General features: G+C 39.2%; 225 protein-coding genes, 3 pseudogenes, 1 riboswitch and 1 other annotated feature (1 of these 230 cut by a window edge). Of the genes and pseudogenes, 183 read left to right on the forward strand and 45 right to left on the reverse strand.

Annotation, left to right across the window (positions count from 1 at the left end; all coding sequences use genetic code 11):
- The 14 genes from dnaA to IGL70_RS00070 form a co-directional block, all read left to right on the forward strand.
- Window positions 1-1335 (forward strand): chromosomal replication initiator protein DnaA (gene dnaA / locus IGL70_RS00005; protein ID WP_002288360.1); only part of this gene is annotated, 1335 nt, incomplete at its 5' end.
- A gap of 197 nt (window positions 1336-1532) precedes the next feature.
- Window positions 1533-2663, forward strand: a complete 1131-nt coding sequence (gene dnaN, locus IGL70_RS00010) for a DNA polymerase III subunit beta (protein WP_002288361.1) — start codon at window positions 1533-1535, stop codon at window positions 2661-2663.
- A 228-nt stretch (window positions 2664-2891) separates the two neighbouring features.
- The gene (gene yaaA, locus IGL70_RS00015; protein ID WP_002295251.1) at window positions 2892-3134 is read left to right on the forward strand and encodes a S4 domain-containing protein YaaA; all 243 of its coding nucleotides are present in this window, start codon (window positions 2892-2894) and stop codon (window positions 3132-3134) included.
- The gene (gene recF / locus IGL70_RS00020) at window positions 3121-4245 is read left to right on the forward strand and encodes a DNA replication/repair protein RecF (protein ID WP_002301794.1); all 1125 of its coding nucleotides are present in this window, start codon (window positions 3121-3123) and stop codon (window positions 4243-4245) included. Before yaaA ends, recF begins: the two co-directional genes overlap by 14 nt.
- Complete coding sequence (gene gyrB / locus IGL70_RS00025) at window positions 4242-6188, forward strand: DNA topoisomerase (ATP-hydrolyzing) subunit B (RefSeq protein ID WP_002288364.1); 1947 nt, start codon at window positions 4242-4244, stop codon at window positions 6186-6188. Before recF ends, gyrB begins: the two co-directional genes overlap by 4 nt.
- Before the next feature lie 19 nt (window positions 6189-6207).
- Window positions 6208-8679: a DNA gyrase subunit A gene (gene gyrA, locus IGL70_RS00030; protein ID WP_002288365.1), complete on the forward strand. Its 2472-nt coding sequence runs from the start codon at window positions 6208-6210 to the stop codon at window positions 8677-8679.
- Window positions 8680-8914: 235 nt separating this feature from the next.
- Entirely contained in the window at window positions 8915-9214 is a 300-nt protein-coding gene (rpsF, locus tag IGL70_RS00035; protein WP_002288366.1) for a 30S ribosomal protein S6, read from the forward strand.
- 49 nt (window positions 9215-9263) lie between these two features.
- On the forward strand, window positions 9264-9776 hold the full coding sequence (gene ssb, locus IGL70_RS00040; RefSeq protein ID WP_002288368.1) for a single-stranded DNA-binding protein: 513 nt from the start codon (window positions 9264-9266) through the stop codon (window positions 9774-9776).
- 25 nt (window positions 9777-9801) lie between these two features.
- Window positions 9802-10038 carry a 30S ribosomal protein S18 gene (gene rpsR, locus IGL70_RS00045; RefSeq protein WP_002288370.1) on the forward strand — a complete coding sequence of 79 codons (237 nt, stop codon included), beginning with the start codon at window positions 9802-9804 and terminating at the stop codon, window positions 10036-10038.
- A gap of 142 nt (window positions 10039-10180) precedes the next feature.
- A complete protein-coding gene (locus IGL70_RS00050) occupies window positions 10181-12154 on the forward strand; it encodes a DHH family phosphoesterase (RefSeq protein ID WP_002288371.1) in 1974 nt (657 codons plus the stop codon).
- A gap of 5 nt (window positions 12155-12159) precedes the next feature.
- Window positions 12160-12612 carry a 50S ribosomal protein L9 gene (gene rplI, locus IGL70_RS00055; RefSeq protein WP_002288372.1) on the forward strand — a complete coding sequence of 151 codons (453 nt, stop codon included), beginning with the start codon at window positions 12160-12162 and terminating at the stop codon, window positions 12610-12612.
- 273 nt (window positions 12613-12885) lie between these two features.
- Entirely contained in the window at window positions 12886-14253 is a 1368-nt protein-coding gene (gene dnaB / locus IGL70_RS00060) for a replicative DNA helicase (protein ID WP_002288373.1), read from the forward strand.
- A gap of 779 nt (window positions 14254-15032) precedes the next feature.
- Window positions 15033-16325 carry an adenylosuccinate synthase gene (locus IGL70_RS00065; protein WP_002288375.1) on the forward strand — a complete coding sequence of 431 codons (1293 nt, stop codon included), beginning with the start codon at window positions 15033-15035 and terminating at the stop codon, window positions 16323-16325.
- Window positions 16326-17111: 786 nt separating this feature from the next.
- Window positions 17112-17975: a DegV family protein gene (locus IGL70_RS00070; protein WP_002288377.1), complete on the forward strand. Its 864-nt coding sequence runs from the start codon at window positions 17112-17114 to the stop codon at window positions 17973-17975.
- A gap of 128 nt (window positions 17976-18103) precedes the next feature.
- Here the strand turns inward: IGL70_RS00070 and IGL70_RS00075 are convergent, their stop codons facing one another.
- Window positions 18104-19726, reverse strand: a complete 1623-nt coding sequence (locus tag IGL70_RS00075; protein WP_104873708.1) for an ABC-F family ATP-binding cassette domain-containing protein — start codon at window positions 19724-19726, stop codon at window positions 18104-18106.
- A 248-nt stretch (window positions 19727-19974) separates the two neighbouring features.
- Between IGL70_RS00075 and IGL70_RS00080 the strand changes: the two genes are divergently transcribed.
- On the forward strand, window positions 19975-20496 hold the full coding sequence (locus IGL70_RS00080; RefSeq protein WP_002309892.1) for an HdeD family acid-resistance protein: 522 nt from the start codon (window positions 19975-19977) through the stop codon (window positions 20494-20496).
- Window positions 20497-20681: 185 nt separating this feature from the next.
- Here IGL70_RS00080 and spxB read toward each other — a convergent pair whose 3' ends face one another.
- Window positions 20682-22412, reverse strand: coding sequence for a pyruvate oxidase (gene spxB, locus IGL70_RS00085; protein ID WP_002288384.1), 1731 nt, complete (start codon window positions 22410-22412; stop codon window positions 20682-20684).
- 164 nt (window positions 22413-22576) lie between these two features.
- Here spxB and IGL70_RS00090 point away from each other — a divergent pair, with 164 nt between their 5' ends.
- Window positions 22577-23395 carry a ZIP family metal transporter gene (locus tag IGL70_RS00090; RefSeq protein ID WP_002294342.1) on the forward strand — a complete coding sequence of 273 codons (819 nt, stop codon included), beginning with the start codon at window positions 22577-22579 and terminating at the stop codon, window positions 23393-23395.
- A 102-nt stretch (window positions 23396-23497) separates the two neighbouring features.
- Here the strand turns inward: IGL70_RS00090 and IGL70_RS00095 are convergent, their stop codons facing one another.
- On the reverse strand, window positions 23498-23695 hold the full coding sequence (locus IGL70_RS00095) for a hypothetical protein (RefSeq protein ID WP_002294340.1): 198 nt from the start codon (window positions 23693-23695) through the stop codon (window positions 23498-23500).
- A gap of 168 nt (window positions 23696-23863) precedes the next feature.
- On the opposite strand from IGL70_RS00095, the gene IGL70_RS00100 reads away from it, so the two are divergent.
- Window positions 23864-24442: a TMEM175 family protein gene (locus IGL70_RS00100; protein ID WP_002288651.1), complete on the forward strand. Its 579-nt coding sequence runs from the start codon at window positions 23864-23866 to the stop codon at window positions 24440-24442.
- A 94-nt stretch (window positions 24443-24536) separates the two neighbouring features.
- On the forward strand, window positions 24537-24674 hold the full coding sequence (locus IGL70_RS00105; protein WP_002294338.1) for a hypothetical protein: 138 nt from the start codon (window positions 24537-24539) through the stop codon (window positions 24672-24674).
- A gap of 812 nt (window positions 24675-25486) precedes the next feature.
- Here the strand turns inward: IGL70_RS00105 and IGL70_RS00110 are convergent.
- On the reverse strand, window positions 25487-25990 hold the full coding sequence (locus IGL70_RS00110) for a VanZ family protein (RefSeq protein WP_002288650.1): 504 nt from the start codon (window positions 25988-25990) through the stop codon (window positions 25487-25489).
- Between the two features lie 359 nt (window positions 25991-26349).
- Here IGL70_RS00110 and IGL70_RS00115 point away from each other — a divergent pair, with 359 nt between their 5' ends.
- From IGL70_RS00115 to IGL70_RS00140, 6 genes are all read left to right on the forward strand, one after another.
- The gene (locus IGL70_RS00115) at window positions 26350-27375 is read left to right on the forward strand and encodes an FUSC family protein (RefSeq protein ID WP_002288649.1); all 1026 of its coding nucleotides are present in this window, start codon (window positions 26350-26352) and stop codon (window positions 27373-27375) included.
- 322 nt (window positions 27376-27697) lie between these two features.
- Entirely contained in the window at window positions 27698-28576 is an 879-nt protein-coding gene (locus IGL70_RS00120; RefSeq protein WP_002321472.1) for an acyltransferase domain-containing protein, read from the forward strand.
- Between the two features lie 475 nt (window positions 28577-29051).
- Complete coding sequence (locus IGL70_RS00125) at window positions 29052-29168, forward strand: putative metal homeostasis protein (RefSeq protein WP_002288644.1); 117 nt, start codon at window positions 29052-29054, stop codon at window positions 29166-29168.
- A 928-nt stretch (window positions 29169-30096) separates the two neighbouring features.
- Window positions 30097-30435 (forward strand): hypothetical protein, encoded by a 339-nt coding sequence (locus tag IGL70_RS00130; protein WP_002288643.1) that lies wholly within the window; start codon window positions 30097-30099, stop codon window positions 30433-30435.
- A gap of 93 nt (window positions 30436-30528) precedes the next feature.
- Complete coding sequence (locus tag IGL70_RS00135; protein WP_002288642.1) at window positions 30529-30759, forward strand: DUF6568 family protein; 231 nt, start codon at window positions 30529-30531, stop codon at window positions 30757-30759.
- 399 nt (window positions 30760-31158) lie between these two features.
- On the forward strand, window positions 31159-31530 hold the full coding sequence (locus IGL70_RS00140) for a hypothetical protein (protein ID WP_002288640.1): 372 nt from the start codon (window positions 31159-31161) through the stop codon (window positions 31528-31530).
- A gap of 273 nt (window positions 31531-31803) precedes the next feature.
- Here IGL70_RS00140 and IGL70_RS00145 read toward each other — a convergent pair whose 3' ends face one another.
- Both IGL70_RS00145 and IGL70_RS00150 read right to left on the reverse strand, forming a co-directional pair.
- Window positions 31804-32496 (reverse strand): HAD family hydrolase, encoded by a 693-nt coding sequence (locus IGL70_RS00145; protein ID WP_002288638.1) that lies wholly within the window; start codon window positions 32494-32496, stop codon window positions 31804-31806.
- 2 nt (window positions 32497-32498) lie between these two features.
- Window positions 32499-33284, reverse strand: coding sequence for a DeoR/GlpR family DNA-binding transcription regulator (locus IGL70_RS00150; protein WP_002288637.1), 786 nt, complete (start codon window positions 33282-33284; stop codon window positions 32499-32501).
- A gap of 236 nt (window positions 33285-33520) precedes the next feature.
- Between IGL70_RS00150 and lacG the strand changes: the two genes are divergently transcribed.
- The 4 genes from lacG to IGL70_RS00170 are packed head-to-tail and all read left to right on the forward strand — an operon-like array spanning window position 33521 to window position 38594.
- Window positions 33521-34921, forward strand: a complete 1401-nt coding sequence (gene lacG / locus IGL70_RS00155; protein WP_002288636.1) for a 6-phospho-beta-galactosidase — start codon at window positions 33521-33523, stop codon at window positions 34919-34921.
- A gap of 24 nt (window positions 34922-34945) precedes the next feature.
- Window positions 34946-35263 carry a PTS lactose/cellobiose transporter subunit IIA gene (locus tag IGL70_RS00160; RefSeq protein WP_002288635.1) on the forward strand — a complete coding sequence of 106 codons (318 nt, stop codon included), beginning with the start codon at window positions 34946-34948 and terminating at the stop codon, window positions 35261-35263.
- 12 nt (window positions 35264-35275) lie between these two features.
- Window positions 35276-36949 (forward strand): PTS lactose transporter subunit IIBC, encoded by a 1674-nt coding sequence (locus tag IGL70_RS00165; protein ID WP_002288634.1) that lies wholly within the window; start codon window positions 35276-35278, stop codon window positions 36947-36949.
- Window positions 36950-36962: 13 nt separating this feature from the next.
- Window positions 36963-38594 (forward strand): glycoside hydrolase family 53 protein, encoded by a 1632-nt coding sequence (locus IGL70_RS00170; protein WP_002288633.1) that lies wholly within the window; start codon window positions 36963-36965, stop codon window positions 38592-38594.
- A gap of 490 nt (window positions 38595-39084) precedes the next feature.
- On the opposite strand, the gene guaA is transcribed toward IGL70_RS00170, so the two are convergent.
- Together guaA and coaA are read right to left on the reverse strand one after the other, a co-directional pair.
- Window positions 39085-40650: a glutamine-hydrolyzing GMP synthase gene (gene guaA, locus IGL70_RS00175; protein ID WP_002298578.1), complete on the reverse strand. Its 1566-nt coding sequence runs from the start codon at window positions 40648-40650 to the stop codon at window positions 39085-39087.
- Between the two features lie 58 nt (window positions 40651-40708).
- Window positions 40709-41632, reverse strand: coding sequence for a type I pantothenate kinase (gene coaA / locus IGL70_RS00180; protein WP_002298576.1), 924 nt, complete (start codon window positions 41630-41632; stop codon window positions 40709-40711).
- A 195-nt stretch (window positions 41633-41827) separates the two neighbouring features.
- Here coaA and IGL70_RS00185 point away from each other — a divergent pair, with 195 nt between their 5' ends.
- The 12 genes from IGL70_RS00185 to deoD all read left to right on the forward strand — a co-directional run bounded on the left by IGL70_RS00185 (window position 41828) and on the right by deoD (window position 54166).
- Window positions 41828-42433, forward strand: a complete 606-nt coding sequence (locus IGL70_RS00185) for a class I SAM-dependent methyltransferase (RefSeq protein WP_002325169.1) — start codon at window positions 41828-41830, stop codon at window positions 42431-42433.
- Between the two features lie 312 nt (window positions 42434-42745).
- Window positions 42746-43762: a LacI family DNA-binding transcriptional regulator gene (locus tag IGL70_RS00190; protein ID WP_002294322.1), complete on the forward strand. Its 1017-nt coding sequence runs from the start codon at window positions 42746-42748 to the stop codon at window positions 43760-43762.
- Between the two features lie 140 nt (window positions 43763-43902).
- The gene (locus IGL70_RS00195) at window positions 43903-45204 is read left to right on the forward strand and encodes a pyrimidine-nucleoside phosphorylase (protein WP_002289207.1); all 1302 of its coding nucleotides are present in this window, start codon (window positions 43903-43905) and stop codon (window positions 45202-45204) included.
- Window positions 45205-45249: 45 nt separating this feature from the next.
- Window positions 45250-45912: a deoxyribose-phosphate aldolase gene (gene deoC / locus IGL70_RS00200; protein ID WP_002289206.1), complete on the forward strand. Its 663-nt coding sequence runs from the start codon at window positions 45250-45252 to the stop codon at window positions 45910-45912.
- A 20-nt stretch (window positions 45913-45932) separates the two neighbouring features.
- The gene (locus tag IGL70_RS00205; protein ID WP_002289205.1) at window positions 45933-46331 is read left to right on the forward strand and encodes a cytidine deaminase; all 399 of its coding nucleotides are present in this window, start codon (window positions 45933-45935) and stop codon (window positions 46329-46331) included.
- 65 nt (window positions 46332-46396) lie between these two features.
- Window positions 46397-47479, forward strand: a complete 1083-nt coding sequence (locus IGL70_RS00210) for a BMP family lipoprotein (RefSeq protein ID WP_002289203.1) — start codon at window positions 46397-46399, stop codon at window positions 47477-47479.
- Window positions 47480-47690: 211 nt separating this feature from the next.
- Window positions 47691-49253 carry an ABC transporter ATP-binding protein gene (locus IGL70_RS00215; RefSeq protein WP_104873707.1) on the forward strand — a complete coding sequence of 521 codons (1563 nt, stop codon included), beginning with the start codon at window positions 47691-47693 and terminating at the stop codon, window positions 49251-49253.
- Window positions 49246-50379, forward strand: a complete 1134-nt coding sequence (locus tag IGL70_RS00220; RefSeq protein WP_002289201.1) for an ABC transporter permease — start codon at window positions 49246-49248, stop codon at window positions 50377-50379. The genes IGL70_RS00215 and IGL70_RS00220 overlap by 8 nt, the downstream gene beginning before the upstream one ends.
- Complete coding sequence (locus IGL70_RS00225) at window positions 50379-51335, forward strand: ABC transporter permease (RefSeq protein ID WP_002289200.1); 957 nt, start codon at window positions 50379-50381, stop codon at window positions 51333-51335. Before IGL70_RS00220 ends, IGL70_RS00225 begins: the two co-directional genes overlap by 1 nt.
- A 98-nt stretch (window positions 51336-51433) precedes the next feature.
- A complete protein-coding gene (gene deoB / locus IGL70_RS00230; RefSeq protein ID WP_002307310.1) occupies window positions 51434-52600 on the forward strand; it encodes a phosphopentomutase in 1167 nt (388 codons plus the stop codon).
- Between the two features lie 23 nt (window positions 52601-52623).
- Complete coding sequence (locus IGL70_RS00235) at window positions 52624-53442, forward strand: purine-nucleoside phosphorylase (protein ID WP_002289198.1); 819 nt, start codon at window positions 52624-52626, stop codon at window positions 53440-53442.
- Between the two features lie 16 nt (window positions 53443-53458).
- Window positions 53459-54166, forward strand: coding sequence for a purine-nucleoside phosphorylase (deoD, locus tag IGL70_RS00240; protein ID WP_002289197.1), 708 nt, complete (start codon window positions 53459-53461; stop codon window positions 54164-54166).
- A 297-nt stretch (window positions 54167-54463) separates the two neighbouring features.
- On the opposite strand, the gene gpmA is transcribed toward deoD, so the two are convergent.
- From gpmA to rpiA, 3 genes are all read right to left on the reverse strand, one after another.
- Window positions 54464-55150 carry a 2,3-diphosphoglycerate-dependent phosphoglycerate mutase gene (gene gpmA, locus IGL70_RS00245; RefSeq protein ID WP_002294321.1) on the reverse strand — a complete coding sequence of 229 codons (687 nt, stop codon included), beginning with the start codon at window positions 55148-55150 and terminating at the stop codon, window positions 54464-54466.
- A gap of 171 nt (window positions 55151-55321) precedes the next feature.
- Complete coding sequence (locus IGL70_RS00250; protein WP_002294320.1) at window positions 55322-55903, reverse strand: recombinase family protein; 582 nt, start codon at window positions 55901-55903, stop codon at window positions 55322-55324.
- 132 nt (window positions 55904-56035) lie between these two features.
- Complete coding sequence (rpiA, locus tag IGL70_RS00255; protein ID WP_002294319.1) at window positions 56036-56719, reverse strand: ribose-5-phosphate isomerase RpiA; 684 nt, start codon at window positions 56717-56719, stop codon at window positions 56036-56038.
- Window positions 56720-57037: 318 nt separating this feature from the next.
- On the opposite strand from rpiA, the gene rpsL reads away from it, so the two are divergent.
- The 38 genes and pseudogenes from rpsL to IGL70_RS00445 form a co-directional block, all read left to right on the forward strand.
- Window positions 57038-57451, forward strand: a complete 414-nt coding sequence (gene rpsL / locus IGL70_RS00260) for a 30S ribosomal protein S12 (RefSeq protein ID WP_002294318.1) — start codon at window positions 57038-57040, stop codon at window positions 57449-57451.
- A gap of 83 nt (window positions 57452-57534) precedes the next feature.
- Entirely contained in the window at window positions 57535-58005 is a 471-nt protein-coding gene (gene rpsG / locus IGL70_RS00265) for a 30S ribosomal protein S7 (RefSeq protein ID WP_002290440.1), read from the forward strand.
- Between the two features lie 93 nt (window positions 58006-58098).
- Complete coding sequence (gene fusA, locus IGL70_RS00270; RefSeq protein ID WP_002294317.1) at window positions 58099-60186, forward strand: elongation factor G; 2088 nt, start codon at window positions 58099-58101, stop codon at window positions 60184-60186.
- Between the two features lie 171 nt (window positions 60187-60357).
- Window positions 60358-61545 (forward strand): elongation factor Tu, encoded by a 1188-nt coding sequence (tuf, locus tag IGL70_RS00275; RefSeq protein WP_002290442.1) that lies wholly within the window; start codon window positions 60358-60360, stop codon window positions 61543-61545.
- Between the two features lie 405 nt (window positions 61546-61950).
- Entirely contained in the window at window positions 61951-62259 is a 309-nt protein-coding gene (rpsJ, locus tag IGL70_RS00280; protein WP_002290443.1) for a 30S ribosomal protein S10, read from the forward strand.
- A 30-nt stretch (window positions 62260-62289) separates the two neighbouring features.
- Entirely contained in the window at window positions 62290-62919 is a 630-nt protein-coding gene (gene rplC, locus IGL70_RS00285) for a 50S ribosomal protein L3 (protein WP_002290445.1), read from the forward strand.
- A 27-nt stretch (window positions 62920-62946) separates the two neighbouring features.
- Window positions 62947-63570, forward strand: a complete 624-nt coding sequence (rplD, locus tag IGL70_RS00290) for a 50S ribosomal protein L4 (RefSeq protein WP_002290446.1) — start codon at window positions 62947-62949, stop codon at window positions 63568-63570.
- Entirely contained in the window at window positions 63570-63860 is a 291-nt protein-coding gene (gene rplW, locus IGL70_RS00295) for a 50S ribosomal protein L23 (protein WP_002290449.1), read from the forward strand. The genes rplD and rplW overlap by 1 nt, the downstream gene beginning before the upstream one ends.
- A 38-nt stretch (window positions 63861-63898) precedes the next feature.
- Window positions 63899-64732, forward strand: coding sequence for a 50S ribosomal protein L2 (gene rplB / locus IGL70_RS00300; RefSeq protein WP_002290451.1), 834 nt, complete (start codon window positions 63899-63901; stop codon window positions 64730-64732).
- 42 nt (window positions 64733-64774) lie between these two features.
- A complete protein-coding gene (gene rpsS, locus IGL70_RS00305) occupies window positions 64775-65053 on the forward strand; it encodes a 30S ribosomal protein S19 (protein ID WP_002288655.1) in 279 nt (92 codons plus the stop codon).
- Window positions 65054-65075: 22 nt separating this feature from the next.
- Window positions 65076-65423, forward strand: coding sequence for a 50S ribosomal protein L22 (gene rplV, locus IGL70_RS00310; RefSeq protein WP_002288657.1), 348 nt, complete (start codon window positions 65076-65078; stop codon window positions 65421-65423).
- A gap of 13 nt (window positions 65424-65436) precedes the next feature.
- Window positions 65437-66093 carry a 30S ribosomal protein S3 gene (gene rpsC / locus IGL70_RS00315; protein WP_002288659.1) on the forward strand — a complete coding sequence of 219 codons (657 nt, stop codon included), beginning with the start codon at window positions 65437-65439 and terminating at the stop codon, window positions 66091-66093.
- Window positions 66094-66095: 2 nt separating this feature from the next.
- The gene (gene rplP, locus IGL70_RS00320) at window positions 66096-66530 is read left to right on the forward strand and encodes a 50S ribosomal protein L16 (RefSeq protein WP_002288661.1); all 435 of its coding nucleotides are present in this window, start codon (window positions 66096-66098) and stop codon (window positions 66528-66530) included.
- Window positions 66520-66708: a 50S ribosomal protein L29 gene (gene rpmC / locus IGL70_RS00325; protein ID WP_002288664.1), complete on the forward strand. Its 189-nt coding sequence runs from the start codon at window positions 66520-66522 to the stop codon at window positions 66706-66708. The genes rplP and rpmC overlap by 11 nt, the downstream gene beginning before the upstream one ends.
- Window positions 66709-66732: 24 nt before the next feature.
- Window positions 66733-66999: a 30S ribosomal protein S17 gene (gene rpsQ, locus IGL70_RS00330; RefSeq protein ID WP_002288668.1), complete on the forward strand. Its 267-nt coding sequence runs from the start codon at window positions 66733-66735 to the stop codon at window positions 66997-66999.
- 57 nt (window positions 67000-67056) lie between these two features.
- Window positions 67057-67425 (forward strand): 50S ribosomal protein L14, encoded by a 369-nt coding sequence (gene rplN, locus IGL70_RS00335; protein ID WP_002288669.1) that lies wholly within the window; start codon window positions 67057-67059, stop codon window positions 67423-67425.
- A 36-nt stretch (window positions 67426-67461) separates the two neighbouring features.
- A complete protein-coding gene (rplX, locus tag IGL70_RS00340; protein ID WP_002288670.1) occupies window positions 67462-67770 on the forward strand; it encodes a 50S ribosomal protein L24 in 309 nt (102 codons plus the stop codon).
- 27 nt (window positions 67771-67797) lie between these two features.
- On the forward strand, window positions 67798-68337 hold the full coding sequence (gene rplE / locus IGL70_RS00345) for a 50S ribosomal protein L5 (RefSeq protein WP_002288671.1): 540 nt from the start codon (window positions 67798-67800) through the stop codon (window positions 68335-68337).
- An 18-nt stretch (window positions 68338-68355) separates the two neighbouring features.
- Window positions 68356-68541, forward strand: a complete 186-nt coding sequence (locus IGL70_RS00350; RefSeq protein ID WP_002288673.1) for a type Z 30S ribosomal protein S14 — start codon at window positions 68356-68358, stop codon at window positions 68539-68541.
- A 35-nt stretch (window positions 68542-68576) separates the two neighbouring features.
- Window positions 68577-68975, forward strand: a complete 399-nt coding sequence (rpsH, locus tag IGL70_RS00355) for a 30S ribosomal protein S8 (protein WP_002288675.1) — start codon at window positions 68577-68579, stop codon at window positions 68973-68975.
- 31 nt (window positions 68976-69006) lie between these two features.
- Window positions 69007-69543 (forward strand): 50S ribosomal protein L6, encoded by a 537-nt coding sequence (rplF, locus tag IGL70_RS00360; RefSeq protein ID WP_002288677.1) that lies wholly within the window; start codon window positions 69007-69009, stop codon window positions 69541-69543.
- A gap of 160 nt (window positions 69544-69703) precedes the next feature.
- Window positions 69704-70060, forward strand: a complete 357-nt coding sequence (rplR, locus tag IGL70_RS00365; RefSeq protein WP_002301025.1) for a 50S ribosomal protein L18 — start codon at window positions 69704-69706, stop codon at window positions 70058-70060.
- Window positions 70061-70080: 20 nt separating this feature from the next.
- A complete protein-coding gene (gene rpsE, locus IGL70_RS00370) occupies window positions 70081-70581 on the forward strand; it encodes a 30S ribosomal protein S5 (protein ID WP_002288681.1) in 501 nt (166 codons plus the stop codon).
- A 14-nt stretch (window positions 70582-70595) separates the two neighbouring features.
- Window positions 70596-70775, forward strand: a complete 180-nt coding sequence (rpmD, locus tag IGL70_RS00375) for a 50S ribosomal protein L30 (RefSeq protein WP_002288686.1) — start codon at window positions 70596-70598, stop codon at window positions 70773-70775.
- Between the two features lie 43 nt (window positions 70776-70818).
- The gene (gene rplO / locus IGL70_RS00380) at window positions 70819-71259 is read left to right on the forward strand and encodes a 50S ribosomal protein L15 (protein ID WP_002288687.1); all 441 of its coding nucleotides are present in this window, start codon (window positions 70819-70821) and stop codon (window positions 71257-71259) included.
- Window positions 71259-72554 carry a preprotein translocase subunit SecY gene (gene secY / locus IGL70_RS00385; RefSeq protein WP_002288688.1) on the forward strand — a complete coding sequence of 432 codons (1296 nt, stop codon included), beginning with the start codon at window positions 71259-71261 and terminating at the stop codon, window positions 72552-72554. Before rplO ends, secY begins: the two co-directional genes overlap by 1 nt.
- Window positions 72555-72615: 61 nt before the next feature.
- A complete protein-coding gene (locus IGL70_RS00390) occupies window positions 72616-73263 on the forward strand; it encodes an adenylate kinase (protein WP_002288690.1) in 648 nt (215 codons plus the stop codon).
- 190 nt (window positions 73264-73453) lie between these two features.
- Window positions 73454-73672 carry a translation initiation factor IF-1 gene (gene infA / locus IGL70_RS00395; protein ID WP_002288695.1) on the forward strand — a complete coding sequence of 73 codons (219 nt, stop codon included), beginning with the start codon at window positions 73454-73456 and terminating at the stop codon, window positions 73670-73672.
- 32 nt (window positions 73673-73704) lie between these two features.
- A complete protein-coding gene (gene rpmJ / locus IGL70_RS00400; protein ID WP_002288710.1) occupies window positions 73705-73821 on the forward strand; it encodes a 50S ribosomal protein L36 in 117 nt (38 codons plus the stop codon).
- Between the two features lie 17 nt (window positions 73822-73838).
- Window positions 73839-74204, forward strand: a complete 366-nt coding sequence (gene rpsM / locus IGL70_RS00405) for a 30S ribosomal protein S13 (RefSeq protein ID WP_002288713.1) — start codon at window positions 73839-73841, stop codon at window positions 74202-74204.
- A gap of 27 nt (window positions 74205-74231) precedes the next feature.
- Entirely contained in the window at window positions 74232-74621 is a 390-nt protein-coding gene (gene rpsK / locus IGL70_RS00410; RefSeq protein WP_002288714.1) for a 30S ribosomal protein S11, read from the forward strand.
- 79 nt (window positions 74622-74700) lie between these two features.
- Window positions 74701-75639, forward strand: coding sequence for a DNA-directed RNA polymerase subunit alpha (locus IGL70_RS00415; protein WP_002288715.1), 939 nt, complete (start codon window positions 74701-74703; stop codon window positions 75637-75639).
- Between the two features lie 27 nt (window positions 75640-75666).
- Window positions 75667-76047 (forward strand): 50S ribosomal protein L17, encoded by a 381-nt coding sequence (rplQ, locus tag IGL70_RS00420; RefSeq protein WP_002288716.1) that lies wholly within the window; start codon window positions 75667-75669, stop codon window positions 76045-76047.
- A gap of 271 nt (window positions 76048-76318) precedes the next feature.
- Window positions 76319-77158 (forward strand): energy-coupling factor ABC transporter ATP-binding protein, encoded by an 840-nt coding sequence (locus IGL70_RS00425; protein WP_002288720.1) that lies wholly within the window; start codon window positions 76319-76321, stop codon window positions 77156-77158.
- Window positions 77134-78003 carry an energy-coupling factor ABC transporter ATP-binding protein gene (locus IGL70_RS00430; RefSeq protein WP_002288722.1) on the forward strand — a complete coding sequence of 290 codons (870 nt, stop codon included), beginning with the start codon at window positions 77134-77136 and terminating at the stop codon, window positions 78001-78003. The genes IGL70_RS00425 and IGL70_RS00430 overlap by 25 nt, the downstream gene beginning before the upstream one ends.
- Window positions 77993-78790 carry an energy-coupling factor transporter transmembrane component T family protein gene (locus tag IGL70_RS00435; RefSeq protein ID WP_002288724.1) on the forward strand — a complete coding sequence of 266 codons (798 nt, stop codon included), beginning with the start codon at window positions 77993-77995 and terminating at the stop codon, window positions 78788-78790. The genes IGL70_RS00430 and IGL70_RS00435 overlap by 11 nt, the downstream gene beginning before the upstream one ends.
- 202 nt (window positions 78791-78992) lie before the next feature.
- Entirely contained in the window at window positions 78993-79739 is a 747-nt protein-coding gene (truA, locus tag IGL70_RS00440; protein ID WP_002298563.1) for a tRNA pseudouridine(38-40) synthase TruA, read from the forward strand.
- Between the two features lie 663 nt (window positions 79740-80402).
- A pseudogene (locus IGL70_RS00445) lies at window positions 80403-80597 on the forward strand (transposase); the annotation flags it as partial.
- A 187-nt stretch (window positions 80598-80784) separates the two neighbouring features.
- Here IGL70_RS00445 and IGL70_RS00450 read toward each other — a convergent pair.
- Complete coding sequence (locus tag IGL70_RS00450; RefSeq protein WP_002301171.1) at window positions 80785-81561, reverse strand: MBL fold metallo-hydrolase; 777 nt, start codon at window positions 81559-81561, stop codon at window positions 80785-80787.
- A gap of 122 nt (window positions 81562-81683) precedes the next feature.
- Between IGL70_RS00450 and IGL70_RS00455 the strand changes: the two genes are divergently transcribed.
- Window positions 81684-82091: an Lrp/AsnC family transcriptional regulator gene (locus IGL70_RS00455; RefSeq protein ID WP_002294304.1), complete on the forward strand. Its 408-nt coding sequence runs from the start codon at window positions 81684-81686 to the stop codon at window positions 82089-82091.
- A gap of 380 nt (window positions 82092-82471) precedes the next feature.
- On the opposite strand, the gene IGL70_RS00460 is transcribed toward IGL70_RS00455, so the two are convergent.
- The gene (locus IGL70_RS00460) at window positions 82472-82810 is read right to left on the reverse strand and encodes an arsenic metallochaperone ArsD family protein (RefSeq protein WP_002317041.1); all 339 of its coding nucleotides are present in this window, start codon (window positions 82808-82810) and stop codon (window positions 82472-82474) included.
- On the reverse strand, window positions 82807-83346 hold the full coding sequence (locus IGL70_RS00465) for a hypothetical protein (protein WP_002301170.1): 540 nt from the start codon (window positions 83344-83346) through the stop codon (window positions 82807-82809). The genes IGL70_RS00460 and IGL70_RS00465 overlap by 4 nt, the downstream gene beginning before the upstream one ends.
- A gap of 112 nt (window positions 83347-83458) precedes the next feature.
- Here IGL70_RS00465 and IGL70_RS00470 point away from each other — a divergent pair, with 112 nt between their 5' ends.
- Window positions 83459-84079: an AAA family ATPase gene (locus IGL70_RS00470; RefSeq protein ID WP_002317547.1), complete on the forward strand. Its 621-nt coding sequence runs from the start codon at window positions 83459-83461 to the stop codon at window positions 84077-84079.
- Window positions 84080-84169: 90 nt separating this feature from the next.
- Here IGL70_RS00470 and IGL70_RS00475 read toward each other — a convergent pair whose 3' ends face one another.
- Both IGL70_RS00475 and rpmB read right to left on the reverse strand, forming a co-directional pair.
- Complete coding sequence (locus IGL70_RS00475; RefSeq protein ID WP_113844043.1) at window positions 84170-86839, reverse strand: YfhO family protein; 2670 nt, start codon at window positions 86837-86839, stop codon at window positions 84170-84172.
- A gap of 237 nt (window positions 86840-87076) precedes the next feature.
- Window positions 87077-87265, reverse strand: coding sequence for a 50S ribosomal protein L28 (gene rpmB / locus IGL70_RS00480; RefSeq protein ID WP_002290463.1), 189 nt, complete (start codon window positions 87263-87265; stop codon window positions 87077-87079).
- Window positions 87266-87534: 269 nt separating this feature from the next.
- On the opposite strand from rpmB, the gene IGL70_RS00485 reads away from it, so the two are divergent.
- The 15 genes from IGL70_RS00485 (at window position 87535) to gshAB (ending at window position 108042) form a co-directional block, all read left to right on the forward strand.
- Window positions 87535-87897: an Asp23/Gls24 family envelope stress response protein gene (locus IGL70_RS00485; protein WP_002294298.1), complete on the forward strand. Its 363-nt coding sequence runs from the start codon at window positions 87535-87537 to the stop codon at window positions 87895-87897.
- A 51-nt stretch (window positions 87898-87948) separates the two neighbouring features.
- Entirely contained in the window at window positions 87949-89631 is a 1683-nt protein-coding gene (locus IGL70_RS00490) for a DAK2 domain-containing protein (RefSeq protein ID WP_002301169.1), read from the forward strand.
- Window positions 89632-89747: 116 nt separating this feature from the next.
- Complete coding sequence (gene recG, locus IGL70_RS00495) at window positions 89748-91784, forward strand: ATP-dependent DNA helicase RecG (RefSeq protein ID WP_002301167.1); 2037 nt, start codon at window positions 89748-89750, stop codon at window positions 91782-91784.
- Window positions 91785-91832: 48 nt separating this feature from the next.
- Window positions 91833-92834 (forward strand): phosphate acyltransferase PlsX, encoded by a 1002-nt coding sequence (gene plsX, locus IGL70_RS00500; protein ID WP_002289721.1) that lies wholly within the window; start codon window positions 91833-91835, stop codon window positions 92832-92834.
- A 121-nt stretch (window positions 92835-92955) separates the two neighbouring features.
- Window positions 92956-93198: an acyl carrier protein gene (gene acpP / locus IGL70_RS00505; protein ID WP_002294295.1), complete on the forward strand. Its 243-nt coding sequence runs from the start codon at window positions 92956-92958 to the stop codon at window positions 93196-93198.
- A 267-nt stretch (window positions 93199-93465) separates the two neighbouring features.
- A complete protein-coding gene (locus tag IGL70_RS00510) occupies window positions 93466-94470 on the forward strand; it encodes an ABC transporter ATP-binding protein (RefSeq protein ID WP_002287889.1) in 1005 nt (334 codons plus the stop codon).
- Window positions 94471-95415 (forward strand): ABC transporter ATP-binding protein, encoded by a 945-nt coding sequence (locus tag IGL70_RS00515; protein ID WP_002287891.1) that lies wholly within the window; start codon window positions 94471-94473, stop codon window positions 95413-95415.
- Entirely contained in the window at window positions 95415-96377 is a 963-nt protein-coding gene (gene opp4B / locus IGL70_RS00520) for an oligopeptide ABC transporter permease (protein ID WP_002287892.1), read from the forward strand. The genes IGL70_RS00515 and opp4B overlap by 1 nt, the downstream gene beginning before the upstream one ends.
- A gap of 26 nt (window positions 96378-96403) precedes the next feature.
- Window positions 96404-97318 (forward strand): ABC transporter permease, encoded by a 915-nt coding sequence (locus IGL70_RS00525; RefSeq protein ID WP_002287893.1) that lies wholly within the window; start codon window positions 96404-96406, stop codon window positions 97316-97318.
- 25 nt (window positions 97319-97343) lie between these two features.
- The gene (locus IGL70_RS00530; RefSeq protein ID WP_002287894.1) at window positions 97344-99125 is read left to right on the forward strand and encodes an oligopeptide ABC transporter substrate-binding protein; all 1782 of its coding nucleotides are present in this window, start codon (window positions 97344-97346) and stop codon (window positions 99123-99125) included.
- A 347-nt stretch (window positions 99126-99472) separates the two neighbouring features.
- Window positions 99473-100159: a ribonuclease III gene (gene rnc, locus IGL70_RS00535; RefSeq protein WP_002287896.1), complete on the forward strand. Its 687-nt coding sequence runs from the start codon at window positions 99473-99475 to the stop codon at window positions 100157-100159.
- Between the two features lie 19 nt (window positions 100160-100178).
- Complete coding sequence (gene smc, locus IGL70_RS00540; protein WP_002301166.1) at window positions 100179-103760, forward strand: chromosome segregation protein SMC; 3582 nt, start codon at window positions 100179-100181, stop codon at window positions 103758-103760.
- Window positions 103761-103768: 8 nt separating this feature from the next.
- Window positions 103769-104578: a Cof-type HAD-IIB family hydrolase gene (locus tag IGL70_RS00545; protein WP_002287898.1), complete on the forward strand. Its 810-nt coding sequence runs from the start codon at window positions 103769-103771 to the stop codon at window positions 104576-104578.
- 11 nt (window positions 104579-104589) lie between these two features.
- Window positions 104590-105588, forward strand: coding sequence for a signal recognition particle-docking protein FtsY (gene ftsY, locus IGL70_RS00550; RefSeq protein WP_002301165.1), 999 nt, complete (start codon window positions 104590-104592; stop codon window positions 105586-105588).
- A gap of 186 nt (window positions 105589-105774) precedes the next feature.
- A complete protein-coding gene (gene gshAB, locus IGL70_RS00555; RefSeq protein ID WP_002294288.1) occupies window positions 105775-108042 on the forward strand; it encodes a bifunctional glutamate--cysteine ligase GshA/glutathione synthetase GshB in 2268 nt (755 codons plus the stop codon).
- Between the two features lie 87 nt (window positions 108043-108129).
- On the opposite strand, the gene IGL70_RS00560 is transcribed toward gshAB, so the two are convergent.
- Window positions 108130-108582, reverse strand: a complete 453-nt coding sequence (locus tag IGL70_RS00560) for a YueI family protein (protein WP_002294287.1) — start codon at window positions 108580-108582, stop codon at window positions 108130-108132.
- Between the two features lie 149 nt (window positions 108583-108731).
- On the opposite strand from IGL70_RS00560, the gene IGL70_RS00565 reads away from it, so the two are divergent.
- From IGL70_RS00565 to IGL70_RS00580, 4 genes are read left to right on the forward strand one after another with little or no spacing between them, the layout of a single operon-like run.
- Entirely contained in the window at window positions 108732-109682 is a 951-nt protein-coding gene (locus IGL70_RS00565) for an ABC transporter permease (protein WP_002294286.1), read from the forward strand.
- Window positions 109675-110634 carry an iron chelate uptake ABC transporter family permease subunit gene (locus IGL70_RS00570; protein WP_104858969.1) on the forward strand — a complete coding sequence of 320 codons (960 nt, stop codon included), beginning with the start codon at window positions 109675-109677 and terminating at the stop codon, window positions 110632-110634. The genes IGL70_RS00565 and IGL70_RS00570 overlap by 8 nt, the downstream gene beginning before the upstream one ends.
- Window positions 110631-111386 (forward strand): iron ABC transporter ATP-binding protein, encoded by a 756-nt coding sequence (locus tag IGL70_RS00575; protein ID WP_002301162.1) that lies wholly within the window; start codon window positions 110631-110633, stop codon window positions 111384-111386. The genes IGL70_RS00570 and IGL70_RS00575 overlap by 4 nt, the downstream gene beginning before the upstream one ends.
- 22 nt (window positions 111387-111408) lie before the next feature.
- Entirely contained in the window at window positions 111409-112362 is a 954-nt protein-coding gene (locus IGL70_RS00580) for a siderophore ABC transporter substrate-binding protein (protein WP_002301160.1), read from the forward strand.
- A gap of 643 nt (window positions 112363-113005) precedes the next feature.
- Here IGL70_RS00580 and IGL70_RS00585 read toward each other — a convergent pair.
- The gene (locus IGL70_RS00585; protein WP_002287909.1) at window positions 113006-113302 is read right to left on the reverse strand and encodes a phenylalanyl-tRNA synthetase subunit alpha; all 297 of its coding nucleotides are present in this window, start codon (window positions 113300-113302) and stop codon (window positions 113006-113008) included.
- Between the two features lie 355 nt (window positions 113303-113657).
- Between IGL70_RS00585 and IGL70_RS00590 the strand changes: the two genes are divergently transcribed.
- The 6 genes from IGL70_RS00590 to IGL70_RS00615 all read left to right on the forward strand — a co-directional run bounded on the left by IGL70_RS00590 (window position 113658) and on the right by IGL70_RS00615 (window position 121324).
- Window positions 113658-114014 (forward strand): iron-sulfur cluster biosynthesis family protein, encoded by a 357-nt coding sequence (locus tag IGL70_RS00590; protein WP_002287910.1) that lies wholly within the window; start codon window positions 113658-113660, stop codon window positions 114012-114014.
- Between the two features lie 9 nt (window positions 114015-114023).
- Complete coding sequence (locus IGL70_RS00595) at window positions 114024-114923, forward strand: metallophosphoesterase (protein WP_002294282.1); 900 nt, start codon at window positions 114024-114026, stop codon at window positions 114921-114923.
- A gap of 519 nt (window positions 114924-115442) precedes the next feature.
- A complete protein-coding gene (locus IGL70_RS00600) occupies window positions 115443-116171 on the forward strand; it encodes a WxL domain-containing protein (RefSeq protein ID WP_002325942.1) in 729 nt (242 codons plus the stop codon).
- A 144-nt stretch (window positions 116172-116315) separates the two neighbouring features.
- Window positions 116316-118343, forward strand: coding sequence for a lectin-like domain-containing protein (locus tag IGL70_RS00605; RefSeq protein ID WP_002334280.1), 2028 nt, complete (start codon window positions 116316-116318; stop codon window positions 118341-118343).
- A gap of 107 nt (window positions 118344-118450) precedes the next feature.
- Window positions 118451-119548: a DUF916 and DUF3324 domain-containing protein gene (locus IGL70_RS00610; protein ID WP_016629825.1), complete on the forward strand. Its 1098-nt coding sequence runs from the start codon at window positions 118451-118453 to the stop codon at window positions 119546-119548.
- 306 nt (window positions 119549-119854) lie between these two features.
- The gene (locus IGL70_RS00615) at window positions 119855-121324 is read left to right on the forward strand and encodes a helix-turn-helix domain-containing protein (RefSeq protein WP_002294277.1); all 1470 of its coding nucleotides are present in this window, start codon (window positions 119855-119857) and stop codon (window positions 121322-121324) included.
- A 92-nt stretch (window positions 121325-121416) separates the two neighbouring features.
- On the opposite strand, the gene IGL70_RS00620 is transcribed toward IGL70_RS00615, so the two are convergent.
- Window positions 121417-122151: an MIP/aquaporin family protein gene (locus IGL70_RS00620; RefSeq protein WP_002290500.1), complete on the reverse strand. Its 735-nt coding sequence runs from the start codon at window positions 122149-122151 to the stop codon at window positions 121417-121419.
- A 23-nt stretch (window positions 122152-122174) separates the two neighbouring features.
- Here IGL70_RS00620 and IGL70_RS00625 point away from each other — a divergent pair, with 23 nt between their 5' ends.
- From IGL70_RS00625 to IGL70_RS00655, 7 genes and pseudogenes are all read left to right on the forward strand, one after another.
- Window positions 122175-122306, forward strand: coding sequence for a hypothetical protein (locus IGL70_RS00625; protein ID WP_002294276.1), 132 nt, complete (start codon window positions 122175-122177; stop codon window positions 122304-122306).
- A gap of 170 nt (window positions 122307-122476) precedes the next feature.
- Window positions 122477-122887 (forward strand): CidA/LrgA family protein, encoded by a 411-nt coding sequence (locus IGL70_RS00630; RefSeq protein ID WP_002294274.1) that lies wholly within the window; start codon window positions 122477-122479, stop codon window positions 122885-122887.
- Complete coding sequence (locus tag IGL70_RS00635; protein ID WP_002294273.1) at window positions 122880-123581, forward strand: LrgB family protein; 702 nt, start codon at window positions 122880-122882, stop codon at window positions 123579-123581. Before IGL70_RS00630 ends, IGL70_RS00635 begins: the two co-directional genes overlap by 8 nt.
- On the forward strand, window positions 123581-125158 hold the full coding sequence (locus tag IGL70_RS00640) for a helix-turn-helix domain-containing protein (protein WP_002324286.1): 1578 nt from the start codon (window positions 123581-123583) through the stop codon (window positions 125156-125158). The genes IGL70_RS00635 and IGL70_RS00640 overlap by 1 nt, the downstream gene beginning before the upstream one ends.
- A 26-nt stretch (window positions 125159-125184) precedes the next feature.
- Complete coding sequence (locus IGL70_RS00645; protein WP_002290506.1) at window positions 125185-125406, forward strand: DUF2829 domain-containing protein; 222 nt, start codon at window positions 125185-125187, stop codon at window positions 125404-125406.
- On the forward strand, window positions 125403-126164 hold the full coding sequence (locus IGL70_RS00650; protein WP_002297929.1) for a 3-oxoacyl-ACP reductase: 762 nt from the start codon (window positions 125403-125405) through the stop codon (window positions 126162-126164). Before IGL70_RS00645 ends, IGL70_RS00650 begins: the two co-directional genes overlap by 4 nt.
- Window positions 126165-126544: 380 nt before the next feature.
- A pseudogene (locus IGL70_RS00655) lies at window positions 126545-127053 on the forward strand (QueT transporter family protein).
- A gap of 69 nt (window positions 127054-127122) precedes the next feature.
- On the opposite strand, the gene IGL70_RS00660 reads toward IGL70_RS00655, so the two are convergent.
- On the reverse strand, window positions 127123-127662 hold the full coding sequence (locus IGL70_RS00660; RefSeq protein ID WP_002297927.1) for a biotin transporter BioY: 540 nt from the start codon (window positions 127660-127662) through the stop codon (window positions 127123-127125).
- 139 nt (window positions 127663-127801) lie between these two features.
- On the reverse strand, window positions 127802-128413 hold the full coding sequence (gene rpsD / locus IGL70_RS00665) for a 30S ribosomal protein S4 (protein WP_002294265.1): 612 nt from the start codon (window positions 128411-128413) through the stop codon (window positions 127802-127804).
- Between the two features lie 261 nt (window positions 128414-128674).
- Here rpsD and IGL70_RS00670 point away from each other — a divergent pair, with 261 nt between their 5' ends.
- From IGL70_RS00670 to IGL70_RS00705, 8 genes are all read left to right on the forward strand, one after another.
- Window positions 128675-129526: a formate/nitrite transporter family protein gene (locus tag IGL70_RS00670; RefSeq protein ID WP_016629827.1), complete on the forward strand. Its 852-nt coding sequence runs from the start codon at window positions 128675-128677 to the stop codon at window positions 129524-129526.
- 27 nt (window positions 129527-129553) lie between these two features.
- Window positions 129554-130189: a DNA alkylation repair protein gene (locus IGL70_RS00675; RefSeq protein WP_002294262.1), complete on the forward strand. Its 636-nt coding sequence runs from the start codon at window positions 129554-129556 to the stop codon at window positions 130187-130189.
- 19 nt (window positions 130190-130208) lie between these two features.
- Window positions 130209-130982, forward strand: coding sequence for a Cof-type HAD-IIB family hydrolase (locus IGL70_RS00680; RefSeq protein ID WP_002294261.1), 774 nt, complete (start codon window positions 130209-130211; stop codon window positions 130980-130982).
- Window positions 130983-131389: 407 nt separating this feature from the next.
- Window positions 131390-132187 (forward strand): TIGR00282 family metallophosphoesterase, encoded by a 798-nt coding sequence (locus tag IGL70_RS00685; RefSeq protein WP_002297139.1) that lies wholly within the window; start codon window positions 131390-131392, stop codon window positions 132185-132187.
- Window positions 132165-132578: a YlbF family regulator gene (locus IGL70_RS00690; protein ID WP_002297923.1), complete on the forward strand. Its 414-nt coding sequence runs from the start codon at window positions 132165-132167 to the stop codon at window positions 132576-132578. The genes IGL70_RS00685 and IGL70_RS00690 overlap by 23 nt, the downstream gene beginning before the upstream one ends.
- Complete coding sequence (mutS, locus tag IGL70_RS00695; RefSeq protein ID WP_002297135.1) at window positions 132562-135207, forward strand: DNA mismatch repair protein MutS; 2646 nt, start codon at window positions 132562-132564, stop codon at window positions 135205-135207. Before IGL70_RS00690 ends, mutS begins: the two co-directional genes overlap by 17 nt.
- 17 nt (window positions 135208-135224) lie before the next feature.
- On the forward strand, window positions 135225-137333 hold the full coding sequence (gene mutL, locus IGL70_RS00700; RefSeq protein WP_002294257.1) for a DNA mismatch repair endonuclease MutL: 2109 nt from the start codon (window positions 135225-135227) through the stop codon (window positions 137331-137333).
- 21 nt (window positions 137334-137354) lie between these two features.
- Window positions 137355-137915, forward strand: coding sequence for a Maf family protein (locus IGL70_RS00705; protein ID WP_002294256.1), 561 nt, complete (start codon window positions 137355-137357; stop codon window positions 137913-137915).
- A gap of 84 nt (window positions 137916-137999) precedes the next feature.
- Here IGL70_RS00705 and treP read toward each other — a convergent pair whose 3' ends face one another.
- Window positions 138000-139988, reverse strand: coding sequence for a PTS system trehalose-specific EIIBC component (gene treP, locus IGL70_RS00710; protein WP_104873737.1), 1989 nt, complete (start codon window positions 139986-139988; stop codon window positions 138000-138002).
- A 222-nt stretch (window positions 139989-140210) separates the two neighbouring features.
- On the opposite strand from treP, the gene treR reads away from it, so the two are divergent.
- The 7 genes from treR (at window position 140211) to IGL70_RS00745 (ending at window position 144865) form a co-directional block, all read left to right on the forward strand.
- On the forward strand, window positions 140211-140924 hold the full coding sequence (gene treR, locus IGL70_RS00715) for a trehalose operon repressor (protein WP_002294254.1): 714 nt from the start codon (window positions 140211-140213) through the stop codon (window positions 140922-140924).
- Between the two features lie 76 nt (window positions 140925-141000).
- Entirely contained in the window at window positions 141001-141447 is a 447-nt protein-coding gene (gene msrB / locus IGL70_RS00720) for a peptide-methionine (R)-S-oxide reductase MsrB (protein ID WP_002294252.1), read from the forward strand.
- 169 nt (window positions 141448-141616) lie between these two features.
- Window positions 141617-142219 (forward strand): Holliday junction branch migration protein RuvA, encoded by a 603-nt coding sequence (gene ruvA / locus IGL70_RS00725; protein WP_002290528.1) that lies wholly within the window; start codon window positions 141617-141619, stop codon window positions 142217-142219.
- A 12-nt stretch (window positions 142220-142231) separates the two neighbouring features.
- Window positions 142232-143233 carry a Holliday junction branch migration DNA helicase RuvB gene (gene ruvB / locus IGL70_RS00730; protein ID WP_002289812.1) on the forward strand — a complete coding sequence of 334 codons (1002 nt, stop codon included), beginning with the start codon at window positions 142232-142234 and terminating at the stop codon, window positions 143231-143233.
- 28 nt (window positions 143234-143261) lie between these two features.
- Window positions 143262-143840 carry a TetR/AcrR family transcriptional regulator gene (locus IGL70_RS00735; protein WP_002289813.1) on the forward strand — a complete coding sequence of 193 codons (579 nt, stop codon included), beginning with the start codon at window positions 143262-143264 and terminating at the stop codon, window positions 143838-143840.
- Between the two features lie 51 nt (window positions 143841-143891).
- Window positions 143892-144374 carry a low molecular weight protein-tyrosine-phosphatase gene (locus tag IGL70_RS00740; RefSeq protein WP_002294249.1) on the forward strand — a complete coding sequence of 161 codons (483 nt, stop codon included), beginning with the start codon at window positions 143892-143894 and terminating at the stop codon, window positions 144372-144374.
- Window positions 144375-144490: 116 nt separating this feature from the next.
- Window positions 144491-144865 carry a hypothetical protein gene (locus IGL70_RS00745; protein ID WP_002289815.1) on the forward strand — a complete coding sequence of 125 codons (375 nt, stop codon included), beginning with the start codon at window positions 144491-144493 and terminating at the stop codon, window positions 144863-144865.
- Window positions 144866-145786: 921 nt separating this feature from the next.
- On the opposite strand, the gene brnQ is transcribed toward IGL70_RS00745, so the two are convergent.
- Entirely contained in the window at window positions 145787-147139 is a 1353-nt protein-coding gene (brnQ, locus tag IGL70_RS00750) for a branched-chain amino acid transport system II carrier protein (protein WP_002294246.1), read from the reverse strand.
- A 146-nt stretch (window positions 147140-147285) separates the two neighbouring features.
- Here brnQ and IGL70_RS00755 point away from each other — a divergent pair, with 146 nt between their 5' ends.
- Window positions 147286-147876, forward strand: a complete 591-nt coding sequence (locus IGL70_RS00755; RefSeq protein WP_002297079.1) for a TMEM175 family protein — start codon at window positions 147286-147288, stop codon at window positions 147874-147876.
- 127 nt (window positions 147877-148003) lie between these two features.
- Here IGL70_RS00755 and IGL70_RS00760 read toward each other — a convergent pair whose 3' ends face one another.
- From IGL70_RS00760 to IGL70_RS00775, 4 genes are all read right to left on the reverse strand, one after another.
- Entirely contained in the window at window positions 148004-149353 is a 1350-nt protein-coding gene (locus IGL70_RS00760) for an amino acid permease (RefSeq protein ID WP_002294242.1), read from the reverse strand.
- Between the two features lie 167 nt (window positions 149354-149520).
- Complete coding sequence (locus tag IGL70_RS00765; protein ID WP_002294240.1) at window positions 149521-150261, reverse strand: amino acid ABC transporter ATP-binding protein; 741 nt, start codon at window positions 150259-150261, stop codon at window positions 149521-149523.
- A 12-nt stretch (window positions 150262-150273) separates the two neighbouring features.
- Complete coding sequence (locus IGL70_RS00770) at window positions 150274-151866, reverse strand: ABC transporter permease subunit (protein WP_002297081.1); 1593 nt, start codon at window positions 151864-151866, stop codon at window positions 150274-150276.
- A 137-nt stretch (window positions 151867-152003) separates the two neighbouring features.
- Window positions 152004-152178: riboswitch (Lysine riboswitch) on the reverse strand.
- 255 nt (window positions 152179-152433) lie between these two features.
- On the reverse strand, window positions 152434-152730 hold the full coding sequence (locus IGL70_RS00775; protein WP_002293448.1) for a hypothetical protein: 297 nt from the start codon (window positions 152728-152730) through the stop codon (window positions 152434-152436).
- Window positions 152731-152905: 175 nt separating this feature from the next.
- On the opposite strand from IGL70_RS00775, the gene IGL70_RS00780 reads away from it, so the two are divergent.
- The 3 genes from IGL70_RS00780 to IGL70_RS00790 are packed head-to-tail and all read left to right on the forward strand — an operon-like array spanning window position 152906 to window position 154990.
- Complete coding sequence (locus IGL70_RS00780) at window positions 152906-153631, forward strand: NAD-dependent protein deacylase (RefSeq protein WP_002297083.1); 726 nt, start codon at window positions 152906-152908, stop codon at window positions 153629-153631.
- Complete coding sequence (locus tag IGL70_RS00785; protein ID WP_002294234.1) at window positions 153624-154466, forward strand: chorismate mutase; 843 nt, start codon at window positions 153624-153626, stop codon at window positions 154464-154466. Before IGL70_RS00780 ends, IGL70_RS00785 begins: the two co-directional genes overlap by 8 nt.
- Before the next feature lie 2 nt (window positions 154467-154468).
- Window positions 154469-154990, forward strand: a complete 522-nt coding sequence (locus IGL70_RS00790) for a transcription repressor NadR (RefSeq protein WP_087626231.1) — start codon at window positions 154469-154471, stop codon at window positions 154988-154990.
- A gap of 252 nt (window positions 154991-155242) precedes the next feature.
- On the opposite strand, the gene def is transcribed toward IGL70_RS00790, so the two are convergent.
- A complete protein-coding gene (def, locus tag IGL70_RS00795; protein ID WP_002289284.1) occupies window positions 155243-155806 on the reverse strand; it encodes a peptide deformylase in 564 nt (187 codons plus the stop codon).
- A gap of 250 nt (window positions 155807-156056) precedes the next feature.
- Between def and rpsO the strand changes: the two genes are divergently transcribed.
- The 5 genes from rpsO to IGL70_RS00820 all read left to right on the forward strand — a co-directional run bounded on the left by rpsO (window position 156057) and on the right by IGL70_RS00820 (window position 163206).
- Window positions 156057-156326, forward strand: coding sequence for a 30S ribosomal protein S15 (rpsO, locus tag IGL70_RS00800; RefSeq protein WP_002289282.1), 270 nt, complete (start codon window positions 156057-156059; stop codon window positions 156324-156326).
- 187 nt (window positions 156327-156513) lie between these two features.
- Entirely contained in the window at window positions 156514-158640 is a 2127-nt protein-coding gene (pnp, locus tag IGL70_RS00805) for a polyribonucleotide nucleotidyltransferase (RefSeq protein ID WP_002297086.1), read from the forward strand.
- Between the two features lie 509 nt (window positions 158641-159149).
- Window positions 159150-159416, forward strand: coding sequence for a GlsB/YeaQ/YmgE family stress response membrane protein (locus IGL70_RS00810; RefSeq protein ID WP_002289280.1), 267 nt, complete (start codon window positions 159150-159152; stop codon window positions 159414-159416).
- Window positions 159417-159559: 143 nt separating this feature from the next.
- A complete protein-coding gene (locus IGL70_RS00815) occupies window positions 159560-161551 on the forward strand; it encodes a KUP/HAK/KT family potassium transporter (RefSeq protein ID WP_002289279.1) in 1992 nt (663 codons plus the stop codon).
- Window positions 161552-161904: 353 nt separating this feature from the next.
- Window positions 161905-163206, forward strand: coding sequence for a hemolysin family protein (locus IGL70_RS00820; protein ID WP_002294228.1), 1302 nt, complete (start codon window positions 161905-161907; stop codon window positions 163204-163206).
- Window positions 163207-163335: 129 nt separating this feature from the next.
- Here IGL70_RS00820 and IGL70_RS00825 read toward each other — a convergent pair whose 3' ends face one another.
- The 3 genes from IGL70_RS00825 to IGL70_RS00835 all read right to left on the reverse strand — a co-directional run bounded on the left by IGL70_RS00825 (window position 163336) and on the right by IGL70_RS00835 (window position 166146).
- On the reverse strand, window positions 163336-164706 hold the full coding sequence (locus IGL70_RS00825; protein WP_002289277.1) for an MATE family efflux transporter: 1371 nt from the start codon (window positions 164704-164706) through the stop codon (window positions 163336-163338).
- A 181-nt stretch (window positions 164707-164887) separates the two neighbouring features.
- Window positions 164888-165211, reverse strand: a complete 324-nt coding sequence (locus IGL70_RS00830; protein WP_002289744.1) for a DUF960 domain-containing protein — start codon at window positions 165209-165211, stop codon at window positions 164888-164890.
- Between the two features lie 326 nt (window positions 165212-165537).
- Window positions 165538-166146, reverse strand: coding sequence for a 50S ribosomal protein L25/general stress protein Ctc (locus IGL70_RS00835; protein ID WP_002299254.1), 609 nt, complete (start codon window positions 166144-166146; stop codon window positions 165538-165540).
- Window positions 166147-166475: 329 nt separating this feature from the next.
- Between IGL70_RS00835 and IGL70_RS00840 the strand changes: the two genes are divergently transcribed.
- The 7 genes from IGL70_RS00840 (at window position 166476) to IGL70_RS00870 (ending at window position 172376) form a co-directional block, all read left to right on the forward strand.
- Complete coding sequence (locus IGL70_RS00840; RefSeq protein WP_002289747.1) at window positions 166476-167192, forward strand: 16S rRNA pseudouridine(516) synthase; 717 nt, start codon at window positions 166476-166478, stop codon at window positions 167190-167192.
- A gap of 12 nt (window positions 167193-167204) precedes the next feature.
- Window positions 167205-167900: a YjjG family noncanonical pyrimidine nucleotidase gene (locus IGL70_RS00845; RefSeq protein ID WP_010727242.1), complete on the forward strand. Its 696-nt coding sequence runs from the start codon at window positions 167205-167207 to the stop codon at window positions 167898-167900.
- Window positions 167901-167983: 83 nt separating this feature from the next.
- A complete protein-coding gene (udk, locus tag IGL70_RS00850; RefSeq protein WP_002289751.1) occupies window positions 167984-168613 on the forward strand; it encodes a uridine kinase in 630 nt (209 codons plus the stop codon).
- Between the two features lie 503 nt (window positions 168614-169116).
- Entirely contained in the window at window positions 169117-169719 is a 603-nt protein-coding gene (locus IGL70_RS00855; RefSeq protein WP_002319461.1) for a TVP38/TMEM64 family protein, read from the forward strand.
- A gap of 21 nt (window positions 169720-169740) precedes the next feature.
- Window positions 169741-170229 carry a GNAT family N-acetyltransferase gene (locus IGL70_RS00860; protein WP_002328042.1) on the forward strand — a complete coding sequence of 163 codons (489 nt, stop codon included), beginning with the start codon at window positions 169741-169743 and terminating at the stop codon, window positions 170227-170229.
- A gap of 322 nt (window positions 170230-170551) precedes the next feature.
- Window positions 170552-171925 (forward strand): hypothetical protein, encoded by a 1374-nt coding sequence (locus IGL70_RS00865; protein WP_002331998.1) that lies wholly within the window; start codon window positions 170552-170554, stop codon window positions 171923-171925.
- Entirely contained in the window at window positions 171909-172376 is a 468-nt protein-coding gene (locus IGL70_RS00870) for a YaiI/YqxD family protein (RefSeq protein ID WP_002307386.1), read from the forward strand. The genes IGL70_RS00865 and IGL70_RS00870 overlap by 17 nt, the downstream gene beginning before the upstream one ends.
- Window positions 172377-172624: 248 nt before the next feature.
- Here IGL70_RS00870 and IGL70_RS00875 read toward each other — a convergent pair whose 3' ends face one another.
- Window positions 172625-174370: an ABC1 kinase family protein gene (locus IGL70_RS00875; protein ID WP_104873960.1), complete on the reverse strand. Its 1746-nt coding sequence runs from the start codon at window positions 174368-174370 to the stop codon at window positions 172625-172627.
- A 195-nt stretch (window positions 174371-174565) separates the two neighbouring features.
- Here IGL70_RS00875 and IGL70_RS00880 point away from each other — a divergent pair, with 195 nt between their 5' ends.
- The 6 genes from IGL70_RS00880 (at window position 174566) to IGL70_RS00905 (ending at window position 180970) form a co-directional block, all read left to right on the forward strand.
- Window positions 174566-175642: a D-alanine--D-alanine ligase gene (locus tag IGL70_RS00880; RefSeq protein WP_002293424.1), complete on the forward strand. Its 1077-nt coding sequence runs from the start codon at window positions 174566-174568 to the stop codon at window positions 175640-175642.
- 152 nt (window positions 175643-175794) lie between these two features.
- Complete coding sequence (locus tag IGL70_RS00885; RefSeq protein WP_002317074.1) at window positions 175795-177147, forward strand: UDP-N-acetylmuramoyl-tripeptide--D-alanyl-D-alanine ligase; 1353 nt, start codon at window positions 175795-175797, stop codon at window positions 177145-177147.
- Between the two features lie 321 nt (window positions 177148-177468).
- A complete protein-coding gene (gene cshA, locus IGL70_RS00890) occupies window positions 177469-178980 on the forward strand; it encodes a degradosome RNA helicase CshA (protein WP_002294211.1) in 1512 nt (503 codons plus the stop codon).
- A gap of 129 nt (window positions 178981-179109) precedes the next feature.
- Window positions 179110-179460 (forward strand): holo-ACP synthase, encoded by a 351-nt coding sequence (gene acpS / locus IGL70_RS00895; protein ID WP_002294209.1) that lies wholly within the window; start codon window positions 179110-179112, stop codon window positions 179458-179460.
- Between the two features lie 15 nt (window positions 179461-179475).
- Window positions 179476-180597 carry an alanine racemase gene (gene alr, locus IGL70_RS00900; RefSeq protein ID WP_002294207.1) on the forward strand — a complete coding sequence of 374 codons (1122 nt, stop codon included), beginning with the start codon at window positions 179476-179478 and terminating at the stop codon, window positions 180595-180597.
- A gap of 10 nt (window positions 180598-180607) precedes the next feature.
- Window positions 180608-180970, forward strand: coding sequence for a type II toxin-antitoxin system PemK/MazF family toxin (locus IGL70_RS00905; protein ID WP_002289874.1), 363 nt, complete (start codon window positions 180608-180610; stop codon window positions 180968-180970).
- 175 nt (window positions 180971-181145) lie between these two features.
- Here IGL70_RS00905 and rpsN read toward each other — a convergent pair whose 3' ends face one another.
- The gene (gene rpsN, locus IGL70_RS00910; protein WP_002293413.1) at window positions 181146-181415 is read right to left on the reverse strand and encodes a 30S ribosomal protein S14; all 270 of its coding nucleotides are present in this window, start codon (window positions 181413-181415) and stop codon (window positions 181146-181148) included.
- Window positions 181416-181604: 189 nt separating this feature from the next.
- Here rpsN and IGL70_RS00915 point away from each other — a divergent pair, with 189 nt between their 5' ends.
- The 3 genes from IGL70_RS00915 to IGL70_RS00925 all read left to right on the forward strand — a co-directional run bounded on the left by IGL70_RS00915 (window position 181605) and on the right by IGL70_RS00925 (window position 187983).
- A complete protein-coding gene (locus IGL70_RS00915) occupies window positions 181605-182552 on the forward strand; it encodes an NADP-dependent oxidoreductase (RefSeq protein ID WP_104873959.1) in 948 nt (315 codons plus the stop codon).
- 305 nt (window positions 182553-182857) lie between these two features.
- On the forward strand, window positions 182858-185563 hold the full coding sequence (locus IGL70_RS00920; RefSeq protein ID WP_002294203.1) for a YhgE/Pip domain-containing protein: 2706 nt from the start codon (window positions 182858-182860) through the stop codon (window positions 185561-185563).
- A 596-nt stretch (window positions 185564-186159) separates the two neighbouring features.
- On the forward strand, window positions 186160-187983 hold the full coding sequence (locus IGL70_RS00925) for an APC family permease (protein ID WP_002294202.1): 1824 nt from the start codon (window positions 186160-186162) through the stop codon (window positions 187981-187983).
- A 141-nt stretch (window positions 187984-188124) separates the two neighbouring features.
- On the opposite strand, the pseudogene IGL70_RS00930 reads toward IGL70_RS00925, so the two are convergent.
- A pseudogene (locus IGL70_RS00930) lies at window positions 188125-188265 on the reverse strand (transcriptional regulator); the annotation flags it as partial.
- 54 nt (window positions 188266-188319) lie between these two features.
- Here IGL70_RS00930 and IGL70_RS00935 point away from each other — a divergent pair.
- The 4 genes from IGL70_RS00935 to IGL70_RS00950 all read left to right on the forward strand — a co-directional run bounded on the left by IGL70_RS00935 (window position 188320) and on the right by IGL70_RS00950 (window position 190003).
- Window positions 188320-188445, forward strand: coding sequence for a hypothetical protein (locus tag IGL70_RS00935; RefSeq protein WP_002348886.1), 126 nt, complete (start codon window positions 188320-188322; stop codon window positions 188443-188445).
- Window positions 188446-188784: 339 nt separating this feature from the next.
- Window positions 188785-189048: a type II toxin-antitoxin system Phd/YefM family antitoxin gene (locus IGL70_RS00940; protein WP_002294199.1), complete on the forward strand. Its 264-nt coding sequence runs from the start codon at window positions 188785-188787 to the stop codon at window positions 189046-189048.
- Entirely contained in the window at window positions 189048-189314 is a 267-nt protein-coding gene (locus IGL70_RS00945) for a Txe/YoeB family addiction module toxin (protein WP_002294198.1), read from the forward strand. The genes IGL70_RS00940 and IGL70_RS00945 overlap by 1 nt, the downstream gene beginning before the upstream one ends.
- A gap of 200 nt (window positions 189315-189514) precedes the next feature.
- On the forward strand, window positions 189515-190003 hold the full coding sequence (locus tag IGL70_RS00950) for a mannosyl-glycoprotein endo-beta-N-acetylglucosamidase (protein ID WP_002294196.1): 489 nt from the start codon (window positions 189515-189517) through the stop codon (window positions 190001-190003).
- A 541-nt stretch (window positions 190004-190544) separates the two neighbouring features.
- Here the strand turns inward: IGL70_RS00950 and IGL70_RS00955 are convergent.
- Genes IGL70_RS00955 through IGL70_RS00970 form a run of 4 tightly spaced genes read right to left on the reverse strand, consistent with a single transcriptional unit; the run spans window position 190545 to window position 193947 of the window.
- Complete coding sequence (locus tag IGL70_RS00955; RefSeq protein WP_002319469.1) at window positions 190545-191216, reverse strand: ABC transporter permease; 672 nt, start codon at window positions 191214-191216, stop codon at window positions 190545-190547.
- Window positions 191213-192130, reverse strand: a complete 918-nt coding sequence (locus IGL70_RS00960; protein ID WP_002294193.1) for an osmoprotectant ABC transporter substrate-binding protein — start codon at window positions 192128-192130, stop codon at window positions 191213-191215. Before IGL70_RS00960 ends, IGL70_RS00955 begins: the two co-directional genes overlap by 4 nt.
- The gene (locus IGL70_RS00965) at window positions 192127-192768 is read right to left on the reverse strand and encodes an ABC transporter permease (RefSeq protein WP_002293405.1); all 642 of its coding nucleotides are present in this window, start codon (window positions 192766-192768) and stop codon (window positions 192127-192129) included. Before IGL70_RS00965 ends, IGL70_RS00960 begins: the two co-directional genes overlap by 4 nt.
- 3 nt (window positions 192769-192771) lie before the next feature.
- Window positions 192772-193947, reverse strand: coding sequence for a betaine/proline/choline family ABC transporter ATP-binding protein (locus IGL70_RS00970; RefSeq protein WP_002294192.1), 1176 nt, complete (start codon window positions 193945-193947; stop codon window positions 192772-192774).
- A 192-nt stretch (window positions 193948-194139) separates the two neighbouring features.
- On the opposite strand from IGL70_RS00970, the gene queA reads away from it, so the two are divergent.
- The gene (queA, locus tag IGL70_RS00975; RefSeq protein WP_002296565.1) at window positions 194140-195171 is read left to right on the forward strand and encodes a tRNA preQ1(34) S-adenosylmethionine ribosyltransferase-isomerase QueA; all 1032 of its coding nucleotides are present in this window, start codon (window positions 194140-194142) and stop codon (window positions 195169-195171) included.
- Window positions 195172-195789: 618 nt separating this feature from the next.
- Window positions 195790-198429, forward strand: a complete 2640-nt coding sequence (locus tag IGL70_RS00980; protein ID WP_002289743.1) for a cation-translocating P-type ATPase — start codon at window positions 195790-195792, stop codon at window positions 198427-198429.
- Window positions 198430-198596: 167 nt separating this feature from the next.
- Here the strand turns inward: IGL70_RS00980 and IGL70_RS00985 are convergent, their stop codons facing one another.
- On the reverse strand, window positions 198597-199295 hold the full coding sequence (locus IGL70_RS00985) for a DUF975 family protein (RefSeq protein WP_002294185.1): 699 nt from the start codon (window positions 199293-199295) through the stop codon (window positions 198597-198599).
- 218 nt (window positions 199296-199513) lie between these two features.
- On the opposite strand from IGL70_RS00985, the gene tgt reads away from it, so the two are divergent.
- From tgt to IGL70_RS01030, 9 genes are all read left to right on the forward strand, one after another.
- A complete protein-coding gene (gene tgt / locus IGL70_RS00990; protein WP_002294183.1) occupies window positions 199514-200659 on the forward strand; it encodes a tRNA guanosine(34) transglycosylase Tgt in 1146 nt (381 codons plus the stop codon).
- Between the two features lie 96 nt (window positions 200660-200755).
- Window positions 200756-201136: a preprotein translocase subunit YajC gene (gene yajC, locus IGL70_RS00995; protein WP_002300794.1), complete on the forward strand. Its 381-nt coding sequence runs from the start codon at window positions 200756-200758 to the stop codon at window positions 201134-201136.
- A 304-nt stretch (window positions 201137-201440) separates the two neighbouring features.
- Entirely contained in the window at window positions 201441-204038 is a 2598-nt protein-coding gene (adhE, locus tag IGL70_RS01000) for a bifunctional acetaldehyde-CoA/alcohol dehydrogenase (RefSeq protein ID WP_002294180.1), read from the forward strand.
- Window positions 204039-204266: 228 nt separating this feature from the next.
- Window positions 204267-205373, forward strand: a complete 1107-nt coding sequence (gene bglB / locus IGL70_RS01005) for a beta-galactosidase BglB (protein WP_002288261.1) — start codon at window positions 204267-204269, stop codon at window positions 205371-205373.
- 16 nt (window positions 205374-205389) lie between these two features.
- Window positions 205390-206418, forward strand: a complete 1029-nt coding sequence (locus tag IGL70_RS01010; RefSeq protein WP_002294179.1) for a TRAP transporter substrate-binding protein — start codon at window positions 205390-205392, stop codon at window positions 206416-206418.
- Window positions 206419-206423: 5 nt separating this feature from the next.
- Complete coding sequence (locus IGL70_RS01015; RefSeq protein WP_002288258.1) at window positions 206424-206903, forward strand: TRAP transporter small permease; 480 nt, start codon at window positions 206424-206426, stop codon at window positions 206901-206903.
- A 15-nt stretch (window positions 206904-206918) separates the two neighbouring features.
- Complete coding sequence (locus IGL70_RS01020) at window positions 206919-208214, forward strand: TRAP transporter large permease (protein WP_002288256.1); 1296 nt, start codon at window positions 206919-206921, stop codon at window positions 208212-208214.
- Window positions 208215-208224: 10 nt separating this feature from the next.
- A complete protein-coding gene (locus IGL70_RS01025) occupies window positions 208225-209049 on the forward strand; it encodes a sugar phosphate isomerase/epimerase family protein (RefSeq protein ID WP_002307412.1) in 825 nt (274 codons plus the stop codon).
- A 163-nt stretch (window positions 209050-209212) separates the two neighbouring features.
- On the forward strand, window positions 209213-210112 hold the full coding sequence (locus tag IGL70_RS01030) for an AraC family transcriptional regulator (protein WP_002374255.1): 900 nt from the start codon (window positions 209213-209215) through the stop codon (window positions 210110-210112).
- A gap of 125 nt (window positions 210113-210237) precedes the next feature.
- Here IGL70_RS01030 and IGL70_RS01035 read toward each other — a convergent pair whose 3' ends face one another.
- On the reverse strand, window positions 210238-211107 hold the full coding sequence (locus IGL70_RS01035) for an AraC family transcriptional regulator (protein WP_002298317.1): 870 nt from the start codon (window positions 211105-211107) through the stop codon (window positions 210238-210240).
- Window positions 211108-211259: 152 nt separating this feature from the next.
- On the opposite strand from IGL70_RS01035, the gene rhaB reads away from it, so the two are divergent.
- From rhaB to IGL70_RS01085, 10 genes are all read left to right on the forward strand, one after another.
- The gene (gene rhaB / locus IGL70_RS01040; protein ID WP_002288250.1) at window positions 211260-212720 is read left to right on the forward strand and encodes a rhamnulokinase; all 1461 of its coding nucleotides are present in this window, start codon (window positions 211260-211262) and stop codon (window positions 212718-212720) included.
- Complete coding sequence (gene rhaA / locus IGL70_RS01045) at window positions 212717-213973, forward strand: L-rhamnose isomerase (RefSeq protein WP_010727248.1); 1257 nt, start codon at window positions 212717-212719, stop codon at window positions 213971-213973. The genes rhaB and rhaA overlap by 4 nt, the downstream gene beginning before the upstream one ends.
- Before the next feature lie 13 nt (window positions 213974-213986).
- Window positions 213987-214832, forward strand: a complete 846-nt coding sequence (gene rhaD / locus IGL70_RS01050) for a rhamnulose-1-phosphate aldolase (RefSeq protein WP_010727249.1) — start codon at window positions 213987-213989, stop codon at window positions 214830-214832.
- A 1-nt stretch (window position 214833) separates the two neighbouring features.
- Window positions 214834-215145 (forward strand): L-rhamnose mutarotase, encoded by a 312-nt coding sequence (rhaM, locus tag IGL70_RS01055; protein ID WP_002298313.1) that lies wholly within the window; start codon window positions 214834-214836, stop codon window positions 215143-215145.
- An 81-nt stretch (window positions 215146-215226) separates the two neighbouring features.
- Window positions 215227-216378: a lactaldehyde reductase gene (fucO, locus tag IGL70_RS01060; RefSeq protein WP_002325229.1), complete on the forward strand. Its 1152-nt coding sequence runs from the start codon at window positions 215227-215229 to the stop codon at window positions 216376-216378.
- A gap of 126 nt (window positions 216379-216504) precedes the next feature.
- Entirely contained in the window at window positions 216505-217263 is a 759-nt protein-coding gene (locus IGL70_RS01065) for an IclR family transcriptional regulator (RefSeq protein WP_002294170.1), read from the forward strand.
- A 99-nt stretch (window positions 217264-217362) separates the two neighbouring features.
- On the forward strand, window positions 217363-218007 hold the full coding sequence (locus IGL70_RS01070) for a bifunctional 4-hydroxy-2-oxoglutarate aldolase/2-dehydro-3-deoxy-phosphogluconate aldolase (protein WP_002288242.1): 645 nt from the start codon (window positions 217363-217365) through the stop codon (window positions 218005-218007).
- Window positions 218008-218013: 6 nt separating this feature from the next.
- The gene (locus IGL70_RS01075; RefSeq protein ID WP_010727250.1) at window positions 218014-219021 is read left to right on the forward strand and encodes a sugar kinase; all 1008 of its coding nucleotides are present in this window, start codon (window positions 218014-218016) and stop codon (window positions 219019-219021) included.
- Between the two features lie 15 nt (window positions 219022-219036).
- Complete coding sequence (gene kduI / locus IGL70_RS01080; protein WP_002288239.1) at window positions 219037-219879, forward strand: 5-dehydro-4-deoxy-D-glucuronate isomerase; 843 nt, start codon at window positions 219037-219039, stop codon at window positions 219877-219879.
- 19 nt (window positions 219880-219898) lie between these two features.
- Window positions 219899-220702: a gluconate 5-dehydrogenase gene (locus IGL70_RS01085; protein ID WP_002294167.1), complete on the forward strand. Its 804-nt coding sequence runs from the start codon at window positions 219899-219901 to the stop codon at window positions 220700-220702.
- A 246-nt stretch (window positions 220703-220948) separates the two neighbouring features.
- Here the strand turns inward: IGL70_RS01085 and fni are convergent, their stop codons facing one another.
- From fni to mvk, 4 genes are read right to left on the reverse strand one after another with little or no spacing between them, the layout of a single operon-like run.
- Complete coding sequence (gene fni / locus IGL70_RS01090; protein WP_104873880.1) at window positions 220949-222013, reverse strand: type 2 isopentenyl-diphosphate Delta-isomerase; 1065 nt, start codon at window positions 222011-222013, stop codon at window positions 220949-220951.
- Window positions 222010-223095, reverse strand: coding sequence for a phosphomevalonate kinase (locus IGL70_RS01095; protein ID WP_002288233.1), 1086 nt, complete (start codon window positions 223093-223095; stop codon window positions 222010-222012). Before IGL70_RS01095 ends, fni begins: the two co-directional genes overlap by 4 nt.
- A 12-nt stretch (window positions 223096-223107) precedes the next feature.
- Entirely contained in the window at window positions 223108-224085 is a 978-nt protein-coding gene (mvaD, locus tag IGL70_RS01100) for a diphosphomevalonate decarboxylase (protein WP_002288232.1), read from the reverse strand.
- Complete coding sequence (gene mvk / locus IGL70_RS01105) at window positions 224078-225022, reverse strand: mevalonate kinase (RefSeq protein ID WP_002288231.1); 945 nt, start codon at window positions 225020-225022, stop codon at window positions 224078-224080. The genes mvaD and mvk overlap by 8 nt, the downstream gene beginning before the upstream one ends.
- A 315-nt stretch (window positions 225023-225337) precedes the next feature.
- Between mvk and IGL70_RS01110 the strand changes: the two genes are divergently transcribed.
- Together IGL70_RS01110 and IGL70_RS01115 are read left to right on the forward strand one after the other, a co-directional pair.
- Entirely contained in the window at window positions 225338-225997 is a 660-nt protein-coding gene (locus IGL70_RS01110; protein WP_002294164.1) for a deoxynucleoside kinase, read from the forward strand.
- 84 nt (window positions 225998-226081) lie between these two features.
- Window positions 226082-226987: a magnesium transporter CorA family protein gene (locus tag IGL70_RS01115; protein ID WP_002294163.1), complete on the forward strand. Its 906-nt coding sequence runs from the start codon at window positions 226082-226084 to the stop codon at window positions 226985-226987.
- Window position 226988: 1 nt separating this feature from the next.
- Here IGL70_RS01115 and IGL70_RS01120 read toward each other — a convergent pair whose 3' ends face one another.
- Window positions 226989-227621, reverse strand: coding sequence for a pentapeptide repeat-containing protein (locus tag IGL70_RS01120; protein WP_002294161.1), 633 nt, complete (start codon window positions 227619-227621; stop codon window positions 226989-226991).
- A gap of 150 nt (window positions 227622-227771) precedes the next feature.
- Window positions 227772-227897, forward strand: a sequence feature (ribosomal protein L20 leader region).
- Between the two features lie 43 nt (window positions 227898-227940).
- Here IGL70_RS01120 and infC point away from each other — a divergent pair.
- From infC to IGL70_RS01140, 4 genes are all read left to right on the forward strand, one after another.
- Window positions 227941-228465, forward strand: a complete 525-nt coding sequence (gene infC, locus IGL70_RS01125; RefSeq protein ID WP_002293357.1) for a translation initiation factor IF-3 — start codon at window positions 227941-227943, stop codon at window positions 228463-228465.
- Window positions 228466-228536: 71 nt separating this feature from the next.
- On the forward strand, window positions 228537-228737 hold the full coding sequence (gene rpmI, locus IGL70_RS01130) for a 50S ribosomal protein L35 (protein WP_002289309.1): 201 nt from the start codon (window positions 228537-228539) through the stop codon (window positions 228735-228737).
- A gap of 52 nt (window positions 228738-228789) precedes the next feature.
- Window positions 228790-229149, forward strand: a complete 360-nt coding sequence (gene rplT / locus IGL70_RS01135) for a 50S ribosomal protein L20 (RefSeq protein ID WP_002289310.1) — start codon at window positions 228790-228792, stop codon at window positions 229147-229149.
- 251 nt (window positions 229150-229400) lie between these two features.
- Window positions 229401-230686: the 5' portion of a citrate transporter gene (locus tag IGL70_RS01140; protein ID WP_104873879.1), read on the forward strand. Its footprint extends 52 nt past the window's final position; only the first 1286 of its 1338 coding nucleotides appear in the window; its start codon is at window positions 229401-229403; its stop codon lies beyond the right edge, outside the window.

The raw sequence follows: 230686 nt of genomic DNA on the forward strand, positions 1-230686 counted from the left end.
ATGGTATCCCTCGATGCTTTATGGAATGAATTAAAAGCAACATACCAAAAGGATTTATCGCCTGCTAGCTATAATACATGGATCGAAACAGCGAACCCTCGAACCCTTGATCAAAACCAGCTCGTTGTTGAGGTTCCTAGCAAGATTCATAAAGAATATTGGGAAAAAAACCTGGCGACAAAAATCGTTGAAGTCGGTTATATGTTATCAGGAAATGAGATTATCCCTCGCTTTATTACTGGCGAAGAAGCAGAGCAAGAAGAAGTTATAGAAGAAAAAAATCCAAAAGTTGTGGCACCTAGTCCGCTAAAAAAAGCCATGCTGAACCCTAAATATACCTTTGATACGTTTGTCATTGGTAAAGGAAACCAGATGGCTCATGCAGCAGCGCTCGTTGTAGCAGAAGATCCAGGTTCTATTTATAACCCGCTCTTCTTTTATGGAGGCGTGGGACTTGGTAAGACTCACTTGATGCATGCAATTGGTCATCAAATGCTGCAAAGTCAGCCTAATGCCAAAGTAAAATATGTAAGCAGTGAAACTTTTGCTAATGATTTCATCAATTCGATCCAAAACAAAACAGCAGAAGAGTTCCGTCAAGAATATCGAAATGTTGATTTACTGCTAGTGGATGACATTCAATTTTTTGCAGAAAAAGAAGCTACGCAAGAAGAGTTTTTCCATACTTTCAATGCCTTGTACAATGAAGGGAAACAAATCGTACTAACCAGTGATCGGTTGCCAAACGAGATTCCGAAACTGCAAGAACGCCTTGTTTCTCGCTTTGCATGGGGGCTGTCTGTTGATATTACACCGCCGGATCTTGAAACAAGAACAGCGATTTTACGTAAAAAAGCGGCGGCTGAACGTCTAGAGATCCCAGATGACACACTAAGCTACATCGCAGGACAAATTGATTCTAACATTCGTGAATTAGAAGGTGCGCTTGTTCGAGTGCAAGCTTTTGCTGCGATGAATAGTGAAGATATTTCGACTAGTCTAGCTGCAGACGCACTGAAAACGTTAAAATCAGGAAAAGGACATCCTCAATTGTCAATCCTGCAGATCCAAGAAGAAGTGGCAAAGTATTATCACATCCAATTGAAAGATCTCAAAGGAAAGAAACGCGTCAAATCTATTGTTGTTCCTAGACAAATCGCTATGTATTTGGCACGTGAGCTCACAGATAATTCTTTACCGAAAATCGGAGCTGAATTCGGTGGCAAGGATCATACAACGGTTATCCATGCTCATGAAAAAATCCAGCAGCTGATGGATTCTAGTGTCAGTATGCAAAATGAAGTATCAGAAATCAAAAACTTTTTACTAAATTAATTTGTCGATTCTATCAACTGAAAATAGCATGTGGATAAAAGAAAAAAACGTTCAAAAGTTATACACACTTTTTCCACAGCTGTTTTTTCGTTTCTCTCTTACGTTTTTTGAGTTTTCCACAGAATCAACATGCCCTATTACTTTTATTATTCTTTTTAACTAATAATAAATAAACAAACATTCAAAGGAGATACATCATGAAAGTTACTTTAAACCGAGCTAGCTTTATGCAGGAATTGCAAACTGTTCAACGAGCTATTTCAAGCAAAACCACGATCCCTATTTTGACAGGTGTAAAAATCACACTGACACAAGAAGGTTTGACTTTGACGGGGAGCAACGCTGATATATCAATTGAAACTTTTTTGTCTGTTGAAAACGAAAAAGCAAATATGCAAATCGAATCTACTGGTTCCATTGTTTTACAAGCACGTTTCTTTAGCGAAATCATTCGGAGACTTCCTGAAGAAACATTTACTTTAGAAGTTTTAGAAAATAAACAAGTAGCGATCACTTCTGGAAAAGCGAATTTTATCGTAAATGGATTAGATGCAGATAACTATCCTCATCTTCCTGTTGTCGAAAGCCATAACCAGATGAAATTACCTGTACACGTATTGACTAAACTAATCAACGAAACAGTTTTTGCTGTCTCACAACATGAGAGTCGTCCAATCTTGACAGGTGTGCATTTCATTTTATCTGATAATTCTTTATTAGCTGTAGCTACTGATTCTCACCGTCTAAGTCAACGCGTGATTCCAGTAGAACAAGCGGCTGATCATTTTGATATTGTTATTCCTGGAAAAAGTTTGATCGAATTATCTCGCTCATTAACAAATGAAGAAGAAATCGTCGAAATCAGCATTATGGAAAACCAAGTGTTGTTCAAAACAGAAACGATGTATTTCTATTCCCGTTTGCTAGAAGGAAACTATCCAGATACCAATCGTTTGATTCCTTCAAGTTTTAATACAGAGGTTGAATTTTCTGTTCCTAGCTTTTTAGCGGCGATCGAACGGGCTTCTTTACTTTCTCATGAAGGCCGTAACAACATCGTTCGTTTATCTATTCGTCCAGATGCGGTTGTTTTATACGGAAATTCGCCAGAAATCGGGAAAGTAGAAGAAAGCTTGAGTTATACAGCAAGCAGTGGCGATCCATTAGATATTTCTTTCAATCCGGATTATATGAAAGCAGCGTTGCGTGCATTTGGAGATATGAGCATCAAAGTGAAATTTATCTCTGCTATTCGTCCATTTACATTGGAACCAACGGAAGATGGCGTTCAATTTATTCAGCTGATTACTCCTGTACGTACAAATTAACAATGATTTTCATTGTTCTTGAAAATTTAATTGAAAAGAAATAGAAAAAATAAAATTTTAAACAGAAGGCCCTAAAATCTCTTTTAAGGCTTTCTGTTTATTTTTGTTTAAATCACCTTTTTTAGATTAAATCGTCTTATATGGAAAAATATATGGATAAATTTGTTTTATTGCGAAAAAAAAGGTATAATAGAGTATACTTTTAATAATGAAAATGAGGGATGGGCATTGAAACAACAAGTCATTCTAAATACGGAATTCATGACGTTGGGCCAAATGTTGAAAGAAGTCACAGTTATCGGTAGTGGCGGACAAGCAAAATGGTATTTGGCAGAAAACACTGTGTTAGTCGATGGCGAACCAGAAAATCGTCGTGGACGCAAACTTTATCCCGGCATGATGGTTGAAGTTCCAGAAGTAGGAACTTTTTTTATGGTAAAAAAAGGAAACGACGATAATGAGGCTGAATAAGCTGTATTTAAAAAATTATCGAAATTACGAAGAGCTGAACATCGAATTTTCCAAGAACCTCGTCATCTTTTTAGGAGAAAATGCGCAAGGAAAAACGAATCTTTTGGAAAGTATCTACGTATTAGCTATGACGCGAAGTCATCGGACAAGTAGTGAGCAGGAATTGATTGGCTGGACTGACGATCAGGCGATGATTCAAGGAGAGATCACAAAAGGTTCATCCACTCTTCCATTAGAAATCTTATTATCTAAAAAAGGCCGAAAAACCAAGATCAACCATATCGAACAAAAAAAGTTAAGTACTTACGTGGGACAAATGAATGTCATTTTATTTGCACCAGAAGATCTTTCTTTAGTAAAAGGCAGCCCGCAGATCAGGCGGAAGTTTTTAGATATGGAATTAGGCCAGATCAATCCAATCTATCTTTATGATCTTGTCCAATACCAAGCAATTTTGAAACAAAGAAACCAGTATTTAAAGCAATTGAATGAAAAAAAACAAACTGATTTGCTTTATTTGGATATTTTGTCCGAACAACTAGCAGCGTTTGGCAGCAAAGTATTGAAAGCAAGAGCACAGTTCGTCAAGCGATTGGAGTTTTGGGCTAATTCTTTGCATCAGCAAATCACCCATCAAAAAGAGCAGCTGGAAATCGAGTATCTCACCGCAGTCGATTCTTTAGAAACACATACGCAAGAGCAAATCCAAGAACAATTTCTCGCACTTTTGAACCAAAATAAAAAGAAAGACCTTTTTCGGGGAACAACGACAGTTGGTCCTCATCGTGACGATCTTTCCTTTTTTATTAATCAGAAAAATGTGCAGACTTATGGATCGCAAGGACAGCAAAGAACAACTGCACTAAGTGTCAAATTAGCAGAAATCGATTTGATTAAAGAAGAGACGGGGGAATATCCAATCCTTTTGTTAGATGATGTGATGAGCGAGCTGGATGATAGTCGTCAACTCCATCTGCTAGAAACAATCGAAGGAAAAGTTCAAACGTTCTTAACAACAACGACACTTGACCATGTAAAAAATAAAATGACTGTTGAACCTGAGATTTTTTATGTTCAACAAGGGAAACTAAAAGGAGAAGAAACTGAATGACAGAAGAAAGAAGTTTAGTAGAACGCGCTAAAGAGTATGATGCCAGTCAGATTCAAGTACTTGAAGGACTTGAAGCCGTTCGTAAACGACCTGGCATGTATATCGGTTCGACTAGTTCTGAGGGTCTGCATCACCTTGTTTGGGAAATTGTCGATAATTCGATCGATGAAGTATTAGCAGGTTTTGCAACGAAAATCCATGTGATTATTGAAAAAGACAACAGTATCACCGTTATTGACGACGGTCGGGGGATACCTGTAGATATCCAGGCAAAAACTGGACGTCCTGCAGTTGAAACGGTCTTTACTGTTTTACATGCTGGAGGAAAATTCGGCGGTGGTGGGTACAAAGTTTCTGGTGGACTTCACGGAGTAGGATCTTCTGTTGTAAACGCGCTTTCTACACAGCTTGATGTCAAAGTATACAAAGAAGGAAATGTGTACTATCAAGAATATCGTCGTGGAGCTGTAGTGGACGACTTAAAGATTATCGAACAAACGGATCGCCATGGAACAACGGTTCACTTTACGCCAGACCCTGAAATTTTTACAGAGACAACTGAGTTTGATTTTTCAAAATTGGCTACCCGGATCCGTGAACTTGCTTTCTTGAACCGCGGGATGCGTATATCGATTGAAGACAAACGAGAAGAAGAACCAGTCATCAATGAATACCATTATGACGGCGGGATCAAAAGTTATGTCGAATACTTGAATGCAAACAAAACCGTGATTTTTCCAGAACCTGTATATTTGGAAGGTGAACAGCAAGATATCGCAGTTGAAGTCTCTATGCAATATACAGACGGCTACCATTCCAATATCATGAGTTTTGCCAACAATATCCATACGTATGAAGGTGGAACACATGAATCAGGATTCAAGACTGCTTTAACTCGTGTGATAAATGATTATGCCCGAAAACAAAAGCTGATGAAAGAAAATGACGACAACTTGACCGGTGAAGACGTGCGAGAAGGATTGACAGCTGTTATTTCTATCAAGCATCCTGACCCTCAATTCGAAGGACAAACAAAAACAAAATTGGGCAATTCCGAAGTACGGACAGTCACTGATCGGTTATTTAGCGAACATTTCATGAAATTCTTGCTGGAAAACCCAAGTGTGGGCCGGCAAATTGTTGAAAAAGGATTACTAGCTTCCAGAGCTCGTCTAGCAGCGAAACGTGCGCGTGAAGTAACGAGACGTAAAGGTGCTTTAGAGATTAGTAATCTGCCAGGAAAATTAGCGGACTGCTCTAGCAACGATCCTGAAAAATGCGAATTGTTCATCGTCGAAGGAGATTCGGCCGGCGGATCAGCTAAGCAAGGTCGTAATCGAGAGTTTCAAGCCATCTTGCCTATTCGTGGGAAAATCTTGAATGTTGAAAAAGCAAGCATGGACAAGATCTTGGCAAATGAAGAGATCCGGTCTTTATTTACTGCTATGGGTACAGGGTTTGGAGAAGATTTTGATGTATCGAAAGCTCGCTACCACAAATTAGTTATCATGACTGATGCCGATGTCGACGGCGCGCATATCCGTACATTGCTGCTGACTCTTTTTTATCGTTACATGCGTCCTATTGTTGAAGCTGGATACGTCTATATTGCTCAGCCACCTTTATACGGGGTAAAACAAGGGAAGAATATTACGTATGTACAACCAGGAAAAAATGCAGAAGAAGAGTTGAAACAAGTCGTTGCTTCACTTCCTGCCTCACCAAAACCAAGCGTTCAGCGTTATAAAGGACTTGGAGAAATGGATGATCATCAACTATGGGAAACAACTATGGACCCAAGCAATCGGATGATGGCCCGCGTCAGTGTGGACGATGCTATTGCAGCAGATCAGATATTTGAAATGTTGATGGGGGATCGAGTAGAACCCCGTCGTGCATTCATCGAGGAAAATGCACACTATGTGAAGAACTTAGATATTTAATCATGAAGGAGGAAAAAGAATGAGTGAAGAAATCAGAGAAAACATCCATGATGTCAATCTAACCAGCGAAATGAAAGACTCCTTCATCGATTATGCGATGAGTGTTATTGTCGCACGTGCACTTCCTGATGTCAGAGATGGTCTGAAACCCGTTCATCGCCGTATTTTATACGGCATGAACGAATTAGGTGTAACACCGGATAAAGCCCATAAAAAATCTGCCAGAATCGTCGGAGATGTCATGGGTAAATACCATCCTCATGGAGACAGTGCGATCTATGAGTCAATGGTACGGATGGCACAGCCATTCAGCTACCGTTATATGCTAGTGGATGGTCATGGAAACTTTGGTTCTGTTGACGGTGACGGTGCCGCCGCTATGCGTTATACTGAAGCACGGATGAGCAAAATCGCTACAGAAATGCTGCGTGATATCAATAAGAACACTGTTGATTTCCAAAGCAACTATGATGATACAGAAAAAGAACCAGTTGTACTACCTGCTCGCTTCCCGAATCTTTTAGTGAACGGAACAACGGGGATCGCCGTAGGTATGGCCACGAATATCCCACCTCATAACTTGTCTGAGGTAGTAGCGGCTATCGATTTGCTGATGGATAATCCTGATGTGACGACCAATGAATTGATGGAAGTATTACCTGGACCAGATTTTCCAACAGGTGGTTTGGTTATGGGGAAATCAGGAATCCGAAGAGCGTATGAAACAGGTAAGGGTTCTATTACCGTACGTGCAAAAGTTGAGATTACTGAGATGCCAAATGGTAAAGAACGGATCATCGTGACAGAATTGCCTTATATGGTCAATAAAGCAAAATTGATCGAACGGATTTCTGAACTGCACAGAGACAAGCGTATCGAAGGGATCACAGATTTGCGGGACGAATCTTCCCGTGAAGGTATGCGGATCGTCATTGACATCCGTCGTGACGCCAGCGCATCCGTTATCTTGAATAACTTATATAAATTGACATCCTTGCAAAATTCATTTGGATTCAATATGTTGGCGATCGAAAAAGGTGTGCCGAAAGTTTTGAGCTTGAAACAAATCCTTGAAAACTATATCGAACATCAACGCGAAGTCATCACACGACGGACGGTCTTTGAAAAAGAAAAAGCAGAAGCAAGAGCACACATCTTAGAAGGTTTGCGTATTGCTTTGGATCATATCGATGAAATCATTGCGATTATCCGCGGGTCTAAATCAGATGACGAGGCAAAAGCAACAATGATCGAACGGTTCGATTTATCCGATCGCCAGTCTCAAGCTATTTTAGATATGCGTTTACGCCGATTGACCGGTTTGGAACGGGAAAAAATCGAAAATGAATACCAAGAACTCTTAAAACTGATTGAAGATTTAACTGACATTCTGGCAAGACCAGAACGTGTTACAGAAATCATCAAGAATGAATTAGCAGACTTGAATCAACGATTTGGTGATAAACGACGCACAGAATTACTAGTCGGTGAGGTCTTAAGTCTGGAAGATGAAGATTTAATCGAAGAAGAAGAAATCGTTATTACATTGACAAACAATGGTTACATCAAACGTTTGGCAAATAATGAATTCAGAGCTCAACGAAGGGGTGGACGTGGTGTCCAAGGAATGGGTATCCACAATGACGACTTCGTCAAAAATCTGGTTTCTTGTTCTACCCATGATACATTGTTATTCTTTACGAATAACGGAAAAGTGTATCGGGCAAAAGGATACGAAATTCCAGAATACGGGCGTACAGCCAAAGGAATCCCAATCATCAATTTACTAGGTATCGATTCGAGTGAAAGCATCCAGGCAATCATTGCGGTGACGGGAGAAGCAGAAGAAGGCCACTATCTCTTCTTTACGACGCGTCAAGGTACAGTAAAACGTACTTCTGTCACTGCTTTTGCTAACATCCGAAGTAATGGTCTGATCGCAATTGGTTTGAAAGAAGACGATGAGCTCGTCAATGTGCTACTGACAGATGGTCAATCTAATATCATTATTGGAACACATAACGGCTACTCTGTCACTTTCAAAGAAGAAGCAGTCCGCGATATGGGACGTACAGCTTCCGGGGTCAGAGGGATACGCCTGCGTGAGGAAGATTATGTCGTTGGGGCAGCCTTAATGAAGGAAAATCAAGAAGTATTAGTGATCACAGAAAAAGGTTACGGAAAACGGACAAAAGTATCGGAATATCCAGTGAAAGGCCGCGGAGGTAAAGGGATCAAAACGGCGAACATCACTGAAAAAAATGGTCCACTAGCTGGATTGACCACTGTTTCTGGAGATGAAGACATCATGCTGATTACAGATAAAGGTGTCATTATCCGTTTCAACGTATCGACTGTTTCTCAAACTGGACGTTCAACATTAGGCGTACGTTTGATGAAGATGGAAGCCGATACGAAAGTTGTCACGATGGCAGCAGTCGAACCAGAAGCTGCAGAACAAACAGTTGAAGAACAAGGATCAGAAGAATAACCATCAAGACTAAGTGTGTAAGCTAGCAAGAATAACCGATTAAAAAATCTGGTTATTCCTGCTGGCTTTTTTGATTAGTTGAATTTCTCTTAAAATATTCGAAACTGTTCATTCTGTATTGCTTTTGACCAAAATAGAGTGTATAATTAGAGCTTGTGAGTAGTCTAATTAATTAGATAACTCTCCTTGCTCTTAGGAACCTAAGAGCCGAAAGTCCACAGGGAGGTGAATATCAATGGAAAACACGAAATATGAAATCATGTACATTATTCGTCCAAACATTGATGAAGAAGCAAAAACTGCTTTAATCGAACGTTTCGATGCAATCTTGAAAGATAACGGAGCAGAAGTTATCGAATCAAAAGATTGGGAAAAACGCCGTTTCGCTTATGAAATGAACGGTTACCGTGAAGGTATCTATCACATCGTTAAAGTATCTTCTCCATCATCAGCAAATGCTGTCAATGAATTTGACCGTCTTGCTAAAATCAACGACGATATCATTCGTCACATGATTGTTAAAGAAGAAGCTTAATTGTTGTTTCATGTGAAACAATAGAAAACGATGAGAGGAGATGACTATTTTGATTAATAATGTTGTATTAGTTGGACGTCTGACGAAAGATCCAGATTTGCGTTACACAGCAAGTGGTACGGCAGTCGCAACATTTACTTTGGCTGTGAATCGTAATTTTACAAACCAAAGCGGCAATCGCGAGGCTGATTTTATCAACTGTGTGATTTGGCGCAAATCAGCAGAAACTTTAGCAAACTATGCTCGTAAAGGAACACTTTTAGGTGTTACTGGACGTATCCAAACTCGTTCTTATGATAATCAGCAAGGACAACGTGTATACGTGACAGAAGTAGTAGCTGACAACTTCCAATTGCTGGAAAGTCGTTCTGCATCTGAAAATCGCCAACAAAGCGGCGGATTCCAAAGTTCTGGTCAATCAGCTGGCGGATTTGGCGGAAACAATAACTCTAATCAAACATCTCAATCATCCAACGGTATGCCTGATTTCGACCGTGATACTTCTGACCCATTCGGCTCAAGTTCAACGATCGACATTTCAGACGATGATTTACCATTCTAAACGAATTTGATAGGAGGGAAATAGAATGGCACAACAAAGAAGAGGCGGACGTAAACGTCGTAAAGTAGACTACATTGCTGCTAACCATATTGAATATATCGATTATAAAGATATCGAATTACTAAAAAGATTTATTTCAGAACGCGGTAAAATCTTGCCACGTCGTGTAACTGGTACAGGCGCTAAAAACCAACGTAAAATTACTGTTGCAATCAAACGCGCTCGTATCATGGGCTTGCTACCTTTCGTTAGCGAAGACTAATAAATCCTAGGAATTGAATGACTGATCCTTTTGATCAGCTATTCAATTCCTTTTTTTCTGTAAAAATAACCTCTATTCGTTTAGTCGCTCGAATGACGAAAGTTATGGTAAAATCAAATTAGTCATATATGGGAGGAAAATTATGGAAAATAAAAACAATCATTTATCCCCGAAACCTCTCTTCCTTATCCTGTTTATATTAATCGAAGTATTGGTAGTCTTAATTTTACCATTTCGTTTTGTTAGCGCTTCGGTCATTCTATTGATGAATTTATGGGGTGTTCGCTATTGGTTGAAAATGAAACGTTGGCTTATTTTAAATAAACGTGAAAAAATCCAGCAGGCTTCGACTGTAGCTGAAACCAATCTAGCTTATGTCTCAGAAGTCATGCCTGTAGGAGTGATTGCTTATCAGCCATCAAGCCAAAAAATCGAATGGCTCAATCCATTAGCATTGAAAATCAAAGATCAAAGTGGATTAACAGAGGAAGAATTGCTAGATACTTTTTTTACTGCAAAAGAAAAAAAGAAAAACCAAGTCTATCTAGCAGATAAAACATTTCAGTTTGATATGGATACAGTAAAGGGTGTTGTTTATTTTAATGATATTACCCAAAACCAGTTGTTAAAACTCCATCAGACGAACAGTCAGCCGGTGATTGGTATTTTATCTATTGATAACTATGCAGATGCCATTGATAAATTAGATGACAAAGAGATTTCTTATTTGAACTCTTTCGTCACTACACTAGTTTCTGACTGGATGAATGAATACCATGTCTTTTTCAAAAGAATCAACGCAGAACGGTTTTTCTTCGTAGCACAGATGATCGATCTGAAAAAGATGATGGATAAAAAATTTGATTTGCTGGATCGCTTTCGAGCAGAAGCTGAAAAACAGAGCTCGCCTATCACCCTTAGTATGGGGATTGCTTATGGCTCAAGAACCCTCGATGAAATCGGTGGAGAAGCTCAGAATAATTTAGATGTTGCTTTAGTCCGTGGAGGCGACCAAGTTGTCGTGAAAGAGGTAAAAGAAGGAGCAAAACCTGTTTATTATGGGGGGAAATCTGCTAAGAATGTCAAACGCACGCGTGTTCGTTCTCGAGCGATGAGTACCGCTTTGCGTCGGATTTTTGATGAAACAGGCGATGTGTTTATCATGGGGCACAAGTTTCCGGATATGGATGCTTTAGGCTCTGCTTTTGGTGTCAGTTGTCTGGCACGCTTCAACCAGAAAAAAGCTTACATCGTTATCAATGAGAACGAGATCATTCCAGATGTAGAACGGTGTCTTGAAGAAATCCATAAGCATCCTGAATTAGAAATGCAACTAATCTCTCCAGAACGTGCCATAGAGCTGAAAAAAGAAGAGGACCTCCTCGTGATGGTGGATTACCATAAACCTTCTCTATCGATCTCTCAGGGCCTATATGAGCAATTTGATAAGATTGTGATCATTGATCACCATCGTCGTGGGGAAGAGTTTCCAAGTAAACCTCTGCTGACTTATATTGAATCTTCAGCTTCTTCAGCTTCAGAGCTAGTTTCTGAGCTGATCCAATACCAAAGCAGCAAAACAAATCGCTTAGATCGTTTTGAGGCCACATTATTGCTTGCAGGGATGGTTGTAGATACAAATAGTTTCAATGTCCGTACAACTGCACGAACTTTTGACGTTGCCAGCTATTTAAGGTCTTGTGGAGCAGACGCATCCTTAGTACAATATTTATTGAGCTCGGATTTAGCGACATACTTGGAGATCAGCAATTTGATTGCTGGAAGCGACTATGTGACTTCTGATATTGTTGTGGCGGCAGGGACAGACGAAAAAGAGTATAATAGTGTTATAGCAGCAAAAACAGCAGATACATTGCTTTCGATGATCAATATCAATGCAGCTTTCGTCATTACAAAGCGGACAGACGGCTTGATTGGGATCAGTGCCAGAAGTACCGGCACGATCAACGTCCAAATCATCATGGAATCCTTAGGTGGCGGAGGACACTTCACAAACGCAGCTACTCAACTGGAAAATACGACAGTTGAGGAAACAAAACAGAAGCTATTTGCTGCAATCAAAGAAAATATGAATCAAATATATGATAAGGAGTAATCCAAATGAAAGTAATTTTTTTACAAGATGTAAAAGGAAAAGGTAAAAAAGGGGACATCAAAGAAGTTCCAGCAGGTTATGCACAAAATTATCTAATCAAAAATAACTTGGCAAAAGAAGCAACGAAAAGCAGTATCAGTCAGTTAGCAGGACAAAAGAAAGCACAAGAAAAACACGAAGCTGAAATCTTGGAAGAAGCTAAAAAGTTAAAAGAATTCTTGGAAAAAGAAGATACTGTAGTCGAATTGAAGGCGAAAGCAGGGGAAGACAGCCGTTTGTTTGGTTCGATCCCTTCAAAACAAATTGCTGAAGGGTTAAACAAACAATACAAAATCAAATTAGATAAACGAAAAATCGAATTAGAAAATCCGATCCGTTCACTAGGCTACACAAACGTACCTGTTAAGCTTCATCATGAGGTGACGGCTACGATCAAAGTTCATGTCGTACAAGAATAACAAATCTTGATAGCGATGTTCAGCTGGTAAGTATAACCAGAAGGAAAAAAGACAAACCGAAATTTATCTGAGAAAACAGCTGCAGCAATGAAAGCAAAAGCTGCAAATCGATTTCAGATTGATTTCGGTTTCTTTTTTGGGAACAGCAAAATAGCATAAAGAAAACGAGTATAATAAAAGAGAACTATTTTTTTATTACACTTTCGGTACGAATGATGACTTTTCTCTCATTTTCTTGTAAAATGAAGCAATTGAAGACAAGGAGCGATACGTATGAATGAAGTGTGGCAGGATCGAATCCCACCGCAAAATATTGAAGCTGAACAAGCGGTTTTAGGCTCTGTTTTTCTTGACGCAGAAACGATCATTGATGCCATGGAGTACATAGAGCCAAAAGACTTTTATCGTCGTGGCCATCAAATTATTTTTGAGACAATGATCGAGTTAAATGATCGTAATGAAGCGATTGACGTGGTTACTGTCAAAGACCGGCTGGAACAAGCCAATTTGTTAGAAGATGCCGGTGGTTTAAGTTATCTCTCAGACTTGGCATTAGCAGTTCCGACAGCAGCAAATATCGTCTACTATGCGAAAATCGTTGAAGAAAAATCATTGCTGCGTACATTGATCCAGACAGCAACAGGAATCGTTACGAAAGGATTCGAGCAAGGAGAAGAAGTTCAAACAATTTTAGATGATGCCGAACGCAGTATCTTGGAGGTTTCGGAAAAAAGAAATCGAAGCGGCTTTTTATCTATTGCTGAAGTACTGAACTCCACGATTGAAAATATCGATCGACTAGCTCAAAACAATGAAGAAATCACAGGTCTACCAACTGGCTATCAAGGTCTGGATAAAATGACAGCAGGTTTCCAGCCCGAAGAACTAATCATTCTTGCTGCACGTCCAGCGGTAGGTAAAACAGCGTTTGCATTGAATATTGCTCAAAATGTAGGAACAAAAACAGATCGTTCTGTTGCGATATTTAGTTTGGAAATGGGGGCAGAATCTCTTGTAAATCGGATGCTTTGTGCAGAAGGTTCGATTGAGGCCAGCCATTTACGTACAGGTCAGCTTTCGGAAGAAGAATGGTCGAATCTGATCGTTGCGATGGGGAGTCTTTCTCGAGCAAATATTTTTATCGATGATACACCAGGGATCAAAATCTCTGAAATCCGTGCGAAATGTCGGAAACTAGCGCAAGAAAAAGGCAATCTAGGCTTGATATTGATCGATTATTTGCAGTTGATTGAAGGTAACGGTAAAGAGAACCGTCAACAAGAAGTATCAGATATCTCTCGCCAACTGAAAAAACTGGCGAAAGAGCTGAAAGTACCTGTCATTGCTCTTTCACAGTTATCTCGTGGAGTAGAACAGCGACAAGACAAACGACCAGTGCTAAGTGATATTCGTGAATCCGGATCAATTGAACAAGATGCGGACATCGTAGCCTTCTTGTATCGAGATGATTATTATGAAAGAGAAGGCGGAGATGACGATGATGGAAACGAGCCAAAAAATGACAACGTCATCGAAGTCATCATCGAGAAGAACCGAAGCGGTGCACGAGGAACAGTTGAACTACTGTTTATCAAAGAATACAATAAGTTTTCGTCGCTTTCGCCAAGAGAAGAATTTTAAAGAAGAGGTTGTGAGCCTTGAGCAATCCCGAGAGCTCTCGTAAGAAGATGCAAGGAGTAACCGCAGGAACGACTAGAGTACTTAATTTAAACAGATCTCCAAAGGGATTGTGACAAAAGTCTTGTCACAGTCCCTTTTTCCGAATAAACGGTGTTCAATCAGCTGACCCTTGGTATTAGCTCAGCAAACGTCAAAATATGAGGAACTATTTTGACGTTTGTTTCTCTAATACTCAGGTCAAAACGCTGATCTTACGACCTCTTTTCCTTAAACGGTGTTCTCCTGCCAACTCCTCGGTCACAAGTCACAATATCATCAAACATGAGAAGCAGTTTTTTGAAATTGCTCCTTGTGACTCAGAGTTAAACGGCAGGCTCACAACCTCTTTCTTAAACGGTGTTCAAAAGCTTGCATCTGCGGTAATACGCCCAATCAAACGAAAAATATGAGAAGCTATTTTTGTTTGGCTGTTCTTATTACTTGATGCAGGACAGCTTTTTCACAACCTCTGATTCACGGTGTTCCAAAAGTAGCTTCTTCGAAAAATAAGTCGAAATTTCACAAAAATTTGAGAAGCAATTTTCGTACATTCCTTCTTATTTCTTGAAGCTGACCACTTCTGTTACAACCTCTTTTTTAATAACCATTCTAAAAAGATAAAGTTCGTTTTTTAAGCGTTTTTATAAAATAAAAATAAAAATCATTCGATTTTATTTGAAATATGTATCTATTATTGATACAATGGTTCAGGATTAAATAATATAGAACGAGGTGTTCACATGTCATCTGTAGTAGTAGTAGGTACGCAATGGGGCGATGAAGGGAAAGGAAAAATCACAGACTTTCTCAGTGAAAATGCTGAAGTGATTGCACGGTACCAAGGTGGCGACAATGCAGGGCACACAATTAAGTTTAACGGTGTGACTTATAAACTGCATTTGATTCCTTCTGGGATTTTTTATAAAGACAAGATCAGTGTGATCGGAAACGGCGTTGTAGTCAATCCTAAATCATTGGTTAAAGAATTAGCTTATTTACATGAAAAAGGTGTAGAAACAAGTAATTTGCGTATTTCTGACCGCGCGCACGTAATCTTGCCTTATCATATCAAATTGGACCAATTACAAGAAGATGCTAAGGGCGAAAATAAGATTGGTACAACGATTAAAGGAATCGGACCTGCCTATATGGATAAAGCAGCTCGTGTAGGTATCCGTATTGCAGACTTATTAGATAAAGAAATTTTTGAAGAACGTCTTCGTTTGAATCTAGATGACAAAAACCGTCAATTTGTAAAAATGTTTGATTCAGAACCACTTGATTTTGACGATATTTTTGAAGAATATTATGAATACGGACAACAAATCAAACAATACGTCACAGATACTTCCGTTATCTTGAATGATGCTTTGGATGCAGGCAAACGCGTGTTGTTTGAAGGCGCACAAGGTGTAATGCTGGATATCGACCAGGGAACTTATCCTTTTGTTACTTCTTCTAACCCAGTAGCCGGTGGGGTAACAATCGGAAGCGGTGTAGGGCCTTCAAAAATCAATAAAGTTGTCGGCGTCTGCAAAGCCTATACGTCACGTGTCGGTGATGGACCATTTCCAACTGAATTATTTGATGAAACAGGAGAACAAATCCGCGAAGTAGGACGAGAATACGGTACGACAACTGGTCGTCCGCGTCGTGTAGGCTGGTTTGATTCTGTAGTTATGCGCCATTCTAAACGAGTTTCAGGTATTACCAACCTATCTTTAAACTCGATCGATGTATTAAGTGGATTGGAAACAGTAAAAATTTGTACGGCTTATGAATTAGATGGCGAACTAATCTACCACTATCCAGCAAGCTTGAAAGAGTTGAACCGCTGCAAACCAATCTATGAAGAATTGCCAGGCTGGTCAGAAGACATTACAGGATGCAAAACACTTGCAGAACTGCCAGAAAACGCACGTAACTATGTACGTCGTATCTCAGAGCTTGTTGGTGTACGTATCTCAACATTTTCTGTCGGACCTGATAGAACACAAACAAACATCTTAGAAAGCGTCTGGGCGCAAATCTAAGGATAAAAACGACGACTGAATCAGGACGTTCTTACCAGAGCGAGTCGAAGTGTTTATCTATACGATAATAATAACTTGAAGAGGTAGTGAAAGAGACGTTTAGCCTTATTGCCGATAGGCTGTCTCTTGAACACTGTTTATTCAGAATAAGGGACTGTGACAAAAACCGTGTCACAGTCCCTTTTTCCGAACAAACGGTGTTCAAAAGCTTGCATCTACGGCACTAAGCCCAATCAGATGAAAAATATGGAGTGCTATTTTTACCTGATTGTTCTTACTGCTTGATGCAGAGCAGCTTTTTCACAACCTCTCCACTAAACGGTGTTCTCCTGCCAACTCCTCGGTCACAAGTCACAATATTCAACAAACATGAGAAGCTGTTTTTTGAAATTGTTCCTTGTGACTCGGAGCTAAACGGCAGGCTCACAACCTCTTGGTAAACGGTGTTCAATCAGCTGACCCTCGGTATTAGCTCAAAAAACGGCAAAATATGAGGAACTATTTTTTCCGTTTTTTTCTCTAATACTCAGGTCAAAACGCTGATTTCACAACCTCTGATTCACGGTGTTCCAGAAGTAGCTTCTACGGAAATAAGCCGAAATTTCACAAAAATTTGAGAAGCAATTTTCGTAAATTCCTTCTTATTTCTTGAAGCTGACCACTTCTGTCACAACCTCTTATTTTGATTAGAACTTGCGAAAATAAACCGGTTAAAGTGTGTCTAGCGCAAGAGATTTGCTATAATAGACGATAAGGGTAAAATGTAACGAGAAGGGGTTGAAAAATGTGTATCAAATTGTAACAGATTCTTGTTGTGATCTGCCATACCATGTATTAGCAAAAGAAAAAGTTGATTTTTTATCAATGAATCTCCAATTGAATGATCAAGAGTTAGTAGATGACCTCGGAAAGACATTCAATTATGACCGCTACATGAATCAGCTGAAAAATGGTGCGATGCCTACGACATCACAAATCAATGTTGGCCGATATTTAGAATTTTTCCGTTCTTATGCGGAAAAACAGATTCCTGTTTTATATGTGGCTTTTTCCAGTGGATTAAGCGGCTCTTACAGTAGTGCGCTTCAAGCGGTTGAATTGCTGAAGGAAGAATATGAAGACCCTGAGATCTATGTTTTTGATACAAAAGCTGCAAGTATTGGGGAAGGGCTTTTAGTATTGGAAGCTGTAAGATTGAAAAAAGAAGGTAAAAGCATCGAAGAAACCCTAGAGTGGCTGGAAAGTAATTATTTGAAAGTCCATTCATGGGTAACAGTAGACGATCTGAAATATCTAGAACGAGGCGGTAGGATTTCCAAAGCAAGTGCTACTCTTGGCAGTCTATTGAGTGTAAAGCCTATTATTACGGTGGATAAAGAAGGAAGGCTGACGAATGTTGACAAAGTTCGAGGAAGAAACAAGTCGATCCAGACAATCGTCAATGAGACGGTAAAAACAATCGTTGCACCACTTGATCAAATCGTTTATGTGGCTTACGCTGGGGATCTAGAGAGCGCGGAGAAGGCAAAACGGCTTTTGGAAGAGCAGATAAAGATGAAAGATGTGAAGCTTTATCCCTTAGGACCAACGATCGCCAGTCACACAGGCTATGGCTGTATCGCGATTTTTTCGATGGGAATCAGTCGATAAAAGCAGTAACTCATTCTGTAAAAAAGCCCAGAAATTGATTGTAACAAAAACAGCGACTCTTAAAAGATAGATGAGCATCCTATCTCTTAGAGGTCGCTGTTTTTTTATTTTTTAAGCTAAATAGGCCATTATGCCCATAACTCGTTCAATTGTTTTTGAATATCTGCATTTTCCAAAAATTCATCATATGTCGTATCAGCTCGATCGATCACACCTTTATCCGAAACGGCAATGATGCGGTTTGCCAATGTTTGGATAAATTGATGGTCATGTGACGCAAATAAGATTGAGCCAGTAAATGCCATCAAGCCGTCATTCAATGCTGTGATTGATTCTAAGTCTAAATGGTTCGTTGGATCATCTAATACAAGTACGTTAGCTTTCGAAAGCATCATTTTTGAAAGCATGCAACGGACTTTCTCTCCACCAGATAAAACATTCACTGGTTTCAATACTTCTTCACCAGAAAACAACATTCTTCCTAAGAAGCTTCTTAAGAAGGTGTTATCATCTTCTTCTTTACTTGCATATTGACGCAACCAGTCTAAAATCGTTAGATCAGTATCGAATTCTTTCGTTGTATCCTTTGGTAAATAAGAATTACTTGTTGTCACACCCCAACGTACTGTTCCAGTATCTGGCGTAATTTCACCCATGATAACTTTGAATAGCGTTGTTTTTGTTATATCATTTTCTGCGACGAAAGCGACCTTGTCTTCTTTGCTCAAATTAAAAGATATATCATCTAAAATTTTCTTTCCATCAATCGTTACACTTACATTTTCTACCTGCAATAAGTCGTTTCCAATCTCACGTTCAGGTTTGAATCCAACGAATGGATAACGTCTAGAAGAAGGTTGGATATCGTCTAAAGTAATTTTTTCAAGCATTTTTTTACGTGAAGTTGCTTGTTTTGATTTTGATGCATTCGCACTAAAGCGGGCAATAAATTCTTGGAGTTCTTTGATTTGTTCTTCTTTTTTGGCATTTGCGTTTGCTTGAAGTTTAGCCGCTAGTTGACTAGATTCCAACCAAAAATCATAATTTCCTACATAAAGTTTGATTTTACCAAAATCTAGATCCGCCATATGTGTACATACTTTGTTCAAAAAGTGACGGTCATGGGATACAACGATCACAGTATTTTCAAAATTGATCAAAAATTCTTCCAGCCAATTGATCGATTGGATATCCAGACCGTTTGTTGGTTCGTCTAGCAAAAGAACATCAGGTTTACCAAATAGTGTTTGTGCTAATAACACTTTTACCTTTTGTCCACCAGTTAATTCACTCATTTGCTGATGGTGCAATTCTTCAGGGATGTTCAGACCTTGCAGTAAAACAGCTGCTTCTGGTTCAGCTTCCCATCCATTAAGCTCAGCAAATTCTCCTTCTAATTCAGCTGCTCGAATACCATCTTCGTCAGTGAAATCCTCTTTCATGTAAATCGCATCTTTTTCTTTCATCACTTCATACAGACGCTTGTGTCCCATGATGACTGTTTCAAGTACAGTATAGTCTTCATAGTCGTAATGGTTCTGTTTCAATACGGCCATCCGTTCATCTGGTCCCATAGTAACGGAACCTGTGGAAGGCTGCAGATCCCCTGATAACACTTTAAGGAACGTTGATTTACCTGCACCATTTGCACCAATCAAGCCATAGCAGTTTCCGGGGGTAAATTTAATATTCACATCATCAAATAGTTTGCGGTCTGAAAAGTGCAAACTCACATCATTTACAGTAATCAATTTTTTTCCTCACTTTTATCATTATTAGTTTTGACAAGTCTTATAGAATTATATAGGGGAAAGGTAAAAGATTCAAGGCAATCGAACATTCTTTGTGTTTCACGTGAAACAGAATGAAAAAAATAAAAATAAAAGCGGAGCGAAAATAGCTACTATAGGATTTATTAGTTTGCAACAGCATAATTTTTGACGTTATTTATAAGAGGGAGTACTATAAAACTGTAAAAGAAATGAAAGAAGGATTGAAAATGGATGAAAAAAGAACCATCGACTGGGGCTCATTGATTTTGGGAATTTTATTTGTACTTGTCTCATTGTTATCATTTCAAGACCCTGTCGGAAATTTAGTTGCAATTGTAGTAGTCTTTGCGATTTTTGCCTTTATTAAAGGGATATTTGAACTGTTTGTACGGAACAGATTAAAAGAGCTAACAGGATATAAAGGAAAGATGCCCTTAATAATCGGGATCATCGATATTCTAGTTGGCGTCTTTTTCTTATTCAATATTGGTGCAGGAGTCGCAGCATTGCCTTTTGTTTTTGCAGTATGGTTTATTGCTGATTCAGTTTTAGCGTTATTTACTGCTGACTTGGCAAGAGGAGTAAGTGAAGGATATTATTGGTTTACGATCATCGTCAATATTTTAGGAATTTTATTAGGAATTTTCTTATTGTTTAATCCAATTTCTTCTGCGTTGACATTAAGCTTTTTAGTTGGATTCTATTTTATGTTATTTGGTATCACACATATCGTCTATGCATTTAGATAAGTAAAATCAAACAAATAAAAAAGCCGGCTTCCGATTACAGTTTTACTGTTGTAATTGGAAGCCGGCTTTTTTATCATGGACAAATATGCACGAGGTGATTTTTAGGTGTCGAGACAAATTTATGCAAAAATGTGAGAAGCTATATACACAAATTTTATCTTAATACTCGAAGCATAGCGCAGTTGTCACAACCTCTTTTCATATAATTCATTCAATACTGGCAAATCATGGACTTCATATTTTTCTTTGAATGCTTGGATTTCTTCTTCAGAATATTTTCTTGGATCTAAATGCAGATCTTCTACTGGCAATGGGCGCTTGTTATTGATCTTCACATCGATTACTACAGGACGATCTGATTTTGCAGCTGCATCAAAGGCAAATCGAAGTTGCGAGTATTCTGTGACTGTAAAGCTATTTGCCCCGAGCGCTTCTCCAACTTTACCGAAATCTGCATCTTCTAAAAATACACCAAATTTCTTTTGTTCCGTATCTTCTTGTTCTGCTTCGATGAAACCAAAAGAATCATTCGAAAAGACAACATTAATAATTGGAAGCTGATATTTGACTTGTGTAATGATATCTTGCATGACCATAGCAAACCCGCCATCACCACTTAAGGTAAATACTTGTTTTTCTGGGTAGCTTAGTTGTGCGGCAATTCCTCCTGGCACACCATTACCCATAGTTGCGAACCATCCAGATGTCGTATGTTTTTGTTTACCGTTCATATTCAATAAACGAATAGAATGGATAGTCGTGTTACCGACATCTGTGACGAAAATCGCATCGTCTTCAGCAATACGATTGATTTCTTTATAGACAGCCTCTGGACGAATCGGTTCTTCCTCTCGATCTTCAAAAGATTTCAACCAATTTACCCATTTTTCTTTATTTTCTTGATTTGCTAGGTACCAGCTATCAGCAGGGCGAGCATCCCCTAACTCGACAAGTCTTTGCAAAGCTGTGTTTGCATCACCGAGGATCGACAAAGATGTTTCATGGCGTCGTCCAAATTTTGACGCATCGATATCGATTTGGATAAATTCAGCAGTTGGATTAAAAAATGCACGTCCAAATGGGAAGTCGCTACCGACAAATAAGATCAGATCGGCTTCTGCCAATGCTTCATTTCCGGGTTTAGTAGCGACACGTCCAGCAAAACCAAGAAAGTTTTCATAATCATCAGGAATAATTCCTTTTGCTAGAACGGAAGCGACAACAGGAACTGAAAAATGTTCTGAGAATTCTTTGATTTGCGGAAATCCGTTTCGCGTTCCTTGACCAACATAAAGAACTGGTTTTTTTGCTTTTTCAAGATAAGGCAAAGCAGCTAGCAAATCTTTTTCTTCTGGTAATATCACACTTGTTTTGTGAGTGTGAGCGGTGGAGAAAGGTTGTTCGTCAATTTCTTCAAAACCAAGATCAACAGGGATAGTCACGATAGCCACGCCTTTATGCTCATAGGCGGCTTTAATGGCTTCATCTACTACATGCGGAAGACTTTGCGGTGTCATGACTGTACGATTGTATACGCTGACATCTGCGAAAATAGGATTTTCATTTAGTTCCTGGAAAGAGTTATAGTTCATGGATGTAGAAGCAACTTGTCCTAAGAACGCTACTAGAGGCACATGGTCCATCTGTGCATCATACAAACCATTGATCAAATGTGTCGCACCAGGTCCTGCAGAGCCGAAGACAGCGCCGACTTTCCCCGTTAATTTTGCATCTGCAGCGGCTGCGAGTGCGCCGACTTCTTCATGACGAACTTGAATGTAGTTGATTTCGGTTTTTTCTTGATATAGCGCATCCATAATTGAATTGAAAGATCCTCCGGGAATGCCGTAAATATGGTCGATACCCCAGCTTTCAAGAACTTTTACCATTGCGATTCCTGCATTGATTTTTGACATGGTGTTTCACTCCTTTAGCAATGATGATACATAAATTTTTTGTATCTAGAGTATAGAACTTTTTATCGAAAATCCCAACTAATTCGTCTTTTCACAAAAATGTAGTCATGTTTTTGGGAATATGCTAGAGTAGTACATAGATAGATTCAAGAGAGGGGAATGGCATGGTTGAATGGCTATTGAGACTTGAACCTTGGCAGCAAGCACTTGCTGGGACAGCTTTTACTTATTTTATGACAGCTCTTGGTGCCGGGTTGGTTTTTTTCTTTAAAGAAATCAAAAAAGAAGTGCTAAACTTGATGTTAGGATTTGCTTCTGGTGTCATGATTGCTGCAAGTTTTTGGTCTTTGTTAGATCCGGCTATTACAAAAGCAGAAGAAAATGGAGATATTGCTTGGCTAGTTGTAAGTATTGGGTTTGGTTTAGGCGGTGTGTTTTTATATATGGCAGATAAAACACTGCCCCATATGCATTTTGGACCACAACATGAAGCAGAAGGATTGCCTACCCATTTAAAACGGACGATCTTGCTTGTTTTTTCTATTACATTGCATAACATTCCTGAAGGTTTAGCCGTGGGGGTAGCATTCGGTGCAGCAGCAACTGCGGATAATCCGACAGCCGCTATATTAGCCGCTGTTTCGGTGGCGCTAGGTATTGGTATCCAAAACTTCCCAGAAGGAGCAGCTGTATCAATCCCGTTGCGACAAGAAGGTCTGAGTCGTAAAAAGGCCTTTGTTTACGGACAAGCTTCTGGAATCGTTGAACCAATTGCTGGAGTGATTGGAGCGCTACTAGTAACGAAAGTGGAGCTGCTGCTTCCTTATGCACTTGCTTTTGCCGCAGGAGCAATGATTTATGTCGTGGTGGAAGAATTGATCCCTGAAGCACAGCAGACATTGTCCAGCAAACGTCATTTTGCAGTTTTTGGCGTCATGAGTGGATTTATCATTATGATGATTTTGGATGTGGCATTAGGATAAATAAAAAAAATATATATGATATATCAAATAGGGCCGCGAACTTATATCGCGACCCTATTTTTTTAGTAAGTTATATCATAATGAAGTGAATGGTATCATACATTAATAATAGTTTTTTCTATGTGTATTTCCTTTGATCCAGCGAACAAGCCAGATGATAAGTGCGATTGGGATTAGAACTTTGACCGCAAACCATAAAAGCCCGCTTAGGACACTGACAAAAAGACTGATGACGAAGCTAGCTGCAATTAGCACTAAAAGAACCATGAAGATATTTAAGAACATATTTTTTTGACGCATACAAAACCCTCCTCTTGTTCATTCTTTACTATAGAAAAAGTATAACAGGGATTGTTTAAAAACACCTCCAACTGAAGACTGATTTTTACTTCATCTACTTAAATGATCAAACAATTGCTTTTTCTCTGGTTTATCATCTAAAATAGAGCGGAAAAGGAGGAGAATATCATGCCTAAAAATCGTCTTGAAGCATTTACAGATGCTGTAATCGCGATTATCATGACTATTTTAGTTTTAGAACTTCATGAACCTAACGGAGACACGTGGGAGGCGCTCGCTGCATTAGGTTACCGATTTTTTATCTATATTGTCAGTTTTATCATTTTAGCGATTTATTGGAACAATCATCATCATTTATTTCAAGTTGTACATAAGATAAATGGACGGGTCTTATGGGCGAACAGTTTCTTTGTTTTTGCGCTTTCGCTTTTTCCGTTTGCAACTTCATGGATCAGTGAGTACATCAATAGCCTGGCTCCAGAAATGACTTATGGTTTTGTTACCTTGACCGCTAATATTGCGTATTATATCTTGGCAAAAGAACTTGTCAAAGCAAATAAAGGCCACGAGAAAGCATTGAAGGCGATGTTGAATAATTACAAGAAATCGTATCTATCGATTGGTTTGAATGTGTTAGGAATTGTCTTAGGGTATTTAGTAGCGCCAGTAGCCGTGCTGATCGCAAACATCGTGATTCTAGCTGCTTGGATCATCCCAAGTCGTACCATCGAATCACAATATCGGTAAAATGATCCGTGTTTAAAATTTAAGAGAAAAATATAGAAAAAATAAATAAACGATCAAATATCCGAGTGATACTAGTATTCAAAGAGGGATGCAGATGGATCAAAAAAGAATTCATGTAGGACTGATTACTAGTTTTGTCACGATGCTTATTTATTTGGATCAAGGTCATTTGACTTGGACAGTAGTTGGTGTCGTAGGATTTTTGACATTATTCACAGCAATAAAAAAATAAACATCTTTATGTAATCTGATGTTCTATCTATTTAAGAAAAGCATGTTTACAGCAGTATGATTCTGTTGTAAACGTGTTTTTATTTGTGGAAAATTTAATTTTTAGAAAAGTGTATCGAAAAATAGATAGTTAGTTTTTCCACAGTGGATAACTTCGTAAGAGATAAAAATAAAAAACTAGTCAAAGAAGGGCGTATAGATTTCTTTTGATAGGAGATATACAACAGAAATGAATAAATATTAACGTGTTTTCAAACAGTATAAAACGGTGTGGTTTTTGGAATAAAAAAATAACATATCTCATTTTACACTTTTGTTATTTTATACTTAAAAAATAACGACACAGAAAATACCGTGTCTCAGATTTCTCTACTACTTCTAAAAACTACTGTTTTTTTCCTTTGAAATGCCTTCAAAAAGTAGGATCAGGCAGAATATACTGGCAGAATCAAGGAGAAGGGAGCCTAAATAAGGAGAAAAACCATAGAAAATATAAAGTAATTACTTATAAAACAAGCTTTTTATAGAAAAATAATATACCTGAGTAGGGTATAAATTAAGACGGAATTCCTTTCTAGATTGAGATATTGACTAGGAAGAATGTTAAGATTTTAAGCCTTTAAGCTAAAAAAAAACCCTTTTTGTTAAATAAGGGGAATATAGCCTGTCAGTTTCAAACTGCAAGTCGTCCTGCTGCAATAATATAGTAGATTAGAGATGAAAATAGATTTTTTTAAACCAATGACTGAATAAAAAGACCGTCATAGATACACATTGGAATGTGTCTATTACGGTCTTTTTTTACGAACGATTTTATTGAAGACGGACAGTTCGGGTCAAAAATAAAAAAGCTACGATCAGAAATAAGAATAAAATGTATCCCAAAATAATGGCTAGACGGTCTAACTTATTTGTCGATAGATGTTTGTTTAGAAGTTGATAGGCCCATAAACCTATCAGTCCTCCTGTTGTATTAGTTATCAAATCAGTGATGTCCGCTACGCCAATACCGAATAGGAATTGAATCAATTCTGCCAAGAAGCTTACAAGGAAAATAATCCCTAATTTTTTAGAAAAAGAAAGTCTCTTGAAATTGACATTCAAAAGCACCCCAAAAGGAAAAAAGACAATCAAGTTATAAGTGGTCTCACGTAATACCGTCGTATTTTCAAAAGAAAAAGTAGAAAAAGGGACGAGATTGACATTGCTGTAAGAATAAGTGAGAAATTGTGGAAGATTAAATGATAGCTTGAATAAAATCAACCATAATAGAAAGAATAAATAAATCCCTAATAAAAATTTTGATACATACCGCATAGACATCTCCTCCATTTAAAAAGTATACCATCGAAAACCGCTGAAAAATCATAAAAAAGTATGAAGTTTAAGGACCAACGTAGTTATCGTACGAAAATTAGAAGCTTTTTTTTTGTTGGGAATCCGGTTTCTTTAACAAAGCTAAGATAGCGAGTTGCTTGGAAAAGTTGCTATCTTTTTTCTGTCAAAACGACTCGGAATGTTCGTTTTTTGTTCTAATTTCTCCAAGTTGTTTACTTTTTGATACTAAGTTTATGAAAAATCAAGAAATAGTTGTTATACTAGGTAATGCTGACAAACGGGATTGGCATTTCATCTTGGTTCAGCTTTTTTTCCAATTACTAGGAAGGAGGGATAGATTGTTCAAGACTTATTTTCGTTTCAATAAAATACAAGATAATCCTTTTCGTATCATGAATCTGATGCTACTTATCTTTATTGTATTATGGTTAGGTTACATAAATCATGATTTTTTGATTTCAAGTTTTTCATCATTAGGGATCTTTACTTTTTTCTATTATCAAAACATACCGATGAAATATTTGCTGAAACGTATGTTTCTGATCGGTTGCGGACTGTTGGTTGCTTTCGTTTTGGGGATCTTATCGACTTATGTTTTATGGCTTGAACCATTTGCCGTAGCTTTGGTTGCTTTTTCCAGCAGATTCGTGTTGCGATTATTCCATATTTCTAAACCAGGTGGCTTGTTTTTTGCGATGCTTTCTGCCATGGGAACGAGCATGCAGCTGCCAATCGCTCAATTACCGATCGTCTCACTTTATTTTTTTATGGGTGTCGTTTTTGCCCTGATTGCGGCAGTGATTACAAAATTACTGGATTCACGGCCTGAGCAGACAATTGAAAAAGCAACTTTAAAAGAAAGATTTCACGAAGAGCCTTTAGTGATCATTGATTCTGTTTTCTACAGCGCTGCCTTATTTCTTTCCGTTTATGTCAGTCACGGCTTGAATCTGCATAATCCTTATTGGTTGACCTTGTCATGTGCATCGATTTTGCTAGCAGAAAACTTGGATGCGATGAAGCATCGACAAGTCCAATATCTGATTGGATCGATGGGTGGGTTATGTGTGTCGGCATTCTTGTCATTTGTGCCGTTTACGCAGTTGCAGACCATTTTTCTGATCACTTTTCTATATGGAATCGCACAATTTCTAGTTGCTAGAAATTATGCAGTTGCTAATATTTTTCTTAATCCGATGGCGTTGATGCTATCTACACTTATTCGTGGAGCATACTTGATTTCTTTGATCGAATATCGTTTTTTAGGGATCGTCATAGGAAGTTTCATCGGTTTAGGTGTTGCGTGGGTAATGACGGTTGGTTTGCAACATTATTTAACGGTTGTTCGTCAAAAATTAGAATAGAAGGACAAATATATGTGCCAAAAGAGGTTATGACAAGATTTTTGTCACAACCTCTAATTCAAGGTGTTCAAAAGCCAGATTCTCAGCATTAAGTCAAATTCACACAAAAATGTGGAAAGGAACTTTCAAAAAAATTTTATATTTATTCTATCAAAAAATTTTGTTTATGATGGTAACTGAATAAACTTTCCTGAGATGGTCAATGCTTTCCTTGAAAGTCTTACAGATATTCTTTCTTCATAGAAAGTTTAAGTTTTATAGTTAGTGTACAATAAAAGTATGTTTATACCATATGGTGTCCGGATAATCAGTCATTTAAACAATGAGGTTCAAAGATATGAAAAGGGGAAATTTGATGAAGAAAATAAGCAATGAAATCCAAATTCTGGCAGAAACTTTAACTCTTCCCAAAGTCGTTATAGAGCAAATGATTGTACAAGCAAAAAACATCCTTGATGAGGTGTTTGAGCAATATAGTCATGAACTAATGGATCCTAATAAAGCAAAGGCGACTGCAAAGAAAATAGACAAAGTCTATGAAGAGGAACCTTTTGCAGCATTAGCTATTTATCTATATGCAGCTTCTCAAAGTTGGAAAAAAATTTATCAACCATTGAAGATTCCAAGAACTATCTATTTGGCAACAATGAATGCTTTTACTAGATTTATTCATGAACATTTCCAAGTAACAGGAAGCTATCGCTTTGACCGTGGTTTTTGGATTTGGCATTACACTAGTGGCTTGATCTTTCGGATTGGTGAATTGGAGTACGAAATGACATATTTTCCGAAAGGGTACACGGATCTAAGATTAGAAGGAAAGCAGTGCCTTTCTCTTCATATTCCTTCCGATGCAGATTTATCTCAGAATAAGATAAGAGATAGTTACGAAAGTGCCATTCGTTTTTTTGAACTTTATTTTCCTGATTACCATTACCAAGTGATGTACACAGATACTTGGTTACTATCACCCAATCTTACTAAATGGTTGAAAAAAGAGTCAAAAATCTGTCTTTTTGCAGCCGATTATCGATTATTATCAGTTGATGAACAGGACGATAGTGGAGTCCCTTGGATCTTTGGACGAGTAGATGCCCAAATACATGATTATCCAGAAAGTACGAGTTTACAGCGACAAGCAAAAGAGCAATTGCTTGCAGGCGAGCACATTGGCTCTGGCTTAGGTATTCTTACTTCATAAGTTTAGTACTTCGAAATAGTTTAAAAGAGCGTGAGACAAAAGTAAAGAACACTTTTGTCTCACGCTCTAAACACGTATAAACGGCGGAAGCAGAAGCAACTCCTTCGGAAATAAGCTGAAATTCACAAAAATTTGAAAAGCAATTTTCGTGAATTTCTTCTTATTTCTTGGAGTTAAACGCTTCTGTCCCAGCCTCTTTTTTAGTGTTCTATCGAACACACAGTACGTTCAATAGGTAAACTAGCTATAACAATAGATATTAAAGTTAACGGACAAGAGGGCCTTTTTTAGGTAGCTAAAACGTAATAATGAAAATTTATTTCCAGAGATAGGAGTCAATCAGCTAGTCTGATCGACTGTTTTAACAAGTTGACTTTCATTTTAACTTTTGATACCATTTAAAACACAAATCGCAATTGTTTCGATTTGTGTTTTTTAGCATGACTACAATCAAAGAAGAAAGTGGGTCGTCCATATGGAAAAAACAGATATCTCAAGTGCATACCGCCGCTTGAAAAGCCCAAATATCAAAACACGAAAACGTGCGCTGAAGATCATCAAAGATGTGAAACGGAATAGTGGGAAAAGGTAAGAAGAAGGAAACTTAATTAAAAAAATAGCCGAAAAACGTTTTTCGGCTATTTTCAATAATCGGTTTTTGTGTAAGGTTTCCGAAAGAACTGCTGTTGATTTTCCATTTTTAACATATGATAAATTGGTAGAATCTTTCTTTTCAAATTGATACCATTCCCTAATTCCAGTTATATAGTTAACTACAGAACCACAAAGCACGTACGTTTATAAAAGTATTATCTGTAGTTATTTTTCAATTCCCTTTCAACCTCTTATTTTGACCAGTAGTATTGATCACTTTACCTTTTAACACCTTTGTTCGTTTTTGAAACATTTTTAGTCAAGAATGGAAACGTAACTACATAATCAAAGGTTTTGCGAAATATTTCATGAAATATTTCATGTAGAAGCGAGCAATACGGTTGCAAATAACCATTATCGTTTAATAAGCAGTTACGAAAGCTCCCAATATCTCTAACGTTCAGCTCACTCCATTTCTTTTCTTCAAAAAAATCAGTGATTCGTATCTCTTTCTATTTGTCGAAAAAGTTAACTTTAAAAAGTAACGCCGAAAAAATATGCAAAAAAATAAAAAAGCAGTTACTATTGCTAGAATAACATCAAGGAATAATAAGTTTTGGTTTTCAGATAATAGTCGATAAGTTGTGTATTGGAATTTTAGATACAGTAATAAAGTATTTTTCATGAAATTTTGTGAGAATCACTATTACAAGTATCTTTAATAAAATTAATGGTTAAGGAGGAACTTAAAGTAGAATGTAAATGAATAGTTGTAGTCAGTCGATTGTGATACTAGACTCAAAGTTGCAGGAATAAGTTTTTCAATTTGTGATTGGAAGATAAAAAATGAAAAAGAAGGGCTTTTTTTTTATACTTTGTTGATTGTAGTGTTTATTTTCCCTCTGTTTAGCCAAGTAACATTTTCTATGACTCAACCAGTTTCAAGTGAGGAACATGATAACCTTTTTCGTGCTACAGAAGAGTTTAAGAAATATCAGGAAAATATTGTTCCGGAGACTCCATTAGCTAGTGAGCCAATTACTGATATTGATGGAAACCAAATAGGATGGTATATACAGTACGAAGTTATGGTGGTAAATAATGACTCAATAGTAAAAAATACAGTAGGCTTAGAGCTAACACCGATTGAAAAGGTGAGTTCATTGTTAACGTATATTTATACTGATGAAAGTGACGAGACTGAGATCATTTTAACGGATTACTCAAAAATTGCTACTGATAAAAAGTATATATTGTGGATGTAGACACTAGTGAAATACTTTATGATATAGAAATTGATGAAAATTTACTAGATGTAGCACAAGAAATCGATCATCAAAAGCAGGAAGCTATTCGATATGCTGGTAGAAAAGGGAAAAGAAAATATTTATTACGTGAATGTAGCAAAAGTTAGAGAAGATGAAAATGAGTGGAAAGAATTCAAGAGTCGCTACTCAATTAACTCGACTCCGACATTTACAGTTTACAGAGAAGGATCGATAGAAAAAACTGTTTTTTGGACTAAAGAAAGTGGAATGTCTTTAGCTGAAGTAGAAGAGTTTTTGGATTATGTTAGTATGCAACAGTAAGGGAGTTCTTATTATGAAAAATTTTGACACATATTATGTTATTGTTTTTTCGATATCTTTGCTGTTAATATTACTAACTTTAATGCAGTATAAAGAGTATCCAGAGTATTTTATTTTAACTTTTGTATATTTAGTAAGTAGCTACACACTTCTATATAAATTCAGAAGTTCTTCTAGAGTTTCTAAAGTTTGTTTCTTAATTAGCTTATTGATTCTATAATATTTTTGATTTATATAGGAAATTAAAAATATTATAGAATCAACACTCAGAGAACGGGTTGGTTTTTAATAGATTTAATAAGTACTGATAATGAAATTTCTCCTGGTTGGGAAAACGAAGTTGGTTACCCTGTAGAAGAATTTTTTCAAGATTACTTTGCGGAGTATGCCGATAGGATAATGAGAGATTACGTAACAGATAAAACTCAAGAAGTCATCAATCAATCCCAGTCATTAAATGAATTATCTGATAAGGCGAAAGAAGAAGCAGTTGCCATTATTTCTTCAGGGATTAGTGACTATATTGATATGAGTGGTGAAATCAATTATGGCGATAAAGACAAAATTGTACGCATGATAAAAGCTTTTATCAAAACTTTTGATGTGAAGGCAGATCTTAAGTTTAATGATACTTACCTAGTAGGAAAATTAATTAATATCCTTGGGACAGAGAAAGATACGGAAACGTTTATTTCCTCTTTGTCTATGTTGTTTACAGATAAGCATTTTTCAACTCAGCTTGGTGGAGAGGAACTAGTGGAAATCTTTTAACCATTACGCCCAGCATTAATAAAAGTATATCAAAAAAGTACTCCTGATGATTTTTAAGATTGGTTTGAGAAATAATGTGAAAACACTATTTTTAATGTTAATTATAGATAGAGATGAACGCGTCATATGGTTAAAAGAATGAAAAAGTCAAAGATACACTGCTATATTTCACTAAGGATATAGCAGTGTATCTTTCATGTCGTTTCACTGGCAGTTTTTTATAAAAGGAGGTGTGCATTTCAGTTGCTTTTCTTTGGTAGTTAGTTGAATCGTTTAAGAATTAACGGATGTGGCAGACAGGTGCTCTGTCCAAAAACCAGTAAAATCTTTGATGGTTCCATCTTTATTTAGCTGTGCCTGTTCAAATACTGTTTTGTTTTTACCGAATGGATCAATTGCAATAATTGTTCCGATCCCCGCACGTTTGGCAGCAAGTAATCCTGAGTAAGCATCTTCGATAACAAGACAATCAGCCGGAGCTAAGCTCAGTTTGTCTGCCGCTTTAAGAAAAATATCCGGTTGCGGTTTCCCAGGGAAAGAGCCGTCGTCATAGACAATCTTGTCCCAGTCAAACCAGCGGGCTAAATCGAAAATATCAAAATAAAAAGCAACATTCTCTTTGACAGTAGCCGTGGCAATCGTTAATGGAATCTGTTGGTCAGTCAGCTGGTCAAGAGTCGCTTCAAGCCCTTTTGTCAACTGAAGCTCGTTTTCATTTTGCAAGCAAAGCATACGATAATAGCTTTCTTTTTCTTCTGACAATACGGCGATCTCAGAGGCGGTCAAATGCTCTGAAATGAAATGTTTCAAAATCTCCGTATTCGTCCGACCATGAATATTTTTTAAAATATCCTCGTCTGATAAACCATCTTTTGTATGATCATGTATCATATGCAGCCAAGCAGCTTCATGCAGATGAGAGTCCAAAAACATTGTTCCGTTGAAATCAAATATAATCCCTTTCATAGTTACGCTCCTATAGTGGTATTTTCGGTTGAATCAGCAATTTGCAGATCGACATATTGTGCATAGTGCTCTTGAACCTCCCGCGAGATCTGGCGATCCGTAATGAGCAGATCGAAATCATGCAAATTATAAAACACATAAAAATCATCTCGATTGAATTTTTTATTATCAACGAGTAGATATTTCTTACGGGAATTATTTAGAGCGATCTGCTGTGCTTCTCCTTCTTCGGTACTGTAAGTAGAGATCGCTTCGTTGTGAACGCCATTTGAACTGATAAATGCTTTTGTAAACTTTAGTCTTCTTAAATTGTCGTTGGTGATCGGTCCGACAAATGCGCCGGTATTTTTCCGGAAATCACCGCCAATCAGTAGAATTTCTGGTCCATCTGCTTGAGCAAGAATATCAAAAACTGGATAATTATTTGTAATGATCCGAATTTTCTTGTTCAGTAAATGCGTCGCCAATAGTTCGATTGTTGTACCTGGTCCTAAGAAAATCGTTTCTCCCTCGTGAATCAAGGAGGCTGCTGTGGCAGCAATTTCTTTTTTTTCTTGAATCTGCAGAGTGGCTTTTTCAGTGTGAGAAAGTTCTTGATCTAAAGTGTAGGAAAGACTTTGAGCCCCTCCATGGACACGCAGCAGCTTGCCCGATTTTTCTAATTCATCTAAATCTCTGCGAACGGTCATATCAGAAACATCTAATTGATTGATGATTTCATTAACGGTAAGGATTCCTTTTTTATTGACCATTTCTACGATAGTAAGCAATCTTTCTTTTTTCAACATTGTCTTCACCTCTAATTTAAGGATAATCTATCATATAAACGGACAACAGTCAATCTAATTCGAACAAAAGTAAACATTTAGGGTGGTTTTTATGTTTGTTACAATAGATTTTATTGCTGTTTTCTGGTTTTTATGATTATTTGTGTTTGTTTTTGTTGACAAATGTTTTGGATGCGTTTACAATGCAATCAGTTAGAAAGAGCGAAAACTGATTATAGATTTGAGGAGAGATGTACATGCTTAAATTACCAGAAGATTTTATTTTTGGCGGAGCCACAGCAGCCTATCAGGTTGAAGGAGCCACTAAGGAAGGTGGCAAAGGCGCTGTTGCTTGGGATGACTTTTTAGAGGAACAAGGGCGATTCAGTCCCGATCCGGCAAGTGATTTTTATCATCAATATGCAAAGGACATTGAATTGTGTGAACGTTTTGGTGTAAATGGTCTAAGATTATCCATTGCTTGGAGCCGCATTTTTCCTGATGGAGCTGGGAAACCAAATCCAGAAGGAATCGCTTTTTATCATCGTGTGTTCGAAGAATGTAAGAAAAGAAACGTAACGCCGTTTGTGACGTTGCATCATTTTGATACCCCTAAACGTTTGTTTGACCATGGAGATTTTTTGAATCGAGAAACAATAGAAGCATTTGTTTCCTATGCCATTTTTTGTTTTCATGAATTCAAAGAAGTCAAGGTGTGGAGTACCTTTAATGAAATCTATCCAGTTGCAACCAATCAATATTTGTTAGGTGTTTTCCCACCAGGAATCAAATATGATTTTACAAAGATCGTCGCCTGTCTTCATAATATGATGGTTGCTCATGCCCGTGTAGTGAACTATTTCAAAGAAAACGAACTTCCGGGTGAAATTGGTGTAGTTCACTCATTAGAGACGAAATATGCGGCAACAGACGCGCCGGAAGATAAGCATGCTGCCTTTTTAGACGATGCATTGTCGATCCGTTTCTTATTAGATGCTACCTATTTAGGCTATTATTCAACTGAAACCTTGACTGCTCTTGATGAGATATGTGAAGCAAATCAGGCCAGCTATCATTTTCCTGAAGAAGATTTCGTTGAATTGAAAAAAGCATCCACGCGTAATGACTACTTAGGGATCAATCACTACCAATGCCATTTTGTCAAAGCTTACGATGGAGAAAATGCAATCCATCATAACGGTACGGGTGAAAAAGGGACCTCTGTTTATAAAGTGAAGGGAATCGGAGAACGTATTTATAAAGAAGGAATTCCTCGAACTGATTGGGACTGGCTGATTTATCCAGAAGGTCTATATGACTTGTTGCTGCGAATTAAAAGCGATTACCCACATTACAACAAAATCTATATCACTGAGAACGGGATGGGGTATAAAGATCAGTTTGAAGATGGCATTATTATGGATCAGCCGAGAATCGACTATTTGAGAGTCTATTTGGAATCCTTAAGCAAGGCGATAACAGCCGGGGTAAATGTGAAGGGGTATTTTTTGTGGTCGCTTATGGATCTTTTCTCATGGACAAATGGGTATAACAAAAGGTATGGCTTGTTTTATGTTGATTTTGAAACCCAGAAGCGTTACCCAAAAGAATCAGCTTACTGGTACAAGTTGGTCAGTGAAACCAAAACGATTATTTAATAAGTGATAATGGAGGAAGAAAAGATGAATAAAGAGGAATTACAAATGCTTGGTTTTGAGATCGTTGCATATTCAGGCGACGCTCGCAGTACATTATTGAAATTATTGAAAGAAGTAAGACAAGGAAACTTTGAACATGTTGATTCGGCGTTGAAAGAAGCCGACGAAAATTTAACCCTTGCACATAATTCGCAAACAAAAATTTTAGCGGAAGAAGCATCTGGGAAAGAGATGGAGATGGGATTCATTTTTATCCATGGGCAGGATCATTTAATGACCACTTTATTGCTGAGAGATCTGATTCAAGACTTTATTGTACTGTACAGACAGAATCAAGGATAGGAGAAGAACGCTATGGATGGAATCATTAAACAAATCGAAAAAGGGAAACCATTTTTTGAAAAAATCTCACGTAATAGTTATTTAGGAGCCGTTCGTGACGGATTTTTAACAGCGATGCCAGCTATTTTATTTTCAAGCATTTTCATTTTGATTGCTGCGGTTCCTGAGATTTTTGGTTACCAATGGCCTGAATCTGTCTCCACATGGCTATGGAAAGTCTATAATTATTCGATGGGTGTTGTAGGGTTACTCGTTTCAGCAACCACTGCTCGCTGCTTGGCTGATTCGATGAATCGTCGCTTACCGAAAAACAAAGTAATCAACACCACCTCTGTGATGCTGGCCTCTGTGGTAAGTTTCCTGTTGTTAAGCGTCTCTCCGATTGAAGGTGGATTTTCAACGGAATATATGGGGACAAAGGGACTACTGGCTTCCTTTGTCGCTGCATTTTTAACAGTTAATTTATATAAGTTTTGTGTGCTGAAAGATATTACCATTAAAATGCCTAAAGAAGTTCCTGGAACGATTTCGCAAACCTTCCGAGATATTTTTCCTTTCTCTTTTTCAGTATTTGCGGCCGTTTTAATTGATTTAGGCATTCGACAAATCTTCCAAATCTCATTTGCAGAAGCAATCATTACGGTGCTGCAGCCGCTATTTACAGCAGCTGACGGGTACTTAGGAATCGCTATTATCTGGGGAGCGATGGCGCTGTTTTGGTTTGTCGGTGTTCATGGACCGTCGATCGTGGAGCCGGCAATTGCGGCAATTATCTATGCCAATGTGGAAACCAATCTGCAATTGTTCAATTCCGGTGAACAAGCTTCTAAAGTACTGACGGTGGGTTTAGGGAATTTTGTAGGAACTATGGGAGGAACTGGGGCAACATTGGTTGTTCCTTTTATCTTCCTACTCTTTGCTAAGTCTAAGCAGTTGAAGGCAGTTGGGAAAGCTTCCTTTATTCCAGTAAGTTTCGCTGTCAACGAACCATTGCTATTTGCGGCACCCATGATTTTGAACCCTTATTTTTTTATTCCATTTTTGTTAACACCTGTTGTAAACGTTTGCCTGTTCAAGTTTTTTGTCGATGTATTGGGCATGAACAGCTTTATGTACGTTTTGCCTTGGGCAACTCCAGCACCGATCGGTTTGGTTCTAGGAACGGGCATGGGTATCTTAGCTTTTGTTCTAGCAGCGGTTCTAATCGTCGTTGACTTCCTGATCTATCTACCATTTTGCAAAGCATACGATGCTGTCTTAGTAGAGAAAGAAGCACAAAAAGCAGAGGTGATCGCAACCGAGGAAGGTGCTTCTGCCGATGTACGTGAGGAAGTACCTGTGGCAGCGAGTCAAGTTATCAGCGATGCAAATAAAGAAATCAATGTGTTGGTACTTTGTGCTGGCGCAGGGACAAGTGCGATGTTAGCTAATGCTTTAAAAAAAGGTGCATCTGAATCGAAAGCACCGATCAGTGCAATGGCGGGTGCTTATGGTTCTCATTACGAAATGCTGCAGGATTTTGATATGGTGGTCTTAGCACCGCAAGTCAATTCTTACTATGATGATATCAAAGAAGACACCGATCGCTTAGGAATCAAGCTGGTTGCGACAAAAGGAGCAGAATATATCGGATTAACGAGAGATCCTGAAAAAGCTGTTCAGTTTATTCTGAACCAATTTCAATAAAGGAGGAGCCATAATGAAAATGGGAATTTGGTTGCGTAAAGCTGTTTTATTTGCAGCTGTGTTAGGGGCTTTGGGGGCTGTTTCAAAAACTGTTGAAGCATCTGCCAGCGAATTTATTCGCGGAGCAGATATTTCGATCCTGTCAGATATGGAAAAATCTGGTGCAAAATATTATGAAGACGATATTTCAAAAGATGCCTTAGAGATTTTAAAAAATAATGGTGTCAACTATGTTCGACTGCGTTTGTGGCAGGATCCTTATAATAGTAATGGAGAAAGTTATGGAGCAGGGACAAATGATCTGGAAACGACGATTGACCTTGCAAAACGAGCAAAAAATCTGGGACTTAAGGTGCTGCTGGATTTTCACTATAGTGATTTTTGGGTTGATCCTGGGAAACAGAATCTTCCTAAAGCATGGCAAGGTCTGACCTTTGAAGAAATGAATACGGCATTGTACGACTATACAAAGAACGTTCTGTCGGAAATGAAGCAGCTGGACGTTTATCCTGATATGGTTCAGATCGGCAATGAACTGAATAGCGGAATGCTCTGGCCTTATGGCAAGTCTTGGGGAGAAGGCGGGGGAGAATTTGATCGATTGGCTGCTTTTTTGAAGTCTGGTATCCAAGCTGTTCGAGACACTCAACCTAAAACAACTCCAGTAATGCTCCACTTAGCTGATGGTGGCGATACAGGAGCATTTACTTGGTGGTTTGATGAAATCACGAGTCGAGGTGTGTCATTTGATTTAATTGGAGTGTCGTATTATCCGTATTGGCACGGTTCAATGAATGAACTTCAAACCAATATGAATGCGATCAGCCAACGGTATGGTAAAGAAGTGATCGTAGTTGAAACAGCTTATGGGCATACAACAGCGAATGCCGATACTATGCCAAATGCTTTTGGCGAAGCCGAAGCAGCTGCGGGGGGATATGAACCAACACCGACAGGACAAGCAGAGTATTTGCTGGATCTTGCCGATCGGATTCAGGCAGTACCGAATAATCGCGGGGCGGGCTTCTTCTATTGGGAACCTCTTTGGTACAACGGAAATGTGAGTTGGGCAACACAAGCAGGTATGAATTATCTCAGTGTTCAATCCACTATGGGAAACGAATGGGACAACCAGGCGATGTTTGATTTTGCTGGAAACGCCTTGCCAAGCTTGCGTGCGTTTAAACAAGCAGGGGCGCAAATAAATCTAGTTAAAAATGCAAGTTTCGAAAGCGATGGACCAACGACCAGTCCTTCCAATTGGCAAACCTGGTTTCAACAAGGAACCGCTAAGGGTACGATCAAAACGGAAGCGGGCACTTTTTTTGGGGACTACAAACTAACTTTTTGGCAGGATCAAGCATACGAGGCATCAGCTTATCAAAATGTTAGTGGCATAAGCAAAGGAACTTACACATTGAGTGCCTATGTAATGTCTGGGGGAGAGTTTGATACTAATCAGTTATATATCAAAAATTATGGTGGAGCGGAACTAAATACTGCGGTTGTTAAAACAAGTGAATGGACAAAAATTACAATCAAAGACATTCCAATTACAACAGGTGTTTGTGAAATTGGGGTTTATAGCAAGGCTTCAGGAAATGCTTGGACGAACGTTGATTTTGTTTCATTGGTGAAACAATAGACTGCGGATCGTTTCGATTCAAGATCGGAGGTTCCCTTCAGCCACATCGTTAGCGTAGAAGGCAGGAATCGAACCTGCACCTCGCCTTTGCCAAAAATAACCAGAAACGATTTCCAATCATTTTTACCAAAACGAGTAAAGCACCAGACTTCATCTACACTTTGTATTATGCTAAAGAGAGTTCAACGATTTCGTAAGAAGCAATGAAAAAATTGCAAAAAGTTGTGCAGATAACATAAAGTTTGTTTAAAAAAGGGTAACCTTAGAATTCCGTCGTGAATATGATTTGAGCACTTAGATGGATAGAAAAAAGTTCTCGGAAAACAGTTCGTTTTTCGAGAACTTCTTTTTATGATAAGAATGAAACAAATTAACTTATATTACAGTCTCTTTTGGTAGGGAACCATATCATTTTTTATGAAAATCAAGCTCTTTAGCAACTGAAGAATGTTGATTTATAGGGATTCCCCCTCCATATTATGTTGGCTCTTTATTCCCACTCCACTGTTGCTGGTGGTTTAGAAGTGATGTCATACACGATACGGTTGACGTGGGCTACTTCGTTTACGATACGTACAGAGATTTTTTGCAAGACTTCCCATGGGATACGGGCAAAGTCAGCGGTCATTCCGTCGATTGAAGTTACAGCACGGATACCGACTGTGTAGTCGTAAGTACGTCCGTCACCCATAACACCGACAGAGCGGATCCCTGGAAGAACAGTGAAATATTGCCAGATATCACGGTCAAGTCCAGCAGCTGCGATTTCTTCACGCAAGATAGCATCAGATTCGCGCACGATTTCTAGCTTGTCTTCAGTGATTTCGCCAAGAACACGAATACCAAGACCAGGACCAGGGAATGGCTGACGCCAAACGATTGAATCAGGCATGCCTAACTGAGTCCCTAATTCACGGACTTCGTCTTTGAATAATGTGTTTAATGGTTCGATCAATTCAAATTGCATATCTTCTGGCAGTCCACCTACATTATGGTGAGATTTGATCGTTTGTGCTGTTTCTGTACCAGATTCGATAACGTCAGTATACAACGTTCCTTGTGCTAAGAAAGAGACGCCTTCTTCACCAGCAAGTTTTGTTGCTTCGTCATCAAAAACATATACGAATTCATTCCCAATGATTTTACGTTTTTGTTCTGGGTCAGATACACCTTTCAACTTGTCTAAGAAGCGATCTCTTGCATCGACTTTGATGATGTTCAAGCCGAATTTTCCGCCTAGACTTTCCATTACTTGTTCCGCTTCGCCTTTGCGTAGCAGACCATGGTCAACGAAGATAGATGTCAATTGGTCACCAATCGCTTTTTGTAAAAGAACCCCAACGACACTAGAATCAACGCCACCTGAAAGACCAAGCAAGACTTTTTTGTCACCAACTTGTTCACGGATTTTTTCTACTTGCATATCGATAAAGTTATCCATTGTCCAGTTACCTTCACAGTGACAAACATCAAAGGCAAAGTGGCGCAGCAATTCGATTCCGTATTCGGAATGACGTACTTCTGCATGGAATTGGATACCATAAAAATTACGTGTTGTGTCTTGGATAGAAGCAATCGGACAATCTTTGCTTGTTCCGACTGTTTCAAAGCCTTCAGGAACTTTAGTTACCAAGTCACCATGGCTCATCCATACTGTTTGTTGTTTTGGTGTTTCTTTAAACAAGACAGCTTGATCGCTTGTTACTTCTAACAAGGCTTTCCCATATTCGCGGTTTTTAGCAGGCTCTACGGAACCGCCAAGTTTGTACGTGATCAATTGCATACCATAGCAAATCCCTAATACAGGAATACCTAAATTGAAGATCTCAGGATCGATCCCAAATGCATTCTCATCATATACACTGTTTGGTCCGCCAGAAAGAATGATTCCCTTTGGATTCATCGCTTTTACTTCTTCTGCAGTAATGCGGTGGCTCAATAATTCGGAAAAGACTCCAAGATCACGAATACGTCTTGTGATCAATTGGTTATACTGACTACCGTAGTCTAATACGATAATCTTTTCAACGTTCGTCATATCGGCAACGTTTGTCAAATTTATTACCCCTATCCCTTTAAATTTTATCTCAAAATAGTCAAACTATTTTAAAATGCTAATATTTTCGCATGAAAATCGAATCGATGATATGATTTTCAGTTTTATGGAGAATTATATCGGCTCTTCCTCGTGTAGGCAAGATATATTCCTGTAAATTTTTCAAATTCACATTTTTCCATACATCTTTTGCCATTTTAAAGGCTTCTTCACGATCTCCGATAGCAAAACGATAATAATAATTCTCTGGATTTTGGAAAGCTGTATCCAGTAACGCACCAAAACGATCCAAATACCATTTTTCGATCAGCAAGGGATCAGCATCGACATAGACAGAAAAATCAAAAAAGTCGCTGACGTATATTTGCTGATTCGCAGGTAATTGAAGCGTATTGATCCCCTCAACGATCAAGATATCAGGTTGCTGGATCAGTTCGTACTTGTCTGGAATGATATCATACACATCATGTGAGTAAACAGGTACTTTTATCTCTTCCTGACCAGATTTTACACGGTTCAAGAAATCGATCAGCATCTCCATATCATAACTTTCAGGAAATCCTTTACGGTCCATGATTCCACGCTCTTTTAATATACGATTTGGATAAAGAAATCCGTCAGTCGTGATCAGCTGAACGTTTCTTCGTTTGAAGGTACGAGACAAAATCGTCTGCAGCAGTCTGGCTGTTGTACTTTTTCCAACGGCTACACTTCCGGCGATCCCGATAATAAAAGGCGGTACTTCTACGTATTTATGAAGAAATAAACCTTTACTCAAGAACAAAGATTCAAATTCTTTCATATAAAGATAAATCAGATGAGCAAGAGGTACATAGATATCTCGAACATCCTGCATGGAAATGCGGTCATTCAAACTTTTGATATTATCTAGTTCATCTTGTGTCAAAGGTGCTTGCCCATTACGATAAAATTCTCGCCATTCTTCTCTTGCCACACGGTAGTAGTTCATTGGATCATTCATATTAGCCTCCTGCGTTCTCCCATCAATGGAACTATTTTAACACAAAATAAACGCAAACCCCACCACTTAAGAGAGATTGCCGATCTTTTTGTATAATCTTTATAATAGAAAGAAACGGAGTCTTATTCTTGACTTGCGCACGGATACATAAAAGGATAGACTGTTGTCATGAAAGAAATGAGAAGGATGGAAGACATGACAAATCATTACTATTCTGAACGCCCAGATACGGCGCACGATTTTGAACAATGGGCTTTTGAGTTAAAAGGCAGAACCTTTCAATTTGTAACAGATTCTGGTGTATTTTCACGTGAAACAGTGGATTATGGTTCACGTGTCCTGATTGATGCTTTCGATTGGGAAGAGTTACCTGATGAAGGAAAGATCTTAGATGTGGGATGCGGGTATGGACCGATTGGGTTAGCTTTGGCATTTGCGACACAGCGGTTTGTTGAAATGGTCGACATTAATGAACGAGCGGTAAGTCTAGCGCAAGGAAACGCAAAGCGTAACCAAATCGAACATGTTGATATCCATCAATCGAATATCTATGAAGCAGTTCATGAAGAAACCTATGCAGCTATCGTAAGCAATCCGCCGATCCGTGCTGGAAAAAAAGTTGTACATGAAATTTTGACAGGCGCATATCATCGGTTGAAGAAGGGCGGTACACTGACAATTGTGATCCAGAAGAAACAAGGAGCGCCGAGTGCGCAAAAGAAAATGGAAGAAACATTTGGCAATGCAGAAATCGTCACAAAAGATAAAGGATATTATATCATCAAAAGTGTGAAAGAATAACTAGCTGAAAAATAGTGGAGCGACGAAAGAGTGGAACTGGGCGTACATATTACATATATGGTACGCATCAGTTCTTTTTTTATTGATGACTTTTTTAATCAAGGAACTATCTTTTCTTAAAAAAGAAGTAGCAGAATCAGAATCATGTTTTTTTACGATAAAATAAATAAGATACAGAACTTGTATAGAAGGCTGCCAAGTCGGTAGATAAAGGAGATTTTTATCAAAAAACATACTTTCCTTTTTTCTCTATTCTTTTCTTGGGGGTTTTGGTACACTGATAGGGAATTTAGATAGAAGGGAGCCAATAGGATGAAGCTGACCATCAGAGATATCGCAGAAATGGCAGGCGTATCAGTAACAACTGTCTCACAGATTTTGAATAACAAAGGAAGCAGATTTAGTGATAAGACAAGGAAAAAAGTGTTGTCGATCGTGAATGAACATCATTATAAGCCCGATTATTTCGCTTCAAATGTGATCAATCGACATTCAAAGACCATCGGAATGATCGTCCCTGATGTCACTGATTTCTTCTTCTCCAAACTGATCGAAGGTGTAGAGAGCTATTTGAATCCTTTGGGCTATGTGATCATGTTATGCAATTCTCGTCATAGCCAAGAAAATGAGATCAAGTATTTACAAGAGCTTTCCCACCGCTCAGTGGACGGAATCTTGCTGGCCACACCAAATATTTTACCTGAGAAATACGCATTAGACAGCGGATTTTATCAAAAAATGCCAATCATTTTAATCGATCGCGGATTGAATCGTCGGGATAACGGACGGCTTATCGTAAAGGAATATGAGGGCGCCTATCAAGCTGTTTCGCTGTTTATTGAAAATGGCCATACGAAGATCGGCATGCTGAAGGAAACCACTGGATACTATCAATTAGAAGAACGTTTCAACGGATATCGTCATGCGCTGAAAGATCATGGCCTGCCTTTTAATGGGAAATTTGTTGAACATGGAGAGTTGACTGTCCAAGGTGGATATACTGCATCAAAAAAATTACTCAAACATAAAGATATCACGGCTATTTTTTGCGGGAATGATGCCATGGCGATCGGATGCTATCAGGCGATCGATGAATTGGGCAAAAAAATCCCAGAAGATATCTCAGTCATAGGATTCGATGGATTAAAGCTGTCAGAATACATGATTCCGCAATTGACGACAGTGCAGCAGCCAAGTTTTGATATTGGATTTTATGCTGCACGTTTCCTGATCGATACGATCGAATTTCCTCAAAGAAAAGTTCCGAACAAAGTGTTCGAAACAAAATTAATTATTCGTGAGAGCGTAAAAGTATTGACAAAGGGCTAACTCGGCGGTATATTGCTTATGTAAGCATTTACAAAGGCGAGTTAGTGCTTTTTTTATTTTTAGTAAACCAGTTTACTAAAGTGGTTTACCTTTCCTAAAAATAATGTATAATACCGAATGAAGACAAGGAGGATCAGGCAATGCGAATGGTGGATCTGATTGAAAAAAAGAGGGATGGAAACGAGCTGTCGAAAGAGGAAATCGAGTACATCGTCACGAACTATACGAATGGAAAGATTCCAGATTATCAAGTCAGTGCATTATTGATGGCAATTTTTTATCAAGACATGACAAATGAAGAAATCACGAACTTAACATTGGCGATTGCTAATTCTGGTGATGTCATCGATTTGAGTTCTCTTGAAGGAATAAAGGTAGATAAGCATTCGACAGGTGGCGTTGGTGACACGACCACATTGATTTTAGCCCCCCTAGTAGCTAGTGTCGGAGTGACAGTGGCTAAAATGTCTGGACGCGGTCTAGGTTACACAGGTGGTACACTAGACAAGCTAGAAGCAATTCCCGGATTTCAGATCGAGCTTTCGGATGAAGAATTTGTACGCATTGTTAATGAAAGTAAAGTAGCGGTAATTGGTCAATCAGGAAACTTGGCACCGGCGGACAAAAAATTGTATGCCTTGCGTGACGTCACAGCGACCGTTGATTCTCTTCCGCTGATTGCCAGTTCGATTATGAGTAAAAAAATCGCGGCAGGAGCAGATGCAATCGTTTTGGATGTGACCACTGGAGACGGTGCTTTCATGAAGAACATCGAAGATGCAAGACGTCTGGCAAAGACCATGACGAGCATTGGGAAACTGGCTAACCGAGAAACAGTGGCGGTTATCTCAGATATGTCAGAACCTCTTGGCGAAGCTATCGGAAATAGTCTAGAAGTTGTCGAGGCAATCGAAACATTACAAGGAAATGGTCCAGAAGATCTAGTAGAAATGTGCTACGCCTTAGGAAGCCAAATGGTTGTTCTTGCTGGCAAAGCTAAGACAACCGATGAAGCAAGAACGTTGCTTCAAGAAGCTCTGGAATCAGGTAAAGCGTTAGCAAAATTCAAAGAAATGATCCAAAATCAAGGGGGAGACCCAGCGATCGTGGAACATCCAGAACGAATTTTGACTGCACGCTACACAATGGAGCTTCCTGCTAAACAAAGCGGAGTTGTGTCAAAAATCGTGGCAAATGAATTAGGAATTGCTGCAATGATGCTAGGTGCTGGGCGTAAAACCAAAGAAGAAGATATTGATCACGCTGTTGGATTGAAACTGCATAAAAAAATTGGTGACACTGTGACAAAAGGTGAGTCACTATTGACGATCTATAGTAACGACGAAGAAATCACTTCTGTCATTGAATTATTATATAAAAATATTGAAATTGGTGAATCGGCAATGAAGCCAACGTTGATTCATGACATCATCACAGAATAAAGGAAAAAAGCGGACTTTACCGTTTTAAAGAAAAGGGGAAAAGAAATGGAACTAAACCGAATGATCGACCATACTATTTTGAAAGCAGACGCATCTAAAGAAGCTGTGATGCAAATTATCGAAGAAGCAAAAAAATACCATTTTTATTCTGTCTGCATCAATCCAGCATGGGTTGCGCTAGCGAAAGAACAATTACAAGGTGAGCCAGTAGCCGTATGTACAGTAATCGGGTTTCCTCTAGGAGCAAACACACCCGAGACAAAAGCATTTGAAACAACAGATGCCATCAATAACGGTGCAGATGAAGTCGATATGGTCATCAATATCGGTGCTTTGAAATCAAAGGATGATCAACAAGTCCAAAAAGATATCGAAGCAGTTGTTGAAGCAGCAAAAGATCGTGCGCTTGTCAAAGTTATTATTGAAACATCGTTATTAGATAGAGAAGAAATCATCCGAGCTTGCGAAATAGCAAAAGCTGCAGGCGCTGATTTTGTCAAAACATCAACTGGTTTCTCAACAGGCGGAGCAAAGGTAGAGGATGTCCGTTTGATGCGTGAAACTGTAGGACCAGAAATGGGTGTCAAAGCTTCCGGCGGTATCCATAACGAAGAAGAAGCAATGGCAATGATCGAAGCTGGTGCTACAAGAATCGGAACAAGCGCAGGAGTAGCAATCGTATCTGGTTCAACTGGTGAAGGCTATTAATTTTTTCAAAGGAGAAGCTCATGGCAGAACTCAAACAAGAATGGATCAACACAGCTATTGAAGCGTTAGATAAAGCCTATGTTCCTTATTCCCATTTTCCGGTAGGCGCTTGTCTCGTAACGGAATCAGGCAAGATTTATCAAGGCATCAACATTGAGAATGCATCATTTGGATTAACGAATTGTGCCGAGCGCACAGCTTTTTTCAAAGCAGTATCTGAAGGAGAAAAAACATTTACGCATCTAGTCGTAGCGGGGCACACCCCCGATCCTATCTCTCCTTGTGGTGCATGTCGACAAGTAATGGCAGAATTCTGTTCCCCTGATATGCCGGTTACGCTAGTAGGAGACAATGGTGTGACGAAGGCAACGACCGTTCGTGCACTGCTGCCTTATGCATTTACTGAAAAAGATCTATAACTCATGTTCATTCAGTCAGCTGACTGTTGAAAAATAAAACAATTATTTTAGGAGGCTTTACAGAAATGAAAAAAGCAAAATTATTTGGTTTAGGTGCTGTCGCACTAGCAGCAGGGTTATTTTTAGGTGCATGCGGCAACAACGGCTCTACTGATTCATCCGGTGGCAAAAGCTCATCAGACACAACAACTGCAGCATTGATCACAGACACAGGTGGTGTAGACGACCGTTCATTCAACCAGTCAGCTTGGGAAGGACTAGAAAAATGGGGGAAAGATCAAGGACTTTCACGAGGAAATGATGGCTTCCAATATTTCCAATCTTCAAATGAATCAGATTACATCCCAAATATTGACCAAGCATTGAATGCTGGATTCAAAACGATTTTTGGTATTGGTTATAAACTAAAACCAGCGATCCAAGAACAAGCAACAAACAATACAGGTACGAACTTTGTTATTATCGATGATGTCATCGATGGATTAGATAACGTTGTATCTGCAACTTTCAAAGACAACGAAGCTTCTTATCTTGCAGGTGTTGCAGCAGCTTATACGACTGAAACAAACGTAGTCGGCTTTATCGGCGGTGTAAAAGGTGAAGTAATCGATCGTTTTGATGCTGGATTCAAAGCCGGTGTTGATGCAGGTGCGAAAGAATTAGGAAAAGAAATCAAAGTATTGAATCAATATGCTGGTGACTTCTCTGCTCCAGATAAAGGACGTTCAATTGCTCAAGGTATGTATGCACAAAACGCAGATATCATCTTCCATGCTTCAGGCGGTACAGGTAACGGTGTATTCCAAGAAGCAAAATCATTGAACGAATCAGGCGACAAAAAAGTTTGGGTTATCGGTGTTGACCGCGACCAATCAGACGAAGGTGAATACACATTAAACGGCGAAAAGAAAAACTTCACATTGACATCTACACTGAAAGCAGTTGGAACAGTAGTAGAAGATTTGGCACAAAAATCAGCGGACGGTAAATTCCCTGGCGGCGAACACACTGTTTATGGATTGAAAGAAGACGGTGTTGGTCTAACAGAAGGACAACTTTCTGACGAAGCGAAAAAAGCAGTTGATGAAGCAAAAGAAAAAATCATTTCAGGTGACGTAAAAGTTCCAGAAACTCCTGAAGAAAACTAAAACCATTTCTATAGCCTTGTTAGACACATGTTTGACAAGGCTATGGTTTGATTAGAACAAGAATTGTTCATTTATCCAAGCTGCCTTGTGACAGTTTGGATAAGGGAACAACTCCCTGAAGTAATGTTTGTTTCAAAAGAAGAACGCTCACTAAGCGTGAATCTTAGTCAATCGTTGCCCTAGATAGAAATCGTTAGGATGTGAAAAAAAGGTGGTTCAAGAAAATATTGTCATAGAAATGCAGAATATTACCAAAGAATTTGGAACATTCAAGGCAAATGACAACATCAATTTACAAGTAAAGGCAGGAGAAATTCATGCGTTGCTTGGAGAAAACGGTGCTGGCAAATCTACATTGATGAACGTGCTTTCCGGATTATTAGAGCCGACATCAGGGAAAATTTTGATGCGTGGGAAAGAAGTAAAGATCACAAGTCCGACCAAAGCCAACCAATTAGGGATTGGGATGGTCCATCAGCACTTTATGCTTGTTGATGCCTTTACTGTAACAGAAAACATCGTGTTGGGAAGCGAGCCTAGTCGCGCAGGGATGCTTGACCATAAAAAAGCACGAAAAGAGATCCAAAAAGTTTCTGAACAGTATGGATTGTCAGTCAACCCAGATGCTTACGTTCGTGATATTTCAGTTGGGATGGAACAACGGGTAGAAATTTTAAAAACACTTTACCGAGGAGCAGATGTACTGATTTTTGATGAGCCGACAGCTGTATTGACCCCTCAAGAAATTGATGAATTAATCGTGATCATGAAGGAATTAGTCAAAGAAGGCAAGTCGATCATTTTGATTACGCATAAGTTAGATGAAATCAAAGCAGTAGCTGACCGCTGTACAGTTATCCGCCGTGGAAAAGGAATCGGTACAGTCAACGTTAAAGACGTAACCTCACAACAATTAGCCGATATGATGGTTGGAAGAACGGTTTCATTCAAAACGATGAAAAAAGAAGCGAAGCCTCAAGAAGTCGTTTTGTCTATTGAAAATCTAGTGGTGAAAGAAAATCGTGGATTAGAAGCCGTGAAAAACTTGAACTTAGAGGTTCGTGCTGGCGAAGTACTTGGTATCGCTGGAATCGATGGAAACGGGCAGTCGGAGTTGATCCAAGCTTTGACTGGTTTGCGAAAGGCAGAAAGCGGACATATCAAGCTAAAAGGGGAAGACATCACTAATAAAAAACCCCGAAAAATCACTGAACATGGTGTAGGACACGTGCCAGAAGACCGTCATAAATACGGGTTAGTCCTAGATATGACATTATCTGAAAATATCGCACTACAAACCTATCATCAAAAACCTTACAGTAAAAACGGCATGCTGAATTATTCAGTAATGAATGAACATGCCAGAGAATTGATCGAAGAATATGATGTTCGAACAACGAATGAACTTGTTCCCGCAAAAGCTTTATCAGGCGGAAATCAGCAAAAAGCAATTATCGCTCGTGAAGTCGACCGAGATCCTGATCTGTTGATTGTTGCAAATCCAACTCGTGGACTGGATGTAGGTGCGATCGAATTTATTCATAAACGTCTGATCGAACAAAGGGACAAATACAAAGCAGTGTTACTGATCAGTTTCGAATTAGAAGAAATTTTAAATGTTTCGGATCGTATTGCTGTTATCCATGAAGGAGAAATTGTCGGTATCGTTGATCCGAAAGAAACATCTGAAAATGAATTAGGTCTATTGATGGCGGGCTATACCTTAGAAGAAGCACGAAAAGAGTTAGAAAAGGGGGATGGCGCACATGAATGATCGCAGCGAGAAATTCCGTAATTTATTAGTGCCTGTACTTTCAGTTGTTTTAGGATTGATCTTAGGCGCGATATTGATGGCTGCTTTTGGTTTTCAGCCCATCCAAGGTTATTCTTCTATGCTAGATGCAGCCCTTGGTTCGCAAAGAGGGATAGGTGAAACGTTAAGGCAAGCAACGCCGTTGATTTTTACAGCATTAGGTTTTTCTGTAGCTAACTCAGCTGGGTTTTTCAATATTGGGCTTTCTGGACAAGCACTTTGCGGGTGGATCGTCAGTGTCTGGGTGGCACTTGCGTTTCCAGATCTGCCAAAAGTTGTTTTGCTTCCGTTATGCGTGATCTTAGGTGCCTTAGCTGGTGCGATGGCAGCGGCTGTTCCAGGTTTACTTCGAGCATTTTTTGGAACAAGTGAAGTGATCGTAACAATCATGATGAACTATATCTTATTATACGTAAGCACATTTGCTTTACATGAAGTGATGCCTGAAAGCTATCGCTCAAGTTTGGACTCTTCCAATATGATCAGTCAAAATGCCTCACTGCGGTTACCATGGTTAACACAAGCTTTTGGCGGCTCTCGCGTAAACTCAGGATTATTTTTAGCAATCATCGCGCTTATTTTCGTTTGGCTGCTGATGAAGAAAACGACTTTAGGATTTGAAATCCGTTCTGTTGGATTGAATCCTTTTGCTTCTGAGTATGCAGGAATGAGTAGTAAACGTACGATCGTTTTGTCGATGGTCATTTCTGGCGCTTTGGCAGGGCTTGGCGGTGTGGTTGAAGGATTAGGAACGTATCAAAACTTCTTTGTTCAAACGACTTCGCTATCTATTGGATTTGACGGAATGGCTGTCTCCTTGCTTGGTTCTGGATCAGCAATCGGTATTCTTTTATCAGCGATCTTGTTCAGTATTTTGAAGATCGGTGGACTTGGCATGCAGACAGGAGCAGGTGTTCCGTTTGAGATCGTCAATGTATCGATTGCTTTGATTATCTTCTTTGTCGGGATCAACTTCCTGATTCGTTTCGTCATGGCTAAAGTCTTCCAAGGGAAAAAACAAGAAGAGATCGTTGCGACAATAGAATCGAAACCAACGAATCAAAACCATGAAGGGGGCGAACTATAATGTCGACTATCGAATTAATTGCCTTGATCCTTACTTCTACACTGGTTTATTCAACACCGCTAATTCTAACGTCACTAGGCGGAACTTTTTCTGAACGAAGCGGGATCGTAAACGTAGGGCTAGAGGGAATCATGGTCATGGGTGCTTTTAGTTCCATCGTTTTCAACTTGACGATGAGTCCATCACTTGGTTCTATGACACCATGGATCGCTATTTTAGTGGGTGGCGTCGTAGGTATCCTATTTTCTCTGATTCACGCAGTAGCAACAGTCAGTTTGCGTGCTGACCATATTATCAGCGGGACAGTAATTAATCTGATGGCACCTGCTTTAGGTGTTTTCTTGATCAAAGCATGGTATGGTAAAGGTCAAACTGATAACATCACGCAGAATCTGGGGTATTTTTCTTTCCCAGGATTAGCAGATATTCCGGTCATTGGACCAATTTTCTTTAAAAATACATTCTTACCTGCTTATTGTGCTATTTTGATTGCTGTCCTAGCTTGGGTGATCATCTTCAAGACGAAATTCGGCTTGCGCCTCCGTTCAGTTGGTGAAAATCCTCAAGCTGCCGACACATTAGGTATCAATGTATATGCTATGCGTTATTCAGGCGTACTGATTTCTGGCTTGTTAGGCGGTATGGGCGGTGCTGTTTTTGCTCAGTCGATTTCCGGTAACTTTTCAGCTGGTACGATCGTTGGACAAGGGTTCATCTCCATGGCTGCTATGATCTTTGGTAAGTGGAATCCTTTAGGGGCAATGGGTGCCTCATTGTTCTTTGGTTTTGCTCAAAGCTTGAGTATCATTGGCGCACAATTACCAGTTATTTCTTCGATTCCGCCAGTATTGCTGCAAATTGCTCCATATTTGCTGACAATCATTGTGCTGGTTGTTTTCTTAGGGAAAGCTTCTGGTCCAAAAGCAAACGGGAAGAACTATATCAAATCAAAATAATCTTTTAGCGAATAAAAAGGGTGGGTTACGGGAAGTGTTTTTCGTCTCGCCCTTTTTGTTTTAAAGGCAATAAAAATAAAAAGAAAGAAGGAATAATCATGTTTAAACGCGTACATCTGATCGTCATGGATTCAGTAGGAATTGGAGAAGCACCGGATGCCGATAAGTTCGGTGATATTGGTTCTGATACATTAGGACACATTGCGAAAGAAGCAGGATTGAACGTTCCACATTTAGAGCAGCTTGGTTTAGGAACGATCCGTCCTCTTGAAGGTGTGGAATCAGTGAAAGATCATCAAGGCTATGCGACGAAATTAGAAGAAGTTTCTGTAGGGAAAGATACGATGACAGGCCACTGGGAAATCATGGGATTGAATATCAAAACTCCATTTCGTGTGTTTCCGAACGGATTCCCTGATGATCTGATCAAACAAATCGAAGAATTTTCTGGCCGTAAAGTCGTATGTAACAAACCTTATAGCGGAACAGCTGTTATTGACGATTACGGTGAACACCAAATGAAAACAGGCGATTTAATTGTATATACTTCTGCCGATCCTGTCCTTCAGATCGCGGCACATGAAGAAATCATTCCTTTAGAAGAATTATATCGGATTTGCCAATTCGTTCGTGATATAACAAAAGATGATCCGTATATGATTGGCCGAATCATTGCACGTCCGTACGTGGGTGAACCAGGAGACTTCACACGAACAAGCAATCGCCATGATTATGCGTTGAATCCATTCGGACACACAGTCCTTGATTCTTTGAAAGAAGCAGGAAAGGACGTGATTGCTGTTGGAAAGATCAACGATATTTTCAACGGACAAGGAATCACTGAATCTGTCCGCACGAAAAGCAATATGGATGGCGTTGACCAGCTACTGAAAGTTATGAAAAACGATTTTTCAGGAATCAGCTTTACTAATTTAGTAGATTTTGATGCATTATACGGTCATCGTCGGGATGTAGTCGGCTATGCGCATGCGATTGAAGAATTTGACTTACGAATTCCAGAATTGCTTGAAGCGATGGAAGAAGACGACTTGCTAATGATTACAGCCGATCACGGAAACGATCCGACGTTTACTGGTACCGATCATACGCGAGAATATGTCCCGTTATTGGTTTACAGTAAAAAAATGAAAGAACAAGGGGCATTGCCTCAAGGATATTATTCAGATATTTCAGCAACGATTGCTGAGAACTTTAGTGTTTCTTCGACTGAAAATGGCGAAAGCTTCTTGAAATTATTAAAATAATCTTTTTAAATAGGAGAAAGCAAATGACCAAGTTAAGCGAGATGTTACAAGAAACGACCCAGTTTATTCTTGACAAAGGAGTAAAAGAAATTGATTTTGGTTTGATTCTAGGTTCAGGATTAGGTGAATTAGCAGATGAAATCGAAGATGCTGTAATGATTTCTTATGATGAGATCCCGTTCTTTCCTGTTTCGACAGTAGTTGGGCATGCAGGAAAGCTAGTTTATGGGTCTCTGGCAGGCAAGAAAGTGTTAGCCATGCAAGGGAGATTCCACTACTATGAAGGTCATTCCATGCAAACAGTGACCTATCCAGTACGTGTGATGGCCGGGCTAGGGGCCCATTCAGTCATTGTGACTAATGCATGTGGTGGTGTCAACGAATCATTTGTACCAGGAGATTTGATGCTGATTACCGATCATATCAATTTTACTGGTGAAAATCCTTTGATCGGTCCGAATGAAGATGCAATGGGCCCTAGATTTCCAGATATGAGTCAAGCTTATACGCCTGACTATCAAGCAACAGCAAAAGCAGCAGCAGAAAAACTAGGTTTGGATCTTAAAGAAGGCGTATATATGGGCTATTCTGGACCAACTTATGAAACGCCTGCGGAGATCCGAATGTCTCGGACAATAGGAGCCGATGCAGTAGGGATGTCGACTGTTCCAGAAGTCATCGTAGCAGCTCACAGCGGATTAAAAGTGTTAGGAATCTCTTGTATTACCAACTTAGCAGCAGGTATGCAAGCGAATCTGAGCCATGAAGAAGTTGTAGAAACAACTCAGAGAGTCAAACAATCTTTTAAAGCATTGGTTAAAGAAACATTGACATTATTGTAATAGGAGGAACAATAAAATGAGTGTGCATATTGAAGCGAAAGAAGGCGAGATCGCCGATAAGATTTTACTTCCGGGAGATCCTTTGCGAGCTAAATATATTGCGGAGACTTTTTTGGAAGATCCAGTTTGTTACAATCAGGTACGCGGTATGTTAGGCTTTACCGGCAAATATAAAGGAGAACGTATTTCTGTTCAAGGAACAGGAATGGGAATGCCATCAGCCACCATCTATGCCCATGAATTGATCCAGTCGTATGGTGTAAAGAAATTGATTCGAGTAGGTACATGCGGTGCATTGTCAAAAGACGTCCATGTTCGTGATTTAGTACTAGCACAAGGTGCAGCGACCAGTTCTTCGATGATCGAAAAAAATTTCCAAGCCTTTCATTTTCCTCCAATCAGTGATTTCAATCTATTACTGAAAGCATATGAGATAGCTAAAGAAAAGGGCTATACGGTTCATGTAGGAAATGTTCTTTCGGAAGATTCTTTCTACAAAGATGATTTGACAGAGACATTCCAATTAGCTGAACTTGGCGTTTTAGGAGTGGAAATGGAAGCAGCGGCTCTTTATTACTTAGGCGCGAAATACCATGTGCAGACATTAAGTTTGATGACCGTTAGCGACCATTTGATCACCGGTGAAGAAACAACAGCTGCAGAACGTCAATCTACGTTCAATGAAATGATCGAAGTAGGATTGGAAACAGCGATAGCAGAATAAGAAGGAAATGAAAAAGCTGCCCTGCATTAAGTAATAAGAACATCCAAGCAAAAATAGCTCCTCATGTTTTTGACTTGGCTGGACTTATTATTGCAAATGTAAGCTTTTGAACACCGTTTACCAAGAGGTTGTGAATCTGCCGTTTAACTCTGAGTCACAAGGAACAATTTCAAAAAACAGCTTTTCATGTTTGATGAATATTGTTACTTGTGACCGAGAAGTTGGCAGGAGAACACCGTTTATACGAAAAAAGGGACTGTGACAAATCGTGTCACAGTCCCTTTTTTATAGTGTTTTTTATAGGTAGTATTTTTTAGCAACTGTTAAGTCATCATTTAATTCATAAACAAGTGGTTGACCTGTTGGAATTTCAAGATCCATGATGTCTTCGTCAGAGATACCTTCGATATGTTTAGCTAGGGCGCGTAATGAGTTACCATGTGCAGCTACTAAAACAGTTTTGTTGTCTAGTAATGCTGGAGCAATTTCATCTTGCCAGAATGGCAAAGCGCGTTCTAATGTCACTTTCAAGTTTTCTCCACCAGGAATATCGCGTTTGTCTAACATTGCGTAACGACGGTCATTTGCTGCAGAACCTTCGTCAGTTTCTTCCATTAATGGAGGAAGAGTATCGTAAGAACGACGCCAGATGTGTACTTGTTCGTCGCCGTATTTTTCAGCTGTTTCTTTTTTGTTCAAACCTTGTAATTTACCATAGTGACGTTCGTTTAAGCGCCATGATTTGATTTGTGGTACCCAAAGTTGATCTGAATATTCTAAGATCAAGTTACATGTTTTGATTGCACGAGTTAAAACAGAAGTGTAAGCAACATCAAATTCGATTCCAGCTTCTTTGATTTTGCGTCCGCCTTCTTTTGCTTCTTCGATTCCTTCTGGTGCTAGATTTACATCAGCCCAACCAGTAAATTGGTTCAATGCATTCCATTCACTAAGACCGTGACGAGAAAAAACTAATTTTGGCATGTTTAGCTCTCCTTTTAAGATAGGTTTATATTTCTGAAATTTTCAGTTCTGTTTTATTGTACAATTTTTTGGAAGAGATTTCCATCGAAAAATTAGATAAGATTCTATGAGAAAACAAGTAGAGAATATAAAAAAACGAACAGTGCCCACGCAACTGTTCGTTTTTAGGTATTAGATGCATAATTGCTCGATTTCTTTTTCAGGTAAATTGATATATTTATAACATGTTCCAACTGAAACACCGCATTTTGAAGAAATAAATTGGATCGTTTCTTTTTTTTCATAATAGAGACGTCGGATTTTTTTGATCGTTTTTGCATCGATTTTTGGTCTTCCGCCGATTTTTCCTTTTTTACGAGCTTCATCTAATCCAACTAATGTACGTTCTTTGATCAATGCGCACTCCATGTTTGCTAGGTTTTCCATTAATTGGAAATAGATTTTTCCCATTTCGCGCGTATCGATTCCTTCATCAAGACTAATCAAGTGCAGCCCGCGATCTTTGAATAATTGCGTGAGTTCTGTTAATTGCCGCGTAGATTTGCCTAATCGATGAAGTTGGCAAATGACTAGTGCATCGCCTTGTTGCATGTCAGCGATCACTGACTCCAAATGAACAGCAGTAGAATCATTTTGTTCCACTTCATATGTCTCATGGAAAATTTCTTGACAACCAAAGTCAGATAATTGATCAACCTGAGTTGTTAAATCAACGTCATTTATGGTTGTGCGTGCATAACCAATAATTTTCATGGTGATTCCTTTCTAGCAGTGATTTTCTAACTGGATATAACAGTAAAAATGTAGCATAAAGTACGTCAAAAAGATAGTTTTTTCGCAAATTTTCCGCTGTCTTTTTTTATTGGATGATCAAGCAGTTTTTCTTTATTTACGACGGATTGCGTCAAGAATCTCAACGCCTTTTTCTGAGCCGACAACTACTTTAGAAACCATGTTTAGGAAAAGCCCATGTTCTACTACCCCAACAAGTTCATCTAAATAGGTAGCTAAGCTTTCTGGCTGTTCGATGACTTCTAGATGCAGATCAATGATGTAATGACCACCATCTGTGGTTAGGACTTCTCCGTTTTCGTCTGTACGCAAGACAGGTTGGAATCCTTTTTCTTCAAAAATATGAAGTAGCTGTTGGGAGCCATAAGGGATCACTTCAACTGGGAGTGGGAACTTCCCAAGTTTATCGACTAATTTAGAAGAATCAACGATCCAAATCGTTTCTTTTGAGTACGTAGCGACTATTTTCTCGAAAAGCAAAGCAGCGCCGCCGCCTTTGATCCCTTGAAAATCAGCACTGATTTCATCAGCACCGTCTATTGTCAAATCGACTACGGGGACTTCATCAATACTCTTTAACGGTATTCCTAATTTTTCCGCTTGTTCTTTTGTCGCATTTGAAGTAGTAACTCCTGTGATACGTAAACCTTCTTCACGCATACGGCGACCAATCTCTTCTACCATATAATAGGCGGTTGAACCGGTCCCGAGACCTACGATCATCCCGTCCTTTACGAATTTCGCGGCTTCAATGCCAGCTAATTGTTTTAAATTCATCTTTGCGTCCACCTTTTTTTAGTTTGAGCATCGTGCTTTCCTCACTATTTTAGCGTGATTTACGGTAAAAAGATACCATTCTTTTTTATTCCAATAAAGCTTTTTCAAAAAAAATTGCATCCCTTGTTGACATGTTTTTTCATTCGTGATATTCTAACAAAGGTGCTTTATCTACAGGTTTCTGTGAAGAAACGTGCTGACTGTTTATCAAAGCATATTTGATAAGGATGCAGACATTGCATTTATTTTTTATCACAAAAAAAGAACCACCTGGATGTGTGGAACTAGACGCAAATCGTGGGAAGGAGGAAACAAGGAATGCCTACAATTAACCAATTAGTACGTAAACCTCGTAAATCAAAGGTGGAAAAATCTAATTCACCTGCTTTGAACAAAGGATATAACAGCTTTAAGAAAACTCAAACTAACGTAAACTCACCTCAAAAACGTGGGGTAGCAACTCGTGTGGGTACAATGACACCTAAAAAACCGAACTCAGCTTTACGTAAATATGCACGTGTTCGTTTGTCAAACTTAATTGAAGTTACTGCTTATATCCCAGGGATTGGTCATAACTTACAAGAACACAGTGTTGTATTATTACGCGGTGGTCGTGTAAAAGACTTACCAGGGGTACGTTACCATATCGTTCGCGGTGCTTTAGATACTGCTGGTGTTAACGACCGTAAACAAAGCCGTTCTAAATACGGAACTAAAAAACCTAAAGCTTAATTTTAATTATTAAACAAATGAAACTTGCTTCTACTATATAGAAGTAATTACTATGAACAATATTTCGGAAGGAGGAGTTACGGATGCCACGTAAAGGTCCTGTTGCAAAACGTGATGTTTTACCAGATCCTATTTATAACTCAAAATTAGTAACTCGCTTGATCAACCGTGTAATGGTTGACGGAAAACGCGGGATTGCAGCTAACATTATCTATAATGCCTTTGACTTGATCAAAGAATCTACAGGTAACGATCCATTAGAAGTGTTTGAACAAGCAATGAAAAACGTTCAACCTGTTCTTGAAGTTAAAGCACGTCGTGTTGGGGGTTCAAACTACCAAGTACCAGTTGAAGTTCGCCCTGAACGCCGCGTTACTCTAGGTCTTCGTTGGGTAGTAAACTACGCTCGCTTGCGCGGTGAACACACAATGGAAGAACGCTTAGCAAAAGAAATTATGGATGCTGCAAACAACACAGGTGCTTCTGTTAAAAAACGTGAAGACACTCATAAAATGGCTGATGCCAACCGTGCGTTTGCTCACTATCGCTGGTAAGATTCTCTCTGTTTGGTCGGCTTTTATAAGTCGACCTCAGATAGTGTCCTTATTTTTAGCAACTAGATAGTAAAGAGAGGAGAAACAAGGAGAATGACCAGAGAATTTTCTTTACAAAACACTCGTAATATCGGTATCATGGCCCACATCGATGCTGGTAAAACGACTGCTACTGAACGTATCTTGTACTACACTGGTAAAATCCATAAAATTGGTGAAACTCATGAAGGAGCTTCACAAATGGACTGGATGGAACAAGAACAAGAACGTGGTATTACGATCACTTCTGCTGCTACTACAGCACAATGGAAGGGTCACCGAATCAACATCATCGACACACCAGGACACGTAGACTTCACAGTTGAAGTTGAACGTTCATTGCGTGTACTTGATGGTGCTGTAACTGTTCTTGATGCACAATCAGGTGTTGAACCTCAAACTGAAACAGTTTGGCGTCAAGCAACAACTTATGGTGTACCTCGTATCGTATTTGCAAACAAAATGGACAAGATCGGTGCTGACTTCTTATATTCAGTATCAACTTTACATGATCGTTTGCAAGCAAACGCTCACCCAATCCAATTACCAATTGGTGCGGAAGACGACTTCACAGGAATTATCGACCTTGTAACAATGAAGGCTGAAATGTATACAAACGATCTTGGAACAGAGATCGAAGAAACAGAAATTCCTGAAGAATACCGCGAATTAGCTGAAGAATGGCGCGAAAAATTGGTTGAAGCTGTAGCTGAAACTGATGAAGAACTTACTTTGAAATACTTAGAAGGTGAAGAAATCACTGAAGCTGAGTTAAAAGAAGGTATCCGCCGCGCAACAGTTAACGTAGAATTCTACCCAGTACTATGTGGTTCAGCATTTAAGAACAAAGGGGTTCAATTACTATTGGACGCTGTTCTTGATTACTTGCCATCACCGTTAGATATCCCAGCTATCAAAGGGATTGACCCTAAAACTGATGAAGAAGTAGAACGTCCTGCAGACGACAGCGCTCCTTTCTCAGCTTTAGCATTTAAAGTTATGACTGACCCATTCGTAGGTCGTTTAACTTTCTTCCGTGTGTACTCTGGTGTTTTACAATCAGGTTCATACGTACAAAACGCAACAAAAGGCAAACGTGAACGTGTTGGTCGTATCCTACAGATGCATGCCAACTCTCGTTCAGAAATCTCTGAAGTTTACGCTGGAGATATCGCTGCTGCTGTTGGTTTGAAAGACACAACTACTGGGGACACACTATGTGATGAAAAGAGTCTAGTTATTCTTGAATCCATGGAATTCCCAGAACCAGTTATCCAAGTCGCTATTGAACCTAAATCAAAAGCTGACCAAGATAAAATGGGTGTGGCTTTACAAAAACTATCTGAAGAAGATCCTACTTTCCGTGCTGAAACAAACGTGGAAACAGGCGAAACAATCATCGCTGGTATGGGTGAACTTCACTTAGATATCATCGTTGACCGTATGCGTCGTGAATTCAAAGTTGAAGCTAACGTAGGTGCGCCTCAAGTATCTTACCGTGAAACTTTCCGTGCTGGCACTCAAGCCGAAGGTAAGTTTGTACGTCAGTCTGGTGGTAAAGGTCAATACGGTCACGTATGGATTGAATTTACACCAAATGAAGAAGGTGCTGGTTTCGAATTTGAAAATGCGATCGTCGGTGGGGTTGTTCCTCGTGAATACATTCCAGCTGTTGAAACTGGTTTGAAAGATGCTATGGAAAATGGTGTCTTAGCTGGCTATCCATTAGTAGATATCAAAGCTAAACTTTACGATGGTTCATACCATGATGTCGATTCAAATGAAACTGCCTTCCGTGTTGCTGCTTCTATGGCATTACGTGCAGCAGCTAAGAAAGCTAATCCAGTAATCCTTGAACCAATCATGGCTGTAGAAGTTGTTATCCCTGAAGATTACTTAGGTGATGTTATGGGTCACGTAACTGCTCGTCGTGGACGTGTTGAAGGTATGGAAGCTCGCGCTGGCGGCCAACAAGTTGTTCGTGCGATGGTTCCACTTGCTGAAATGTTTGGTTATGCTACAACTCTTCGTTCTGCTACTCAAGGTCGTGGTACATTTACAATGACATTTGACCACTACGAAGATGTACCAAAATCAGTACAAGAAGAAATCATTAAGAAAAACGGCGGAAAAGCTGAATAATTTCTTAAAACCGGATAGTCCTGCAAAGAGATTATCCAAAGAGACTATATTTTTAATATAGTTTCGTGTAAAATAATTATCGATGATATGGGCATGTGGTGTACCTTGTGTACATCATATACCTATCAGACAAATAAAAAATATATTGTATTTTTAGGAGGACATTTTAAAATGGCAAAAGAAAAATTTGACCGTTCTAAACCACACGTTAACATTGGTACTATCGGACACGTTGACCATGGTAAAACTACATTAACAGCTGCAATCACAACTGTACTATCTAAGAAAAACGGCGGCCAAGCTATGGCTTACGATCAAATCGATGGTGCTCCAGAAGAACGCGAACGCGGAATCACAATCTCAACAGCTCACGTTGAGTATGAAACAGATACACGCCACTACGCTCACGTTGACTGCCCAGGACACGCGGATTACGTTAAAAACATGATCACTGGTGCTGCTCAAATGGACGGAGCTATCTTGGTAGTTTCTGCTGCTGACGGCCCAATGCCTCAAACTCGTGAACACATCCTATTGTCTCGTCAAGTTGGTGTTCCTTACATCGTTGTATTCTTGAACAAAGTAGACATGGTTGATGACGAAGAATTACTAGAATTAGTTGAAATGGAAGTTCGTGACCTATTAACAGAATACGAATTCCCTGGTGACGATGTTCCTGTAGTTGCTGGATCAGCTTTGAAAGCTCTAGAAGGCGACGCTTCATACGAAGAAAAAATTCTTGAATTAATGGCTGCAGTTGACGAATACATCCCAACTCCAGAACGTGACAACGACAAACCATTCATGATGCCAGTTGAAGACGTGTTCTCAATTACTGGACGTGGTACTGTTGCTACAGGTCGTGTTGAACGTGGACAAGTTCGCGTTGGTGACGAAGTTGAAGTTGTTGGTATTGCTGAAGAAACTTCAAAAACAACAGTTACTGGTGTTGAAATGTTCCGTAAATTGTTAGACTACGCTGAAGCTGGAGACAACATTGGTGCTTTACTACGTGGTGTTGCACGTGAAGACATCCAACGTGGACAAGTTTTAGCTAAACCAGGTACAATCACACCTCATACAAAATTCTCTGCAGAAGTATACGTGTTGACAAAAGAAGAAGGTGGACGTCATACTCCATTCTTCACTAACTACCGTCCACAATTCTACTTCCGTACAACTGACGTAACAGGTGTTGTTGAATTACCAGAAGGAACTGAAATGGTTATGCCTGGCGACAACGTAACAATGGAAGTTGAATTAATCCACCCAATCGCTATCGAAAACGGTACTAAATTCTCAATCCGTGAAGGCGGACGTACAGTTGGTGCCGGTGTCGTTACAGAAATCAAAGCTTAATTCACTTAAGTTTTAAAGTAAAGCAACATTTATTCGGACGTAATCGCTCGGAACGAAGGTCTCAGGATCTTTGTTCCGAGCTTTTTTATTTATTGCAGGATCAGGAAAAAAGACAGGAGTATTATAATAGAAGGAACGCGAAATAAAAGAGTCAGTATTTTCTAAATGAAACTTTATGAAAACAAAATGTTTTTTACAAGAAAAAGCCTTGCTTTGTGAGTTTATATATATTATAATGACAAAGGTGCGTTTACTTTAGTGAATTGCACAGACGTAATCAGAATGATTTCGTCGGCTAAGAAACGAGAGGTTGCGACACGCCCGGACGCTTTGCCACGAACGAGCGTGACGGAAATTTTCGTGGAGCTATGTCTACTTTTCAAAATAGGCGAAGGAGGGAACAAGATGGCAAAACAAAAAATTCGTATCCGTTTAAAAGCGTATGAACACCGTATTTTAGATCAATCAGCGGATAAAATCGTGGAAACTGCAAAAAGAACTGGAGCTAGCGTGTCTGGTCCAATTCCATTACCAACTGAACGCAGTCTTTACACAATCATCCGTGCGACTCATAAATACAAAGATTCACGCGAACAATTCGAAATGCGTACACACAAACGTCTTATCGACATTGTGAACCCAACACCAAAAACTGTTGATGCTTTGATGAAGCTAGACTTACCATCTGGTGTAAACATCGAAATCAAATTATAAAACTAAAACAAAAATAATGGAGGTGTACTCATGACCAAAGGAATCTTAGGGAAAAAAGTGGGAATGACACAAATCTTCACTGAATCTGGTGAATTAATTCCAGTAACTGTTGTAGAAGCTACTCCAAACGTAGTACTACAAGTGAAAACAATGGAAACGGATGGCTACGAAGCTATTCAAGTTGGTTACCAAGATATGCGTGAAGTTTTATCAAACAAACCTGCGAAAGGTCATGTTGCAAAAGCAAACACGGCTCCTAAGCGCTTCATTCGTGAATTCAAAAATGTTGAGCTAGGAGAATATGAAGTAGGAAAAGAAATTACAGTAGATGTTTTCCAAGCAGGAGACATTATTGATGTAACAGGTACTACGAAAGGTAAAGGATTCCAAGGGGTTATCAAACGCCACGGACAAAGCCGCGGACCAATGGCTCACGGTTCTCGTTACCATCGTCGTCCTGGGTCAATGGGTCCAGTTGCACCTAACCGTGTATTTAAAAACAAACGTCTTGCTGGCCGTATGGGTGGCAACCGCGTAACTATCCAAAACTTGGAAGTTGTACGTGTCGATGCAGAAAGAAATGTTATCTTGATCAAAGGTAATGTTCCTGGAGCTAAAAAATCTTTAATCACTATCAAATCAGCTGTGAAAGCTAAATAATTGTAGGAAGAAAGGAGGAACTAAGGAATGCCGAATGTAGCATTATTCAAACAAGATGGAAGCCAAAACGGTGAAATCACACTTAACGAAGAAATCTTCGGAATTGAACCTAATGAAAGTGTTGTTTACGATGCAATCGTAATGCAACGTGCGTCATTAAGACAAGGAACACACGCGGTTAAAAACCGTAGCGCTGTTCGTGGCGGTGGACGTAAACCATGGCGTCAAAAAGGAACAGGTCGTGCACGTCAAGGATCTATCCGCTCACCACAATGGCGTGGAGGTGGCGTAGTCTTTGGACCAACACCACGTTCTTACAGCTACAAACTTCCTAAAAAAGTTCGTCGTTTAGCAATGAAATCTGTATTGTCAGAAAAAGTTGCTGAAAACAACTTGGTAGCAATCGAAGGCTTGAACTTCGACGCACCAAAAACAAAAGAATTCAAACAAGTTCTTGCTAACTTATCTATCGACTCTAAAGTATTGGTTGTTCTAGAAAAAGGTAACGACTTTGCTGCTTTATCAGCACGTAACTTACCAAACGTTTCTGTAGTAACTTCTGATAATGTGAGTGTGCTAGACGTTGTATCAAATACAAAAGTGTTAGCAACACAAACTGCTCTTACTCAAATTGAGGAGGTGCTTGCATAATGAACTTACTAGACGTAATCAAACGCCCAGTGATCACTGAAAAATCAATGCTTGCCATGGATGACAAGAAATACACTTTTGAAGTGGACACTCGCGCAAACAAAACTTTAGTAAAACAAGCGGTAGAAGCTGCTTTTGACGTTAAAGTCAAAAACGTGAACATCGTGAACGTACGTGCGAAATTCAAACGTATGGGCAAATATGCAGGATATACAAAAAAACGTCGCAAAGCGATCGTTACATTGACTGAAGATTCAAAAGAAATCCAATTATTCGAAGCTGCTGAATAAGCACTAATAGATAACTCATTAAATTAGGAGGGAAAAACGTGGCGATTAAAAAGTACAAACCTACCTCAAATGGTCGTCGTAACATGACAGGTTCTGATTTTGCTGAAATCACAACATCAACACCTGAAAAATCATTGTTACAACCATTGAAAAACCATGCTGGACGTAACAACAACGGCCGCATCACTGTACGTCATCAAGGTGGCGGACACAAACGCCAATATCGCGTGATCGACTTCAAACGTAACAAAGATAACGTTGTTGCAACTGTTCAAACGATCGAATATGATCCAAACCGTTCAGCTAACATCGCGTTAGTACACTATGAAGATGGAGTGAAAGCTTACATCTTAGCACCTAAAGGACTAGAAGTGGGTATGAAACTTGTTTCAGGTCCAGAAGCAGATATCAAAGTCGGAAATGCTCTTCCATTAGAAAACATTCCAGTTGGTACTGTTATCCACAACATTGAAATGAAACCTGGTAAAGGTGGACAATTGATCCGTTCTGCTGGTACAAGTGCTCAAGTACTTGGTAAAGAAGGCAAATACGTATTGATCCGCTTGAACTCTGGTGAAGTTCGTATGATCTTAGCTGCATGCCGTGCTACAATCGGTTCTGTAGGTAACGAACAACACGAATTAATCAACATCGGTAAAGCTGGACGCTCTCGTTGGATGCGTAAACGCCCAACTGTACGTGGTAGCGTAATGAACCCTAATGATCACCCACACGGTGGTGGTGAAGGTAAAGCTCCTATCGGACGTAAAGCACCAGTTTCTCCTTGGGGTCAACCAGCTCTTGGTTACAAAACTCGTAACAAAAAAGCTAAATCAGACAAACTTATTGTTCGTCGTCGCAAAAATAAATAATTACTTTGACCATGTGTCGCACATTTTGAGAGGAGGTTCACCATGGGTCGTAGTTTAAAGAAAGGACCTTTTGTCGATGAGCATTTAATGAAAAAAGTTGAAGCTCAAGCAGGGGTTGAAAAGAAAAAAGTTATCAAAACTTGGTCACGCCGTTCAACAGTTTTCCCAAGTTTTGTTGGATATACCATCGCAGTTTATGATGGACGTAAACATGTACCAGTTTACATCCAAGAAGACATGGTAGGACACAAATTAGGTGAATTTGCACCTACAAGAACTTATCGTGGACATGCTGCTGACGATAAGAAAACGAAACGCTAATTTGAGGGGAGGATAAATCCAAATGGCAGAACAAATCACATCAGCTAAAGCAACTGCAAAAACAGTTCGCACTTCACCTCGAAAAGCCCGTTTAGTAATTGACCTTATCAGAGGTAAAAGTGTCGCAGATGCAATTTCAATCTTGAAATTCACACCAAACAAATCTGCTGGAATCATTGAAAAAGTATTGATGTCAGCAGTTGCGAATGCAGAAAATAACTTTGACTTAGATGTTGAAAACTTGGTAGTAAGCGAAGCTTTTGTTAACGAAGGACCTACAATGAAACGTTTCCGTCCTCGTGCAAAAGGATCAGCTTCTCCAATCAACAAACGTACAAGTCATATCACGGTAGTCGTATCAGAAAAATAAGGAGGGATAATCAGTGGGTCAAAAAGTACATCCAATTGGAATGCGTGTAGGCATCATCCGCGACTGGGATGCTAAATGGTATGCTGAAAAAGAGTATGCTGAGTTCTTACACGAAGATTTAAGAATCCGTAAATTTATTTCAACTAAACTTGCTGATGCTGCTGTATCAACAGTTGAAATCGAACGCGCAACAGGTCGCGTAAACATTTCAATTCACACAGCTAAACCAGGTATGGTTATTGGTAAAGGCGGTTCTGAAGTCGAAAGCCTAAGAAAAGAATTAAACAAATTAACTGGTAAAAGAATCCATATCAATATCGTGGAAATCAAAAAACCAGATCTAGATGCAAAATTAGTAGGTGAAGGAATCGCACGTCAATTAGAAAACCGTGTTGCTTTCCGTCGCGCTCAAAAACAAGCCATCCAACGCTCAATGCGTGCTGGCGCTCAAGGGATCAAAACTCAAGTATCTGGTCGTCTAAACGGAGCAGATATCGCTCGTTCAGAAGGATACTCAGAAGGAACTGTTCCTCTTCATACTTTACGTGCGGACATTGATTACGCATGGGAAGAAGCAGATACAACATACGGAAAACTAGGAGTTAAAGTGTGGATCTATCGTGGAGAAATTCTTCCAACTAAAAAAAACACTGAGAAAGGAGGGAAATAATCATGTTAGTACCTAAACGTGTAAAACACCGTCGTGAATTCCGCGGAAAAATGCGCGGGGAAGCTAAAGGCGGAAAAGAAGTAGCATTCGGTGAATACGGTTTGCAAGCTGTTGATTCACATTGGATCACAAACCGCCAAATCGAAGCTGCTCGTATCGCAATGACTCGTTACATGAAACGTGGTGGGAAAGTATGGATTAAAATTTTCCCTCACAAATCTTATACTGCCAAAGCAATTGGGGTACGTATGGGTTCTGGTAAAGGGGCACCTGAAGGATGGGTTGCACCAGTAAAACGTGGTAAAATCATGTTTGAAATCGCAGGCGTTCCTGAAGAAGTAGCTCGTGAAGCGTTACGTCTAGCTTCTCACAAATTACCAATGAAAACTAAGATCGTAAAACGTGAGGAAATGGGTGGTGAATCGAATGAAGGTTAAAGAAATCAGAGAATTAACCACTGCCGAAATGCTTGATCAAGAAAAACAATTAAAAGAAGAATTGTTTAATCTTAGATTCCAATTAGCAACAGGTCAATTAGAAAACACTGCACGTATTAAAGAAGTACGTAAATCGATTGCACGCATCAAAACTGTGTTGCGTGAACAAGCTAAGTAATTATGGAAGGAGGCCATTAAGCGTATGACTGAAGGAAGAAATCAACGCAAAGTTTATCAAGGTCGCGTGGTTTCAGACAAAATGGATAAAACAATTACCGTTGCTGTCGAAACAAAGAAAAACCACCCTATCTATGGCAAACGCATGAACTATTCTAAGAAATACAAAGTGCATGATGAAAACAACACAGCAAAAGTTGGCGACATCGTGAGAATTATGGAAACTCGTCCATTATCAGCTACAAAACGTTTCCGTTTGTTGGAAGTAGTCGAAGAAGCAGTTATTATCTAATAACACGAGATTTTCCTATATAGATTGAATGCAAAATCTGAAAGGAGGATACACAACGTGATCCAAGCAGAAAGTCGTTTAAAAGTCGCTGATAACTCAGGCGCACGTGAAATTTTGACGATCAAAGTCCTTGGTGGATCTGGTCGTAAAACTGCTAACATCGGTGATGTGATCGTTGCTACGGTTAAACAAGCAACGCCAGGTGGGGTTGTCAAAAAAGGTGACGTCGTTAAAGCCGTTATCGTTCGAACAAAATCAGGAGCTCGTCGTACAGACGGTTCATATATTAAATTTGATGAAAATGCTGCAGTGATTATTCGTGATGATAAAAGCCCTCGTGGAACACGTATCTTTGGGCCAGTTGCACGTGAACTACGTGAAAACAACTTCATGAAGATCGTTTCACTAGCACCAGAAGTTTTATAATCTTGAGACACTTATCAAAGGAGGTGCGAAACAGTTATGTTTGTTAAAAAAGGCGATAAAGTTAAAGTTATCACTGGAAAAGACAAAAACAAAGAAGGCGTTGTACTAGCAGCGTTCCCGAAAAAAGATAAAGTTATTGTCGAAGGTGTAAATGTCGTTAAAAAACACCAAAAACCTTCTCAAGCTGCTCCTCAAGGTGGAATTGTTGAGATGGAAGCGCCAATTCATGTTTCTAACGTGATGGTGGTTGACTCTACTGGTGTAGCTGGCCGAGTTGGCTACAAAGAAGTAGACGGCAAAAAAGTCCGTGTTTCTAAAAAAACCGGTGAAGTTTTAGATAAATAAAAGTTTAAGGAAGGAGGGTCTTACTGAATGAACCGCCTAAAAGAAAAATATCTTAAAGAAGTAACTCCATCATTGATGGAAAAATTTAACTATAGCTCTGTTATGCAAACACCTAAAGTTGAAAAAATCGTCATCAACATGGGTGTTGGTGATGCGGTATCAAACGCTAAAAACTTAGATAAAGCAGTTGAAGAATTAACTTTGATCACTGGTCAAAAACCAATGATTACAAAAGCTAAAAAATCAATCGCTGGATTCCGTTTACGTGAAGGAATGCCAATTGGTGCAAAAGTTACATTGCGCGGAGAAAGAATGTACGAATTCTTAGACAAATTGGTTTCTGTTTCACTACCACGTGTACGTGACTTCCATGGTGTAAGTAAAAAAGCCTTTGACGGTCGTGGAAACTATACTTTAGGTATTAAAGAACAATTGATCTTCCCAGAAGTAGATTATGATTTAGTAGATAAAGTACGTGGTATGGACATCGTTATTGTAACAACAGCAAACTCTGATGAAGAATCTCGTGAGTTGTTGACACAATTAGGCATGCCATTCCAAAAATAATTAAAGGAGGCGAACTACGTGGCTAAAAAATCAATGATTGCTAAAAACAAACGTCCTGCAAAATTTTCAACACAAGCTTATACTCGTTGCGAACGTTGCGGACGTCCACATTCAGTTTATCGTAAGTTCCATCTTTGCCGTATTTGCTTCCGCGAACTTGCCTATAAAGGTCAAATTCCCGGCGTGAAGAAAGCTAGCTGGTAAAAAGTAAATTCGCATAAGAAGGAGGTAAAAGATCAATGGTCATGACAGATCCAATTGCAGATTTTCTAACTCGTATCCGTAACGCAAACATGGTTAAACATGAGTCTTTAGAAGTACCTGCATCAAAAATTAAACGTGACATCGCTGAAATCTTGAAACGTGAAGGTTTCGTTCGTGATGTTGAATACATCGAAGATGACAAACAAGGCGTGATCCGTGTTTTCCTAAAATTTGGTAAAAACGGCGAACGTGTTATCACAAACTTAAAACGTATCTCTAAACCAGGTTTGCGTGCTTATGTCAAAGCTGACGAAGTACCAAAAGTATTGAACGGTTTAGGTATCGCAATCATTTCGACTTCTGAAGGTGTTGTCACTGATAAAGAAGCTCGTGAAAAAAATATCGGCGGCGAAGTTATCGCTTACGTATGGTAATCAAGTAGAATCTACAAGGAGGTGTCTTTAAGTGAGCCGTATCGGAAATAAAGTCGTTGTTATCCCTGAAGGAGTAACAGTTACTCAAGACGGAAACAACGTTACAGTTAAAGGACCAAAAGGTGAATTGACTCGTACTTTTTCAGCAGATATCAAAATGAATATCGAAGGAAACGAAGTAACTTTCACTCGTCCAAACGACAGTAAAGAAATGAAAACAATTCATGGAACAACTCGTGCGAACTTCAACAACATGGTTGTAGGTGTCAGCGAAGGTTTCCAAAAAGCGTTAGAACTAATCGGGGTTGGGTACCGTGCACAATTACAAGGATCAAAACTTGTATTGAACGTTGGTTACTCACATCCAGTAGAAATCACACCACCAGCTGGAGTAACTGTTGAAGTACCAGCTAACACACAAGTAATTGTTAAAGGTGCGAACAAAGAAGAAGTTGGCGAATTAGCTGCAAACATTCGTGGAACTCGTCCTCCAGAACCTTATAAAGGTAAAGGTATTCGTTATGTTGGCGAATATGTACGCCGTAAAGAAGGTAAAACTGGTAAATAATCGTTTAGAAAAATTGCATAGAAGCCAGCAGCAGGAAAAAGGCATTTGGCTGAAGTTTACCTTCAAAAAAATACATTTTTACTTGTGCCGCAGCTTCTATTTTTCGAAACGTATTTACTGCTTGAAATAGTAGTACAATAAAAATAAAGAGGTGACAATTGTGATTACAAAACCAGATAAGAACAAAACACGTCAAAAGAGACATCGTCGTGTACGTAACAATATCTCTGGTACTGCTGAGCGCCCACGCTTGAACGTTTTTCGTTCTAACAAAAACATCTACGCTCAAATTATTGATGACGTAGCGGGTGTAACGCTAGCAAGTGCCTCTACCTTGGATAAAGAAATTTCAGGTGGAACAAAAACAGAAGCAGCAAAAGCTGTCGGTAAACTAGTTGCTGAACGTGCAGCTGAAAAAGGCATTAAAGTAGTAGTCTTTGACCGTGGTGGATACCTTTACCATGGCCGTGTGCAAGCTTTAGCTGAAGCTGCTCGCGAAAATGGACTAGAATTTTAGAAGAAGGAGGAATACCATTCATGGTTTATATCGATCCAAAACATTTGGAATTAGAAGACCGCGTTGTTGCAATTAACCGTGTAACAAAAGTTGTTAAAGGTGGACGTCGTCTACGTTTTGCTGCTTTAGTTGTTGTCGGTGACAAAAACGGACACGTAGGATTTGGTACAGGTAAAGCTCAAGAAGTTCCTGAAGCAATCCGTAAAGCAATTGAAGATGCGAAGAAAAACTTAGTTGAAGTACCTATGGTTGGTTCAACAATCCCACACGAAGTAATCGGTGCTTTTAGTGGTGGTAGAATCCTAATGAAACCTGCTGTAGAAGGTTCTGGGGTTGCTGCTGGTGGACCAGTTCGTGCCGTATTAGAATTAGCTGGGGTAGCAGATATCACTTCTAAATCTTTAGGCTCAAATACACCAATCAACGTTGTTCGCGCAACAGTTGAAGGTTTGAAACAATTGAAACGTGCAGAAGAAGTTGCAGAACTTCGCGGCAAATCAGTTGAAGAATTAATCGGATAAGGAGGACAACAATAATGGCTGAATTAAAAGTTACTTTAAAACGCAGTATTATCGGACGTCCTCAAAACCAACGCGATACAGTTAAAGCGTTAGGTCTTACAAAGATTAACAGTTCAGTGGTTAAGCCTTCTAATGAAGCAATTAAAGGCATGATCAATACTGTTTCTCACCTAGTGGACGTTGAAGAAATTTAATTTAGAAAAATCATAACTAGAACATTAAGGAGGTGCCAAACCTATGAAACTTCATGAATTAAAACCTGCTGAAGGTTCACGCCAAGTACGTAACCGTGTTGGTCGTGGTACTTCATCTGGTAACGGAAAAACTGCCGGACGCGGACAAAAAGGACAAAAAGCTCGTTCAGGCGGCGGTGTGCGTTTAGGATTTGAAGGGGGACAAACACCATTGTTCCGTCGTTTACCAAAACGAGGATTCACAAACGTGAACCGTAAAGACTATGCAGTCATTAATCTTGATGTATTGAACCGCTTTGAAGACGGAGCTGAAGTAACTCCTGTTGCTTTAGTTGAAGCTGGAATCGTGAAAAACGAAAAAGCTGGAATCAAAGTATTAGCTAATGGGGAACTAAACAAGAAATTAACTGTGAAAGCAGCAAAATTCTCTAAAGCAGCTCAAGAAGCAATTGAAGCGGCTGGTGGATCAATCGAGGTGATCTAATGTTTAGACTATTAAAAGATGCTTTTAAAGTAAAAGACATTAGATCGAAAATCCTATTTACTGTATTTGTGTTGTTTGTATTTCGCCTAGGTGCACATATTACTGTACCAGGCGTAAATGCTGCTTCATTGCAAAACCTTTCTTCTTTGCCATTTTTCAACATGTTGAACTTGGTAAGTGGTAGTGCGATGCAAAACTTTTCCATTTTCTCAATGGGGGTTTCACCATACATTACTGCTTCTATCGTCATTCAGCTTCTTCAAATGGACATCGTGCCTCGATTTGTTGAATGGTCGAAACAAGGGGAAGTTGGTCGTAAAAAACTGAATCAAGCGACTCGATATCTGACATTAGTATTGGCATTTATCCAATCTGTCGGTATCACTGCTGGATTCAATCAATACGCTCAATTAGGCTTCGTGAATAATCCTAACGTAGCAACTTACGTAACGATCGGTTTGATTCTAACAGCCGGTACGATGTTTGTTACTTGGCTAGGAGAACAGATCACAGAAAAAGGTATCGGAAATGGCGTATCAATGATCATTTTTGCAGGTATCATTTCTAGATTGCCTGAAAGTATCAGAGAAATTTATGAAGATTACTTTATAAATATTGATCCTTCAGACATATGGAAATCTGCTATTTTTGTGGCCATTTTACTAGTAGCGGTCTTGTTGATCGTGACATTCGTAACATTTTTCCAACAAGCTGAACGCAAGATCCCGATCCAATATACGAAACGCGTAGCTGGCGCGCCTACAAGCAGCTATCTGCCGTTGAAAGTAAATGCAGCTGGAGTTATTCCAGTTATCTTTGCTAGTTCGTTTATTGCTACGCCAAATGCTGTTTTACAAGCATTGAGCGGTAGATTCGGTTCTGAAAACTGGTACAAAGTGATGATGGAGATCTTTAACTATAATACAGCACCTGGTGCTACGATTTATACGATTCTGATCGTTGCCTTCACTTTCTTCTACGCCTTTGTTCAAGTAAACCCTGAGAAATTAGCGGAAAACTTGCAAAAGCAAGGAAGTTATATACCAAGCGTACGCCCTGGTAAGGGGACTGAAGAGTATGTCTCAAGATTACTGATGCGTTTAAGTACAGTTGGTGCAGTCTTCCTTGGTTTAGTGGCATTGCTTCCAATCATTGCTCAAATGGTTTGGGATCTTCCACAATCAATCGGATTAGGCGGTACAAGCTTACTGATCGTTATCGGTGTAGCTTTAGAAACTGCGAAACAGTTAGAAGGCTTAATGCTGAAACGTAAATATGTTGGATTCATTGAGTAAGAAAGCGTGTTGAGGTTTCCCCTCAACACACGTTCTCACACATTTATTAGGAGGGAAAACAATGAACCTCATTTTAATGGGGCTGCCAGGCGCAGGTAAAGGAACACAAGCTGAAAAAATCATTGATGCTTATGGTATTCCGCACATCTCAACAGGAGATATGTTCCGCGCAGCGATGCAAAACGAAACAGCTCTTGGCCTGGAAGCAAAGTCTTATATGGATAAAGGTGCATTAGTTCCTGATGAAGTAACAAATGGAATCGTGAAAGAGCGACTAGCTGAACCAGATACAGAGAAAGGCTTCTTATTAGATGGCTTTCCACGTACGCTAGATCAAGCAAAAGCTCTGGACGCAATGCTAAAAGATTTGAATAAAAAAATTGATGCTGTCATCGATATCCATGTTGGTGAAGAAATCTTGGTCGAACGTCTAGCCGGCCGATTTATCTGCAGCAATTGTGGAGCAACTTACCATAAAATTTTCAACCCTACAAAAGTTGAAGACACATGTGATCGTTGCGGTGGGCATGAATTCTATCAAAGAGAAGATGATAAACCTGAGACGGTTAAAAATCGTCTGGCTATCAACATCAAAAATAGTGAACCAATCTTGGCTTATTATAAAGAACAAGGTTTGCTAAACACTATTGATGGTGCTCGTGAAATCGATGCTGTATTTGCAGATGTACAAAAAATCATTGAAAAATAGCACGATTGCCCGTAGCCGACTTGCATTATGCAGTTACTCTTGTCAAGTTCAATAAATTATGATAGAATATGTCAGTCCGACTTCTAGAGAATCCTCTAGATGATCCATTTTGAGAATTTTGAGGTGGGAACTGCAGTTTCCGCCATTTTATCGTGTGAAAATGCGAAACAAGTACAAGGAGGTACTGTGCGTGGCAAAAGAAGATATGATTGAAGTCGAAGGTACAGTCGTCGAAACTTTGCCGAATGCAATGTTTAAAGTTGAACTAGAAAACGGACACCAAGTTCTTGCTACTGTTTCAGGTAAAATTCGTATGCATTACATCCGTATCTTACCTGGTGACAAAGTAACGGTTGAATTGTCTCCATACGATCTTAACCGTGGCCGTATTACTTATCGCTTTAAATAATTGTACTCCGTAAAACTACAGGAGGTATTATCATGAAAGTAAGACCATCAGTAAAACCAATGTGCGAACATTGTAAAGTAATTCGTCGTAAAGGACGCGTTATGGTGATTTGCCCAGCAAATCCAAAACATAAACAACGTCAAGGATAATTGGAGGTGCTATAAATATGGCTCGTATTGCAGGAGTAGATATTCCTCGTGATAAACGTGTAGTAGTTTCACTTACTTATATCTATGGTATTGGTAACACTACTGCTAAAAAGATCTTAGCTGATGCTGGTGTATCTGAAGATGTTCGCGTTCGTGAATTAACGAATGAACAAACAGATGCTATCCGTGCAGAAGTAGATAAATTAAAAGTTGAAGGGGATCTTCGTCGTGAAGTGAACTTGAACATCAAACGTTTGATGGAAATCGGTTCTTACCGTGGAATCCGTCATCGCCGTGGATTGCCTGTTCGTGGACAAAACACGAAAAACAATGCACGTACTCGTAAAGGCCCAGCTCGCGCTATCGCTGGCAAGAAAAAATAATTCTTAAGTGAAGGAGGTTAAAACTTCATGGCAGCAAAAAAAGTGAATCGTAAACGCCGTGTGAAGAAGAATATAGAAGCAGGTATTGCACATATCCATTCTACATTCAATAACACTATCATCATGATCACTGATACTCACGGAAATGCATTAGCGTGGTCATCAGCTGGTTCATTAGGTTTCAAAGGAAGCAAAAAATCAACTCCTTTTGCCGCTCAAATGGCAGCAGAAACTGCTACAAAAGCAGCAATGGAACACGGATTAAAGACTGTTGAAGTAACAGTTAAAGGACCTGGTTCTGGACGTGAAGCAGCAATTCGTTCATTACAAGCTACAGGTTTAGAAGTGACTGCAATTCGTGACGTGACTCCAGTTCCTCATAATGGTGCCCGCCCTCCAAAACGCCGTCGTGTTTAATGAGTGCCGCTCATTTTGAGTTTTATCAGTAACGTCATTGAACAAGACACTTTTCGTTTTGAAAGGGGTAAAGATAAGAATGATTGAGTTCGAAAAACCAAGAATCGCAAAAATTGATGAAGAAAAAGATTATGGCAAGTTCATCGTTGAACCTCTTGAAAGAGGGTATGGGACTACTTTAGGGAATTCCCTACGTCGTATTTTATTATCTTCTTTGCCAGGTGCTGCCATCACTAATATTCAAATCGATGGTGTACTGCATGAATTCTCTACCATCAAAGGTGTTAGAGAAGACGTCACTCAAATCATCTTGAACATTAAAGGCTTAGCGCTGAAAATGTATGGCCAAGAAGAAAAAACCCTTGAAATCGATATTACCGGACCTGCTACAGTAACTGCTGGCGATATTATCGTTGATAGTGATGTAGAAATTCTTAACAAAGATATGTACATCTGTAGTGTCTCTGAAGGAGCTACGTTCCATGCTCGCTTAACAGTGAAACCTGGACGTGGTTATGTTCAAGCAGATGAAAATAAAAAAGAAGATATGCCAATTGGCGTTCTTCCAGTCGATTCAATCTACACACCTGTTCGTCGTGTGAACTATCAAGTTGAGAACACACGTGTTGGACACCGTGAAGATTTTGATAAATTGACGATGGAGATTTGGACAGATGGTTCAATTGAACCGTTGGAAGCAATGAGTTTGTCTGCGAAAATCATGACTGAACATTTGGATATTTTTGTGAACTTAACTGATGAAGCAAAAAATGCTGAAATCATGGTCGAAAAAGAAGAAACACAAAAAGAAAAAATGTTGGAAATGACGATCGAAGAGTTAGACTTGTCTGTTCGCTCTTACAATTGTTTGAAACGTGCAGGAATCAATACTGTACAAGAACTTACAAATAAATCTGAGCCTGAAATGATCAAAGTCCGTAACTTAGGACGTAAATCATTAGAAGAAGTTAAAGCAAAATTGCACGACTTAGGTTTAGGTTTACGTAAAGAAGATTAAAACCTTTTACGAAGGAGGGAAACCAACGTGAGTTATCGTAAACTAGGACGCACATCTAGCCAACGTAAAGCGATGTTGCGTGATTTAACAACTGATTTATTAATCAACGAACGTATTGTGACTACTGAAGCTCGTGCGAAAGAAGTTCGCTCAACTGCAGAAAAAATGATCACTTTAGGTAAACGCGGAGATTTGCATGCACGTCGTCAAGCTGCGGCTTTCGTACGTAATGAAGTTGCCAGCGTGCGTGAAGAAAATGAGGACATCGTCATTGAATCAGCTTTACAAAAACTGTTCAACGATATTGCACCTCGTTACGCAGAACGTCAAGGCGGATACACACGCATTTTGAAGACAGAACCAAGACGCGGTGATGGTGCACCAATGGTTGTCTTAGAACTTGTCTAAAATCACACTAATAACATCACTTTATAGATGATTCTTTTAGAGTGTTATGATGTTGGAAGATATTTTTCCGAGTCTAGCTCAGCGCTGCTCCTCAAGCGAATATCGCTTGGGGAGTAAGCACTCATCATAAAGTGTTTTTTTATACCTTCAATTACCTGTCATGACAGATATGTTTGAAGGCATAAAAAAACATTTTAAGCGAGAAATAATTGAAAATTTTGTCTTTTTTTGATAGTGTTAGTAGGAACTTTAGGATGAAGAAGGAGTAATCATGGAGCCAATTATTGAATTAGAAAAGATAAATTATAAATACCAGCCAGATGATCTTCGCCCCGCATTGAAAGATGTCTCCTTTACAATTGATAAAGGTGAGTGGATCGCTATTATTGGACACAATGGTTCAGGAAAATCGACACTTGCCAAAACGATCAATGGATTGCTTCTGCCAGAATCAGGGATCGTGAAAGTGGGAAATCAAATATTGGATGAAGAAAATATTTGGACGATCCGACAGATGGTTGGAATGGTTTTTCAAAATCCAGACAATCAGTTTGTTGGTTCGACAGTAGAAGATGACGTTGCTTTTGGTCTTGAAAATCAAGGGATTCCCAGAGAAGAAATGCTAGTGCGTGTGAAAGATGCACTTGAGAAAGTTAGAATGGCTGAGTTTGCTTCACGCGAGCCTGCTCGTTTATCAGGAGGGCAAAAACAACGTGTTGCCATTGCCGGCGTGGTTGCCTTACGACCTGATATCATTATTTTAGATGAAGCAACCAGTATGCTAGATCCAGAAGGTCGTGAAGAAGTGATCTCTACGATCAAGAAGATCAAAGAAGAAAGTCAATTGACCGTTATATCTATCACTCATGATATTGATGAAGCAGCTAATGCCAATCGGATACTAGTGATGAGACAAGGCGAACTTGTCCGTGAAGGTACACCAAAAGAAATTTTTTCTGCTGGTCCTGAACTGATCGACTTAGGTCTAGATCTACCATTTCCTGAAAAACTGAAGAGCGCACTGAAAGAACGTGGGGTTGATGTGCCCAGTGAATATATGACAGAAGAAAGGATGGTGGATTGGTTATGGACATCCGTTTTGAACAAGTAGACTTCACTTATCAGCCGAATACACCATTTGAACAAAGAGCCTTATTTGACATCAATATGACGATCAAAGAAAACAGTTATACTGCATTAGTAGGGCATACCGGAAGCGGGAAATCAACCTTACTTCAGCATTTGAATGCGCTTGTTAAGCCAACAAGCGGTACAGTCCATATTGGAGAACGAGATATTCAGCCGGATACGGATAATAAGAATTTAAAGCCCATCCGAAAAAAAGTTGGCATCGTCTTTCAGTTTCCAGAAGCACAGCTATTCGAAGAAACGGTAGCAAAAGACATTGCTTTCGGTCCTAAAAACTTTGGTGTCAGCGAAGAAGAAGCACTAGTCCTAGCAAAAGAAACATTAGAACAAGTTGGGCTGGATGAAAGCTATTTGGAACGTTCGCCATTTGAACTTTCAGGAGGGCAAATGCGTAGAGTAGCAATCGCTGGTGTGCTTGCCATGAGGCCGGAAGTACTTGTATTGGATGAACCAACGGCAGGACTTGATCCCCAGGGTAGAAAAGAAATGATGGAGATGTTTTGGCGTCTTCATAAGGAACAGCAGATCACTATTGTATTAGTTACGCATTTAATGGATGATGTAGCCAATTTTGCAGATTATGTCTATGTGTTGGAAAAGGGACGAATCGTTAATAGCGGGGAGCCGCAAGAGGTCTTTCAAAACATTGAATGGCTAAAAGAAAAACAACTAGGCGTACCTACTGCCACCGAGTTTGCAGAAGAATTAATGGCTAAAGGGATGAACTTTGCTACCTTGCCTTTGACAGCTGAAGAATTAGCAGACGCTATCGTCCATTATGCTGGAGGAAATGCCCATGATGAATAAATTGATATTTGGTCGTTATATGCCTGGAGATTCCTTGATCCATCGATTGGATCCCCGAGCTAAATTATTAGCCAGTTTTTATTTTATCGGAATCATTTTTTTAGCAAATAATTGGGAAACGTACCTTTTGTTGGCATTTTTCACATTACTTTCTGTCTTCTTGTCAAAAGTAGATTTGAAATTTTTTATCCGAGGCATTCGCCCATTGATCTGGCTAATCCTCTTCACTGTAGCTTTGCAGGTCTTGTTTACAAGTGGCGGAGAAACTTATTGGAGTTGGGGTGTTTTCCATATCACTGAATTTGGTGTGATGAACGGCCTCTTTATTTTCTGTCGATTCGTGTTGATCATTTTTATGTCGACTCTACTCACGCTTACTACACCGCCTTTGGAATTATCGGATGCGATTGAGTACTTGCTTCGTCCATTGAAAGCCGTACGGTTCCCAGTCCACGAAATTTCATTGATGCTGTCGATTGCTCTTCGTTTTGTGCCTACATTGATGGACGAAACAGAAAAGATCATGAACGCTCAGCGCGCTCGCGGTGTTGATTTTGGTGAAGGAAACCTAGTTCAGAAAATGAAAGCAGTCATTCCTTTGCTGATTCCTTTATTTGTCAGCAGCTTCAACCGTGCGGAAGATCTTGCGACTGCTATGGAAGCAAGAGGCTACAAAGGTGGGGAAGGAAGAACGAAATATCGTGTATTGCATTGGCATAATAGAGACACGATGGTTATCATTGCTTTTGTATTATTAACTGTGCTACTGATCTTTTTAAGAGGATAAACGTTCAGTGGGCCGCTATCTATTCTTTTCTTGCTGATCTGTTTGCAAGAAAGGATGCGAGCAGTGTATGACAAGAAATATTAGGGTCTGTGGCAGACTAAGGTCACAGGCCTCTTTCTTTTATCTGAAAAGAAAGAACGAAAAAATTTTATAAAAAAATCATTATTCCAGATAACCTTTTAGGAACAAAGGAGAGAAAAACATGGTACGTTACAAAGCAATCATTGCATACGACGGAACAAATTTTAATGGATTCCAAAAACAGCCAAATGGGCGTACTGTTCAAGAAGAAGTAGAAAAAACATTACAAAAAATGGCAAATGGAAAAGAAATCACGGTCTTTGGTTCGGGAAGGACAGATGCCGGAGTACATGCGATTGGGCAAGTAATCCATTTTGATTATCCAGAGGAGCGTCCGTTAGAACGAATGCGTTTCGCGCTAGATACCCAGTCACCAGAGGATATTGCTGTAAGACAAGTAGAAATTGTTTCAGAAGACTTCCACGCAAGATATTTGGTCAAAGAAAAGACGTATCAATTTCGAGTGGATATAGGGAAACCACGCAGTCCTTTTCGACGCCATTATGCAAGTTATTTTCCTTACCCTCTTGATTTGGAAAAAATTCAGCGGGCGCTTCCTGATTTATTAGGGACTCACGATTTCACCTCTTTTTGTGCATCAGGAAGCTCGATAGAGGATAAAGTACGTACGATCTACGAGGCTAAGATGGAGGTAAATGAAACAAAAGACGAATTGTTGTTTACATTTAGGGGAAATGGCTTCTTGTATAAGATGATACGGATCTTAGTAGGAACGCTTTTGAAAATTGGCAATGGCCGATTGCCTGAAGATAGTATCCCAGATATTATTGCGAAAAAAGATCGTAATGCAGCAGGACCTACAGCACATCCTGAAGGACTTTATTTGTATGAAGTGAAATATGAATAAGAGGTTGTGACAGAAGTGGTCAGCTTCAAGAAATAAGAAGGAATTTACGAAAATTACTTCTCAAAATTTTGCAAAATTTCGGCTTATTTTCGAAGGAGCTACTTCTGGAACACCGTGAATCAGAGGTTGTGAAAAAGCTGCCCTGCATCAAGTAATAAGAACAACCAAACAAAAATAGCTCGTCATATTTTTCGTTTGGTTGGGCTTATTACCGCAGATGCAAGCTTTTGAACACCGTTTAAGGAAGAGGTTGTGAAATCAGCGTTTTGACCTGAGTATTAGAGAAACAAACGGAAAAATAGTTCCTCATATTTTGCCGTTTGTTGAGCTAATACCGAAGGTCAGCTGATTGAACACCGTTTAAGAAAGAGGTCGTGAGCCTGTCATTTAACTCTGAGTCACAAGTAACAATTTCAAAAAACAGCTTCTCATCTTTGATGAATATCGTGACTTGTGGACGAGGCGTTGATAAGTGAATCATCTTTTTGTTACCTATTTTTTCTGTAACCAAAAAACGATGGAACGTTGTTTTGATTGCCCTTAATGAGGACAGTCGGAACAGGTTTGTCATTTTTATATTTAAATGGCACAAATTTTTCTAATTATTTGTCATTTAGCGCTGAAAATTTTTGCTATTTATCTAAAAAAGTGATAACTACTTAAGATGAAGCAGAATATTTACGCCATACGGCATACAACCGCGAAAAATATAAAAAAAAGAAAACGATTGAACGCGTTTTTGCAGTCGCAAAGGAAAAGCATGGAATGCGCTACATCAAGTATCGAGACTTGGAAAACAATCAGGTGTATACGCTGATTGTTTTTGCTGCAATGAATCTGAAAAAGTTGTCCACTTGGCAGTTGGAACATATGTCTTCATATCTTTTATTATACAAAAATAGCAAAAGCACCAGTCTACACTCTTAGTAAAGAGGAAACTGATCCTTTTGTCTACATTCTTAAAGTACTTAAACTAAGTACTTTATTTTACTCTTTAGGATTGATACAGTAGCATCTATCCCTTTATTAATAATCTTTTATTTTTTTAAATAAAGATGTTGTCTCCATCTTCAGGCACTAAAACTTTTTCGGAAATTCCTTTTTCTTTATTGAAAGACTTTAATTCTTCTCTTGACAGTCCCCAATGGTTTACAGCTTCCATATGAACGGCAATAATTGTGGAATCTGGTATTGCTTTATGCAATTCATATAAATCGTCTTTCCCCATAATAAGAGATTCTCCAACTAAAAAATGATTATCTCCAGCATTTGCTACTATGATTTCTGGATTATACTGATCAATAGTTTGTTTAACAGCTTCATACCAAACTGTATCTCCTGTAAAGTATAGTGTCTTCTCAGTCGAATGTTTGAAAACAATACCGCAAACATTACCTACATAATTCAAGATTTCTCCTCTGCCATGTTTGCCTTTTGTTTTAACCAATTGTATAGATTCAAAAACTGTGTCTTCTCGTAGTACCTCCACATTTTTAAAACCATATAGTCGAATTTCATTCGCATCATTTTCATCTTGCACAAATAATTTTATTTCTTTAGGTAGGACCTCTTTCGCTATATCGTCCCAATGATCTAGATGTAAATGTGTTACAATAACAGCATCAATACCGTTGATAATATCTTCGACTGGCATTGGCAAATCAACTAGAGGATTCATTTGATCTTTTCTTGGTGATGGAAAAGGACCTTTCGAAATAAATGGTGGAAGTGTTCCTTTTTCCGCTAACATTGGATCAATTAAAAATTTTTTACCTCCATAGTCTAAGATAGCTGTTGCATTACGAATGTGATGTATATTCATAAACGTTGTCTCCTTTTTGTTGATATGAAATATTTTTAGTATAATTCAATTCCATACAATAAATAAACCGAACAAAAAAAGTCTTTTACTATTTTTACTTAATTTATGAAAGGTTGTTTACCATGTTAGACCAAACAGATATAAATATCATTGAGGAACTATCAAAAAATAGTCGAATCACAATGAAAGAACTTGGAGAAAAAGTACATTTGACTGGACCCGCTGTCTCGGCGAGAGTGACAAAACTAGAGGAAAGTGGAGTTATTGAAAATTATACAGTAAAATTAAATATGGAAAAGCTAGGGTTTTCGATTCACGCTTTTTTAATTATAATTACGCAAAATTTAAATCATAAACCCTATTTATCATTTATTAAAAATCATGAAAAATTCTTGATTAGAAATTATAAGATTAGTGGAGGGGGCTGTTATCTTTTGGAATGTAGATTTACTTCAAAAAAATCAATGAACAGCTTTTTGGAACAGCTTAATGAATATGCGAATTATAAATTATCTATTGTTATAGATTAATAATAAAACTAGCAGATGGTAAAAATACTAATATGCGAGACACACATTCAACCATAACTATATAACTTATCAATTTAAAACTAAACTGATGGAAACAAGTAAGGCAAAAACATTTATATTTTGCCCTACTTATTTTTTTAATTAAATTCATTGATGATTCATATTTAGAAAATTCTATGAAGGCCAAATGAGTATCCTGTCACTTTTTTAGATAAATAGCAAAAATTTTCAGCGTTAAATGACAAATAATTAGAAATATTTGTGCCATTTAAATATAAAAATGACACCAAGTATATCATGAACGCACAAAAAGACCAACAGGGTATACCCTGTTGGTCTAAATAAATGTCAAATTCCGTTCTCAACTGTGCATATTCATTCTATGTTCCATGTACCCCATTATCCTCCTGAATACTCATTCCAATGTTAGTTAATTTTTCTAATTCTTCTACGCTTAGATAAGCGCCATATTTTACAATTTCCTCATCAATGACAATAATCGGTAAACTTTTCAAATCTTTTGTCTGCAACAAGTTAAGAATTTTAGGGTTGCTAATAAAAGGCAAGATAGAGTCACTTAAAAAATATAAATTTGTTTCTATCTGTTTATTCTTAATCCGATTATAAAACTCTTTTAGCATCGTATCCTCATGTAATGATTGAAAAACGAAGAGTCCTTCATCATCACTTCTATTTAAGACATAGTAAGAAATTATCATTTTCCTATTGTCAATCCTCCCGCAGTGCAAGAGACTGACCCTACACCAAATGTATTATAAACTTGCATAGCTAATTTTACACTGTAATATTGTCTTTTCCCAGTAAATGTAAAATACATTCCTCCACCATAACCATAAGAATTAGCTAGATTTACTGTTTGAGTATATGATTTTGCACTACCTAAACTCAAGCGTGTAGAAATACGATACATCGCCGAATTGGGACTTGTTATAATATATTCTGTCCGCCCCTGCGTATTAGTAATTTTTTTAGTAGATGCGGTTAACCGCAATACATTTGCAGAAAAACGTGTTTTCGGATCTTGAGGCTCTATCTTTTGAGTGTAAAAAGTATCTTTATCACTAAATCCTTTGGATTTGAAGTAACTTTGTTCTTCTGGTGTTAATTGACTAAAAGTTTTTGCCATTTCACTTGTTTGTTCAACCATCGTGCTAGCTTTAACTATATTTCCAGAAGTCCCAATACCAATAAAACCAAATAACAGAATAAAAAGTGCGCTAAATAATTTTTTCATAGTAATCACTTCCTAATTCATTAAATTTTGAGGAAAACGCTTTCTCAATCTCGATTATACATCTCCTTTTAAAAATGTACACCGTTATTTTTTTGAATATTCAGACTTTTTCTTGTTCTTGATAAATGCAACAGATGAAATATTAAGTGTAAATAAAGTTTTTTATACTGTACCAGCTGAAAAGATGTCTCGTGTCAGTTCGGATATTAACACAATAACTAGTAGAATAGGTCTGACTAAAGCAATGCATATGGTACTAAAATACAATCAAGAAGATCCTCCTGTGCCTAAAACCTATGAAGCAATTGACTTAATTATTGTCGATGAAATTGATCGTTTAAAGCTTCAGCATTTAGAACAGCTAAGAGATATTTACGATAGAAATGATCTGGCAATGGTTCTTATCGGTATGCCTGGTATTGAAAAAAGATTGTCTCGTTATCCGCAGCTTTACTCTCGCATAGGATTTGCACATGAATTTGATAACCTTAGTAAGGACGAAACACATCATATTTTGGAATACAAATGGGCAGATTTAGGAATTGATATCAAGCTAGAAGATTTTTCTGATTATGAGGCTATCACAACTATCATTAAGATCACAAAAGGAAATTTTAGGCTTATTCATCGTTTATTTGCGCAGATTGATCGGATTTTAAGAATCAATCAAATGGATAAGATCACTGTAGAAGTTGTCGAAGCAGCAAGAGATAGTTTAGTCATAGGTATATAAAAAACCACCAAAAATCAGGTGGTTTTTGTCATTTAAAGATTGAAATTTTTGCCATTTAAATAGAAGAGTGACACAGATTCCATCGTTTCTTTATTTTCTTCGTCTTCTTCTGTGTGTATTTCGCGGTTTTTCTTCTATTGCTGGATCAATCGTGCCATAAAAGGGGCGATTGCGGTCAAGGTACCAGACATAAAGAATAAACAATGCAATACATAGGACAAAAAGGATTGCACCTATCGTAAATCCTTCAGGCAAGTAACTGAAAGTGACAGTATGTTTACCTGCTGGAACTTTTATCATCAAGAATGCGTCTTTGAAATTGCTGACCTTGACTGGTTTCCCATCAATTTTAGCTTTCCATCCTTTGTCATAAGGAATAGTTGTCACCAACATGGAATCTTCAGCGGTATTTACAGTCCCAGAAGCTTTTCTGCCAGTGGCTTCCATTTCGACACCTTTTTCTTTGATCTGATTCATTGCGGCTTGATAGGCTACAACATCTAGACCAACGACTTTAGGCTCCATGAAACTTACTTCTTTCGTTCCATAAAAACTTGCAGTAAATGTCACTGTTGTCTCTTGAGGATAATAGCCAAGATCATAGTATTGACCAGAAATGTTGATTTGCGTTTTTCGCGATGTACCATTGACAGTGATCGTCGCACTAGAACTTTCTAATTGTGCAAAATTGGTTGGGAACAAACTTAAGTAAGCTTGTGTATTTGCAGGCACATGGACTTCCCAAGTGAGCTCTTTTGGCTGGTTATCTGCTGTTTCTGAGTAAGTGACGCCAGTCGTTGTCTTTGTGATCGTCGTATTCAACTGATTCTTCAAAGTAGGTGTATAGAATGTAAAATACTGTTCATTTAAACCAGACAATGTATTGATCAAGTTTGTCTGACTGGTCAAATTATCTGTCACTGGCTGCTCAACATCATTAACGGACAACGGTGCAGTAAATGCTAGTGGCAATGCATTGACATTCTGATACAGTGTATAGTCGCCACTTTGACCAGCTTGGCGGAAGCCATATTTACTGAACGTGCTTTCGTTTTTAGAAATGTTATATTTGATTCCTGTAAGCCCATCCATTAGCAAAGTATTATTGTTATAACGGATATTCAAATTTGTCCCTCTTGAACGGAAACCTAATTTATCCAGGTAAGAGGAAGAATTACGATTTCTTATAGAAGAAAACAAACTGATACCACTGTAACCATAGTTGATCGAATCGTTTGCAGATACTGGATCCAGATTTTCCAAGCGGTAAAACGAGTCGGAATCTTTTTTTGTTTCATTTACAAGAGCTTTCAAGTCAGGATAAGGATCAGTATATAAACTGCGGGAAGCATAATTCCAATCATCAAGAATGCCATGGATCATACTGTTCGTATTGACCAGTGCTTCAGCAGACATGATCAATAATAACAATATACTCAGATGATTGAATGAAAGTTTTTTATGCTGATAAAATCCCACAGCAAAAGCATAAATCCCTAAGAAAACCACTGTCAATACAAAGGAAGTCATCGTCACATAGGTGTAGCTTCCTTCAGGTTTGATGCCCCATGCCACCGCAAAGAGAGCAGCTACGACCAAAATGATTCCTAACAACAGCCCACGATCGTCTTGTTCTATCTTTTCCCATCCTTTTCCTGCAAGCAGGAGCACTAAGAAAGAGAACAGATAGGCATAACGGAATAAAAACATATTCGGTGCATGCATACCATGCCAGAACAAATTCAATGGAACAAGATAGAAACTTGCGATAAGTATGGCGAAAAGACTGCCGTACAAAAATTTATTTTTCAACGGTACTTTCCGACTGGCAAAATAAAACAGACAGAGGACTAATGGTAGCAGACCTGCGTAAACGAACGGAATCGATCCGTATTTTGTCGTGTCATAAACACCAATCATATTTTTCATGATTAGATCCAGATAAGAAGTCGCTTCTGTTTTCAACGTAGTGATCTGACTCAGTGCCTCGCCATTTGACCGAAGATCCAGCACTGCTGGCAATACAATGATCATTGAAGCGCCGCCTGCCAGTAAAGAAGTGATACCATAAGGAACAATCGTTTTTTTATATTCTGACCAGTTTGTCAATAGACGGGCGATAAAATATAAGAAAGAAAATACGCCAATCATAAAACCCATATAAAAACTGGATAAAAACAAGAGTAAATAACTGATAAATAAAAGTTTCGGCCGTTTAAGATCCATAACACGATGAATCCCCAAAATCACTAATGGAAGATAAACAAATGCATCCAGCCACATGATGATCTCCGAATGTGCAGTGATAAATGAGATCAATGCGTAACTGACGCTAAGTGCAACATGCCCCCAGCGAGGAATCTTGAACGTACGTGCAAGAAACCAAAAAGCCAATCCGGCACAGCCGACCTTAAGCAAAGTCAGAACATACAGTGCATCTGGCATCATCTGGTTTGGAAAAAAGAACACCAGTGGCGTGAAGATCCCGCCTAGATAGTAAGAAATTAAAGATAAATAATTCAATCCTAGAGAAGCATTCCATGTATAAAAAATACTTTGCTTTCCAAGAAGAACATTTCGGAAGCTGGCATGAAAATTAGAAAACTGTGAAAAGGCATCACTTGCCAAAATACTTCTGCTGCTTCCAGGATAGATCCCGATACTTAGATAAACAAGTGCTAAAATCAAAAACGGAATCAGGAAACTAGCTGCTGCGTAGCGTCCGTTTTCTCTAAAGAATGACTTTAAATTTTTTTTCATATTTATTTTCCACCAAATTTCTATGAAGTTGTATTCAGTTTATCATATCCTTGTTTTTCTCTGCTTAAAAAGAGTCTAGTTTTCACAAAAAAATAAAATTTAGAATAAATAACTTCATAATTTGTTCGTATAACAAAAATAAACGCAAAAAAAGGGTAGGAATCAAAAGTCCCACCCTTAAAAATTTTTATTAAATAAAAAACCGTTCACTATCTGAACGGTCCAAGTATCATTCAATTAAACGCGTTCAACTTTTCCTGATTTCAAAGCACGAGTTGACACCCAAACTTTTTTAGGTTTTCCGTCGACCATAACGCGAACTTTTTGTAAGTTAGGTTTAACAGTACGTTTTGTTGAGTTCATAGCGTGTGAACGGTTGTTTCCACTTTTTGTCTTGCGACCTGTAAAGTAACAAACTTTTGCCATGGTAATTTCCTCCTTTGCCTTGATTTGGAGCAATAGAATAATTCAGCTCATACCAGACTAACATATCATATAGAATGGAAATTTGCAAGTACATTTTCATAGATACAATTGACAATTGAGAAGAATAATTGTAAATTAAACAAGGTTATACCTGAAATTTTGCAAGGTTTTTGAGTACTTTGGGTAACTGCCTTTTATTTCAAGTTGCGCTATGATAAAATATGATAGAAGAAAAATGGGAGTTTTTTACCCGTTAAGGAGGCTCATTCATGGCTGTAAAAATTCAAACGTCAGCTGGAACCATTGAAATTACCAATGATGTAATTGCAACAGTTGTTGGTGGCGCCGCGACAGATGTGTTCGGTGTTGTAGGAATGGCCAGCAAAAATCAAATTAAAGATAATATTACTGAGATTTTGCGTAAAGAAAATTACTCAAGAGGAGTAGTTGTCCGCCAAGAAGATAATGGTATTGCTGTAGATGTTTATACGATTATCAGCTATGGTACGAAAATCTCTGAAGTTTCCCGCAACGTCCAAGAAAAAGTGAAATACAATCTAGAGGCATTATTAGGCGTAACTGCCAATTCAGTTAATGTCTTTGTACAAGGTGTTCGTGTACTGCCAGACTAGGCAGGAGACTGGCTGGTAACTCAGCAGTCGATCTGAAGGAGGATTATCTAGGTGAGTGTAACAGAAATAAGTGCAAGCCAGTTCCAGGAAATGGTCCAGGCAGGTGCGAATCGTCTGCAAGTAAATGCAGAATACGTCAATTCATTAAATGTATTCCCTGTGCCAGATGGCGATACGGGAACAAATATGAATCTATCTATGACTAGTGGAGCTAAGGCAGTAGTAGATTCAACCTCAGAAAAAGTAGGAGAATTAGCAGCAATGCTTTCAAAAGGATTGCTGATGGGTGCGCGCGGAAATTCCGGCGTTATTTTGTCTCAATTGTTTCGTGGATTTTCTAAGCAAATTCCAGATGTTGTCTCATTAAATGCTTCCGATCTTGCTGCAGCCTTCACTCATGGAGTTGAAACTGCGTATAAAGCAGTAATGAAACCAGTAGAAGGAACGATTTTGACAGTAGCTAGAGAAGCAGCGAAAGCTGGAGAAAAGAAAGCAAAAAGTACTGATGATGTCGTTGAAGTAATGACAGCTGTTGTAAAAGGGGCAAAGCGTGCTTTAGCTAAAACTCCAGACTTGCTTCCAGTCCTAAAAGAAGTCGGTGTCGTAGACAGTGGAGGGCAAGGACTGCTGTTTGTTTATGAGGGCTTTTTAAGTGCATTGAATGGAGAATTCCAAGCGGATGAAACATATGAACCTTCTCCAGCAGAAATGGATGATATGGTCAATGCAGAACATCATCGCAGTGTCCAAGGTCAAATGGCGACAGAAGATATCCATTTTGGTTACTGTACAGAAATCATGGTAAAAATCGGAGAAGGACCTACAGTCGATAGTACATTCGATTACGAAGAATTCCGTAACTATTTAGATGGTATAGGAGATTCTTTACTTGTGGTCAATGATGACGAGATCATCAAAGTCCACGTGCATACAGAAAACCCAGGAGAAGTCTTGAATTATGGACAAAAATTCGGTTCATTAGTCAAAATCAAAGTCGACAACATGCGCTTGCAGCATGAGACGATTTTGGAACACGATGAAGAAGTGAACGAGTTTGCGAAAAAAGAAACACCACGTATCCCGTATGGTATCGTAGCGATCGCTGCTGGTAAAGGCGTCCAAGAGCTGTTTGAAAGTTTAGGCGCTAATTATGTTATCAGTGGTGGGCAAACAATGAATCCAAGTACGGAAGACATTGTTAAAGCGATTCAAGAAGTAAACGCAGATAAAGTGATTGTCTTGCCAAACAATAAGAACATCTTCATGGCAGCTGATCAAGCAGCAGAAGTAGCAGATATCCCAGTAGCAGTTGTTCCTTCAAGAACGATTTCCCAAGGATTGACAGCTATGCTTTCATTCAATGATCAAGCTTCTTTAGAAGAAAACAAAGAAACGATGACAGAAATGTTGTCTAGCGTTGTGAGCGGTCAAGTCACTCACGCGATCAGAGATACCTCAATTGACGGTGTAGAGATCAAAGAAGGAGACTTTTTGGGCATGATCGATGGAAAAATCCTGATCTCTAACCCAGATATCACAGCAACAGCGTTAAGTACACTAGAACAAATGATCAATGAGGACACAGAGATCGTAACGATCTTGGCAGGTGATGAAGGAACAGTTGAACAAGCAAATGAATTTGCTGAGAAACTAACAGAAAAACATCCTGATTTGGAAATCGAGATCCACCAAGGAGATCAGCCTGTCTATCCTTATCTATTTTCTGCTGAATAATTTCTGTGTCAGAATATCTTTCTAACACAGTATTCATTCATAAAAGGCCTTCGGTTAGTGATCAGGTATGATCGCTGACCAAGTCCTTTTTTTGTTAAAGGAGGGAGGAAAAATTTATGCGTTCTTTAGATGATCCAATCACTATGCTGGCAGGAGTCGGAGAAAAAAGAGCAGCTAGTCTTGCCAGCTTGGGCATCCAAACGATTGAAGACTTACTGACTTATTATCCTTTCCGCTACGAAGATATTCAGGAAAGAAATCTAAACGAGATCCAAGATCAAGAAAAGGTTACTTTGAAAGGAATCGTAGTCTCGCCTCCTGTGATGAATCGATTTGGTTATAAAAAAAGCCGATTGCAATTTCGTATGATGCAAGAACATGATGTGTTCAACGTTTCTTTTTTTAATCAACCTTATCTAAAAGAAAAAGTCATTTTATCGGAGGAAATCGCCGTATACGGTAAATGGGATGCAAAGCGTAAAGCATTGAACGGGATGAAGATTTTAGGTTCTCAAACAATGGATGACTTTTCGCCGATATATCACGTCAACAAATCAATTCGTCAAACGACATTAGTTGATCTAATCAAAAAAGGGTTTCAAGAATACGGCACATTGATTGAAGAAAATCTGCCAAACAACCTTGTGGAGAAATATCGACTGCTTGACCGAGCTTCTGCTGTAAGAAGTATGCATTTTCCAAAAGACCACGAAGAAAACCATCAAGCCAAACGACGTGTCGTTTTTGAAGAGTTCTTTTTATTTCAAATGCGTCTTCAAGGATTGAAAAAAGCAGAAAAAGCAGAAACGAATGGTTTGGAGATCCTTTATGATGTCCAAAAATTGAAAGAATTTACTCAAAAGCTACCTTTTGAACTGACAAATGCACAAAAACGTGTAACGAATGAAATCTGTCGGGATCTTCGCAGTCCGCAGCATATGCAGCGACTTTTGCAGGGAGATGTAGGTAGCGGAAAAACAGTGGTTGCCGCGATTGCGTTATACGCTACCGTTACAGCAGGTTTCCAAGGTGCGTTGATGGTGCCTACAGAAATCTTGGCACAACAACATATGGAAAGCTTGCAACAGCTGTTTGATCCCAATGAAGTAACCATCGCATTGCTTACGGGGTCAACGAAAGCAAAAGAACGTCGTGAGCTCCTTGAAAAACTAGAGCAAGGGGAAATTAACATCGTGATCGGCACACATGCATTGATCCAAGATGGAGTCGAATTTCAGAATTTAGGTCTAGTTATTACGGATGAGCAGCACCGTTTTGGCGTGAACCAGCGGAAAGTACTTCGTGAAAAAGGCTGGCGACCAGATGTCTTATTTATGACAGCGACTCCGATTCCTAGAACATTAGCTATTACAGCATATGGTGAGATGGATGTATCTATCATTGATGAACTTCCAGCTGGACGTATCCCGATCGAAACACGCTGGGTAAGAACACCTCAATTGGACAGTGTACTGGATTGGACGAAAAAAGAACTGGCAAGAGGACATCAAATGTATGTCATCTGTCCGCTGATTGAAGAATCAGAAGCATTAGATGTAAAAAATGCAGTGGAAATCTATGAAAAACTTCGTGAACTATTTGCACCAAAATATGAAGTTGGCTTGTTACATGGTAAAATGAAGAATCAGGAAAAAGAAGTAATCATGGAAGCCTTCAAAGACAACCAGATGCAGATATTAGTTTCGACTACTGTAATTGAAGTAGGGGTAAACGTGCCGAACGCGACCGTCATGCTGATCATGGATGCGGATCGATTTGGATTGGCACAGCTGCATCAACTTCGTGGACGTGTTGGACGCGGAAGTGATGCTTCCTACTGTATCTTAGTTGCTAATCCTAAAAATGAACTAGGTGTGGAACGGATGAAAATCATGACAGAGACCACCAATGGTTTTGTACTAAGCGAAAAAGATCTGGAATTACGTGGTCCTGGTGAAGTATTTGGCTTCCGTCAATCTGGTCTGCCTCAATTTGCGATTGCTGACTTGGTGACGGATGGAAATGTTTTGGAGGTAGCCAGAGAAGAGGCTGCAGCCCTTTGGCAGATAAAGGATTGGCAGATGCTTCCTGAGTATCAGCCTTTAGCGCAAAGCCTCCAAATAGAAAATCAGGATAATCGTTATTTCGATTAGCAGACTGTGCTATACTTTATACTGATGACGGAAAAAGGAGTGGAAACAATGAAAATTGCCGTAGATGCAATGGGCGGAGATCACGCACCTCAAGCAATTGTAGAAGGCGTGGCTTTAGCGCAGCAAGATTTTCCAGAAGTAGAATTCTTACTTTACGGAAAAGAAGCAGAAATCAAGAAATACTTAACAAATGAAAAAAACATCACGATTATCCATACAGACGAAAAAATCAATAGTGATGATGAGCCAGTAAAAGCAATTCGACGAAAAAAGACTGCATCAATGGTCCTTGCTGCACAAGCAGTGAAAAACGGTGAAGCAGATGCTGTATTTTCAGCAGGGAATACAGGCGCGCTACTAGCAGCAGGGTTGTTCATCGTAGGACGTATCAAAAATATCGAACGCCCTGGCTTGATGTCTACCTTGCCAGTAGTAGGGAAAGAAGGTGCCGGTTTCGATATGCTGGATCTTGGCGCTAACGCAGAAAACAAACCAGAACATTTGTTGCAATACGGTATTTTAGGTTCTTTTTATGCACGTAAAGTCCGAGGTATCGGACGTCCTCGTGTCGCACTCTTAAACAACGGAACAGAAGCAACAAAAGGTAGTGAAGTGACGAAAAAAGCCTATGAACTCCTTCAGAATGAAACAAGCTTGAATTTTATTGGAAACGTAGAAGCTCGTGAGCTACTCAATGGTGTGGCTGATGTAGTGGTCACAGATGGATTTACAGGCAACGCTGTTTTGAAATCTATTGAAGGAACAGCAATGAATATGATGAATCTATTAAAATCTGCTATTCTAAATGAAGGGATCAAAGGAAAAATGGGCGCTATGCTTTTAAAAGACGGCTTACGTTCTTTGAAAGCAGAAATGGATTATTCCAAACATGGCGGTGCCGTTTTGTTTGGCTTGAAAGCACCAGTCATTAAAACTCATGGAGCAACAGGCCCCGATGCTGTTCGCTATACGATCCGCCAAATCCACACAATGCTTGAGACAGATGTAGTTGGACAATTAGTCGAACAATTTGAAAAAAGCGAAGAATAGTATTTGGATATCTGAAGCAATCCGTTCCATTGAAAAAAAGGTGGACATTCCTGAAAAATGCCAGTAAAATTAGCCATGGTGTAGGTAATTGACAAGTGTATGATTCTTGGAGGTGAAAAAGTTGACTCGCGAAGAAGTATTTAACAAAGTAGCGAAAATTATTTCAAATCATTTTGAGATAGATACCGATAAAGTGACGGATGAATTGAACATCAAAGATGATTTAAAAGCTGATTCAATTAGTATTATGGAATTCGTTTTAGAGCTTGAAGATGAATTCGGTACGGAAATTTCAGATGAAGACGCTGAACAAATTGAAACAGTCGGTGGCGCAGTAGATTATATCAGCAGCCATCTTAAATAATTTCAAATAAAAGCAAAGAAGGATAAAAAGCTGCATACAGCTTTTTATCCTTCTTTTTTTAATCTTTTTGACACGTAAAAGTCATTTTTCTGATAATTCTGGCGATAAACAGAAATTATGTTGCAAAGTAAAGCGGTTTTCTATATAATTATTAATAATTCATTACACAAAGATAAGAATAACCTTTGTTATAAAACGCTTTATTCTGTGTAATGTCCTTTTTTATTAAGAAAAACTTCCATTTAGGAAGCAGAGAGGGGTATTCGATTGTCCGATAACCAATTATTAGAAGTTCAGAACCTACATACAGGATTCCGACTCAAAGATGACTATTACGATGCAGTAGATGACGTTTCATTTACTTTAGACAAAAACGAGATTTTAGCAATCGTTGGGGAATCTGGGTGCGGGAAAAGTACCTTGGCTACTACGATTATGGGATTACTTGATCCTAATAACACAAAAATTACAGGTGAGATTTTATATAACGATCTGAATTTAATCGACCTGAACGAAACGCTCTATAATAAAATCCGCGGAAATGATATCGGAATGATTTTCCAAGATCCGTTGTCTGCATTAAATCCTCTCATGAGAATCGAAGACCAGATCAAAGAAGGACTTTCCTATCACACAAAGATGAATGCAGAACAGCGTCAAGCTCGTGCACTAGAATTGCTAGAACAAGTAGGGATTCCTAATCCTGCGAGAGTTGGACGCCAATATCCCCATGAACTATCAGGCGGTATGAGACAACGTGTCATCATCGCAATCGCAATCGCCTGCAAACCTCCAATCGTCATTGCAGATGAACCGACGACAGCCCTAGATGTAACCATCCAAGCACAGATTCTTGATTTACTGAAAGACCTTCAGGAAGAAACAAAAACAGGGATCATCTTGATCACTCATGACTTAGGAGTCGTAGCAGAAATGGCTGATCGAGTGGCAGTGATGTATGGCGGACAGTTCGTTGAAGTAGCAGGTGTAAAAGAACTGTTTGATCATCCTAAGCATCCTTATACACGCTCTTTACTGAACTCTATACCACAAGAAGGAAATCATGATGCAGAACTCCATGTGATCGAAGGTGTCGTTCCTTCTCTGAAAAACATGCCTCGTAAAGGTTGTCGGTTTGCACCACGTATTCCATGGATACCAGCAAGCGATCATGAAGAAGAGCCTATCCTTCATGAAGTCGCACCGAACCACTTGGTACGTTGCTCCTGCTATAAGCATTTCCACTTTAGAGACGAAAAAGGAGAGGTGTAGATGACAGAATTAATCACAATCAAAGACCTGAAAGTTCATTACCCTATTCGCAGTGGATTCTTCAATCGAGTAACGGATCATGTATATGCTGTAGATGGTGTGGATTTTATTATCGAAAAAGGAAAGACATATGGTTTAGTGGGAGAGTCTGGCTCTGGAAAATCTACTACGGGAAAAGCCGTTGTGGGATTAGAAAAGGTGACAGCCGGACAAATCATGTATGAAGGAAAAGATGTAACGAAGCGAAGCAACCGCAAAAAAATGGGTTATAACAAGGATGTGCAGATGATCTTCCAAGATTCAATGTCCAGTTTGAATCCTAAAAAGCGAGTGTTGGATATCATTGCTGAACCCATCCGAAATTTTGAACGGTTAAGCGATCAAGAAGAAAAGAAAAAGGTAAAAGGACTGCTAGATATCGTTGGGATGCCGGAAGATGCGCTATATAAATATCCTCATGAATTTTCAGGCGGACAACGTCAACGTCTAGGAGTAGCCCGTGCTGTTGCTACCAATCCAAAACTGATCGTAGCCGATGAACCTGTATCTGCTCTGGATCTATCTGTTCAAGCGCAAGTATTGAATTTCATGAAACGAATCCAGCAAGAATACGGCCTCAGCTATTTATTCATTTCACATGATTTAGGTGTAGTAAAACACATGTGCGACAATATCGCAATTATGTACAAAGGTCGATTTGTAGAAATCGGTACAAGAGAAGACATTTATAATGACCCGCGACATATCTATACGAAACGTCTGCTTTCAGCTATTCCGCAAATCGATGTAGAAAATAGGGAAAGCCACAAAGAAAATCGACGAAGAGTAGAACAAGAGTATATCCAAAACCAAAAAGAATACTATGATGCGACTGGTCGAGTCTACGATTTGCGTACGATCACAACTACACACAAAGTGGCGTTGAAAGATGGAGGTGCAAGCTAATGTGGAAAACGATTCTGCGACGTGTTTTATTGATGATCCCGCAAGTTATTATTTTAAGTGTTCTGATCTTCTTATTAGCCCAAGCGATGCCGGGGGATCCATTTACCGGTTTGATCAATCCAAATCAGGATCCGGCAGTGATCGAACAGATGCGACAAGCAGCTGGCTTGAATGACCCATGGTATGTCCAGTACTTCCGTTGGATCGGAAATGCTTTGCAAGGCGATTTTGGTCAAAGTTTCTTATACAAACGCTCTGTTGCTGACTTGATCGGCGAACGGATCATCAACACTTTATATCTATCGATCTTGACAGTTGTCCTTACTTATTTGATTGCTGTGCCTCTGGGGATGCTTGCTGGCCGGTATCAAAATTCAATCTTGGATAAGATTGTCGTAATCTACAACTTCTTTAGTTTTGCTGTTCCTTTATTTATCTTCGGCTTGATCATGCTATTTGTTTTTGGTTATCGTTTAGGCTGGTTCCCAACAAGTGGATCACAAACACTAGGTTTGCAAGGTGGATTTATCACTCAATGGATAGACCGTTTGAAATATATTCTGTTACCATCAATTACCCAAGCATTTTTGGCGACTGCCGTCACAATCCAATATCTGCGAAGTGAAGTAATCGATTCGAAATCGCTCGATTTTGTCAGAACAGCCCGTTCCAAAGGGGTACCGACGAATAAAGTATTCAGTCGACATATTTTCCGAAATGCAGCGTTGCCGATGGCTTCTCAAATGGGGTATGAAATCACTTCGTTGATTGCTGGTTCTGTAGTTATCGAAAAGATTTTTGGTTATCCGGGAGTCGGAAAACTATTTATTGATTCCATCGGCCAACGGGACTATACCGTGATCACATCCTTAGTATTGATTTTAGGAATCGCGACGCTAGTGGGGACATTACTTTCAGATATCATCATGAGTATCGTTGACCCGCGTATTCGGATTCAATAAAACCAATCAGAAAGGAGAATGGATCGATGAGTGAAAAAAACAATACAGCAGTTCAAGAAAGTATTCCTCCTATGGGGATACGAATGATTGCTCGAGAATTTAAAAAAGATAAAATTGCTATTTTTTCATTAGGTTTGCTAGTGGTTTTATTATTAGTGATCTTTATCGGTGCGATGCTGACCGATCAAGACAAAGTGATGTATGTTAGTATCTTCGACAAATACGCTGCACCAGGAACAGTTTCGACACAAGGACAAAAGTTCATTCTGGGAGCAGATGAAGGCGGACGTGATGTATTAGGACAATTGATCATAGGTGCTAGAAACTCTGTTACGATCGGATTTGCGATCACGATCCTTACTTCGATCATCGGGGTTGGATTAGGGATCATCTCTGGCTACTACGGAGGGATCATTGACAACATCTTGATGCGGATCGTTGATTTTATCATGATTCTACCGATCATGCTGATCATTATCGTCTTCGTATCGATTATTTCCAGATACAATGTCTGGTCCTTTATATTCATCATGAGTGCATTTTATTGGGTAGCTAAAGCCCGATTATTCCGAAGCAAGACATTATCTGAAGCAAGAAGAGATTATGTCAGTGCCTCAAAAACAATGGGAACCAATGATTTTAAAATCATGTTCCGCGAAATCATGCCGAATCTAAGTTCATTAATCATTACTAATTTGACGATGAACTTTGCGGCAAACATCGGTATCGAGACAACTTTGACTTTCTTAGGTTTCGGCTTGCCGGCAAATGTACCTAGTTTAGGTACATTGATCGGTTATGCAAGTAACGGAGAAGTCTTAGTGAATCGGCAATGGATCTGGTTACCCGCATCAATCCTTATTTTAGTTTTGATGTTGAGTATCAATTATGTTGGACAAGCATTCAAGCGTTCTGCAGATGCGCGCCAACGGTTAGGCTAGTATAGAAGCGAAGGGGGAAATAGGAATGAAGAAAACGATTTTTGGATTTGCAGCGCTGATGTCTGCTGTCGTTCTTGCAGCATGCGGGGGCGGAGGTACAGATACCTCTGGAAACAACTCTGGAGGCAACGGCAATAACAAAGAGGAATTAACTTTTCCAATTGCAACAAAAAATAATGATGATGCAATCGAAGACGGCGAATTAGAAGCTGCGGTCGCAACGGACAGTCAGTTTAAAGGATTGTTCCAGTGGGAGTTTTACCAAGATTCATATGATGCAGCTTTTATGGCTCCTTCTCATGAACCGCTATTTGCAAACGATGACGATTTCAGAATCACAGACGACGGAGCTGCAACGCTTGATCTAGATGAAGATACGAAAAAAGCGACAATCAAAGTAAAAGACAACGTCAAATGGTCAGATGGTGAAGATGTAACGGCGGACGATGTGATTTTCCCTTACGAAATCATTGGGAATAAAGATTACACTGGTATCCGTTATGACGACACTTTCCGTAACATCGTAGGTATGGAAGAATATCATGATGGAAGTGCCGACACAATCTCCGGAATCAAAAAAATAGACGACAAAACAGTTGAAATCGAATATAAAGAAGTAAACCCAAGCATGCTTCAATCGGGTGGTGGTATTTGGTCATATGCAGCACCAAAACATACGTTAGAAGGTGTAGCAATCAAAGATATGGAATCAAGCGATCAAGTACGTAAAAATCCAGTGACTTTTGGCCCTTATTACATGAGTAATATCGTTGCAGGAGAATCAGTAGAATACTTGCCAAACGAGCACTACTGGAATGGTACGCCTAAATTGAAAAAGATCACGATGAAATCTGTACCGATGGCAAGTGCAACTGAAGCATTGAACTCTAAATTATATGATATGATTTTCCAAATGCCAACAGATACTTACGATACCTATAAAGAAATTGCTGGCTATACAAACTTAGGCCGTGAACAAACTTCTTATACTTATCTAGGATTCAAGTTAGGTAAATGGAATGCAGATACAAAGAGTGTGGAATACAATCCAGATTCAAAAATGGCTGATAAATCATTACGTCAAGCAATGGGCTATGCATTAGATAATAATGCAGTAGGTGAGCGTTTCTATGCAGGTTTGAGAAGCAATGCGACTTCATTGATTCCTCCAGTATTCCAGTCATACCATGATGATGAGATGAAAGGATTCACACAAGATCTAGACAAAGCGAAAAAACTATTAGATGATGCTGGCTACAAAGATGTGGATGACGATGGTTTAAGAGAAGACAAAGATGGAAATAAACTAACAATCAACTTTGCTTCGATGTCCGGTGGGGAAACAGCGCAACCATTGGCAGATTACTATATCCAACAGTGGAAAGAAATCGGTTTGGATGTCCAATACACAACAGGTCGTCTGATCGAATTCAATTCTTTCTATGATAAATTAGAAAACGATGATCCTGAAATTGATGTTTACCAAGCTGCTTGGAATACAGGAACTGATCCAAATCCAAGTGGACTATGGGGACCAAATGCTGCGTTCAACTACACTCGTTATGAATCAGAAGAAAATACAAAATTGATCAACGATATCAGTTCAAGCAAAGCATTTGATGAAGAGTACCAAAAAGAAGCATATCAAAAATGGCAACAATATGCATTTGAAGAAGCATTTGCGATTCCAACGTTGTTCCGTAATGAAGTATTGCCAGTCAACGACCGTGTCAAAGACTGGGATTGGTCTTATGATGTACCAAACCCATGGGCAAATGTTTCTGTTACAGCAGATTCACGTTCATAATCACTAAAAATGACCGAAAAAGGGCGATGTCCTTTTTCGGTTTTTTGATATTTTTCTGTTTATTTCTCTAATATTCAGGTCAAGGCGCTGATTTCATGACTTCTCCAATAAACGGTGTTCAAAGTCCAGTTTCTCGGTATTAAGTCAAATTTATGCAAAAATATGGAAAGCCATTTTCACAAAATTTTTTCTTCATACTCGAAACTAAACGAATTTTTCACAACTTCTCGTCAATCACTAGGATTATTAAAGCTTTACTTACCTTTTGACCGAACCATTTCAAATTTGACAAAAAACCAGTATAATAAGGAAGTATCGAAAAAATATCCATAAAAGGAATGTGGAAAATGGACAACCAGCTGACAAAAGAACTAAAAGAAAACTATAACATCGTTTTTCACGATCTAAATTTGCTTGAACAAGCTTTTACCCATTCATCCTATGTGAATGAGCATCGCAATCTGCAATTATCGGATAATGAGCGACTTGAATTTTTAGGAGATGCCGTTTTAGAACTGATGGTTTCTCAGTATTTATTCCGTTTATATCCTCATTTGCCAGAAGGAAAATTGACAAAAACACGAGCTGCGATCGTTCGCGAAGACAGCTTGTCGAAATTTGCCAAAGAATGTCACTTTGATCAATATGTTTTGTTGGGCAAGGGAGAAGAGAATTCAGGAGGACGTACGCGACCAGCATTGCTTTGCGACCTATTCGAAGCTTTTTTAGGCGCGTTATATCTTGACCAGGGATTCGACACGACCCATGCATTCATCGAAAAAGTGATTTTTCCTAAAGTCAAAGCAGGTGCTTTTTCACATGAGATGGATCATAAAACAAAACTACAAGAAGTCTTGCAAAAATCAGGTGATGTATCAATCGAATACCGATTGATCAATGAAGAAGGTCCAGCTCATGAACGAGTATTTTGGATCGAAGTTTATGTAGATGATCAATTGATTGGCACTGGACAAGGAAAATCGAAAAAATTAGCAGAACAAGCTGCGGCGGAAAATGCATTGGCAGCACTGTAAAAGTAAGTGAGGGAAAGCTTTGTATTTGAAACGAATTGAAATAGCCGGTTTTAAATCATTTGCAGACAAGACAGTCATTGACTTTGAAAATAGCGTCACAGCAGTGGTTGGACCAAATGGCAGTGGAAAAAGCAATATTACAGAAGCTATCCGCTGGGTATTAGGAGAACAATCTGCTAAAAGTCTGCGAGGCGGAAAAATGCCGGATATCATCTTTGCCGGTTCCGATACCCGTAAGCAGCTGAATATTGCAGAAGTCACAGTGATTTTAGACAATAGTGATCATTATCTGCCATTGGAGTACAATGAGATCAGTGTAACCCGCCGTTATCGACGGACTGGGGAAAGCGAGTTTTTCATCAATAAACAAAGCTGCAGATTAAAAGATATCCAAGAATTGTTCTTAGACTCTGGATTAGGAAAAGAATCGTTCTCAATCATTTCTCAAGGAAAAGTAGAAGCGATTTTCAGTAGTAAACCGGAAGACCGTCGTGGGATCTTTGAAGAAGCAGCTGGTGTCTTGAAATACAAGCAGCGGAAAAAGAAAGCAGAACAGAAGCTTTTTGAAACAGAAGACAACCTCAGCCGCGTCCAAGACATCATCCACGAATTGGAAGAACAGTTAACTCCTTTGGCCGCCCAGAGTGAGGCAGCAAAGGAGTTTTTACGGCTAAAAGAAACACTGACTCAAACCGATGTCTCTTTGATGGTTGCCGAAATCAAGACAGCAAAAAAAGATTGGGACAACAAACAAGCACAGCTTGCGAAATTCAATCTAGAATTAGGCAAACTATCTGAGTCGATCCAAGAACAAGAATCCATTTTGGCGAAGCAGCGTAAAGAAAATGCGCAAGCCGATCGTCTGATCGAAAAAAATCAGCAAGTATTATTAGATCTTTCGGAAAAACTGAAGCAGACAGAAGGACAAAAAGATGTTTTGCAGGAGCGGACAAAGCATACACAAAAAAGCTCGCAAGAATATCAAACTTCATTAGCAGAAGCACAAAAAAAGGTTAAACATTTTGAAAAGCTTCAAGAAAGCTTGTTGAAAGAAGTAGCAGAAAAAGAAACAGAAATCCAAAAAGCTGAAGCAAGTCTCATAAAAACACAGCAAGAATTAGAAAAATACCAAAAATCAACGAAAGAATTACTGGCAGAACTAAGAGATCAATATGTTGATTTGATGCAAGAGCAAGCAGCTGTAGGAAACGAACTGAAGTATCTAGAACGTCAATATGTACAAGAAACAGCAAAAAGTAAGCAGACGTTAGCCAAGCAATCGGAAGTAGAGGCATCAGTAGACCGATTGATCTTACAAAAAGAAGAATTGACACAAAAGCAGGCGCAGCTAAAATCATCTTTAACTGAAACAAAAGAGAAGTTAGAAATGATCCAACAAAACGGGAAAAAGTTCCAAGAAGCATTAGCAAAAGAACAGCCTAAAATGTATCAATTAATGAATCAAGTCCAGCAGCTACGTGCTCGTAAGAAAAGCCTTCAAGAAATCCAAGAAAACTATTTTGGTTTTTACCAAGGGGTTCGATTGGTCTTGCAGCATAAACAGCAGCTTTCGGGTATTGTCGGAGCAGTGGCTGAACTGATCGATGTTCCTGCAGATTTCACGTTAGCTATCGAAACAGCTTTAGGTGGGGCAGCCCAGCATGTCATCGTTGAAAATGAAAAAGATGCTCGGCAAGCCATCACGTATTTGAAACAGCAAAGAGGAGGAAGAGCAACATTCCTTCCACTGACGACAATCAAACCAAGACAATTACCGGCTCATATATTGACACAAGCAGCAGCTGTAGAAGGGTTTATAGGGATTGCCAGTGAACAAGTCAGTTATCCCGATCAAATCCAAACTGTGGTTCAAAACCTGCTAGGAACGATCCTTTTAGCCAAAGACTTAACTAGTGCCAATGCAATCGCGCAAACGATCCGCTATCAATATCGAGTGGTTTCCTTAGAAGGTGATGTGATGAATGCCGGAGGATCCATGACAGGTGGAGCGAATAAACGAGGAAACCAAGGCAGTTTGTTTGTACAAAATCAAGAATTGAAACAGTTGACTAGTGAATTTGAAGAAGCAGATAAACAACTCCAAGCACAAGAAAAAAAAGTTCAGGAGCTGCAACAAGAAACAGCTCGTTTAGCCGAAGAACAAGAAGTTTTGCGTACACGAGGCGAACAATTACGTTTTGAAGAACAAGAAGCGACAAATCAGCTGCAAAACATCATAAATGAACTTGAACGTTTTGAAAAAGAAAAGCAAATCTCAACTTTTGAGACACGTGAACTGCAGCAGTTTATCGAAGATTACGAAAAGCAAACGAACGAATTGAAAGACAAACAAACAGATCTTGAATCGCAACGACAAAAAATCGACGAAGAAATCAAATCGTTAAGTCAAGAAAGCGACCAGATGGAAGCCAGAAGAGCACAAGTACAAAGTCAAAAAGCACAAGAACAAGCAGATCTTGCTGTCTTGAAAGAGCAGTTTAATCATCTGCAGATCCAGCTCCGCGGTGCCCGAGTCCAAAAAGCAGAGGCAACCGAACGTCAAGAAGCGATAGAAAAGCAGTTGGCGACATTGACAGCAGACTTTTCTGATCATGAAGTCACAGAAGAAAGTTTGGAAAAACAAATTAACGAATTATCTGCTCAGCGAGAAACATTGAAAGCCGAGTTGGCAAAAGCCAAAGAGCAGCGAGATAGAAGGCAAAAGGAGATCGATAAGCTTGAAGCAGTCTTGGCAGAGCGTAATCGTGAGCAAAAAGCACGACTGTCGGAACAATCCAAATTAGAAGTCCAAAAAGACCGAGCTGAAATGATTTTAGATAATCATTTGACCTATCTGCAGTCAGAATATCAGCTGACATTTGAGAAAGCTTCCCAAGACTATCAAGAAACAACCGATATCGAAGACAGTAGAACAAAGGTTTCATCCTTAAAAGAACAGATTGAAAAACTGGGACCAGTAAACTTAAATTCAATCGAACAATACGAACAAGTCAGTGAAAGACATACATTCTTAGCAACACAGCGAGATGATCTGTTAGCAGCGAAAAACCAATTGTTTGAAACGATGGATGAGATGGATGATGAAGTGCGGACAAGATTCAAAGAAGTATTTGAAGCTATCCGTCAAGAATTCAAAATTGTCTTTCCAAATATGTTTGGCGGCGGTAAAGCTGAATTAGTACTGACAGAACCAACTGATTTGCTGAAAACAGGTATTGAGATTGAAGTACAACCTCCTGGCAAAAAACTGCAAAGTTTAAGTTTGCTTTCTGGAGGAGAACGAGCACTTACAGCCATCGCGTTGCTCTTTTCTATTATCCGTGTCTGTCCTGTTCCGTTTTGTATCTTAGATGAGGTAGAAGCAGCGTTAGATGAAGCCAACGTGAAACGTTTTGGTCGTTACTTGAGCGATTTCCAAGATGACACACAATTTATCGTAGTCACACACCGCAAAGGAACGATGGTCGCAGCAGATGTACTGTACGGAGTGACGATGCAGGAATCCGGTGTATCAAAAATCGTTTCTGTACGGATGGAAGATATCAATGAAGAGGCGAAAATCAACGAAACGAAAGTGTAGGAACGAAAATGATCAAATTAGTAGCAATCGATTTGGACGGTACATTATTAAATGAACAAAAGCTGATTTCAGATGAGAATAAACAAGCATTAGCACAAGCAAAACAGCAAGGGGTCAAGATCGTTCTATGTACAGGACGCCCCTTAGCTGCGATGGCGCATTATCTGCAAGAATTAGGACTGGTAGATGAAGGTGACTACAGCATCACTTTCAACGGCGGTTTGGTACAAAAAAATGATACTGGTGAAATCATGGAAAAGAAAGTGATGGAAGTATCAGATATCCAACGCTTATACAAACTGGCTCAGCAATTGGATCTGCCACTAGATGTTTTGTCTGACAATGTGGTTTTACAGCTGCCTAGTGCCCCAAGGAAGCAATCCTTGTACAATGTGTTGAATAAGCTGCTGCAATTCCAACCAGCGGATATAAGCGATATTACAGATGAATTTGTGCTTAATAAGGCAGTAATCGCTTATGACCAAGAAGAATTAGATCCTAAAATCAAAGAAATACCAGCAGAATTCCATGAAATGTATGAGATCATCAAAACGAGAAGTATGCTTTTGGAATTTATGCCAAAAGGTGTTACAAAAGCTTATGGTATTTCTTTATTGGCAAAAGATCTTGGTTTGAAACAAGAAGAAATCATGGCAATCGGTGATGAAGAAAATGATTTACCGATGATCCAATACGCTGGACTAGGCGTAGCGATGGAGAATGCTGTGCCTTTCGTCAAAGAAGCAGCAGATTTCGTGACAGCCAGCAATGAAGAAAATGGCGTAGCCAAAGTGATCCAAAAATTTGTATTAGAGTAGGGGGGAGTCAAATGGGATTTTTTGATAAAATCAAGCGTGCTTTTACTGGCGAAGAGAAAACAGAAGAAGTTGAAGTACAGGAGAAGTACGACAAGGGTTTAGAAAAGACGCGTAAAACATTTGGTGAACGGATGAATGAGTTGTTTGCCAATTTTCGAACAGTCGATGAAGACTTTTTTGAAGAATTAGAAGAAACACTTATCGGTGCAGATGTAGGTTTTGAAACAGCGATACGAATCACCGAAGCATTACGTCAAGAAGTGAAACTCAGAAATGCGAAAAAATCGGCAGAAGTCCAAAATGCGATCATCGAGAAACTTGTGGATCTCTATGAAGCGGAAGGAATCAATGAAGTAAATGAACTAAATATCCAAGAAGACGGACTAACAGTTATTTTGTTTGTCGGTGTTAATGGTGTAGGGAAAACAACAAGTATTGGTAAACTTGCCCATCAGTTCAAAAACGAAGGTAAAAAAGTATTGATGGCAGCAGCAGATACCTTCCGCGCTGGAGCAATCGACCAGTTAGTTGTCTGGGGCGAACGCGCTGGTGTTGAAGTTGTTCGTGGCAATGCAGGCGGCGATCCAGCAGCTGTCGTATTCGATGCTTTGGAAAGAGCAAAGATAGAGCAGGCAGATGTTTTACTAGTTGATACTGCAGGCCGACTGCAAAATAAAGTGAACTTGATGAACGAATTAGAAAAAATAAAACGAGTAATCCAGCGGGAATTACCAGAAGCACCCCAAGAAACACTTCTTGTACTAGATGCAACAACTGGTCAAAACGCGATGGTTCAAGCAAAACAATTCAAAGAAACAACAGATGTGACCGGTCTTGTTTTGACAAAATTAGATGGTACAGCAAAGGGCGGTATCGTACTTGCTATCCGTAATGAATTGCATTTACCAGTGAAATTGGTCGGTCTTGGTGAAGGAATCGATGACTTGGAGCCGTTTGATCCAAATGATTTTGTCGTTGGATTGTTCAAAGGATTACTAAAAGAAGAATAACCCATGTCTAAAAAGCAGGAGCTGTGACAAAAGTTGCAGCTCCTTGTTTGAATGATTGTTTTTAACATAGCTGTGTTTTTGATGCCTTCATTTTTATACTTATTTGTAAGCGGTTCTCAAACAATTTCGTTCTTTTTCTTAGACTTTTTGATTATAATTAGATTCATATGAATTGGAGGTCACTTAATGATGAATTTTAAGCAATTATTATTGCATGTCAATGCGCGCCCTTTTATCGACCAAGCTCGATTTGGTATAGAACGGGAAGGACAGCGGGTTGATCTTGCAGGAAATCTAGCAAAAACCGATCATCCAGCAATCTTTGGCGATCGATCCTATCACCCCTATATCCAAACAGATTTTAGCGAAACACAAACAGAGATGATCACTCCTGTTACCGATTCTATTCCCGAATTATTTCAGTATCTCGCTGCTGTTTATGATGTGACTGCTCGTTCTATACCGAAAGAAGAGATGATCTGGCCATTAAGTATGCCACCTGCCTTACCGGAAAAAGACGAAGCGATCATTATTGCAAAATTAAAAAATTTCGAAGATGTCTTGTATCGACGTTATTTAGCAAAAGAATACGGGAAGCGAAAACAGATGGTAAGCGGTATCCATTTCAATTTTGAATTTGGCGATGAGTTGCTAAGAACATTGTTCAGCCATCAGGAAGAATTTCAAGATTTTTCCGAATTCAAAACAGAACTTTATTTGAAAACGGCGAGAAACTTTATGCGCTATCGCTGGATGATCACTTATTTATTCGGTGCTTCACCAATGAGTGAGAAGAACTACTTTTTAGATGAATCACATCCGCAAGAACCTGTTCGCAGTATTCGTAACAGTGCGCTGGGCTATACGAATCATCCAAATGTGAAAGTTTCCTATGCTTCTATGAAACAGTATTTAGCAGATATCGAGCGAATGATCGAAGAAGGGAAACTTTCGGAGGAGAAAGAATTTTATACACCGCTTCGTTTCCGAGGCGGAAAGAAAGTCGCAGATTTAGCAACAACAGGTGTTCGTTATATTGAATTGCGGAATATCGATTTGAATCCTTATGCAAGATTGGGTATCAATCCAGAGCAAGTTCGGTTCTTACAATTATTCCTGATGTACATGTTATGGACAGAAGAAAAAGAAGACTGTGACCAATGGGTAGCAGAAGGTACGACTCGAAATAACAAAGTAGCACTAGAACAACCATCAGATCAAACAGAATTTCATCAAGAAGGTAGAGAAATTCTTGAAGGGATGAAGCAAATGCTGGTTGAATTGGATTGGTTGGATTCTCTTTATTTAGTAGAGGAAGCATTGACTCAAATGGATCATCCTGAACAAACGTTAGCAGCGAAACTCTATCAAGAAGCACAGCTATCGAGTCAGCAAGAAGTTGCTGTGGCATTGGGACATCAATATTATAAAGAAAGCCATGAACGTCCCTATCAGTTGGCCGGTTTTCGCGAAATGGAACTTTCTACTCAGATATTTATGTTCGATGCCATCCAAAAAGGTGTCCAAGTCAAAGTATTAGATGAGTCGGATCAATTTTTGCGTCTGCAATTCCAAGACCATGTAGAATATGTGAAAAATGCAAACATGACAAGTAAGGACAGCTATATCGTCCCACTTATCATGGAAAACAAAACAGTAACGAAAAAAGTCTTAAAAGAAGCTGGGTTCCGGGTACCAGGAGGCGCAGAATTTTCATCCATGGAAGAAGCGGTAAAAGCTTATCCGAGATTTGCCGAGCAGGCATTTGTGATCAAACCTAAATCAACCAATTACGGGTTAGGTATCACGATTTTCAAGGAAGGAGCTAGTCTGGAAGATTATCAAGCAGGTTTAGCCATTGCTTTTCGTGAAGACAGTTCGGTTTTAGTAGAAGAATTTATGCCGGGAACGGAATATCGTTTCTTTGTGATCGACGGAGAAGTCCAAGCCATCATGTTGCGAGTCCCTGCTAATGTTATTGGTGACGGTATCCGAACAGTGAAAGAACTTGTTGAAGAAAAAAATAGTGACCCTTTGCGTGGAACGAATCATCGTGCACCTTTAGAATTGATCCAATTAGGTGAATTAGAACAATTGATGTTGAAAGAACAAGGGTTGACGATCGAATCAGTTCCCCAAGCCAATCAAATTGTTTATCTAAGGGAGAACTCAAATATCAGTACAGGTGGTGATTCGATCGATATGACTGATGAATTTTCTGAAGCTTACAAAAAAATCGCCGTTTCTGCGGTAGAAGCACTAGGAGCTAAGATTAGTGGTATCGATTTGATTATACCAGATAAAGAAATCGATCCTACAACTGATAAAAAAGCATATGGGATCATCGAAGCAAATTTCAATCCAGCCATGCATATGCATGTTTATCCCTTTGCAGGAAAAGGCAGAAGATTGACGATGAATGTATTGAAATTGTTATATCCTGAAGTATTTTAAAAGAAAAAGCTTTTGACAGATTGTCCTATTTGATGTCAATCTGATCAAAAGCTTTTTTGCATGTAAAAATTTATGTGTTTTTTCGTTTTAAAATAAACGATCCCAGAAGCTTTTTTTCTTTTTTGGTTTTTCTTTTTCAACTGGCGAAGAGTTTTCTTCTGGGTATTTTTTTTCGATATCAATCACAGGTTCATTTACTGCTTCTTTTGCTGTTAAGAGCAATCCGAATTCCTCAGGATTTGCAGTGACGTAATCGTTGACTACAGTAAATCGGCTATTGTTTTTCGTTGCTAGCTGGATATATTGGTTTTGGACAGAAAGGGGTAGAGCCCCATTCAAGAGTATGGAAGCATCTGGATGTTTTTTGAGTTCTTTTAAAAAGTTTTCTTTGTTTTTTGGTTGGATCATTTCAGCAACAGTCATACTAAGATAGCAGCGTTCCCTGAATGTCCCTAAATATTTATGCTGTTCTTCAGGGTTCACTAAAGGTGTACCATAAAGTCCCTTATCCAAATGGCTTTTTACATCATCTTGTGCCATAAAAAATACCCTCCTTCTTCTCTTTGTCTTTCTTACGATTATAGCATATTCCCAATAATACCTAAAACATATGAAAAAGCGGTTGCTTTTGTTCAACGATTCACTTAAAATAAGAATGAAAATCATTCTCAATTAGAAAGGTGGATTGGATGCGCTACGGACGACTAGTAGCATTATTAGTTATTTTAAGTAGTATTTCATTGTTCATCGGAGTATCGAATGTACAATTGTCAGAACTGCTCCAGTTAGATGGGCAAAGCTTACAAATCTTGCTAGTGACTCGTTTGCCACGAACGATTTGTTTGATCCTTGTGGGAGCGACCAGTAGTATTTGTGGGTTGATCATGCAACATTTGACCCAAAATAAATTTGTTTCACCAACGACTGCGGGCACGATGGATAGTGCGCGTTTAGGTATTTTAGTGGCTATGATTTTCCTACCTGGTGCATCCTTGATTGTCCGATCCTTGACAGCATTTTGCTTTGCTTTTGCAGGAACATTGCTTTTTTTATCCCTTACGCGATTGTTCCCCCAGAAAAATCAATTGATGCTTCCGTTGATTGGAGTCATGTTAGGGAATATCATTGGTTCAGTTGCTACTTTTTTTGCTTATCAATTCCAGTTGGTACAAAATATGACTTCATGGCTTCAAGGAAATTTTGCGACTGTGATACGAGGAAATTATGAGTTATTGTATGCTGTTGTTCCATTGTTGCTCTTGGTTTGGCTATTTGCTTACCGATTTACGATCATTGGTCTGGGCGAATCGTTTGCAGTAAATTTGGGAATAGATTACCAGAAGATGCAGTTTTTAGGCATTGGCTTAGTATCATTGGCTAGTGCAGTCATGTTGATCATGGTAGGAAGCATTCCTTTTATCGGAGTGATCATTCCGAATCTTGTCTCTAGAATATATGGAGATCAAGTGCACAAAACAATTGGCGTAACTGCTTTAGCAGGTAGTTTGTTCTTAGTATTTTGCGATCTTGTCGCTCGCGTGTTGATTTTTCCTTATGAAATACCAGTCAGTGTGATCGTTGGAATCATCGGTGGGGCTATCTTCCTTTATCTTCTGATAAGGGGGCGACGATATGCTTAAAAAAAAGCCATCTATTTTTATTGGTATGCTTGTTCTTGTTTTATTTGTTACAGGAATGTACTTGACGATCCATACATATGGAAACTGGCATTTTGCATGGGCATTGAGGAGTAAGAAAATTTTTGCATTTATCCTTGTCTCGCTAGCTGTCAGCAGTGCCACAATCAGCTTTCAGACAATTACGCATAACCAGTTTTTGACTCCTTCAGTATTGGGACTTGAGTCGTTATATGTCCTTGTCCAAACGGTCCTTTTCTTCTTTATCGGAGGAGTGACGATGCTTCAGCAGACAGGTACAGTTTTTTTCTTATTGAACGTTGGGCTGATGGTCGGGCTGAGTCTATTGTTATTTTTCTTTCTTTTGAAAAAAATGAGAGCGAATCTTTTTTTATTACTGATGTCAGGGATGATTTTAGGTACGCTTTTTGGTAGTGTCAGTACCTTTTTACAAGTCATCATGGATCCGAATGAATATGATTTGCTTCAAGGCAGATTATTTGCAAGCTTTGGCAATATCCAGAATCAGTATCTTTTGCCTGCTTCTTTGATCATTATCGGCTGCTGGTACCTGTTATTTCGATATCGACATGTGCTAGACGTTTTCCATCTCGGAAATGAACAAGCAGTAAACCTCGGGATAGACACAGATCGTTTTGAATTTTTGATTTTATGTTGTGTCAGTCTTTTGACAGGGACATCAACGGCTCTTGTGGGTCCAGTTACTTTTTTAGGGTTTATTGTCGCAAATATCAGTTATCGTGTCTTTTCTACTTATCGTCATGGTCAGCTATTTATCGGAAGCTTTCTGGTAGCTATGCTGTTTCTGACAGGAGGACAGCTCGCAGTAGAGCAGATTTTCGGCTGGAATACAACAGTGAGTGTCGTCGTTGAATTTGTCGGAGGAATTTATTTTGTCACAAAATTGATTCGCGAAAGGAAGAGTATCCTATGATTGATTTACAAAAGGTCAATAAACTGTACCATGGAAAATCAGTGGTTAAAGATGTACAGTTAACGATTCCTGAAAAGAAGTTGACTGCTTTTATCGGTCCAAATGGTGCTGGAAAGTCAACGGTGTTGTCGATGATCAGTCGTTTGATACCAAAAGATACAGGTGAAATCTATTTAGACCATAACGAAGTAAAGGCTTGGAAATCCAATGAATTAGCCAAAAAATTATCGATCCTACGACAATCGAATGAAATAAATGTCCAAATCACCGTGAAAGAATTAGTAGAATTTGGACGATTTCCTTATACGAAAGGAAAATTGACGACAAAAGACGAGGAAATCGTTCAGGAATCACTGGAACACCTTGGGTTAGAAGAAATAGCGGATCAATCGATTGACACTCTTTCAGGCGGTCAACTCCAACGTGCGTATATTGCAATGGTGCTAGCGCAAGACACGGATTATATTTTACTGGATGAACCTTTGAACAATCTAGATATGAATTTTGCGGTTCAAATCATGCAGATCTTAAAAAAATTAGTACAAGAAATCGGGAAAACAATTGTTATTGTTCTTCATGATATCAACTTTGCTGCAAGTTATGCAGACGAAATTATTGCAATGAAAGATGGGCAGTTATTCACGCAAGGAACGACCCAAGAAATGATAAAAAAAGATGTACTGGACGAATTGTACGAAATGGACATACGAATTTGTGAGATTGAAGGTCGCAGATTCTGTCTTTATTTCTAAAACTAACATTAGGAGAGAAGAGATGAAAAAATTAGTAGTAGGTATCTTGATTCTAGCATCATTTGGTTTAGCAGCATGTGGAAATAGTGACAACACCAGTCAGGCAGATACAAAGAAAAGCAGTACGCAAGCTGAAACGGCATTAACGATAAAAGACAGTAATGGCGATCAAATCGAGGTGCCAAAGAATCCTGAAAAAGTCGTCGTATTCGACAATGGTTCTTTAGATACGATGGATGCTCTTGGTGTTGGAGATAAGGTAGTTGGAGCAGCTACAAGCAGCCTTCCTGAGTATCTTTCATCCTATAAAAAAGTGGAATCAGCAGGTGGGATCAAAGAACCAGACTTAGAAAAAATCAATCAGCTTCAGCCAGACCTGATCATCATTTCTGGCCGGCAAAGAGATTTTCAAAAAGATCTAAGTCAAATTGCTCCGACCATTTTCCTTTCTTTAGATGCGAAAAATCCATGGGAATCTTTCCAGCAAAATGTCACTGCTTTAGGGGAGATCTTTGGTAAGCAAGAAGAAGCTAAAACTCAATTAGAGGAATTATCTAGTGCAATCGATCAGACGAAAAAGAAAGCAGAAGCTACTGACAAAAAAGCACTAGTCACACTTGTGAATGAAGGGCAATTATCAGCCTACGGATCTGGTTCTAGATTCGGTTTCATCCATGATTTATTTGGCTTTGAACAAGCAGATGATCAAATCGAAGCATCCACTCACGGTCAAAGTGTTTCTTATGAATATGTGCTGGAAAAAAATCCGGATATCTTATTTGTAGTAGACAGAACAAAAGCTATTGGTGGAGACGACAGCAAAGATGATATTTCTGCCAATGAACTGGTAGCACAAACGAATGCTGGTAAAAATCAGCAGATCATCTCCCTTGAACCAGATGTCTGGTATTTAAGCGGGGGCGGTTTAGAATCAATGAAACTGATGATCGAAGATGTGAATCAAGCATTTAAATAGCATAAATAACAGAGGATTAAACTCTCATACTATGTAACAATAATGTTTCTTACATTCTTAAATAGCAAGAGCCTATCCTCAAAGAAGTTATCAAAAACCATCCGTAAAATCGTATTGATGATTTTACGGATGGTTTTTATTTATTTGGGAAATCTTTTTTCAACGTGAATTCATTCTCTACATCATACGGGTTGATTCTAGAATGGGGAGTGGCAAAAAATAGTGTGATCCATTTTTTCAGCATCAAGATCGCCTCCTTTGATTTGAATCAAAGGTACAAAGCGAAACTTAGATAAAACTTAAATTTAGATATTTTTATTTTGTACCGATCTCTTCTTTAAACGATGTTCCATCTGCTGCTTCTCGGCAATAAGTCCACTAGACTAGAAAATATGAGAAGCTATTTTCTGTCCAGCGTTCTTATTACTCAAAGCAAATCGCAGTTGTCACAATCTCTTCTAAACGATGTTCCATCTGCTGCTTCTCGGCAATAAGTCCACTAGACTAGAAAATATGAGAAGCTATTTTCTGTCCAGCGTTCTTATTACTTAAAGCAAATCGTAGTTGTCACAATCTCTTCTAAACGATGTTCCATCAGCTGACCTTCGGTATTAGCTCAAAGCACTGATTTCACAACCTCTATTTAGGCATGTGTCTCAGCAAGCGGTTGATAGTTGATGATCTGCATTTTTCGATAAAAATCGGCGGGAAGCTTACTCCACCGTTTTAATAATTGATAGAAATAACTCTCTTCTGCTTTGATTTTATACTCGCTTAATATCAATCCAAAACTATTCGTTTTTTTTGAAGCTAATTTTTTATAAATATCCAATGCTTTGGTTTTATCTTCATTGACAAAGAGTGTTTTTACTTCAATATAAGAACCCTCGATATTTTGTGTTTCTTCGATAAAATAGATGTTTTTTATATATTCCTTCATAGTGATTCCTCCAAAGAAGTCTTTTTATTTGATAAGTTTACTCTACCGAAGAGTTGTTAATAATCCGTGAACAAAAAGTAATTCTTTTTCCAATAGTTGTTAAAGGTTTTTTATTTTTTATAGTATTTTTTGTTATTTAAGAAAGGAATAAGGTTAAACAAATAACAGGTTGCTTTTTGGGTCTTTTTCCGTTCAAGAAACTGAACGAAGAAAAGGGAAAGTTGTCTCTTTTGTGATAAGAGAAATCATAATAAACGAATGACTTACTTTCCAATAAATTGAGAACAGTCAGAACCAGACAAATTAGTTGCATCTGATGAATAAAGTGATTATTCTATGACATGAGGTGATACAGATGAAATTAGAAGTGACAAAAGAAGCACAAGAAGTATTGAAGAATAAATTAGAAGCAGACGATCAACTTTTATTAGATATCGAAAACGGTGACGGTCCATTTGCAGAAAGCCAAGTCAGTTGCCAATTGGACACGGCATTTCGATTGATCATTGTCAAAAAAGATACACAAACAGATCTAAGTCTTTATTCTGTAGTGGCTGATACACCAGTTGGACCAATCAAAATCAAAGACAGTGCAATACTTTACATGGATGATCCATCCACACTTGCTTTAGAACCAACTTATAATAGTTTACAATTAAAAGGACCAAGCGGCTTGAGAAAAGGCAACTTGCAAGTTGTTCGAAAAGACTAGAGGGATAAAATGGGAAAATTGGCGATCATCAGCGACCTACATGTGGACATCAATAAATTCGGCGAATCAGAGCTGATGCAGCTTTGGCAAGTTTTGCAAAAGCACAAGATCACTCGGCTTCATCTAGCCGGAGATACGGCTAATAAAGTAGACCGTTGCCTAGCTGTTGTCGAATTTTTCGTCAATAAAGGATTATCTACGACATTTCATTTCGGCAATCACGAGTTGGCAGATGTGCCCAATGAACAGATGATGGACCATTTTCCAGACCCACATTTTTTAAATGAACGGTATATTGCTTTAAATGAGCAGACCGTTCTTTTAGGGATGAATGGCTGGTACGACTATCAGTTTTCCGAATTGAAAGATTACGAGGCAATCGTACGAATGAAGCGTTTGTATTGGTATGATCGGTTCATCCAGCGTGGGAAAACAGATCTCGAGGTCAATGCAGAAATGCTTGCAGCTGCAAAAAATTTGCTAGACCAGCTGGAAGCAAAAAAACTTGAGGTGATTTTATCCACTCATTTCGTTCCTAAACGGGCATTTATCATGTATCAATCTGCTCCTTATGAGCGTTGGAACAAATTAAATGCATTTTTAGGATCAGAATCATTCGGAGAATTACTTGACCGTTATTCAAATATCAAACAAGTAGTTTTTGGCCATACGCATCGTCGCTTTGAAGATAAATCCATCGGTCACACGATTTACAGCTGCAGACCTTTTGGTTATTATTATGAATGGCAGCTGACCCGAGATTTTGTCTTGAAAGAACAGCTGTTAGATAGCTATGAACCCATGAAATTACGTGTCCTCTTGCGTGCCCATCATCCGGCCTTTCAAGCCTATCAAACACAACATTTGCAAGAGGAATTTGAACAGGCGATGACAATCGTTCCGTATTGAGACAGCATTAGTAATGTGTAAAAGAAAATACCTTGTAAAACATAAGGATAAGTAAGAGCAGTAGATCCATTTATCGTGGATATGCTGCTTTTTTTGTGGAAAATAATCAGCGAATGTTTATTTGATCGGATGATTTGTAACTCGCAGAGTACTAGATGCAAGCGTTTATTCTTTTTTTGAACGATAATCACAAAAAAAAATATAATATACATTTTTTATTTAATTATAATTAATATTGATTGAAGTCTAGGCAGTCAAGTCACATTTTGATAGATAGGAGGGGGACTTACGAATTATTTTAAAGGCTATGACAGCTGTATTTCTAGATTGTGTTTGCATCAAGTTGCAATAAAAACTAGAAATCAAATCGGGCTGATAATCATTTATAACTAATCGATACATAGGACCAAATATAGGTCTATGTTCTTTTATTTCATAAGTATCGTAAAACAGAATTTTGCTATGGATTAATCCAATCGACTGATATGTTTAGTAAATAAAGAAAGAGGAATGTCAATGATGAAAAAAGAAATCGTATTAACAGCAACAACGATGTTATTCAGCATGGTAGCAAGTACGACTTTTGTTTCTGCAACTGAAGTATACCCAAAGGAATATAACACAGAAGGAACGATTACATTTGAAGCAGGAGATGAGGGTGTAACTCCTCCTGTTGATCCAGAGAATCCTGATCCCAATAAACCTGTCGATCCATCAGATCCTCCAAGCCCTGGAACAGGAGGGGCATTATCGATTGATTATGGATCAAAATTCAAATTTGGGACTCAAAAAATTTCTACTGCGGATAAAACGTATTATGCAGCTGCTGATGTGATGAACGATGGGTCTAGAAAACCGACATATGTCCAAGTGACAGATAGGAGAGGTACCTTATCTGGGTGGAAATTAAGTGTCTCTCAACCAGAACAGTTTAAAACTGCCAGTGGGGATGAACTAGTTGGAGCACAGCTGAAATTTACGAAAGGGCAGGCTGTTTCTTTGGTTGATCCAACATATACACCGCAAACGGTGAATTCTGAATTAACGTTGACACCGGGAGGAAACAATACGTTAGCAATTAATGCTAAATCAGGAACAGGTGTGGGGACTTGGGTCTATCGATTTGGTGCAAATGAAAATGAAAATCAAGATGCGGTACAGCTTTCGGTACCCGGTAAATCTGTCAAGTTAGCGCAACAATATTCCACTAAATTAGTTTGGACATTAGAAGATACACCTAACAACTAGTTTACTGAAAAGAACTGTTAAAAATAAATACGTAGTCATATTGTCTTGCGAGGTAATCGAGCAAAAATTGTCAAAGGCTAGGCTAAATTTGTTTGGATACGAATAGTTCATCTAGGAATTTAACGATCAGGAGGAAAAGATATATTGAAAAAGAGGAGGATCGTGCTCATTTTAAGCAGTCTCTTAGTGACTAATATCTTTCCGATCATAGGGTACTCTTTGGAATTGAATCAGTTGGAGCATGGAAATAGAAGAGACGAAGAAAGCAAACTCACTTCGACATTCGACAGTTTAATAGAATCCAACCAGACACAAGAAAGCAGTGAGGATTTAAGTATTTCGAGTAGTGGAGAGACCACTGACAACGTAGAAGCTGAGGGTTCGGACAAACAAGGACTGGAAGATGCACCAATTTCTGCGGTTGAGCTGCCTGACGATCCCAATATTATTTCTATCGATAAAATTTTTCAAACACCTATCGGTACTAGCACGTCCATATTGGAAAATGGGAAGTTACTGCAGTTGAACCCAGCAGAAAGGTCTCAAAGAGGTGCTATTTGGTCAAATAAGAAGATTAGTTTACTCTCGGATTTTACATTTAAATCTTATTTATACTTAGGAAATCAACGAGATAGAGCGGGAGATGGCATGACCTTTACATTGACTGGCGATCCTAGAATGGCTAGTAATCCCAGTCAAGTTATTGGATCGCCAGGTATGGGAATTGGCTCATATTCTACTCGTTCTGGCCAACCTTACATTGCGAATGCGCTCTCGATTGAGTTTGATACGTATAAAAATAGTGGTTCTTCTGATCGAATGGATCGAGAGATAACTGCTGATAATAGAGGGCATGGACATGTCGCTTTTGTCACGCCTAAACCAAATAATAATAATTATTCTGGAGAGCATACTGGCGTGACGGTAGCTCCTACATTTCTTTCTAATGGCACATGGCGCTTGTTAATAATTAAATGGGACGCGGAGCAAAGAAGTCTTACTTATGATTTGGAAGGTGTCGGTCGCTCTTCTCGGATTATACCTGATCTCATTAGGCAGTTTGGTTCTACAGAAGTAAATTGGGGGTTTACTTCTTCAACAGGTACTTTTTTTCAAGAAAATGCTGTCGCTGTCACGCGACTTCCATCGAATGTCACATCAACAGCTGATGTAAAAGTCAACGATAGTGATTATGGGGCCATCGCTGAAGCTGGAGGAAACGATAAGATAACTATCAGAAATACATTGAAGGTCGAGGGGGATTTTCTTGAATATAAGAAAATGCAGACTAGTATCGACCTCCCACAAGAATTAACTATTCCCGAGCATATCTTGATCAATGGAAATCAAATTGATGCCAAAGATATCTTGATAACCGGAAATCGAGTCACGCTAAATCTGACAGATTATTTTATTGCTGGAGATACGTTAATAATCGAATTGGAGACAACTTTGCAGGAAGTAATTCCTGAAAAAGTACTCACTATGCATTTTGAATACCTTGAAAACGAGAATTTGATTGAGCAATCGAATGAAATAAACCTAAAGATCGCAAAGCTGAAGGAGATAGATATCCATGTTTATTATAAAGATAAAGACAGTCAGATTGATATTGCTGAAATGAAAACAATCACTGGGAAAATAGGAGAGAAGTATAAAGAAACTCCTATTGATATTGAAGGGTATGTTTTTGACTCGGATTCAGCGAATACAGAAGGCATCTTCTCCGAAAATACAGAGGATATCTATTTTTATTACAGAAAAGGCAAACTTTATCTCTCAACTGCTCCTCAATATGTCAATTTTGGAAAACATAAAATATCCAGTAGACCATTAAGTGAATTCGGACAGTTTTCAGGTGGGTTGAAAATTATAGATGAACGGGCTTTTGGAAGTTGGAAATTACAATTGAAACAAGAGAAAGTTCTTACAAATGGAGATTTTGAGCTTCCAGAAGCTCTTTCCTTTGTTACCTCTGAAAATACAACGGTTATAGGGACATCCGCTGTTACGATTTTCGAAAGTAATCAAAAGGGTGAAAGCGATTTGTCCTCTCTTTTAGATTCTACAGCTCATCGTGGAATCAGAATAGATATTCCTGTAGAAAACCAAAGAATCGGAACCTTTGAGGGGAAACTATCTTGGATACTTGCAGATGTCCCAGGAAATTAACAGGAAGAGAAGAATATAACAAAATTATTGAGTTTCAAGAAGGGCACAGGTACCATAGGCTCTTGTGTCCCACAGAGACAAGATTTTGTTATAGTCTTCTCTTACATATGATTAAAGGAGCGATTTTCTTGAGACCAAAACAACAATTATTTATAACACTCCTAGTTATTTTAGGGGCACTTTTTAACAATATATCAGTGTCAGCTAGTGCATTTAATTTTTCAGTGACGCCGATAACTTCAGAGAATCAAATCGACAAGAGAAAAACTTACTTCGATCTTCAACTTGATCCGGATCAGGAAGTAGAAGTAAAAGCGGAATTGAGAAATGATACAGAAAAAGAAGTGAAAATCGATATTTCTGTGAATAGCGCAACCACCAATTCAAATGTGATGGTTGAATACGGAAAAAACGAGATTGAAAAAGACATGAGCCTGATCTTTGATCTGGTAGATTATGTGAGCTATCCACAGATAGTGACGCTAAAACCTAAAAGTGTCCAAACCGTTGCTTTTCATGTCAGGATGCCGAATGAGCGATTTGATGGTGTATTGGCTGGTGGGATCACATTCCAAGAAATCCAGACGGAAAAGGACCAAACAGAAACTAAGGATCAAAGCTTATCGATTGAGAATGAATACACCTATATTATTGCTTTGTTGATGCGACAGACACTGAACGAAGTTGCTCCGAACCTTACTCTTCATGAAGTTAAACCAGATCAAATCAATGCAAGAAATGTCATCTTAGCAAACGTTCAAAATGATCAAAAAACCTATATCAATCAAGTAGTTATTGAAACAAAAATTACAAAAAAAGGACATTCTGAAGTTTTATATCAAGAGGAAAAAGAAGGATTGCAGATTGCGCCGAATACAAATTTTTCTTTTCCAACTGCTTTAAATGGTCAACCGCTAACCCCAGGTGAATATCACCTTACAATGACTGTTTTAGGAAATGAAAATGAAAATGGAAAATTTTCGAGAAAAAAAGGAAATACTACGATCAACTATACCAATCAATGGGTATTTGAAAAAGATTTTACAATAGACGGAAAAGTAGCCAAGGAATTGAACACGACGGATGTTACGATTAAAAAAGACAATAATTGGATTTATATCTTAGTAGCTTCACTTTTCTTATTGTTTATTTTATTATGCATACTTTTGTTTGTTTTGAGAAAAAAAGAAGAGAAAGAAAAGTAAGGTTAAGATAACAAATAGTAAATTTTTATTATTGTAGGATGGTTGGGCTCTTTTTATAACAATATAAAATATACCATTTTATTAATAAAAATGCATACTAGTAAATGATATAATTCTTATAACAGGTTTGATCGCGAGAAAGGCCAAATAAAACGCTCTCCAAAATGTTAAAAAAAAGACAGGACGATGTATATTATACAAACAAGAATCGCTGACAACAGTGACTCGGATCCAGGAAATCAGTTTTATCCCCAGCTAGTTGGTGAATGCATGGAAAGTAATATACGTAGAAAGAGCTGATGACTAATGAATTATGAGTTTTTTTTAAGCAAAGAAGATCACAGAAGTTATTCATTACTTAAATATTTAGAAGCAAGCTCAAATTTATCAGAGTCAATATCGAATGTTCAAGAAGAGTTGTCGCTATCGACATTTCTCTTGAAAAAAACGATCGATAAGCTGAAACATGATTTACAAAAGTTCGATCTAGAGAAAAATTTGCGAGTAACCGTCAGTGAATTGGATATATGTCTGGAAATTAATGGAAAATGTTCTAGCAAAGCTCTGTTATCTCGTTATATAACGGATTCTTTATCTATGAAAATGGTATTGGCTTTCTTTCAGGAAAAATATATCTCAGTAGAAAATTTTGCTAAACAGCATCACGTGAGTTATTCTGTGGCTTATAAAGTATTACAAAGACTAAAAAGAAATCTAAAAAAATATCAAATTTTTTTTGAAAAGAGAAAGTTGACAGGGAATCCTAAAAACATTCGGCTTTTTTTATATAATCTTTTTAACTCAACAGAGATAAGTTTTGTGGAATTGTATACGCTACCTATAATTATAAAAACAGAAAAAATGTTAAAAGATTTAAAACAGTATTATCCTCTGTCTGCTTATGAAAAAAAGAAATTATTCCACTTTTTAGCAATCAACCTGTTGGCTGAACAAGCTGATTCTTTAGATATTGCTAGCAATCAGTCGCTATTTTTTTCGGATATAGGATTTTACCACTTAAAAGGAGTATTAGGAGAAAAATCCGTTATTTTTATCAATAAGACACTCTCTTGGCTTTATCTTCATGATAAATTGGATCAAAAATACTTGAGAAAAAATGAAGATGAAACAATCGAATGGTTGAATGAACGATTCATTGAAAGTTTTGAAAATCAGTTTAATCTGTTGCGAGAAGAGACGAGCCAATTGATCCGAAGAGAGTTAACCAAAATACATTTTAAACTTTTGCATTACACTATTAATAAAGCTGATGAATTTCCACTTGATGTTTCTTTTTTTAGAGAAAACTATCCAGCATTTTATTGCTATTTGATAGAGTATATAAATGATCTAACGTCAAAACGCAAAGAGTTGCTTCAAGATAAATTTTTTCTTTTTTTCAGTTATTTATTATTATTGATCAATCACATACCCATTCAACTGATTTCTGAACCAGTAAAGATCATCATCGATTTTTCTTATGGTGCTGCCTATAATCAATTTATCAAGAAAAATTTAAGCTTGTACATTAATCTGAACACGGAAGTGATAGAGGCAGGAAAGCCTGAGTTCCCGGATGTTATAATCACGAATAGGAATAATCTATATGAAGAAAGTGCATCTCAAGTAGTGGTTTGGCTCGATCCGCCAAGAGCAGTAGACTGGGGGAATCTTACAAAGATTTTGTTGACTATCCAAGAAGAGAAATACAAAGACAGCAAAATTGACAAGCAAATAGACGATTTTCCTGAAGAAATCATCGACAGGATCGAATAGTGAACTTCTTTTAGAAAGTCCGACTGCTTTTTCTAAAAATAAAAAAACTTGGTACGCAATCGCTGTACCAAGTTTTTTTATTTAGCTTTTGATTAAGCCATAAATAATAATTTATATAAGAATACTGCTACGACACCAGCACAGATAGGTGCTACAACTGGTACCCATGCATATCCCCATTGAGAAGAACCTTTATGTTTCAATGGAAGAAGTGCGTGTACAAGACGTGGAGCAAAGTCGCGGGCTGGGTTTAGTCCAGGACCTGTAGGACCACCAAGTGAAGCAACTAATGTCCATACAAGGAAACCGAGTGCTAAGTGAGCTGTACCAAGATTATCTTGGAAGAATGGTGCTTTTGTAATACCTAAGGCACCAAAGAATAAAACGAATGAACCAAAGAATTCATTGACGAAACCATTGAATTTAGAACCAACGCTGTTGATTGTTGAGAATGTACCTAACACATGGTTCACGTCTTCTGTTTGGTCGTAGTAAGGTTTGTAACAAGCTACTACGATCAATTGTCCAATCGCTGCACCAATCAATTGTGCAATGATATAAGGAACAACTTCAGCCCAAGGGAATAGACCATTAGATGCTAAAGCAATTGTAAATGCTGGGTTGATGTGGTTACCGCTGATTCCACCAAAAATCATTGCTGGCATCATAACCCCGAATCCATACCCGACAGCAATCAGCATCCAGTCACTGCCATATCCTTTTGTACCTTTTAAATCTACGTTTGCTACAGCACCGTTACCTAGAACGATTAGTAATGCTGTACCAATCATTTCCGCCGCAAGACGGGTCATTAGTGAGTAATCCATAAATACCTCCAAAAGTTATAAAAATGCAAAAAAAAAGAAACATCAACACGAAAAGCATCGGTGCAGTGTTTCGTGTCGGAAGGATTTCTGCAGTCTTAACAAATGTGAATAAAAAAATGAATTCCATTACTTATAAGAAACCAGACCAACAGTAAAACTCCAACTCTTTTTAAAAGTTCTCCACAAATCACCAAGCTTAACTATAAATATACCAAAAAAAAAACGTTTTTTTTCTCAAAAATTGTATCTTAGAAACAGCATGTTTTGAAACTTTCAGAAAAGGTTTGTTAGTAAAATGAAAGCTATACGTAAGGAGTGTTGTTTGATGAAATTTTTTCAAGAGTTTTTCATTATTATTTTCTTTTCTGTATTAGGAGAAGGCATACGGATTTTTGCTCATTTACCTATTCCTGGAAGTATCTTAGGTATTCTTTTTTTATTTTTAGCATTTGAAATGCATCTTGTTGATCCTGAAAAAATCGGAGCAACTGGTGATTTTTTATTGAATAATCTAGCTATTTTATTTGTTCCTGCTGGTGTAGGTTTATTGGAATATTTTGATGATATTGCTTCGATATGGCCTGTTTTACTGGGAGCAGTCGTCGTGTGTTCCATCGTCACGATGGTTGCAGCGGGAAAAACGGCAGAAGGTGTAGAAGCTTTGCTGGGCTATGTCCGTAAGAAAAAAGCAGGAAGGGTATCTGTAAACGAAATGGAGGAAAATCAAATTGACTGAGTTTTTTGTGAATCCACTATTTGGCTTAAGTTTGACTTTAGGAGTGTATGTATTATCTGATAAATTTTTGCGGAAATATAAACTGCCTGTTTTGAATCCTCTCGTATTATCGATTGTTGTTATTATCTTATTTTTGCATTTTTCTGGGATCAGCTATAAAGACTATAATATCGGGGGCAATTTTTTGACTATGCTGATTACTCCTGCGACAGTGGCACTTGCCATCCCTCTTTATAAAAACTTCCGTTTACTGAAAGAGAATTTTTATCCTGTAATGGCTGCGATTTTAGCAGGAATAGTCGCAAATTGCTTGGTTAGTGTAGGGTTCGGTTACTTCTTCTCTCTTCATAAAGAGATGGTGATCTCATTACTACCTAAATCTGTAACGACGGCTATTTCTGTCGATTTATCTCATACGATGGGCGGGGTGAATGCCGTGACACTTGCTATTGTTGTCTCTACAGGTATTTTTGGTTCGCTGATCGCCACTCATATTTTCCGCCTATTCAAGATCGAAAGTCCAGTTGCTCGCGGTGTGGCGTTAGGAAGTACTTCTCATGCTATCGGTACAGCAAAAGCAATCGAGATTGGCGAAATAGAAGGAATCATTTCCGGACTTGCGATATGCGTAAATGGGATATTGACCGTTTTGTTGCTGCCGTTATTCTTTCAGCCTTTTGCTGGCTTGTTTTGATGCGAAAACCACTATTTTATGCTACAATAACCAAAACGTTCGAGCATAAAAAAGGAGGGAAAGACGTGTATTTGTCTTCCGAGTATCTTAAACAATTTGATAAAGATCTATATTATAAGATTCTCCTCCTAGAAAGTTTTGAGGATCAAGCTTGGCATACCGCTGCACAATTAGCGCAAGTTGTTCAGCTGGATGCCCGCAGCGTGTCGAAATACCTGAACGAGCTGTCTAAAAACTATCAGCAGTTTAGCGGTAAGACACACCCTTTGTTTACAAAAAATCACCGTTCTGGTTATAACTTTTATGATACGCTCGATTCAATTGAACATGAGCGTTTTTTGATCTATCTCGTGCAAAGTACGCTGAAATTCCAGTTGCTGCACGACATTTTTTTTGAAGAATTCCATACAATGTACCAATTTGCGCAAAAGCATTACATTAGTGAATCTACTGCTCATCGAAAAATCAATGAATGGAAACAGCAACTGCAAACTTACGGAATTCGGCTGCAACGAGGTACATATATCGCTCAAGGCGAAGAAGAAATCATTCGACTTTACTTGCATATGACATTCTGGCAGTTGTTTCGAGGGAAAATCTGGCCATTTGAAACGATTTCTCAAATGGACGTAAAGAATATGGCAGAACATATCATGGCTTTTTTTAATGTTCGTCTGAACGAGATCAAAAAAAGACGATTGGAATACATGCTAGGTGCCTTTTTTTTAAGAAAATCACAGAAGCATTATGTTGTATTGAATGAGAAAAAAAGACGGCTGATTTCTGACAATCTGTTGTTCCAGCGATTTTGCCAAGTCATGGAGCCGGTATTTCCTAATTATTTTCAAGTAGAAGACGAGTTAGGCGCATTATTTCTTGTACTGATGACTCGTGAAGAATATTATAGTGATCCTAAGATACGGAAGAAAATTTTTGATTTTCATCAACAAGCAAAAACACCGCCCTTTACAGCCCTTTCAGAAGCAAAAGCCGCTCTTTCTCTTTATCAGGAAGAGCAGGGGCTGCCAGCAGAAAATCTAACCTTCGAGGCAGAAAACTATTTATTCAGCAGTCATTTTTTCGCCTATCTTTTTCCTAATGCGAAAGAAACGATTGATGGCAATAGTAGTGATTTTATTAATCATTTAGTTATTGAAAACAAGGAATTGAAACAATGGCTCGTACATTTTTTTGAAAGTAGACACAAACATCCCAATCATCTGGCATTTAAAAATCATGCGTTTTTGATGGGTCGGTATCTGACTGTGTTTAAAACATTAGGAGCCTTTACTCCACAGCTTCCAAAGATCACGATCCTTTTAATGACAGATTTCCCATTATTTGAAGAGCAACTGTTAGAGGAGGGATTACGGACATTTTTCCGTAATGAGTATCAGCTGATTTTTCTGCCAACAGATTATCGGGGGAGAGAAGTTGATCTTCTGATTTCGACAAGTAAAGTCCACCGCAAACCATGGGCGGATCTTGACTATTTTATTGTGACCGAAGAACTAAAATTAATTGATTACATCCAACTATCTCAAAAATTTGAAATGATTCAAAAAAAAAACTATTAAAACAATAACAAAGAAGGAGAAAAAAGATGACATTTGAAGAAATTTTACCAGAATTGAAAAAAGGTGCAAAGATTATTCGTAAAGGATGGAGTGGATTTGAACTTTATGTTGTTCTCGTATCCGATGATGAATTTGATGGCTGTCCAGTGACACCTTACTTATTGATCAAAACAAGTGACGAAGGTTTTTCCAGCTTCGCTCCTACAGTTTGTGATATTTTAGCAGATGATTGGGCGATCGTAGAATGAAAAACCAGTATCCAGATCTAGCTAAACAGGTTGTATTTATCACAGGAGCTGCTTCTGGAATTGGTGCTGCGCAAGCCCGAGCGTTTCTTGAACAAGATGCTTTTGTATTTGGATTAGATCAAAAGTTCGGTAAAATGGAAGAACTCTCTTTGCGATTTCCTGAAACTTTTGCCTACGCACTAGGTGATGTTCGACAAATGAAAGAACTCCAACAAGCGGTATCGAAATGCCAGGATCGTTTTGGTGAAGTTACGATTTTACTGAATACATCGGGGATATTGGATGCCTACAAACCATTGATGGAAACTGACGAATCGCTGTGGGATCTTATTTATGAGACGAATGTGAAAAGCATGTATCAGCTGACAAAAATCATCCTTCCTGATATGATCCGCCGAAAAAGCGGAACAATCATCAACATGGCTTCGATTGCGGGTTTGGTTGCTGGCGGAGGTGGGATCGCTTATACAAGTGCGAAACATGCAATCGTCGGATTTACCAAACAACTCGCTCTGGATTACGCAGGACAGGGTATCCGAGTAAAAGGAATTGCTCCAGGAGCCATCCAAACACCAATGAATGCGGCTGATTTTGAAGGGAAAGGTGAGATGGCTGAGTGGGTCGCAAATGAAACACCAGTCAAGCGATGGGCACAGCCGGAAGAAGTAGCTGAGCTGACGTTATTTCTTGCCTCTCCTCAAGCAAGCTACATACAAGGAACGATCATCCCAATCGATGGCGGATGGTTGTTAAAATAACCTTGTGTTTTTTTCAAGCTTCTGTATGATAAAACTAAAGAGAGAAACAACGGTTGATGATAAAAGAAAGTCGATGACTGTTCCCGACATTCGATGCCGAACAGCCAGTTCAAAAAATTCTTTTTAATAATCGTTAATATTCGAAACTAAGCGGCTTTTCACGACCTTTTGATATAAACGGTGTTCAAAAGCTTGCAACTGCGGTAACAAGTCCAGCCAAATGAAAAATATAAGGAGCTATTTTTATTTGACTATTCTTATTACTTGTTGCAGGGCAGCTTTTTCACTACCTTCTGCGGCACTTCAGTTGGAATTTTCTTCCCATCCTTTGGTCGCAGTCATTACCAAGATAAAATTATCTTGCAAAGGAGAAATAGAACATGGAAAAAAATAATACCCGTTCAGCCAAACGCTGGACAACGACAGATGTGACTCGGATGGCGCTAGTCACTGGTTTATATGTGGCAGTGACGCTGGTTTTGTCTGTCTTTAGCTTTGGAGTGATTCAGATTCGTCTCTCGGAGATGTTCAACTATCTGTCCTTGTATAACAAAAGATACATCGTCGCGGTAACAGCGGGAGTAGCTTTGGCTAATATGGCTTCTCCTCTTGGACTGATAGATGTTGTAGTAGGAAGCGTCAGCACGCTGCTTGTATTGCTTATCAACTATAAAATCACTAGTCGCATCAAAAACATGAAAATCAAAATGGCTGTGACAGCATGCGTATTTGCTTTTTCCATGTTTACAGTAGCTGGTCAGCTAACGATTTTATATCAACTACCTTTTTTCTTGAATTGGTGGGTGATTGCTTAGGAGAATTGGCATCAATGATTGTCGGTGGGATAATTATTTATTGGATCGGTAAAAAAGTGGATTTGTCAAAATAAAGATCTGTTTAATTTAAAATATGGCAGCGTGGAAGAGACTTTGAGTCTTCTTCCATGCTGCTTTTTTGATTAATTTGTATGAAGAAATCGATTTAGCCGTTTTTTCATCAAGATACCGATATAAGCTGCTCCAGTTGCCTTGATTGCTTCCGGCAGTAAAAACGGCAGTAGTCCACTGGCAAATGCAGTTGTAAAAGTAAGATCACCACTTATTTTCAGCCAGATCGTTCCGCAGATCAATGCAGCAAGAGAGCCCATTAGATTGGCAAAGATTGCATATAAGTAATGAGCATCCGTTCTTTCGATCATCCAACCAGTTATCCACGTTTGTAAGAGAAATCCAATCAAATATCCGCCAGTTGGCCCAAATAAAACAGCTATACCTCCAGTCATCCCTGAAAATACAGGAAGACCAATCAAGCCAAGTAAAAGATAAACTGCAACAGATATCAATCCTAGTTTTCTTCCGAGAAAAGTTGCTGTTAATCCAATAGCAAATGTTTGCCCCGTCAAAGGAACCAAGCCAAAAGGAATGGTCATCTGAGAAAGGACAGAAATAATCGCGGCAAATTCCGCAGCAAGTATTAATTCTTTCAATGTTCGGTTCATAATGCCCTCTTTTCGTTAACTTAATATTTTTATTTGGTTAACGAAATTGTAAAACAAAGTGATTACTTTGTAAATAGAAAATATAAAAAAAGACCAGCTATCCAATAGATAGCGGTCTTTTTCAAGAAAGCTTTTGAAATTATAAGCTTTGGTTGTAGTATTCAACGACAAGAGCTTCGTCGATTTCTGGATATAGTTCGTCACGTTCTGGTAAACGAGTCAATGAACCTTCCAATTTTTCAGCGTCAAAGCTTACGAATGCTGGGCGTCCAACAGTTGCTTCTACAGCTTCTTTTACTGTTACGATGTTTTGTGATTTTTCACGAACTGAGATCACTTGACCCACTTCTACGTGGTATGAAGGGATATCAACGCGTTTGCCATCAACTAAAATGTGACCATGGTTAACTAATTGACGTGCTTGACGACGAGTCGTTGCAAGTCCTAAACGGTAAACAACATTGTCTAAACGTTGTTCTAGTAAGATCATGAAGTTAACACCATGTTTACCTTCTTTGATTTTGCTAGCTTTTACGAACAAGTTACGGAATTGACGTTCGTTCATTCCGTACATGTGACGAAGTTTTTGTTTTTCAGTTAATTGCATGCCGTATTCTGATTGTTTGCCACGGCTGTTAGGTCCATGTTGACCTGGTGCGTAAGGGCGACGTGCTAATTCTTTTCCTGTGCCTGACAATGAGATGCCTAAGCGACGAGAAATTTTCCATGATGGTCCTGTATAACGAGACATTAAAATTTCCTCCAATGAATATAAGTTTTTGGAGTAAAATAATCCGTTGAAAAATTCATAATCATATAGTTTGTTCTTCAATCTTCACCTTTGCAGCCGCGGTTACACAATCGAACCCGAGACGGGGCAACAAACTAGGGATGAGTTATTATTTTTCTGCTGCATTATTTTACACAAACTACAGTATATGATAGATCATCCACGAATGTCAAGATAATTAGTACATAAAAACGCTTTACAAACCTAGGCTGTCTTTATAAAATGAGAGGGTATGTGCAAATGGAAAAAAGCGAAGGAAGTTTAAGGAGAAAATCAATGAATCCGGTATCACCATTATTTGAGAAAATCGATGCTTCAATTGAAAAGAAGGCGAATCTTTTTGAAAACAGCTTTTCACGTTACGCTGTTCGAGCGGTTCTCGCCTGTTTGTTTTTGACTTTAGGAACGGCTGTGGCATTTGCAATCGCGATGAAGGGGGAAGATATCGCGCATGGTCTAGGAAAGATTTTATACGCATTTATGTTCAGCTGGGGTCTGGTCATGATTCTATACATGAACGCTGAATTAGGAACATCGAATATGCTTTATATGACCGTGGGTGTTTTTCGGCAGAGACTTGCTTTAAGTAAGGCAGCCAAGATTCTATTTGCCTGTATTTTTTTCAATATGATTGGCGGTATATTATGTGGATTTCTTATTTCTATGACTACGCCATTTCAAGATTTAACGTTGGACAACTTTATGTTAGAATCAATAGCAGTAAAACTAGCAAAACCTGCAGCAACGATTTTGGTGGAAGGGATGTTTGCGAATATCGTTGTCAATACCGCTGTACTGATCAGCATGCGGATGAAAGAGGATGCCGGGAAAGTGATCACAGTCGTATTCATCATTTTCATTTTTGCTTTTTTAGGATATGAACACGTGATAGCGAATTTTCCTGCCTTTACGCTTGCTTACTTTGCTTCTCAAGGACAGACGGATGGAATGACAGTCAGCAATGTGTTACATAATTTGTTTTTTGCTTTGGCAGGAAATTATATTGGTGGCGGTTTAGTAATGGGACTGGGATATGCTTGGCTGAATCAGTCAAAATCATCCTATGTGGACTAAAAAGTCGTTCATTAAAGGGGAAGTGCCATGGAAGTTTTAGTTTTTCCAAAAAATGAGGAAAAAGCGTTACAAATGGAAAAGTACATGAAAAATCTTTTTTCCTTTGCTGGAGTACCTAAGCCGGAACGCGCTCTTTTACAACAACCGTTACTGGATGAGAGCAAAAATTTATCTATTTCTGAAGTTTTAGCTTTTGTTTATTATTATTATGAACAAATCGAAAGAGAGTATCAGTATGTAGCGATCGATTTAGTCCAGAAAAACATCAAACGGCTTACATTTGAAGACTTAGTCGTATTGTTGCCACTAGTTCAGAAAAAAGAATGGTGGGACAGCATCGACTCTTGGAGAAAAGTATACAGCACATGGTGTAAAGCCTACCCAGAGCAGCGTGAAGAAGTCTTTCAATTGTTTGAAAAAAAGGAAGATTTTTGGCTACGTCGAATAGCAATCACGTTGCAATTAGGTTATAAACAGCAAACAGACACAGGACTATTGATCCGAGCAATAGACGAAGATCGTCAAACAAAGGAATTCTTTATCCAAAAAGCAATTGGTTGGGCATTACGCGATTACAGTAAGACCGATGCCGATTGGGTAAAAAGACAGCTGACAACAGATTTGAGTAAGTTAGCTGTTCGAGAGGCAAGTAAGTATTTATAAGAAAGCGAGACGACAAGAGATGAGACGCAAATTATTTGCTTTTGATATTGATGGAACGTTGTTAGATTCAAACAAACAAGCTTTAGATAGCACGAGAGAAGCATTGGAAAAATTACGCAAAGCCGGTCATCTGGTCACGATTGCTACAGGGCGGAGCCGATTTCATGCGCAAGAGATCATTCGCGATCTTGATTTTACGAACTACATTTTATGTAATGGAGCGGCCGGTTTTTTAGACCATGAACAAGTATATAAGAATTTACTAGATCGCGACCAGTTGGATGCGTTCGTTCAAGAAGCGCATCATGAGCAGATCGATACAGCTTTTGTCAGCTTAGACAATATCAAGCGTTCTTCTTCCAATGATGTAACGGTGATGGAAGAAGCGATGCATTCTTTCGGTGCTGTCTTGCCTGAATTAGATCAGTTTTTTGCAGAGGAACAAGAAATATACCAAGCGTTAGCATTTTTCGATCAAACATATGATGGGAAGTTCTCTTCATATGATAAAATTCGATTTGTCCGCTGGCATGAGAACAGTGTAGATGTCGTACCTAAAAATGGTTCTAAAGCAGCGACAATTCTGCACTTAGCAGAACAAGTAGGCATCCCTCATGAAGACATCATCAGCTTTGGCGATGGACAAAACGACCGTGAAATGTTGCGCATGTCAGGAATTGGGATAGCTATGGGGAATGCTGTGCCAGAAGTACAAGCAGAAGCTAAGATGGTCACTGATACAAACGATCAGGATGGAATTTGGAAGGCATTGAAAGAGTTAAGCGTGATTTAAAAGAGGTTGTGAAAAAGCTGTTCTGCATCAAGTAATAAGCCCAGCCAAACAAAAATAGCTCCTCCTATTTTTCGTTTTTCTGGGCTTATTACCGCAGATGCAAGCTTTTGAACACCGTTTAAGGAAGAGGTCGTGACAGAAGTGGTCAGTTTTAAGAAATAAGAAGGGATTTACGAAAATTGCTTCTCAAATTTTTGTAAAATTACGGCTTATTTCTGAAGAAGTAGATGAAACAACGTTTATTCGGGAAATGGGACTGTGACAAGATGTTTGTCATAGTCCCATTTTTTTATTTTATTTTTCAAAACTAAGAAATACCAGGAAAGAGTTCCTTTTGTTTGACCTTTTCTTTCTTATTGAAAACAACTATAATATAGAGTGATGTTAAAAGAGAAGAGGAATTTAGTGTGCGGGTATTGTTTATTGGTGATGTAGTAGGTTCAATGGGACGAGAGATGATTACTGAATATCTTCCTAGATTGAAGAAGAAGTACCGTCCGCAAGTAACGATTGTAAATGGTGAGAATGCCGCTTCTGGACGTGGAATCACAGAAAAAATCTATAAAAAATTTTTGCAAGACGGCGTAGATGTCGTGACGATGGGGAATCATACGTGGGACAACCGCGGAATCTTTGAGTTTGTAAATGAAGCTAAAAAGATGGTTCGTCCGGCAAATTTTCCGGAAGGGACGCCTGGACAAGGGATGGTCTTTGTCAAAGTGAACCAAGTCGAACTGGCAGTGATCAACATGCAGGCTCGTTCTTTTATGGTGGACTTGGATGATCCTTTTCGTAAAATGAATGAGCTGGTAGAAGAAGCCAGAAAACGTACGCCGATCATTTTTGTAGATTTTCATGGAGAAACAACAAGTGAAAAACAAGCAATGGGCTGGTTTTTAGATGGGAAAGTTTCAGCAGTGGTCGGTACACATACACACGTTCAGACAAATGATGCGCGAATTTTGCCAAGAGGAACAGCGTATCTGACAGACGTTGGGATGACAGGTCCCTATGATGGTATTTTGGGTATGCGCAGAGAACCTGTAATCGAAAAGTTTCTGACCGCATTACCAAAACGTTTTGAAGTTGTGGAACAAGGCCGATCGATTTTAAGCGGCTGTATCTTGGAATTGGATGATACGACAGGTCATGCAAAAGAAATCCAGCTGATTCAGATCAACGATGATCGACCGTTCATGGAGTAGAAAGAGAGGCAGTTTTTTGCAGCAGGAGCCGGAAATTCAAAAAGAAGTAAGGAAACTGACAAAACTTTTAAGAGAGAATGAAACGATCATTCGCTACAAAGAACTTGAAGAAAAGATCCAGCAAAACCAGTATTTAGCTGAGTTGAGAGAAAAAATCAAACAAGCGCAAAAAGATGCTGTTCATTTTGCCCACTATGACAAACCAGCAGCAGAACAAGAAGCAATCAAACAAGCAGATCAATTCATGCAAGAATTTGATCAGCATCCGCTTGTTGTAGCTTATAGAAAACAGCTGTTGGAAGCAGATGATCTGCTTCATCATTTAACAACTATGATACAAGAAGAAATCAATGGACAAATAGAGGAGGAAAAACATGCCTCAAAAAACTAAAAATACTCCTATGATGGAACAATATCTAAGCATCAAGGCCCAATACCAAGATGCTTTTTTGTTCTATCGTTTAGGAGACTTTTATGAACTATTTTACGAAGATGCGATCAAAGCGTCACAGCTTTTGGAATTAACGTTGACGAGCAGAAATCGAAATGCAGAAGAACCTATTCCTATGTGCGGTGTACCTCACCATGCAGCACAAGGATATATCGATGCCTTGATTGAAAAAGGCTATAAAGTAGCGATTTGCGAGCAGGTAGAAGATCCAAAGACGACTAAAGGGATGGTCAAGCGCGAAGTGATCCAGCTAGTCACTCCTGGTACAGTCATGGACAGCAAAGGATTGTCGGCAAAAGACAACAATTTTTTAACAGCTGTAGTTAGTCAAGGAAATGAATTTGGCTTTGCTTATGCCGATTTAAGTACGGGAGAATTGAAGACGGCTCGGTTGCATGATGAAGAAGCTGTTTTAAATGAAGCCTCTGCATTGCAGACAAAAGAACTCGTATTAGGCAGTGAGATCACTGATACCCTTCGTGAACAGCTAAGCGGGCGTTTAGGGCTAGTCTTTTCTCAACAAAATGAGATGGAAGAAAACGCGGAATTTAGCTTTTTGACAAGCGAACTAGTCGATCCGCTGGAAAAAGAAGCAACCGGCAAACTATTGACTTATTTATCGGTGACACAAAAGCGGAGTTTAGCTCATATCCAAAAAGCAGTAGAATACCAACCAGATCATTTTTTGAAAATGGATTATTATTCAAAATTCAACCTAGAATTAAGCCAATCTATTCGGACTGGGAAAAAGCACGGCACTCTTCTATGGTTGTTAGATGAAACAAAAACAGCAATGGGTGGCCGTTTACTAAAACAATGGCTAGACCGTCCGCTTATCCAGGCAAAACAAATTAAAGCAAGACAAGAAATGGTCGCTTCTTTGCTAGACAGCTATTTTGAACGTATCGATTTGCAGTCAGCATTAACGAAAGTCTATGATCTGGAACGCCTAGCAGGTCGAGTAGCTTTCGGTAATGTCAATGGGCGAGACTTGATCCAGCTGAAAACTTCTTTAGAACAAGTGCCAATGATCAGAGGGTTGATTGAAGGAATCGATCAAGGTCAATGGCAAAGTCTGCTTTCAGAAATGCAGCCGATGGACCATCTCGTCCAATTGATCGACCAAGCTATCCAAGATGATCCGCCGTTACAAATAACGGAAGGAAACATCATCAAAGATGGATTCAATGAGCAGCTCGATATGTACCGTTCTGCTATGAGAAACGGAAAGAAATGGTTGGCAGAACTTGAAGCAAAAGAGCGTCAAGAAACAGGAATCAAAAACTTAAAAATCGGATTTAACCGCGTTTTCGGTTATTATATAGAAATCACAAAAGCAAATCTTGGAAATGCAGAACTGGAGAAGTATGAACGAAAACAAACTTTAGCAAATGCAGAGCGTTTCATCACACCAGAACTAAAAGAATTGGAGACACAAATCCTCGAAGCAGAAGAAAAATCTGTTGATTTAGAATATCAGTTGTTTTTAGCTGTGAGAGAAGAAGTCAAAAAGGCTATCCAGCCGCTACAAGTACTTGCAAAAGCAATCAGTGCAGTAGATGTGCTACAAAGTTTTGCAACGATCAGCGAACGCTATCAGTATGTTCGGCCAGAACTTGTCAGTGACAAGCATCAGCTTCTGATCAAAGACGGACGACATCCTGTAGTAGAAAAAGTATTAGGACATCAGGAATATATCCCTAACAGCGTAGAAATGGCAGAAGACGAAATGATCTTGCTGATTACAGGACCGAATATGTCTGGTAAAAGTACGTATATGCGACAGTTGGCATTAACTGTTCTGATGGCGCAAATGGGCTGTTTCGTTCCGGCAAAACAAGCAGTTTTACCTATTTTTGATCGGATTTTTACCCGAATCGGTGCAAGTGACGACTTAATTGCTGGACAAAGTACTTTTATGGTAGAGATGATGGAAGCCAATCAAGCCCTGCGTTATGCTACGCCAAACAGTTTGATTTTGTTTGACGAACTAGGGCGAGGAACAGCAACCTATGACGGAATGGCGTTGGCCCAAGCAATCATCGAGTATATCCATCGTCATGTACAAGCAAAAACACTCTTTTCTACTCATTATCATGAACTGACGGTACTTGAGAAAGAACTTCCGCAGCTTAAAAATGTCCATGTTGGAGCCGTTGAAAAAGACGGAGAAGTTGTCTTCTTGCATAAAATGATGGATGGACCTGCGGATAAAAGCTACGGCATACATGTGGCAAAGATCGCAGGATTGCCTTCCAATCTACTAGAACGAGCAGCAGATATCCTGCATACGCTAGAAAATGGCGATAACGGACACCATACTGTTCCAGCTGAAGTAGAAGAGAAAACTAAAACAGCCAAACAGGAGCAAATAAAACCACCTGCAGAAAAAGTAAATCAAGACCATATACAAGACCGTGTAAAAGAAGAAAACCAACAGCTTTCTTTATTCAGTGAATTATCCGAAAATGAAACAGAAGTCATTGAATCACTGAAGCAAATAAATTTACTAGAAATGACGCCAATGGATGCACTAAACACATTATATGAATTACAAAAACAACTGTAGGAAGAAGGCGGATATCGATGGCCAAAATCCAAGAATTATCTGAACGTTTAGCTAATCAGATCGCTGCGGGAGAAGTAGTGGAGCGACCAGCTTCCGTTGTGAAAGAATTAGTGGAAAATGCAATTGACGCCGGCAGTACTCAGATTGATATCTTAGTTGAAGAAGCGGGACTGCGGACGATCCAAGTGATTGATAACGGAGAAGGCATTTTGGCAGACGACGTAGAGAATGCCTTCAAGCGGCATGCGACAAGTAAGATCCATAATCGCGACGATCTTTTTCGCATACGAACGCTGGGCTTTCGAGGGGAAGCTTTGCCAAGTATTGCCTCTGTTTCTGAAATGACTCTGGAAACGGCGAATCAGGAAGAAAAACAAGGCACCTATCTGTCGCTGAAAGGCGGAGAAGTTATTGAGCATCGACCAGCACCACTGCGTCAAGGAACGAAGATTACCGTCAGCAATCTGTTTTTCAATACGCCAGCCCGCTTGAAATACGTGAAAACACTGCACACAGAATTAGCGAACATCGGGGACATCGTCAATCGACTGGCATTGAGTCATCCATCGATTGCTTTTCGTTTAGTACATGATGGAAACAAAATGCTGGCAACTGCTGGAAATGGCGATCTGAAACAAACAATTGCGGGAATCTACGGATTATCTACCGCAAAAAAAATGCTGAAAATCGAAGGAAAAGATCTAGATTTTGAGTTATTTGGCTATGTTTCATTGCCTGAGGTGACTCGTGCCAGTAGGAATTACTTATCGACGATCATCAATGGACGTTTTATCAAGAACTTTTCCTTGAATAAAGCAATCGTTGCAGGTTATGGGTCAAAATTAATGGTCGGTCGTTTCCCTATTGCTGTATTGGAAATCAAAATGGACCCGCTTTTAGTAGATGTAAATGTTCATCCGACGAAGCAGGAAGTCCGGCTGTCGAAGGAAAAAGAACTAACAGAGCTAATTAGTAACGCCATTCAAAAAGCATTGTCTCAAGAAAATCTGATTCCAAGTGCAGCGGATAATCTACGGTTTAAGAAAAAAGTACCTGATCAGCCTAAAACAGAACAAATCGAAATCGATTTGTCCTACGCTTTTGAAGAAGAAAAACCTAAAAAGCCAAGTAGTTTGAATTTTGATCGAGAGACAGGTACCTTTTTCGTAGAAGAACCAAAGAACACATTTGTTGACAGAATTGTTGATAAGTCTGTGGAAAATGTTGAAAACTATTCTGGTTTTTCTGAAGAAAACACCACTTATCCAGAAAAAACAGCGAAAACGGTGGATAAGTTTGGTGAAAATGTTGATAACTTTGTAGAAAAAACAGTGGAAAAATCTGAAAAGAAAGAATTTCCCATTGTGGATAACATGGAGAAAACAAATGAAGAACAAGCAGATAAATCCGTAGAAGAGGATGAAAAGATTTACGAGGAAGAATTGACACTCCATCCTGAATTTGATTTCACTCAAGGAAACGACAAAACATTAGAACAAGCCATCAAGAAATTAGAAACGGAAAAACCAGTACAACGTTTTCCTCAGTTGGAATATTTTGGACAGATGCACGGAACGTATCTTTTTGCCCAAAGTAGCGATGGGTTGTACATCATTGATCAGCATGCTGCCCAAGAGCGCATTAAGTATGAATATTTCCGGGAAAAAATTGGGGAAGTATCTGATGATCTGCAAGAATTGCTTGTTCCATTTGTGTTAGACTATCCAAACAGTGATGCTTTGAAATTAAAAGAGCAAAAACACTTGCTAGAAGATGCAGGGATTTATTTAGAAGAATTTGGTCAAAACAGCTTTATTGTACGGGCCCATCCTACTTGGTATCCCAATGGAGAAGAAGAATCGATTATTCGGGAGATGATCGATATGCTGCTGACAACTGGAAGTGTGAGTGTAAAAAAATTCCGTGAAGCAACAGCAATCATGATGAGTTGCAAACGATCGATTAAAGCCAACCATTATTTGAATGAAGCACAAGCACGTGTGCTGCTGAAGGATCTGGCACGATGCGAAAATCCTTTCAATTGTCCCCATGGCCGTCCAGTATTGATTCACTTTACCAATTCGGATATGGAAAGGATGTTCAAACGAATCCAAGACCCGCATTAAGTCAAAGAGAAGAGGGAAAACATGAAGATTGTATTAGCATCCCAATCACCAAGAAGAAAAGAGTTATTGGCTCATATCGTTTCAGAATTCGAGATTGAACCTGCTGATATCGATGAAACGCCATTTCCAGACGAACAGCCCGTCGATTATGTTCGTAGAATGGCTGAAGAAAAAGCACGAACTGTCTGGGAACAAGATGAAAAAGAAGACCATTTAGTGATTGCCAGTGACACGACTGTTGTTCTCAATCAAGAGATCATGGGTAAACCAGAAGATCTGGCTGAGGCTGAATTCATGCTGAAAAAACTAAGCGGGGAAACACATACTGTATATACAGCTGTTGTTTTAAAAACAAAGGAACGAGAAGAACGGATACTAGCAGAAGCACATGTCACTTTTTATCCTTTGACAGACGAAGAGATCAAACGCTACTTGGAGACGGGGGATTATGCGGATAAGGCAGGGGCATACGGCATCCAAAATGCTGCGAGTGTATTCGTCAAAGAAATTTCTGGAGATTATTACAGTATCGTAGGATTTCCGATTGGTGCTGTCAATCAGGCACTGAAAACATTCATTTAAACAAAAAAGCGGACTATCTGATTTTCGATTGAAAATCCATGATAGCCCGTTTTTTTTATTGAAAAGATTACTTATCTACTCTGACTAAGATTTTACTTCAGCTTTACCGACTGCTTCGCCCGGGCGAACAAGTCCTGATTGGTCAAGAGAAAGTCCTGCAACTTTTTCATTATTGGTCAAAGCAACAATAATGTCAGTTTTCTTGCCAGCTTGTTCTATTTCTGGCAAATCCATTTCAGCAATCAGGGTCTCTGGTGTGACAAGGTATCCTTCTTTCACGAATACATTGAAAGGAACACCCTTTAGTTCAACAGTATCTAATCCCATGTGAACAAGTACTTCCAGCCCCTCATTAGAAAGAATACCAATGGCATGTTTTGTTTCAAAGACACTCGTCACTTTACCGTTTACTGGTGCATAGACTTTGCCGTTTGACGGTTCGACAGCATAACCGTCACCCATCATTTTTTGTGAGAAAACTGGGTCATTTACTTCAGTTATTTCCTTGATGGTCCCTGCAGCGACTGCGAATAATGTTTCTTTTGTTGCAACTGCCGTACCAGTTGCTGAAACAGGTTCGAAAGACTGTGACGTTGCTGTTGCGCCATTTGCTGTTTGAAGTTGTACATCAGCAGCATTTTCAGGAACAGCAGGATCAATCTTATTCAAAATTCCCTGACGTCTAAAGATGATCGTCAAGCCAAATGGAATGATGACAGCAATGATCATTGCGATGATGAAAGGTACCCATGTTTCTGCTTGGATAGCTAGTATTCCTGGCAAACCGCCTACTCCGATCGCGTTAGCTCGAACACCCATCAAGTTAGCAAACATGCCAGCTAATCCAGAGCCGACCATTGCAGCGACGAAAGGATAGACGTATTTCAAATTGATTCCGAACATAGCAGGTTCAGTTACGCCTAAGTAACAAGAAATCATTGCTGGAATCGAGATTTGTTCTTCTTTTTTATTCCCACGATGTAAGAAGATGATGGCTAAGACTGCAGAGCCTTGGGCGATATTTGATAAAGCAATCATCGGCCATAAATTCGTTGATCCGAAATCTGCAATCAGCTGCATATCGATGGCATTGGTCATATGGTGGAGACCAGTAATCACTAAAGGAGCATACAGGAATCCGAATACGGCACTAAACAACCAGCTGATAGAAGACGTCAATCCAGTATTTACGATATTTGAGATCCAGCTTCCGACTGTCCAGCCGATAGGACCTAAAATAACGTGTGCAGCTAAAACAGTTGGTAACAATGAAAACAATGGAACAAAAATCATCGAGATCGACTGAGGGATATATTTGCGGAAGAAGATTTCTAGATACGCTAACATAAACCCTGCCAGCATGGCTGGAATAACTTGCGCTTGATAACCAATCATCTGGACTTGAGCAAAACCAAAATCCCAAAATGGAATATCTGCTGCGGCTGTGGAAGCTACACTATAAGCATTTAATAATTGCGGAGAAACTAACGTAATTCCTAAAACGATTCCTAATATTTGTGTAGTACCCATCTTTTTTGCAATACTCCAAGTGATACCTACTGGAAGAAAATGGAAAATTGCTTCACCCGGTAACCACAAAAAGGCATTGACACCATTCCAAAACTTCGAGTGTTCAACGATTGTTCCACCAAGACTTTCAAACTGGATACCTTCAAGTACATTTCTGAATCCAAGGATCAATCCACCGACAATGATTGCAGGAATCAGTGGTGTAAAGATTTCTGCTAAAACGGCAATAGCACGTTGAACGGGATGAAGGTTTTGTTTTGCAGCTGCTTTTCCTTGTTCTTTGGAAACCCCTTCAACTCCAGATACTGCAACGAAGTCGTTATAAAAAGTAGAAACATCGTTTCCTATGATGACTTGGAACTGTCCTGCATTCGTGAACATCCCTTTTACGCTAGGTATATCTTCGATCGCTTTTTCGTCCGCTTTTCCTGGATCATTCAGGACAAAACGCATACGAGTCGCACAATGACTAACTGCAGCAATATTTTCTTTTCCGCCGATATCATGTAACAGCTTCTCGGCATCTGCTTGATATTTTGCCATATCAATAAACCCCTTTCTCTTAACTTGTCTATGCAAGTTGTTTCTTCATTTACTATACTTTTTTTTGGAGAGAATTGCAAGCGTTTTATTAAAAAGTACGAGAGAAAATGATATCGTTTTAAAAAGCTTAAAATAAGCTTTTCTTAAAAATAGGAACATTGAAATACAAAAAGAGCTGTAGTATAGTGAAGAAATGATGGAAGAACGAGTGAGGGAAAAAACATGAATAAGTTCAATGAAATTTTTTTAGATTTGGAACAGAAAATTTTAGCGAAAGAATATCCTCCGCATTCGCTTTTACCCAGTGAGAACCAATTGATCAAAATTTATGGTGTTTCACGAGAAACAATTAGAAAAGCGCTGAATCTTTTGACTACGGAAGGTTATATTCAAAAAAAACAAGGAAAAGGTTCGATCGTACTGGATCGGAATCGCTTCGACTTTCCTATTTCTGGATTGACTAGCTATAAAGAGCTACAGGAGACCCAACGTATTCCAAGTGAAACGATCATCCATACGTTAGAAGAAACAGAAGTGACAAAAGCATTGAACGAGATCACTGGCTGGGAGATCGGTGCGCCTGTTTGGCATTTGATACGCGAAAGAAAAATCAATGGCGAAGTAGTTATATTAGACACCGATTATCTATTAAAGGAAATCGTTCCTATTTTAACTCCAGCACAAGCACAAGGATCGATCTATGAATATTTTGAAAATGAGCTTTCTTTGACGATTGCTTACGCGCAAAAGGAGATCACAGTAGAAGAAGTAACGGAAATCATGAAAACAGCGATGGATCTTCACGATGACACTTATGCAGTAGTAGTCAGAAGCCTCGTTCATCTGGAAGATACCCGCTGTTTCGAGTATTCTGAGTCGGTTCACCGATTAGATAAATTCCGTTTCGTTGAGTTTGCCCGACGCCGAAAAGTGTAAATAGTTCAAAAGAAAGCAAATTGTTGGCATCTGTCCACTTTGGCGCTATGATAGGATCACAAAGGGGGCATTTTTAATGGATAAACCAATAAGACCAGAAAAAGAAGAACTGAAAGAAAAGTTATCACCCATGGCTTATGCAGTCACACAAGAAAATGCAACAGAACGACCATTTAGCGGGAAATATGATGATTTTTACGAAAAGGGGATCTATGTAGATATCGTCAGCGGTGAACCGTTATTCAGCTCTGCAGAAAAATATGATGCAGGTTGTGGCTGGCCATCATTCAGCAAACCAATAACGAAAAGACAAGTGCGCGAAAAAGCCGATTTTTCTCATGGCATGCATCGAATAGAAGTTCGAAGCAAAGAAGCAGATTCTCATCTCGGACATGTGTTTACCGATGGACCAGTAGATCAAGGTGGTCTACGTTACTGCATCAATTCTGCCTCACTGAAATTCATTCCATATGAAAAGATGGATGAATTAGGTTATGGGGAATTCAAATCACTTGTAGAATAATGGAAATACACAAAGAGCGGTACAATACGGGGATTTACTCGATCGTCCGCTCTTTTTTTATTCAAGCGATTGCTATTTGAAAGAAACGCTCCCCAGACTCCTTTTTTCACAAGGTGAAATGTGCTACAATAAAGGGAACGTATGTGTGCAAAAGAAAGAGGACTAGAATATGTATGAATATCTGACAGGTGTGGTTACCTTTATCAACCCCTATTACATAGTAGTAGAAACCAATGGTATCGGCTACCAGATCGCACTAGGAAATCCTTACCGCTACAGTAGCAAACTAAATCAAAAAATAAAAATTTATGTCCATCAGGTAATACGTGAAGATGCGCATCTTCTGTATGGATTTGATTCGCTAGAAGAAAAGCAACTGTTTTTGCGATTAGTAAGTGTTTCAGGAATCGGTCCGAAAAGTGCCCTTGCAATCATGGCAAGCGAAGACCACTCCGGTTTGATTCAAGCAGTAGAATCCAGTGATGTCACTTATTTGACGAAATTTCCAGGAGTAGGGAAAAAGACAGCACAACAAATGATCTTGGATCTAAAAGGAAAATTCGGTGAGCTGAGTATCGATACACCTTTTAGTCTATTTGATGAAGCAAACACAAAAGACGCTACAGCTCTATCTGAAGCAATGGAAGCTCTCTCGGCTCTTGGTTACAGTGATCGAGAAATCAAACGTGTAGAAAAACAATTAAAAGAAGTAGATAATCAGACAACGGATGAGTATCTACGCCAAGCACTCAAGCTAATGATGAAAAAATAAGGAGGAGACCAAATGACAGATGAATACTTGTTATCACCAGAATCTGGCGAAAATGAACTGAGTTTGGAAAAATCTCTTCGACCACAGCTGCTTTCTCAATATATCGGACAGAGAAAAGTCAAACAAGAACTTCAGATTTACATCGAAGCTGCCAGAAATCGGGAAGAACCTTTAGATCATGTTCTGTTGTACGGGCCTCCTGGATTAGGAAAAACGACGATGGCCATGGTCATTGCTAATGAGATGACCGTAAATATTCGTACGACGAGTGGCCCTGCTATCGAACGTCCGGGTGACTTAGTAGCAATCTTGAATGAACTGGAAGCAGGGGATGTCCTGTTTATCGATGAGATCCATCGATTACCTAGAGTGGTAGAAGAGATGCTTTATTCAGCTATGGAAGATTTCTATGTAGATATCATGGTAGGACAAGGGCCAACCGCACATCCGGTTCATTTCCCTCTTCCTCCCTTTACTTTGATTGGCGCGACGACACGGGCAGGTATGCTTTCTGCACCTTTACGAGATCGATTTGGCATCATTTCTCATATGGAATATTATGACGAACAGGATCTGCAGGAGATCGTTTTACGTTCTTCGGATATTTTTCAAACAGAGATCATTGAAGAAGGGGCATTGGAAATTGCTCGCCGATCACGAGGAACGCCTAGAATCGCTAATCGCTTGCTCAAACGGGTTCGTGATTTTGCGCAAGTCCAAGGAGACGGGAAAATCGATCGTCCTATAGCGGATCAGGCACTTACTTTGCTACAGGTCGATCAGGCTGGATTGGATTATGTTGACCAGAAATTGTTGCGAACAATGATCGAGTTATATGGCGGCGGACCAGTAGGGTTAAGTACGCTTTCAGTAAACATAGGAGAAGAGCGTGAGACGGTAGAAGATATGTATGAACCGTATCTGATCCAAAAAGGATTTTTAAAGCGTACACCTAGAGGGCGAATTGCTACTGCTTATGCCTATGAACATTTTGGTTACGACTATCATATATGATTTTTGCTTTTAGATTGGAGGAAAATGAATGAGTGATACAACACGTACGAAACAATTGATCAAAAACGTATTGATTGATTTGTGCCAAACGCAATCTTTTCGAAAAATCAGCGTCCAAAAAATCGCAAATGAAGCAAAAATCAATCGACAAACATTTTATTATCATTTTACAGATAAATACGATTTGCTTCGTTGGGTCTATTGTGAGGATGCATTGCATTATTTAGATCCACAATGTCTTTCACTTGATAATTGGGAAGAGCAAGCATTGAAAATGCTGAAAGCAATTGCTGAGAAGAAAGAATTTTATGCAAATACTGTGCTTTCTGACCCAGAAATTTTACAAAAAGAGTTTTCTCAACTGATCCAAAAATCATTTATCAAGATTTTTGAACAAATGGATGAAGAAAGACAACTTTCTGCAAGAGACAAACTATTTTATGCTCGTTTTTTTTCTTACGGTTGCAGTGGTGTATTAGTCAATTGGATCACGAATGAATATGAAGAAACACCGATGGAAATCGCTATGCAGCTTTTCCGTTTAGCCAAGGATACGGAATTATATTCTTATCGTCTTTATGCAAAAGAAGAGTTGGAAGAACAGTAATAGAAAAATTTTTTGTTGGAAAAGCAATAATCGCTAAAAGGAGATGGGGAAATGACAAAAATTTTATTTGTTTGTTTGGGAAATATTTGCCGTTCACCGATGGCAGAAGGCTTGCTGAGAAAACGAATAGCAATAGAAGGAAGGGAAGCAGAATTTTTTGTGGATTCTGCTGCTACAAGCACGTATGAAGTTGGAAAGACACCGCACCCTGGAACGAAAAAAATATTAAACCAAGAAAAAGTAGATATGACGAATATGGTTGCTCGGCAAATCACACCCCACGATTTTGAAACTTTTGATTGGATCATTGGCATGGATCAAGAAAATGTAGAAGAACTGAAACGAAGAGCACCACGCTCAGCGCAGGGGAAAATCCATTTGTTTTTAAGTAGCATTCCTGGAAAAGAAAAAGAAAATGTTCCCGACCCATACTATACCAATAACTTTGATGAGACATATCACTTGATCACAGAAGGCCTGAATCATTGGTGGAATATTTGGATTGACGAAAATAAAATAACAAACAATTTGTAAAGTTGACGCTTTCTTTTTAAGGCGATGTTAGAGCATTTCCTTGTTTTTTTGTAAAATGTTAGGTAAAATAAAATTAATTAAGTAACACTTTCTTAGCTAAAGGAGGAGTGCATTCGATGAACGAAGAGACAGTATCGCCAATGAAGAAGCTTACGAAGTTAGTTACTCATACTTCGTATCAACTTTTTGATTCTTTTGTAAATGACACTGAAGAACATGCTAAGAATGTACGATTGCAAGGAAAGTTTATTCTTGAGCTGCAAAAAGCTGCTACTGAACATAGTCTAGTTATCTTACAAGTAAGAGCGAATCGTTTGAGTAGCAAGTATGAAACGATCTCAGGCTGGGTGGCGACAAAAACGGTCGAAAAAGACCGAGTGATGATCCGCCTACAAAACGAAGAGCAGCAGATCCGGATGGTTCCTGTAGAACAAATTGAAAAAATAACAATCCTTTCACCAGCAGGGGAACAGGAACGATTATCAAAATAATTTATACCAGATAGAAAAGCACGTATGAGCTTGTACCATCAATCATTACTAATCAAAAATAACCGAATGCTTTAAGCTGATATCAGTAAAACGGAACGTTTTAGGATGAGTATCACAGCATGACAGCATTGGGTTGATTAGTTGAATCGATTGGATGGTACAAGTTTTTTTGATAAAAAAAGGTCCTGCTAGCCGGGGAGCTAGCAGGATAAGGAGTTAAAAATGAAAAAGTGTTGTTAGGGTTGTTTGTTGGTATGCTTATATAATAGTCACTAGTTGTGAATATTTTGTGACGAAAGTTTTCGAAAGTTGTTAAGTTTTTTTGCGAAAACTATTTTTATATCATATATATGTCTAAAATCTATATTATAAAAGAAATGTTGTTTGATCAGCTTCTCTTCGGTATTAGTTCAAAACAAAACGGCAAAGTATATGGAGCTACTTTGCCGTTTTGTTTCTCTAATACTCAGGTCAGTTTATAGACGCTCAATAAACGGTGTTCAAAAGTCAGTTTCTCGGTATTAAGTCAAATTTATGCAAAAATGTGAGAAGCCATTTTCACAAAATATTTCTTAATACTCGAAACTAAGCGGCTTTTTCACGACCTCTCAATAAACGGTGTTCAAAAGCCAGTTTCTCGGTATTAAGTCAAATTTATGCAAAAATGTGAGAAGCCATTTTCACAAAATATTTCTTAATACTTGAAACTAAGCGGCTTTTTCACGACCTCTCAATAAACGGTGTTCAAAAGTCAGTTTCTCGGTATTAAGTCAAATTTATGCAAAAATGTGAGAAGCCATTTTCAAAAAATATTTCTTAATACTCGAAACTGAGCGGCTTTTTCACGACCTCTCAATAAACAGTGTTCAAGAGACAGCCTATCGGCAATAAGGCTGAACGTCTCTTTCACAACCTCTTTTATCAATCTGCTACTTCTTCTTTCTTAGCGAAACTCCAAATCAGTCCGATAACAAAACCGATAACTGCTGGTACGATCCACCCCATCCCCAATTTGAAAAACGGCAAGTAGCTTTCCGCAACATATAAAAGATTTTGAACAATAGGTGTTTGTTTGATAGTTTCTGGGCAAGCGTTCAACCCATCAAAAATCGAAGCAATCAATGTAAAATAAGTAGTCATTCGATAAACAGCCGTACGCTGCTTAAACAAAGGACCAACTAACACTAGTAAAATCAGTGTCATTGCTAATGGATAGATGAACATCAAAACAGGCAACGAAAATTGAATGATATTCGTCAAGCCTACGTTTGCCGCTAAACAAGGAAGGATACTAGCAAGTGCAACAAAGAATGCGTAATTTCTTTGCGGAAACAAATCTGTGAATGTTTCTGCAAAAGCTGTAATCAAACCAATACCGGTCTTCAAGCAAGCTAATATAACGATAAATGCTAATAAGATACTGCCATAAGTACCTAAATAATGATCAGCAATCTGAGCCAGCGTGATCCCGCCATTTTCACTTAGAGCAAAGCTACCTAAGCTCATAGCACCTAAATAAGCGAGCAAAGTATAAATGATTCCCATCAATATAATGCTGATCGCACCAGATTTGATCGTGTCTTTAGCGATTTCAGCAGGTTTTGTTACACCCATGTTTTGGATTGTTGTGACAATGATGATCCCAAATGCTAAAGCAGCAAGCGCATCTAATGTGTTATATCCTTGAGTAAACCCTGTGAAAAAAGCGTGCTCTTGATAATTTGGCTGAATAGGCGCTTGATTTACAGAACCTAGTGGATTCAAAAAAGCAAGGAGAAGCAAAGCACCTAATAAAACCAAAAATGCAGGATTCAGGAACTTTCCAACATAATCTAATATCTTTGTCGGTTTTCTTGAAAACCACCAAGCCAGCACAAAAAATACAATACTGAAAATTGCTAGATATAGCGTCTGTCTGCTAGGATCGATAAATGGTGCTAAACCAATCTCGAAAGATGTGGTTGCAAGGCGAGGTAAAGCAAAAAACGGTCCGATAACTAAGTAAAGCAAGATGGTAAAAACCATCGCATATGTTTGATTTATCCGTTTTGCTAATTCATATACACCTGAGCTTTTCGATACACCAATGGCAATCACCCCTAAGAAGGGAAGACCGATACCGGTAACCAAGAAACCTAGATTCGCCCAAAAGGTAGCAGCGCCTGCTTCTTGACCCAAATGAACGGGAAAGATAAGATTTCCAGCACCAAAAAATAGACCGAAAAGCATGGAGCCTATAAAAAGATAGTCTTTAAATGATAATTTTTTTGTCATACATAACTCCTTTACGGTTTTTTTAAAAGTAACAAAATTTCGAAAAATATGCAACAATTTTCAGAAAATTTCCTATATAAAACGATGGTTATTTAATAACGTAAGTGATAAAATAAAAGCGCTGAATCATCTGAGGAGGAATCATCGTGACAAAGTCGAGATTAGAAGCATTTACTGATGGAGTGGTAGCCATTGTTTTGAGAGTTCTTGTATTAGAGATCAAGATCCCTAATACATCTAGCTTTCATTCTTTATGGGTCATCCGAAATACATTATTAGCTTATACCATCAGCTTTATATTTGTTGCGGTGATCTGGGTGAACCATCATCGTATATTTCAGATGGCAGAACGAATTAATTACCGAGTGGTCTGGTCGAATATCTTTTTGCTCTTTTGGCTGACTTTATGTCCTTCTGTTACTAGTTGGGTCGGGCGTAACCCTGAAGCTTTTTGGCCTGAGATGGCTTATGTCTTAGTATACACGATGTGGAGTTTTTCTTTTGGTATCTTGATGAGGCAAATCATGAAAGCAAATAAACCAGATTCCCATGTCGTGAGAGTTTTGTCAAAGGACCGTCGAAGTCTTATCTCCATGATGATTAACTTATGCTTGATTGCCGGTGTCTTTTTTGTACCGTTGATCGGGTTATTCGGACGTTTTTTTGTATCTGGTATTTGGATTTTTTCCTATAAAAAAGCAGATGCCTATTATCAGCGGTTGTTTCCGGGGAAATAGAAAAGAGGCTGGGACAGAAGCTTTTAACTCCAAGAAATAAGCCGAAATTTCACAAAAATTTAAGAAGCAATTTTCGTAAATTCCTTCTTATTTCTCGAAGCTGACCACTTCTGTCACAACTACTTTCTTACTTCTTACGTTCATATTTCATATGATAGATTAGTAATAGAAGCAAGAACCACACAGGTGTTAGTAATAAAGCGATTCTCGTATCTTTTCCTAGGAACAAGACGACACACACAAAGGCCATGTAAAGAAATACCAGATAATTACTAAATGGGTACAACGGCATTTTAAATGAATGAGCTTTTTTGCCGAGGATACTTTTACGATATTTCATGTGCGTGTAGACAAGCATACTCCAGATAAACAAGAAACAAGTAGTGGCAATACTGCTTACTAGTGTGAATACTTCACTAGGCATCACGTAATTCAAGATAACAGAAATGAAAATGACGATAGTAGAAAATGTCAAAGCATTCCCTGGCACATGATGTGTTGTTAACTTTTTGAATTTTTTAGGGGCACTGCCTTCTTGCGCTAAAGAACGAAGCATACGTCCTGTACTATATATTGCACTGTTGCAGGCAGAAGCTGCTGCACTTAATACGACTAAATTGATCAAGGAAGCAGCAATCGTGATCCCAATTTCCGAAAATACTTCTACAAATGGACTGTTATCTGGATTCAAGCTGTTCCATGGATAGATTGCCATAATGACAAAAAGAGATCCTAAGTAAAATAAGATGATCCTGATAGGAATATTATTGATAGCTTCCGGCAACACTTTTTCAGGATTTTCTGTTTCTCCAGCGACTAATCCAACTAATTCTATCCCAGCAAAAGCAAAGGTTACCATTTGGAAAGCTAAGATAAATCCTTTTGCACCAGTTGGAAAGAATCCGCCATGAGACCATAGATTCGTGATACTGGCTGTGCCAATATCTGTCGTATAGTGGGTGAGGATCATATAAGCTCCTACGAGGATAAAGGCAATGATCGCTACAACTTTGATCAATGCAAACCAAAACTCTAACTCACCAAACAATGAGACAGCCACCATATTCAAGCAAAGAAGAAGACCTAATGCAATCAGTTCAGGAAGCCACTGAGGAACACCAGGCGCCCAGTAGCGTACATACATTCCGATGGCTGTTAAATCGGCCATTGCAATCGATACCCAGCAGAACCAATACGTCCAGCCAGTGATGAAAGCCGCTTTTTTGCCAAGATATTCTGCAACAAAATCCAGAAAAGAATGGTTATTGGTGTTTGATAACAGAAGTTCGCCTAACGCACGCATAATGAAAAAACAGATGCATCCAGTAATAAGATAGGCGAGCAATATCGAAGGGCCAGCTAGCTGGATAGACTTTCCGGAACCTAAAAACAACCCCGTTCCAATCGCTCCGCCAATAGAAATCAGTTGGACATGTCTATTTTTCAGTCCACGCTGCAGTTCTTGCTCTTCATTCATTTTTAAATCATCCTAACTAAAAAAGTTTAATTACTTCCATATTAAGAGAGTTTTCTGAAAAACACAACTAAGATTCCAAAATTTTCAGAAATTTACCTTTTATGAGTAATTCATAAAAAAGAACTGCGGTAAACACCGCAGCTCTTTGTCCCAATCAGCTATTGATCCTAAGCATTTAAAATACGTGAAAGGAATTCTTTTGTACGTTCTTCTTTCGGATGGACAAAGATATCTTCTGGTGTACCTTCTTCTGCAATCACACCTTTATCCATAAAAATGACACGGTCAGATACATCTTTTGCAAATTCCATCTCATGCGTCACGATAAGCATTGTCAAGCCAGTATGTGCTAAGTCTTTGATCGTATTAAGCACTTCGCCAACCATTTCAGGGTCTAACGCCGAAGTAGGTTCGTCGAATAGCAATACATCTGGATTCATTGATAATGCCCGAGCAATTGCGACACGCTGTTTCTGTCCACCAGATAATTGTGCTGGTTTGGCTTCGATATAACGATCCATACCAACTTTTTCCAGATTTTCGATTGCTACTTTTTTGGCAGTTTCTTTATCTCGTTTCAGGACAGTTGTTTGACCAGACATACAGTTTTCCAAGACATTCATATTGTTGAACAGGTTGAAGGATTGGAAAACCATACCTAGATTCGTTCGATATTTAGGTAAATTATATTTAGGAGCTAATACATTTTCTCCATTATAAATGATCTCGCCGCCTGTTGGTTTTTCCAGTAAATTGATACAGCGCAAGAAAGTAGATTTACCAGAACCGGAAGAACCGATGATCGTCACAACTTCACCTTTATTGACTGTTACGCTGATATCTTTCAATACTTCATTTTCACCGAAGCTTTTTCTTAGATGTTTGATTTCAATAATTTTTTCATTCATGATTCTTCCTCCTTATTCCTGCAAATTTGAATTGTCGATTTCTTCAAGCTTGGTATAAGCTGAAGGACCATCGATTTTCTTTTCTACCGCCCGCAGGATTCTGGTGATCGTAAAGGTCATGACTAAGTAGATGATCCCGACGATCGTAAATGTTTGGAAGAATTGGAAATTCGCACCGGAAGCAGAGTTTCCTTGGAAGAACAAATCAGCTACGCCGATTACACTTAAAACTGCTGTATCTTTGATATTGATAACAAACTCATTTCCTGTTGCTGGCAAGATATTCCGTAAAACTTGTGGAATAACAACTTTTCTCATCGTTTGGCCATGGGTCATACCAATGGCTTGCGCAGCTTCGAACTGCCCTTCATCTACTGCAAAAATCCCCCCACGAACGATCTCTGTCATGTAAGCTCCAGTATTGAGAGAGACAATAAACAAAGCGGCAATCGTTCGGTTCAATGAAATGCCAAAAGCGAGTGCCAGACCGTAGAAGATGACCATTGCTTGTACCATCATCGGTGTTCCGCGGAATACTTCGACATAGATAGAAAGAAGTGCATTTCCGATTTTTTGGAAGAAGCGAGTCAGTGCATTTCCTGATTCAGGTACCGAACGGAAGACACCAATCAGTAATCCAAGTGTAGTACCGACAACTGTCCCGATCAATGCGATGAACAAGGTAAGTCCAGCACCTCGTAAGAACATATTGCCGTATTGTTTCCAAATCGTAGTGAAATCAGAAATGATGCCAGGTTTTTCTTCACTATCAGTTGCAGCAGGCTGATCTTTGACTGCTTGGTCCATAATTTTGGTTCGTTCATCGTTAGAGATGCCAGAAAGAATCTGGTTTACTTTTTGGATATCCGGGTCGCCTTTACGCATACCAACAGAAATCTGAACATCTTCCGGGTTTGTCTGGAAGCCATCTGCACCGCTGAATTCAAGCATTTCCAAGTCTTTGTTCACACTAGTTGCCGTTACACCTTCCGGACGTTCGCTGACATAACCATCGATCATTCCAGAAGCTAAAGCTGTTCTCATTGCTGAGAAATTATCCATTGCTTGTTGTTTCTGCACATCTGGTATCTGATCGATCACAGTATAGTGGAATGTATTTAACTGAGCAGTGATCTTTGCTCCAGAAAGATCTGCTAAACTTTTTGCTTTTGCATATTTGCTATCTTTTTGAACTACTACTACTAATTGTGATTCGTAATAAGGATCGGTAAAATCAATTTCTTTTCGTCGTTCAGCAGTAGGGCTCATTCCGGCGATGATCGCGTCGATCTTGCCTGATTGAAGGGCAGGAGCCAGACCATCCCATTTCGTTTGGACGATGACTAATTTTTTCCCTAAACCATCTGCTACTTTTTTAGCGATTTGAACATCATAACCGCCGGCGTAACTATTTTGGCCTTGAATTGGCAAGGCATTATTCTCATCTGTTTGTTGAGACCAGTTGAAGGGTGCATACCCAGCCTCCATACCTACGCGAAACTCATCGCTCGGTGTTTTTTCATCTGCATTTGCCAGAGATCCCACACTGAATAGTGAGAAGACAAAAGCAAATAGTACGGCAACTGAAACCATATTTTTTTTCATTTTTTTCTCCCTTTCTGATTATATGATACACGAGCGGTCTAGATGAAATGCGGTAAAGCTTTATCTGAAAAAATAAAAAGCGACCGATTTATAGATATAAAAAGGCCGCTAAAATTCCATAAGGTGATAAACCTCTCACAAAACATAGCGCAACTTAGCATCACTGCTAAGACAGTCCGCAAGCTCTTAACTTGCGTCCCAACATACACTCCAAGCAAAAAAGTGCACATTTCGGCGATCCTCCCTATTCCTGCTTCTCCATGTTTGCTTCACTCCACAGGGTTAATGATTCTCGCGACCTCTACCTCATTGATTGAGGCATCTCGTATTCAGTTATTTATACAAAAAAAGTTTACGATACTCGAGAGGCTTTGTCAATCTATAACTGCTGTTTTTTGAAAAAATACTGATAAATATAGAAATCTTTACTTTTACCGAAAAAACAATCAAAATGTGAATCATCTATCCATTGCAAACGATAGTATAATTATACACAAAAATGTATGTAATACAATAAAAAAAGAACTAGAACAGAAAATTTCCTGTGTCCAGTTCCATCTCGATCATTTAAGCTGCCGCTTTCTTTGGCTCACGTCCTAGGATCGCTTGCAAAAGAACAACGACGCCATAAATGGCTAATATTAGATAAATCAAACTTGAGTATTGGGTGATTCCCCAGCCCCATGTTCGATATACGGCTAATGTAATGGCTAAAACAATTGCGGCAATCACGTTGAATAAAGCAAAAGCCCAAAGATTTCCATTTTCTTTGCGTACAAGATAAAAAACAGAGAAATAAACGCTTAACGCTAACCAGGCGATACAAGCCAGAATAACGCCCCAATAAATAAAGAATGGTAACATATCGATTCACCTCACTTTTATACAGCAGTATTGTAACACGTTTTCATTCTTTTGTCAGTGAACATTGTGATAAATTACTCAAATGCCCATAACACTTTTTTATTCCCATTTTTCTGACTTTTCAACAATAAATTTGTTCGAGTATGGGCTATAATGGAAAGTGAGGTGACAAAACATGAAACAATTAACAGTAGACGAAGCAGCAAAAGAGATATTAGCTTATCAGCAAATTACATTTTTGACCGGTGCAGGGGTATCCACACCTTCTGGAGTGCCAGACTATCGATCTTTGTCAGGAATCTACCACGGGATGGAGCAGCCGGAATACTTGCTGAGTCATCAAGCAATGGTGAATGAACCGGATAAATTCTATCAATTTGTCAAAAAGATTTATCATCCTGAAGCAAAACCCAATATCATTCATTTGGAAATAGCACATCTAGCGAAAGAAAAAAATGTTTGGGTTGTTTCCCAAAACATCGACGGTTTGCACGCAAAGGCTAAAAGCCCGCAACTCGTCAATTTTCATGGGAGTCTGTATCAATGTCATTGTCGAAAATGTCAACAAACGGTAGACTGGAAAGAATATCTTCACAGCGACAAACATCAAGCATGCGGAGGACAAATACGCCCAGACATCGTGTTATATGGTGAAGGGTTTCAAGATGGAGTCATGGAGCAGGCGGCTTATGCCGTCAGCCAAGCAGAGCTGATCGTCATTGTTGGAACGAGTTTTCAAGTTCATCCGTTTTGTGATCTGGTACAGTTTCGCCAGCCGTCAGCCAAAATCTTAGTAATCAATCAAACGCCTGTTTATTTAGCGGAGCCTTATACGTTTATTCAAGAAGACGGAGCGGTTGTTTTCAAAAAAATACAAGAATTAGGAGCAGATTATGACTGAATTCAAAACCGAAAAAGAAAAAATGATTGCAGGCGAGCTTTATTTTGCCAATGATCCTGAGCTGGTTGCCGACCGTATGTTTGCAAGAAGTCAAAGCCAAATCATCAACCAAGCAGAATCAGCGGAACTGCGATCCCAATTGTTGAAAGAGACTTTTGGCCGTACAGGGAAAAAAATCTATATGGAGCCAGTTATCAATTTTGATTACGGATATAATATATTTGTTGGGGAGAATTTTTATGCAAATTTCAATTGTACATTTTTAGATGTCAGCACGATTGAAATCGGTGATAACTGCATGTTCGCTCCGAATGTCCAGCTTTACACGGCGACGCATCCACTACATCCAGTGAAACGTAACAGCGGTCTGGAGTACGCAAAACCCATTAAAATCGGTAATAATGTTTGGTTAGGCGGAGGAGTTATCGTCACGCCGGGTGTCACTCTAGGGGACAACGTAGTAGTCGGCGCAGGTTCGGTTGTGACCAAATCTTTTCCCGACAATGTAGTGATTGCAGGAAATCCTGCTCGTATCATCAAGACAGTAGAGGAAGAACTAACAGAAGAGTCTCTTGAAACATTACGTCATAAGATCGATATGATCGATCGAGAGTTGGTTGCTTTATTAGAAAAAAGAATGGATACGGTAACTAAAATAGGACAAGTGAAAAAAGAAGAAAACCAAGCAGTTTATGATGCAAAAAGAGAGCAGCAAGTATTGGATAAAGTTGTTAGTCTGCTGAAAAATAAGGGATATAAGGAAACAATAACAGACACGTATGTTGATTTGATGAAACACTCGCGCGAATACCAAAACAAAATGAAGGAGGAATAAGTGTGATCGAAGGAGAGACACGGCGAAAACAAATCATGCAAACCTTGGCAAATACAGAAAAACCAGTGAGTGCTAGCAAGTTTGCGAAAACTTTTGGAGTCAGCCGTCAGATCATTGTAGGCGATATTGCTTTACTACGAGCTGCAGGTAAAAGTATCGTGGCAACAGCAAGAGGTTATATCCTCGAAACAGAAGAAACCAATACTGGGCACATCAGTAAAATCGCTGTCCAGCATGGAAAAGATCAAACAGAAGAAGAACTGAGACTAATCGTTGAAAATGGTGGTGAAATCATTGATGTAATTGTGGAACATCCCCTTTACGGTGAGTTAGCAGGAACTTTGCACATCAAAACGCCACAAGATATCGATTCCTTTATGAGACGTTATCAAAAAAGTAATGCTACTTTGTTATCCGAATTAACAGGCGGCATCCATCTGCATACGATCCGCTACCCAGAAAAGCATATGCTGAAAATCATCAAACAAAAACTAGCTGAAGCAGGAATCCTCTACGAAGGATAACATCGTAGCTGCTACTTTTTATCCTAGAAACTATTCTATCATCTCTGAGATAAACACCCATATGGAAGAAATAAGAAAAAATAAGAAAAGATGCGTATCCAATACACAGAATTTTTTGGAATTGCGATTTCTAGATGTCTATCTAAATTTCGATTAGTGGAGAAACATAAAAAAGGGAAGTGCAGCTTTTGAGCACTCCCCTTTTTTATAAAGCTTTCTTGTAGCATAGTATCGAAGGAACCTGCCAATTCTCTACTCGATTACCAATACGCCTTCTTTTAGTGCAAATGGATTTTGATCGTTGATGTGGTCATAGAACATCACACCGTTGATATGGTCGATTTCATGTTGAACGACGATTGATTCATAATTCTTCAAACGAATCTTGTGTTTTTCACCATTCATATCATAATAAGACACAGTGATTTTGGCATGGCGAACAACATATCCTGGTACTTCTCGATCAACAGATAAACAGCCTTCACCTTCCCCTAAACAAGCATCTTGAACAGAATGGCTCAAAATTTTAGGATTATACATAACAGTACTTAGAGAAGGTCCATCTGCCTCTGGGTCAGGACTTGGTACGTGAACAGCAATGATTCTTTTAGAAATATCTAATTGAGGAGCAGCTAAGCCAACACCGCCTCGTAAGTGTAGTTCTTCAGCTTTGATTGGATCTTGGCTGTTTTTTAAGAACTCAAGCATCTCTTTTCCTAAAGAGATATCTTCTTCGCTTAATGGAAGAGAAACTTCTTTTGCAACTTCGCGTAAGGTCGGATTTCCTTCACGAATGATATCATCCATTGTAATCATGGAATATGTACCCCTTTCTTAAAAGACTGTGTTTCAAGTCTATTTTCGCATTATAGTTTACCACAAAAATGGAAAAGTAGTAGTAAGATTGTTTGAAAACTACCTTTTCTTAATGATTAACTACTTGATTTTCAACCCGGTTTCAGGTAAAGTATAGCTGTGTGCTCTAGGCACATGACCTGCCACTTGGTTAAGCGAATCACCAACGTTTTACTCAGTCGCAGGGGAATAATCGAAAGAGGTGAAAGAAATGGCAATTTCAAAAGAACGCAAGAATGAAATCATCAACGAATACGCTCGCCATGAAGGGGATACTGGTTCTCCAGAAGTACAAATCGCTGTATTAACTGAAGAAATCAACCACTTGAATGAACATGCACGCGTGCACAAAAAAGACCATCATTCATACCGCGGCCTAATGAAAAAAGTTGGTCACCGCCGTAACTTGTTAGCTTACTTACGTAAAACTGACGTTCAACGTTACCGCGAATTGATCAAACGTTTAGGCTTGCGTCGTTAATTTTAGTCAAAAAGAGTGGGATTCACATGAATCTCACTTTTTTTACTCGTATATCAATTAAGTAAAATTCCGTGATCAAGCTAGATGGACTCCTACTAACCAAATGAAAGCTGCTCAAAAGACGGCTTTCGGCAGTTTTCATTTGTTTAGTAGCGTCTTGCTTTCACGAGAAGGAAAAGGAGAAGTTATGTCAGAAAAACAAGTATTCAAAACGACATGGGGCGGCCGTCCCTTACAAATCGAAGTCGGTCAGCTAGCAAAACAAGCAAACGGAGCCGTTTTAGTCCGTTATGGAGATACAGTAGTCTTAAGTGCAGCTGTGGCCTCTAAAGAAGCAAAAGATACAGACTTTTTCCCATTAACGATCAATTATGAAGAAAAAATGTATGCAGCAGGGAAAATCCCTGGAGGTTTCATCAAACGAGAAGGCCGTCCAAGTACGGAAGCAACATTGACTGCCCGTTTGATCGACCGTCCAATTCGCCCGATGTTTGCAGAAGGCTTCCGTAATGAAGTCCAAGTAACGAACATCGTGATGAGTGTAGAAACAGACTGCTCGCCAGCTATGGCAGCAATGCTAGGTTCTTCTTTAGCACTATCAATCTCAGATATCCCATTTGACGGCCCAATCGCAGGCGTAGAAGTTGGTCGTGTAAATGGCGAGTACGTCTTGAATCCAACAGTAGAACAAGCAGAACAAACAGATATCGAATTGACTGTTGCCGGAACGAAACAAGCCATCAATATGGTTGAAAGCGGCGCGAAAGAAGTTTCAGAAGAAGACATGCTTGGTGCATTGCTGTTTGGTTTTGACGCTATCAAAGAGTTAGTTGCTTTCCAAGAAGAAATCGTTCAAGCAGTAGGGAAAGAAAAAATGGAAGTGACTTTACTGCAAGTTGATGAAGTATTGAAAAAAGAAATCTTTGATGCTTCTTACGCTACAATGAAAGCAGCAGTAATGACTGAAGAAAAACTTGCTCGCGAAGATAATATCGAGCAGGTGAAGATCGATATCCGCGAAGCTTATGCTGAGAAATTTGCAGGTCATGAAGATGAAGATCACTTGTTGAAAGAAGTTAAACAAATCACAGAAGATCTTGAAAAAGATGTCGTACGTGAATTGATCACCATCGATAAGATCCGTCCTGACGGGCGTAAATTGGATGAAATCCGTCCATTGTCATCAGAGGTCAGCTTATTGCCACGTGTACATGGATCAGGTTTGTTCACACGAGGACAAACACAAGCTTTATCAGCTTGTACACTCGCACCTCTAGGAGAGCACCAAATCATTGATGGTTTAGGGGTGGAAGTCAGCAAACGATTCATCCACCACTACAATTTCCCTCAATTTTCTGTTGGTTCTACAGGACGTGCAGGCTCTCCAGGGCGTCGGGAAATCGGACATGGCGCATTAGGTGAACGTGCGTTAGCACAAGTAATCCCTTCAGAAGAAGAATTTCCTTATACGATCCGTTTAGTAGCAGAAGTATTGGAATCAAATGGTTCTTCTTCCCAAGCAAGTATCTGTGCTGGCACATTAGCATTGATGGATGCAGGTGTACCAATCAAAGCACCAGTCGCCGGCATTGCGATGGGACTTGTTTCTGATGGTGAAAACTATACGATCCTAACTGATATCCAAGGGCTGGAAGATCATCTTGGCGATATGGACTTTAAAGTTGCCGGTACAAAAGATGGTATCACTGCTTTACAGATGGATATCAAGATTCAAGGAATCACAGAACAAATCCTAACTGAAGCATTAACTCAAGCAAAACAAGCACGTATGGAAATCTTAGAAGAATTGACTTCAACGATTGCTGCTCCACGTGAAGAATTAAGCCAATATGCACCAAAAATCGAAATGATCCAGATCGAACCTGCTAAAATCAAAGATGTTATCGGTAAAGGCGGCGATACGATCAACGGAATCATCGATGAAACTGGTGTGAAAATCGATATCGATCAAGATGGAAAAGTAAGTATTGCTTCAGCTGATGCAGAAATGATCAAAAAAGCTATCAAGATCATCGAAGATTTGACCAAAGAAGTCAAAGTTGGTGAAGTTTATCTAGGGAAAGTTGTCCGTATCGAAAAATTCGGTGCATTCGTCAACTTGATCAAAGGAAAAGATGGACTTGTCCATATTTCCCAATTAGCAAACGATCGTGTCAATAAAGTCGAAGATGTTGTTAAACTAGGTGATGAGATCCTTGTGAAAGTAACTGAAATCGATAAACAAGGACGCGTAAATCTGTCAAGAAAAGCAATGTTGAACGAAGATGGTTCAACGAAAAATGAAGAAAAATAATTTAATTCATAGGAATAATGTACTTGTGATCGTGAAGGTGACAGGGGGACAATAATTATTCGAAAAAAGGGGACTGTGACAAAAGCCGTGTCACAGTCCTTTTTTTGCGAATAAACGGCGTTCAAAAGCTTGCATCTGCGGTAATAAGTCCAGCCAAGTTAAAAACATTAGGAGCTGTTTTTACTTGGCTGTTCTTACTACTTGATGCAGAACAGCTTTTTTACAACCTCTCCAATAAACGATGTTCAATCAGCTGTCCCTCGATATTAGCTCAAAAAACGGCAAAATATGAGGAACTATTTTTCCGTTTGTTTCTCTAATACTCAGGTCAAACCGCTGATTTCACAACCTCTGATTCACGGTGTTCCAGAAGCAGCTTCTACGGAAATAAGCTGAACACTTTTGTTACAACTTCTTTTTTTCTGGAGTTTCTTGGCGCATATTTTTGGAGTCCTTCTGAATAAAGCGTAAAATAAAAGTGAGAAGTATGGATAAAGGAGGGAAAGGAGATGCTGAATTTTTTATGGTCGTTATTTATCGGCGGTATATTAGGTTTGATAGCTGGCGCAATTTTAGGAAAGGAAGTCCCGGGAGGCGTATCTGGAAATATCATTATCGGTTTTTTAGGTAGTTGGCTCGGCGAATTTTTACTAGGACCACTGGGACCGGAACTCGGCGGTTTTTATTTGATACCAGCATTATTGGGTGCAATTTTTTGTCTTGCTCTTTATTCATTTGTGGCAAGACGTATCAGAGAACGTCCAAAGAAAGAATAATTTTATTCAAATAAGTTGACACTTCAGTGTGTTACTTGGATAATTAGAAGCAATTTAGGAAAGCGGGTGTCATGGATAAGAATATCATCTATCATTCAAGCTTACCTAAAGGATATCCATATAACAAGAAATGAGGGAAAAACGTGGCAACAACGCACAATACCAAAAAGATATCAATGGCTGGCCTGCTTGTAGCGATGGGAGTCGTCTACGGAGACATCGGGACAAGTCCGCTTTACGTTATGAAATCGATTGTTGAAGATAATGGCGGATTGTCAGGAATCAATCCTGATTTTGTTATCGGATCAGTCTCATTGATTTTTTGGACATTGACTCTACTGACAACAATCAAATATGTCGTGATTGCATTGAATGCAGATAACCATGGTGAAGGTGGAATTTTCTCACTCTACACACTTGTCCGAAAAGGTGGGAAATATTTGATCATTCCTGCAATGATCGGAGGAGCTGCCTTACTAGCAGATGGGGTATTGACCCCTGCTGTGACGGTAACGACTGCGATTGAAGGCTTGCGAGGAATTCCGCAGTTTTTTGACCGGTTCGGTAATAACCAGAACGTGATCGTCATTATCACTTTAGTTATTATTTTTGTTTTATTCATGGTCCAACGCTTTGGTACAGATATTGTCGGAAAAGCATTCGGACCAATCATGTTCGCTTGGTTTACTTTTTTAGGCGTAATGGGATTAATGAACTTCAGTCAAGACTGGACAGTTATCCGTGCACTGAATCCTTATTATGCTATCCAGCTGCTTTTTAGTGCAGATAACAAATTAGGCTTGTTCATTCTTGGAAATATTTTCCTGGCTACGACAGGTGCAGAGGCGCTTTATTCCGATCTTGGACATGTCGGCAAACGAAATATTCGTCTGAGCTGGCCTTACGTCAAAATTTGTTTGGTTATCAATTATTTTGGGCAGGCTGCGTGGTTGTTGAATGTTTATCAAAACCCTGAAGCACAGCAAATCAAGAACCTGAATCCATTCTTCCAAATGATGCCTCAAAGTTGGATCGTGATCGGCGTTGCTTTTGCAACAGTCGCTGCAGTCATTGCTTCGCAAGCATTGATTACAGGTTCGTTTACGCTAGTTTCAGAAGCAATCAAGTTGAAACTGCTGCCTCGGTTAAAGATCATGTATCCTGGGAACAGTATCGGGCAAATGTATATCCCAGCAGTCAATCTGATTTTATGGATCGCCTGTTCTCTAGTGGTTGTCACATTCCGAACGTCTCATCATATGGAAGCTGCTTACGGTCTATCGATCACTGTGACGATGTTGATGACAACAGCACTGCTTTACTTTTATCTTATCCAAAATGGGCATTCTCGTTGGCTTGCATATTTAGTTACCTTTTTCTTCGGTGCGATAGAAGTCGTTTTCTTTATCTCAAGTGTTGTCAAATTCTTCCGAGGCGGTTTTGTAGCCGTTCTGATTGGTTTGATCATCTTAGTTGTGATGTTTATTTGGGAACAAGGGAACATTATTCGCGAATCGTCAACCGAGGATGTGTCTTTGAGAGATTATATCCCGCAGCTTAGAGAATTACGTGATGATACTTCTTTACCAATCTATCAGACAAATGTGGTCTTCTTGGTTCCTGATATGGCTGAAGATAAAGTTGGCCGACAGTTCATCTATTCGATTTTAGATAAACGGCCTAAAAGAGCACGAGTCTATTGGTTTGTTCATGTGGAAGTGACGGATGAGCCATATACGAAAGAATATCAAGTAGATATGATGGACACTGATTTTATTGTCCAAGTGAATCTGTTCTTAGGTTTCAGGGTTCAACAGGAAATCAACGTATATGTTCGCCAAGTCATCCATGATTTGATGAAACAAGGCCGTTTGCCAAAACAGCCACAAAGATACTCTCTGACACCAGGGCGAGAAGTTGGCGATTTCCAATTTGTCCTGATTGATGAAGTAGTTTCCAATGTGACAACTCTAGGAAAATGGCAACGTCAAATCATGCAGGCAAAACTGGCAATCAAAAAAATCGCTACCTCGCCAGAAACATGGTTTGGGCTAGAGTACAGCGAAGTAAAACATGAAACTGTTCCGCTTATCATTGGAAATACTCGGAAAACATGGTTGAAAGAGCGGTTGTGAAAGTAGCGCTTTGACCTGAACTAATGTCGAATGTCAGCTACTTGAACACCGTTTATCAGAGATCATGAAAAAGCTGTACTGCAACAAGCAGTAAGAACGAGCAGATAAAAACAGCTTCTCATGTTTTTCATCTGTTTGGGCTTAATGCCGCAGATGCAAGCTTTTGAATACCGTTTTTATCAGAGGTCATGAAAAAGCTGTTTAGCAACAAGTAACGCAATGATTTTGAAGTGATAAGGAGATGTGGCTGAAAAATGCCGCATCTCCTTTTTTATTCCTAAATATGAATACGCATTATTTTCAATCTTTTTGTAGAAAAAGGGTACAATAGAAAAAGAGAAAGGCGGGAGAATATGGTTATCAATTTCATTATTTTATTTTTGATGATTGCAATTACTTCATTTTTTGTAGCAAGTGAATTTGCTTTAGTGAAAATCAGACGATCAAGATTGGAACAACTAGAAAAGGAAAATGTAAAGAACGCCAAGCTAGCTCTTCATGTTACACACCATTTAGATAACTATTTATCAGCTAGTCAATTAGGAATTACGCTAACCGGTTTGATCATCGGGTGGGTCGGTGAAGGATCTGTCGCGGCTTTACTAGAACCAGTGATCGGTAAACTACCTTTTAGTTCGGCTATTAGCAGTACAATCTCTGTGGCGCTGGGATTTATTTTAGTTACGTATATCGATGTGGTTATTGGCGAACTGCTTCCTAAGAGCTATAGTATCGTCAATACGGAGAAGGTCGTCTTGTTCGTAGTTAAACCACTTCATTATTTTTATAAAGTAATGTTTCCTTTTATTTGGGTATTGAATCATTCAGCTGCAGGGCTAGGGAAGCTATTAGGTGTGCGTCTCGTATCTGAAGGAGAAGAGACATTGTCTCAAGAAGAGCTGACATTAGTCGCATTGAATTCTTATGAAAAAGGAGAGTTGACCAAAGAAGAATATCATTATTTGGAAAACGTGTTTGAATTTGATGATACCTTGGCAAAAGATATACAAGTAGACCGTACGTCCATGCAAGTATTCGAAGCTTCAGAAACCGTCAAAGAAGCGATAAAAGCTTCGATTGAACAAGGACATACTCGCTATCCGGTTATCTTAGAATCAAAAGACAATGTTTTAGGTTATGTCACCTTGCCAGATTTGATCAAGCAATCTTATAAAGATGACCAGCTGACAGTAGAACAGTTGATTGAAGAGCCGATCGTAACAACTGAAACGATCCCTATAAAAAAATTATTGACGATCATGCGAAAAAAGGGAAAGCATATTGCTATCTTAAAAGATGAATACGGAGGGACAAGCGGCTTAGTGACGATTGAAGATATTTTAGAAGAAATCGTCGGGGAAATCCGAGATGAGACAGATTTGGACGAAGCATTGATAGCGGAACAGTCAGATGGCTCTTATATCATCTCCGGCAAACTAACATTAGATGATTTCCAGCGTTATTTTCATGTAGAGATTCCAGAGTTTGAAGAAACGAATTTTACTACACTTGCGGGCTTTGCTTCTAGCCGATATAAAGAAATAAAAGCAGGAACAATCATTGAGATTGCATCATTCCGTTTCACGGTATTAGAATACCAGCATGCACATATCGATTATTTCAAAGTAGAGTCCACGGAAAGAAAAACAGAATAAAAGAAAAAAGGCTGTGACATTTTTTGTCACAGCCTTTTTGTTATCTAAAAAACCTGTTTTCGGTAAACGAAGAAGATATTTTCAATAAAAGTTTTCATTTTTAGCCGCAACGATTTCTTTTAATCAAGGCTATCTTGCTTCTGCATGTTCTAATGTGAAATGTTCCTCTTCACCCATGTGTTTCAATTGTTTCATCGAACGCATATAAGAGTAAAGCAACACGGCAACAGAACCGATCCAAGCTAAAGGAGAAGCTGCTGCTGCTCCTGGGTATCCCCACATTCCTGTAAGAACGATAGCTGCAAAAGAACGCATAAGCAATTCCATCATACCGGCGATCGTAGGGATCTTGCTTTGTCCAAGCCCTTGAAGTGTGTAGCGTAAAATGAACAGGACTGCTAAGATCCAGTAAAGAGACCCATTGATATTGAAGTAGGTTTGTGCTAATTCAAATACACGTGTTTCTGATGGGCTAACAAACAATTGAACAAAGAAATGACCGAAGAAAATGACGATAGCACCTGCTAAGAGACTAAATCCGACACTCATCAGTAAAGTTTGACGTACCCCTTGCAAGATTCGGCCATATTCTTTCGCACCATAGTTTTGTGCAGTGAAAGTTGCCATTGCAATACCAAATGACATCATCGGCTGATTTGCAAATTGGTCGATACGACCAGCAGCGGCTTGAGCAGCTACGACATCTGTCCCTAGACTATTTAGTGCTGCTTGTAACACGATAGCACCAACAGCGATGATCGAAGATTGAAACGCCATTGGCAAAGCAGCGTTTAGGTGTACAGCAAACTCTTCTTTTTCAAATTTGAAATCTTTTTTGCGTAACTGTAACAAAGGCATTTTTTTCTTGATATACACTAGACACAGTACGCTGGAAGAAACTTGTGCGATTACTGTAGCAATAGCTGCACCTTCCACACCCATGCCAAAATAGATAATAAAGATCAAATCAAGTACGACGTTGATGATGACCGCAATGATCAGAAAGAATAGTGGTGTGCGGCTGTCACCAAGTGCGCGAATGACATTAGAAAGCAAATTGAAACTGACTGATGCAAAGATCCCTAATAAAATAATTGAAATAAATGTTTGTGCTTGATCAAGTATTTCAGGAGGAGTTTGCATCAATTGAAGCATCGGACGAATAAACAGGAGACTTAGGACAGTTAAAATCACAGTGACGACAAGACTAATGACAACACTAGCAGCAAAACTTTTCTTCAGACCCCGATAATCTTTTGCACCGTAACGTTGTGCGGTAATAATGGCTAAACCAGCTGTTAAACCTTGGGCAAAGCCAATGATCAAAAATGTCAGGCTTCCAGTTGCACCAACCGCTGCCAGCGCATTTTTACCTAGCGTCTGACCCACGATGATCATATCGATCATATTGTAGAACTGCTGAAAAACATTTCCGATCAGTAAAGGAACAGTGAACATCAAAATCAGTTTAGCGGGGCTTCCTTTTGTTAAATCGCGCATCTTTTAAACTCCTTATATCTTTAAAATTTAGTTAGTAGTATATAGCGTTTATCCTGAGAATACCAATTAGAAATCAATGATAATTTATGAAACTCCATAAAAAGAAGCCAAGAATTGAGTCAAAGAATCAACAACTTGGCCTGGTCTGTAAAATAAGGGACATCCACGTTTATCTATCACCTTAATATTGTCTAATCTCACTTGGTAAAAGGATCGTTTCTCTCGTACCGTCATCATAGGCGTATACTTGAGCAGGGAATTGGTTCGAATAGGCAAACGGCAAATCAATATCCATTTCCACATTGCTTCCTGCTTGAGAAAAATGCATCGTCACTTTTCCACGATTTTCGATCAAATCAAAGGTTAATATATTTTCTAATGGAATGACTCCCTTAAGATCTAGGTCAATAATAAACCATATACTGTCAATCAATTCATCTGGCAAACTTGATACTACACCAACTGAAGCGTAACGGTTGCGGCTGCTATCAAAACTTTCAAACATCTGGTTAACCTCCTTCGAATCAACGAATGTTTTTATTTTTATAATCAATCATAGGATAAACTAGAAATACTTACTTTAACGAGGGTTCATTCTAATAAAGAATCAGGAAAAATGCAACAATAATTGAATACTTTTTTTCAAAGTATAAATTTTTATAAAGGTACGATAAAAGTATGCGAGGAAAAGCTTGGTAAATTAGGATTTTTCGTTTGCAAAGCTATTTGTAAAAGTGGAAGCCTCATATGAAAATAAACGATTAGAAAGAAAAAAAGGCGTGTTAAAAGCTGCTGACCCGCCGCTTCTAACACTACCTGATTGTTTCAGTATTATTCTTCTGTTGAACCGATCACTTCTGGTTCGCCACCTTCACCTGTGCTTTCTTCTTCTTCACTTTGAGCGACTACAGCAGCGATTTGCTCTTCACTGTCGGTCACGAATTTGTAATCGTCGTTTTTTGGAAGATCGGCTACTGTAATAGAATCACCTAATTCCAAGTTTGTCACGTCAACTTCAATTCGTTCAGGCAATTTGTCTGGTGTAGCAGATACGACTACTGTATACAAGTTTTGAGCTAACACTCCACCCGATTTAGCACCAACTGATTCGCCAACAAGAACGACTTCTGTTTCGACTTCTGTTTCTTCCGACATGTTTACAGATAGAAATTCTGCATGTTCGAAATGATTGGTAAAAGTGTTCGTTTGGATCTTGTGAACCAATGTATTGACTTTTTGTCCATCGATGTCCATCGTGATAACTGTGTTCGCTCCATGTTCACGCAACAATTTGCTTAGTGTCAAACCATCGAATGAGATAGGGGTACTTTCTACTTTATACCCATAAACAACAGCTGGAACTTTCCCTTCGTGACGAAGTTTGTTTCTTAATGAACGGGGACGTACTTCTCTTTTACTTACTTCTAATGATACTGACATAACCAAAATTCCTCCTTAAAATGTGACTGTCTGCTTTGGTAACGGACAGATTTTATTTAAGTGAATTCTAAAGGCTAATCTCGTGCACATCATCGAAGGCAGGGCGCTTAAAAAAGCGCAAAAGGAGAGATGCGCGCATCTCCCCTTAGAAAGTCAGGATTCAACTTTTCTCCACCAGGTCATTACGCTGTGTATGAGAAATCCAATTCACTTTACTATTTAACCGTAACGTGAACTGTTAATTAAGTCAAGGAATAACTATGATGATGTATTTGCAAGCAAGAATATTCAAGGTATAATTAATTAGTAGTAATAAGAAAGGAAACAGCATGCGTTTAGATAAATTAATAGAAGAAAAATTAGAAACGACACGCAAGGAAATGAAGCGGCTGTTTGCTTTGAAGCAAGTGATGATAGATGGCACAGTCGAATTTCGACAAAATCGAAATGTAGATAGTTTACTGCATCAAATCGAAGTAGCAGGTGAACACTTAGAAACAAATGAGTCCTATTATCTTCTCAATAAACCTGAAAAAGCTGTTACAGCTGTATCAGATCCAGAAAAGACGACAGTAATCGATCTGATTGCAAGTGCCGATCGTTTCCAACCATTATATCCAGTGGGAAGACTAGATAGAGATACAACAGGACTATTGCTGATTACTTCGAATGGACAATTGGGATATGAAATGCTACTTCCAGAAAAAAAGGTTTCAAAGACTTATCAAGTAGTTGTGAACGAAAGGGTGACACCGGCAGACGTAACAGCATTTGAAAATGGAATCGTATTCGCTGATGGGTATCAATGTAAGCCGGCTGATTTAAAAATACTCAAAGCAGACAAGCACCAAAGTACGGTTTTATTGACGATCCAAGAAGGAAAATTCCATCAAGTCAAAAAGATGTTCTTAGCCCAAGGAAAGAAAGTGACCGCATTGAAACGGCTAAGCATGGGACCATTGGAATTAGATGAACAGCTAGGAGTAGGCGAGTATCGATCGTTGACATTAGCAGAGATGAAAAAGTTAAGTATTTATTTTAAATAGGAGGTCAAAAAGATGAAATATAAAACTTTATTGTTCGATGTAGATGATACATTGTTAGATTTTCAATTAACTGAAGCCAATGCTTTAAGTGCTTTGTTTGCAGAACAAGGAATCACATTGACACCAGAAATCGAAACCAGCTATAAGGCTTTGAATCATCATTTATGGCAGGAATTTGAAAAGGGCAGACTATCACGAGAAGAAGTAATAGGCAGTCGTTTTGGGTTACTTTTCCAGCAATTTGGGAAAACAGTAGATAGTGATCAAATGGAAAAACGCTACCGCCACTACTTGAACCAAGGTCATGATCTTGTTCCAGGAAGTCTAGAAATCCTGAAAAAGGTCCATCCGCATGCTGAACTTTATATTGTGACGAACGGTGTGTCGCACACGCAACATCGGCGATTAACAGATGCAGGAATGCTTGATTACTTCAAGGATATCTTTGTCTCAGAAGCTGTCGGAGCGCAAAAGCCGATGAAAGAATTTTTTGATCATGTCTTTTCCCACATTCCTAATTTTGATAAAAAGCAAACTGTGATCATTGGTGATTCTTTGACTTCTGATATCAAAGGAGGAAATATGGCAGGGATCGATACGATTTGGTTCAATAGAAATAAATTACCAGAAATCGAAGAAATCCAGCCTACTTATCGAATCGATTCATTAGAGGAACTTTATTCATTATTGGAAATTGAAAAGGATTAATTTTCAGAAAAATATAGCATTTTCGTGTTTTTTCGCTATAATAGATTAGAATGAAAAAACGGATACGAAAGAGGTTTTAGTCAATGACAAAAAGCAAGCCAATTATCATTGGTGTGACGGGTGGATCCGGAAGCGGAAAGACAAGTGTCAGCCGTGCGATTTTCAACAACTTCCCGGACCATTCCATCATGATGCTTGAACAAGATTCTTATTACAAGGATCAGAGCCATTTGAGTTTTGAAGAACGATTGAACACAAATTACGATCACCCATTTGCCTTTGATAATGATCTGCTGATTCAGCATGTAGGCGACTTACTGAACTATAAAGCCATTGAAAAACCCGTGTATGACTATGTAGCGCATACAAGAAGTCAGGCAACGATCATTCAGGAACCAAAAGAAGTGATCATTCTAGAAGGAATCCTGATTTTAGAAGACGAACGTCTGCGTGACTTGATGGATATCAAAGTATACGTAGATACAGATGATGACATTCGTATCATTCGTCGTATCAAACGGGATATGGAAGAACGGGGACGCACATTGGACTCCGTGATCGAACAATATTTGACAGTTGTTAAACCGATGTATCATCAATTTATCGAACCAACGAAGCGCTATGCGGATATCATTGTTCCAGAAGGCGGAGAAAACCACGTTGCTATTGATTTGATTACAACAAAAGTAGCTAGTTTCTTAAACCATAAATAGTGCGCAGCGAAACAGTTGAACGGACTGCGACCGTTTGAAAAGCAAGGATTCTGCTTTTTGAACAGTCACCAGCCAACTGTTTTTTTATTTATAACAAGAGGTTGTGAAAACAGCATCTTGACCTAAGTATTAAAAAGAAGAAACGGAAAATAGCTGTTTATATTTTACCGTTTTTTGAGCTAATACCGAAGGTCAGCTGATTGAGCACCGTGAAGTAGAGGTTGTAAAAAAGCTGTCTTTGCATCAAGCGATAAGAGCATCCAAATAAAACAGCTCCTCACGTTTTTCGTTGGGTTGGGCTTATTATCGTAGATGCAAGCTTTTGAACACCGTTTAACGAGAGGTTGTAACAGAAGTGGTCAGATCCAATAAATAAGAAGAAACTTACGAAAATTATTTCTCGAATTTGTGTGAGATTTCGACTTATTTTTTTGAAGAAGCTCTTTTGTCGCACCCCCTAAGGAGGCAGTTTTAATAAATGAAAAAAGATGTGGGGAATATAGATGTCTAAAAAAGGATCAGTTTTACAAAAATGTCTTCAGATCATGCCCATTATTGGTCTGTTGTTTTTCTTTGTGTTGATTCTTTATGCTTATCATCATGGGATTTTTCGATCGAGCACGTCTTTGCAAGCGTTTATCCAGCAATTTGGCAAGTATGCAGTGATGATATTTGTTCTGCTGCAAGTGATCCAAGTGATCATTCCTATTTTGCCGGGAGGGATCTCCTCAGTAGCGGGCATGCTGATGTTTGGCAATGGATTTGGGCTTTTATATAGTTGTATTGGCCTAGTGATTGGGGAAGCAATCGGATTTTTACTTGTCCGTTACTATGGCGTAGCCTTTGTCCAGCTTATTTTATCGCCAAAAAAGTATCAGAAATTTGATGAATTGCTGACAAGAAAAACGAAAGATATTAAAAAAGTACTAGTTGTTACCTTGCTGCTTCCCTTTGCGCCAGACGACTTGATCTGTCTAGTAGCTGGTTTGACGAAATTATCTTTTAGGGAATTTATGCAGATTGTGATTTTCTTGAAACCATGGTCGGTGGGTGTGTATAGCATGATCATGCTCTTTTTATTCCATCAAGCGCAAGGTCATTTATAATGTAAAAAAGGACGTGGGTGTATGGAAAAAATAAAAGTAACAGAAAATGAATTGGATGAGCTGATGGCAGTCATACAAGAAGTATGGCCGGAAGCTTTTGTGCCGATCATTGGTCAAAAACAAGTGGATTACATGCTGAAAACTTATCAGTCAAAAAAACAGATTCAAAAAGAACTGACAGAAGGTGTGTCCTACTTTTTATTAAAAAGCGAAGAAAAGACGGTCGGTTACACTGCTTATGAAGAGATAAATGGGAAAATTTATTTAAGTAAATTATATTTGCTAAATAAAGTACGTGGTCAAGGATTGACTTCTTCAGTTTTTCGCTGGTATGAAGAACTTGCTGCGCAAACAAAGGAAAGAGAGATCTTTTTGCGAGTGAACCAGGGAAATCATCAAGCAATCGAAGTTTATAAGCATGAAGGATTTGAGATTACAGAAGAACTTGTTTCAGATATCGGTCAAGGATTTCAAATGGTCGATTATAAAATGAAAAAAGCTCTCGCATAAACATAGGAACTGTGTTAAAGTAAATTTATGCGACGGGTCGAGAAGGACTCTGGTTTACAGAGCTCCTAATTGATTTTGGAGGCACAGGATAATTGATTTCTATCTTTATCACCTGCCGGATGCAGGGGTGTCGGGCAAGACTTTTGTGGAGAAGGGCTTGTCTGCTTGAGTAATCAAGTACCGTAAAAATACAGAAAGAAGCTTATGCTTCTTTCTGTATTTTTTTTTTACAAGAATATATTCTGTAAAATTGGTTTATTTCCCCTTTAATGCTAAAATCGAAGAGCAGATTAGTTATAAGACTGTTTAAGGAGCCATTGTCATGTTCGAAAAACTCAAACGATTTGGGCGTAATTTTACACAAACAACGCCCTTTATCTTAAGTAACACGGTTATTTTTATTCCTTATCTTTTATTTTTGGGACTAACAGACTCGCATAATTGGCTGACGATTTTGCCATTTACGCTGTTTTATGCCTTTCGGATGACTGGACTATTTTTAGTCAACAGTCTACGATTTGGTCTAGATAGTTACACGTTGCTGATGATCGCTCTGCTGATTGGTGGTGCTGGTTCATTGCTTGGAATATTAGGCGTATTTTATTTTCCTTTATTTTATTTTTCAAGTGTTTTGCTAGGGCTGAGTGCAGCATGGCTTGTACCTGCTAATACCACGGTCAATTTTCACGAAAAGACGCAAGGTTTTATCAATATGGATGGGAAAAAGTACTTATTTGCAGCTATCTGGCTATTTCTCCTGTATCAAGCGATTGAGTTGCCTGCACCGACTCAGATTGCAGCAAGCTTTACTATTTATACACTTTTTTACGTCATGGCCTACCATACGGTTAGTCATTATCCGCGTTACGAACTGGATTTCAAAGACATCAAAAGAAATCTGGTAGCTACGCGAGAGCTTGTTTTATTTTTGATATTCTTTGGCTTATTGTTTCTTTTGAGAAATGCCCGATTGTTATTCGATGAAAGGCTTTTTGATCTTGCTATTTATGGTTTCTTGCTACTGTTCATCTTGTTCGTGTTTGTTTTAGGACACCAGAAGAAGGAATGGAAGTTGCCAAGCTGGCTAAATCTGTTTACTTTTCTAAATGGAATGCTAGGGAATTTCCTTTTTTTGTTTAGCAGTTTTTATGTTGGCATACTGTACGGATTAGAAAAACTTTCGATTTTTATGTATTTGCCTTATGCAGCAGGCTTGATTGCAGCAAAAATAGTCGGACCATGGATTTTGAAACGTTTATCATGGTCTCCATTGGCTATGCAATTGCTTGGACTGAGTTCTTCTTTATTGGTCCTCTTGATTCCAAATGGTTTTGCGATAGGTGTCTTTCTGCTTAGTTTCTGGCACGTAGTAACAGGCAGCTGGCTAAATAAGGAATATTATCAAACTGATGCAGCTATTCCAATGGATCGCCGGATCGTTGTCAAGTATACTACTCAAAATAAAGGGAGTGTGATCCACCAGTTTTTATTGATGACGCTTTTGTTTATTTTAGCAAAAGAAATGGGAGAGCCAATCCATCTATTATTGATCACGCTGAACCATGAATCAGTGCCGATAGAAAGTGTACAACTGCTTATCTTGGCAAAATGGATCAATGTTGGTCTTTTACTGAGCGGATTAGTAACTGTTTATCATTTATGGAAGAAGGCGAAAAAGAATGAGGCTATTCATTGATGGAGATGGTTCTCCAGTAAAAGAAGATGTCATAAAATTAGGAGAATCCTATGGTCTCGACGTGATTATCGTAACCAGTGTGGACCATTATACGACCAAAGAATACGCTAATCATGTCCAAATCGTCTACGTAGACCGCGGAGCTGATAGTGCGGATTATAAAATCGTCGGTATGGTTAAGAAGAATGACTTTTTGATCACGCAAGATTATGGTTTAGCTTCACTTGTATTGCCGAAGGGTGTGCGAGTGTTCCATCACTCTGGAAAAGAATTTGACGAAGCGAATATCGGCACGCTTCTAGAACAACGTTACCATAGTGGGAAATTAAGAAAAGCTGGCATAAGGACAAAGGGTCCAAAACCATTTACGGAGAAAGATCATATGTCTTTTCGTCAAGCGTTAAAAAAGGCAATTGACCAAGGTTTACCAAGTACAGAAGATAGTAGGTAACGAAGGTATTTTATTTATGCTCGAATACACCAAAAAAGGAACAGGGAAACAGGATAAATGGATTCCTTGTTCCTTTTTGATTGTTCTTATTACTGGGTGCAGAACAGCTTTTTCACATTTTTTATTCTCGGTGCTTCAGAAGTAGCCTCTTCGAAAAATAAGCCGAATTTTCACAAAAATTTGAGAAACAATTTATGTAAAACCCCTTCTTATTTCTTGAAGCTGATTCTTTCTGTCACAACCTTTTTCTACTTTTTCCTCTTCTTATACATTTGGATCAATGCATCGATTGCCAAAAAAATAATGACGAATGCGGCAATAGCATACGTAAATATCCCTAATAAGGAAACGACCTCTGCGTTTTCTACAGGTGCTGCTTGGACAAGCAGGGAGGACCCTACGATCAATGCAGCTAAAATCATACCGAAAACAAGCCGATTGATCATACTTTCGATCCTGCTCAATAATTTGTCTTGCTTTTTCAATTCCAAATTGACTTTTCCTTGTCCCGAAGTCCACATTTCTAATAGATGGTGGAGCTGTTGAGGGATCTTAGGCGCAGCCTTCATCCCTTCCAATAAGTCTAATCCGCTTTGTTTCAATGTATCTTCTACATCCAGATGAGTGAGAAAATAATGTTGGGCAAAAGGCGAAGCGACTTCCATGAGGGAAACTTCAGGGTCAAGGACGCGGATCACCCCTTCTAATGTCCCAAATGCTTTCAGCAAAAGCGTGATATCACGATCGAACTGCAGATTATTTTGATGACAAATCGTCACGACGTGTGTGAATACTTCTTGCAAGTTGATTTCATCAATAGGAGAATCATAATACTGTTCAAGAAAACTTGTCAGTTCTTGGTGGAACCGACTTTCATCAAACGAGCCTTCTTGCTGACAAAGTCGAAGGACCGCTTTTTCGATTCGATAAGCATCTTTCGTATACAGCGCTAAAACGGCTTGTGTGAGTTTTTGCCTAAGTCCTGCAGAAAGATGCCCCATCATACCAAAATCGATGTAGTTGATGGTATATGGCGCAACAGGGTCTTCTGTAGAAGTGGAGGCTCGAAAAGCAAAGGAACCGAACTCTTTTTCATGGACTATTTCAGTTTTTCGGCTAGCTTGTGTCTGTTCTTCTTTTGTTAGTACATGGAATAGCAGATTCCCTGGATGAGGATCAGCATGGAAAAAACCATCATCAAATACCTGTTTCATAAAGTTCTCAACTAAAAGCTTTGCAACTTCTTGTTTCAGCTGCTTGTTTTGAATTCCAGTGATAAAAGTTTCAGTTTTGTTTTCGGCTTTCATTAAATGGTTCAAGTTTTTACCAGACATTTCTTCCATCACGATCACTTTTTTCGAACAAAAAGCGTCATAAATCTTGGGGCTGCGGATCTCTTTCCAGCCATTGTTCTTTTGATAGAATTGTTCGCCATTTTGACTTTCTTTTAAGAAGTCCATTTCATTGATCAAGGAACGTTTTACTTCTTGGAGTACCCCTTTTAGATCAACTACGCTAGTTTCAGGAATGTATTTGATCAAAGGGATCGCTCGTTCAAATAGTTGAAGATCAAGTCGGATCTCTTCGGCGATGTTAGGGTGTTGGATCTTAACGACGACCGAGTCACCGTTCTTCAGCTTGGCACGATGAGCCTGCCCCATAGAAGCAGAGGCAAAAGGCGATTTGGAAAAATCATCGAATATATCTGATAATGAAAGAGAAAGTTCTGTTTCGATCGTCTTTTTGGCCGTTGAAAATGTGTCGCTAGGTACACTATCTTGTAATGTTTTGAATGTTTGAGTGAAGGCAGAAGAAAGCAAATCTTCTCGAACAGAAAGCATCTGTCCTATCTTAATGAAGGTGGGGCCTAGTTCTTCAAAGGCTTTTTTTACCTGTTCGGGATTTTTTTGCTGTACAAAGTTTGGCACTACATTGTAATTGATGAACACTCGAATGATTTCTGCCAAGCGGCTACGTGGATTTGTTTGCGCCATCATCATCCCTCCTTTTCTTTATCATAACTTTTTATAAAAAACGGGACAAATAATCTAGCTGACAAAAAATAAATGACGTTTGTTCTTTTAGAAACCAACTCGTTTTTTTATAAATAAGTTATTCGTTTATTTTTGTTTTGTGCTAAAATATGAGAGTAAATCACTGAACGATTTAGAATACAGGAGGACAATCTTTTGAAGATTACTTTACTATATGGCGGACGCAGCGCAGAGCATGAAGTTTCCATTCTTTCCGCATTTTCAGTTTTAAATGCCATTTATTATAATTATTACCAAGTTCAACTCGTATTTATTACAAAAGAAGGACAATGGGTCAAAGGTCCATTACTAACAGAAAAACCTGCTAGCAAAGATGTCTTGCATCTTTCATGGGACCCAAGTGGACAGACAGAGGAAGGCTTTACAGGAAAAGTGATCAATCCGGGAGAAATCAAAGAAGAAGGAGCCATCGTTTTTCCAGTTTTACACGGGCCAAACGGGGAAGATGGAACGATCCAAGGCTTCTTAGAGACATTGAATATGCCTTATGTCGGCGCAGGCGTATTGACCAGTGCATGTGCCATGGATAAAATCATGACCAAGTATATTTTACAAGCTGCTGGTGTGCCGCAAGTTCCTTATGTACCAGTACTTAAGAATCAATGGAAAGAAAATCCTAAAAAAGTATTTGATCAATGTGAAGGTTCTTTGCTTTATCCGATGTTTGTCAAACCTGCGAATATGGGTTCTAGTGTCGGCATTACAAAGGCAGAAAACCGAGAAGAGCTGCAAAATGCTTTAGCAACAGCCTATCAGTATGATTCTCGAGCAATCGTTGAACAAGGAATTGAAGCGCGCGAAATCGAAGTTGCTGTATTAGGAAATGAAGATGTTCGGACGACTTTGCCTGGCGAAGTCGTAAAAGACGTAGCATTCTATGATTATGAAGCCAAATATATCAATAATAAAATCGAAATGCAGATTCCAGCCGAAGTGCCGGAAGAAGTTTATCAAAAAGCGCAAGAGTACGCGAAGTTAGCTTACACGATGTTAGGTGGAAGCGGATTGAGCCGGTGCGATTTCTTTTTGACAAATAAAAATGAATTATTCCTGAATGAATTAAACTCTATGCCAGGATTTACGGAGTTCAGTATGTACCCACTCTTATGGGAAAATATGGGCTTGAAATACGGTGATTTGATTGAAGAACTGATTCAATTAGGAATGAATCGATACCATCAGCGTCAATCTTTTTTTGAAAAAAATGAATAAAGAGAAATAAAGAAGAAGCTGGAGTGATTGCGTAACCGCGTTCATTCTAGCTTCTAAATACGAATAGAGAAATTTACTTGGAAGTGAGAGTCATGCGAACCCGCCGTTTAGGCCAAACGCTTTTTTCACAACCTTTTTTAGGAGAGATCTCAATGAATCTAACAATACAAGAAATTGCACAAGCCGTGGGCAGCGAATGCTCTGCACTGACAAAGATTACCAATGTCGAATTTGACAGCCGGAAGATAACCGAAGGAAGTTTATTCGTTCCTCTTGCTGGTACGCGAGATGGACATGAATTTATCCAGCAAGCGATCACAAACGGAGCATCTGCTTCATTTTGGAGCTTGCCTGTTGAACAAGCTCCAAAAGATTTTCCAGTTATTCCTGTAGCAGATCCTTTGAAAGCCATGCAGCAATTGGCAACCTATTACTTGGAAAAAGTAGGCGCAGAAGTCGTTGCAATTACAGGAAGCAATGGTAAAACCACCACGAAAGATCTAACCGCGTCTGTCTTGTCTGAAAAATACAAAACATATAAGACGCAAGGAAATTACAACAATAATATTGGTCTTCCTTACACGATTTTGCACATGCCCCAAGATACAGAAAAGATCGTCTTGGAAATGGGCATGGATCACGCCAATGAAATCACGGAACTTTCACTTATGGCTCAACCAAAAGCTGCAGCAATCACAATGATCGGTGAAGCACACATAGAAAATCTTGGGTCGCGAGAAGGAATCGCTAAAGCCAAAATGGAAATCACTGACGGACTTGTACCAGACGGATTACTCGTTGTGCCCGCAGATGAACCGTTGCTGACACCTTTAACGGCAACATTAGTACAAACAGTCACAACATTCGGTATTGGAAATGGCGATGTTCATGCGGAAGTGACAGCAAAAGGAAAAGCACAAACCGATTTTGTAGTAGAAGGAGAAACATTTACGATCCCGCTGCCTGGAAGTTATAATGTAACGAATGCTTTGATTGCGTATACGATCGGGCGCTTCTTTGGACTGTCCATACCTGAGATACGCCAAGGGCTCGCCCATGTTTCTATCACTCAAAACAGAACCGAATGGCTAACGGCAGGAAATGGTGCAGCTATTTTGAGCGATGTCTATAATGCAAATCCAACAGCCATGGGACTGGTATTAGATACTTTTAAAAATCTACCAACAAAAGGACGCAGAATCGCTGTGTTAGCAGATATGCTGGAATTAGGGAAAGAGTCTTTAAATATGCATGCGCAAATGAGTGAACATATCGATCCTGAGAAATTCGCCATGATTTTCCTTTATGGGGAACAAATGCATGCACTAAAAGAAGAATTGAACCAAAAATACCCCCAACTACCTGTGTTCTATTTTGAAAAAGAAAAGAATAAATTGATTGATGCTGTAAAACAAAATCTTGAAGCAACAGATAGTATTATGCTAAAAGGCAGCAACAGCATGGGCTTATTTGAAGTGGTAGAACAGCTTCAGCAAATGAAATAAAAATCTGTAAACTTGCAGAAAACGAAAAACTATGTTAGAATAACCTATTGCCGAAAGATGAAGAGAAATTGGACTGGTTTTGCCATAGAAACAACTTGTTGAAGCCAGATGTCATAATAATGATAAAGCTGAACGCGACCCGTTTGGCTTTTCTAATGCCTAAACTTCGCAAAGTGATTTTTCGGTGGTGCCACAGGGGCTAAGAATGGATAAAAACGTGCGTGGCCACTGTCAAAAAGAAACAATACACTTTGACCGAACAAATCGACGGGGTAGCAAAAAAGCTACATCCTCAGTTAACAACCATATAGGAGGATTCATTTGAAATTTAAAGAACTAGAATTATCACCAGAATTGTTGAAATCAGTCGAACGCGCTGGTTTTGAAGAAGCAACACCTATCCAATCAGAAACGATTCCACTAGCATTAGCTGGAAAAGACGTTATTGGACAAGCACAGACAGGTACAGGGAAAACAGCTGCATTTGGATTACCAATGTTAGAAAAAATCGATCCAGATCGTCACGAATTACAAGGTTTAGTTATCGCACCAACACGTGAGTTAGCTATCCAAACACAAGAAGAATTATATCGTTTAGGACGCGACAAAAAAGTACGTGTACAAGCCGTTTACGGCGGAGCAGATATTGGCCGTCAGATCCGTGGCTTGAAAGATCGTCCACATATCGTTGTGGGTACACCAGGACGTATGCTTGACCACATCAACCGCCACACATTGAAACTTGGAACCGTTCAAACATTAGTTTTGGATGAAGCAGATGAAATGTTGAATATGGGCTTCTTGGAAGATATCGAAAAAATCATTTCACAAGTTCCTGATCAAAGACAAACATTACTTTTCTCAGCAACGATGCCGCCAGCTATCAAGAATATTGGCGTTAAATTCATGAAAAATCCACATCATGTGAAGATCAAAGCGAAAGAAATGACAGCTGACTTGATCGATCAATACTATGTCCGCGCAAAAGAATACGAAAAATTCGATATCATGACTCGCTTGTTTGATGTTCAAACACCTGAACTAACAATCGTCTTCGGACGTACAAAACGCCGTGTAGACGAATTGGCACGCGGATTAGAAGCACGCGGTTACCGTGCAGAAGGAATCCATGGCGATTTGTCTCAACAAAAACGAATGAGCGTATTGCGTTCATTTAAGAGCGGTCATTTAGATATCCTTGTAGCGACAGACGTTGCTGCACGTGGATTAGATATTTCAGGTGTCACTCATGTGTACAACTATGATATCCCTCAAGATCCAGAAAGCTACGTTCACCGTATCGGACGTACAGGCCGTGCCGGAAAAGGCGGTATGTCTGTGACTTTCGTTACACCAAATGAAATGGACTACTTGCATGTGATTGAAAACTTGACGAAAAAACGGATGACGACTTTACGTCCACCAACCGAAAAAGAAGCATTCAAAGGTCAATTAGGTGCTGCAGTTGAACAAATCGAAACAAAACTTGCAGAAAATGGTCTAGATAAATACCTGCAAACAGCAGATAAATTATTAGAAGAATATTCTGCACAAGATTTAGTTGCACTTTTGCTAAAAACGACAGCAAAAGATCCAGCTGATGCAGTGCCAGTGAAGATCACACCAGAACGCCCATTGCCAATGCAGAAAAAAGGATACAATAAAAATGGCAAACGTGGTGGCGGAAACAACCGTAATCGTCGTGACGGCGGTAATTATCGTGGAAACAAATCAAAAGGCGGTTATAGCAAAAATAATAACAGCCAAAAAGATGGCGGTAAACGTCACAACGATAAAAAACGCGGATTTGTAATCCGTTCAAATAACGATTAAACATAAAATGAAAGTTTCTCTTTTTTAAGAGAAACTTTCATTTTTGTTATTTGTGGACTTATTTGTGGCAAAATGGTTATAATTTGGTAGAATAAGAGTGTTCTAAATTTATTGAAAAGAGAAAAGCATATGATAAAAGGAATTGGGATCGATGCAGTCGAACTTCCTAGGATCACTCGGCTGATCGAAGAAAAACCAAAATTCATTGCACGAATCTTGACCTCTGATGAAATGAAACTATTCCAGTCCTTGCCTTTTCATCGCCAAGTAGAATTTTTAGGCGGGCGTTACGCTTGCAAAGAGGCTTTCTCTAAAGCTTGGGGAACTGGGATCGGAAAAGTTACCTTTCAAGATGTCGAGATTTTAAAAAATGAAAACGGTCAGCCTGTTGTGACGCGTTCACCTCATGAAGGCAAAGTATGGGTCAGTATTACTCATACAAATGAAACAGCTTTTGCACAAATTATTTTGGAAGACTAGAAAGAAGGAAAAACGATGGTTGTCGCTTGGCACCGCCCAACGAAAGCAGTGATACATAAAAAAGCTATAACTGAAAATGTAGCAAATGAAGTTGCAAGACTTCCGCAAGGAAAAGAATTGTTTGCAGTAGTAAAAGCAAACGGATACGGTCATGGAGCTATTGAAACAGCTGAGGCAGCAGTTGCAGGTGGAGCTTCGGGCTTTTGTGTTTCAAATTTAGATGAAGGAGTCGAGTTGAGAGAAGCTGGATTTACTCAGCCCATCCTTATCTTGAATATGGTTCCTTACGACGCACTGACTGTAGCTGTTGCTCATGATTTATCAGTAACTGCAGGTACACGGGAATGGTTGCAGGCAGCAGCTGCTGTTTTAGAGAAAAGTAAGCTAGAGACGCCTCTTTCGATTCATCTAAAAGCAGACACTGGGATGGGTCGTATCGGATTTTGTACACCTGAAGAAGTAAAAGAGGCAGCTGCATTCATCAAAGAAAGTCGTGTATTAGAATGGGAAGGTTTATTTACCCATTTTTCTACAGCAGATCAGGCAGATGATACATATTGGAATCTGCAAAAAGAACGCTTTATAGAAGTGCTAAAAAAACTTCCCGAACTTCCTCGATATATACATGTCAGCAATAGTGCAACGGCTTTATGGCATGATGAAACAATCGGCAATATGATTCGTTATGGAGTAGCAATGTACGGACTGAATCCCTCTGGGCACGCACTACCGGAAGTTTATCCATTGCAGCCAGCACTTGAGCTGGTTTCTGAATTAATTCAAGTCAAAAAACTCCCAGCAGGTGAAGGAATCGGCTATGGAGAAACATATATCACTCCTGAAGCAGAGTGGATCGGAACGATACCGATCGGTTATGCAGATGGCTGGCCACGAAAGATGCAGGGTTTTTCTCTATTGGTAGAAGGGAACTACTGTGAAACGATTGGGCGTGTATGTATGGATCAACTGATGATCCGATTGCCTCAAGAATTTCCTGTCGGAACAAAAGTGACGCTTATCGGCAAAAATGCAGACAAAGAAATCACTATGCAGGATATAGCAGATCAATTAGGTACGATCCACTATGAAGTGGCTTGCGGATTAGGACAGCGGATACCAAGAGAATATCAAGAATAAGGAGGATCCTATGGTAAAAAGAGGAGATATTTATTTTGCTGATCTTTCTCCAGTCGTGGGATCGGAGCAAGGCGGAACACGCCCAGTTTTGGTTATTCAAAATAATCTAGGTAACCATTTTAGCCCGACGATCATTGTTGCGGCCATAACGGCAAAAATGGCTAAACCTAAGCTTCCGACTCATATTGGGATCAAAGCTACTGGAACAGGAATAGAAAGAGACTCCGTTATCCTGTTGGAGCAGATCAGAACGATCGATAAATCAAGATTGAAAGAAAAGGTCTGCCATTTGGATCGACCCATTATGGCAGAAGTTGACCGAGCATTGAAAATTAGTGTGGGTATCGAAGCACTGACTCCTGTTACTAAATAAATATAGCGAAGTAACCATGCAGCCTTTACATATAAAAAAGGACCAGCTGTGCGTAAAAAAAGATACGTCTGCTTCTAGTACCAGCATTTCTGCTAGAAGAAGCGAACGTATCTTTTTTGATGATCCAAGGAGTGGTCCATGCGCCCTCCTCCTTTACATTACAGCCAGACTTGGATTACCAGCTGGCTTTTTTTACTCCTGGAATCAAACCTTTATGTGCTAATTCACGGAATTTTATACGGGACATCCCGAATTTACGCATGTATCCGCGAGGGCGTCCATCGATCAAATCACGATTTTTCAATCGTTCTGGACGAGCATCTAAAGGAAGTTTGCGCAAGCCTTCGTAATCTTTTTGCGCTTTTAATTCCTGGCGTAAAGCAGCATAGCGTTCAATCGTTTCTTGCTGTTTTTTTGCTTTGGCAATCTTTGATTTTTTAGCCATCAACAAATTCCTCCAATTATTTTTTATTAGCGTAAATCGTAATCTTTACGCTTTTAGATAAATAATTTAACACGTTACGCGAAAAAAGACAACTATTTTGTTTTGAATCATGCGCCAAAACGAAAAGACATTTTTTTTGTCAAAATAAAGGCATAAACGTAAACTTAAAGAAAAAGGGAGATGGTGACCATGCGAAGATTTGCAATTAACGGTTACGGAGAAGCACAAGATGTTTTTGAAGAAATCGATGCTCATCCCAGAGAAGTCGGTTCTGGACATGTTCGTGTAGAAATAAAAGCATTCAGTGTGAATCCTTATGATGTTGCCTTGCGTTTAGGAGAAATGAAAGAGATACGAACATTGAAATTCCCTTATGTACCAGGTAATGATGGCGCTGGTATTGTGACAGAGATTGGTTCAGATGTCACAACTGTTCATGTAGGTGATCGAGTAGCTGTCCATGCAGTCGGCGGGACTTACGGAGAAGAAGTCGTGTTGCCATCAGCAAAAGTAGCAAAAATTCCAGATAAAATGAGTTGGGAAGAAGCAGCCGGAATGGTCACGCCAGGAATTACGGCTTATAATCTAATCAACCATTTGACGGAAATCCAGCCGACAGATACTGTAATGATACTAGGAGCATCAGGTGCGGTCGGGTCAAGTCTGATCCAGCTTCTCCATGAAAAGGGAATCCGAATCTTAACCAGTGCATCCAGTAAAAATGAGGAAAAGGTAAAAAAATTAGGAGCTTCAGCATTTGCTGCTTATGATAAAACAAATCCAGGTCTGCAATTTGCTGATCAGGTAGACCTTGTAATCGATGCGACGAAAGGAAGTATCAAAGGAGAAACCGGCATCCAGATCATGAAACCAGGCGGCAGGTATGTTGCATTAAATGACCTCCCAGATCTAGATTTGCGGCAAAAAAAGGAAGGCTTTTATGAATCGTTTGTTCCAAGAAAGGAATATCTAGATGCAGAAGCCTTTGCTGGCATAATCAAAGCCTACCAAAAAGGAGCCTTTCATGTTTTTATTTCAATGAATCTGTCTGCTTCCCTTAAGCATGTCATCCAAGCACATCAGCTAGTTGAAGGACATCCTCCTGCTGGGAAAATCATCCTGTCATTCGAAAAATAAGAAATACAGGAATAAAAAACGAAAAAAGCTGAAACATTTTTGTAGGGGCAAAGACAAAAAATGTTTTAGCTTTTTTGCGTATACGTATAATAGATAAAAACTTTGGCATAAAATTATCTTTCCCTTTTATTTCATGATAAAGTAAAGTCTGTAATCCTTAATTATTTCTCAATATGTAAGAGATTACAATGAGACAATTGCCGTGATATGTCCAAAAATTCGACTTTTTTGAAAAAAGCCGATTGAAAAAAGTATGAAATACATGGTAAAGTAATTCAGCTGAAAAAAGAAGAAGGGGGAGAACTATGCAGTCAATCAAAAATACGCTTCGATTATATTTGCTTGACTGGAAACGGATTTTCAAAAACCCGATTGCAACACTTCTGATCATCGCGATCATGATCATCCCTTCGCTATATGCGTGGTTTAACATCAAAGCATTATGGGATCCATATGGAAATACTGGAGAGCTGCCAATTGCTGTTTACAGTGCAGACAAGCCAGCAGAGTTTCAAGGTAAAGAAGTGGCCATTGGGGAGCAAGTCATCGAATCGCTTCATAAAAATAAACAATTAGGATGGCAATTCGTTGATTCAAAAGAACAATTAGAAGACGGAGTCCGTTCCGGAAAGTATTACGCAGGTATTTACTTGCCAAAGGATTTCTCAGAAGATCTGCTGAGTTTTACTAGTGGTGATATCAAGAAACCAAAAATCGAATATACGGTAAATGAAAAAATCAATGCGATTGCACCGAAAATCACCGATAAAGGAGCAAGTTCGATCCAATCGCAAATCACAAATGAATTTATCAAAACAGCCAGTTCGACTTTATTGAAAGTATTCAATGAGATAGGTTACGACATCGATACGAACCTAGTAAGTATCAATAAAGTCAAAGATATGATTTTATCAACAGATGAAAATTTGGACACGATCGACGGCTACACAAAACAAGTCCTCGAATTACAAAGTCAACTACCTGAAATCAAGGAAAAACTGAATAAAGCAAATGAATTCGTGGATTATATCCCTAAAGTAGATGAGATGGGTGAAAAAGTCGTTGCATTGAATGACAAAATGCCTGAGTTGAAAGATCAAGCAAAAATCATCCTTGATTTGCAAGAAAAAATCCCAGAGATCCAAAATGCCGGTAAACAACTAGCAGAGATCGACGGCGATTTTGCTTCGATCCAAGAGACAATGAACCAAGGAATCGATGAAGCAAAACAAGGCTTGACGATCATCCAACAAGTACAGGATATCTTGCCAGATGTGAAAAATTTAGAAAATCAGGCAAGTGATCTAGCAAACCAAACAAAATCAGGTGCCTCTCAGCTGAAAGATGCGATACCAAGCATCACAAACAGTGTAGATGTTACATTGAAGTCAATTGGACAAGTGGCAACAACGACAGGTTCGTTAATAGATACTGTAAGAACAGCTATTGAAGATGGTAAGCTGACTGATGATGAAAAGAAAAACATCAGCAATGTATTGAACGGCTTTATTGACGGAATATCTCAACAACAAAATGCAATCGATAAACTGGTCGAGTTCCTGACTAAATTGCAAACAAGTGCTGGAAATACGAAATTGCAGCCAATTATTGATCAGCTAAATCAATTAAAACCCTTGCTAAGCAATCTGCAAAACCGCCTATCTGCTTTGAACACAGCTGTTCAAAATGAAGACACGAAGGCTATTGATGAATTGCTAGATCAAATTGATGCCGTTGTTAATAATATCAATGGCATCATTGCTGGTATCAATACAGGTCAAATCAGTTCCACTGTCACTTCTCTATTAGACCAAGTCATCGATACGATTGGGACTGCGCAAGGGGCGCTAAGCAAAGCGGACCAGATCGACTTTGATTCGCTTCTCAGTTCAACGAAAGCAACTGTAACGAATGCAGTGGCAATTTTAGAAAAATATCAAAAAGAAATGCCTGCAATTGGACAAGAAATCCATGATGCCAATACAATGCTGAATGGAAATATGGATACCATCGTCAATGGCATCAATGAAGGGGCAGACCTATACAACAATGAATTACCGATCCTTCAGCAAAAATTAGGATTGGCCGCTGATTTTATCCAAAATGATTGGCCAGCACTAAAAAATGAAATCACCGGTACATTGACAACAGTAAATGAAAAAATGCCAGAAGTCGAAACAGCTGTGAACGCTGCTGCGGACTTGATCAACAATGACTGGCCAAATATCAAAGCTGGTATCCAAAAAGCAGCAGACGCGATCCGAAAAGGCGAACAAGAAGTCGATCTAGGCGAAGTCATCAAATTATTGAAACTAGATGCAACAAAAGAAAGTGACTTCTTTACACAACCTGTTGAGCTACAAACCAATGCGCTTTATCCAATCGCAAATAACGGTTCAGCTAGCACCCCGTTTTATACTGCACTATGTCTGTGGGTCGGCGCTGTTCTTCTTTCAAGTGTTGCTACGACAGAATACTATTTAGGAAAGAAAGACCGAAACAATTTTACGAAACGAGAACAATTCGTTGCTCGTATGCTGACATTTTTGACAATGGCGATTGCGCAAAGCTTGATCGTTACATTAGGGAATATTTTCTTACTAGGAGTAGATGTCCAAAATCCGGTCTACAGCGTGTCATTTGCTGTCTTGATCGCCTTAGCGTTCATGATGATCGTCTATGTCTTGGCTGCATTATTCGATAATGTCGGTAAAGGGATCGCTATTATCATCTTAGTACTGTCGATCTCTGGCGGAGGCGGGAACTATCCGATCCAAGTCTCAGGGAAATTCTTCCAAATGATCAATCCGTTCTTGCCATTTACTCATGCGGTAAACTTGTTACGGGAATCTGCAGGAGGAATTTATTGGCCAAATGCTACGAAAGCAATCTGGATCATGATCGGTCTGTTTGTTGTCTTTGGAATCGTAGGAACGGCAATCTATCCGTTCATCGAAGAAAAAATGACGAAATTCAAAGAAGCGGCGCATGAGAGCCATATTTTTCATTAAAAAAAGAGGTTGTGAAATCAGCGTTTTGACCTGAGTATTAGAGAAAAAAATGGAAAAATAGTTCCTCATATTTTGCCGTTTTTTGAGCTAATGCCGAGGGTCAGCTGATTGAACACCGTGTACCAAGAGGTTGTGAAAAGGCTGTTCTGCATCAAGTAATAAGAACGACCAAATAAAAACAGCTTCTTATGTTTTTAATTTGGTTGGGCTTATTACCGCAGATGCAAGCTTTTAAACACCGTTTATCAAGAGGTTGTGACAACTGCGCTATGCTTCGAGTAGTAAGAATGATGGGTAGAAAGCAACCTTACATCTCTCTTTCAAAAGTTAAGATATCAAAAAGGATAGAACTTGATTTTCTAAGTCAAGTTCTATCCTTTTATTATAGAATTCAAAGAAAAAGCCCATAAAAAAATGTTAGATTTTTGCTGTATTAAAGCGTTTGAAAAAGCGCTTGATATTTTTCTGTTTTTTTCCAATTATTTTCTTAAAGTTTATTGACTTTTAAGGTCAGTGAGCGTACTATAACATCTTGTTTACTATAAATTTTCGACTATAAAACTTGAAGTAAAATTGTGTGTAAAGGAGTTTAGAAATTGGATTACTTAAAAAGGTTGTTAGTAGGTAAGCCTTTAAAATCTGCTGAAAATGATGAGCACAAATTAACCCGATTTGCTGCTTTGGCATTATTGTCGTCTGATGCGTTATCATCTATTGCATATGGTACGGAACAAATCGTTGTCGTTTTAGTCGCTTTGTCTGCTGCAGCCATCTGGTATTCGCTACCCATTGCCGCTTTTGTTATTATTTTATTGATTTCATTAACGCTATCATATCGTCAAATCATCCATGCTTATCCTCATGGCGGGGGAGCATATGTCGTCAGCAGTGAGAATCTTGGAAAGAATGCTGGCTTGATTTCCGGTGGCTCTTTATTGATCGACTACATGTTGACAGTAGCAGTATCTGTCTCAGCAGGTGCTGAAGCGATCACATCAGCGGTGCCAGCACTCTACGGTCATCAAGTCGCTATTTCTGTGACAATCGTTTTGCTACTGATGATGCTGAATCTTCGTGGGCTGAGGGAATCTGCATCGTTCCTATTATTTCCGGTGTACACATTTATCCTTGTGATCTCGTTACTGATCGTTGTTGGTTTATATAATATCGTGACAGGTGCTGTGCCATTGCAAGCTACTGCACTTCCAGGAGCGGCTGTGCCGGGTGTTTCTATCGCTTTGATTTTACGAGCATTTTCTTCTGGTTCTTCCTCTTTAACTGGGGTGGAGGCGATTAGTAATGCTGTACCATTCTTTAAGAAGCCAAGAGCAAAAAATGCCGCTGCTACATTGACGATGATGGCATTGATCTTAGGTTTCTTCTTCGTGGGGATCACATTTATCAACTATTGGTATGGGATCGTTCCTGAAAAAGAAGTCACTGTTTTGTCTCAAATTGGTAAAGCTGTCTTTGGACATGGTATTTTGTATTACGTCCTTCAATTTGCTACAGCGCTGATTTTAGCAGTTGCTGCTAACACCGGTTTTTCTGCTTTTCCAGTTCTTGCATACAATCTGGCAAAAGATAAATTCATGCCTCACATGTATCAAGATCGTGGGGATCGACTAGGCTATTCCAATGGGATTATCACACTAGCGCTAGGTTCGATCGTATTGCTGTTTATTTTCCATGGCTCAACAGAACGCTTGATTCCGTTATACTCTATCGGCGTGTTCATTCCATTTGCTTTATCTCAAACAGGGATGGTCGTCAAATGGAAAAAAGAAGGAAAAAGATGGTTAAGCAAGTCGATTGCCAATATTACAGGTGCGTTCATCTCATATGCAATCATTGCGATTTTGTTCGTCTATCGGTTAGGGGACATTTGGCCTTTCTTCATCATTATGCCAATCGTTATGTTCATTTTTTATAAGATCCATGATCATTATAAAAAAGTAGCAGAACAGCTTCGTTTAGAAAATGATGCAAAACTACATGATTATGACGGGAATACCGTTCTTGTATTAGTCGGGAATGTGACACGGGTAAATATCGGTGCGTTGAATTACGCACGTTCGATCGGTGATTATGTCGTTGCGATGCATGTTTCGCTAGACGAAGATGTCGAAAAAGAAAAAGAAATCGAAGCAGAATTTAAAAAGCATTTCCCAGATGTCCGTTTTTCAATCGTCCACTCTTCTTATCGCTCGATTGAAAATCCAATTATCCGTTATGTAGATATCGTAAGTAAAAATGCAGCGAAACAAAACTATACAACTACTGTGTTGATTCCTCAATTTGTACCAAACAGACGCTGGCAGAATATTCTCCATAACCAAACAAGTTTGCGGTTAAGATTGCGATTGTCTTGGCGTGAAAATATCGTTGTCAGCACCTATAGCTACCATTTGAAGAAATAAACCAAGTTTTAAAATCAAAAACAGACCCTCTAGCTCTTAATTGAAGCTAGAGGGTCTGTTTTGTCTTATTCCCAGCTAAAGGTGCCCTCTATAAGCCATTAAAGATGGGAACAGCGTATGAAATGTTATTATTCTTCCTATTTAGCTGTAAAACATTTTGATTTTGATGTCTTGATCATAATTTCCGAATCCTTTGCCAAATAATGTACAGCCTCCTATATTTTCAGCTTCTTCCTTTACCTCGACTCTTAAGTGCCATGTGTCTTCATAAGTAGAAATCTCAGCCTCGTCAAGTGACCATTTTTTGTTACCATAACTCAGTGCCATTTTTAATTGGTGATTCACAAACCCGACGGTCTAAGCAAGTATCAAATCGATAGTGAACATGAATGGCAGGAGACGAAAGAGGCAATCATTTTTGAGGCAGTAGAAGACTTGACGGCCAAAATCAGTTTTGAATAACCGTTACAAATCTTTCGTGGGTATCCTCAGGTTATTCAAGATATCAATCAAGTCACACTGCAACGAGGAACCTTCGTGTATTGGTGTTGTTGCATAGACTCACAGGCTTTGGATTCGACCTTTGCTAAAGATGATACGTTGTTACCAATTACTTTACGTTTGGCTACCGCTAGTCGTAAAGGAGTAAGAAGTGAGCGTGGACAAAGATCCTCCCTAAAAAGGGGTCTTTTTCTCTATGTAAAAAAGAGGAAAAGTTTGCTGAATTTAAGTGCTTTATTGTATTTTTTGACGTACTTAATCAAGTACGCTATAATTATATCAGAAAAAGGAGGAGAGACAATGGCTAATACAACGATGAATCCTAGCACTGCTCGTAAAAATTTTTATCAGTTATTGAAAGAGGTAAATGAAAATCATACTGAAATCGAGATTATTAGTGATCGTAGTGGAAACAATGCTGTATTGATTGGGCTAGAAGACTGGAGAGCGATTCAAGAAACCCTTTTTCTTGAGCAAACAGGTACTTTAGATAAAGTACGAGACCGCGAAAAAGACGACAGTGGCTTTACGAATATCGATGATATTGATTGGGAAGCTCTTTGATGAGTAACTATACAGTCGCAATCAAAAACTCTGCGAAAGTGGATTTAAGAAAAATCAAGCAATCGAATTTAAAGAAACAATTTGAAGAAGTGATTCAGACATTGAAGGAAGATCCATATATGCCCACGCAGTCTTTTGAAAAGCTGAGACCTACACATGAAGGCAGATACTCACGCAGGCTGAATAGACAGCATCGAGTGGTTTACAAAGTTGATGAGGAAAATAAAGTTGTGGAAATTTATTCTGCCTGGACACATTATGAGTGAAGTGAGAAGAGCCAACCTTTTTAGATAGTTAACAAAGAGTCTCCCCAAAAAGGAGACTCTTTTTTTGTTCTAAAACCAACCTTCTTGGATTTATTGCATGATTTCTTTAATTTGTTCCTATATCTCCACCTTTGAAGGGTCATTGTTTGAGTTTAGGAATGGAATGTTGACGGGTTTATGTAAAACAAGGAGGAAGAAGTGTGACAAGGAAAATCAGTAAAATTGGAGCATCGTTGTTAGTGTTGGCAGTGGCAACGACCATCGATTATCGCCAAAGTGAGGCGAAGACAATTGGAAATGTCGTTTATCGAGAAACAGCCAAAAGTATGTTGAAAAAAGCAATGGACAATCAACCGGAGTCGTCTTATTGGTTCCCAAAGGATTCGTTGGCATGGTCTTTTGGAAAAGATACAGATACGAAATACAATACCAGTGTCGTTCCTTTAGCAGAGCGGGTATCCAAAGCGACATTGCCGAACATGAATGTCACACAAACGGAAGAAGTCAAAGTCGTGGCGCTTTCGGCCATGAATAGCAGTATCAACGGCAATGCATCACGAGGGATCGATATCTTTTACGCCAATGTCTTTTCTTATTGGCAATATATCGATCAATTGGTTTACGGGGGTGCTCTTCTGGTGAAGGATCATCGTATCGCCAAGTCTAGTTGCGACGGATGCAGTCCATAAGAATCGTGTACCGGTTTTAGGAACCGCAAACCTCCCATGGCGAGAAGCTGGAATGGCTAGATATGTTTTTAGCCAAGGATGAGGATGGCAAGTTCCCGATTGTAGAAAAGATGATCGAAGTTACCGATACGGCAGTCACCAGTTTTGATGATGCAGCTGAAGGCGTCGAACAATCGAGGACTGATGGAAAAGGCTTAAATGAAAGCCACGCCAAAGGATGTAAGAATTGATGCCCAATTCAAAGAACAAGCAGACGAGTATTTAGAGATCATGTGGTATGAATTCCATGACGAGTGATGGGAAAATGGATTGGCAAAATGCCTTAGCGGATAAGAAAAAAACTTAGTCGGTGGATGCAGAGATGAACCCGTTGGCAGTATGAAGTTGGAGTATACGGAATGGACAAATAGTTAAAAAAAGCAACTCTTTGCCCATAAGGAGGGAAGAATCAGAGTGGATTATTGCCTTAAAAAATGACAGAACTAAAAAAGCCTTTGCGACCAACAAATGGTCGCAGAAGCTTTTGTTTTTTACAATAACATCAGCGTGATGTACGGCTGGCTGGATCTAGCCGTCTTTCCAAAATACCTAAAAGCCAGTCCGTGATGATCGCCATTAATGCAGTTGGCAATGCACCTGCTAAAATAATCGATGTGCCATCTGTTGCATTGGTTCCTCGGATAATGATATCTCCAAGACCACCAGCACCGACGAATGCACCGATCGCGGTTATCCCGATGGCAACAACTAACGCGTTTCTTATGCCTGCCATGATAACAGAAACAGAGAGTGGTAACTCTACCATGAATAGTCGTTGTCTAGCAGTCATCCCCATGCCTTTGCCGACATCAAGGATGTTTTTGTCTACTTGGATCATCCCGGTATACGTATTCTTGATGATCGGTAAGAGGGAATACAAAAATACAGTAACAATCACGACATTGACTCCCAGGCCTAATCCAATGATTAAAATGGAGATCATGGCTAGAGAAGGGATCGTCTGGATGATATTCGCCAAACGAATCACCCAGTTTGCTAATTTACGTCTCCTAGAAATCATGATCCCAACAGGAATCCCGACAACTGCTGCAAAGAGGACACCATAGATAGAAATCAGGAAGTGACGGATAAATTGTGCAAAGATATAGGAGCCATTTTCCTGGAAATAATAGAAAAATTGTTGAAAGACATTCATTTTATCCAATTGCTTCACTTCCCTTCAAAATAGTGGTTTTCTTGTAAGAAACGTTGTGCTACTACTGATGGTTCCACTAGATTATTATCTGCTTCGTAGTTCAATTCCTGCATTTTTTCCGTACTGATGGTATGACCTAACTTATTTAAGGCTTCTTTTAAATGAGGCGTATCAGCTAATATCTTGTTGTCTACAACTGGAGCAGCATCATATGGTGGGAAGAATTGACGATCATCTTCCAACATGACTAGATCATAACTGGCGATCCGTCCATCCGTAGAGTAGCCAAGAACAATATCCATTTTTCCTGCTTCGACTGCGTCATAAACAAGTCCAATCTGCATAGGTAATATCGAATTGAAGGAGAAGCCATAAGTTTCTTGGAAGCCGTCATAACCGTCTCCTTTACGATTGATCCAAGAAGTATCTACACCAGCTACTAATTCATCCGCTACATTTTTCAGATCGCTGACTTTAGATAGATGGTATTTTTGTGCGGTGTCTTTTCGAACAAGAAAGACATACGTATTTTCAAAACCATAGGACGGGAACCACGTTTGATCGTATCTTTTCTCAAATTCATCTTTCACGGTAGCAAACGCTTTTTTCGGATCTTTTTCAGGAGGAAGGTTCAATGTAGTCGTTAAATCTGTTCCTGTGTAGCGAGCCGCTGAAATTGAAGCATCTCCGTTCATCATCGCTTGATGGTTGATAGTTGTGGTAGCCAGATTGTTGATGATTGCGGTATTTTTATCTGTATAATGTTCAACCATTCCGGCAACTAGGCTTGCTAAGATCTGTGCTTCTGAAGTGATTCCACCTGTGATCGAAATGGTGTCTTCATCTGTATTGCTGGCAAGACCAGGGAAAGAACAACTCGCAAGTATAAGAAGGGAGGAAAGTATCATGGTCATTTTTAATATACGTTTCATTCTTCATTCTCCTCTCTAAGTGCGATCGGTGTCAGCCGGTGTTCCAAGAGACCTAGAAGCCAATCAGCCAATAGTGCTAAAATTGTTACAGGGATCGTACCTGCCAAAATGAGATCTGGTTGGTAATTATTCAGTCCACTAAAAATCAAATCGCCTAAACCACCAGCGCCGATATAAGAGGCAAGTGTAGCCCATGCAATCACGTAAACGGCAGCTAAACGGATACCAGCCATGATCGTTGGCATAGCAATGGGCAATTCAACGGAAAAAATGGATTGGAACTCAGTCATCCCCATGCCTTTTGCCACATCCCGATAATTCCAATCGACATTTTTCATCCCAATGTACGTATTACGTAAAATCGGCAATAATGAATAAATAAAGAGTGCGATAATCGCAGGTAATTTACCTACGCCAAATAGCGGGATCATCAATGCCAATAAAGCAAGAGAAGGGATTGTCTGCAAGGCACTGGTTAAGCCAATCACAATCGTGGCAGCTTTTGGAAAACGTGTCAGTAAGACACCAAGCGGTACAGCAATGATGATACCAATGATCAAAGCAAGTCCCGAAATATAAAGATGTTCAAAACCTTTTGAGAGAATTTCTGAACCGTGCTGATGAAAAAACTGCTGCATAGGTCAGACCTCCTTAGATTCTTCAGGAGTAGCTGACTCTGCAACATCAGTAGTTGCGGGATCTTCTCCCCAAATCACATCGTAGACGATATCCACTAATGATGCACGAGTCAGGATACCTACGACTTTGTTCTGTTCATCAACGACCGGCACGTATTTCAGTCCGCGTTTTAAAATGCGTTGCAAGGTATCACGAAGATAGGCGGATTCTTTTACGTAAAAAACATGTTTATTCAAAATGTCGCCGACACTGGATACTTTTCCTCGCTTTTTATTCAACGTTTCTACATCGATAAATCCTTTTAATACATTCGAATTATCGGTAACTAACAACGTATCTACACGTTTTTCCCTCATCAGTTTGATTGCTTCTTGTAATGATTTTTCCGGTGTAATCGTGATTGCTGTATTTAGCATAACTTCGCCGACTCTTGTCGCATTTGGCTTGGCTTGTAGTAGGCGATCTTCTCCAATCAACTCTTCTACGAAATCGTTTGCAGGATGACGTAAAATATTTTCTGGTGTATCAAATTGGATCACACGGCCTTCACTCATGATGGCGATACGGCTTGCTAGTTTAATCGCTTCATCCATGTCATGGGTTACAAATACGATCGTTTTTCCCAAACGCTCTTGTAAATCTTTGACAAGGTCTTGCAAGGAATCACGAGTGATTGGATCAAGCGCACCGAATGGCTCGTCCATCAAGATGATATCTTGATTCGCTGCAAGGGCACGAACGACTCCAATACGCTGCTGCTGACCACCAGATAATTCATGTGGGTAGCGATCTAACATCTCACGGGGCAATTCCACAAGATCAATCATTTTTTCAGCTGTTTTATTCCGTTCTTCTTGACTGACTTTCAACAATTTTTGGACAAGAGTGATATTTTCACGGATCGTCATGTGAGGCATCAATCCAATACTTTGGATAACATAGCCGATCTGACGTCGCAATTCCACTGGATCAATTTCTTGGATGGATTTTCCATCAATCAAAATTTTCCCTTGTGTTGGATCAGTCATTCGGTTGATCATCCGCATCGTCGTCGTTTTTCCGCTTCCGCTCGTACCGATAAAACAAATGAACTCACCCTTTTCAAATGAAAGATTGACGTCCTCTACAGCGACTTTTCCACCTTTATAAATTTTTGACACATTTTGAAATTCAATCATGGTGCCACCTCTTTTTCTATTTTCAATGAAGAACTATCTATTACTAGTATGCCTAAAACAATGAAAAAATACAAATAGGGTAGTTTTTTTATTTAGGAAAACAAAAAATAGAAGTGAAAAAGTGCTGATTTTGCCAACAGAACGAAAAACATGATAGAATGATGAAGCACATGATAGAAAGTGAGTGACGATATGTTAACAACAGAAGATTTTGATTTTGACTTGCCGGAAGAATTAATCGCACAAACACCATTAAAAGACCGCGATCATTCTCGTTTACTTGTTTTGGATCGGAAAACTGGAGAGATGGAAGATAAACATTTCCATGAAATCATTGAAGAGTTACAGCCTGGTGATGCGCTAGTTATGAATAATACACGAGTTCTGCCTGCTCGTTTATATGGAGAAAAACCAGATACTGGTGCGCATTTAGAAGTCCTTCTTCTAACGAATACACAAGGAGATACGTGGGAGACATTGATCAAACCTGCGAAACGTGCCAAAGTTGGGACAAGAATCTCTTTTGGTGATGGCAGATTGCAAGCAGTAGTGAAAGAAGAATTGGAACACGGCGGACGGATCATTGACTTTGAGTATGAAGGAATTTTTCTAGAGATTCTTGAATCATTGGGAGAAATGCCATTGCCTCCATATATCAAAGAACGTCTGGAAGACCCAGATCGCTATCAAACTGTCTATGCGAAAGAAAATGGTTCTGCTGCAGCGCCAACAGCTGGATTGCATTTTACGAAAGAATTACTTGATGAGATCGAAGCAAAGGGTGTTGAATTAGTCTATCTGACACTACATGTAGGGTTAGGTACATTCCGACCTGTCAGCGTAGATAAAATTGAAGAACACCATATGCATAGTGAATTCTACCGTTTGACGGAAGAAGCAGCTGAGCGATTGAACCAAGTACGTAAAAATGGCGGGAAAATCGTGGCTGTCGGAACAACTTCAATTCGAACATTAGAAACGATTGGAACGAAATTTAATGGAGAAATCAAAGCAGACAGCGGATGGACTGATATTTTCATTACGCCTGGCTATGAATTCAAAGTGGTAGAAGCTTTCTCAACTAATTTCCATTTGCCAAAATCGACTTTAGTCATGTTAGTTAGTGCCTTTGCAGGAAGAGAATTGACTTTATCTGCTTACCAGCATGCGATTGAAGAGCGCTATCGTTTCTTTAGTTTTGGAGATGCGATGTTCGTGAAATAAGGTTATGAAAAGCCGCTAGTTTTGAATAACAAAAAAGCTTTACAAAGATTATATGACAAAGAAAAAGCCGAGCTCTCGATAAGCTCGGCTTTCTTGTACCTCGGAAGGATTCAAATAAACAGAAATGATTGTAACTTTCCATCATACATGCAAAGCACGGTGTTGAATTTCTTCATGTTAAACAAAAATTTTGTTTTCGTTACATCTTCAACATTTGAAACATCTCTTGTTCCTATTCAATTTTCAGACGTTTACGTTATTCAATTGTTACGTATCGCATTACTTCTTGTTTCGGATACTTCGTGATCCAAACATCCATACGCATTCACTATTTATAGGTTTGTACTCTACACGCATGTCTGGGTGAAACCTGTACTTCTAACAACTTTGTTTGCTTACACTGTTCTATCGAGAAATTCTTCTGTCTATTTGATGGTATCCTCCTTCCTTACATCTATATAATAGCATCCTTTGGTAGCGTTTGCAAATATAAGCACTTTAAATTTTACGCTTTCTTAACAAATAATCGATAAGCCCTTTATTTGAAGTAAATAAAAAAAGGATGTTATAGTAAAATAAGTACCTTTTTTTGTACGAAGATTTTAAAGGAGGAATAGGATGGAAGAATACAAGCAGACAATAGAAGAAGTAAAGAAGGTAACAGAAGCAGATCCAGATACTGGGTTGTCTTCACAAGAAGTGGATGAACGGCGAAAAAAGCAGGGATTGAATAAATTCGATGAGGCGCCGAAAGAATCGATGATCAAAAAATTCTTTCGAAGCTTGTCCGATTTTACAACGATCATCCTTCTTGTAGCAGCGGTGATTTCCTTTTATACCGCATTTGCTACAGAACATGGGGATTTATTTGAAGGACTGCTGATCATCGCTATCGTTGTGATCAACTCGGTATTGGCGATTGTCCAAGAAGGAAACGCAGAAAAAGCACTGGAATCCTTGCAAGATATGAATAAACAAACGGCAACTGTCATACGAGACGGCAAAGTGACCACTGTTGAGTCAGAGCAACTGGTAGTGGGTGATATTCTTGTTTTAGAGTCCGGTGATGCTATTTCTGCCGATGCCCGTTTGATCGAAGCATCACAATTACGTGTAGAAGAATCGGCGTTGACTGGAGAAAGTGAAGCAGTTGAAAAAGATGCAGCATTTATTGCTGAAGAAGATGAGTCATTAGGTGACCAACTTAATATGGTATTTAAAGGATGTACGGTTGCTGCAGGTCGTGGGAAAGCGATCGTCACTGCCATTGGTATGGCTACAGAAATGGGTAAGATCGCGGATCTTTTGAACGAAAATACTATGCAAAAAACACCTTTACAGGTCCGATTGAATCAGCTAGGCAAACGAATCAGTATGATCGCTTTAGCGGCTGCGGCTTTAGTATTTGTGATTGGTGAACTGCAAGGAGAACCACTCCTTGAGATGTTCATGACTTCGATTTCCTTGGCTGTTGCAGCTGTACCGGAAACCTTGACTGTTATTGTTACGTTGACACTTGCATACGGTGTGCAGAAGATGGCGAGGAAACATGCGATCATCCGACAGTTGCCAGCAGTTGAAACGCTAGGAACCGCTAATGTTATCTGCTCAGACAAAACAGGAACGCTGACACAAAATGAAATGCGCGTCCGCCGGGTATGGAGCAAAGAAGATGAAGTAACGAATATCGAAGATTCAATGACGAACAGCGCGATGGAAATATTGAAAATGGCTGCACTATGTACAGATGTGACGGTCGAGCAAGAAGATGACGACCTTGTTATCAAAGGTAATCCAACAGAAGTAGCCATCGTAAGGGCTGTTGAAGAGAATTATCATACAAAAGCAGAATTAGAAGAAAAATATCCACGAGTAAATGAGCTTCCTTTTGATTCTGAACGAAAAATGATGACAACAGTTCACCAAATGGGCGAAAAATACATCTCAATCACCAAAGGAGCATTCGATGTTCTTGCTCCGCGCTTTAGTTCAGGCGATGTAGAACAAGCGGCGATCGTCAATGATCGCTTTGGTAAACGGGCACTGAGAGTGATTGCTGTTGGTTATGCTACTTATGACGAAGAACCGCAAGATATTTCTTCTGAAGCACTGGAAAAAGACTTACGTTTGATTGGTCTGATCGGAATGATCGATCCACCACGTCCAGAAAGTAAAGGAGCAATCAAGCGAGCGAAAAAGGCTGGCATCAAAACAGTCATGATCACTGGAGATCATGTGGTAACTGCCAGTGCCATAGCGAAAGAATTAGGTATCTTGAATGATCCGTCAGAAGCACTCTCAGGATCAGAACTGCATCAATTATCAGACGAAGAATTAGATGCGCGTGTCAAAGCTCTCTCTGTCTATGCTCGGGTAACGCCAGAAGACAAGATCCGGATCGTCAAATCTTGGCAACGTACGGGTGCAGTCGTAGCGATGACTGGGGATGGTGTGAATGATGCACCAGCGTTGAAAGCAAGTAACGTTGGGTGTGCCATGGGGATCACAGGGACAGATGTGGCGCAAAGTGCCGCAGATATGATTTTGACGGATGACAACTTTGCGACGATCGTAGACGCTGTCAGTCAAGGACGTTCGGTTTATCAGAATATTCGTAAAGCTATCAACTTTTTGCTAAGCTGTAATATTTCGGAGATCTTTATTGTTTTGATTGCGATGCTGTTAGGCTGGGGAGCGCCATTCACAGCTGTGCAACTACTGTTTGTCAATGTAGTTGCCGATGGTCTTCCAGGATTTGCTTTGGGAAGAGAACCAGCAGAACACGGCATCATGGATCAGCCTCCTATTCCGAAAAACGAAGGGATCTTTGCTCGAGGCTTGTTGCAAAAAATCGCCATAAACGCAGGAGTCTTCACCATCGTAACGCTGTTTGGTTACTATTTAGGTAGTTATGTCGATACTATTAGCCCATGGGTAGATGCAAGTCAGCATGTCGGTCAAACTGTTGCATTCTTGATCTTAGCTTATTCATCGATTTTGCATGTGTTCAATGTACGCAGCAGCCAATCGATCTTCAAAGTCAATTTAGCAACCAATAAAGCTTTGGTAGAAATGGCGTTACTGGCATTAGCTATTACAACGGCTGTTGCTTTGCTGCCGTTTACGCAAGAACTATTCGGCCTAGTACACATCAGTTTGAATCACTGGTTCTTGGTAGGGATTTTATCTATCGTACCAATCGCGGTGAATGAACTGATCAAATTCCATCGATTACCGGAAGCAGAAGAAGAGGAATGATTAACTGTTTCTAAGTTGATTTTCTTTTTACTGGAACTATACAAAAAGGAGGTGTGACATGAATGTTGTCACACCTCCTTTTTGCTAATGGGCTGAATGTTTCTTTTACTGCCTCTCGATAAACGGTGTTCTCCTGCCAACCCCTCGGTCACAAGTCACACTCTCTTTTAAATATCTTTTGGCAATTGTTCATAAAATGCTGCTTTTGTTGCAGAAATGTATGGGCTGAGCCATAGATAACCAATACCAGCAGTTGCTAATGCTAAGATATGCCAGCCGATAAATGAAAGATCTAACCAGAAAAGTTGTCCTTTGTAACCATCCATCAATTTTCGACTTGCAGTGATCGTATCCAGTACCTTAGGTGTTTGTCCTGTTTCTTGGACGATATCGTAGTAGATAAAATAGCTTTGAGAATAAGAATAGCTTTTAATGATTCCAGGAATAACTAATAGCAAACCCCATAATGTTGTAAAGATCGAGATCAGCACAGCTAAGCCGATCACTCCGCCGATAAACAAACCTTTGAATCCACGAAATGCATCTTTGAATGGTTCGATCTGATCTTTTTGTCCACGTAAAATATCAAGATAAGTCCAAGAAATACCGCTCATGAACAAAGCGCTAATGATGCTGGAAATAATTCCGCCACCGCCTCCTGAACTACCGCCTCCTGAAGTTGTCGCATCTGAGACGCTCGCTGATCCATCATATATGGTGGTGGCAAACAAGATAATAGGAATCATAATAAGAAGAATAGCAGCAATACCAATCAATGTAGGGATTAGATTTAGTAAAACAGCTTGTCCCCAACGTCCTTTTAGACTCTCTTTTGCTTGGCGTTTTAATTCTGCAGAAGATTGCATGATTTTTCCCTCCTTTTCTTTAATAACACCAATATACCATGTATCAAAAAATATTTCTGTCATAATGTTTTTCTTTTTTTTTGTTATTCATAAAAAAAGGATAAAAAAAAGAATATTAAATAAAGTAGAAGGAAGCCGAGGGAACTTGCAAAAAGCACTTGAAACGATTATGATGGTGGGAGTTGTCAAGATATTTTATATAGAAAGTAGGGAAATGAATGACGCAACCTGCCATTCGCTATCGTTTAATCAAGAAAGAAAAACATACTGGCGCGCGTTTAGGGGAATTGATCACGCCACACGGAACTTTCCCCACACCAATGTTCATGCCAGTAGGAACATTAGCTACAGTAAAAACAATGTCCCCAGAAGAGTTGAAAGAAATGGGTGCTGGCGTTATTTTAAGTAATACATATCATTTATGGCTACGCCCTGGTGAAGACTTAGTAGAAGAAGCTGGCGGACTGCATAAATTTATGAACTGGGATCAACCGATTTTAACAGATTCAGGCGGCTTTCAAGTTTTTTCATTAAGTGATATGCGGAATATCGAAGAAGAAGGCGTGCATTTCAAAAATCACTTGAACGGTTCACGTATGTTTTTATCACCAGAAAAAGCAATCAACATCCAAAATAAATTGGGCTCTGATATCATGATGAGTTTTGACGAATGTCCACCATTCGATGAAAGTTACGACTACGTGAAAAAATCAGTAGAACGTACGTCTCGATGGGCAGAACGAGGATTGAAAGCTCACGCTAACCCAGACCGTCAAGGATTATTTGGAATCATCCAAGGAGCAGGATTTGAAGATCTTCGTCGTCAAAGCGCGAAAGATCTAGTCGGGATGGATTTCCCTGGTTACTCAATCGGCGGGTTATCTGTCGGGGAACCTAAATCAGAAATGAATCGTGTATTAGAATTCACTACACCGTTGATCCCCGAAAACAAACCACGTTACTTGATGGGTGTCGGTGCTGCTGATTCATTGATCGATGGTGTTATCCGTGGAGTAGACATGTTTGACTGTGTCTTGCCTACTCGAATCGCTCGAAATGGCACATGTATGACTTCTCAAGGCCGTCTAGTAGTGAAAAATGCGAAATATGCCCATGATTTCCGTCCAATTGATGAGAAATGTGATTGTTATACATGTAAAAACTATACACGTGCCTATATCCGCCATTTGATCAAATGTGATGAAACATTTGGGATTCGTTTGACTTCTTACCACAATTTATACTTCTTGTTGAATCTAATGAAACAAGTACGTCAAGCAATCATGGATGATAATTTGCTTGAATTTAGAGAAGCCTTTTTTGAAGAATACGGGTTTAATAAAGAAAACGCAAAAAGCTTCTAAAGGAAAATCTTTTAAAAATTAAGTAAAAAACTAGTGTTAGCAGCATTTTTCTGCTAAAGTGTTTTTTGTAGATACAGAATTAGTGAGGTGAAAAAAATGGGAACATTACCAATGCTTGTGATGTTTATCGCGCTATTAGCAATGTGGTTTTTTATGTCACGTTCGCAAAAAAAACAACAGCAAGAACGTCAAAACTTGTTGGATAGCATGAAACCAGGTGATTCAGTCGTAACGATCGGCGGATTACATGGAGTTGTTTCAGAAATCGACAATGACAAACGGACAGTTGTTTTAGACTGCGAAGGGATCTTCCTTGAGTACGATCGTGCAGCAATCAAAACGGTCAAACCAGGGACTGTCGTAACAAATGATGCAACGACTACTGTTGAAACAACAGAAGAACCAGCTGAGACAGTTGAAGTAAAAACTGAAACAACAGAAACACTGGAAGAGACAGAAGAGAAGAAAGAAAAATAAGTATCAAAGCTTATTTAAAGACGAGGTAGGGCAGAAAGATGTCCTACCTCATTTTTTATTCAAAAAAGAAAGAGATAAGAGTATAGGATATATTGCTCAATATTGAATAATCGGGTGTGTCATATAAATAATAATAAATAACTTTATATATTTTTCTATACAAACACCTGTAAATAAAGCAATTTTATATTTAAAAATAACTGTGAAAAAAATCACAAAAAAGTGTTTACATAGAAAAACAAATATTGTATGATATACATGTGAATGATTTAACAAATAACCATGACCCATTAGGAGGATAATGATGGCTAAAGTAATGGAAAAAGAAAAAACGAAGACAATTGACGTACAAGCAATGATTGATGATTTGGCAGAAAAAGCAAATGCAGCATTGAAAGAAATGGAAAGCTTTGATCAAGAAAAAGTGGACCATATCGTGCATGAAATGGCAATGGCAGCTTTAGATCAACATATGCCATTAGCGAAGATGGCTGTGGAAGAAACAGGCCGCGGTGTTTACGAAGATAAAGCAATCAAAAATATGTATGCGTCCGAATATATTTGGCATAATATCAAACATGATAAAACAGTTGGTGTGATCAATGAAGATGTCCAAAAAGGATTGATTGAAATTGCTGAACCAGTCGGTGTGGTTTGCGGAGTAACTCCAACAACGAATCCGACTTCCACAACGATTTTCAAATCAATGATCGCGTTGAAAACAAGAAATCCGATCGTTTTTGCTTTCCATCCAAGTGCCCAAAAATCTTCTGCAGAAGCAGCACGAGTAGTACGTGATGCTGCTATCGCTGCCGGAGCTCCTGAAAATTGTATCCAATGGATCGAACATCCTTCGATCGAAGCGACTTCTATGCTAATGAACCATCCAGGTATCGCGATTGTCTTAGCGACAGGTGGAGCTGGAATGGTCAAGTCTGCTTACTCTACAGGAAAACCAGCTTTAGGTGTAGGTCCAGGTAACGTACCAGCTTATATTGAAAAAACAGCAAAAATTAAACGTGCAGTGAACGATTTGATCGTTTCGAAAACATTTGATAATGGAATGATTTGTGCTTCTGAACAAGCTGTGATCGTGGATAAAGAAATCTATGCAGCAGTAAAAGCAGAATTCCAAGCACACCAAGTTTATATCGTAAAACCAGATGAATTGCAAAAATTAGAAGATGCAGTGATGAACGAAGGAAAATATGCGGTCAATCCATCAATCGTTGGACATTCTGCGATGGAAATCGCAAAATTGGCAGGAATCAGTGTACCAAAAGGAACGAAAATGCTGATTGCTGAATTGGAAGGCGTAGGCCCAGATTATCCGCTATCAAGAGAAAAACTTTCTCCAGTTCTTGCCATGATCAAAGCTAACAACACGGACCATGCGTTTGATTTGTGTGAAGGTATGTTGAATCTTGGAGGATTAGGACATACAGCAGTTATCCATTCAGAAAACGAAGAGTTGCATGTCAAATTCGGTCTTCGAATGAAAGCTTGTCGTATTTTAGTGAATACACCATCTGCAGAAGGCGGCATCGGTGATATCTATAACGAAATGATTCCGTCATTGACTTTGGGATGCGGTTCTTATGGTAAGAACTCTGTTTCTCGTAACGTCTCTGCTGTAAACTTAATCAATGTCAAAACTGTAGCGAAACGGAGAAATAACATGCAATGGTTCAAATTACCGCCAAAAATCTTCTTTGAAAAGAACTCTCTATTGTACTTAGAGAAAATGGAAAACGTTGAACGTGTCATGATCGTTTGTGACCCTGGTATGGTCCAATTCGGTTACTGCGATACAGTTCGTGAAGTATTGGCACGACGTAAAAATGATGTGAAGATCGAAGTCTTCTCAGATGTTGAACCGAACCCATCGACAAATACCGTATACGCAGGAACGAAACTGATGGCAGACTTCAAGCCAGATACAGTAATCGCTCTTGGAGGCGGTTCTGCAATGGACGCAGCTAAGGGAATGTGGATGTTCTATGAACACCCAGACACATCTTTCTTTGGTGCAAAACAAAAATTCTTGGATATTCGTAAACGGACATATAAGATCGACAAACCAGAAAAAACACAATTCGTATGTATCCCGACAACATCAGGGACTGGTTCTGAAGTAACGCCATTTGCGGTCATCACTGACAGTGAAACACATGTGAAATATCCGTTAGCAGATTATGCATTGACGCCAGATGTCGCAATCGTCGATCCTCAATTCGTCATGTCAGTTCCAGCATCTGTCACAGCAGATACCGGGATGGATGTGTTAACACATGCAATCGAATCCTATGTTTCAGTCATGGCTTCAGATTATACACGTGGATTGAGCCTACAAGCAATCAAGTTAGTCTTTGACTATTTAGAAAAATCAGTAAAAACACCTGATATGGAATCACGTGAAAAAATGCACAACGCTTCTACAATGGCTGGTATGGCGTTTGCTAACGCATTCCTAGGTATTTGTCACTCAGTCGCACATAAAATCGGCGGGGAATACGGGATCCCTCATGGACGGACAAATGCGATTCTTTTACCGCATATTATCCGCTATAATGCAAAAGATCCACAAAAACATGCGATGTTCCCTAAATATGACTATTTCCGTGCAGATACAGATTACGCAGATATTGCAAAATTCTTAGGTCTGAAAGGCGAAACAACAGAGGAATTAGTCGAAGCTTTAGCAACGGCTGTTTATGAATTAGGAAAATCTGTCGGCATCAACATGAGTCTAAAAGCTCAAGGAGTCACACAAGAAACACTAGATACAACCGTAGACCGTATGGCTGAATTAGCTTACGAAGACCAATGTACGACAGCTAATCCGAAAGAACCATTGATCTCTGAATTGAAACAGATCATCATTGATGCTTACAACGGATAAGCAAAAGAAAGCGTAGAAAAAAGATAAGAAAATAGATGAAAAAGAACTTGGAAAACGTTGTTTCTCCAAGTTCTTTTTTTAATTTTCAAGTAACTGAAAGTTACTTTTGTTATTTAACATTTAGGTCAATTTTAGACAGTTTTTGTTCAAAAAGCGATATTTATAGTGGACGGTATTACTGCTATATTAAGGATATAAAATGAAAGCGTTTAAAAAGGTGGCGTAAAGATGATTATTAAAGAAGAGATTTTTGTACCTAAAGAATTAGTGAAAGAAAAAATTGACCTGCTCGTTGAAAACCTGACAACGATCAAAGACGATAATGGTGAATTTTTGTTGGACTTTGATGGACTGAAAGTAGATGACAAGAGCTGGACAGTGTGGAATTGGCCACAAGGTGTCGGTCTATATGGTATTTATAAAAATTACCAGATGACAAAAAATCCTCGCGCTTATCAAGTGGTCAATGAATGGTTTGAGGATCGTATGGAAGAAGGCGCTCCGCCCAAAAACGTCAATACAATGGCACCGCTATTGACTATGGCTTACTTGTATGAAGACACGAAAGATTCACGCTATTTGCCTTATTTAGAACAATGGGCAGAATGGGTCATGAATGACATGCCTCGGACAAATGAAGACGGGTTACAGCATGCCACATATGGACCGGAAAATAAGAATCAGTTGTGGGACGATACATTGATGATGACAGTGCTTCCTTTGGCAAAAATCGGGAAACTGTTGAATCGCCCAGAATATTTAGAAGAAGCTCGTTACCAGTTTATGATCCATATCAAATACTTGATGGATAAACGAACAGGATTGTGGTATCACGGCTGGACGTTTGAAGGAAATCATAACTATGCCGAAGCATTTTGGGCTCGTGGAAACTGCTGGTTGACGATTGCTATTCCAGAGATCATTGAAATCTTAGAATTATCGAAAGAAGATGCATTGCGCAAATTATTGATCGAAACACTTGAAGCACAAGTGCGTGCATTAAAAACTTATCAGTCTGAAAGCGGTTTATGGCATACGTTATTGGATGATCCTTCTTCTTACGTAGAATCTTCTGCAACTGCAGGATTTGCTTACGGTATTTTGAAAGCGGTCCATAAACGTTATTTACCACAAGAATATAAAGAAGTCGCTTATCGTGCTATCCAAGGATTGCTTGAACAAATCGATGAAAAAGGAGAAGTTCAAAACGTTTCAATCGGGACAGGAATGGGGGACAGTTTAGATTTTTATCGGAATATCGGAATCACAGCAATGCCTTATGGACAGTCGTTAACGGTGCTTTGTTTGACAGAATTGCTCGTCTCTTATTGTTAAAAGAAAGGAAACCCATATGAAAAAAACATCACTGCTGTTTGCAGCAAGTTCGCTTAGCCTAGGTCTGCTAGGTCTAAGCGGCTGCGGAAATAATTCTAGTGTGGCAACTGTCGCAGATGCAGACGTAAATGAGATAGTTACCTTGCGCTTTGCTTATGCAAGCAACAGCCAGCCAGTAATTGATGCAATGAATGAATTTGGGCGTTTAGTAAAAGAAAAAACAGATGGTTCCGTACAGATCCAGTATTTCCCAGATGGACAACTGGGTGGAGAACGTGAACTGATCGAATTGACACAGTCAGGAGCAGTAGATTTCACAAAAGTAAGTGCCTCAGCGTTGGAAAGTTTCTCTAAAGATTATTCGATTTTTTCAGTTCCTTATCTATTCAATGATGAAGAACATTTCTTTAAGGTGATGGATAATGAAGAAATAATGGAACCAATCTACCAATCGACCAAAAATTTAGGATTTACCGGATTGACCTATTATGATTCTGGTCAGCGCAGCTTTTATATGGTAGACGGTCCGATCCATACGCCGGAAGATTTGAAGGGAAAGAAGATCCGTGTGATGCAAAGCGAAACCGCTATCAAAATGGTAGAGCTTTTAGGCGGTTCGCCCGTACCTATGGGAAGTGATGAAGTGTACACGTCTCTTCAATCCAATTTGATCAACGGATCAGAAAACAATGAATTTGTCTTGTATACAGCTGGACATGGTGGTGTGGCTAAATACTATTCCTATGATGAGCATACACGTGTGCCAGATATCATCATCATGAATGATGCCATCAAAGAACAGCTAACTGATGAGCAGGAAAAAGCCATTGAAGAAGCAGCGAAAGAATCAACGGTTTTTGAAATTGAAGCTTTTGCAAAAGCAATTGAAGAAGAAAAAGCTTTAGCACAAGAAGAACATGGAGTCCAATTCAATGATGTAGATAATACACCGTTTCGAGAGGCAGTTGCCCCACTTCATGATATATTCAAAAACGATCCTACCTACAAAGACCTTTATCAAAAGATCCAAGAGCAAGGAGCGTAGCTGTGATGAAAATGATTTTAAACAAGGTATTAGAGATCCTGGGAGCTGTTTTGCTTGTTGGGATGGTCGCTGTTGTTTTATGGCAAGTATTTTCCAGAACGGTTTTAGGAAATCCAAATACGGTCACGGAAGAGCTTGTTCGATTCGGTCTTGTCTGGTTTGCCATGTTGTCTTCCGCGTATGTTGTGGGACAAAAAGCACATTTAGCCGTAACGGTTTTAAGTGAAAAATTAACTGGCAAAAAAAGTAAAATTTTAGAAGTTGTTGTTCAAAGTTTATTTCTGGTATTTGCTGCGATGATCATGGTGTATGGCGGATGGAATGCTGTCACATTGACAATGGGGCAGATCTCGCCTTCGTTAAGTATTCCTATGGGATATGTTTATCTGTCAGTACCTGTATCGGGGGTACTCATCATTATCTATAGCCTGATCAATCTAATCGATACATTAAGCAACAAGCCAGCAATTCAAGAAAAAATATAAAAATGGAGGAATAAAATGGCAATAGAAGCCGGATTAGTGTTATTTTTTGTATTTGTTGTGTTGCTTGTATTAGGGATGCCGATTGCTATAAGTATTGCATTCTCATCGATGATGACTTTATTGTTAGTTATACCGTTTGATGTTTCTGCTTTTAGTTCAGCTCAAAAAATGGTGGGAAGTATCAATAGTTTTTCGCTGATCGCTATTCCGTTTTTCGTTCTCTCGGGCATTATCATGAATAATGGAGGGATAGCTAAGAAACTAGTGGATTTTGCGATGTTGTTCGTCGGGCGCGTGCCGGGGGCTTTGGCTCATACGAATGTGTTAGGGAATGCTTTATTTGGTTCCATCTCTAGCTCGGCCATTGCCGCTTCTACCGCGATTGGTGGAGTGTTGATCCCTCAGCAAGTGGAAGAAGGATATGACCGGAAGTTTGCGACAGCGGTCAATATCGCGTCAGCTCCGACAGGTATGGTCATTCCTCCAAGTACTGCTTTTATCATGTATTCACTTGTTGCTGGTGGTGCTTCGATCTCTGCTTTATTTATGGGAGGTTATCTCGTAGGGGCTTTGTGGGCGCTAGGAATCATGCTAGTAGCATTCATCGTTGCTAAAAAGAATAAATACCCTGTTGTCGAAAAAGGACAGATGGCTCATGCTGGAAAAATAATAAAAGAGGCGATTCCTAGCCTTCTATTGATTGTCATCATTATCGGTGGTATCTTGACGGGGATATTTACAGCAGTAGAAGCTTCAGCGATAGCTGTCATTTACTCCCTGTTGATTGCTATGTTTTACTATAAAACGGTAAAACTAAAAGATATACCTAATATGTTGTTTCAATCAGTAGCAATGTCAGGGACGATCATGTTCTTATTAGCTACTTCTTCCATGATGTCTTTCGCCATGGCGTTTACCGGTATTCCTCAGGCAATTAGTTCGTTGATTATGGGCGTAACGGATAATAAATTTATTATTCTGTTATTAGTCAATCTTGTGTTATTACTGGTGGGTATGTTTATGGATGTGGCGCCTGCTATCTTGATTTTTACACCAATATTTTTACCAATCGTCACAAGTGTAGGGGTTGATCCTGTACATTACGGGTTGTTTTCAATCATGAATCTGTGTGTAGGCTCCATCACGCCGCCAGTAGGTACAGGACTATATGTCGGTGCAAGTGTAGGAGGCGTAAAAGCAGAGGCAATGCTGAAACCGCTTCTTCCTTTTTATGGGGTTATCTTAGTCGTCTTGTTTTTGATTACTTACTTCCCGCAAATCGTCATGTGGCTACCCAATATGCTGAGTTAGGAGAATAATTATGTTAAACATTACAATTAGAGGACATGATCTTTCCCAAGTCCAAACGATAGAAGATCTTGCAGAAAAAACAAAAGAACAAGGGATCCATACACTGCAGCTCGCCTTAGGTCTTTCGTTTCCTGCAATACCTTCTGGCGCAAATGAAATCAATTCTGGGATGGGAAATTATGTCAAACGAGTTTTAGAAAAGCAAGAAGTGACTGTAGGAATTTTAAGTTGCTATATCAATATGATTCATCCAGATTTAACGATACGAGAAGAGTTGCTGACAAAGTTCGAGCAGTATCTTCGCTATGCTTCTTCCTTTGGTGCGTCGATGGTTGCTTCGGAAACTGGATGTGTCTTGCCGGAAATCCAATATACGGAAGAAAATTTCACAGATGAAGCATTTGCTGAAGCAGTGTCCGTTATCCGTCGCTTGGTAAAAGCTGGAGAAAAATACCAAATGATGGTGGGGATAGAACCAGGTTTGAATCATCCGGTGTATTCTTTAGCAAGAGTAGAGCAGCTGATCCAAGCAGTGGATTCGGACTATCTGGGAATCATTTTAGATCCGACAAATTTGATCACAAGTACTGATTATCAAGAACAAGTCCAATTGGTAGAAGAAGCTTTTGAGCGTTTTGGTGAAAAAATATGTGCGGTTCATTTGAAAGATTTTCGTGTCGAACAGGAAAAAATCGTGCCGGTAAATTTGGGAGACGGTATGATCGAGTACACAAAAATCAAAGAAATCATCAAGAAGAACCGTCCGTATCTGTATGTGGTTCTTGAAGAAACAAAAGATGATGGGATTCGTTATGGAAGAAGTCTTCTTGAATAATGTAAAGAAGACATTGATTAACTAATATTTAGAATGGAGGGGGCGGGGCTAGAAGATGTCACGTCTCTTCTTTTTTATAAGAGTATATAAAAGCAGCTCTTTTTGATTACAAAAAACGTGATATAATATGATTGTGCATAACTGAACGAAGGAGGTGCAACACATGCTCCAAAAGAAAATCAGCGGTGAACAAGTCAATACGATGGTTTCTGATCAGTATGAAATCTATCATGTCAAAGATGTCGTCAGTCAAAATAAAACAATCTACCATCACCATGATTTCTATGAGATCCATGCTACATTAAAGGGCGAAGCGACTTTTTATTTGAACGGACGGCAATTTACGATAAAAGCAGGAAGTGTGCTGCTCATCCATTCCAACGATTTGCATCGTATCGTCCGCCAATCTTCAGATGTATTCGAGCGTGTCTATATCTTTGTCACCCCTTCTTTTCTGGAAAGTCGTTCCACGCCATGGTCTAATCTATCGGCTTGTTTTCAACCAATGGGAGAGAAAAGGAGTCGTGTATTGCAAGTCGAACAGGAAGTATTGAAGCAAAAATTATCATTTATCGACCATCCTCCTGATAAAAAAATTTATGGTGAAGACATAAAATATGAACAAGCTCTGGTAGAATACTTGATTTTTCTCAATCAAGTTGTACAAAAAGAAGAGAGTGCGCAAGAACAGAATGCTGTAGTTCCAAATGAGCGTGTGGAACAAATGTTACAATATATCTCAAAAAATTTATCTCATCCGCTTTCTTTAGAGGAAATGGAGAAGCAATTTTTTGTCAGCAAATACCATATCACTCGAGAATTCAAAAAGTACACTGGATTTACGTTTCATCAGTATGTAATGAAGAAAAAGCTGATCTATGCCAAGCACTTGTTGCGAGAGTACCGTAGCTCTAGTGCTGTATATAGTAAAAGTGGTTTTTCATCTTATCCGCATTTTCTGAAAGCATTCAAGAGAGAGTTTGGTATAACGCCTAAAGAATTTTTGAAACGCGATACACAAAACCAGCTTGTTCATTATGAACATTTTGAAGATGAACAATGAGAATGATCACTAAAAAATAACCGCAGTAGCTGCTGTTGTTTACATAGAAGCAGAAACTGCGGTTATTTTATTTTTATCTATATATTTCAAAATATTTTGAAAAAATGACGTACATATTATATGAATCAGCTGAATTTACGAAAGTCTCTCGGCGATAGTCCTGTTTTTGCTTTGAACAGGCGGCTAAAGTAAGCAAAATTCTCAATCCCTATTTCTTCGGAAATCATTCGAACCGTAAATTCTGTATACCGAAGAAGGTCTTTAGCGTAAGAAAGTTTTTTGCTGATCAAATAATCGATTGGTGGAGAACCGATAAATTTGGAAAAATCTTTGCTCAGCTGATATTTATTCAATAAGAATTGTTGTTCTAATTGATCAAGTGTAATCGTTTCTTTGAAATGTTCGTCTAAGTATTGCTTCAGTTTGTAAACGTAGGCGGGAATATCCTCTTCTTCGAAATCTAGCTGATACTTTTGCAAAATCAGTTCATTCAGCAACTCGTGGATAGCTACAGAGGACTGGAAATCGGTACGGGCATTCGTGCCTTGTTGCATGTGGATCAATTCTGTGATCAAATGGTGGATCTTGTTTTCTGATGGATCCCCTGTTGAATGGAAGGTGTTATGGCCGTCTTTTGTGAACTCCTGATAAAATGATTGGACGTTCTGACCATTCAAATGGATCCAATCCATTTCCCATGGTTCTTCGCTGATCGTTTGATAACGCTGATATTCTTGGCAGTCAATAAAAAATAAGTCTCCAGCTTTTAGCTGTTGCTGATTATCATTATATGTAAGCGAACCTTCGCCAGACAAAGTAAACTTTATCAAGTAAGAAGGTAAATGTGCTCGTTCAGTATAGTAAGGGATTGGTGCTTTGAAGTAACCGATTTCTTGGATATAAAAAAATAAATTCCTGCTTCTTTGTGTAGGCGTCAAGATCACTCTTTTTGAGTCTTCCGACCATGAGTGGTTGGCTTTTTCCCAGTAATCCATGTAAACACTCCCAACTTGTCAAGATAATGCAATTATATACCAAAATAGTGTGAAGCAAAATATAAGATTCTGTATTATGATAGCATTGTTAATAAATGATAACGCTTTATTAATAAAGTGCTAATCAACAATAAAGTAAAAGAGGTGGAGAAATGAATCCAACATTTGTTGCCATCGATATCGGTGCATCAAGCGGACGACTAATGAAAAGTACGAGGGATGCAAAAGGTTCTTTGATCTTGGAAGAAGTGCACCGGTTCAAAAACGGCTTTCGGAACAAAGACGGTCACGATCGCTGGAAGATCGATTATCTTATCAAAGAGATTTTGATTGGATTTGAAAAATTAAAGCAGACAGGGATTGATCGTCTTTTTGCGGGGATCGATACATGGGCAGTCGATTACTGTCTGATTGACGAACAAGGGGATCGGATAAATGATCCGATTGCTTATCGGGACAAGCGTACCAATGGAGCAGTAGAACAGTTTTCTGAAATCTATTCTCTAGATAAGTTGTATGAGCAGACAGGGATTCAGATCCAGCCTTTCAATACCTTGTTCCAATTGTTTGCTGAAGAAAAAGAAAATTTGGCAAAAGCACATAAATTGTTACTGATACCTGATTATTTAGGGTATGTCTTTACTGGTAACATGGTGACGGAGAAAACTAATGCATCTACTATGCAGCTGCTGAATGCAGGGACAAAAGAATGGGAAATAGAACTTCTTGAAAAAATCGGTGTCTCGAAGGAATTATTTCCACCATTGACAGAGCCGGGAACGATACTAGGAGATCTGCAAAAAGAACAATTTTCAAAATATGATTTGCCAGATGTGACCTTTATCACAGTAGCAAGTCATGATACGGCGTCAGCTGTATTAGGAACGCCAGGTCAAGGAGAACGTTGGGGTTATATCAGCAGTGGGACATGGTCGCTTTTAGGGATTGAAACAAAGATCGCCAATGTTTCTCGCAATGCTTTTTCTGAAAATTATACGAATGAATGGGGTGCCCATAACACGGTGCGTTTTTTGAAAAACATCATGGGGATGTGGTTGATCCAGGAAGTTGCCCGAATGCAAGAGTACGAGTACAGTTATGCGGAATTGGCAGAGCTTGCTGCAAAAGAAAAACCGCTGCAGCAAGTGATGGAAATCAATGACCCTCGATTTTTGAATCCCCCAAATATGATAGAAGAGATTCAGCAATACTGTTTTGAAACAGAGCAGCCAGTCCCTGTCTCATCGGGAGCTATCGCTCGTTGTGTGTATGATAATCTTGCTCTTTGTTACGCACAAGAGCTGATCAAAGTAGAACACTTAACTGGAACGAAATTGGAAAAGCTGCACATCGTAGGGGGCGGATCGAATAATCGTCTACTGAATCAATTGACAGCAGATTATGCCGGAATCATTGTAGAAGCAGGTCCTAGTGAAGCCACAGCAATCGGGAATGTTGCCATGCAAATGCTCAGTACAGGTCAGTTTTCGAATATAGAACAAGCAAGAAATGTAATCAAACAGTCGTTTCCATGTGAAACTTTTTACCCAGATGAAAATAAGCAAAACACGATGGAATGGTACGTGAATAAAATCAAAGGAGTAATCGTATGAACACGATTGAAAAAAATTACGAACAAGCAAAAGAAAAATATGCAACTATCGGTGTAGATACAGATGCTGTACTAGAAAAGATACAGGACATCAAAATTTCTATGCATTGCTGGCAAGGAGATGATGTCAAAGGTTTCTTGACACCGGATGGCGAATTGACCGGTGGAATCATGGCGACAGGGAATTTTCCAGGAGCCGCACGAACACCTGAAGAGCTTAGACAAGATCTGGAGAAGGCTTATTCGTTGATACCGGGCAAACACAAATTGAACCTTCATGCTATCTATTTGGATACAGAAGAATCTGTCGATCTAAATGAAATTGAGCCGAAACATTTTGAAAAATGGGTAGAGTGGGCAAAAAAAGAAGAAATCGGTCTTGACTTCAATCCGACTTTCTTTTCGCATCCAATGATGAAAGACGGCTTTACATTGGCTCATCCAGATAAAGAAGTTCGTGAATACTGGATCGAACACGGGAAAAGAAGCCGCAAAATCGCGGAGTACTTTGGGAAAGAAACTGGGCAAACAAGTATCAATAACTTTTGGGTACCTGATGGGATGAAAGATAATCCGATTGATCGTTTTACCCCACGGAAACGTTTAATGGAATCACTCGATGAAATTTTTACAGAAGAGTTAGATGAACGGTATGTACAAGATGCAGTAGAAAGCAAACTATTTGGTTTAGGCGCTGAAGCTTATACAGTCGGTTCCCATGAATTTTATATGGGTTACGGGTTGACTCGTGACAAACTTGTTTGTCTAGATGCTGGACATTTTCATCCAACAGAAGTGATTTCCAATAAATTATCTTCATTAGCTTTATTCAGCAAAGGAATCATGCTGCATGTTTCCCGTCCAGTGCGTTGGGATTCAGACCATGTGGTTTTGATGGATGATGAATTGCAGGAAATCGCTAAAGAATTAGTCCGTAACGAATTGTTGGAAAAAACAAATATCGGTCTGGATTTCTTTGATGCAACGATCAACCGTATCGCTGCTTGGGTCATCGGTACGAGAAATACACAAAAAGCACTGCTGAAAGCTATGCTGGAACCAGTTGAGCGATTGAAAGAAATGGAGCTGGCTTTTGACTTTACTTCAAGAATGGCTTATACGGAAGAATTGAAAGATTTCCCGTATGCCGATGTATGGAATTATTTCTGTTACAAAAATCAAGTTCCAGTTGGTTTGGATTGGCTGGAAGAAGTCCAGGAATATCAAAAAGACGTGTTGGAATTAAGAAAATAGGAGTGTGGCTATATTGAAAAAAATAGATATTTTACAAGCGCCTTATGTGAAAGAAATGATCGAAACGACGTCGAATCTTTATCGCTTGGGATGGGATGAAAGAAATGGCGGGAATATTTCTTATTTACTAAAAGAAGAAGAGATCACACCGTTCTTGGATCCTGAAAAAGTGATCCGCCGCATCTCGATGATTTTTGATGCCAGCCGTTTAGCAGGATGCTATTTTATTGTAACTGGTTCAGGAAGATATTTTAAAAATGTAGCGAGCGAACCTGCCGAGAATCTTGGAATCGTTCGAGTTGCTGAAGATGGCAAAACACTGGAACTTTTGTGGGGGCTGGAAAACGAATGCCTTCCTACAAGCGAGTTGCCAAGTCATTTCATGAGTCATATCGCCCGTTTAGAAGTAGACCCAGAGAATCGGATCGTTATGCATTGCCATGCTAGTCATCTATTAGCGATGAGTTTTACGCATGAATTAGACGAACGTTCCTTTAGTCGTACGCTATGGCAAATGTGTACGGAATGCTTAGTTGTTTTTCCAGAAGGAATTTCCATCATTCCGTGGATGGTTCCGGGAACAAATGAGATTGGGGAAGCAACAGCTGAAAAAATGAAAGAAACTCGATTGGTTTTATGGCCACAACATGGAATCTACGGGTCAGGAAAAGACATGGATGAAGTCTTTGGTTTGATCGAGACAGCAGAAAAGGCAGCAGAAGTCTATACGTACGTCAAAGCGCAAGGACCAATCTTGCAAACAATCACAGACGAGAATCTGTGGCGCTTAGCAGATGCGTTTGGTGTTACTCCGAAAGCAGGTTATTTGGAGGAAGTTCATACGAAAGCAGGTGTCTGACATGGTGAAAAAAGCTTTTTGCATGAAAGTTTACCCAGAAAAACAAGAAGAATACAAAAAAAGACATGATGAACTTTGGCCAGAAATGCGTACAGCACTTCGTGAACACGGGGTCATCGACTATTCGATCTATCTTGATCCGAGTATAAGTTTGTTATTTGGTTACTTAGTGATCGAAGATGAAAAGTTATGGGAAAAAATGGCAAATACATCTATCAATCAAAAATGGTGGAAGTACATGGAAGATATCATGGAGACAAATCCAGATGCCTCTCCAGTCAGTTGGGAATTGATGCCAGTCTTTGAACTGTAGTAACAAGCAACTGGGCAACCGGTTGCTTGGGGTTCTTTCGTTTTTATTGTGAAAAATAATACAAATTAGGAGGAATAAAAAATGAGTAATCGAATGATTTTAAATGAAACATCGTATTTTGGAAAAGGAGCGATTGAGTCGATCGTCCCTGAATTTCAGCAGCGAGGATTCAGCAAAGCAGCTGTCATTACTGACAAAGGATTGATCGAGCACGGTATAGCAACAAAAGTAACAGAACTTCTAGATAAAGCAGCAATCGATTATGCTTTATACGACGGGATCGTACCTAATCCAACGATCCAAAATGTAAAAGATGGAGTGGCTTTTGTTAAAGAGGCAGAGGCAGACTGTTTGATCGCAATCGGTGGAGGTTCGCCAATCGATACGGCAAAAGCCATTGGGATTATTTTGACGAATCCAGAGTTTTCAGACGTCATTAGTTTAGAAGGTGTTGCTGATACGAAAAATCCATGTTTACCTATATTAGCTATACCAACGACTTCTGGAACAGCAGCAGAAGTAACGATCAACTACGTCATCACAGATGAAGTAAATCACCGAAAATTTGTTTGTGTTGATCCTCATGATATCCCAATCGTCGCGTTCATCGACAGCGATATGATGATGGGAATGCCGAAAAAATTGGCTGCATCAACAGGTATGGATGCTATGACGCATGCTATTGAAGGGTTTATCACAAAAGGCGCTTGGGAAATGACTGATATGCTGCATTTAAAAGCAATCGAAATCATCGGTCATTCTTTGGAAGCTTCTGTAGATGGCGATCAAAATGGACGAGAAAAAATGGCATTAGGACAGTATATTGCGGGAATGGGCTTCTCAAATGTCGGTTTAGGACTGGTACACGGGATGGCTCACCCGTTAAGTGCATGGTACAACATTCCTCATGGCGTAGCGTGTGCAGCACTTTTGCCAACTGTCATGAAATATAACAAAGAATATACTGGAGAAAAGTACCGTGAGATCGCTCTTGTTCTAGGGATTAAAGGAGCAGCTGAAATGTCTTTAGAAGATGTAAGAGAAGCGGCTTGTGGTGAGATCGATCGGTTGAGCAAAGCGGTTGGAATCCCAGAAACCATTTCTGAATTAGGTGTAAAAGAAGCAGATATCCCAGCAATTGCAGAAGATGCTTTGCGAGATGTATGCACACCAGGAAATCCAAGAGAAACGACAGTAGAAGAAATCATTGCTTTATATCAAAGTTTGATGTAAAAACGAAGCGGATCTTCAACATTAAATTGCCTGTAAAGAGAAATGGTAGTTTATATCTGGATATCTCTTTTAAATTGATGGTATTTCCGCTATAATTTTTCTTATAAAGAAATAGGAGAATATTATATGGAAAATAAAAAGCCTTATGGAACTGTATTGATCAAAGCCTCTAAAATACTAGACTATTTAGCGGAAAACCAAGATGTCTCTTTGCAGACGATCGCAAAGGGTGTGGGAATGACCTCTTCTACAGTCTTGAAAATACTAGATACTTTGCTGATGATCGGCTACGTAAATAAAAATTCAGAGAAAAACTATCGTTTAGGTGCAAAGCTTATTCGCTACGCGAATAAAAACATTGAACAAATCGATTTGGTAGAGTTGACTTTACCGTTTTTAGAACAGCTGCAGCAAAAGATCGATGAGACTATCCACTTAGGAGTATTGGACAACAATGAGATCTTGTACGTGAACAAACTAGATCCAAAACATCAAACGATCCGCATGTCTTCAAAAATCGGAATCACCCGACCATTATACAATTCTGCGATGGGCAAAGCCGTATTAGCAGAATTCAGTGAAGAGCAGTACACTGATTATCTTGAAAAGCATCCGTTGATCCCTTACACAGAATATACGATCACCAACGCATTACGGTTGAAAAAGGAAATCCAAACGGTAAAAGAAACCCACATCGCATTTGACGATGAAGAAATCGAACGTGATATTTTTTGTATAGGAGCCTCAATCGTGAAAAACGAACAAATCATTGGTGCATTTAGTGTAAGTATGCCGAAATATCGTTTAACAGATGAGACAAAAGAACAAATAATCAGTGCCCTCAAGCAAACAAAAAGCGAAATCGAGCAAAGAATTCAAAAATAATGAAAAAAGCGTTTGCAATTTTTCTTTTCTGCCGTATAATATGGGTATAGATTTCCAAGTTATAAAATAAAATTTCTAAATAGGAAATAGGTGGAGAAGATGAAAAAAATTGATATTTTATCTCGATTGAAAAACGCCGGAGTGATTGCGGTGGTACGCGGAAAAAGCAAAGAAGAAGCTTTGAATGCTTGCCACGCAATCATCAAAGGTGGTCTAACTGGTATTGAGTTGACTTTTACAGTCCCTCAAGCAGATCAAGTAATCAAAGAACTTTTGTCATTCTACAAAGACCAACCAGAAATAGTGATTGGCGCAGGCACAGTATTAGACGCTGTCACAGCTCGCTTGGCTATCTTAGCTGGCGCAGAGTATATTGTTAGCCCTTCCTTTGATCAAGAAACGGCAGAGATGTGTAATCTGTATCAAATTCCTTACTTACCAGGTTGTATGACTATTACCGAGATCAAAACAGCGCTGAAAAGCGGGGTAGATATCGTCAAACTATTTCCTGGAAGCGCTTATGGACCAAGTATCATTTCTGCCTTCAAGGCGCCGATGCCTCAAGTCAATATCATGCCAACTGGCGGTGTGAGTCTGGACAATATGAAAGAGTGGTTCGATGCTGGTGTCGTAACAGTCGGAGTAGGTGGGAACCTTTTAGCACCCGCAGCTACAGGAGATTTCGACAAAGTAACGGAAGTCGCGCAACAGTATGCAGCAAAAATGAAAGAAATCAAGAGGTAGCTGCTTATGGGAAAAGTAGTGACACTCGGAGAAATCATGTTGCGATTGTCCACAGAGCAGGGAACCCGTATTGATTCAAGTGAACGATTCGCTGCCCATTATGGCGGAGGGGAAGCAAACGTAGCAATTTCTTTAGCTAATTACGGACATGAAGCGATTTTTGCTACAAAAGTACCTGATAACGCATTGGGAAAAGCAGTCAAAAAGCACTTGCAATGTTATGGGGTAGATACGAAACAGGTATTATCTGGTGGACCAAGACTAGGTACTTATTATATGGAAACTGGTAGTGGCGAACGCGCCGCCTCAGTGATCTATGATCGTGCCGGATCAAGCTTTGCTGAAATGGATCATTTGGAATGGTCGCTAGAGGAGTTATTCCAAGGAATAGATATATTTCATGTTTCAGGAATCACCCCAGCTTTGTCTAAAAAATGGCAAAAAATGACGAAACAGGTGATAGAAGCTGCAAAAAGAGCTGGCTGCCTGATCAGCTTCGATATCAACTATCGTGGAAAATTATGGACACAGCAAGAAGCCAGTGAAGTAATCCATCAGCTTTTACCTTTAGTAGATATCTGCTCAGCTGGAAAAATGGATGCTCTTTATTTGTTAGGTATCGAGAAAGCGCCAGAAGCAGAAGAACAACCTCTAATTTATTATTATCAAAAAATGCAGGAAAAGTTCCCGAATATTCAGGTGTTTTATTCGACCAAGCGTACCGTTCATTCAGCAAGTGAAAATGAACTGAAGGGGACATTGTGGATGAACCATGAATATGTGGAATCCCAAGTCCATAGAATTACCCCAATCGTGGATCGAGTAGGTGGCGGAGATGCTTTTGCAGGTGGCGTGCTCCATGGGATTTTATCCAATATGTCTCCGCAAGAAATCATTGATTTTGCTACGGCAGCTTCTGCCTTGAAGCATACGATCCATGGGGACTGCAACCAATTTAGTCAAGAAGAAGTCGCACAATTTTTAGCATGCGGCTCTGGAAAAATCATTCGATAGAAGGAGTAGAAGAAAATGCAAGAAATGGAAACACGTTATACACACAGTCCAGAAGATATCCGTCATTATTCAACGGAACAATTGAGAAAAGAATTTTTAGTAGAAAAGGTATTTGAACCAGGGAAAATCAGTTTGACTTATACGCACAACGATCGAATGATCTTTGGTGGAGTGACACCTACTGAAAAAGAATTAGAAATCACATTAGACAAAGAACTAGGTGTTGATTACTTCTTAGAGCGTCGTGAACTAGGTGTGATCAATATCGGTGGACCAGGATTCATCGAGATCGATGGGCAAAAAGAAGAAATGAAAAAACAAGACGGATACTATATCGGAAAAGAAACACGACATGTTGTATTTTCTTCTCAAGATGCTGAAAACCCAGCTAAATTCTATATTAGTTCTGTTCCAGCTCATCATAAATATCCAAATGTAAAAATCAGTATCGACCAAGTAAAACCAATGGAAACTGGTGAAGGCCTGACACTGAATGAACGTAAAATCTATCAATACATCCATCCAAATGTATGCGAAAGCTGTCAATTACAAATGGGTTATACGATTTTAGAACCAGGAAGTGCTTGGAATACGATGCCTTGTCATACACATGAACGTCGTATGGAAGCTTATGTCTACTTTGATTATGCCAATGAAGATACACGTGTGTTCCACATGATGGGCAAACCAGATGAAACAAAACATTTAGTTGTAGACAATGAACAAGCCATTATTTCGCCAAGCTGGTCGATCCATTCAGGTGTAGGTACAAGCAATTACTCATTCATCTGGGCAATGTGCGGAGAAAATATCACCTATACAGACATGGATATGGTGCAAATGGATCAATTAAAATAAGCATAAGGGAGAGAAAATGATGGAATTTAGTATGGATATGTTTCGTTTAGATGGAAAAGTAGCATTAGTCACCGGTGCTGTCTATGGTATTGGATTTGAGATTGCACGCTCTTTAGCTACAGCAGGAGCAAAAATCGTATTTAATAACTTGAACCAAGAATCAGTTGATGAAGGTATAGCGCATTATAAAGAAGCAGGCATCGATGCAAAAGGTTATGTCTGCGATGTGACCGATGAAGAAGCGGTTCAAGCGATGGTTCAACAGATCAAAGAAGATGTAGGTTCAGTTGATATTCTAGTCAACAATGCAGGGATCATCAAACGGACACCGATGATCGAAATGGATGCGGCAGACTTCCGCCAAGTAATCGACGTGGATTTAAATGCCCCATTCATCGTTTCAAAAGCAGTTATTCCGGATATGATCGAAAAAGGCGGCGGTAAAATCATCAATATCTGCTCCATGATGAGTGAATTAGGACGCGAAACGGTCAGTGCTTATGCTGCGGCAAAAGGCGGATTAAAAATGCTGACGAAAAACATCGCTTCTGAATACGGTCAATACAATATCCAATGTAATGGAATTGGACCAGGTTATATTGCTACACCGCAAACTGCTCCATTACGCGAAACACAAGAAAACGGTGAACGTCATCCATTCGATCAATTTATCGTTGGACGTACGCCAGCAGCACGCTGGGGCGAGCCAATCGATTTGGCTGGACCATCTGTCTTCTTGGCTTCTAGCGCATCTGATTTCGTTAACGGCCATGTCTTGTATGTGGACGGAGGCATACTTGCCTATATCGGAAAACAACCTTAAAAGAGCTTTAGTACACTGTTTAGTGGAGAGGTTGTGAAATCAGCGGATTGAACGAATACCGAAGGACAGCTGATTAAACATCATTTATTCGAAAAAAGAGGCTGGGACAGAAGTGTTTAACTCCAAGAAATAAGAAGGAATTCACGAAAATTGCTTTTCAAATTTTTGTGAATTTCAGCTTATTTCTTGGAGTTGCTTTTGCTTCCGCCGTTTGTACGTGTTTAGAGCGTGAGACAAAAGTGTTCTTTACTTTTGTCCCACGCTCTTTTCTGTGCGTCTTCCATACTTCACTAAGTCGATCCCTCTTGCTTCGCACCAATCCTTCACTGGTCCGGAAAAGATCAGAGAGTGTTGGTGTAGGGCCGCGGTATTCGTTGCGCCGACCATAGTATAAAGCAGACGAAGCTCTTCTTGCCATTGCTTCATCAGTATAATAGTTTCTTCTACGCCGTGATTCATCAGATGCGTCAGTACGGTTCCTGAAGTACCCACTGCATTTGCGCCGAGACAAAGGGCTTTAAATATGTCATAGGCATTGCGGATACCTCCGGAGGCTAGGATTTCCATAGAAGTGTCTGCTTCATTTGCTTCAAGCAATGAAGAGACTGTCGATTGCCCCCAGTCAGCTAAATAACTCAGTTCCCGCTTGGAGCGACGGGCGTTTTCGATCTGGGTGAAGCTTGTTCCGCTTCGACCGCTGATATCAACTGTATGAACTCCTAAAGCAGCTAGATCATTGAGCGTTTCTCTTGTCATGCCAAAACCGACTTCTTTTACGATGAGGGGGACGTCAATGGCTGTTTGAGTCTCTTGAATAAGTACTTTCCAATTGGTAAAATCACGGTCTCCCTCAGGCATAACCAACTCTTGAGGTGCATTCAAATGAATCTGTAAGGCATCTGCGTGAAACAATCGGATAGCTTCTTGGGCTCTTTCGACAGAAGTCCCTGCACCGATGTTGGCAATGATTTTCCCGTGAGGATATTCTTGTCGCATAATCGTATAAGTATCAGCTAAAGAAGGGTCTTTCAAGGCAGCGCTGACTGAACCAGTGGCAATCATCAAATCTGCTTCTCTTGCGACGATTGCAAGATCTTGGTTGATTTTTTTTGTTTTTTCGCTTCCGCCAGTCATCGCATTGATATAAAACGGGCTACTTAGTGTAAAACCAGCTGCCTGTGTGCTTAGATCAACATCAGAAACTGCTATTTGCGGCAAAGGGTTATGGATGATCCGTACGAAGTCAAATTCGTTTTTTTGTTTATCATGAAAGGCTTTAGCTAGTGAAACATGTTCGTCTTTTCGATTCATCGGTTTTCCTTTCTTTGATCGCTATAGACATGTAACGGCAGTGGAGTGATTTCTGCTTTTTCCCATGCACTCATTAAAGGAAGAATGCCAGATTTCTGGTCAACAATTACGATTCCGCAATCGCCACCACCTGCACCAGAAGATTTTGCGGCTCCTTCATACTGTTCAGCTAAATTACACAATTTGTTCAAAGCAGGCGTTTCGATGACGACCCCAGTGATTGCAGATAAATCATGCAGTAATTGTCGGTTTTTTCGAATCATCTGTTGGATCAACGTTACATTATTTTCTTTAAACCCTTTGATCATTTCGTTGACACATTCTGTACTATTTTTTAAGAAAAGCTGATAAGCCACCATTTTATCTTCTCTCGAACGGTGAACTTGATCGACCAAATCAGAAGTAGAGGCAGGGCTACCCGTCCAACCAATCAATAAACGTAAATCTTCAGGAGCAATCAATGGCTCAATGGATAGACCTGGCCAATCCAGGGCAAGTAACTCACTGATAGAATGCTGAGTTTCTTGTTCTTGGAGCCAAGGATGGTCGAAGGTTGAGAAAGCGATCCAGCCACCATAACAGCTAGCAGCGATGTCGCCGCAGGAACCATTATCTTGAACTGCTAAATTGGCTAGTGCTGCAATCTTGAAAATCTCCAACTGAGATAAATTCAACGCGTAAAAAACATTCAAGGCTTTGACCGTTGCAACGGTCACGGCACCGCTAGAACCCAATCCATATTTCCGGCCATTTGAACTGTCTAACTCACTTGTTACTTTCAGATCATAAAAGGATAAAAGAATGTTTTTTTCTTGTGCATACTTTTCAGTCAAGCGAATAGCAGCAAGGATATAATGAAAAGGATTTTCCCGAATATCTAAAACTAATTCTCCGTTGCGTCTTGTCCAACGTACAGGCATCCCACTATATTGTGCAGATTGGATACTTCCGACTTTTCGTGCAGATTCTACAGTGACTGTCACGAATTGATCGACTGCAGCGATAACTGCTGGATGGCCTGTTTCAACAACTGCATATTCTCCGGCAATATAGAGTTTGCCTGGTGCAGATACTTCAATCATAAAAATCTCCCTTTATTCAATAATCGCAATTCCTGGACCAGCATGGGCAGTAATTACTTGTTCTTTGCTAAATAATTTGGTAAATGTTTCTTGTACCTCAGATAAATGGCTGTTTTCCACTAAAACTTTGACATTAGGGCCAGCATCCATCGTAAAGTAGCATGGAATGCCTTGCTTTCTCAATTGTCGCACCGCATCCATCGCTTTTAAGCTGTCAGGAGACCAGTAAGTGAATGGAGGCTGGGCAGCTAAAGTCGTTCCATGCATTTTTAGTCCGTTTCTTTCCATCGTTTCTCCGAGAAGTTGGAAATCTTTTGTTTTGATTGCTTGTTTCAATTGATATAGATCCCCTTCAACGGAATCTAACCAGCCTTGATAAAAACTGGATGTTTCGACTGTCCGACGCATCCCATTTCTGCTGGACACTTCTTTTTTCTGGTCGTTGATCAAAACGAAAACCATTGCTAAATCGTCTTCGAAAGAATCGGAAGGGACTGGCTTAGCGTAAGAACTTAAGTCGTCATGGCCTTTTTCCCATTCGACGAAACCACCGAAAATACTTCGGCAAGCTGAACCAGACCCGCGTCGAGCAAATCTTGAAAGAGAGAGATCATCTAATCCAAGCTTAAGAGCAGTATTGCAAGCGCCTGCTAAAGCAGCTAGCCCGCTGGCAGAGGAGGCTAATCCAGCTGCGGTAGGAACGAAATTCTGACTGATTACTGAAGCTTTTAGTGAGAGGCCGGCTTCTTTACGAAAAAGGTCAAGAAACTGACTGACTTTTTTTGTTGCTTTTTCGTCTTGCAAGGTGCCATCTAGATAAAATTCATCTACCATATAGCTATCAGAAAAGATGACTTCTGTCTCTGTATAAAATGCATCCAATGTTAACGAAAGGCTGTTGTTCATTGGAAGGATGAGTTCTTCATTTTTCTTACCCCAATATTTGATTAGAGCAATGTTGGTATATGCGCGTGCTTTGCCTTTAAACATAGGTATGTACTCCTAATCCTTGTATCCAAGTTTCAGCAGCACCCGCATCTTCAAGTGCTTGACTGATTTCTTGGGCTTTTGTTTTTGTTTGTGCTAATGCAATCATACAGCCACCGCGTCCACCGCCAGTTAATTTGGCACCCAATGCCCCGGTATCTTTTGCTGTTTGGATCAATAGATTAAGAAAATCATTGCTGATTGTCAGCTTTTCCAGAAGTGATTGTGATTCATCCATTGTCTGTGCCAACGTTTCTGGTGAATTTTCAATGATTGCTTGTTTTGCTTGCTTCGTCAAGTATCCTAATTTTTGGATCATTTGTCCAGTTTCATGAGGCTGGGTTTCAAAGAGGTGAGCGACATCTTTGACGGCTTCTCTTGTTTGTCCTTTGATTCCTGTATCAGCGACAATCAAAAAAGCATCGATGTTCAAAGAAAAGTAGTCGAAAGGATGCCCTTTTGTAAAATAAATCGGCTGCAAGCTGCTAGTAGCGGCTGCATCGATTCCACTAGGATTACCGTGGGCGATTTTTTCCGAAAGCTGGACATTTTCTAATAGTATTTCACGAGACAAAGGAAATGCTAAGTAATCATAAAAAGCACGAGTGACTGCTGTGGCGACTGCAGCGCTTGATCCCATTCCACGTTCAGCAGGAATCGTGCTTTCAATGGTCAGTTGCAAGTTTTTTTGGATGTCATGCTGTTTTTTTAAGTGAATGAATAATTTTTTGATATTTTTTAATGCATGAGGAGCTTCGGCTAAATTTCCTGAATAGTAGGAAGAAACCAGTTGATCGTCCATTGCATCCAGCTCTTCAAGGAATGCGGTGACTTTTGTTGCATAGAAAGGAAAGGCAATCGCTGGTTCTCCATAAACAACCGCGTGCTCGCCCATCAATATGATCTTTCCGCTTGATTCTCCTTGGCCATAGTTTGCCATAATCTAACTCCTTCTCACGTAAAAGTGATTTTTAAGCAAAAAATAAAGCGCCCAAAACGAGTTGCGCTGCTTCACGAATTTTTTTGTCCACTAAGGGTCTCAAAAAACATTCCTCCTTTATTTTACTAAAACCATCTCAGAAGTAAAACTAAGAATACGTTTTCTAAAGAAAAAACACTTTTTTCTTAAGAATTTTTTGACTTTTTTTCTTCTTTGACTAGAAAAAAATACAATTGACACTACTAGATATTGGGGGTATATTTAAAAAGGTTGGAGTTAAACACAATATTTAGTGATGAAGTGAGCTGGAGGTAAATGAGCGTGATCGTTTTAGCAGGTACAATTGGTGCCGGAAAATCAAGTTTAACAGAAATGATGGCTGAACACTTTGATAGTCAAGCATTTTATGAATCGATTGATGATAATGAAGTCTTGCCCTTATTTTATGCAAACCCTGAACAGTATGCTTTTTTGCTGCAAATTTATTTTTTGAATAAACGTTTTGCAAGCATCAAACAAGCAATGAAAGATGACAATAATGTATTGGACCGTTCGATTTATGAAGATTCACTGCTTTTCCATCTAAATGCAGATCTAGGAAGAGCAACAGAAACAGAAGTTCGTGTGTATGATGAACTGCTGGAAAACATGATGGAAGAACTTCCCTATGCTGCCCATAAAAAACATCCGGATTTATTAGTTCATATTCGTGTATCTTTTGATACGATGTTGGAGCGTATCGAAAAACGTGGTCGTTCGTATGAACAATTGTCCTTTGATCCAAGTCTATACGATTATTACAAAGAATTGAACAGACGTTACGATCAATGGTATGAAGAATACAAAGAAAGTCCAAAAATCCAAATCGATGGAGACCGCTATAATTTTGTGGAAGATCCTCAAGCAAAAGAAGAAGTCTTGAAAATGATCGAAGAAAAATTAGCAGAGATTCGCCAAACCAAAGTAGCCATTTGATTTACAGTTGCTCAAATAAAGGGTAAACCTTTATTTGAGCGACTTTTTTCTTTATACTGGAAACAAATGTCAGGAGGATAGAGTATGCGGGAAAAACACTATTTTAATCAAGACCGTAATTTTTGGATCAATGTACAGCAAAACGATGTGCTAGCTGTTAAAAACTTAAAAGAAGAATATGGCATTAGTGACGAGATGCTGACTTATTCTCTAGATAAAAATGAACGGGCGCGCGTAGAGTACGATTCTTTTGATGAAGCGTTACTGCTTGTATCAAATGTTCCGCACCAGCAAAAAGTCGATAATCATTATGAAACTAGTCCTATCGCTTTTATTTTAAAAGAAGACGGTTTGTTTACATTTACCACGCCGAATACCGAGTACGTGATTCGACTAATTCGATCGCTTTTGGAACGAATGCCAGACATGAGTGTATACAGTTTATTGTTTCGTACATTGTTTTTGATTTCTGATTCCTTTTTTCCTTTAATCGAGGAAGTGAATAGTGAACGTCAGCGGCTTAATCTGAAATTAAGAGAAAAAACAACGAACAAGAATCTGCTGCAACTTTCAGATTTAGAGATCGGTTTGGTTTACTTAGTTACAGGAACAAAACAAAATGTAGTACTTTTAGAACAAATCAAGGCATTGGCTATTTATCGCAAGTTGTCAGAAAAGGAAAAAGAAGAGTTGGACGATGCGCTGATCGAAGCACGACAAGCAGTTGAAATGACGAACTTAGCTTCGCAGATTTTAGACCAGCTCTCTGGCACTTATAATAATTTGCTGAATAACAACTTGAATGACACGATGAAATTTTTGACGGTCTGGTCGCTGATCTTGACCGTTCCAACTATTGTGACAGGATTCTTCGGAATGAATCTCCAGTTACCCTTTACCCATTCCGTTTTCGGATGGGGAATCGCCTTGATCATCAGTTTGGTCTTATCTATTTGGATGCTTATTGCACTGTGGCGGCGGATTCGTTGATCTAGTCTTTGATCTGCAAACCAAGGGCTTGGGCGATCACAAGTGCTTGCTCTTGGTTGACGATTAGTCCCGCCAAAGAATCTTGAGATAAAGCGATTGCTGTGAAGAAATTAGTCGTAAAGTCTAATCCCTTCAGAGAAGTTCGAAACCAGTTCGAACCGGTCAACTGATTGTCAGACAAAAAAAGGTTTTTCCAAGTGACCTCATAAAATTCGCTGTCTTCTAATTGACAATGATCGAAGGAGACAGCTTTCAAGTTTGTACTACTAAAGGAAGCCATCGAAGCAATACAATCAGTGAAAGTACAGTCTCGAAGATAACTTTCGGCAAAATTCGTACCTGTTAATTTACATTGATGAAACACGACTTGGTGGAAACTGCCACCAATCCACTCCAGATTGGAAAAATCACATTTTTCAAAAATGACATTACTGCATTCAAAATGACGTAAAACTGTTTTTTGCATCGTAAGTTTTTGGATATGACTCTCTCTTAATACCATATTTTTGGCATCGAGATAGCTTTGGTCACCCCCGTTGATCAGAAGACCAGAGAAGATCTCCTCATCTTCTAAATAAAACTCTCCCTTTGTAAGAAGAGGAAGAGAAGGTGGAATAGGTTCGATTTTTTTCATGTGGGTTCACCTCGTTTTTCTTTAGTATAGCAAAGAAGCGGGAATCACTGCTAGAAAGTCTGCTAATCTAATCATTTTCAGAAAAGGAAGACAAACTGTATGAAAAACATTGACAAAAAGATTAGTTTTTGCTATACTATGATGGTTGAGAAATAAAAGCAGAAGCACCCGCTTCTCGCCTTAGTTGATAATGTCACTGGGCTAGATAGTTTTCACTGGTTCTATTAGGTGAAGTACGCGCGGGTTCTGTAAGAGAACTCGTTTTTTTATTGCCGTTTATTCGGTAAGCTTTTCTTTCTCTCATAATATTTGGAGGTGAATGACCATAGCAAAGGATATGATGGTTAACGACGGCATTCGTGCACGAGAGTTACGATTGATCGGTTCAGATGGTGAGCAATTAGGAGTTAAGACAAAAGCAGAAGCATTGAATATTGCAGAACAAGCAAACTTGGATCTTGTGTTAGTTGCCCCTGGTGCGAAACCACCAGTTGCGCGAATCATGGACTACGGTAAATACCGTTTCGAACAACAAAAGAAAGACCGCGAAGCGCGTAAAAAACAAAAAGTGATCAATGTAAAAGAAGTTCGCTTAAGTCCTACGATCGACTTGAATGACTTCAATACAAAACTTCGTAATGCACGTAAGTTCTTGGAAAAGGGCGATAAAGTGAAAGCTTCTATCCGTTTCAAAGGCCGTGCCATTACCCATAAAGAAATTGGTCAAAAAGTCTTGAATCGCTTAGCTGAAGAAACTGCGGATATTGCAACAGTGGAACAAAAAGCGAAAATGGACGGACGCAGCATGTTCTTGACGCTGGCACCGAAAAACGACAGTAAGTAATTTGAATGACTAACTGGCTGTTGGACAGCCGATAGTCGGATAACGAAAGATTTTGAGGAGGAAATATAGTCATGCCAAAACAAAAAACACACCGCGGATCAGCAAAACGTTTCAAACGTACTGGTAAAGGCGGATTGAAACGCTTCCGCGCGTTTACAAGTCACCGTTTCCACGGCAAAACAAAAAAACAACGCCGTCAATTGCGTAAAGCAAGCATGGTTTCTAGTGGCGACTTCAAACGTATTCGCCAACAACTAGCAAAAATGAAATAAGAAGTACAAATAACAGAATCTGAAGATTTATTTTTATTAGGAGGAATTATACATGGCACGTGTTAAAGGTGGAACAGTAACTCGTAAACGTCGTAAAAGAGTGCTAAAATTAGCAAAAGGTTACTACGGTTCAAAACACACTTTATTTAAAACAGCAAAAGAACAAGTAATGAATTCATACAACTACGCATATCGCGATCGTCGTCAAAAGAAACGCGACTTCCGTAAATTGTGGATTGCTCGTATCAACGCAGCAGCTCGTATGAATGGCTTGAGCTACTCAAAATTAATGCACGGTTTGAAAGTTGCTGAAATCGACATCAACCGTAAAATGTTAGCTGACTTGGCTGTTAACGATGCAGCAGCATTTACTGCATTGGCTGACCAAGCAAAAGAAGCTTTGGCTAAATAAGCTAAACAATTATAAAGAGGAAAGAAGATAACGAAAAGTTATGTTCTTTCCTCTTTTTTTATTTACAATCCTCCATCAAATGAAACAGGACAATAACGTATAAGTCTAAAATAGCATAATTAAGGTTTTTTAATTGAAAACTGAACATTTATGGTCATCCTTTAATGAAAGCGCTAACTACATAAGTTAGAATGAGTTTGACTGATATATTAGTTTGCTTATCAGAAAAACAAAATGGACGGAGGAATAACATGAGTGATATTATTATTGGTATTTTGTTAGTTATCTCATTCTTTTTCATGGTCTGGTACTGTGTAAAAGGCTACAACTTGATGGTCGGCTTTGCCATCATGGCTACTGTATGGATGGGATTAGCGCTAGTCGGAAACACGTTTTCACCAAACCCGGCGATGGAAGGGCAAGGAGTAATTGATGTGTTGACGCATATCTATACGACGGGGCCAGCTGAGTACGCCAAATCGATCTTGGTAAATGTCTTCTTTGGTGCCTTTTTCGGGCGTGTTCTAGTAGATAGCGGAATCGCAGCTACCCTGATTCGAAAGGTAGTTGAACTTGGAGGGGACAAGCCAAGAATCACGATGAGCTTACTATATATTGTAACCGCTGTTATATTCATGTCGATGACAGGAATCGGACCAGTGATTTCTATTGCAGTTATTGTGTTGCCAATCTTGATGTCATTAGGTATTTCAGTACCGGTTGCACTGTTCTCATTTATGGGCTCGATTATGGCTGGAATCTTTGCTAATATCGTCAATTTCAAACAATATCAAACGATTTATGCTGGTTTCAATCCAGCGGCTGAAAGCTATACTTATAATGACTATTTCCAAATTGGTATGATTGGGATGATTGTAAGCTTAGTTGTGTTACTAACGGTCGCTAATATATCAATGAACAAAAAGAAACGCTATGCAATGGCAGCAAACGTACCAGCTGAAGGTGGCGACGCACCAATGATCTCATGGTTAGCCGTATTATTACCAGTTTTAGGGGTCGTTCTTTTAGATCTTCCAATCATCTTAGGTTTTATTCTAGCAGGTATCTGGGCATTGCTGTTTACTGGAAAATTGCGCGGAGGTTATAAAGAAATCTGTCGTCAGTTTGCGAAATTATTTACAGATGGCGCAGTAGATGTTGCACCAATGGTTGGTTTCTTGATGACCTTAGCGATGTTCAATAATTCAGCTGCGTATGCTTCTCCTTATTTTTCAGCTATTTTTGGAGATTGGATACCGCAATCACCATTAGTCTTGGCAATCGTATTTGCTATATTGACACCACTAGGATTTTTCCGCGGTCCAATGAATCTAGTCGGTTCAGGCTCAGCTATTTTAGCTGTCGTGTTAGCTGTTAATCCAACGATGTCGCCAGCCTTTTTGTTCCCGTTATTTGCAATCACAACGATTGCTCCTCAGCATTTAGATATTACACAATCTTGGGTTGCTTGGGGATTAGGTTATACAAAAGTAACTTCTCGAGAATATATGAAGAAATCCATCCCAACTGGTTGGAT

This window comes from Enterococcus sp. DIV0901a (assembly GCF_051711525.1).
GTDB lineage: Bacteria > Bacillota > Bacilli > Lactobacillales > Enterococcaceae > Enterococcus_B > Enterococcus_B faecium.

Coding starts and splice junctions, on each gene's coding strand:
- IGL70_RS00415 (WP_002288715.1), top strand. CDS start 74,701: ATGATTGAGTTCGAAAAACCAAGAATCGCAAAAATTGATGAAGAAAAA.
- IGL70_RS00940 (WP_002294199.1), top strand. CDS start 188,785: ATGGCTAATACAACGATGAATCCTAGCACTGCTCGTAAAAATTTTTAT.
- IGL70_RS01075 (WP_010727250.1), top strand. CDS start 218,014: ATGGGAAAAGTAGTGACACTCGGAGAAATCATGTTGCGATTGTCCACA.
- IGL70_RS00590 (WP_002287910.1), top strand. CDS start 113,658: ATGAAATTAGAAGTGACAAAAGAAGCACAAGAAGTATTGAAGAATAAA.
- IGL70_RS00565 (WP_002294286.1), top strand. CDS start 108,732: ATGCGCTACGGACGACTAGTAGCATTATTAGTTATTTTAAGTAGTATT.
- deoB (WP_002307310.1), top strand. CDS start 51,434: ATGTTTAAACGCGTACATCTGATCGTCATGGATTCAGTAGGAATTGGA.
- IGL70_RS00195 (WP_002289207.1), top strand. CDS start 43,903: ATGCGAATGGTGGATCTGATTGAAAAAAAGAGGGATGGAAACGAGCTG.
- recF (WP_002301794.1), top strand. CDS start 3,121: ATGAGGCTGAATAAGCTGTATTTAAAAAATTATCGAAATTACGAAGAG.
- IGL70_RS00670 (WP_016629827.1), top strand. CDS start 128,675: ATGAGAGGGTATGTGCAAATGGAAAAAAGCGAAGGAAGTTTAAGGAGA.
- rpsR (WP_002288370.1), top strand. CDS start 9,802: ATGGCACAACAAAGAAGAGGCGGACGTAAACGTCGTAAAGTAGACTAC.
- kduI (WP_002288239.1), top strand. CDS start 219,037: ATGCAAGAAATGGAAACACGTTATACACACAGTCCAGAAGATATCCGT.
- IGL70_RS00050 (WP_002288371.1), top strand. CDS start 10,181: ATGGAAAATAAAAACAATCATTTATCCCCGAAACCTCTCTTCCTTATC.
- alr (WP_002294207.1), top strand. CDS start 179,476: ATGGTTGTCGCTTGGCACCGCCCAACGAAAGCAGTGATACATAAAAAA.
- msrB (WP_002294252.1), top strand. CDS start 141,001: ATGGATAAACCAATAAGACCAGAAAAAGAAGAACTGAAAGAAAAGTTA.
- mvaD (WP_002288232.1), bottom strand. CDS start 224,085: ATGTTTAAAGGCAAAGCACGCGCATATACCAACATTGCTCTAATCAAA.
- rpsM (WP_002288713.1), top strand. CDS start 73,839: ATGGCTCGTATTGCAGGAGTAGATATTCCTCGTGATAAACGTGTAGTA.
- dnaB (WP_002288373.1), top strand. CDS start 12,886: ATGAATGAAGTGTGGCAGGATCGAATCCCACCGCAAAATATTGAAGCT.
- IGL70_RS00120 (WP_002321472.1), top strand. CDS start 27,698: ATGAGGTTCAAAGATATGAAAAGGGGAAATTTGATGAAGAAAATAAGC.
- yajC (WP_002300794.1), top strand. CDS start 200,756: ATGGGAACATTACCAATGCTTGTGATGTTTATCGCGCTATTAGCAATG.
- rpmC (WP_002288664.1), top strand. CDS start 66,520: ATGAAGGTTAAAGAAATCAGAGAATTAACCACTGCCGAAATGCTTGAT.
- rpsJ (WP_002290443.1), top strand. CDS start 61,951: ATGGCAAAACAAAAAATTCGTATCCGTTTAAAAGCGTATGAACACCGT.
- rhaA (WP_010727248.1), top strand. CDS start 212,717: ATGAACACGATTGAAAAAAATTACGAACAAGCAAAAGAAAAATATGCA.
- IGL70_RS00600 (WP_002325942.1), top strand. CDS start 115,443: ATGAAAAAAGAAATCGTATTAACAGCAACAACGATGTTATTCAGCATG.
- IGL70_RS00570 (WP_104858969.1), top strand. CDS start 109,675: ATGCTTAAAAAAAAGCCATCTATTTTTATTGGTATGCTTGTTCTTGTT.
- IGL70_RS00735 (WP_002289813.1), top strand. CDS start 143,262: ATGAGTGATACAACACGTACGAAACAATTGATCAAAAACGTATTGATT.
- mutL (WP_002294257.1), top strand. CDS start 135,225: ATGGCCAAAATCCAAGAATTATCTGAACGTTTAGCTAATCAGATCGCT.
- IGL70_RS00610 (WP_016629825.1), top strand. CDS start 118,451: ATGATTAAAGGAGCGATTTTCTTGAGACCAAAACAACAATTATTTATA.
- rpsK (WP_002288714.1), top strand. CDS start 74,232: ATGGCAGCAAAAAAAGTGAATCGTAAACGCCGTGTGAAGAAGAATATA.
- IGL70_RS00435 (WP_002288724.1), top strand. CDS start 77,993: ATGATGAATAAATTGATATTTGGTCGTTATATGCCTGGAGATTCCTTG.
- rpsL (WP_002294318.1), top strand. CDS start 57,038: ATGCCTACAATTAACCAATTAGTACGTAAACCTCGTAAATCAAAGGTG.
- rpiA (WP_002294319.1), bottom strand. CDS start 56,719: ATGAATTTAAAACAATTAGCTGGCATTGAAGCCGCGAAATTCGTAAAG.
- IGL70_RS00630 (WP_002294274.1), top strand. CDS start 122,477: ATGAAATTTTTTCAAGAGTTTTTCATTATTATTTTCTTTTCTGTATTA.
- queA (WP_002296565.1), top strand. CDS start 194,140: ATGTTAACAACAGAAGATTTTGATTTTGACTTGCCGGAAGAATTAATC.
- fucO (WP_002325229.1), top strand. CDS start 215,227: ATGAGTAATCGAATGATTTTAAATGAAACATCGTATTTTGGAAAAGGA.
- IGL70_RS00785 (WP_002294234.1), top strand. CDS start 153,624: ATGACTGAATTCAAAACCGAAAAAGAAAAAATGATTGCAGGCGAGCTT.
- coaA (WP_002298576.1), bottom strand. CDS start 41,632: ATGAATGATCCAATGAACTACTACCGTGTGGCAAGAGAAGAATGGCGA.
- secY (WP_002288688.1), top strand. CDS start 71,259: ATGTTTAGACTATTAAAAGATGCTTTTAAAGTAAAAGACATTAGATCG.
- IGL70_RS00135 (WP_002288642.1), top strand. CDS start 30,529: ATGCTGGTAGAAAAGGGAAAAGAAAATATTTATTACGTGAATGTAGCA.
- IGL70_RS01110 (WP_002294164.1), top strand. CDS start 225,338: ATGAGCGTGATCGTTTTAGCAGGTACAATTGGTGCCGGAAAATCAAGT.
- IGL70_RS00945 (WP_002294198.1), top strand. CDS start 189,048: ATGAGTAACTATACAGTCGCAATCAAAAACTCTGCGAAAGTGGATTTA.
- IGL70_RS00160 (WP_002288635.1), top strand. CDS start 34,946: ATGAATAAAGAGGAATTACAAATGCTTGGTTTTGAGATCGTTGCATAT.
- adhE (WP_002294180.1), top strand. CDS start 201,441: ATGGCTAAAGTAATGGAAAAAGAAAAAACGAAGACAATTGACGTACAA.
- IGL70_RS00150 (WP_002288637.1), bottom strand. CDS start 33,284: ATGTTGAAAAAAGAAAGATTGCTTACTATCGTAGAAATGGTCAATAAA.
- IGL70_RS00825 (WP_002289277.1), bottom strand. CDS start 164,706: ATGCGCGATTTAACAAAAGGAAGCCCCGCTAAACTGATTTTGATGTTC.
- lacG (WP_002288636.1), top strand. CDS start 33,521: ATGCTTAAATTACCAGAAGATTTTATTTTTGGCGGAGCCACAGCAGCC.
- rpsQ (WP_002288668.1), top strand. CDS start 66,733: ATGACTGAAGGAAGAAATCAACGCAAAGTTTATCAAGGTCGCGTGGTT.
- IGL70_RS00965 (WP_002293405.1), bottom strand. CDS start 192,768: ATGCAGCAGTTTTTTCATCAGCACGGTTCAGAAATTCTCTCAAAAGGT.
- IGL70_RS00780 (WP_002297083.1), top strand. CDS start 152,906: ATGAAACAATTAACAGTAGACGAAGCAGCAAAAGAGATATTAGCTTAT.
- gshAB (WP_002294288.1), top strand. CDS start 105,775: ATGATGAATTTTAAGCAATTATTATTGCATGTCAATGCGCGCCCTTTT.
- gyrA (WP_002288365.1), top strand. CDS start 6,208: ATGAGTGAAGAAATCAGAGAAAACATCCATGATGTCAATCTAACCAGC.
- rpmJ (WP_002288710.1), top strand. CDS start 73,705: ATGAAAGTAAGACCATCAGTAAAACCAATGTGCGAACATTGTAAAGTA.
- IGL70_RS00460 (WP_002317041.1), bottom strand. CDS start 82,810: ATGATAATTTCTTACTATGTCTTAAATAGAAGTGATGATGAAGGACTC.
- IGL70_RS00210 (WP_002289203.1), top strand. CDS start 46,397: ATGAAAAAAGCAAAATTATTTGGTTTAGGTGCTGTCGCACTAGCAGCA.
- IGL70_RS00100 (WP_002288651.1), top strand. CDS start 23,864: ATGCCTAAAAATCGTCTTGAAGCATTTACAGATGCTGTAATCGCGATT.
- IGL70_RS00080 (WP_002309892.1), top strand. CDS start 19,975: ATGGATGAAAAAAGAACCATCGACTGGGGCTCATTGATTTTGGGAATT.
- IGL70_RS00165 (WP_002288634.1), top strand. CDS start 35,276: ATGGATGGAATCATTAAACAAATCGAAAAAGGGAAACCATTTTTTGAA.
- gyrB (WP_002288364.1), top strand. CDS start 4,242: ATGACAGAAGAAAGAAGTTTAGTAGAACGCGCTAAAGAGTATGATGCC.
- IGL70_RS00980 (WP_002289743.1), top strand. CDS start 195,790: ATGGAAGAATACAAGCAGACAATAGAAGAAGTAAAGAAGGTAACAGAA.
- IGL70_RS00875 (WP_104873960.1), bottom strand. CDS start 174,370: ATGGCGCAAACAAATCCACGTAGCCGCTTGGCAGAAATCATTCGAGTG.
- rhaB (WP_002288250.1), top strand. CDS start 211,260: ATGAATCCAACATTTGTTGCCATCGATATCGGTGCATCAAGCGGACGA.
- IGL70_RS00515 (WP_002287891.1), top strand. CDS start 94,471: ATGACAGAATTAATCACAATCAAAGACCTGAAAGTTCATTACCCTATT.
- IGL70_RS00820 (WP_002294228.1), top strand. CDS start 161,905: ATGGTTATCAATTTCATTATTTTATTTTTGATGATTGCAATTACTTCA.
- IGL70_RS00575 (WP_002301162.1), top strand. CDS start 110,631: ATGATTGATTTACAAAAGGTCAATAAACTGTACCATGGAAAATCAGTG.
- IGL70_RS00475 (WP_113844043.1), bottom strand. CDS start 86,839: ATGAAAAAAAATTTAAAGTCATTCTTTAGAGAAAACGGACGCTACGCA.
- gpmA (WP_002294321.1), bottom strand. CDS start 55,150: ATGCCAAAATTAGTTTTTTCTCGTCACGGTCTTAGTGAATGGAATGCA.
- IGL70_RS00145 (WP_002288638.1), bottom strand. CDS start 32,496: ATGAAAGGGATTATATTTGATTTCAACGGAACAATGTTTTTGGACTCT.
- IGL70_RS00170 (WP_002288633.1), top strand. CDS start 36,963: ATGAAAATGGGAATTTGGTTGCGTAAAGCTGTTTTATTTGCAGCTGTG.
- IGL70_RS00650 (WP_002297929.1), top strand. CDS start 125,403: ATGAAAAACCAGTATCCAGATCTAGCTAAACAGGTTGTATTTATCACA.
- udk (WP_002289751.1), top strand. CDS start 167,984: ATGACAAAAAGCAAGCCAATTATCATTGGTGTGACGGGTGGATCCGGA.
- rplI (WP_002288372.1), top strand. CDS start 12,160: ATGAAAGTAATTTTTTTACAAGATGTAAAAGGAAAAGGTAAAAAAGGG.
- IGL70_RS00915 (WP_104873959.1), top strand. CDS start 181,605: ATGCGAAGATTTGCAATTAACGGTTACGGAGAAGCACAAGATGTTTTT.
- IGL70_RS00105 (WP_002294338.1), top strand. CDS start 24,537: ATGGATCAAAAAAGAATTCATGTAGGACTGATTACTAGTTTTGTCACG.
- IGL70_RS00065 (WP_002288375.1), top strand. CDS start 15,033: ATGTCATCTGTAGTAGTAGTAGGTACGCAATGGGGCGATGAAGGGAAA.
- truA (WP_002298563.1), top strand. CDS start 78,993: ATGGTACGTTACAAAGCAATCATTGCATACGACGGAACAAATTTTAAT.
- tuf (WP_002290442.1), top strand. CDS start 60,358: ATGGCAAAAGAAAAATTTGACCGTTCTAAACCACACGTTAACATTGGT.
- IGL70_RS00390 (WP_002288690.1), top strand. CDS start 72,616: ATGAACCTCATTTTAATGGGGCTGCCAGGCGCAGGTAAAGGAACACAA.
- rpsO (WP_002289282.1), top strand. CDS start 156,057: ATGGCAATTTCAAAAGAACGCAAGAATGAAATCATCAACGAATACGCT.
- IGL70_RS00920 (WP_002294203.1), top strand. CDS start 182,858: ATGCAGTCAATCAAAAATACGCTTCGATTATATTTGCTTGACTGGAAA.
- IGL70_RS00690 (WP_002297923.1), top strand. CDS start 132,165: ATGATCGACCGTTCATGGAGTAGAAAGAGAGGCAGTTTTTTGCAGCAG.
- rpmI (WP_002289309.1), top strand. CDS start 228,537: ATGCCAAAACAAAAAACACACCGCGGATCAGCAAAACGTTTCAAACGT.
- mutS (WP_002297135.1), top strand. CDS start 132,562: ATGCCTCAAAAAACTAAAAATACTCCTATGATGGAACAATATCTAAGC.
- IGL70_RS01010 (WP_002294179.1), top strand. CDS start 205,390: ATGAAAAAAACATCACTGCTGTTTGCAGCAAGTTCGCTTAGCCTAGGT.
- IGL70_RS01030 (WP_002374255.1), top strand. CDS start 209,213: ATGCTCCAAAAGAAAATCAGCGGTGAACAAGTCAATACGATGGTTTCT.
- rplW (WP_002290449.1), top strand. CDS start 63,570: ATGAACTTACTAGACGTAATCAAACGCCCAGTGATCACTGAAAAATCA.
- rplV (WP_002288657.1), top strand. CDS start 65,076: ATGGCAGAACAAATCACATCAGCTAAAGCAACTGCAAAAACAGTTCGC.
- treP (WP_104873737.1), bottom strand. CDS start 139,988: ATGGCAAAATATCAAGCAGATGCCGAGAAGCTGTTACATGATATCGGC.
- plsX (WP_002289721.1), top strand. CDS start 91,833: ATGAAAATTGCCGTAGATGCAATGGGCGGAGATCACGCACCTCAAGCA.
- rplO (WP_002288687.1), top strand. CDS start 70,819: ATGAAACTTCATGAATTAAAACCTGCTGAAGGTTCACGCCAAGTACGT.
- rplP (WP_002288661.1), top strand. CDS start 66,096: ATGTTAGTACCTAAACGTGTAAAACACCGTCGTGAATTCCGCGGAAAA.
- IGL70_RS01120 (WP_002294161.1), bottom strand. CDS start 227,621: ATGAAAAAAATCGAACCTATTCCACCTTCTCTTCCTCTTCTTACAAAG.
- IGL70_RS00835 (WP_002299254.1), bottom strand. CDS start 166,146: ATGTCAGTATCATTAGAAGTAAGTAAAAGAGAAGTACGTCCCCGTTCA.
- IGL70_RS00765 (WP_002294240.1), bottom strand. CDS start 150,261: ATGAATGAAAAAATTATTGAAATCAAACATCTAAGAAAAAGCTTCGGT.
- IGL70_RS00770 (WP_002297081.1), bottom strand. CDS start 151,866: ATGAAAAAAAATATGGTTTCAGTTGCCGTACTATTTGCTTTTGTCTTC.
- IGL70_RS01020 (WP_002288256.1), top strand. CDS start 206,919: ATGGCAATAGAAGCCGGATTAGTGTTATTTTTTGTATTTGTTGTGTTG.
- IGL70_RS00855 (WP_002319461.1), top strand. CDS start 169,117: ATGTCTAAAAAAGGATCAGTTTTACAAAAATGTCTTCAGATCATGCCC.
- dnaN (WP_002288361.1), top strand. CDS start 1,533: ATGAAAGTTACTTTAAACCGAGCTAGCTTTATGCAGGAATTGCAAACT.
- IGL70_RS00845 (WP_010727242.1), top strand. CDS start 167,205: ATGAAATATAAAACTTTATTGTTCGATGTAGATGATACATTGTTAGAT.
- IGL70_RS00225 (WP_002289200.1), top strand. CDS start 50,379: ATGTCGACTATCGAATTAATTGCCTTGATCCTTACTTCTACACTGGTT.
- IGL70_RS00110 (WP_002288650.1), bottom strand. CDS start 25,990: ATGCGGTATGTATCAAAATTTTTATTAGGGATTTATTTATTCTTTCTA.
- IGL70_RS00430 (WP_002288722.1), top strand. CDS start 77,134: ATGGACATCCGTTTTGAACAAGTAGACTTCACTTATCAGCCGAATACA.
- IGL70_RS00740 (WP_002294249.1), top strand. CDS start 143,892: ATGACAAAAATTTTATTTGTTTGTTTGGGAAATATTTGCCGTTCACCG.
- fusA (WP_002294317.1), top strand. CDS start 58,099: ATGACCAGAGAATTTTCTTTACAAAACACTCGTAATATCGGTATCATG.
- IGL70_RS00465 (WP_002301170.1), bottom strand. CDS start 83,346: ATGAAAAAATTATTTAGCGCACTTTTTATTCTGTTATTTGGTTTTATT.
- IGL70_RS00090 (WP_002294342.1), top strand. CDS start 22,577: ATGGTTGAATGGCTATTGAGACTTGAACCTTGGCAGCAAGCACTTGCT.
- IGL70_RS00185 (WP_002325169.1), top strand. CDS start 41,828: ATGACAAATCATTACTATTCTGAACGCCCAGATACGGCGCACGATTTT.
- treR (WP_002294254.1), top strand. CDS start 140,211: ATGAATAAGTTCAATGAAATTTTTTTAGATTTGGAACAGAAAATTTTA.
- rplE (WP_002288671.1), top strand. CDS start 67,798: ATGAACCGCCTAAAAGAAAAATATCTTAAAGAAGTAACTCCATCATTG.
- mvk (WP_002288231.1), bottom strand. CDS start 225,022: ATGGCAAACTATGGCCAAGGAGAATCAAGCGGAAAGATCATATTGATG.
- rpsN (WP_002293413.1), bottom strand. CDS start 181,415: ATGGCTAAAAAATCAAAGATTGCCAAAGCAAAAAAACAGCAAGAAACG.
- IGL70_RS00220 (WP_002289201.1), top strand. CDS start 49,246: ATGAATGATCGCAGCGAGAAATTCCGTAATTTATTAGTGCCTGTACTT.
- rhaM (WP_002298313.1), top strand. CDS start 214,834: ATGGTGAAAAAAGCTTTTTGCATGAAAGTTTACCCAGAAAAACAAGAA.
- bglB (WP_002288261.1), top strand. CDS start 204,267: ATGATTATTAAAGAAGAGATTTTTGTACCTAAAGAATTAGTGAAAGAA.
- pnp (WP_002297086.1), top strand. CDS start 156,514: ATGTCAGAAAAACAAGTATTCAAAACGACATGGGGCGGCCGTCCCTTA.
- opp4B (WP_002287892.1), top strand. CDS start 95,415: ATGTGGAAAACGATTCTGCGACGTGTTTTATTGATGATCCCGCAAGTT.
- IGL70_RS00615 (WP_002294277.1), top strand. CDS start 119,855: ATGAATTATGAGTTTTTTTTAAGCAAAGAAGATCACAGAAGTTATTCA.
- IGL70_RS00865 (WP_002331998.1), top strand. CDS start 170,552: ATGTTCGAAAAACTCAAACGATTTGGGCGTAATTTTACACAAACAACG.
- deoD (WP_002289197.1), top strand. CDS start 53,459: ATGAGTGTGCATATTGAAGCGAAAGAAGGCGAGATCGCCGATAAGATT.
- IGL70_RS00125 (WP_002288644.1), top strand. CDS start 29,052: ATGGAAAAAACAGATATCTCAAGTGCATACCGCCGCTTGAAAAGCCCA.
- IGL70_RS01015 (WP_002288258.1), top strand. CDS start 206,424: ATGAAAATGATTTTAAACAAGGTATTAGAGATCCTGGGAGCTGTTTTG.
- rpsD (WP_002294265.1), bottom strand. CDS start 128,413: ATGTCTCGTTATACAGGACCATCATGGAAAATTTCTCGTCGCTTAGGC.
- spxB (WP_002288384.1), bottom strand. CDS start 22,412: ATGTCAAAAATCAATGCAGGAATCGCAATGGTAAAAGTTCTTGAAAGC.
- rpsG (WP_002290440.1), top strand. CDS start 57,535: ATGCCACGTAAAGGTCCTGTTGCAAAACGTGATGTTTTACCAGATCCT.
- rpsH (WP_002288675.1), top strand. CDS start 68,577: ATGGTCATGACAGATCCAATTGCAGATTTTCTAACTCGTATCCGTAAC.
- IGL70_RS00235 (WP_002289198.1), top strand. CDS start 52,624: ATGACCAAGTTAAGCGAGATGTTACAAGAAACGACCCAGTTTATTCTT.
- IGL70_RS00705 (WP_002294256.1), top strand. CDS start 137,355: ATGAAGATTGTATTAGCATCCCAATCACCAAGAAGAAAAGAGTTATTG.
- IGL70_RS00660 (WP_002297927.1), bottom strand. CDS start 127,662: ATGAACCGAACATTGAAAGAATTAATACTTGCTGCGGAATTTGCCGCG.
- rplD (WP_002290446.1), top strand. CDS start 62,947: ATGCCGAATGTAGCATTATTCAAACAAGATGGAAGCCAAAACGGTGAA.
- IGL70_RS00830 (WP_002289744.1), bottom strand. CDS start 165,211: ATGTTTGAAAGTTTTGATAGCAGCCGCAACCGTTACGCTTCAGTTGGT.
- IGL70_RS00840 (WP_002289747.1), top strand. CDS start 166,476: ATGCGTTTAGATAAATTAATAGAAGAAAAATTAGAAACGACACGCAAG.
- IGL70_RS01085 (WP_002294167.1), top strand. CDS start 219,899: ATGGAATTTAGTATGGATATGTTTCGTTTAGATGGAAAAGTAGCATTA.
- IGL70_RS00625 (WP_002294276.1), top strand. CDS start 122,175: ATGCAAAAAAAAAGAAACATCAACACGAAAAGCATCGGTGCAGTGTTT.
- IGL70_RS00870 (WP_002307386.1), top strand. CDS start 171,909: ATGAGGCTATTCATTGATGGAGATGGTTCTCCAGTAAAAGAAGATGTC.
- IGL70_RS01115 (WP_002294163.1), top strand. CDS start 226,082: ATGCGGGAAAAACACTATTTTAATCAAGACCGTAATTTTTGGATCAAT.
- IGL70_RS00810 (WP_002289280.1), top strand. CDS start 159,150: ATGCTGAATTTTTTATGGTCGTTATTTATCGGCGGTATATTAGGTTTG.
- ftsY (WP_002301165.1), top strand. CDS start 104,590: ATGGGATTTTTTGATAAAATCAAGCGTGCTTTTACTGGCGAAGAGAAA.
- IGL70_RS01095 (WP_002288233.1), bottom strand. CDS start 223,095: ATGATTGAAGTATCTGCACCAGGCAAACTCTATATTGCCGGAGAATAT.
- IGL70_RS00525 (WP_002287893.1), top strand. CDS start 96,404: ATGAGTGAAAAAAACAATACAGCAGTTCAAGAAAGTATTCCTCCTATG.
- IGL70_RS00140 (WP_002288640.1), top strand. CDS start 31,159: ATGAGAGATTACGTAACAGATAAAACTCAAGAAGTCATCAATCAATCC.
- IGL70_RS01025 (WP_002307412.1), top strand. CDS start 208,225: ATGTTAAACATTACAATTAGAGGACATGATCTTTCCCAAGTCCAAACG.
- IGL70_RS00485 (WP_002294298.1), top strand. CDS start 87,535: ATGGCTGTAAAAATTCAAACGTCAGCTGGAACCATTGAAATTACCAAT.
- IGL70_RS01035 (WP_002298317.1), bottom strand. CDS start 211,107: ATGGATTACTGGGAAAAAGCCAACCACTCATGGTCGGAAGACTCAAAA.
- rplT (WP_002289310.1), top strand. CDS start 228,790: ATGGCACGTGTTAAAGGTGGAACAGTAACTCGTAAACGTCGTAAAAGA.
- IGL70_RS00250 (WP_002294320.1), bottom strand. CDS start 55,903: ATGAAAATTATTGGTTATGCACGCACAACCATAAATGACGTTGATTTA.
- IGL70_RS00130 (WP_002288643.1), top strand. CDS start 30,097: ATGACTCAACCAGTTTCAAGTGAGGAACATGATAACCTTTTTCGTGCT.
- rpsS (WP_002288655.1), top strand. CDS start 64,775: ATGGGTCGTAGTTTAAAGAAAGGACCTTTTGTCGATGAGCATTTAATG.
- IGL70_RS00885 (WP_002317074.1), top strand. CDS start 175,795: ATGAATCTAACAATACAAGAAATTGCACAAGCCGTGGGCAGCGAATGC.
- fni (WP_104873880.1), bottom strand. CDS start 222,013: ATGAATCGAAAAGACGAACATGTTTCACTAGCTAAAGCCTTTCATGAT.
- deoC (WP_002289206.1), top strand. CDS start 45,250: ATGGAACTAAACCGAATGATCGACCATACTATTTTGAAAGCAGACGCA.
- IGL70_RS00680 (WP_002294261.1), top strand. CDS start 130,209: ATGAGACGCAAATTATTTGCTTTTGATATTGATGGAACGTTGTTAGAT.
- IGL70_RS01070 (WP_002288242.1), top strand. CDS start 217,363: ATGAAAAAAATTGATATTTTATCTCGATTGAAAAACGCCGGAGTGATT.
- IGL70_RS00545 (WP_002287898.1), top strand. CDS start 103,769: ATGATCAAATTAGTAGCAATCGATTTGGACGGTACATTATTAAATGAA.
- IGL70_RS00860 (WP_002328042.1), top strand. CDS start 169,741: ATGGAAAAAATAAAAGTAACAGAAAATGAATTGGATGAGCTGATGGCA.
- acpS (WP_002294209.1), top strand. CDS start 179,110: ATGATAAAAGGAATTGGGATCGATGCAGTCGAACTTCCTAGGATCACT.
- rplC (WP_002290445.1), top strand. CDS start 62,290: ATGACCAAAGGAATCTTAGGGAAAAAAGTGGGAATGACACAAATCTTC.
- IGL70_RS00595 (WP_002294282.1), top strand. CDS start 114,024: ATGGGAAAATTGGCGATCATCAGCGACCTACATGTGGACATCAATAAA.
- IGL70_RS00760 (WP_002294242.1), bottom strand. CDS start 149,353: ATGAATGAAGAGCAAGAACTGCAGCGTGGACTGAAAAATAGACATGTC.
- IGL70_RS00905 (WP_002289874.1), top strand. CDS start 180,608: ATGGTAAAAAGAGGAGATATTTATTTTGCTGATCTTTCTCCAGTCGTG.
- IGL70_RS00960 (WP_002294193.1), bottom strand. CDS start 192,130: ATGAAACGTATATTAAAAATGACCATGATACTTTCCTCCCTTCTTATA.
- IGL70_RS00645 (WP_002290506.1), top strand. CDS start 125,185: ATGACATTTGAAGAAATTTTACCAGAATTGAAAAAAGGTGCAAAGATT.
- rpmD (WP_002288686.1), top strand. CDS start 70,596: ATGGCTGAATTAAAAGTTACTTTAAAACGCAGTATTATCGGACGTCCT.
- IGL70_RS00585 (WP_002287909.1), bottom strand. CDS start 113,302: ATGAAGGAATATATAAAAAACATCTATTTTATCGAAGAAACACAAAAT.
- IGL70_RS00745 (WP_002289815.1), top strand. CDS start 144,491: ATGAACGAAGAGACAGTATCGCCAATGAAGAAGCTTACGAAGTTAGTT.
- tgt (WP_002294183.1), top strand. CDS start 199,514: ATGACGCAACCTGCCATTCGCTATCGTTTAATCAAGAAAGAAAAACAT.
- IGL70_RS00985 (WP_002294185.1), bottom strand. CDS start 199,295: ATGCAATCTTCTGCAGAATTAAAACGCCAAGCAAAAGAGAGTCTAAAA.
- IGL70_RS00190 (WP_002294322.1), top strand. CDS start 42,746: ATGAAGCTGACCATCAGAGATATCGCAGAAATGGCAGGCGTATCAGTA.
- brnQ (WP_002294246.1), bottom strand. CDS start 147,139: ATGACAAAAAAATTATCATTTAAAGACTATCTTTTTATAGGCTCCATG.
- ruvB (WP_002289812.1), top strand. CDS start 142,232: ATGACAGATGAATACTTGTTATCACCAGAATCTGGCGAAAATGAACTG.
- rpsF (WP_002288366.1), top strand. CDS start 8,915: ATGGAAAACACGAAATATGAAATCATGTACATTATTCGTCCAAACATT.
- IGL70_RS00205 (WP_002289205.1), top strand. CDS start 45,933: ATGGCAGAACTCAAACAAGAATGGATCAACACAGCTATTGAAGCGTTA.
- IGL70_RS00970 (WP_002294192.1), bottom strand. CDS start 193,947: ATGATTGAATTTCAAAATGTGTCAAAAATTTATAAAGGTGGAAAAGTC.
- IGL70_RS00775 (WP_002293448.1), bottom strand. CDS start 152,730: ATGTTACCATTCTTTATTTATTGGGGCGTTATTCTGGCTTGTATCGCC.
- IGL70_RS00560 (WP_002294287.1), bottom strand. CDS start 108,582: ATGGCACAAGATGATGTAAAAAGCCATTTGGATAAGGGACTTTATGGT.
- IGL70_RS00095 (WP_002294340.1), bottom strand. CDS start 23,695: ATGCGTCAAAAAAATATGTTCTTAAATATCTTCATGGTTCTTTTAGTG.
- rnc (WP_002287896.1), top strand. CDS start 99,473: ATGGACAACCAGCTGACAAAAGAACTAAAAGAAAACTATAACATCGTT.
- IGL70_RS00450 (WP_002301171.1), bottom strand. CDS start 81,561: ATGAATATACATCACATTCGTAATGCAACAGCTATCTTAGACTATGGA.
- IGL70_RS01065 (WP_002294170.1), top strand. CDS start 216,505: ATGGAAAATAAAAAGCCTTATGGAACTGTATTGATCAAAGCCTCTAAA.
- ruvA (WP_002290528.1), top strand. CDS start 141,617: ATGTATGAATATCTGACAGGTGTGGTTACCTTTATCAACCCCTATTAC.
- IGL70_RS00530 (WP_002287894.1), top strand. CDS start 97,344: ATGAAGAAAACGATTTTTGGATTTGCAGCGCTGATGTCTGCTGTCGTT.
- recG (WP_002301167.1), top strand. CDS start 89,748: ATGCGTTCTTTAGATGATCCAATCACTATGCTGGCAGGAGTCGGAGAA.
- IGL70_RS00620 (WP_002290500.1), bottom strand. CDS start 122,151: ATGGATTACTCACTAATGACCCGTCTTGCGGCGGAAATGATTGGTACA.
- def (WP_002289284.1), bottom strand. CDS start 155,806: ATGATTACAATGGATGATATCATTCGTGAAGGAAATCCGACCTTACGC.
- IGL70_RS00675 (WP_002294262.1), top strand. CDS start 129,554: ATGGAAGTTTTAGTTTTTCCAAAAAATGAGGAAAAAGCGTTACAAATG.
- rpsE (WP_002288681.1), top strand. CDS start 70,081: ATGGTTTATATCGATCCAAAACATTTGGAATTAGAAGACCGCGTTGTT.
- IGL70_RS00425 (WP_002288720.1), top strand. CDS start 76,319: ATGGAGCCAATTATTGAATTAGAAAAGATAAATTATAAATACCAGCCA.
- IGL70_RS00580 (WP_002301160.1), top strand. CDS start 111,409: ATGAAAAAATTAGTAGTAGGTATCTTGATTCTAGCATCATTTGGTTTA.
- infC (WP_002293357.1), top strand. CDS start 227,941: ATGACCATAGCAAAGGATATGATGGTTAACGACGGCATTCGTGCACGA.
- rplX (WP_002288670.1), top strand. CDS start 67,462: ATGTTTGTTAAAAAAGGCGATAAAGTTAAAGTTATCACTGGAAAAGAC.
- rpmB (WP_002290463.1), bottom strand. CDS start 87,265: ATGGCAAAAGTTTGTTACTTTACAGGTCGCAAGACAAAAAGTGGAAAC.
- IGL70_RS00455 (WP_002294304.1), top strand. CDS start 81,684: ATGTTAGACCAAACAGATATAAATATCATTGAGGAACTATCAAAAAAT.
- IGL70_RS00640 (WP_002324286.1), top strand. CDS start 123,581: ATGCGAAAACCACTATTTTATGCTACAATAACCAAAACGTTCGAGCAT.